Here is a 230,686-nt window from a genome sequence, read left to right as displayed (position 1 = left end):
GGAAGGGGTAGTTAATGTAATCTTGTTCCGATCAGATGAACAAATTCTTCCCTGGTATTAAGTTCCTTAAGGAAAATACCTGTAAAAGCGGAGGTGGTTGTTACCGAGTTCTGTTTCTGTACACCTCTGATCTGCATGCACATATGCTGAGCCTCAATTACTACTGCTACTCCCAGAGGATTCAGAGTGTCCTGGATGCAGTTTCTGATCTGAGTTGTAAGACGCTCCTGTACCTGAAGTCTTCTTGAGAATGCTTCCACTACTCTTGCAATTTTGCTCAGCCCGGTGATATAACCATTTGGGATATAGGCAACATGAGCTTTCCCGAAAAAAGGAAGCATATGGTGCTCACACATTGAGTAAAGGTCAATATCCTTTACAATAACCATTTGTCTGTACTCTTCCTTGAACATGGCTGATCTGAGAATCTCTTCAGCATCCATATTATACCCGTTAGTAAGGAAGTGCATTGCCTTTGCCACCCTTGCCGGAGTCTTTAGCAATCCTTCTCTTTCAGGATCTTCACCTACAAGTTCAAGTACTCTGTGGTAAATTGTGGAGAGTTCTTCAATATTTTTAGCGTCCCACGACTCCACCTTATTATAACCTTTGGATTTTTTACCGGATCCGTCATTGACTTTTTCGATTCTCTTAGCCATAATATTCAATTGAGTTATTTTCAGTTTCTTCAATCTTTACGCAATGGAGCAGAGCCCCTTCTTTTTCGATAGCCGGTTTAAGTTCATTCCAGATAGCCACAGCAAGGTTTTCTGTGGTCGCAACTTTCCCATCCATAAATCCGACCTCAAGATTAATGTTCTTATGGTCTATTTTATTTACAACCTTTTCAAGTATAATCTGTTTGAGGATATTAATATTCATTACGAAACCATGAGATGATGGCTCTCCCTTGATGGTTACCCATAAAATATAATTATGACCATGCCAGTTTGGATTTGAGCATTTTCCAAAAATTTTCTGGTTTTGCTCATCTGACCAGTCCTGTCTGAACATCCTGTGTGCAGCACAGAATCTCTCTCTCCTTGTCAGGTATATCATGCTGGTAATTATTTATATTACAATATTAGCCAATAATTATGAGCTTTTGAAATCATAAAAGCAATATATTTGTCTAAGCGTAATCTGATTTTCTTCGCTCCCCACCGGGGTTGGGGTAATCAAAGAAAATCATTAAAAACTCTTTATCGGATTTTCTTCATACATATCTTTAATGTCAAAGAAACTCTTAATTGTTACTGCCACTTCATCAGAAGCAGATATTGTGAAAAAGATTGATGGTATTAATACTGCTGACGATCTTATTTTTTTTGGTGATAATGAGATAAGTCTGCTAGTTACCGGTGTTGGTTCTGTTGCTACCGCATGGTCGCTTAAACACTGGCTTTCAGTAAATAAGAAGCCTGACCTGATAATAAATGCCGGCATTGCAGGAAGTTATAAGGATGATATTAGGACTGGAGATGTTGTTATGCCCGTAACAGAGTGTTTTGCAGATTCAGGTATAGAGGACAGGGAAAATTTTCTTACGTTATTTGAATCAGATCTGGCTGATCCTGATGAGTTTCCATACCGTTCAGGACTTCTTCACAGCGACCTTATGATTTCTGAAAAGTGCAGGGATATTATAAGACCTGTAAATTCAATATCTGTAAACACTGCGACCGGTTCAGAAAAATCAATTATTAAACTTCAAAAAAAGTTTAATCCTGACATAGAGACAATGGAAGGAGCAACTTTTTTTTATATTTGCACCAGGGAAAAATTGCCTTTTCTGGCACTCAGATCAATCTCAAACAAGGTTGAGGCCCGAAACAGGAGCAAATGGAATATTCCTCTTGCTCTTGAACACCTGTCAGAAAAGTTGAAAGAAGTTATTATTAGACTTGAGTGATGAAATTAACATTGGGCTTCTCGCCATGCCCGAACGATACATTCATTTTTGATGCGATGGTGCATGGCAGGATTGATACAGAAGGGCTGGAGTTTGACTATTTTCTTGCAGATGTGGAGGAGCTGAACAGAAAGGCTTTTTCTTCAGCGGTAGATATTACTAAAATGAGTTATCATGCTTATGCATATGCAGCAGATAACTATCTTATTCTTGATTCAGGCAGCGCACTGGGACACCACAATGGCCCTCTTCTTATTAGCAAGCACAACGATGGTACTTCAGGAATGGAACATAAAAGGATTGCTATCCCCGGTAAATATACAACTGCAAATCTTCTGTTCAGCATAGCATGGCCTGAAGCTAAAAACAAAACCGAATATCTTTTCTCTGATATAGAAAGAGCTCTTCTTGATGATGAAGTTGATGCAGGACTGATAATTCACGAAACACGATTTACCTATAAAAAGAAGGGCCTTCACAAATTAGCCGATATGGGTGAGTTCTGGGAGGAGTTTACCGGACTGCCAATACCTCTTGGTGCGATAGTTATAAATAAGAATATACCTGAAGATATTGCATTGAAAGTAAACAGGATTGTCAGAAGAAGCCTGGAGTACGCGTACAAAGACTCATTCGCCTCGTACGATTTTGTTGCCGGCAATGCAAAAGAGATGGACAGCACTGTTATGAATAATCATATCAAACTATATGTTAATGAGTATTCTATTGATCTTGGAATTAAGGGAAGGGAAGCTATAAACAGATTATTCACGGTTGCCTCTGAAAAGGGCGTCATACCACAAATGCCATCAAGAATATTTCTTACAGGAAATCAGGTAATATAAGCCATAAATTTAGTAATTTTGAACATAGGCTTTTCTTAGTTGTTTTAATATGAAAAGTATTCATTCAAAAATTAAAAATCATGGCATTTGAACTACCAAAACTTCCGTACAATTTAAACTCGCTGGTTCCGCATATCAGTGAGGAGACACTCGACTACCATTATGGCAAACATCATCAGGCTTATGTAAATAACCTGAATGGGCTTATCCCGGGAACTGAGTTTGAAAAAGCTGATCTTGAGACAATTATCAAAAAGGCTGAAGGAGGCATTTTTAATAATGCTGCCCAGGTATGGAACCATACATTCTACTTTGAATCTTTTTCAAAAGACGGCAGGAGACTACCTAAAGGAGAGCTTGCAGATGCAATAAACGGCTCATTTGGTTCGTTTGATGCTTTTAAGGAACAGTTTAACAAATCAGCTGCAACCCTTTTCGGAGCCGGATGGGCATGGCTTGTTAAAAAAGAAGATGGTACCCTGCAGATTGTTCAGGAATCAAATGCAGGAAATCCTCTGCGAAGAGGTCTTAAGCCGCTTGTTACCTGCGATGTATGGGAACATGCTTATTATATCGACTATAGAAACAAAAGGCCTGATTATATCAAATCTTTCTGGGAAATTGTTGATTGGGATCTCGTAGCAAAAAGATATTAATAGATCTGTAATAAAATTTCAAGCATGAATCTTAAAGACCTGATTAGTAATACCCGCTCCCGTCGCCGTTTTGATGAGTCGAAAAAAATCGAATTAAAAACTCTGGAGTCATTAATTGATCTTGCACGTCTCTCCGCTTCAGGTGCAAACAGGCAGCCTCTTAAGTATTTGATATACAATACTCCTGAAGAATGCAACAAGGTGTTTCCCTATCTTGCGTGGGCCGGTTACCTTACGGAATGGCCGGGCCCGGAAAAAGGAGAGAGGCCATCAGCCTATATTTTGATACTCGGAGACAAATCTGTAACAGATATTTTCGGAATAGATCACGGCATAGCTGCACAGAGTATCATGCTCGGTGCCACAGAAGCCGGGATAGGCGGATGCATGATCCAGTCAATCAAACGTGAGGAGCTAAGAGCTGAAATCGAATTGCCCGATAAGTACGAAATCCTGCTAATACTTGCACTTGGGACACCGGTTGAGAATGTCATTCTGGAGGAGATTAAGGAGAATGATGTTAAATACTGGAGAGATGAGAACAGAAATCACCATGTACCGAAAAGAAGCTTAAAGGATCTGATTATCAAGTTATAAATGAATTTAGAAATGAAACGGCTTTTCACGATATTTCTGTTGGCTGGTTTCATTATTAATTCCGGATTTAGTCAGGTGAACAATAATACCGGCATCAGAATACTCTTTCAGGGTGTGGTTATGGATGCCGGTACATTTTCACCTATCATCAATTCACAGATAACAATCAACAGGGTTTTTTCTTCTGTCAGCGGAAATGACGGTACATTCTCATTCCACGTAAACAGGAGCGATACAGTTGTTTTTAATAGTCTGGGCTATAAACCAACTACATTTTTCATCAGCGACACACTGTCGGGGAAAGAGTTTATAGCCGGGGTATATATGAAAAGTGATACGCTCGACATTGGAGAGGTTATTATTGTTCCCAGGTTTTCAAACCTGAAATCAGAAATTATGAATGCTCCGAGCAAAACTCCGGCAACAATGGATAATGCCAAATATAATGTGGCTGTTTCTGCTTATGCCGGAAGAAATAGTATCAGCAGTCTCGGCGACCCTGATTCAAACTATGAGATGTTGAGGCAGAGACAAAAAGTTAATGCCTATGAAAAAGGAGGGATCCCTTCCGACAGGATTCTTGGAATCAGTCCTTTAATGCTTATCCCAGCAGCCTACATGCTTCTTAAAGGACTACCAGAAAAACCAGCCGCTTACAAACCCGAGATTACACCAAAGGAACTTGAGGATCTGAATAAAAGATACCTGGAGCAAATAAAAAGAAAATAGAAGGGGAGAAGTGGAGAAGAGGTGATTTTTTTGTCATTCGCCCTGTGCTCTTTGCTCTATGTTCTGTGCTTTACTCTCTACGCTCTATGCTCTACGCTTTACGCTCTATAACCCAAACTATCCCTTATAGAATATCGCCTTAATAATATGGCTTGCCATACTTGGATTCTCCTTCAGCCTGCGTGTTGAGTATCCATACCATTGTTTTCCGAATGGTACATAAATTCTCATTGCATGTCCTTCATTAATTATGCTGTCACGTAATTTTGGCGTTACCCCGTACAGCATCTGGAATTCATACATATGTTTCGGGACATTATATTTTTTAAGAAGGGTATAAGCTCCTTCCACAAGAGGTTTATCATGTGTGGCAATTCCGACATGGATCTTATTTTTCAGCATGTATTCAAGATCTTCAAGATAATGCTGATTAATCTCTTCGTATTTCTTATATGATATTTCTTCAGGCTCTACATAAATTCCCTTACATAACCTGAAGCTTAAAGGTATTGCTTCAGTATTGAGGTCCATCATGCTCTCAATATCTTTCATGGTCCTTTTAAGGTATGCCTGGAGTACAAGACCTACATTTGGTGGAAACTCAGCCTTGAGTCTTCTGAACAGCGAAATTTCGTCATCAGTGCATGGAGAATCCTCCATGTCAATTCTGATAAATCCGTTATATGATGCAGCTTTTGCAACAAGCTCCCTTACATGTCTGTAGCAAACCTCTTTATCGAGCAGCAAACCAAAACTTGTAGGCTTAAGTGAGATGTTGCCATCAATCTTATTTTGATATGTTTCATCAATAAGATTCATATACTCTTTCTTGTTAGCCTCTGCTTCATCGAGATTTTTTATGAATTCACCAAGAACATCAAGGGTCACTTTTATGTTCTTACTGTTATATTCTTTTGAAACGCGCATGGCATCTTCAATATTTACCCCTGAGATATAGGATTTTGAAAAGATCCAGATAAACTTCTTCGGGAACCACGGCAATATAGCTACAATGAGTTTGTTGAACATAATTTTAGTTTCAAAAATTAAAATGCTAATTAAGCTGATCGTAATATATTTTTTAATGACCTTTGTCATTCGTAAACCATAATAATAAACATGATTTTTTCTATTTTCAGGAAATTTATCAGATAATGCAACCATTTATATACATGGCAGGTCTTAAAAATGTCCTCAGTTTATGATGAGCGACCAGCAAATAATAGAAGGGTGCGCCCGACATGAGAGAAAGGCGCAACAGGTGCTGTACGATCAGTATTCCCGTTTCCTTCTTGGAATTTGTCTGAGGTATGCTTCAGATAAAGCTGAGGCAGAAGATATTTTGCAGGAGAGTTTTTTGAAAATATTCCTTAACATAAAGGATTTTTCAGGAACAGGTTCTTTCATAGGCTGGTTGAGAAAGGTGGCAGTAAATACCGCAATTACTCATTATCATAAGAATCTCAAATACAGATATCACGTTGAGATTGAGGAGTATGTGTCGGTTGAGACAGGGGTGACAAGTTTTGAGGAGGACTTTTTCACCTCTGAAGAACTGTTTAGAGTGCTGAATGAGCTGCCAACAGGATACAGAATGGTGTTTAACTTATATGCAGTTGAAGGATATAAACACAAAGAGATAGCTGAGATACTTGGGATCGATACAAACACCTCCAAGTCGCAGTATAGCAGGGCAAAAGCTGTAATAAGGGATAAACTGGAGAAGCTGGGGAAACTAAAGAGCAGTTATACAGAAAATGGTTAGAGATTTTATTGAATATAATTAACAAGTTGAAAACAAAAAAGAACGATATGAATGTCAGGGAGTTATTCAGGCGGAAACTGGATGGCGCTGAGATAATTCCTGATCCCTCTGTAAATGCAAGGCTCATGCGCAAACTGGCACGAAGGGAATTCATACGTTTTAATCCTGCCAGGTTCAATGCCTACTATCTTGGCGGGATTATGGCTGCAGTTTTAACAGCAGGTATATTATTCTTTTCAGATAAAGGGAACTCAAACACCCAAAACAATCTTTCAGGCACTGACGTAACTGAAAAAGTTTCCGGTATTAAAGTCTTTGATGTGCCTGAAGCTTCAGTTATAATCAGGGACCAGAAGGAGCAGCAGAATGTTATTGCCGGAGAAAATAGCGTTAAGACACGGCAGAATACTAATTCGGTTGTTATAGCTGACAGGAAAGTTTTGGAGAAAGAGGGTGATAATATCGCTCCTGCAGGAATTTCTAACTCAATTCCGAAAAATAATATCCTGAATGATTCTTCCACAGAATCTGAAAAGTTACTCGACAGAAAGGTAAAAGGTGATGCAATTATTGAAGTATCAGCTCTGAGCGGATGTGTACCCCTGAAACTGCATTTTAATGTTGCTGTCAGTTCATTCGACTCCTGCAGCTGGAACTTTGGTGACGGAGGATACTCAGACAAAAAGAGCCCCGACTGGATTTTTGATCTGGATGGTGAATATAAAGTTGTTCTAAACTTATTCCGTGATGGCAAACTTCAGGAAACCTCTTCAACTGTAATTAATGTTTATCCAAGACCTCAGGCCCGTTTTGAGATTACTCCTGAAGAAGCAGTAATTCCTGATGATGAGATCAGGTTCCTGAATTATTCAGCCAACGCAATAAAATATAAGTGGTCCTTTGGCGATGGAACTACTTCCGGACTATTTGAACCCACTCACAGATATTCCAGGTTCAGTAATTATAATGTAAAACTTGTTGCAACTTCAGAATTCGGGTGTTCCGACTCCCTGATTGTAATGAATGCATTCTCGGGATCTGAATATTTTATCAATTTTCCAAATGCATTTATTCCTAATGCTGAAGGCCCATCCGGTGGATTCTACTCGAACAAGAGTGATGAGTCAGGTCAGGTATTTCATCCGACTTCCTCAGGTGTAACAGATTATCAGCTAAGGATATTCAGCAAATTTGGCATACTGATTTTCGAAAGCAGTGATGTCAATATTGGTTGGGATGGATATTATAAAGGTCAGATAGCCAACCCTGGTGTGTATATCTGGAAAGTACGAGGCAATTTCCGCAATGGTGAACCATTCGTAAAAATGGGTGACGTTACATTACTCAGGAACTGATTTGTTAAAGATTACCTGCGACTGTTTATATTGTTTTTCATTCATCAAATAATAGACATCATTAGTCTAACAATTTCACTCGTTTATTAAAAACTTGATGGAATGAGGCCCCTTTGCAGATAAAAATCAAAGATTTCTAAGGAATTTTGAATTCAATTCACTATTTTCGTCTTTGTAAAACTAACGGGACCGATCTTGGTTAAGAGGATTATATATTTAACCGTACTGTCATTCATCATAATTACAGATATTTTTGGTCAGGATCCTACATTCTCCCAATTTTACGCTAATAAATTATACTTATCCCCATCTTTTGCAGGTGCTACCGAGGAATATCGTTTTGCTCTGAACTTCAGAAACCAGTGGCCCGGAATTCCAAACAGCAAGTTTCATACATACAATGTCTCCTTTGAGAAAGCAATGCCCAATTTCAACTCAGGTATTGGTATACTGGCAAATTACGACGTAGCCGGCTCCGGTGACCTGAGTACAACAAATATAGGACTTCTCTATTCTTACGATTTTAATATAAACAGGGAATGGCATATCAGACCTGGTGTCAATTTCAAATTCTATTATCTCGGCCTCAATTTCTATAAGCTGATCTTCCCAAGTCAGATTACCGGCACCGGAACTTCACCTTCTATATCACCTCCGCCTTTCGATCATGTTGCAGATGTCGATTTTGCCACATCAGCTCTTGTTTATAATGAAAGGATCTGGGCAGGATTTACTCTCGATCATTTGCTCGCTCCTAAAACATCTTTATATGGAGATGAAGCTACTATTCCGGTTAAATTCAATCTATACGGAGGCGTTCAGGTACTTAAAAAAACAAGGTTGAGGCAGAAGATGCAGGAAGTACTTTCTGTCGCAATGAACTTCCAGAAACAGGGCAGATTCATACAGTCCGATATAGGAATGTATTATTATAAAGATCCTCTCGTTTTTGGTTTGTGGTACAGAGGTATTCCGCTTATAACATCACAGGCCGGAGATGCAGTAATCGGGTTGCTTGGTATAAAAACACAAGCTTTCCAGATTGGTTATAGCTACGATTTTACAATATCTAACCTGATAAGCTCAACATCGGGTGCGCATGAGATTTCCCTTATCTACGAATTCAATAATCTCTCAATCGGACAGCAACGGAAGCGTTTCAAAGCTATACCATGTCCCGAATTCTAGGATTACTCTAAAGGCATTACGGCATTATGGTGTTACGGCTTTACGGCACTGACTGTTTTGCCCTTATGCCTTTACGCCGCTACGCCTTTTCGCCTTTAAGTCAACATGCTAATTTTATTTCTTTTAGCTAGTCTGATTTATTTATTTGTTTATATTTGCGCCTTACTAATGTTTAACAAATATTCAATTTAAATGAAGAATCTATCAATAGCTCTGTTTGCTGTTCTCTTTTTAGCAGTTATCGGTCTTTATTTTCTGCATTTTACAGGAAATAAAAAAAGTAAAACTTCAGATGGCTCAGTAAATGAGCTACCAGCAGGAGGAATTGCTTATGTCAATATCGATACTGTAATATTCCGGTTTGATATGTTTGCCGACAGAAGAGAAGAGCTTGTTACAAAGCAGAAGAGTGCCGAAGCCGAGCTTAATTCGAAGGGAACTCAGTATGAAAAGGGTGTAAGGGATTATCAGGATAAAGTAAACAAGGGATTGGTAACAAGAGCTACAGCAGCTCAGATGGAGCAGGCACTTACTCAGCAGCAGCAGGAATTGCTTACTCTCCGCGATAATTTACAGTCAAACCTTATGGAAGAGGAGCAGGTTATGAACCGTCAGATTCTTGAGTATATCACAACATTCCTTGAGGAAAACAAAGCAACTTACAATTACCAGTTCATCCTTGGTAAAAGCTTTGGAAGTGTTGTACTTTACGGCGACAGCGGATTGGATATTACACAGAAAGTGCTTGATGCAATAAACGTTAAGTACCAGGCTGAGAAAAAATAAATTCATATGGGTTTTGCCTCGACCTGGCTTAATGAGAGGGCATTATTCCCTCAGATAATTAATGAGGTACCTGATAAACAGACAGGTATAATAGTTGTCGTTCCTTCGTATAATGAACCGGACATTGTCAGACTGCTTGAATCACTTATTCTATGTGAAAGGCCTGGCTGTAAGGTTGAAGTAATAATAGTTGTTAATGCACCCAATGATGCTTCAGAAGAGTGCCTCGAAAACAACAGATTAACTATATCAGACATAGAGAGCTGGAAGAAAGAACATTCAGATTGTTTCTTCCGGCTTTTTGCTTTCACAGCCGACTCATCAGTAAAGGATTGGGGCGTGGGGCTGGCCAGAAAAACAGGAATGGATGAGGCTGTCAGACGGTTTAATTCTATAGACAGGCCTGAAGGCATTATTCTGAATCTTGATGCCGACTGTCTGGTGGCTAAGAACTATTTTACAGCTGTATATTCTGAATTCTTAAAAAGAAAGGACAGATCAGCCTGTTCAATTTATTTCGAGCATCCCCTGGAAGGAGATGATTTTCCCCGTTCTGTATATGAATCGATTGCACAGTATGAGCTGCATCTCAGATACTATTTTCAGAGCCTTGCCTTCACAGGATTTCCGTGGATCTTTCATACAGTAGGTTCAGCAATCGCTGTCAGGGCCTTACCTTATATTAAAGCAGGCGGAATGAACCGTAAACAGGCTGGTGAGGATTTCTACTTTATCCAGAAACTGGTTCCTGCAGGTGGTTATTTCAGCCTTAATTCAACTGCAGTGTACCCTTCTCCGCGCCCTTCGTTCAGGGTTCCATTCGGCACAGGTGCTTCAATTGAGAAACTCTCCAAGGAAGAAAGTACTGTTGTTATGACTTATAATATGGAGTCGTTTACTGAACTAAGAGCATATTTTGCCATGACTGAAAAGTTCTTCAGGTGTAAGGCAGAGGAGCTTACAGACTGTTTTGATAACCTGCCGGAAGGAATTAAACGATTCTCGGATAAAGTTGAATGGATAAATAAACTAACTGAGATTAAGAATAATACATCGGGACTGGATTCATTCAGAAAGAGGTTTTTCGGCTGGTTTAATATGTTCAGAATTGTTAAGTATCTTAATTTTGTTCATCCTGAATTGTTTGAAAAACAACCTGTTGTCGTCTCTGCGTCACTCTTGCTCCAAACAATTGGTGCAAACTGTAATTCTGAGGACCCGGTTGAATTGCTGAAATATTTCAGAAAGCTGGAAAGACCAGTTTGAACAGATTAGTTATTCCTTCTTGTAATCTTACGGTCTTCAGAAGGTGTTAGAATTATATAGAGGTCTTCATCAGGCTTTTTCATACGGTATTGCTCTCTGGCAAATTTCTCGAGATTCTGATTGTCCGTCTTTAACTCATGAAGCTTCTTTTTGTCAGTTTCAATCTTATTGATATAATATTCCCTGTCTATCTTTAGTTTATGTAACTCCCTCATTTCTTTATATCTGGCTATGAGGTTGTTGGAATCAAAAAGCAGCAGCCACACAACAAAAATGGCTATTGTCAGAATGTATTTATTCCTTAAAACCGGCGGGACTTTTTCTATGAAATTAAACCTCTGCATCACGGTACAAACCTACAATATTTTTTCTAACCTCCACTCATGAGGTAAAGCATCTGAACATTATCGCCGTTATTAATAACAGTTGTATCATAGGCCTCTTTCGTTATCAGATTACCATTTATTTTGATTATCCTCATCCTGAATGAGAATTTTTTCATTAATAGCATCTCGGATACTGTTATAGAGTCCTGATTAAACTCCTCGTCCCTGTTATTAAGTACTATTTTCACCTGTTCTTACACTAAATTCCGATATTCATCAAAAGCTCAATTACAACGTTTGCCTGCATGCTGGCAACCATCCCAACCCTCGGTGCCATTGGCGGTATATCCTCAGAAACTTCAGTTGATTCGTCACCGCATACATAAAGAGTATTGTCAATCTTTCTGTATCTGATAAGCTCCGAGTTTCCCCATCCTGCCATTCCCGATCCTATTATTAATGGTACCCCCGGCATTTTTGTCTGAACAGTTTCAATAAGCATCTCTTTCATGACTGAGCTGTCAAACGCTTCTACTATTATATTACAGCCGGAGAATATTTCGGGAATATTAAACCGGTCAAGCCTTTTTTGATGAGCAATAACAAACACATCAGGATTTATGCGGGAAATATTCTCTTTCAAAGCTATAGTTTTCATCTGGCCGATCTGATCAGTAAAATAATACTGCCTGTTAAGATTCAGTGCTTCAATAATATCAAAATCAGCTATAATCAGGGTACCAACTCCACTTCTGGCAAGCGCAACAGCACAATTGGAGCCTAGTCCGCCGGCACCGGCTATCCCAACACTGAATCTGCTAAGGTGTGATTTGATTTCAGAAAACCTCATGGTTAATCATTTTCCGATATAAAGATACTCACAAATACAAATTAATGCAATGGGTTGAATCCTCATCTTACGTTATGCAATCTAAAGCATATTGATTTAAATCATATTAATTTTTCACTCAGTTTAATACCTTTGATCTCTCTAACAACCATTAACGTACTAAATTAAATATCAGGAAAATGGACATAGCATCTATCAAAAACCAGCATAAGCTGATTAAGGCTTGGGAGTATAAATGGACTCCTCTTGATAAAGGCTACACCGACAAGATCCTTTATATTAATGTTGGTACTCCGGAGATTAAGGAAAAGAGTGTCCCTGCTGTAATGAAAGAGAAATTCATAGGCGGAAAGGGGTATGGTCTGAGGCTGCTATGGGATGCAACAAAACCAGATACAAAATGGGATGATCCTGAAAATGAGATTATCATTTCATCTGGTCCAATCGGTGGCATAACACAGTATTCCGGCACAGGCAAATCGCTTGTTGTAACAATATCGCCTCAGACTGACTCTGTAATGGACAGCAATGTTGGAGGTTTTTTTGGTCCGTTCCTGAAGTTCTCAGGCTTTGATGCAATTGAATTGCAGGGCAAAGCGGAGAAAGATGTAATAGTATTTATAGATGGTATTAATCATAAAATTGAAATATTCGAAGCTCCGGATGAAGCTTCCGACAGCCATGTGCTGGCTGAACAGCTTACAGAGATCTTTGCTGATAATGACAATGAGAAAAAGTCAATCGGTGTAGTATCAGCAGGATCTGCAGCTGAGCATTCGCTGATTGGAATGCTCAACTTCAGCTTTTATGATCTAAAAAGAAAAAAAGTACGGCTGAAACAAGCAGGAAGGGGAGGAATAGGTACTGTATTCCGCAATAAAAGGATCAAAGCACTTGTATGTAAAATACCAGGTGTAAAGGGAAACCTGAATAACGTGGTGGATCTCGATGCCATAATGGAAAGGGGCAAAAGATTTAACAGGGAGATGCGCGAGCTTGATGATAAACAGTGCCAGATGAGGCAGACAGGAACAGCACACCTTATGGAGATAATGAATGATCACGACCTGTTACCTGTTATGAATTATAAATTTGGCAGTCATCCTGATGCATTTAAGATCGACTCTTCTGTATGGAAAAGTCACTTCACTCAGAATATCCCTGATGGCTGCTGGATTGGCTGCAACATGTCGTGCAGTAAAGGCATTGATGATTATATAGTTAAGACCGGACCCTACAAAGGCAAAACTGTTATTGTCGACGGACCTGAATATGAGAATGCTGCAGGACTGGGAGCTAATTGCGGCATCTTTGATCCGGGATATATAATCGAGACGAATTTCTATTGCGACACTTACGGAATATGCACAATCACCTGGAGCACTCTTACTGCTTTTATTATGGAGTGTTATCAGAATGGCATTCTTAATAAGGAGAGAACCGGAGGACTGGAACTAAATTTCGGCAATTCGGAGGCTGCATTGGAAATGCTCCACCAGCTGGCACGTGGTGAAGGTTTTGGCAAGATTGCTGGAACAGGTGTGAGAAAGATGAAAGAACTTTTCATAAAGAATGGCTGGGGCGATACAGACTTACTGAATGACATAGGGATGGAAAACAAGGGACTTGAATACTCCCAGTATATGCCTAAGGAATCACTTGCACAGCAGGGCGGATTCGCGCTTACAAACAAAGGTCCGCAGCACGATGAAGCCTGGCTGATATTTATGGATATGGTTAATAATCAGATTCCTACATTTGAAAATAAAGCAGAGGCACTTCATTATTTCCCTATGTTCCGCACATGGTTTGGACTTGTCGGGCTATGTAAACTGCCATGGAATGATGTTGAACCCGAAAATAATGCAACAAGTGATGAGCCGGCTAAAGTACCTGAACACGTTGATAATTATGTAACAATATACAAGGCAGTTACAGGCAGGGATTTTGATAAGTTCAGGATGATTGAAGATTCGGAACGAGTATATAATTTTCAGAGAGTATTTAACCTTCGCCGGGGCTACGGTAAACGGGTAAATGATAATCAGCCTTACCGGGCAGCAGGACCTGTCACCAAAGAAGAATATGAATCACGCGCTGAACGGTATGACAAACAGCTTCAGGAAAAGGTTGGATTCAGTACCGCAGGAAAGACCACCGAAGATAAAATGAAAGTGCTTCGTAAATATCGTGAAGATCAGTACGAAAGACTCAGAGACGCAGTATACAGACGAAGGGGATGGAATAACAACGGTGTGCCTACAATTGCTCATCTCAAAAAAATCGGAATGGATTTTCCTGAAGTGTTAGATGTCGTTAAAGACTACCAGTAGAATACTGATGAAATCCTACATCTCTTTTCTTCGTGGTGTAAATATGACAGGTCATAATTCAATTAAAATGACCGATCTGGCTGCGCTCTATAATAGTTTGGGCTTCAGTGAAGTACGTACTTATATTCAAAGTGGTAACGTTTTGTTCAGCGACAATAGAGGAATTTCTGAATCTGATATTGCACAATTAATTGAAAAGGAGATCCTTAATAAGTTCAGTTTTGTAGTCCCTGCAATGATTCGCTCAGTTGAGGAATTGAAAGCTCTTCTTTCGGTAAATCCATTCCTGGATGAAATGGATTTTGACCCGTCTAAAATGGCAGTAATATTTCTTCATGCAAAGCCATCTGATATCCAGATTGATAAGGTCAGCAACATCAATTATCCTCCCGATAAATTCCTGATCACAGGATCAGAGATATTCATCTTCTGTCCGAATGGATTTGGCAAAACCAAATTGTATACAAACTTCTTCGAGAAGAAAATGGGTGTGACAGGTACTGCCAGAAACTGGAAGACAATCACAGCAATTCTGCAAATGGTGTAAATCCGGGTTTCTAAAAAATAATAATCAATGTGTTACCATACCGATATGCAAATGTTTTACATTTGCATATCGTAGGGACGCATTATTATGCGTCCCAACATAATCATAATTCGTTAATTATGGCAGGTCCCAAAGGTTCAAAATACTACGACATCTTCCTGAAACAGCAGATCCGGCTGGTGACACGAGAGGATGATACAATTATCAGTGAAGAAGGCTTTACGCTTCTCACAGAAATAAAGAAAGAACAATCTATTGTGGCTGCAGCCCGTAATATGGATATCAGCTACAGGAAGGCATGGGGACTTCTCAGGCAAATAGAAAATGTTTTAGGGTTTCAGCTCGTTGGCAAACACCGTGGAGGGAAAGCAGGCGGGAAAACAGACCTTACTTCAGAGGGGGTGGAGCTGACAAACGCTTATATTGATCTTAAAGCAGAACTTGAAGATAATGTTCATGATACAGTAAAATCCTTTTTCAAAAGGATTAACAAAATCGCTGAAAGAGAATGAAGCGGGTATTCATTTATTCATTATTTACTGTTATTTTAATAACAGCATGCAGAAACAGTGGCTCAGGTAGATCAGGGGAGATAATAATCTTTCATGCCGGCAGTCTTTCAGTGCCGTTCAAGCAGCTGAAGGATGAGTATGAAAAGAAAAACCCCGGCATCAAAATACTTCTTGAACCTGCCGGAAGCCTGGTGTGTGCAAGAAAAATCACGGAGCTTAAGAAACCATGTGATATTATGGCTTCTGCCGACTATTTTGTTATAAATGAGCTTCTTATACCTGAGTATGCAAGCTGGAGCATCAGGTTTGCGACTAATGAAATTGTAATCGCTTACAATGATAAATCAAAGTATTCTTCAGAGATAACCTCTAATAACTGGATTGAAATCCTTTCGAGAGATGATGTAATATATGCCCGGGCAGAACCCGATTTCGACCCTTGCGGATACAGAACTGTTTTATCATTTAAGCTTGCGGAGAAGTTCTATGACTACCCCGGACTAACAGAAAAATTGATAACAAAAAACAGGGATTTTATCAGGCCCAAAGAGGTTGACCTTATTGCGCTTATCGAGTCAAATGCTATTGACTATATGTTTCAATATAAGTCAGTTGCCATACAGCACGATTTGAAATATATCGACCTTCCTGATGAAATTAACCTTTCTAATCCCAATATGAATGATAATTACAATACAGTTTCACTGGATGTGGCAGGAAGCACCCCCGGTTCAAAAATGACTGTTAAGGGTGACTTTATTAATTATAGTCTGACTATTCCGGAGGTTGCTGCAAATAAGGATGAGGCACTTAAATTTGTAGGTTTTATACTTAGTAATGAAGGGATTGAAATCTTCAGGAAGAACGGGCAGGAACCAATAATTCCGTTTTCCTCAGAGCAATATGATAAGCTTCCGCGGCAATTTCAAAGGTACCTGAAAGATACTAAAATGAATTAATCCTTTTATGAAAAGGTACGGACCATTCAACTGGATACTTCTTCTACTCTCTTCGCTGGTGCTGCTTTTTCTTGTCGCACCTCTTGTTGGTATGTTTTTACATACCGCACCTGGGGAGTTTTTTGAGACAGCTGCCGATAAGGAGGTACAGGCCAGTATCTGGCTTACAGTATGGGTTTCATTCTCTGCAACATTTTTGTTTGCACTGGCTGCTGTTCCGTTTTCGTGGATCCTTGCCCGTAAATCATTTCCGCTGAAAAGTGTTGTACAGGGAATTATTGATTTACCGGTCGTACTGCCTCACACTGCAGCAGGGATTGCACTTCTTGGTTTTATCTCCAGAGATGGCATACTTGGAAAAGCTGCCTCCGCATTTGGATTAAGTCTTGTAAATAATCCTGCCGGTATTGCTATCGCTATGGCCTTTGTGAGTCTCCCGTTCCTCATAAACTCTGCCCGTGAAGGATTTGCAGCAGTACCGGAGAGACTTGAAAAGGCAGCACTTAATCTTGGTGCAAGCCGTTCCCGTGTGTTCTTTACAATTTCCCTTCCACTGGCGTGGAGAAGCATAATGACCGGATTTGTAATGATGTTTGCCAGGGGAATGAGCGAGTTCGGCGCAGTAGTGATCATCGCCTATCATCCAATGATTGCCCCGGTACTTATTTATGACAGATTCAGCTCTTTTGGACTTAATTATGCGCGTCCGGCCGCTGTTCTGTTTATCATTGTGGCTCTTGTTGTTTTTACTGTTCTGAGATTACTGTCGGAGAAACGAAAACCTGTAATTGCAAAATCAGAGTATGCTGACTCTTAAGAAAATATCGAAGAAGATGGGAGATTTCCATTTGAAAGATATTGATCTGGAGATATCTGAAGGGACATACTATGTGCTTCTGGGAAGGTCGGGTTCAGGAAAAACACAGTTACTTGAGCTTATTGCAGGACTGACTGATCCGGATTCCGGCGAATTGTGGCTTGATGGCGAGAATATCACTCATAAGCGGCTTCAGAAAAGAGGCATCGGACTTGTGTTTCAGGATTATGCCATTTTCCCGAATATGACAGTATTCGGAAATATAGCATATTCCCTGCATGCAGGAAAAGAGTCTGAATCGAAGATAAAAGAGAGGGTAAACAGTGTTGCGGATGATCTTAATATCTCACATTTGCTCGCACGTAGTACACACAATCTCTCCGGGGGGGAGCTTCAGAGAGTTGCTCTGGCACGTACATTAATTACATCTCCCAGGCTGCTTCTTCTCGATGAACCAATGGCCTCTATAGATGCGAGCCTGAAGGATGGTATAAAACGTTTATTACGCAGGCTTAATAAACAGGGACTCACTATTATACACGTAACACACGACTACAGGGAAGCATTAAGTCTCTCTTCAAGGGTAGGTGTAATTCACAATGGCAGGATAATTCAGGAAGGAAGTCCGCTTGAAGTATTCAGGAAACCGGTAAATAAATTTGTTGCAAGATATTCAGGGATAAGGAACTTCTTCAGGGTTGACTACATAATTAGAGACAGAAAATGGATAGCTGTCTCTGAGAATAATACAATATTTAATGTAAAGGGAAGCTTTTCTGAAGGCGAAGGATTACTTTTGCTGAGAAGTGATGAAATCAGAATATCTCTCAATCCACCTGCAGGATCATCCAACTGTTTAAAGGGGATTGTAAAAGATATGCTTCCATCGGAATACGGGATGGAAATTACTGTCGATACAGGAGATATATTTTATATCGACATATCTGCTGAATCGTTCAGACAACAGCCTTTAAGTGAGTTATCTGAGGTATGGATAACATTTTCAGAGGAGGCGGGAATTGCATTGCAGGGAGATAAATAGGAAAATATGAAAGGTTATGTAGGGCGAAGTCGTGACTTTGCCTTTATCAAAATTCAAAGTTCAAAATTCAAAATTCAAAATGAAAGTAATATCATTCGAAGAAGCATATAAAATCGTGATGAGCAAGGTCACCCTGAAGGAGGCCGAAACAGTCTCTTTTATTGAATCCCTGGGCCGTATTCTTGCAGAGGATGTCTCAAGCGACATGGATATGCCGCCCTTCGATAAGGCAACAGTCGACGGATTTGCATGCAGGAAAGCTGATCTTGGAAATGAGCTTGAAATACTCGAGACTATAGCTGCCGGGATGCAGCCTGAAAAGGTAGTTTCAGTAAATCAGAGCTCAAGAATAATGACAGGAGCTGCAGTTCCAGAAGGTGCTGATGTGGTCTTTATGGTTGAGGATTCGGTAATTCTTCCATCAGGAAAAGTGAAGTACACGGGGTCGTTCACCAAAGAAAATATAGCCTTTAAAGCAGAGGATATTAAAACCGGAGATGTTGTACTTAGAAAAGGGCAGCTGATTCGTCCACAGGAGATTGCAGTAATGGCTGCAGTCGGCTGTACCTCTGTGGCAGTTAACAAAAAACCGGTTGTAGCTGTAATAAGTTCCGGAGATGAACTGGTAGAACCATATACAAAACCCGGGATCAGCCAGATAAGAAATTCAAATGCTTATCAGCTTCTTGCCCAGCTGCTTAGGGCAGGAGCACTTGGTAAGTATTTTGGTATTGCCCGTGATGACAAGCAGGCAACTTTTGAGCTTTTAATACAGGCGATAAAAGAATGCGATATTGTATTACTTACAGGTGGTGTTTCAATGGGTGATTTCGATTTTATTCCCGGTGTAATGGAGAGTGCTGGTGTAGAAATCCTTTTTTCCAGAATTAATGTGCAGCCCGGAAAACCTACAACCTTTGGGGTACATCCTGAGGCGCTTGTTTTCGGATTGCCCGGTAATCCGGTTTCTTCATTTACCCAGTTCGAACTTCTTGTGAGGCCCCTTATCTGTAAAATGATGGGACATGATCTTAATCCGCATTCCATTCAATTGCCTATGGAAGTATCTTTCACGCGCAGACTTGCTGACAGGCGTGCTTTTATTCCTGTAAGTTTTACAAAAAATGGCATGGTGTCACCAGTGGAATATCATGGTTCAGCACACATTTCGGCTTTATCGCTGGCTGATGGACTTATATCCCTGGACCCCGGTAAAAAAAGTATAGAGAAAGGAGAGATTGTAAGTGTACGACAGGTTTAACAGAAATATAAACTACCTCCGCATTTCAGTAACCGACCGCTGTAACCTTCGATGCAGCTACTGTATGCCCGAAGAAGGGATTCAGTTACTCAGACATGCGGATATTCTGACTTTTGATGAGATTACAAGTTTCACAAAAGCCGCTGTAGAAAATGGAGTAACAAAGGTCCGTCTTACGGGAGGTGAACCTCTTGTGAGAAAGGGTATTACTGCACTCGTGAGAATGATTTCAGATATCCCCGGTATTACAGATCTTTCAATGACTACTAACGGCATTATGCTTAAGCAATATGCTGCGGAACTTAAGTCAGCCGGTCTGCACAGGGTAAATATAAGTCTCGATACTGTAGACCCTGTAAGGTTTGCAGCCATAACCAGAGAGGGAAATGTGTTTGATGTTTTTGAGGGTATTGAGGCTGCTAGAAAAGCAGATCTTCTTCCTGTAAAAATCAACTGTGTAATTATTAAATCAAAGGAAGAAGAGGATGCCAGGGGCGTAACAAAATATTGTACTGACAATAATCTTGAAATCAGGTATATCCGTCAGATGGATCTTGTCAGGGGACACTTCTCAACTGTTGAGGGAGGTACCGGCGGTGACTGTGCATTGTGCAACAGGTTAAGGCTCACAGCCAACGGAAAACTTAAACCCTGTCTCTTTGATAATATAGAATTTGATATCAGAAAGCTGGGCTATGAAGAAGCAATAAGGCAGGCAATAGAGCTGAAACCGGCATGCGGATCAGTTAATGAAACAGGAGCATTTTATAATATTGGAGGATAAAAGCTATGAAACAACTGACTCACACTGATAAACATGGTAAAGCCATAATGGTCGATGTAGGAGATAAGAAGCCGCAGCTGAGAATTGCCAAAGCCACCGGGCATATAACACTTGCAGTCGAAACTATTGAACTGATAAAAGAAAATCAGCTGAAAAAAGGTGATGTGCTCACAGTAGCTCAGTTAGCCGGGATCAGTGCTGCAAAGCAGACATCATCACTTATACCCTTATGCCATAATATTGTACTCGATAATGTAAAAGTCGATGTTGTATCTGACAAAACCGGCGTAATTATAAAAAGTGAAGTGAGATGTGAGGGCAGGACAGGAGTTGAGATGGAGGCTCTTACAGCAGTAAGTGTTGCATTGCTCACTGTTTATGACATGTGTAAGGCAGTTGACAAAAATATGGTTATCGATAATATAACCCTTACCGAAAAAATCAAGAAATGAGCATTCCTGAAAAATTTAAGATCTTGGTCATTACCCTGAGCGACAGGGCTTCAAGAGGTGAGTACGATGATCTCAGCGGGCCACGGGTAAGAGAGATCATTTCAGAATTTTTTTCATCTCTTAAGTGGGAATATAGTGTTGATCTTACACTTATTCCTGATGATGCTTCCATATTGTCGGAGCTTTTGAAAAATGCATCTGACAAGTATAACATAGTAATAACCACAGGTGGCACAGGTATTGGCCCGCGTGATATAACAGTAGAAACAGTAACACCTCTTCTCGATAAGGAAATACCAGGAATAATGGAATTCATCAGGATCAAATATGGAACCAAAAAGCCCAATGCTCTTTTAAGCAGGGGAGTGGCAGGGGTAATGGGCAAAGCACTTGTTTATACCCTTCCAGGTTCAGTAAGGGCTGTTGAAGAGTATATGACTGAAATACTTAAGACTATGAAACATACTGTTTATATGCAGTATGGGATTGATTCTCACGAAAAGCATTAATTGGCCATTCTGTTTAAAGTATTGGCTGTTACTGTACCAATGACCCTGTCGTACCTTTCACGGGGATTACGATAGTACATAAGAATTGTGTAATCATTTTCAGTTTCATAGTGGCTTCCCTCAAAAATGCCGGCAACGCTATCTGAAGTGCCATCCTTAACAAAGACATATTCATAATTATACCATCCCTGTTTCAGCAGCATTGTGCATTCATATTGTTCACTTACCTGATTATAGGTCATAAGATTATTCCTGCCGAAAGTCCAGTTGGTGAGTCCGCCTGATACATACATATTACCTCCTGCAATAGCCTGTTTTGACGGAAGAGTAAAGTAGACATTAACATAATCAGCATCGGTATCGGGTTTCTGACCCTCCTGTATGGCAATGAAATATTTTCCGTTGAAATCTTTCCAGTAAAAATAGGGTTTGAACTCCCTGTTTTCAGAAGGGAAGAGGTACACATTATAATAAGGTATAACAAAATCGATCTTTTTAACGTACTCAGTCTGGTACCTTATACTTTTAATATCAAAATACCTGAATTCATTTCCACCCTGAAAAATGTTTTTATCAGATAACGAATTGTATTTTAGTTCATTATTTCCGTAAAAATCAGGTTTCATATTTTTTTTCGCATTATCCCATCTGCCATTCTGAAGTATAAATGCATAGGTATTCCTGTATGGATCATTTATGCTGAGCCCGGAATAACTGACAGTAAAATCTATTTGCTGATGAGTGTTGTTGTCCTTTGTCATTTGCGGACGGTGTGCGGTTACATTTATCTTAACCGCATCTTCAGATACAATAAATCTTTGAGTAAAAGCAGGTTCTCCGGGTCTATCCTGCGGATAAACCAACAACACATAATTGCCCGATAATGATAAACTTACCCTTTCGTTTGGTATAGTAAGCCTATAATGATAATAATCTACAGTTGTGTTAAATGATGCCTGGTAATCTTCAATTGGATTGTCTGTGTAACCACTCATATAATCATTTGGGAAAATGTCCGACCGTTTCCAGTCCTTATCACAATGTACAAAGGTGTAATAGAATGTTTCAGCCTGATCGTTAATGAGGTCGAAGTGGAGATTCAGTTTTTCATCGCTGTTGAGTTTAATAATCGGATTGGACAGGTTCCATCCTTCCTTATATAGCTGAACAGTCCTGATCTTCTGATCGAAGATCATGCTTGAAAAAACTTCCGGATCAGAAGTATTAATCTGTCCAATTGCCGGAATGAAAGAAATAATGAAATAAAGGGATAATATAAACCTCATAAAAGGATATTCTGTTTTCTTAAAAGTAGGTGCTTATGTAAGATTTGAAAGAATATATATTTAATAACTGTAAAAATAAAAAAATGTTGTATCATATTTGGCACTTTTATTATAATGTGCCTAGGTATTTATACTTTTGTACCCTGCTGTTAATTTATTAACAGATCTTGGTAAAATATTTATAAATATAATATTTACAATGTCAATAACAGTCAGATTAAAAAAGGGGCTTGACATAAAGTTAAAGGGAGTAGCAACAAAAACCCTTGCCGGTGAGGTAGTTGCAAACCTGTATGGAGTTAAGCCTGTGGATTTTCCGGGACTGACTCCTAAACTGAATGTAAGGGAGGGTGATAAGGTGCTTGCCGGATCACCTCTTTTTCATGATAAGCTTCGTCCCGAAATATTATTCACATCTCCTGTCAGCGGGGAGGTTTTATACATTAACAGAGGTGATCGCCGCAAATTACTTGAGATAGTCATTCAGAAAGAGGGAGATGAGTATGTAGATTTCGGTAAAGCTGATGCTGCCGGATTAAGCAGGGAAAAGATCAGGGAGACTCTTCTCAAATCGGGATTATGGCCGGCAATAAGGCAGAGACCTTATAATGTTGTTGCCAATCCAAACAATGTTCCTGATGCAATTTTCATTTCCGGCTTTGATACTGCACCTCTCGCTCCTGATTATAATTTCATTATTGATAACTCACAGGAAACAAATTTCAGGAAAGGAATTGCTGCTCTTACTAAACTTACTGATGGTAAGATTAATATGATCCTGAATGGCAAAGGTGATTCTTCAGAAGTCCTGAAAAAAACATCCGGCGTTGAGATCTCATACATTTCTGGTCCTCATCCTGCAGGAAATGTTGGAATACAGATTCATCATATCAGACCAATTAATAAGGGAGATAGGGTATGGACAGTGAATCTTCAGGATGTTCTGGCAATCGGAAGACTTTTTGAGGAAGGTGCTTACAAACACGACAGAATTATAGCTCTTACCGGTTCTGAAGTACTGAATGCACAGTATTATAGAATACGCTCAGGTGCTTCTATTGCCTCAATAGTAAAAGATAATGTCAGGCCGGGGAACCTCAGGTATATAAGTGGAAACGTACTTACAGGAACAAGGATTACAGCTGACGGGTTTCTTGGATATTATGATTCGCAGGTTACAGTTATCCCTGAGGGTGATTATTATGAATTCTTTGGCTGGATGATGCCAGGTCTTAATAAATTCAGCTTCTCAAAAACATTTGCTTCAAGTCTCCTGCCACGGAAAAGTTACAGTCTCGATACTAATCTTCATGGCGGAGAAAGGGCTTTCGTCATGACAGGGATGTATGAGAAAGTGGTACCAATGGATATTTATCCGATGCAGCTTTTGAAAGCTATTCTGGCCGAGGATATTGAGTTGATGGAAAACCTTGGAATATATGAGATTGCAGAAGAAGATTTTGCACTATGTGAATATATTTGTCCATCCAAAGTTGAGATCCAGTCAATTGTTCGAAAGGGAATTGAGCTGATGATCAGGGAGATGAGTTAGTAAAACAAGATATTAATATACAATGGATTCCTTACGAAAAAAGATAGATAAGATCAAACCCCATTTTACAGAAGGTGGGAAGTTTGCCAGGTTACGTTCGGTATTTGAAGGATTTGAGTCATTCCTTTTTGTTCCTGACAAGGTTACTTTCAAAGGATCGCATATCCGCGACAGCATCGATCTGAAGAGAACAATGACAGTTGTAATAATCGCACTTCTGCCAGCATTTCTTTTCGGTTCCTATAATGCAGGTTTACAGCATTTCAGGTCACTAGGCCTTGAAACAGGTATACTCCAGAATTTCTGGTTTGGCTTTATCAGGATTCTGCCAATGGTAATTGTGAGTTATGGTGTTGGGCTTGGAATTGAATTTATTGCTGCTCAGATCAGAGGTCATGAAATAAATGAAGGATTTTTGGTTTCCGGGTTACTCATACCTATGATAATGCCAATAGATGTACCTCTGTGGATGGTTGCTATAGCAACAACATTTGCAGTGATTTTAGGGAAAGAAGTTTTCGGTGGAACAGGAATGAATATTTTCAATCCTGCTCTTCTTGCCAGGGCTTTTCTTTTCTTCAGCTATCCTGCCTGGATGTCAGGAGATAAAATATGGACCGAAGGACTAACAAAAGGACAAGGTGTGATCGATGGATTCTCAGGAGCAACACCTTTGGCTCTCAGTGCGGCAGGAGAAACAACAAAACTTCCATCCATTATGGATATGTTCATCGGCACGATCCCCGGATCTTTTGGCGAAACTTCTACTTTAGCAATTTTACTTGGTGCGCTCATACTGATAATAACAGGTATTGGCAGCTGGAAGATAATTGTGAGCGTATTTGCCGGAGGTCTGGGAATGGGACTTCTTTTAAATGCTGTGGCTGTCAATCCATATATGGAGCTTCCTTTCTATTATCATTTTGTAATGGGAGGTTTTGCTTTCGGTGCAGTTTTTATGGCAACTGATCCTGTTTCAGGTTCCCAGACAGAAAAAGGAAAGTGGATTTATGGATTCCTGATCGGAGTTCTCTCTGTACTTATTCGCGTGTTGAATCCAGCTTATCCGGAGGGAGTAATGCTTGCTATCCTGCTTATGAATGTCTTTGCACCTCTTATTGACTATTATGTTATTCAGTCGAGTATCAAAAAGAGATTGAAACGGGCTAACATCGCAACAAATAATTATACAAAATGAAAGAATTCAGTAACAGATATATATTTATTTTTTCAGCTGTTATGGTAATTGCCGTGGCAACATTGCTTTCGCTGGCTGCAACACTGCTGCAGCCTCGTCAGTTGAAAAATCTTGAAATTGAGAAAAAGAATAGTATGCTCGAATCAATTGGAGTCGAGTCATCAGCCAAAAATACAGAAGCTCTGTACGAAAAGTATATCACCGAAAGCTTTGTGATTAACACAAAGGGTGAGAAAATAGAAGGTATCGATGTTTTTAATATAGTTCAAAAAGTTGAACAGAAGAAACCCATTGATCAGCAATATCTTCCGGTATTTGGCGCTACTTCTGATAATGGTGAGCACATAATAATCATTCCTGTTGAGGGAAAGGGATTGTGGGGGCCTATCTTTGGATATGTATCGCTTAAGAAAGATATGAATACAATTTATGGTGTCACTTTTGATCATAAAGGAGAAACCCCCGGACTTGGAGCTGAGATAAATACACCGGCATTTGAAAGTATGTTTCCGGGAAAGACAATCTATCAGGATGGGAAATTTGTATCTGTAACTGTCCACAAGGGTGGCGCTGATAAATCAGATATCCATGGTGTTGATGCAATTTCCGGAGGCACTATTACAAGTAAGGGACTCGAGAAAATGCTTCAGGATTGTATTGTAAAGTATAACGATTATCTATTGAAAAACAGAAACTAGGATATGAGTAAACATGAAAAAGAACCGATGTTCTCGGCTAAAAATCTTAAACTTTTAACTGCTCCACTGGGTAGGAATAACCCAATAACAGTTCAGGTTCTGGGAATATGCTCAGCTCTGGCGGTGACAGTAAAACTGAAACCTGCTATAGTAATGGCACTGTCAGTTACAATCGTTGTGGCGGTTTCAAATGTAGTAATTGCCGCAATGAGGAAATCCATTCCTGACAGGATAAGGATTATTGTACAACTTGTGGTAATTGCAACCATGGTTATCCTCGTTGATCAGTTCCTTAAGGCTTTTGCATTTGATGTAAGCAAACAGCTCTCTGTATTTGTCGGATTGATTATTACAAACTGTATCCTGATGGGACGTCTGGAAGCTTTTGCAATGGCAAACAAACCATGGCCATCCTTTATTGACGGTTTAGGTAACGGAGCAGGTTACGGAATAATACTGATAATAGTTGCCTTCTTCAGAGAGTTGTTAGGTTCAGGAACCATTTATGGCTATCCGGTAATTTCAAAAGCAGGTATCTATAATACTGGTTATGAAAACAACGGAATGATGATCCTGCCACCGATGGCCCTCATTTTGTTAGGCCTGATAATATGGTATCAGAGAAGTAAGGATAAAAGCCTCATTGAAAATAAATAGCGATCAGAACTATGGAACATCTTTTAAATATATTCATAAAGTCAATTTTTATTGACAATATGATTTTTGCTTTTTTCCTGGGTATGTGTTCATACCTGGCTGTTTCGAAAACTGTAAAAACATCAGTGGGATTAGGCGTTGCAGTAATATTTGTATTGTTAATCACTGTCCCTGTGAACTTTCTTCTTGAGAATTATATTTTTAAGAAGGGCGCTCTTGCCTGGCTTGGAGAGGGGTTCGCAGATGTTGACCTGAGCTTTCTGACTTTTATGGTTTTCATAGCTGTAATTGCTGCTATAGTTCAGCTTGTCGAAATGGTAATTGAGAAATACAGTCCGGCTTTATACAATTCACTTGGAATATTCCTGCCGCTTATTGCTGTAAACTGCGCCATTCTTGGAGCCGCTCTTTTTATGCAGGAGCGAGAATATGAAACACTTGCAGAGGCAACAGTATTCGGAGTTGGATCGGGTGTTGGTTGGATGCTTGCAATTGTCGGTATTGCCGCCATCAGGGAAAAACTCAGGTATAGCAATGTCCCCGATCCTCTGAAAGGACTGGGCATTACTTTTATAGTAACAGGACTGATGGCAATCGCTTTCATGGGATTCATGGGAATTAAACTCTAACGGATAACTAATTATGATCTTAGCAATTACAACAGGTACAACCATATTATATAGTATTATAGTCTTCTTGCTAGTAATCCTGATGCTTGTAAGTGTCCTTCTGTTTGCTCGTAATAAACTTGCTCCAAAAGGAATGGTCAATCTGCATATCAACGACAGGGAAATGGAGGTCCATCCCGGATCCAACTTACTGTCAACACTTTCATCGAATGGCATCTTCCTGCCTTCTGCATGTGGTGGCGGTGGAACCTGTGGAATGTGTAAGTGCCAGATTACTGACGGTGGAGGATCAATTCTGCCTACCGAAACAGGTTTCTTTACAAGAAAGGAACAACATAACCACTGGCGCCTGGGATGCCAGGTAAAGATCAGGGAAAATATAACTGTTAAGGTACCTGAAGCAGTTATGAGTATTAAAAAATGGGAATGTGAAGTTGTCTCAAACAGAAACGTCGCAACATTTATCAAGGAATTTGTTGTACGTCTTCCTGATGGCGAAGCAATGGATTTTATGCCGGGCGGATATGTCCAGATAGATGTTCCTAAATATGAGGCTAATTTCAAGGATTTCCTGATAGAAGAACAATTCAGACCCGACTGGGACCATTATAAAATGTGGGATCTCAAAGTAAAAAACAATGAAGAAACATTCAGGGCTTACTCAATGGCCAACTATCCGGCTGAAAAAAATCTTATCAAGCTTAACATCAGAATTGCGACACCGCCATGGGATAATGTAAAAAAACAGTACATGAATGTGCCTCCCGGTTTGTGTTCAACATATATTTTCTCCCGTAAACCAGGCGATAAAGTTGTTATCTCAGGTCCTTATGGAGAATTCCATATTAAAGACACAAACAGTGAAATGATCTATATTGGAGGAGGAGCGGGAATGGCGCCTCTGAGATCTCATATCTTCCACTTATTCAAGACTTTGAAGACAGGAAGAAAAGTATCATACTGGTATGGTGCACGATCGCTGAGAGAGGTTTTCTATGAGGACGAATTCAGGGCAATTGAGAAAGAATTTCCGAATTTCAAATTCAACCTTGCTCTATCCGAACCACTGCCAGAAGATAACTGGACCGGCTATACCGGATTCATTCATAGGGTTTTATTAGATAATTATCTCTGTCAGCATGAGGAGCCGGAAGATATCGAATACTACTTCTGCGGTCCACCTCAGATGAACAGTGCTGTTGTCAAAACACTCGATATTCTGGGTGTCCCGAAAGAGAATATTGCTTTTGACGATTTCGGTATATAAAGTAATGATTAACAGGGTTTTATATTTATTCTTAATACTGCTCTTTGTTCTGTCTTCATGCAGTGATAAGCCGGCATCAATTGAAAGTTTTGCAGGCTTCGCTCAGGGTACAACATATAGTGTTGTTTACGAAAATATTAAGAAAATAAGCCCTGAAGTTCTCAGAACTGAGGTGGAAAAGATACTTGCTGATTTTGACATGTCTTTATCACTTTACAAAGATTCGTCTGTTGTTTCGAGGCTTAACCGTAATGAGGATATTGTACCAGATGAGTATTTTAAAAATGTTTTTCAAAAATCGGTTCAAATTTCTGGGATTACCGATGGCGCTTTTGATATCACAGTAGGCCCACTTGTTAGGGCCTGGGGATTTGGCCCTGATTCACATAAAAACTTTTCAGAACCTAAACGCGACAGTCTGATGAAGCTAGTCGGAATGGACAAGATTTCAATAACAAATGGAAGACTTGTCAAAAAAGATCCTGATATAAAGCTTGATTTTAATGCTATAGCACAGGGTTACTCTGTTGATGTATTGTGCGATTACTTTGATAAAAGAGGATTGAAGGATTACCTTATTGAAATAGGTGGTGAGGTAAGAGCAAAAGGTACCAAAGCAGGTGCTCACTGGAGAATTGGCATTGATAAGCCTGTGGATGACAATAATTCTCCGGGAGAAACACTTCAGGCTATAATCAGAATATCAGACAAAGCACTGGCCACATCTGGGAATTACAGGAAGTTCTATGTTGAGGACGGGATAAAGTATTCACACACAATTGATCCCAGAACAGGATATCCTGCAAAAAACAGATTACTAAGTGCAACAATTATTGCAGATGATTGCGCCACTGCAGATGGCATAGCAACTGCGTGCATGGTTATGGGAAAAGAAAAAGCAATCGAATTTATTGATAACCATCCTGAGTTCAGCGCCTACTTCATATACTCCGATGACTCCGGAAACTTCAGTACCTGGTATTCAAAAAGTCTGAAAGAATTTATCTCTGAATCTGGCGAATAAGAATTATTATAACCTTTAATTATTCTCTGTGTATCTCTGTGTCTCCTCAGTGTGTCTCTGTGTCAGTTCTTTTTTTGTTACACAGAGTTCCACGGAGGCCTTCGCCAGGCTCAGTCTCACACAGAGTTCCACAGAGGAAAACCGTAATCAGTAATATTTGTATCATAGTATCTTGCTTCCGCAAGATGCGCAGCCCGGGAAATCTTCTGTTGAGTGACAGCCGGTATCATTCTGTTGAGCACATGAAATTCCTCTTTTTCTCATTTCCGGATTTCTGGATATGTGAGTTTCAGGAAATTTTCCATTCGTTTTGAGAAGCATTCTTATACCCATACCCACTGCGGCTAATGCCAGAAATATTACACTAATTATCAGCAGCTTAAAAAACATTATTGCTCTCCCTCTTTTTATTTCGTAACTTTATGTTTTGCAAAGATAACCATCATTTCTTCGATATTTATTAAACAACACACGATAATATTTGTTTAATGACAAAGGGGTTAGAAAAAATCTCCCAGATATCTTAAATGAAATGAAACAAACTAAAAAAATAACAGACCTTAATTTGAGTAAAGAGACAATTCTTGCCGATTTCAGGCTTGCAAACCTTAGCAGGAACCTTAGCATTGCAGGTCGCCGTGAGGTTTTGACAGGTAAGGCAAAATTCGGAATTTTTGGTGATGGAAAAGAGATCATACAGATAGCCCTGGCTAAACAGTTCAGGAACGGCGACTGGAGATCAGGTTATTACCGCGATCAGACATGGATGATGGCTATGGGTTTATATGACTCTCTTGAATTTTTCCATCAGCTTTATGGCAATACCGACAGGGCTGTCAGTCATGGAAGTGGCGGAAGGGTGTTTAATAATCACTTTTCTATTCCTAATATCAATGCCGATGGTACATGGCTTGATCTTATGAAGCAGAAAAATTCATCTTCTGATATCTCACCTACTGCAGGACAGATGCCCCGATTACTTGGTCTTGCATACGCTTCAAAGTTATTCAGACAAAACAAGGAACTTCATAAATATACCACTCTCACTTCAAAAGGCAATGAGGTTGCCTTCGGATCAATTGGCGATGCCAGCACTTCTGAAGGTCACTTCTGGGAATCAATGAATGCAGCAGGGGTACTTCAGGTACCTATGGCTATATCTGTATATGATGACGGCTATGGGATTTCTGTTCCTAAAAAATATCAGACCACCAAAGGAAGTATATCAACAATTCTTAAAGGATTTGAAAGTGAAAAGGATAATCCCGGCATCAGAATCTTTAAAGGAAAAGGATGGGACTACCCCGGACTAATAAAACTTTATGAGGAGGGCATTGCCATATGCCGCGATCAACACACTCCGGTACTCTTTCATATTGAGGAGGTTACACAGCCACAGGGCCACTCTACTTCAGGTTCGCACGAAAGGTATAAGAATGAAGAAAGACTAAAATGGGAATTAGAGTTTGATCCTATTAAAAAAATGAGGGAGTGGATACTTGATAATGGAATTGCTTCTGCAGAAGAACTGGATAAGATCTATGCTTCAACTGAGGAAGAAGTAAAAGAATCAAGAAAAAAAGGTTGGGATATGTTTCAGAACCCAATCAAGGTAGAACGGGATGCACTTGTTAAGATCATAAATGACCGCACATGCAGATGTGCAGAGGAGTTAAAAGAAGGTAATGTAGAAGCTTTTACCAACGATCTGAAGCAGGTAGCTTCGCCTATAAGGAAAGATAATTTTGTTACTGCCCGCAAAATACTCCGGAATGTATGTCAGACTTGCACTAAATCAGATAATCTGAAAGAAGAATTGCATGGATGGCTTGCTCGGAACTATGAAGATGCCGGTAATAGTTATAACACATTTGTATATAATGAAACGCCGACTTCAGTTCTCAAGGTTAAACCTGTAGCTCCTGTATATTCTGCTGATTCTCCGGAAGTTCCAGGACGCCAGATTCTCAGGGATAACTATGATAAACTGTTTGCAAAGTATCCTCTGCTTGTCACTTTTGGAGAAGATGTAGGAGGAATAGGGGGAGTCAATCAGTCTCTTGAAGGTTTACAGAAGAAGTATGGTGAACTCCGGATTACAGACACCGGTATTCGTGAAGCAACAATTCTTGGTCAGGGTATTGGTCTGTCTCTCAGGGGAATGCGTCCAATTGCCGAGATTCAGTATCTCGATTATCTCATGTATGCCCTTCAGCTGTTAAGCGACGATCTTGCCACAACATATTACAGAACAGCAGGCCGTATGATCGCACCGCTGATTATCAGTACAAGAGGTCACCGTCTAGAAGGGATCTGGCATTCTGGTTCACCAATGAGCATGCTTGTAAGTTCAGTGAGAGGTGTTTATGTCTGTTCTCCAAGAGACATGACAAGGGCGGCAGGATTTTATAATACATTGCTCGAGGGTAATGACCCGGCCATTGTAATTGAGCCGCTTAACGGTTACAGGCTTAAGGAGAGACTTCCTGATAATATTGGTGAATTCCGCCTACAGCTTGGAATTCCTGAAATTATGAGCCAGGGAAGCGATATCACAGTAATTACCTATGGTTCAACTGTTAAGGTTGCAGTCGAGGCCGTAAAACATCTTGCATCTCATAATATTTCTGTTGAACTTATTGATGTTCAGACTCTCGTTCCGTTTGATATAAATAAGGTTATCCTTAATTCTGTGAAGAAAACTAACAGGATCCTTTTCCTCGATGAGGATGTTCCCGGCGGAACTACAGCATATATGATGCAGGAAGTTCTCGAAAAGCAGGGTGCGTGGAATTATCTTGATTCTCCTCCAAAAACACTCACAGCCAAAGAACATCGTCCTGCCTATACAACAGATGGCGACTACTTCTCAAAACCAAGTGCTGAGGATATATTTGATGTGGTTTACGGAATGATGAAGGAGGCAGTTCCGGAGAAATTTTAATACAAACTTATGCCCCCCAACCCCCCTAAAGGGCATAGCTGTCAACTTAAAGTTAATAGATAGACTTTAGTGTAATACAGAATGTAAAGTATTGAATATATGTCTGATACATTTCCCCTCCTTTTGAAGGAGGGGTGGCCGGACCACCTTTAGATTATGATGCAAATGCTAATACCGGCCGGGGTGGTTGATTATCATAAAGCAGCCTCAGCAGAAGTAGACTTGTTCCTAAATGTTGATCTGAGGAATTTAATGCGATTTCTGTTAAAGAGGTTCTTCTTCTTCATACATTTAAAAATTCAAAGGAATCAGAGAATCAACCACCCCGGTCGGGAAATAAAATATGGTAAATGTATGATAATCAATCATCCCGACCACCCCTCCTTCAAAAGGAGGGGAAACTTATTTAAGCAGTTTCTCATTGATCCCCTAAGCTCAGCTTTGTAGCTATGCCCTTTAGGGGGGCAGGGGGGCAAACTTACCTATTCCGTAACTCCGATAATTCTCAGTAGTTCAGTAGCAGCATCCCTTGGTCCGGTTGATTCATATCCGGCTATACCCAGTCTGGTGCGCATCTGCCCGACAAAAACTTTATTCTTAAAGAAAGAAGCGAAATATTTAGCAGCAATCTTATCATGAACCTCTTTATATTCCGGAGGGCCGAAAATATTTGCAAAATATGAGTGAACAAGTCCGCTCGATGTGGTTGTTCCCTTGCTCATTACAGCTCCTTCACTGAAAATATCAAGAGCCCATTCTGCTGAACTGAATTTTTCAATTACCGGATGCTCATTATCTATCTCCTCATAGTTATTGGCATAAAGGATATAATCGATCTTATGTCCCTGAATAACAGTCTCGAACTTTGTCACAGGGAATACGATCCTTGCATTTACCTGACTTGGATTCATAATTATAGATCTGTCGAGGTGACCGAAAGCATAGCCCGGTTGTAAATCGTCGAGACGAAGAAATGCACCAATTTCGGTTCCATATCCTATAGGGCAACCATTTTCATCAAGTTCGATAGAACCCATATCGTCTGCTATAATTGTAAGCTGACGAATATGTTTCTCAGCAAGTACTCTGAAAGCTTCAAGGGTTTCGGATTTTCCTGCACCTGTATCACCCATCATAAGAATAGTAGCCTCCTTGTTACCCTGAAGGAGTATCTTGACCATAGCTCCATGAAATGGCATGTTACCGGCTTTCATAATTATTGAGTTATGAAGAGTCAGAATCATTTTTTTCAGATAACCAAAATATCCGAATTCAGACCTGTTTGGAATTGCACCAACAAAGATCCCGTTCTTCTCATCATCATAGAATACAGTAGAATATTTCGACAATCCGTCAATTGCATTACCCGGTACTCCATAAATAAAGAGAGCATCAGGCTTTTTAAGGAGGTCGTCATCGCCGGCTAACTGGAAAAGGTTACACATTGAGAATCCCAGTTCGAAAAATTCGAGATGGAAGTAAACCATTATCAGAAGCTTGCCTACTTTCGCTGGGTAACAAATCCATTCATCCGATTCCAGATCAACCAGATCAATAGGATTTTTGTCAATTTTTTTAAAATGACCGGTCCTTTTGTTCATTGGCTGCTGTATCACAAGAGGCGGATATATAAGCATCTGCCTGATAACATGAATTGAGTTCAGCTTTTTATATTTATCATCAGAGTATGCAATGTCTTTTGGTAAGGAGATTACTGCCATTTCTGCACCTGCAGGCACCTGCCTGTAAACTCTCGGGTGGCTGCCTGTTATATTCTCCTGAATATGTCTGTATACAGTGCGGATAAGATGAGTCAACTGTTCAATTGTCTCATTGAAAGTTCTGTATGGTCTCTTATCAAGCCGATCGCCTTCTGAGTCATTTATTATGAAACGATCAAAGTGGCGCCAGTAGTCGTACAGGTACTCAACAAAATTTGCCAGTGCATCCAGATCTTTCAGGAAAGGCTTTGCATTTTCAAAAATATGAGGAACCAGGTTACTTTCATACTTAACCAGAAAGGTAAGGGTCTTAACCAGATCATTTACTGAAGATTCATTGATATCGCATTTGTAGAAAATACAAACCAATGGCGAGTTTTTCGACTTAAGATTTTCCAGACAATGATCCAGAACTGATCTGAATTTGTCGCTGGCCAACAGCTCCTCGGCAGTCTCGCACATCCTCTCACGGATATTAAGTACTGCTTTATTCCCAATAATACGTAATGTGCTTTTTTGCATGAGATTATTTAACAATCGGGGCAAAAATATGATAATATTTAATTGAAGATAAGTTTTTACTTAATTATTTTTGTATTATATTTCTAACCAGCTATTATTTCAGGTATGTCCAAGGAGCTCGATATGTTTGCAATACTACCGGAAGACAAGATTCCGGCTAAAGGAAAGATTCTGATATCGGAACCATTTCTTCCCGATACTTTCTTCAGCCGCAGCATTGTCTATCTGACAGATCATACCCCTCAGGGTTCAGTAGGTTTCATTCTTAACAAGAGAATCGATCTGACACTTGAAAATGCAATTACCGGTTTTGAAGGTTGGAATGAAAAGCTGAATATGGGAGGACCCGTTGCACCTGATACAATTCATTATCTTCATACAATGGGTGATATGATACCGAGGAGTGTACTTGTTGAAGATAATATTTTCTGGGGAGGAGATATTGACAGCATAAGGGACCTTGTTGCTTCAGGAAGTATAACCAGTGCACAAATCAGATTCTTTCTGGGATATTCCGGATGGTCGGCAGGGCAGCTTGAACGCGAGTTAAAAGAGGACTCATGGGTCATTGCCAAGGTCAGGCCCGAGATTATTTTGAATAACCGTGGCGAGGATACATGGAAAAGGGTGCTGAGAAGCTTTAATAATAAATATCGGATTTGGGCAGATTTTCCCGACTCCCCGGAGATGAATTAAAGGTGTAGTATCTTGTAAACCAACTCCTTCAGTAAATCACCGGGTTCTGTCCCCGGATCGCCGAACCCCTTTGATCTCATGTCATAGGTACGCAGAAGGCTGATAATCTGTACTGTCTTTGAAACGTTATACTTCGTAGCAGAATTTTCATATTCCTTAACAAAGAAGGGATTTACCTTCAGTGCTGCAGCTACATTATTCTTCGATTTATCTGTAAGATAATGATAAGTCAGTAGTTTACTGAAGTAAGTAAACAGAGATGATATCGTTAGTGTGAGTGGATTGTCTTTTGGATTATTGGCAAAATAGTGAACGATCATGTTTGACTTCCGGATATTTTTTTCGCCGATTGCCTTTTGCAGTTCGAAATTGTTGTAATCTTTACTTATACCAATGTTCTTTTCGATAAGGGCAGTAGTAATCATTGGCTTGCCTTCAGGCAAGGTAATAATAAGCTTATCCAGTTCATTTACAATCTTATGCAGATCTGTTCCAAGGTATTCGGTAAGCATTGCACTTGCACTGGGATCGGTTTTTATTCCCTTAAGCATAAGATATCTCTCAATCCAGCCTGGGATAAGGTAGTCTCTGACTCTTGCCGATTCAAAATAGACACCATGACTCTCAAGCGTTTTGAAAAGTTTTGTCCTTTTATCAAGAGTTTTGTACTTATAACAGATAACCAGTATAGTTGAGTTGAGGGGTTTCTCAAGGTAGATACCGAGGTCTTCGATCTTCTTAAGAGATTGTGCTTCCTTGATAATAATAACCTGATGACTTGACATCATCGGGAAACGACGGGCAAGGTCTATAATTGAAGGAATATTTGTATCATCGCCATAGAGGATCATCTGGTTAAATGATTTCTCAGCTTCCGGAAGTACTTTATCCTCGATATAATCAGAAATTAGATCAATATAGTAAGGTTCCTCCCCGGCCAAGAAAATAAACAGACTTAAAAATCCTGTTCTTCAGATCAGACATTATCTCCTCGAAGGTAGCTGCCATGATCAGAATTTCAGATGTTTGACAGAAACGCCATTTTCAATGATCTCTCTGAGGGAGTCGATACCGATTTTTAGGTGCATTTCAACATAATCGTTGGTTACTTTTATGTCGCTGGCTTCAGTCTTGATACCTGTGGAGATCATAGGCTGGTCGGAAACAAGAAGCAGAGCTCCTGTTGGTATTTCATTTGCGAAACCGACTGTGAATATCGTTGCAGTTTCCATGTCGATTGCCATAGCCCTGGTCTTGACAAGGTATTTCTTAAACCTGTCGTCGTATTCCCATACCCTTCTGTTTGTTGTATATACAGTTCCGGTCCAGTACTCCCTGTTATATCTTGTGATTGTGGCTGAGATGGCACTTTGCAGTTTAAATGCCGGCAGGGCAGGTACTTCGTTCGGAAGGTAATCGTTTGATGTTCCGTCGCTTCTAATTGCAGCAATTGGCAGTATCAGATCACCGAGAGTGTTTTTCTTCTTTAATCCGCCACACTTGCCAAGAAAAAGTACTGCATTGGGATCGACAGCACTCAGCAGGTCCATAATGGTAGCTGCATTGGGACTTCCCATCCCAAAGTTGATTATAGTTATTCCGTCGGCAGTAGCGCTGGGCATATTATTTTCTTTTCCCTCAACCGGTACGTTATTCCATTTGGCAAACAGGTTCACATAATAGTTGTAATTGGTAAGCAGAAAATATTTACCAAATGTGCCTATAGCTTTGCCAGTATATCGTGGAAGCCAGTTATTAACAATTTCCTCTTTGGTCTTCATAACTTGTTTTCTGTTAACGTTTATCTCAATATATTTGTGGTAAAATATATAACCACAAAGGAACACAAAGGTTTCACAAAGGACCACGAAGGTAAAAAATAAAACCTTAGGCTCAAAAGTACAAAACTAAGTTGAAAGAGTTAAACCTGCCGGCATATTCATTCAGAATTTCGGGGAAAGAGGGTTCGGAAATGATCCTCGATCCTTTAAGGAAAAAGTATGTCAGGCTTACTCCTGAAGAGTGGGTGCGTCAGAATTTTATCCAGTACCTCATAAATGCAGGTGAATATCCTCCAGGTCTGATAGGGGTTGAGGTAATGTTTGATCTGAACAGGCTTAAGCGAAGGGTCGACATTCTGGTCCATAACAGGTCAGGTGAGCCGGTAATGATTGTTGAATGCAAAGCTCCTGAAATAAAGATTGATGATGGGGTTTTTGATCAGATCGTGGTTTATAATCTTGGAATGAAAGTTCCTTATATAGTTGTTACTAACGGGATGGATCATTATGCCTGTAAGATTGATTTTATGACTAACAAATATGAATTTTTACTTGTGATACCGTTATATGAAGATCTGCTGAAATGATTAATGTTACCTGTGCGATTATAAGGAATGAAGATAATGAGGTGCTGATTGTCCAGAGAGGCGAGACAACAGATCATCCTTTAAAGTGGGAGTTTCCGGGCGGAAAGCTTGCAAAAGGGGAATCCGTGGAAGAGTGTATAATCCGGGAAATAAAGGAAGAGCTTTCGATGGATATTGTAATTTGCGGAAGAGTTCCGGAAGTTGAGCACGACTATGGTCATAAACAGATTAAACTCATCCCATTCATCTGCGATACACTTGATGATATGCCTTTTCTCTCAGAACATCTGGCATACAGATGGATAGCACCGGAAGAGTTGAATTCAATCGATTTTTCTGAAGCAGATATCCCAGTCGCAGAGAGCTATTATTCCCTGGTAAAAAAAGAAAATGGCAACAGAGGGGCTGACCGGTCGGAGGAGAAGCAGTCTTTCTCAACCGACAGGGAACTTCAGGATATGGTCAACAGGATGATGAGCATGAAAGAGGCTGAATGGATAGCCACTTCTGCTATCGAGAATCCTGCCATATTTAAAAAATTGTATGAATACTCTTTTTCATCAGATAAGAAACTGGCTTTCAGGGCATCGTGGACACTCTCAAAGGTATGCGACAAGTTTCCGGATCTTATCTATCCATATCTCCCAGAAATAATAAACAGGCTGGGGCAGATTGATAATGAGAGTACACAGCGATCATTTCTCAGGATAATCTCACTTAGTGATTTTGCAAGAATAAGTGTAAAACAACATGGCATTCTTGCTGAACACTGTTTCGCGGCCTTGAAATCGGGTTTTTCAGCAATAGCAATCAAGGCTTATTCAATGGAGATCCTCTATAACCTTGTTGTTATATATCCGGAATTGCTTAACGAACTCACCTCCACAATTAATCTGCTGGAAGGCGAAGGTTCTGCCGGAATTGTTGCCAGGGGAAATATGATTCTCAAGAGACTTGCAAAAACACCTATAAGCCCGAAATCCAGTCTGAAATAATCTTAAGCGCCTCAGGGGAAAAGGTTTCCTCTATATTTCCATATTCAGAAGGGAGTCCGGTTGCCGAGTGCTGAAACAGATGATTCAATCCTTCAAGCTTAACTGTTTTTACATTCTTATTACCACCTGATTTGAGTGCTTTTTCGATTGCAGGCAGGTTAACATCTGCGGCAACCTGCAGATCTGTTGAACCGTTAAGCGCAAGTACCGGGCAGTTAACTTTCTTCCAGAATTTTGCAGGATCTGTAAACATAAAGTACCTCAGCCATGTCAGTCCTGCAGGATTCATGCTCGATTGAATCTGCTTAAGACTTTTTTCTGTTTCCTCAGGGGAGGCTTTTTTCTTATTAAGGATCTGTTTGTACTCCTCAAGAATTTTCTCCGATGCTTTATTGTTATCAGATTCCTTCTTCAATACAGAGAACAGTTTTTTATTAACTGAAGTATTCTCTTCAATCTCTTTCTCATCTAATCCCGAAGCTCTGCTGATATCAGCACCCTGAGCGTGTATGATCTGTTCCCCTGACACTCCTGTTCCGGCGAGTGAAACAATAAATGCAATCTCTTTATTTGAGGAAGCAACGATGGGTGCAATGATTCCGCCCTCGCTATGTCCAATTAATCCAATAGCTTTGGAATTAATATCCGGATTGTTTCTGAGGAAGTTGAAGGCTGCTTCCGCATCAGTTGCGAAATCAGCCGAAGTAGCATTAAATGGGCTACCCTGTGATTTTCCAACTCCTCTGTCGTCGTATCTCAGAACAGCTATTCCATTACGTGTCAGATAATCAGCAATAACAAGGAATGGTTTATGTCCCATAAGTTCCTCATCCCTGTTCTGAGCTCCCGATCCGGTTATCAGCACAACTGCGGGAAAAGGTCCTTTGCCAGCCGGCATGGTTAATGTACCAGCGAGTTTAATATTGAATTTATCATTATTAAAGGTAACATCTTCAGCCGTATACGGGAAAGGTGCTTTCGGTTCCTGCGGCCTGTTTATTGCAAAAGCAGCCTTTAACTTAACAATATTAAGAGGAAGGGAATTACCTGCCTGCTTCCATGTGCCTTCAATCAGCGTGTCATTTTTTACTGTTCCATTATACTCGGCCAGCATCATAGGTGCAACAATCCTGAGAGTTTCACCTGTGTATGTGACTTTCCCCATTTTTATGTTTTTTGCCCCCTGATCGGGACTGTCGAGAGTTGCAGAAAGAGTGTCCTTACCTGTAAGTGAAATGTTAAAAACAATTCTGAGTTCAATAGCACCTGTGTTTATCTTTCCCAGCCATGATCCGGTAATGGCTTTATAATCTATCTCTTGCGATTTAGCGGACTGTGAAATAATTAACAGACAAACTACAGTTAACAGAATGAGAAATTTTTTCATGGCGTTTTTTTTGAGGATCAAAGATATTATATTTCCCAAATAAGTATCCGCTCTAATCTGCCAAAAAATCTAACTGCCACCAAGACACAAAGACGCCAGGGATCACCAAGAGTTTATCATATTATGACCTATGCCTGGTGTAACTTTGTGCCTTTGAGACTTGGTGGCAAGTATTCCATCAAACTGAGTGAAGCCGAAATTCAACATTTCTTTACTACTTTTGCAGTCTAATTTTTATTTCATATAATGAGAATTGTCGATACAAAAGGACAGCTTTGTCCTGCCCCGTTGATTGCAACGAAAAGAGCGCTGAAGGAAACTGCAGTTGGAGATTCATTTGTTGTACTTACTGATAATCTTACTTCATTTAATAATGTCAGCCGTTTCTTAAAGGATAATAAAACCGGATTTCAGGTTAGCGAAAAAGATGGAGTCTGGTCGATGATTGTTACTAAGAGTACCGGAGAATTGCTTAATCCAAAAGCAGAAGACTATTGTGAAACACCAATTGCCCATTTTGAACAGGGTAACTTTATTGTAGTGATAAGTTCCGAGAAAATGGGTGAGGGTGATGCTGAGCTTGGTAGTCTGCTCATCACAAATTTTATCAAAGCACTTAAAGACCTTGATAAGCTGCCGCGCAAAATATTATTCTACAACAGCGGTGTTAAACTTGTTACCAAAAGTTCACCGGTGATAGATCATCTCAGGGATCTTGAAAAGATGGGAGTTGAGTTACTTCTCTGCGCCACATGTGTAAATTTCTATAAACTTGAAGATCAGACAGGAGCAGGGATTCTGAGCAATATGTATGTTATTGCCGAGGCTATGGCATCTGCCGGAAATATCATAAAACCATGATATGTCAGAAAAATTAAATGTTGATCTGCTAAAGATGGTGGAGCACGGCGGCTGCTCGTCAAAGATCTCTCCAAAACAGCTGGAAGAATTTCTTAAGTATCTCCCGCTGCCTGAAGATCCGAATATTCTTGTTGATATTGATACTCATGATGATGCGGGTGTTTACAGGGTAAATGATGATCTTGCACTTGTTTTTACAACCGACTTTTTTCCTCCCGTTTGCAGCGACCCTTATGAGTTTGGCCAAATAGCTGCTGCAAACTCAATTAGCGATGTTTATGCTATGGGTGGTGATCCTGTTCTTGCTCTAAACATTATGATGTTTCCGGCAGGTAAGCTTCCTATGGAAGCATATGCAGAAATACTGAAAGGCGGATTTGACAAAGCTACTGAAGCAGGTGTCAGAATAATTGGTGGTCATACAATTGATGATTCTCCTCCAAAGTACGGACTTGCTGTTATCGGGTATGTACATCCGAAGAAAGTACTGACCAATTCAGGCGCCAGGCCCGGAGATTCCCTGATACTTACAAAGCCGATAGGTACCGGAGTGATTATGGCAGGTCAGCGACTTGGAATAAGCTCTGATAATGATATAGCTGAGGCAAAAAGACTGATGAAACTTCTTAATAAGTCCGGGGCAGATGTTATGAAGAAATATAACCTCAGGGCAGCAACTGATATTACAGGATTTGGTCTTGCCGGTCATGCTCTTAAGATGGCAAAAGCAAGTAATGTCTCTATCAGATTGAACATGAAAAAAGTACCATTGATTGGCAGCGTTTACAACCTCACAGATGAAGGATGTATTCCGGGTGCTTCGTTCCGGAACCTTGAATATGTTGAGGAGTTCCTTCATGTCGGAGAGGGACTCGACTATAATCTGAAGATGGTTGCCTTTGACGCCCAGACTTCAGGCGGATTGCTTATGTGCGTTCCGGCTGATAAAGTTTTTGAAATATTGAGTGGTCTTAAAAATGCAGGGCTTTCAGAATCTGAAATTATTGGTGAGGTCACTGAAAAAAAGGATAAGCATTTGTATTTGATTAATTGAGTGGAGACGCCATGCATGGCGTCTCTACACCAATCTGATTATAAGGTTATTCTACAGTCAGATAATAATCCCTGTAGTTTCCTCTTTTATCTTTCTCATTAATGGGATTGGCATCCAAAACCCAGATCCCGCGTCCATGAGTGGCAATAATTATCATATTATCTCTCGGATGAATTGTCAGGTCATGAACATATGCAAACGGCAGGTTGCCAAGTACTTCCCACTTCTTTCCTCCGTCTTTTGTGACAAATACGCCGGCATCGGTACCAACATAAAGAATGGATGGATTAACCGGATCTTCCCTGATAACATTTACAGGACCAACAGGTATATTCGCGGATATATCCTGCCATGTATCTCCGAAATCAGTTGATTTCCATATATATACCTGAAAATCATCGTCTCTTCTGCCTGTCTGGGTCATATATACAGTTCCAATTTCATAGGCTGATGCTATTATCCTCGAGACAAATTTCTTAGGTACTGCACCATTTCTTATCTCTGTCCAGCTTTTGCCTTCATCCTTTGTTCTCCAGATCCTGCCATCGTCAGTACCGGCATAAAGAAGACCAAAACGCAAAGGCGACTCATCAAGTACTGAGATAGTCTGGTAATTTATATCACCTCTTTTTGCCGGGTCGTTGTATGAAAGGTCGGGACTGATAAACTCCCACGTGTCTCCTTTATCCCTTGATCTCATAACGAACTGCATTCCGTGATAGATAATATCAGGATTATGTTTTGATATAACTGAAGGAGCTACCCATTCACCCCTTAAAGGCTCCTCGCCCGGTAACCTCTGAGGAAGAAGATCTTTTGTGCTTCCCGGATAATCACTTATTGTTGCTCTGGCCAGTGCGCCATAGAATGTACTGGAATAGATTGTGTTATTATCGACAGGATTGACAGCATGTGTACTTCCTTCTGCTCCCAGAATGTTTTTAAATTCAGTTGCCGGAACCCTGTCTCTGCCTCTGCTAAGGTCGACAGGTCCGTAAAAGCTGTGATGATCCTGAATCGATCCGAATACCCTGAAAGGAGTACTAAAGTCGTAAGCGACATTATAAAACTGTGCCAGAGGTAGTTCAGTAATTGGTATTTTCCAGTTTTTGCCTTTGTCGTAAGATATCGCAAGCCCGCCATCCTGAACATTAAGAAGATAATCTGAATTTGCAGGATCTATCCACAAGCCATGATGATCGACATGCATACCTCTTAACGACTTGAAAGTTTTTCCACCATCAGTTGACTGGTTAAGCTGGATTCCCATTGTGTAAAGTATGTTTTCATTATTCGGATCGACCCTAATCTGCCCGAATACCCAGCCATATGTTGCTGAATGTCTTTCCATAAATGTCTTCTGATCAGCAGTAAGACCACTTACCTGTGACCATCTGGCGCCGGCATTATCAGTACGATAAATTGTGGCTCCTTTTATTATATCCCTTCTCTGTCGGCTATATGAATCCAGTTCCCCAGGTTTTGCCTTGCTGGCAATTTCGTAGTTATCAACATAGGCATAAAGCACTTTAGGATTTGAAGCAGCTATATCGATGCCTATTCTTCCGCGCATATTAGGAGCAGGTAGTCCTTCATTGATCTTATTCCAGCTCTTTCCGGCGTCGGTTGATTTCCAGATACCGTTGTTCATTGTTGTCTCATAAGTTCTTGGATCATTCCATTTCAGCCTCATCCGTTCCCATGTTGTGCAATAAAGTGTATTGGGATCCTTAGGATCGAGTACAAGGTCGTAAACGCCGGTGTTTTCATCTGCATAGAGAATTTTTGTCCAGCTCTTTCCTCCGTCAGTTGTCTTAAATAAACCCCGGTCTTCATTTGGTGTCCATTCATGGCCCGTGGCTGCAACATAAACAATATCTGAGTTTTTGGGATTCACCCTGATACGTCCGATAGTGAAAGTATTTTCCAGACCAGTCAGGTTCCAGCTCTTACCTCCGTCAGTTGTTTTGAATACACCGCAGCCGGCATTTGAACTTCTGAAAATATTTGCTTCACCTGTTCCTACCCAGACTACTTCGGGGTTATTCGGATCAATCGCAATGTCGCCGATTGAAGCAGATGGCATACCATCAAATACAGGTTCAAACGTAGTTCCTTCATTTACTGATTTCCAAACACCCCCGGTTGCAGATCCTACCCATATTGTGTAACTTTTCCCGTGAGGTGTGATTGCTTCTACATCAGTGCATCTGCCGCTGATGTTGGTCGGACCGATATATTGCCATTTCAGATCTTTGAATGGTGAAGTTGCTTTCATTTCTGTCTGTTTGAAGAAGAGAGAGGCTTTCTCTTTTCCTGATAATATCGGGTTTTTAATCTGTCCGGAGAGAGTCAAAGGCAGGAATAAGAAAGAGAAAATTAATCCTGTTGATCCAATTAGGTTCTTATTCATATTTTCGTTTTTTGTAGTAGTTTTCTTATTTACACAGAGTTACACTGAGGATACACAGAGTTTCACAGAGAAATCTGTAATAATTACTCTGTGTCTCTCTGTGCAAGCCTTTGCTTGTCTAAGGCCTCTGTGTCTCTCTGTGTCAGTTCTTAAAGAATGAAATTATAATTTTTAATCAAACTTTGCCTCAAATAGTTTATGTTTTTTTGCCTCAAAGCATAATTTGATTTGATTGTAAGTATTTCTTTCAACAGATAATTCCGGAAGATTATCCAGTTCAAAGAAACCTGAATCGAGTGTCTCAGAGTTTTTTGCAAAGCTGTGGTCAATAAGCTCACACTCAACGAGGATCTTGTATATTGTAAAAGGATAGATAAAATCGTTCTGTCTGTTTGCAAGGTGAATGGCGATGATCCTCCCCGGCTTAACAGTAGCACCTGCTTCTTCAATGCACTCCCTTACAGCTGATTCGCTCACTGAAGAGTTTACATCTGCCCATCCTCCGGGAAGTGACCACCTGCCATCGATCTTTTCTTTTACCATCAGGATCTTCTCATCCCTGATAACGGCAGCCCTAACGTCAACCTTTGGGGTCTGATAACCGGTTTCCGAGGCAAAGAGGTTTCTTATTATTGTCTTGTCGATATCTGTATATTCATGAATAATATTAACCGACAGATCTCTGATCTTTTCGTATCTGTCAATATCATACTGGTTTTCTGCAAATGTCAGTCCGGCCTGAGCTATTGACTGAAGTTCGGTTGCCCATTCTAGCCATTTCGTGTTCATATCATCTGATTGAAAATTCAAAAAAGAAATATAATCATTAATTCAAACGTTAAGATGAATATAATACATCACTTTTGTATGTAAATTTGATTTTATTTTTTTTACTGACCGCAATGTTTACTCTTTCTCCCCGTCTTTTCAACATGGTAATACTTGTCATTTTATTATTAATGATTAGTGGTTCTGTGTCGGGACAATCGTCTGCTGATCAGGTAAAACGTCCAAAAGTTGCTGTTGTTTTAAGCGGGGGAGGAGCTAAGGGATTTTCTCATATAGGTGTTCTTAAGATCCTGGAAAAGGAGGGTATTCCAATCGATATGATAGTAGGCACTAGCATTGGAAGTCTTGTCGGAGGAATTTACTCACTAGGATATTCAGCCGGTGAGCTTGAAGAGATCTGTAAAACCCAGGACTGGCAGACACTTCTTCTTGATGAGCTTCCCAGGTTTTATCTTTCGAAGGATGACAGGGCTCTTCAGCAGAAATACCTGTTCAATCTTCATATCGATGAGAAGAAGAGAATTACTTTGCCACAGGGTGTAATTAAGGGGCAAAACGTGCTGAACCTTCTTTGCGGACTAACAGGAAATGTCCCGTCTGATATGGATTTCAGCAAGTTACCAATTCCATATGCCTGTGTTGCCGCAAATCTGGAAACCGGTCAGGAGGTTGTCTTAACACAAGGCTCTCTTCCTACTGCCATGTATGCCAGTATGGCTGTTCCGGGAGTTTTTCAATATCCTGAAAGGGAAGATCTTGTACTTATCGACGGGGGAGTGGTAAATAATTTCCCGGTAGATGTTGCAAAAAGGATGGGCGCAGATATAATCATTGGAGTTGATATCTCGGATGAATTTTATGCGAGAGATAAGATCAAGTCGATGCAGGAGGTCTTTACCCAGCTGATCGGATTCCTTGATCAGACTAAAGACTCTGCAAATGCCGGACTATGTGATCTGATTATCAAGCCAGATGTTACAGGGTACAACCTGATGAGTTTCAGTAACGAAGCTGTGGATACTTTGATTATGAGAGGAGAAGTTGCTGCTGAAAAAGTAATTGAAAAGATCAGGAAACTCAAGACTGATAATAATCTTGAGCCCCGTGTCCTTACTGAAAAGTATGTAGCTCCTGAGAAATGGTTTATTACGAATTTCTCACTAACAGGTAAATTTAAAGTTGATGCCGGCTTTCTCTTAAGGAGTGTGGATATTGATTTGCCCGGTTACTATTCCTATGAGGAAATAAAAGGAATTATAAATCAAATGTATGGATACGGGATATTCGACAAGATCTACTTCAACCTGTTTGATAATGAAAAAGGAAAAACTCTTAATCTGAATATTGTTGAGAAAAATGTTGTGACACAGCATGTTGGTTTCAAGGTGAATACAACTGATGCAGCAGCCCTGATGCTTAATTTAACAAGTAAAAACTACGGTAACAGGTTTGGGCAGATTTCAGCGAGTACAGAACTTTCAGCAAACCCCGGGGCAAGTTTTTCTGCTGAGACAAACAGGGGCAATTTCCCGATAGCGGGTATAGAGATCAAGGGAAAATACCAGAACTATGATATCTTCGAGAACAGGGAAAAGCTATATGAAGCAAACTTGTTTTATTCCTCGGGAGCAGTCTATTTATATAAACGGTTCCATCATCAGAATATCGCCGGACTTGGAATTAAGGAGGAGTTTTACAGCGGCGACATATTCAGCCGCAGCAATACAGATATTGTTAATTATGAGAAGAACAGCTATCTGACAAATTTTTACACCTGGCTTTCAGTTGACAACCTCGATGATTATTATTTCCCGAAAAAGGGAATCGAATTATATACTGAATATTCCCTTCAGGGAGTGCCAGGAAAGAGCAGCGATCTTAGCCATATCCTTCTATTCAGGATGAGGAACGTCATTCCTGTTTCAAAAAGAGTTACCTGCCTTTTCAATGTTTATAACCGTACAATTCTTAGTACAGCATTTCCTGTCTTTAAAGGTACTATTGCCGGTGGGGCTCCATATTCCCAATACTTTGATTTTCACATCCCTTTCATAGGTTTATCGCCTGTTAACCTTATAGACAGGTTTGCTCTTTCAGGTTTAGCCGGTGTAAGATTCAGATTATCAGAAAACAATTATGCTTCAATACTGGCTAACACACTTTATCAAAGCGATGAAATATTCAATTCTGCAAACAGCAAAGTGATTTGGGGCGGCGGTATTGATTATTCAATAAAAACAGTATTTGGACCAATTGATTTATTACTGGGATATTCAAATGCTGTAAAAGCACCGACTTTCTCAGCCAACTTCGGTTACTGGTTCTGATCTTTATTTTGGAAGCGAGAAGAGGAATTCGGTTCCGCCTCCTGATTTATTTCTGACAGAAATATCACCTTTATGCAGTAGCACGGCATTTTTAACAATTGCCAGTCCAAGCCCTGTTCCTCCACTCTTCCTTGATCTTCCTGCATCGATACGGTAGAATCGTTCAAAAACCCTGCTTAAATGCTCCTTGGGAATTCCGATACCATTGTCTGAAAAGGAGAAATAATAGAATTTCTTATCCTCATTATAAATCAGTATTCTGATTGTTGTATTCTCCCCGGCATAGTTGATTGCATTCTCAATAAGATTCTGAAATACTGATAAAATAAGTGATTTATTGCCTTTTACAACAACATCATCATTTATATCTATCTCCACTTTCATGCTTTTTGATTCAATCGATGATATGAAATTCTCATGTACTTCGCGCACAACCTTCTTTATCTTAACCTTCTCCATCAGGTAAGTGGTACCTGCTTCTTCAATCTTATTCAAGACAACAATATCATTTATCAGTCCGGTTAACCTGTCAGTCTGCGCCAGTGCCTTCTCAAGGAAATATTTTTGCTTTTTTGACTCCATCTTCGGATCATTAATAAGGGTCTCTATATAACCCTTCACAGATGAGACCGGAGTCTTGAGTTCATGTGCTATATTCGATGTCATCTGCTGTTTAATGAGTTTATTCTTACCCATTTTGGTGACATCACTTAGAATAACCTCGAAACTTTTATCGTTAAAGACAACACATTGAACCCTGAAGAATCTTCCGTCTTTGGCAACCTGGAATTCCGTTTTGGGCAGATCTGAGCCGGTTATTTCCAATCCGGAACAAGACTCAATAAAATCGATAATTTCATCGAACTCAGGTATTTCGAAAAAATTGGATGAAAAGATCTTAAGATCTCCTGAGATCATATTCATAAACTGAATGAAATGCTCATTATTCAGCAAAATTGTTCTGTCTTTGGAGAAAAATGCCACCCCTTCATTAAGTGCATCCAGGTGACTGAAAAGTTTTTCCTTTTCGTTGGTAAGATCATTTTTTGTCTGAAGCAGATTATTATATATTTCAAGTATCTCTTCTCCGATAGTTCCAATTTCGTTTTTCGGAAATTTTGAGTCGAAATCAACTGGTTCATTTCTGCTTACACGTAATGCAAAATTCTTAAGTTTTGTAATTGATTCAACAAACCGGTTGGTTATGATAAGCATTACTATCCAGATACCAATGAAGGCAAGAAAGATTATTATCAGAAAGGTCTTTTTTGCTTCAAGAAAGTGAATCACTTTAATATCATATACAACGGCAGCTCTTATAAAGTACTTTGTATAATACTTTGAAAAGTAATAGTATTCCTGCCCGGTAGTTCCTGAACTTCTTACCATAGTTCCGAAATCTGATTTTGCCGATTCAATTATCTCGGGTCTGTTCAGGTGATTCTGCATTGACTTCCAGTCCGGTACAGAACTGTCATACAGAACGTTACCTGATGGATCGATAATAGAGATCCTCAGATTTTGCTGAGGCAGGATCAATACAAGTGAATCAATTTTTTTGTAAGTATTTCTCTCATAAATGAAATTGGACTGGATGAACTTATCTACTATCCTGGTGATGTTATAGAGTTCATCATTAAGAGTCCCGATACGGTAATCTTTTTCTCTTTTATAAAGATAGACAAGAGTGAGTGTGATGAAAATGAGGAATATGGCTGAATAGTAAAGGAAGAGTTTATTACGGAATGAATTTCGAATAGCCATCAGTGAGAGAATAGATTTCAAAGTTCGAAAAAGTAACCGTAGCCGGTTTTGTTTTTTAAGTTCTGACCATATTTTCCCAGTTTGGTCCTTAATCTGGTAATATTGACATCTACTGTTCTGTCGGTAACAATAACATCGCCGCCCCAGATTCTTAAAAGGATATCCTCTCTTGAGAATACCTTTCCCTGGTTCTCAATAAGGAGTTTAAGTATTTCGTACTCTTTTTTTGTAAGCTCAACTTTTTCATCATTTATGATCAGTCTTTTTCTGACCGTATCAAGTTCAATATCACCAAGTTTAACCATTCCCTGGCTTTTAGTTTTTCCCGGATTGGTTCTCTTGAGAACTGCTTTAACACGTGCTGTTAATTCATTAACAGAGAATGGTTTGGTAATGTAATCGTCAGCGCCCAGACTGAATCCTGTCAGTATGTCGTTTTCAGTGTCTTTGGCAGTCAGGAATATTACAGGTACGTTAATGTCCATTTCCTTTCTGAGCTTGTCGGCAAGTTTGAATCCTGACATCTGTCCCATCATCACATCGAGCATCAGAAGATCATAATTCTGGGGGGACCTTTTCAGAGCTTCCTCAGCAGAGTGTGCTATATCAGTTTTATAACCTTCGTTACTCAGATTATACTGAAGGATCTCGCAAAGATCTTCTTCATCATCTACTATTAAAATTCTTTTTCCTTTAAGATCCATAAAAACTGAATTTAGTCTTAACCTTTTATGGTTATGTCTGATATTCTGTTAGCTGCAAAGGTAACAGCATTTTTTATTACAGTAACATTTATTGTATTACTTAAATGTTACAAAAAAAGAGGCTGACCTTTCGGCCAGCCTCCCGGCAAACGAATTAACTAAGATGGTCTTTAGTAATCGGTATTCTGTGGATCAAAGTTGCACCATCCTGATGTCCAGTTTGTTGCACCAAATGCACCTCTGTAGGTAACCGGTGTAAAGAATGAATCAGTTAGCCTTGTATTTGTAAATGAGGCTCCTGTAAGCAGAGGGGAGTTTGCTGTTGGGAGGAAATTTGGTGCTGTAAGGTTAAACGGACTTGTAAGCATCAGTAAGTCGTTAGTTGCCTTTATCTCATTTCCCCTGGTTGCATCAAGATACCATGTTTCAGCTGTTGCAAGATGAGTTGTAACATAATTAGTTGTCATGGCTGCCATAACTGATTTTTCAATCTGCAGAACATTTGCAGTAGCCTGCGCAGGAGAATCTCCTTTGGCGCCATCAATGAACAAGCCATAAGGCCACCCTGCAAATACTGTATTATATATTGAAGTACGTGTTCCCCTGCGTAACTGAATTGCATGACGATAGAGTGTATGCGCTGTAGTTCCTGGTGTTGCAAGCGGACCAAAGACACTTCCGTTTACGAATATTGGAGCTGTTATTGGAGTCAGTGTTGATCCGTCAGAGTCGTTATCTGATTCGAAGCCATTTGATTGCGACTGGTCAGCAACTGCAGGGTCGCGAAGACTTACAAAGAACTGAACTTTACCGTTAAATCCGTTATCTGTATCCCAGTCGTCATCCCATCCCCTGAAAGCAACAAGATATTTAGAGTTGACACTTCCGCCAAACCATTCATATGAGTCATCGCCGGAATAGGATACCTGGATATGGTCAATTGTTGTACCTGAACCAACTGCATACAGAGTAAGACCGTTAATTTCACTGTTTGAAGTGGCTGTTAAAGGAATGCCGGGGAACTCAATTCTGACATACTGCAAGGTACCTGAGTTGTCGTTTGCTACAGTGCCTCCATATGTTGACCCGATACCACCTTCTGCCACACCAATTCCTGTGCCGGCATCATGTTTGTTTGTGAGTCCGTTTCCACATATCACTATTCCTCCCCAGTCGCCATATGAGCGTTGTCCTTTTGGTTTATCTGAGGTGAAAACGATTGGGCTTGCTGCTGTTCCAACAGCCATAATTTTTGAGCCTTTCTCAATAATAAGGGTGCCCTTGGTTCCGGAAACGCCTTTTATAATTGTGCCTGGTTCAATTGTGAGGGTTGCATTGTTTTTAACATAAACAAAACCTGAAAGGAGATATTTTGCATTTCCATACCATTTTGTATCAGTGGTAATGTCTCCGGAAACAGTAATTACCTGGCCTGTTGAAGGAGTAACCAATATTGAACAGGTTGCTTTAATTGTAGTATCAGATTGTGAAACAGCTGTGATAGTTGCAGCTCCCAGCGATACTCCTGTAACCACACCGTCAGCCACAGTAGCTATAGCCTGGCTTGATGATCTCCAGGTAATATTTAGGTTGGATGCATCAGCAGGTGTCAGGAATGCGGTGAGGTTTGAAGTGGCACCAACCTGCACGGTAGCCTCTGTTTTGTCTAAAGTGATGTCGGTCACAATTATCGGATCCTTCGCACACGATGTGGCAAGAAACAATAATCCTGTCGTGAAACCGAGCAGATTTTTTGAATGTGTAATAATTCTTTTCATGTTTAGTTGTTGTTTTAATTGTATTTACTGTCCATATCTTTAATTCATTCAGAATTTGTAAGTTATTCCGAGTGTCATGTATCTTCCTGGCCTGAAAGATTTTGTAACCTGGTCACGGTCAAACACTTTAACACCCTTCTGAGCTCCTCCTGTAATGTCATTCATGTCAACAGAGGTTTTTACATTCTGTATCATTTCAACACTTTCATTCAGAATATCCTTAATAGCTGCTTTTACCTCAAAATGATTTCCAAGCTTTTTGCTTAATGCCAGGTCAAGAACATTTCTTGGCATTTCATAAATGTCTGGAATATCTTCCCAGTCATTCGGAGAGGGGCGGCCAACTGCAACTATTCTCTTTCCTATAATATTGTACATCAGGGTCATCATCAGTCCGTTATCGTCATTGTAATAGAATAGCCCTGCATTTACCATGTATGGCGATTGTCCCTGAAGGGCTCTGTCTCTGTGAAGGTCTCCTTCATTGAATCTGACCTGACTCTTTATAAGTGCTGCGTTAAGGATTACCGAGAAGTTTTCATAGCCTGAGATAAAACCCAATGATTTTCTAACATCCATTTCTACTCCATAACTGTAAGCAGATGTGACATTTTCGAAGGAGTATTGTGTGGGGCTGTTTCCCATAATTACCATCTCAATCGGATTCCTGAAATTCTTATAGAAAGCGCCAATGTTGAATGTCTCATTTGGTGAAGGATAGTGCTCAAACCTTAAATCGAAGTTATGTATATATGCCTGCTTGATATCCGGATTACCATAAATACCCGCATTAAGATCGAAGTCAACAAAATAGAATGGAGCCAGTTCCCTGAATTCCGGACGATTAACTGATAAACCGTAAGCTGCTCGGATAAGATTCTTTTCATTCAGATTAATGGCAAGATTAGCTGAAGGAAAAAGGTTTAGAGTGTCCCTAACAACATTTACAGGAATAGTGGTACCCTGTTTAAAACTGGATAGTGTCTGTATGTTTTTTTCTATTCGTAACCCGGTGTATAAACTTGCAATGAGCGAAATTGGCAGTTTTGCCGCAATATATCCTGCAAATTGCCTGTTTGAAGCATCGTAAGAATCAGATAAAGAGGTTATTTCAGTCAGTTTTATGCCATCGGTGAGATTGATATTTGCATCTGTGAATATTTCATCTACAGATAAAGTAGTTACATCAAACAGAGATGATTTGCTTGCTTTTGTATATCCGAAGTTCCTGGCTGAAAAGTCACGGTTTTTTTCTTCAAAATAGAAACCGGCTCTTAGTTCGGGTTTGAAATCAGAGAAATTGAACTGTTTAACTAGGTTAACAGATGTTGATATTATGTCCTCATTAAGTTTGAACCACATTCTCGACTGTGAAGAGAGGTCAGCATTGTCCGCGAAGAGTAGATAGTACTCGCTTGTATCCTGTTCACTCCTTAAATACCTGTATCTCTTAGTATCCGGTTCATTCTTATTTGAATAGGAATACCCTGCAACCCAGTCAATTCGTGTATTTCCTTCATTGAATGAATGTTCCCCGGCAAGCTGACCTGAATAAATTGTCCTGTTCAGATATTTTAACTCATTTGACTTAATAAATCTTCCATTATTATACCATTCCCTTCCGGTTCTTTCAGTCGAACGGGTCTGACCTATCTGATTGAGCAGATTACGGAATTCAATTTTATGTCCGGTTGAAGGATACCATGCCCAGTTATGTACAATACCTGCCTTAACATTATTTGTAAACTGCTCATCCTTATACTGGTCGATATAGGACGACTTATCGTCGCGGAAGTTATAGATTGAATAACTGTTATTTAGGATTTCGTCGCTGCTGTTTGTGTTACTGTATGTAACAGCGGTTATATTTCCGAATGACTGGTTTTTAATGCTGAACCTCTTACTGAATCCAACTGAGAATCTCTGGTCAGGTCTGGCTGTTGTCAGAACCGGGGCCCAGTCTTTGTTCAGCTCTCTTCCGATTGTTGTGATCCGGTTCTGAATTTCAGGGTTGGTTGCTGCTTCGTAGGCAAAAAGGTTGGGAGGCATACTTCCCGGTAATGAACGTAATCCATTATCAAACCCTATCCAGTCGGTGCTGCCTCCCTTCTGTGTGTTAAATGTTTTCGTTGTAGTTCCCTCGCTGAAACCGATTCCGTATGAAGCAAAAAAGGAATTTTTCTCAGGAAGGTTTACAGTTGTTATTTTTACAAATCCTCCTGAAAAATCTGCCGGTAATTCCGGAGCAGGTGATTTTACTATAAGCATGTTCTCTATCATTGAGGCCGGAATGATATCGAAGGAGAAAGCCTTTACATCGGCTTCAGAACTGGGTGTTGCTGTATTGTTAAGCCACACAGCATTATATCTTTGAGCCAGTCCTCTGACGACAATAAATCTGTCATCAATAATTGTAGTTCCGGGAAGCCTTTTAATAACCTCAGATGCATCACGGTCCTGCGATCTCAGGATCTGCTGGCCTGAAACTCCGATAGATACAAGCGGACTCATCCTTGTAACGTTAATCATAGAAACGTCGGTATTCGTTTTTCTGACACCGGTAATTTTAACTTCCTGAAGAGCTACGGCATTTTCTGCAAGTTCCAAACCTACCCTGGTTACATTATTTGCAGTAACTACAACATCCTCAATTACGATTGGATTATATGAGATATATGATGCTTTTATTTTGTATTTCCCAGGTTTTACATTTTGGATAATAAAATGTCCGTCAAAATCTGCCATGGCACCAATTGTGGTTCCTTCAAGTGTCACCATAACTCCGGGCAGAGTCTCTTTATTCTTTCTGTCAACCGCTGTCCCTTCTATGGTGCCAGTTTGTGCATGGCTACTGATAGCTGTCAGCATTATGATTATAAAACTGATTATTCCTTTACTGATTTTAAATTGATCCATTTTCATTTTTTTAACTTAGTTTTGTTCGTATAGTTTGCCGGTACAAAAATCTATCGATTATGTTACCGGCAGGTTAAGGGCAGGTTAATTAAAGATTACAGCATTGTTACAAACTGAGTATTTGTGTACTATTAATGTAACATGTTACGCCTTATATTGAATTTTTATTAGTCAGTATATTGAGAATAAATATCTTATGAAGTAAACATTACAGTGCTATGAAGATTAAAAGAACTTGGTTTATTGTTATTTTATTAACAGGATATCTGATCAGCGGTTATTCCCAGACAATTGAAAATCCTAATTCAGCACTTAAGAGTCATGAGACGTTATTGATATCCAAAGTTGAATTGTCTCAGGAAAAAACAGTAGTTCATTTTTCAATTGAGAACAGGATTGAAAACGGAAATTTTTGTGCTGACAGGAATATCTTTCTGATTGATCAGGAAGGAAAGAAATATCAGATTCTAAAGACTTCAGGAATCCCTGTTTGTCCTGATTCATATAAATTCAGAAACATAGGCGAGGTTGTAAAGTTTACTCTGGAGTTTCCTCTGCTTAAATCGGGCACAAAATGGATTGATATAATTGAAAATTGTTCTGAAAACTGCTTCTGGTTCTATGGAGTAACGCTTGATAATGAGCTTAATAAGCGCATTGATGAGGCTTTCTCAAAAGCATCAACTGTAACCCCTGCAGAAAATTTGTATCTGTTCAAAAGTATACTTGATGATATCGACAGTCAGAATCTTGGTATAGAGGGATTGCTGTATCTGAATATTATAAGTGCCGCAAGAGAGAATGCCGACAATGTAAATGCAATGGTATGGTATAAGAGGCTGGCTGCGTCTAAAGCGCCAAGGGTGGGGGAGTATCTGAAGTATTTGAATGACAGGGGGGTAAAGTACTGAAATATTAGGTTTCCCCTCCTTCAAAAGGAGGGGAAATTTTGATACTTTGCATAAAAAAAGGCCGGCCCTCACAGGCCAGCCTTTAATATTGTCAGGATAATCTATTAGAATTTGAAATCAACTCCAACAGCAACAATCTTTGTGCTTTTGTAATATGATTCTTCTGCTACATAAACTGTTTTTCCCATTACATGTTCAATGTTTTTTGTATCAGGAGAATAGTATGTATAACCGAATCCAAGGTTGATCTGAATGTTTTCTTTAACATTATATGCACCGCCAAGTCCGAATGTCTGAGTAGCCAGTCCATATGAAAGGTCGCTCTGATATTTTTCGTTTACTCCTTTGTTGGCCCACACATAACCGCAGCTTACAAGTAGTTTTTCAGAAATATTATATTCCATACCTGCCTGAAGCGACATACCGTTTCTGTTAATAATCTTCCTGTTTGATATTGGAATTGAAGGTGTTGATGAAACAAGGTCATGATCAACTTTGTGGCCATAATCAGCATCTTTATCAAAGAAGTAGTTTGAACCAAATGAAAGTTTGAGAGCATCAGAAACTTTGTAGTCAATACCAAGGGTCAACATATCAGGCATATCATTATTGGTCTTGGCACCATTTGGGAACATGGTGATTTGTGTTCCTGTTGCATCATAACCAATAAGAAGATCTTTTGTGGTTTTGTTCTCAAGTTCGAGTTTGGTTTTCATTTCGTACTTGATAGCTATATTAAGGTTCTCAGACGGTGAAATGTTAACACTGAAGAATGGTGTGATCCCTGAACCTGACTGTTCAGCATCAGCAGTCTGATCACCAAGAAGAGTAGCAGTAGCTGTATACTTGGCAGCAGCACCTTTGAAGACAGCATCAGCAGCAGCAACCGGAGTAGCTGTTGGATATCCGAATGATACAAGAGCACCCTCAAGCTGAGCTCTCTGTAAAGCTGTTATATATCCTGCTCCCTGTACCTGGGCTAATGTTAAAGAACCTGCACCTGCAGCAACAAGTCCTGTTGTAGCTGTAGCAGCTCCTGTGGCACTATTTGCAATACCTGTCATAATTGCATCAGCTCTTGTAAATCCTGTTGGAAGTTCAACTTCGATATCAGTAAGATGTCCTTCATAAGTATTCTTTGCTGTTACATAACGAAGACCTGCAGCAACTGATATGAAGTCGTTGATTTTATATGATGCAGCACCCTGGAAGCCAAGGAAGGTAGAACTGCCTTTGAAATATGCATCAAGTTTGTAACCTGTTGCGCCCATTGATAAAAGTGATGGAACGAGGTCAGAAGGAGTCATTTCAAAAGATGGTAATCCTTTTTTGTACTCAGCGCCGCCGCCGCCGCCGATCGGATTGAATCCAACTGAAAAAGCAAGTTTATCCATTTTGTATACAGCATAGATACTTGGGAAAGCGATAGCTGTTACAGTGCCTTCGTATCTGTACTGGTTCAGACCAAATGATCCGCCTGGTCCGCCATAAAAGTTAACAATATCCCTTGTCTGAAAAATAGACTGGTTTGATACTGAAAGGTGAATTCCATTTTCAAGTTTCATTAATCCTGCCGGATTATAATATGCTGCATCAATGGAGGTTGAAGCATTCCTGGCAGGCAGACGAACCCATGCAGCACTCTGGTTTGTATTAGTAACCAGACCACCGGCAAACATACTGCCGGTAACAAGGACAGAAGCAACAAAAGTTAAAAGTTTTCTCATAGGTTTTAATTTAAGTTTAAGTTTCATGGGTTTTCTGTACAGGTACATCCATCCCCCTTTTCAATTGCAATAGTATCAAATAATGATGTAAAATATTACAACAGTGATAAAAATCGTGTCAAATGTAGAAAAATAATTCATTTCTGCAATAAGTCTAAAATAGTATCTTGATATTTAGTCAATTGGAGGATTAAATCAGGATCATTCGAAATATTATCAACTGTTGCCGGTTGCTGTGTTTTTATTGGCTATTTCTCATTATAGAGAGAGAATGCCTCATAGAGACCATAGCTAATCATATCATAATCAGATCCCGACGGGTAGGTTTTCACATTTCTCCACGACCACGGTGAAGCTAATCCGGGTCTGACATAATTATGATGCGGGCCAAGGAGGTTTTTAAGACTTCCAATAACCTTTACTTCAATCTTATTCACACCTGTTGTTATAAGTCCGCTTACATCAGATACATATGGAGGAAAGGCTATTAAAGGGGCTTTTTCCCCATTAACATATACTTCCGCAACAGTTCCGTTCCATTTGCCAAGCTCAACTTGCCATTTGCCTGCATTATTTTCAATATTAAATTCCCTGCTGTAGGTAATACCCCATGAATAGAAAGGAAGCCCCTGATCCAGCCAGCTAAGAGTTGTTGGTTTTACAACAGGAGGTTCTATTAACCATCCTTTTGAGGCAGGTTTTACGGAAAAATCACCAACAATATATACAGGTTCAACTTCAGCATGAATCTTCATCGGCGATGTATGTAAAACTATTGTGTTATCTCCCTCCCTGACATTTTTTCCTATGCTGAAAACACCAAAGGATCTGTCTAACCACCATTTCCCGGCTTCCGGCATGATCTCGGTTCCGTTTATTGAGACACTCCAGAGATTAGGCCGTTCAATAACTGCCCTGAGTTCACCCGTATCAAACTTACCACTGATGTTGAAGTGATAAGTTGCTGTGAATCCTGTATTTGCTCCGAATTTATCCCTGTCGAGAATATTTGTTTTAAACTGAACAGAGGTATTCCATGGATTTCCGTTTTTAAATCCATGATACTTATAAACTTTATCAGCCGCATTTATTGTATGAATATCCTTTGTAAGTTCATTTCCAGTTTCAATATCGCAGAAGTCGATCATCAGTGCATTCTCCCGGTCTCTGGTTATTACCAAAGGAGTTTCAGTATTAACAAGGACCTTTTTATCATGTATGGCAGGAATCTGGTAATCACTCCTTTTTGTTTCCGAAACAAATAAAAGAAGGCTTCCTGCCGGGGGAATTGAATACGATAAGGTTACTTTTCCATCTCCGGATTCATTTGGATAACCGTTGATACTACCTGTTAATGTATTCAGTTCAACGACATCCGATCCTGTTGCGGTAAGAGAGCCAGTCAGCTGTTTATCAAGATCTGAATTTACCAGAAAAATCAGCTTGCCATCAGCCAGTTTCCTTGTCTGATGATAGAGCATTCCTCCATCCACACCTTCGAAAAGAGGATCCTTTGATTCAAAAAATTCAGAGATAATATCAGTTGACAGAAGATCAGGTTTGATGATCTTCCCAGAGTATTTTGACAGAAACTCATTTAATCCCTCGCTTGGCGCTCCATTCACAAGAGAAGGAATTGAAAATGCAATGAGTGTTCCTCCGTTGAAAACAAATTTCTCCAGAAGTTTATATGTTTCAAGATCAATGTTTTCAGTAAGAGGAGGGATGATTACTTTTGAATAGGAAGCCTGACCAATTACAAATCTGCCATTTGAAACAGAGCCGAGATCTTTGATCATATTTTCTGAGCCAAGGTCATACTCCACCTGGCTTTTCTCAAGTTTTGTGATAAAAGTCTGGAACGCCTGGCCTATTTCGCCATTCTTCGGATTTCGTCTGGTATAAGAGTCATAAAGCCATGCTGAAGTAGTCGGTTCAATAATAAGGATATCATTAATCTGTCTTCCTGAAGACAGTGCAAGTGATAACCTGGCATAATGGTCATTTATGTACTTATAATCTTTCCACCATGGTTCGTGATAATCGAAGGATGGGGGATAGTCGTATTTTCTGGCTCCGGATAGTGTGAAGTAGGTAAGATGCTGGTTCATCAGATTTACTCCAAGGGCATATTCCCAATCACCATTTCGCTTCATATCTCTGAAAGTGAGGTCCCAGCCCGAACCACCGTAGGTCTCGCTTAGCTTCCTCTGTCTGCCGGTCTGATTTGCAGCACTTGCCAGTTCTTTTATTGCCCGAATATTTCCAAACTGTGCTTTTGATGTTGTGTCATTCCATTGGTTAAAGAGCATGTCAATTGCAGGTACCTGATGCCATGCGTACATTGCCATATTATCGCCCCCTGGTCTCATGTTAGGCCATTCATGCTCCCAGTAGTGACCAGTAAATTTCATTCCTTTTTCTTCACACCATTTGTACCAGGGTTTTGCCCACCTGTCGATAAACATCTGCAAAAGAGTACTTGTATAATTATGTCTTACTTTCTTCCAGTCGCCCACCTCTTCATAAAGTGAGGGAAGATTTGTCTTCAGGTCATAATGCCACTCTTCCATGAAAACATCAAAAAGGTCCGGTGTCCAGCGGATGCCACCTGGTGAATTAATTTCAGGTTCATCTGTAAAGGTTCCGGGAATAGTCTTTCCAAACTCAGTTCCGAGATGTTTTTCATAACCTGTCATAGTTATGTCAATGAACTTTTCTGTAACTCCTTTATAGAGCAGGTCTACATAAGAGAATCCTCCATGCCAGTCGCTTTTTTCAAAATATGTCTTCGAGAACAGCAGGTATTTACCTGTTTTTCCATATTCATTTGCCAGCGAACCAGTTATATCAGTATAAGTACCGTTGTCTTCCTTCAGACATAGAAAATATTTTCCGGCAGTATCAGGAAGGATTTCAAATTTAGTCATTCTCAGACCCTGACCCTGATTAAATGATTCAGGCATCTGGTCGGGTACATTTCCCCCGGCAAAACCACTTGGATAGGAATTTTCATCATAGATCCAGACCTTCATTCCAAGTTCTTTTCCTTTTTCAACAGCATATTTATATAATCTGAACCACTCATCAGAAAGATACTCTGTAATCAAACCCGGACGGGGATGAATAAACACCTGCAGAGAGCCTGCCTCTTTAAATTCAGTTAGAAAGTTGTCAATCTCCCCTTCTGTAATTTCTGCGTTCCATACAAAAAACGGGGCAGTAGTATATTCTGCCGGTGGTGCTTTAAACTGTCCGGCAAGAGCAGCGAAATCAGGTACAATAACTTCATTGACATTCTTCTTATTACAGGAAGAAAGGATAACAAGAAAACCGGTTAAAAGGAAAATAACTGACAAGTGTTTTGCAGATGTTGTTTTCATAATGGCATATTTTATTAGAATTTTCCGGAAAATCTTATACTGTAGTTCCGCGGTGCCTGAATATCTCCCGGCCTCCCCATATACTCAAGATTTGTTATGTTTTTTGCTGCGATTGATAGGGTTATTGTTTTACTAAGGCTATAACCGATATTCTCATCGAGAACCACATATGCTTTATTCTTCTCCAGCCAGTAATCATAGAATCCGGGCAGGATGCTCTCTCTGGTGAACTCATTTACAAACACATCATCGATATTAAGCATCTTCGACCTGGCATACAGGGTAAGTCCGAAACTGAACTTTTTATAGATAGTGTTTGAGCTCAGCTTTAAGGAGTGTTTTCTTCTGTATTTCAGGTATATATCACTGCTCTTGTGAGTTGTTGGGTTAAATTCAACCGGATAAATATAAGTATATCCACCACTGATCGAACTGTTTATCGCTCCAACCGACCTGTTAAGAATGAATTCTGCTTCATAACCGTATACTCTTGATTGCTCAACATTATCAGCCTTGAATCCTAATCCTTCAGGATAAAGGCCGAATGGGAATTCGATCATATCGGAGTTCTGGGAAAAAAATGCAGATATGTCTGCTTGTCCTGATATTTGCCCTATTAGTAATCCCTGTTTAATTCCAACCTCTGAACTCCATCCCGATTCCGGCTGAACAGACGGATTAGGGAAAATTCTTACAGAACCAAGTATTGTTGATGCAAATTTTTCTGCAATGGAGGGGTATCTGTAACCCTGTCCGAAAGATGCCCTGAGAAATGTATAATCTGCTGCCTGCCAGTTTATTCCTGTTCTGAATATAGGGACAATCCTGTCATTTATACCATCAAGTCTGTTATGCTCAATTCTTACTCCGGCGGCTATTTTAAGACGTGGTAAAGGATTTGCCTCTATCTGTGAAAATCCGGCAAGGTTTATCCCTTCATGATTTCCATAAAAGTTTGACAGGACCTTAATGTAGTTTTCTGATGCTCCTAAAGTTAAGTTGAGAAGCTCAGATAATTTGTAATAGAATTGATACTCAGCATAAGCAGAATAAGCATCAGAATTATTTTCATCCCTCACAGGAAACCTGTTAGCTGAGGATTGCAATCTTACACGCAGATCATGTTTAATCCTGCCATAATTGTTAAATGAGATGAACGGATCGACAGCCAGGAAAGTCCCATGCAAGAGAGAAACTGTCGATGTATCCTGTTTAAGGGCTCCCTGATCTGCATCCTCCCATAAAATAAAATCTCTTTTTTCGGTATATCCTGAATTTAGGTTGATTCCGTAAACGAGTCCTTTTATTTTCTGATTGAAATGTTTTATCCTTAAGCTTACTCTTCCCAGTTTTTCATCATTGAATTTCCTGTAGCCATTATCATTCAGAAGATTAATACCGATACCAACATCAGTCTTACCTATTTTCTGAAGATGAGAGAAGGATAAATCAGAGAAAAAACGGGGAGAATCCCACCACACCCAGTTCCTGTTCTTTGGTTTACCATACACTCCGGTCTCGGCAAAGAATTGTGTTACCGGGACATTTGCAGCATCTGCTGTGCGGAAATTAATAATCCCGTTTAAAGCTGAAGAGCCATAAAGAACAGATGATGCACCTTTGATTATCTCTATCTGGGCGATATTTTCCATTGGAAGAAACTGCCATTTTATATTACCTGCATCAGGTGCAATTACCGGTAATCCGTCGATAAGAGCAAGAACCCTGCTCCCGACTCCATAACTGAATCCGCTGCCTCCTCTTACTGAAGCCTGGCCATCGAGCACTTCTATACCAGGAGTTTTATTAATAAGTTCCTGGGGATCAGTGATATGTGTCTTAAGAAAATCGCCTGTTTTGAGTATATCCATTGATACGGTCAGCTCCGCGATCTTCTGTTCTGTTTTATTTGCGCTTACTACTATCTGTCCGATTTCCATTATCTCCATGTCCATGCCAATCTGAAGCATGGTTGTATCCTCTCCGGATAAGAGTTCAATATTTCTTGTAAGTGGCTTGTATCCAATGAATTTAAAAGAAATGCTGAGAGTCCGGGATTCGGGATTTATTATGAAACTTCCATCAGAACCGGTAGCAGTACCTCTTCCTTTTTCATATATCACATATACTCCGGTCAGTGGCTCAAGTGTCTTGTTGTCAAATACTTTACCACTGATAATTTTTTGTGACAATAAGGAATTGAATGAAGTACTTAACAGTATTGTTATTAATATAACAGTATACTTCATTATTTAGCTTTGAAGGTCATCCGTATGTTTACCGGTGCAGTTGGATTAGCCGGATTGGGATAAGTTGTTGTAACCTTGAAGGATTTGACAGTGAGCTCGGCAATTTTTGCTGAGAGCGGAAATTGAAGAGAGTCACTTGTTAAAACAATTGATGTTTCTTCATTCGAAAATCTCCATGTTCCGGTATATTTCCCGAAATTTCCGGTCCCGTCTTCATTGAATTTTGCTTCACCCAGAAAGTTTTTGAGCATCCCTTCCGGTCCGCTGGCATCCATCTTATTTACAAGCAGGCTGTCGCTTACCCATGTTGGTCCGGTCAGCAGTTTGAAGGCCTCAGATTGAGAATCTTTGGAACAGGCTGCCAGGTAAATACAGCCCGTAACGATAATTAATAATGCAAGGTTCTTCATGATTTCGGAATTTATGTTGGTTAATTCTAGAACAACAACACTCATTAATAGTTTATTGGCACACGACGCTCGACGCACGACTCACGGCTCACGACACATGTCTTCTTGCTTCAGTCTCCGGTCTTCCGTCTTCTGTCTCTTATTTCGTCTCCCTTATCTTAATATTTTTATACGCCACAACATTTCCATGGTCCTGAAGCAGGATTCTGCCTTCTTTTACCTCACCAAAACCAGGAGATGTTTTAAATTTACTTGTTGCAACAAGTTCCCTCCATTTATCATTTCCCCTTTCATATTCAACAGTCATTTGCCCGTTCAGCCAGTGCTGAACTTTGTTGCCATTTACTTTTATCACTGCAGTGTTCCATGTATCAAAACCATTGTCAATTACATTTTTAGGAGCTATCAGGTCGTATAAACCAGCCAGTGTTCTGTTACCATTAATGCCAGCTTTTGCATCGGGATGATTTTTATCGTCAAGTACCTGGTATTCACAACCTATTGAAGCCAGTGAGCCGTTTTTTGCTTCAGTATCAATAAAATATTTTATACCGCTATTAGCGCCTTTTGTATACATGAAATCAACGCTGAGTTCAAAATTTGTGTATTTATTTACGGTAACAATATCTCCACCACCATTTGCAGCTTTTGTTGCCGGACTGACAGATAACATGCCATCTTTTATTTCCCATCCGTTTGAAGGAAAGGTCTTTGATTTTGCATTCATCCAGCCATTTGATGTTTTACCATCGAAAAGCAGCTTCCACCCATCCTTTGTCTCCTGAGGAGTAAGTATATTATCAACTTTATTTTGAGCTGCAGCAATATTTCCTGAGATAATGAGTATCACTAATGCTGCTAAAACGGGGATAAGTTTCTTCATTTCAAATTGTTTTTATTGTTATTTAATTAACACCATTTTCTGTTATTTTCTTAAAGATAATAATATTATTTCAGATTGGTAATGTCCCATCCTTTATACCATTTAATAACAGGTAATCCATCTTCCCATTCAATAGGAAGCCAGATATGACGGCTCTCTGCCAGATTCTCGGGAATCCATCTGTCGCCCATATAGATGAAAGCATTCTTTTTACCTTCAACAGGCAGTATATGTGTGCTTTGCGATCCAAAAGTGATTTTGTTTTCATCCTCAGAACCTCTGCAGGGATTTCCAACTGTCTTCCATTCTCCAAGCAGTTTAGATGCCACTGAAAGGCGGCCCGGATTTGGTTTCCATCCCGTTGTTCCCGATGTGAACATATAATACTTCCCCTTTGCAAAAAAGATTGCAGGAGCTTCATTGGAATCTCCCGGCAATACCCTTACATATGTCCCTGTAAAATCAAGATAGTCCTCGGTAAGTTCAGAGAAATGAAGTGTCATGTTTTCCTCTGAAGAGTGAACATGGTACGCTTTTCCGTTCTTATCAACATAAAGGGTCATATCACGCGCCATCTGACCGCCTTCAAAGTCGCGTCTGACAAACAGACCCTCTTTTACTGCATCGACCCATTCTTTTGACCAGCTTTTGAGTGTCTCTTCACCGGCTTTTGCTTTCTTGAATTCTTCCGGAAAATTCTTAGGCCACACTCCTGCGTTTGGTCTGAGACTACGCAGGTATTTGTATGGACCTGTTATATTGTCACTTACAGCAACACCAGTCATTGCAGCCTTGTATCCCTGGCCTTTGAGCTCATGATGAAACCACATAACGAACTTGCCTGTCTTCCTGTTGTATATTACTTTGGGTCTTTCAATAACACAGCCTGGCAGAAGCAGGCTTGCAGTATCGTTTATAACCCTCAGGGCCAGACCCTCATTTTTCCAGTTGAGCAGATCCTTTGAGGAGTAACAGCTTACACCATAGTTGCTTTTATCCTTCTCGGTTCGTGGTAATCTCGATTCACCAAACCAGTAGTAAGTTTTATTATAATACAGAATTCCACCGCCATGGGCATTTATATGTTTTCCCTGGTTGTCAGGCCAGATTTGTCCGGGTTTGATGGAATTGACCAGATCCTGTGAATTGGCTGAAAGACAACTGAATAGAAGAGGAAGTGAATAGAGAAGTAATTTCTGTTTATTTTTCATTTCAATAGAACTTATTTGTAAATAAAACTCCTGGTGCAACTTAGTGTCTTGGTGTCTTAGTGGCGAAGAAAATTGCCACCAAGGCACGAAGGCACAAAGGTTCACCAAGTTTAGTCAAAATTTTAATTTTCTGATAGACTTCATAAACAAAGATAATTATTCATCTAACCTGAGGAATATGTTTTAAAATATGGTTGTATCATCGGTAATGTTTCATATTTTTGAAATATTAAAACCTTCGGTAATTATGGAAAAAAACGAAAAAATCAGGAACAGACTCTTCCTGGCAGTAATTATAGTATCGGCATTCTTTAGCAGCAGTGCAATAGCGCAGCCTGTTGTCGGACTGGATAACTGGTTTAATAGTGAAACCAATGCAAAGACAAACAAGCCTTTCCATTATCTGTGGAGCGACACTGAAAACAGTGGTTACTCAAGATGGGGTGAGATATTCACGGCAAAAGGTGCACAGATCATTACTATTGGCAGACCAACACCAGCTGTATTAAGTAAGATCAATGTGTATATATTGGTTGATCCAGACACAACTACAGAGTCTCCCTATCCTAATTATTTATCGGCTGCTGATATTAAGGCAATAACAGGCTGGGTGAAAAAAGGAGGTGTACTCGCTGTACTGTCAAACGATGCTCCCAATTGCGAGTTTACTCATCTTAATCAGTTGATGAAGGAGTTTGGAATGACTTTTAACCATGTCACTCTGCATCCTGTAACAGGTACCAACTTTGAGATGGGGGCATGCATAAATCTTCCTGCCCATCCTCTTTTTAAAGGTGTTTCAAAAATCTATATTAAAGAGGTGGCAGATATAAATCTTTCAGGGACGGCAAAATCAATACTGACTGAGAACGGGAAAGTACTGATGGCTGAAAACAAGTATGGAAAAGGATATGTTTTTGCTATTGGCGATCCGTGGATCTACAATGAATATATCGATCATGACCGCCTGCCTGAAAGTTTTGAAAACCGCAAAGCAGCTGAGAACCTGACTGATCTGTTACTGGGTAAGGTGAAGATGAAATAGGAAAAGTTCAAAGTTCAAAGTTCAAAGTTAGAAGTTCAAAGTTAAAAGTAGTATGATATTTATTATGAAGAGATTAGGTATGTTAATGTTTGTTTTGCTGATACTCATTATTACTTCACCGACAGAAATGTCAGCTCAGACTGTCTCAAGTGCAAAGACAATGGAGTCGATGGTGCTGGCTAACAAATATTTCATGGAGAAATGGCCCGATGTAGGAAAGACTATCATTACAGAACGGGAGCGGCCAAGCAATATATGGACCCGTGGGGTATACTATGAAGGATTAATGTCACTTTATAAGCTCAATGCCGATCCCACATACCTGAAGTATGCACTCGACTGGGGTGAATTTCATAAATGGGGGCTTCGCGACGGAATAAAAACAAGGAATGGCGATAACCAGTGCTGCGGACAGACATATATCGATCTATATATGCTCGACAGATACAAGGAGGAAAGGATCAGAGATATACGGGCATGTATCGACAATATGCTTGCAACTGACAAGATTGATGACTGGAACTGGATTGATGCACTACAGATGGCAATGCCCGTTTATGCCAGACTTGGTAAGATCTACAACGAAGAAAAATATTACGACCGGATGCATGAAATGTATCTGTATACAAAGCTCAAGCACGGAACCAACGGACTCTATAGTAATGAGGACCATCTGTGGTGGCGTGACAAAGATTTTGTTCCGCCCTACAAAGAGCCTAATGGAAAGAATTGCTACTGGTCGAGAGGAAATGGCTGGGTAGTAGCGGCACTTGTGAGAACTATCGAATTTCTTCCAAAGAACAGCAAGTACAAAAAGGAATATATCCAGACATTAACAGAGATGTTTGAGGCACTTGTTCCATTGCAGAGAGAAGACGGATTCTGGAATGTAAGCCTCATGGATCCGACTAACTTCGGAGGAAAAGAAGTTACCGGTACAGCTCTTTTTGTATATGGTATGGCATGGGGAATAAATGAGGGAGTGATAAGTAAAAAGGATTATCAGCCAGTGGTTGATAAGGCCTGGAATGCCCTTGTGACAGAATCTCTGCATCCGAACGGATTCCTCGGGTATGTACAGGGTACCGGCAAGGAACCAAAAGACAGTCAGCCTGTCGGGTATGATATTGTTCCTAATTTTGAAGATTTTGGATTAGGCTGTTTCCTGCTGGCGGGAGCAGAAATGTATAAGCTTGAGAAATCAATGGAGCCCAAAGAAAAGGAGCAAAAGGTTAAGGAACCGAAGAAGGAAAAGGAAAACAAGCCCAGTAAAAAAGGCAAATAGAAATAGTTTTTTTCTCTGTGAAACTCTGTGTATCCTCTGTGTAACTCTGTGTCAGTTCTTTTTTTTTATTACACAGAGATTCACTGAGAATACACAGAGAACCACAGAGAAGAGCATAAATTTATATACAATGAAAAAGATTCTTTTCCTTCAAGTAGTTCTGATTCTGGTTCTGATTATTTCATGTACAGAGAAACCTCAGACTACACTTCAGCCGGCATCACCGGAATCAGTAAATGTATCATCAGACCGCCTGGCCCGGATTGATAAAATGATACAACAGGGAATCGACAGCGGCTGGATTGCCGGTGCGACCGGATTTATTGCCCGTGACGGAAATATAGTTTACAATAAGTCGTTTGGATACAGTGATATAGAGAAAAAAACCGTTCTGAAGAATGATGATATCTTCAGGATTGCCTCTCAGACGAAAGCTATAACAAGTATCGCTGCAATGATGCTTTTTGAAGAGGGTAAATTTCTCCTCGACGACCCTGTCTCGAAATACATTCCTGAATTTTCGAATGCTCAGGTAATAGATAAATTCAATCCTGCAGATACAACCTTCACTACAGTAAAAGCAAAAAGAGAAGTGACAGTTAGAGACCTGCTTACACATACTTCAGGTATCGATTATGCTGGAATAGGATCTGCAACGATGAATGCAGTTTATGCAAAAGCCGGAATTCCAACGGGCTTTGTAAGCGAGAAAATTGTTCTTGGCGAAAAGATCAGAGTACTTGGAAGACTCCCGCTGGTTCATAATCCGGGCGAACGGTTCACCTATGGTCTTAATTCAGATGTTCTGGGATACCTGGTTGAGATATGGTCGGGAGAAACACTTGATAACTATTTCCATAAACATATTTTCGAACCGCTTGGTATGAATGATACATATTTTTATATTCCGGAAGAGAAAAAGGAAAGACTTGTAAAGGTATCACTTGAGAACGGAAAGAAGCCTCTCAGTGTCGTTACAGATGGGTTTGTGGATTATCCTCTGGCAGCAGGTACTTATTATTCAGGGGGAGCAGGATTGAGTTCAACCACAATTGATTATGCTAGATTTCTTCAGATGTTATTAAATAATGGTACTTACAACGGAAAGAGACTTCTTGCCAGAAGAACCGTTGACCTGATTACTTCAAATCAGATTGGGGACATAGATTTGGGAAGGGATAAATTCGGTCTCGGATTTGAGATCACAACCAAAGAGGGCCAGACCAGGCTGGGTATATCAGAGGGCTCTTTCTCATGGGGAGGATATTTTTCAACAAATTACTGGGCCGACCCCAAAGAAAGGTTGGTCTGCCTGCTTTTCATACAGCAGTTCCCGATGAGCCATGGCGAGATCCATGATAAATTCAAAGCCATGGTATATCAGGCCATTACGGATTAATCTAAAATTTAAGATGCAATATCGTTGTAGAGACGCAATGCATTGCGTCTCTGTATTATTACAGGCCACATTATAATAGATCCGCATTAATTACAGGCCACATTATAATAGTTCCGCATTAATTACAGGCCACATTTAATGAGACGCAATGCATTGCGTCTCTACGTTTTTAACGATTTTGGGATTTCAATGGTGTAATCGTCACCGGACCAATCAATCCAGATTCCATTGGTTTCCATTCCGATGCATCAAATATGCCATTCCTGTTATTTTCCTTAAGTCGTGCAGCCATATTGATATTGTAGAACTTTTTCCATTCAATCTTATTCCGGTCGAGATATGCAATCCTGTTTGCCATCAGATTAGATACATTAAGTTCAAGAGTATTGACAGACTTAACAAGACTTTTATCAATTTCAAAACTGAAATCAGGACCAATTAAACTGCCAACCTCTTTGCCGTTAAGTGTAACTTTTACACTATTAAAAACTTTTCCAAAGTTGATCGAATAAGCGTCTGCTTTTCCAGCAGGTTTATTGAAACTGATAGTATATTTTGCTGTACCTGAGAAGTTTTTCAGATCATCCACGCCAAAATTTGTCCAGGATATCAGTGTGTTTACCTCTTTAGCTTCCGGAAGTGTTGGTCCGCCCCTGATGAACTCAACTTTCCAGGTTCCTGATATATCAAGAGGTTCAGATGCCGGATCAAAAAACAGATATGGTTTTCCTTTATATTTCACAGACGAAGTCTCTATAATCATTGATTCCCCGGCTTTCAGATTCATATATACTTCTGATTCACCGTTCCCGGAAATCCTATTTTGAGCGGTCCCTGTTTTTTCAGTCATAGGATTAAAGATAGCAGCATATGAGGCTTTAACGCTAAGCGGAAGCCATCCCTTAAATGCTTTATCTGATTGGTTGTTAATAAAATAGCAGAATCCGGTTTTTGTCTCTCTCCTGACAAACTTAATTCCCCTATCGGACATTGGTTCACGCCTTATTCCGGCATAAGCCAAAAGAGAATTCAGGTCAGTACCCAAGATTATTTTCCCGTTTCCTACAATAGCCTCAGAGACGTTTTCGGTTTTGGTCGGTTTAAATATGAGTCCTTCTTTCATTTTTCTGAAATCATCGCTTCGTGATTCCATGTCGGCCCACCCGGCAACATTCTCAGGCAGATTTCCGAATACTATAATATTAGCTCCTGAACTGGCAAGTCTGAGTACCTGAGAGAATGTCTCTATCGGAATATATTTTGAGCCGGGTATGACAAGTGTTTTGTATGTATTTCCCTGAGTCTGCAGCAGATTTTCACCGGCATCCGTATTCATAATCTGAAGGTCAGATATATAATCAAATGAGTACCCTTCTTCGAGCATAGTTTCTGCTCCTGTTTTAAATGGTGTGCCATTATATGCCGGACTGATCGCATCAAAATGTTCGAGCATTCCTCTTCCATAATCAGAATATCTGTCAAAAATCGGAAAATACAGAAGTATATCATTATCAGACTTCCCGGACTGGAGAAAAGACTGAACCCTGGCTATATAACTATTCAGTTTTGAGAAGTCGTTCCAGAAGCTGTTAGCGGGAGTGAACTCAACTGCCGCGTAAAACAAAAATCCGGGCCATGGTTCGTTTTGGGGTGAAAAGCATGTACCATGATAAAACAGGTGATTAATGCCTCCAAGAAAAAAGAGATCAGCAGCTTTCCTGACATCAGCAAGCGATGAAGTAAAGTGCTCACCAAGCCAGGTGGCTGCTTCACATGAGGCATACTTTTTACCTGTAACATTGGCTGCTGATGAGGCAAATTTAAGTTTTGTTATCTCATTTCCTTCCGTTTCCGGAATATCAGAAGCGGCATAGAGATCAAGAATATTTCCCGGAGAGCCATGAGCCTGGTTACGTGTAGTCTTTCCCTGTTTATTTGCCCATGCAGTCCAGCGGGTTGTAAATTTCTCAAGAATAAGGTCTGCGATAGTCTGACGATAATCTGAAAGAACCCTGCTGTTTTTATCCGGAGTATCTTTCTGAAACAGTGCCGGAAGTTCACTTCTCAGATCATAACCTCTTCTTATAAAAAATTCATTGAACAGGTCGTTTGTCCAGTTTGCCTGTCCCGATGCATCATCCACCTCATAGGAATCGTTGAAATATCCCCGCAGGGATTTTATATCGTAGTCCTTAAAAATCATATCGAAGTGCTCCAGGTAGGTATCAATAGCTTTACCTGAAAAGTGGTCGATAACATCACCTTCGCCACCCGGACCAGCCCTTTCGGCCATCTTGCCATGCCACCCTTCAAACAGGGCATAAAGAGTCCAGTTGCCGGAAGGGGCGACCCAGTTGAGTGTTTTTTCTGATGTTACCCTGCTGGTAAGATTTATGACAGTCCCTGAATCGGAATAGGCCATTAGAGTCTTAAGCGGTAATGGTTTCTCAAAACGGATCTGGTCGAGAGCATATAACTGGAGATTCTTGTTCTTAGCGATCGGATCAACAAGTTTTGCTATATCAGGTTTCTGACCAACCGGCCTTACCAATGGCTGTTGTATGAATTCAATTTTTTCTGACAGGGATTCTCCGGTTTTAAGAGAATAGGTTTTAAAATTTATGTTTTTGCAGGCGTCTGCCGGATCGACCCATGGCCCACCGAATGGCCATCCTGATGCGTTTGCGAGATCAATTCCAAGATTGAGTCTTTCACCCTCCTTCAGAGTGTGTATAAACATTTCCATCCACTTGGGCGACAGGTAGTTGATGAATTTGTCTTCCTGTCCTTTAACTCCATAAATGACTGCAATCTCCATACCTCCCAGTCCGGCTTGCTTATATGTCTCCATAGCAGCAGTCAGGTCAGTTTGTGTTACTATACTACCCGGCCACCACCAGCGAGTCCAGGGTTTGTTTTCACTTGTTATCTCAGGCCATGTAACCTGCTGTGCAGCTGTTGCCTGAGAGAAAAGCAGCATAAGGATTAAGAATCTCTTCATGTTAATTTGATTTTTCTCTGTGTAACTCTGTGCTTACTCTGTGTAACTCTGTGTCAGTTCTTGATTTTTTGTTACACAGAGAAAATCCGGAGGAGCCACAGAGAGACACAGAGGAATTTTATCTGTAGTTTCTCCAATCAGTACCCAGCGGATAAAACATCACTGCGGCGTCGTTGATAACAACCTGGTAGTTCTTCAGAAGTTTTATCATTTCAGCACCAGCCATAATTACCGGACCATAGCCATGTGCTGCAGCAACATTAACTGGCCTGTTGTAGTAGAATGAAGGATCGAAAGCCATTCCTGTTCCGACACAGGTTCCTTCAACCTCGCCTTTACTGTTTACCTTGGTCTGTACAGCATTCCATCCAAGCACTGCCATTGGTCCAAAAGCCTGTGAATCAACCCATCCCTCATTAATAGCATGGGCAGCACAATATGTAAAAATTGCAGTAGCCGAGGTTTCTAAATAGGAATCATTCCTGTTTATTAACTGGTGCCAGAAACCTGTTCCTGACTGATAAGAAGCAATACCTTTCAGATGATTACGAAACTGATCGAGTATTTTTGTTCTTGACGGATGATTTGCGGGAAGAACATCAAGAAGCTCTGACATTGCCAAAAGAGCCCATCCGTTGCATCGTGCCCAGTAAAATTCCGGATGAGGGTTCATCTCCTGGATCCAGCCGTGCATATAGAGATTCTGATTTGTATTAAACATCCTTGCAGAGAACTGGAGAATCTGTTTGCAGGCATCGTCGTAGTATTTGGTATTGCCTGTGAGCTTTCCCATCTGAGCCAGTGCAGGCACACTCATGTAGAGATCGTCGAGCCATAAAGCATTTGGTAATGGTCTGTTTCTGGCCAGGGTTCCGTCTGGCAGTCTTTGCTGTTTGTCAGAAATATAATTTATATAATTATCAACGAAAGGCCTCAGGGCAGGTTTACCTCCGGCATTCATTGTTTTAATCATTGCTGCGCACATCGATCCGGCATCATCAAGTGCCCTGGGTTCCAGTACTGATCTGACCGGGCTGTTTGTTGTAGGATTAGTTTTGAAGAATTGTGCCACATCGCCAATCAGGTTGATTCTTTTAACAGTATATTCCCTGTACTTTGGATCACCTGTAGCCTCGCTGGCAACCAGCATGGCTCCGTAGGCTACACCCCATTCATAACTTATAAGCCTGAGAAAACCAGGTTCAAATACAGATTTTGAAGTAAGCTTTGTCAGGTCGGTGATTTCAGTTTTGGACTGAATGTCGATTACCTTTGCAGGAGTTGCTGCTTCAAGAAATGTATATAAACGATTAAGTACACCAGTAATATCTTCAGTCTTCTGAGGGCCGTAAGGCACAGGATAGTCGGGAGGCAGAAGGTGGAGAGCTGTGTTGGAGTCGTTAACCTTTGCAGGTGTTGTCTGGGACAATACCGGGAAGGATAAACCTGCTAATAATAAAATGATTATGATTTTGGTTTTCATGTTATATGTATTCTAAATCATTAATATCAAATTTGTAGAAATGCAATGCCTTGTGTTTCTCTTGTTTTTTCATTGAGACGCAATGCATTGCGTCTCTACTATAACAAATATATCAAATTCTTAGTTCCTGTGAATTTTTTTATTGATCTTGGTATCTCATTTTTATTAATCTCCCGATGAAAAAAGCGCTACTTTTTATTGCCATGATTTGCGGATTTTCTGTAATCAGAGCACAGGAAACAGAAATACAATATTTGTCAGGTACTGATAAAGACAATATGGTTCAATGGGATTTCATGGTTAACAACGGCATGAACAAAGATAAATGGAGCAAAATAGGAGTTCCATCCAATTGGGAACTTCAGGGATTCGGCTCATATTTATACGGGAAGGTCAATAAAGAAGTTAATGAAACCGGACATTATAAATATGAGTTTAATGTATCTGAAAACTGGAAAAAGAAACTGGTGTTTATTGTTTTCGAGGGCTCAATGACAGATACCGAAGTGAAAATAAACGGGAAACCGGCAGGACCTATACACCAGGGGGCCTTTTATCAGTTTAAATATGACATAACAGGGCTATTGAATTGGGGAGGGAATAATCTTCTTGAGGTGAAGGTAACAAAAGAATCAGCTAATGAGAGTGTTAACAGGGCTGAGCGGTTATCCGACTATTGGGTTTTCGGAGGGATCTTTCGTCCCGTTTACCTGAAGGCAGTCCCAACACAATTCATCGACAGAGTTGCAATTGATGCTAAGGCGGATGGCTCTTTTTATATGGATGTTTACACTAAAGGAAAAGGGAAAGCAAGAATAGTAACTGCTCAGTTGCAGACTATTGACGGCAAACCATTCGGCGGAAAAATTTCTTCATCAATAAATAAAGATACAACAGGTAAGGCTATACTCAAAGGAACTTTCTCAAAACCCGCTTTGTGGAATCCTGAGTTCCCGAATCTTTATCAGGTTGTTGTGACTATAACTTCAGGAGATAAGGTAATTCATCAGCTGACACAGAAGTTTGGATTCCGCACAGTTGAGGTCCGGCCTGAAGACGGGATCTATGTAAACAATCAGAAAATTATATTCAGAGGTGTATGCCGGCATACTTTCTGGCCCTCTTCAGGAAGAACAAGCAGTAAGAAGCTGGCAATTGATGATGTCAGCTTAATGAAGGACATGAATATGAATGCTGTGAGGATGAGTCATTATCCTCCCGACCAGTATTTTCTTGATGTATGCGATTCTATGGGAATGTTTGTATTGGACGAACTCGCAGGATGGCAGAAATTTTATGATACTCCGACAGCTAAAAGGCTTGTCAGACAGGTCGTTGAGAGGGATGTGAACCATCCGTCTATTGTATTATGGGATAATGGGAATGAGGGCGGTTTTAATAAAGATGTAAGAGGGGATTATGCCCTGTATGATCCCCAGAAACGTACCGTAATTGAACCATGGTCAATAATAAACAACACTGATACAAAGCATTATCCGAAGTTCAATTATGTTCAGAACGTATTAAATAATGGTAAGAATATCTACTTCCCTACAGAATTCCTTCACGGATTAAATGATGGAGGTCATGGCGCAGGACTTGATGATCAATGGAACTTCATGATGTCAAAGCCTTTGTCGGCTGGTGCCTTTTTGTGGGTATTTGCAGATGAGGGTGTTGAACGACGCGATAAGAATGATTCGATCGACACCTGGGGCAATCAGGCCCCTGATGGCATCCTTGGTCCATACCATGAGAAGGAGGGAAGCTTCTATACCGTGAAAGAAATATGGTCACCGGTTCATATTAAAACAACAAAAATAGGGCCTGATTTCGATGGAAAGCTTGAGGTAATTAACAGGTTCCTGTATAGCAATCTTAACCTTGGCAGCTATTCCTATGAACTTGTGAAGTATGGTAATAATTTCCCCAAAATTGAGACTGTCAGAAAATCCGGACCAGTTAAATCTCCTGATATTGGAGTTGGTGAACATGGAACTTTGAACCTTGAACTCCCTGTTGACTGGAAAAGCTATGATGTTTTGTACGTAACTGCAGTTGACCAGTATGGGCGTAATATAAACACATGGTCGTGGAATATTGTCAGCCCTCAGGATTTCAGTTCCCGCACTGTGAATTCATCTTCAGCTTCCACCGGAATAGCATCTGTTTTTAACGATCAGCTTAGTGTTTCATCGGGGAATACTATTGTTACTTTTAATAAACTGACCGGATCAATAACCTCAGTAAGCAATAATGGAAAAGATATACCATTCGGAGGGCTTGAGTTTGCCGGATTGAACCGTAAATTTAAGGAGATGAAAAGTTATGCCCTTGGGGATGACTATATTGTTGATATACAATACGACAGTGCATCTTATGCAAAATGGACATTTCTGAAAGGCGGATGGCTGAAGCTTGATTACGGGTACTCACTTAATGGTTCACACGACTTTTCGGGTATCTCTTTCACATATCCTGAGAATCTTGTAACAGGTGCAAAACTTATGGCTGATGGTCCGTACCGTGTATGGAAAAACCGGCTTAAAGGAACTCAATTCGGTGTACATGAAAAGAAATACAACAATTCCATCACCGGACAATCATGGGAATATCCCGAATTCAAAGGATATTATTCGAATTTCTATGCTGTTGAGATCCAGACAAAGGAGTTGCCGATAACAATTATTTCATCTACCGATGATCTGTTTCTGCATCTCTTTACACCGGCTGTTGCAACTAATTTAAAAGGAGTGAGGGGAGGAGTTAATCCGCCTTTCCCTTCCGGCAATATCTCATTGTTGCATGGTATCAGTGCGGTTGGCACCAAGTTTTCACGTGCCGATGAAGAGGGACCGCAGGGTAGAAAGAACATTTATAATGGTGAACAATTAACAGGAACGATATATTTCCGATTTGGGAAATAAAACCTCTCCCCAAACCCCTCCCCCGAGAGGGAGGGGCTTAGCTCCTCTATAAATTTTAAATTCTATGGTTTATTTGGGCAAAACAGTAGAAAGAGAAATGTATTTCGGTGCAAAACCTGAACTATTCAGATTAGCTAACGAGATGCGAAATAATCCAACTGATGCTGAAAATCAACTTTGGAATCAGATAAGATTATTTCGATCTCAAGGATTTGTTTTCAGGAGACAGCATCCAATAGGTATTTTTATTGCTGATTTTTATTGTCATAAATTGAAATTAGTAATTGAAGTCGACGGGGAAATACATAACAGTGATGAGGCCAGGGAACATGATGATGGTAGGACAGGTGAGTTGGAAAGACTTGGATTAAAAGTACTTCGGTTTACAAATGAACAAGTCATTGATAATAAAGAATATGTGTTAAGTCAACTTAAAATATTTATTACGGAACAATCTTCCCCCTCTCTCCAGGGAGAGGGGGATAAGAGGGGGTGAGGTGAAATTATTACACCTTCAGAAATATCTTCTTCTTATACAATATATAAAGGAATACCCATGCAATTGCGGTTATTCCTGTTGCATTAATAAGTTCTGTCCACGACTCAGGCATAACTGCAGCTAAACCGCCAAAAAAGAACCTGTTGGCTGAACTGAAATTTATTATCCGGCCTGCGAGGTATATTGTTATTGGATTCACACCAATTACGACAAAGAAGAATGCCCATTTTTTATACTGCCACACATCTATTATCAGATAGAATATTGAGAACAACAGAAGGCTTAGTCCGCCAACAAAGCATACAAAGGAACTTGTCCAGATATTTTTATTTATAGGGAAGGTGAGGTTCCATACTTTTCCTATAACCATCAGAGCCACAGCTGCCAGAACCAGGTAAAGGATTTTTTTAAGAGGTTTGTCCTGAAGATATTTTGAAAGCATAAATTCTCCTGTGAACATTCCGAGTAATGCTGTTCCTATAGCTGGAATAGTACTGAATAACCCTTCAGGATCGTGGTTCCCAAGATATAGTCTGCCGGGCATAAGCAGCCGGTCGATATGACTGGCAAGGTTGCCTTCCTGGGAGTAGATATCAGTTGACCCCAGATCGTGAGCCGGGAAAAGAATCATTAAAAGCCAGTAGCCAATAAGGATAACCCAGAACCAGACAATTCTGGTAGTGAGTTTTGTGTTCATGAAGATCAGAGCTCCGAACATCCAGGCTAATCCAATCCTTCCAAGAACACTGCCATATCTTAAGCTCTCAAAATTGAATTTTATACCATTATTATATATGATGCCAAGAAGAACGAGAATCAATCCCCGACCGATAACATGCTTATAGATTGATTTTCTGCTGTCGTTATTTGCTATTCTTTTAGCAAGGGAAAAGGGGAAAGATATACCTGCTATAAAAAGGAAAAGAGGGAAGATCATATCATAGAATACAAATCCATGCCAGGGAACATGATCGAGTTGTTTTGCCCACCATTCCAATATTGGCCATCCTGTAAGAGCAGCCAGTCCCACAAAGATACCTTCTCCTCCCATAATCCAGAACATGTCAAATCCTCTGAGAGCATCAAGAGAGTAAAGACGTTTGATAACCGGTTTGTTTTCTGTTTCCATTGAATTAATAGTTAATAATGTTTGAGTAAAAAGGATAATCGCAGAAATATCTATAAGAAAAATAAGATTAGTACTGGTATTTCAAAGATATAAAAATTGGAACATGTGAGTCACATTAAGACGGATCAAATTAGCAGAAATGAGTGTTAAAAATCCTTAATATCCATGCCTTACAGAATTGACATTCTTAAATATTTCATATCTTTATTCCTTATATGTTCTTTTATTTCAGAACTTCAAAAACATTTAATAATTGTGTATGTTTTTATTAACCTCTCTTTAACCTGATTGAAACAATAGTCCTATTATTTTGTTACCAAGATTAAATGTGTTAATATTTTTAATCAAACCCTAATATTCACTAATCCATTTTAATTTATGAAAAACTTCCTACTGATCCTGTTATTTTTGGCTTCGACAGCTGTCTACGGCCAAAAAATAACCATTACCGGAACAGTTTCCGACGAGAAAGGGGTAACCCTTCCGGGAGCTACTGTTCAGGTTAAAGGCACAAATCAGGGTGTCCTTACTGATTTTGACGGTAAGTATTCTATTGATGTTGCCAGCTCTGATGTGACTCTGACTTTTTCTTTTGTCGGGTTCACTGCGAAAGAAGTACCTGTACAGAACCAGACATCTGTTAACGTGATGCTTAGTGCTGATACCAGGACACTTGACGAGGTTGTTGTTGTTGGTTATGGTACTCAGAAAAAACTTAACCTTACTGCAGCTGTAGACCAGGTAACAAGTGAAGCCCTGGAAAACAGATCTGTACCCAACATTACACAGGGCTTACAGGGTGTTATGCCTAACCTTAACATCAGACTTCTCGATGGAAAACCGACTGCTGCTCCTAGTTATAACATCAGGGGAACCACGTCAATTGGTCAGGGCGGTAGTGCACTTGTACTTATCGATGGTGTTGAAGGCGATCCAAGTTTGCTGAACCCGAATGATATTGCCAGTGTATCAATGCTTAAGGATGCAGCTTCTGCTTCAATTTATGGTGCCAGAGGTGCATTTGGAGTTGTACTTATTACAACCAAAAATCCTGATAAAGGAAAAACATCTGTTACTTTCTCAAGTAATTATGCAATCAAGACTCCTATCGGGGTTCCTGATTTCGTAACCGACGGTTATACCTGGGTTACAATGTTCAGAGATGCTTTCTTAAACGGCGACGGTTCATTCCCGCAGAACATTAACAAAACTCTTAAGGTCTCGCAGGCATATATCGACAATTTTAAAGCTCTTGTCGAATCAGGCCAGCCTTACGAAAAAGTCCAGATCGATCCTGTTACCGGTGAGTATGTCTATTATGGAAGCACTGATTTTTATGCAGAGCTATACAAACCAAGAACAGGATCATCCGACAATAACATTTCAATAAGTGGTAGTGGTGAGAAAACAACCTACCTGGTATCTGGACGTTATATGAAACAGGATGGATTATTCAGATATAACTCTGATGATTATAACATGAAGAATTTCAGGGCCAAGGGGACAATCCAGGTATTTCCTTGGTTGCAGATTGAAAATAACACCGATTACTCTGAGATGTTCTATCACAACCCTATGAACGTGGGTGAAGGAAGCGGAATCTGGAGGAATATCGGTGACGAGGGACATCCAAACGGAACCATGTTCAACCCCGACGGAACTCTTACAATGGTATCTGTTTATAATGTCGGAGACCTTTATTACGGTAAAAACTATATAGAAACGAAAAGACAGACTTTCAAGAACACCACAGGATTTACATCTACATTCCTTGACAAAAAGTTAAGAATAAAAGGTGACTTCACAGTTCGGAATAACAATAATAATGTGCTTCGCCACAGGGTACAGGTTCCTTATAGCAATAAACCCGGTGTAATAGCATATGTAGGAACTACAACTAACGATCTGACATTTGAAGATGCGGGTACTCAATACCTGGCTGCCAACCTTTATTCTGAATATGAGAATACTTTTAACGATGCTCATTATATTAAGGTTCTTGCTGGTTATAACTATGAACAGTCTACTTATAACAGACTCGGAGTACAGAGAAACGGTATTATCTATGAAGATGCCACTGATCTGAACCTCGTTCTTGGTCAGGCAATAACAACCGGTGGAGGTTATGAAAAATGGGCTATCATCGGTGGATTCTCAAGGCTGAACTATTCCTATAAAGACAGGTATCTTTTGGAAATCAATGCCCGTTATGATGGTTCTTCAAAATTTCCTGAGGACCAGAGATATGCATTCTTCCCTTCAATATCCGGAGGATGGCGTGTAACTAAAGAAGCATTCTGGAATGTGTCCCCGAAAATAATTTCTGATATTAAGTTAAGAGCTTCATACGGTTCTTTGGGAAATGGTAACATTAATTCTTATGTGTATCAGGAACAATTCTCTATTTCTCAGTCAGGTAACATTCTTAATGGTGTGAAACCACAGTATACAAGCAGACCATCTGTTCTTCCTGATGGAATTACCTGGGAGACAGCAACTACAACCAACCTTGGTCTTGACTTTGCGTTGCTTTCAGACAGGCTCAGATTTGTCGGTGACTACTATATCCGTAACACAACTGATATGTACACTATCGGTCTGACACTTCCTGCTATCTTCGGAGCTACTGCACCTAAGGGTAACTACGCTGACATGGAGACAAAAGGATGGGAATTATCACTTACATGGAGAGACAAATTCAACGTTGGCTCAAAACCTCTTAACTACAGTGCAAGATTCACACTTGCCGACAGCAGATCAGTAATTACACGTTACAACAATCCCGACAAACTTCTCTCTGATTACTACGAAGGTCAGGTTATTGGTGAAATGTGGGGCTATACAACTGAAGGATTCTTTATTGATCAGGCTGACATAGATTCTCATGCAAAACAGAATCCTCAGATGAGAGCTTCTCCAACAAATATCTGGTACCCGGGTGATATTAAACTCCTGGACTCTAACGGTGACGGTCTCATAAACAGAGGTGCAAATAGTGTTTCTGATCCTGGCGACCGGTCAATTATCGGAAACAATGCTCCTCATTACAATTATGGAATTACTCTTGGTGCTGATTGGGACAATTTCTTCTTGTCAGCATTCTTCCAGGGTATTGGAAAGCAGCAGTGGTATCCGAGCACAGAGTCAGAATCGTTCTGGGGCCAGTACAACAGACCATATAACAATATTCCTATCTGGCATCTTGGTAATATGTGGACACCTGATAATGTAAACGCTTATCTGCCAAGAACAATGTCACGTGCTGCATCAAGCAATACTTCAAGGACCCTTGGAGTTGTTCAGACGAAATATATACAGAATATTGCTTACCTGAGATTAAAGAATATTCAGCTAGGTTATAACCTTCCAAAGAATCTGGTTGCTAAAATCGGTGCAAGCGATCTGAGAGTCTACATGTCAGGTGAAAACCTCTGGACATGGTCTCCGCTTTATAAGATTGTTGGCAAGGGTCACATAGATGTCGAGAATACCGGTCCTTCTGATCAGTTATTTACATCAGGAAACGCAGGTGACGGATACAATTATCCAATGATGTCAAGCACTTCATTCGGTATCAGTGTTACATTTTAACTAATAAAAAAATTACAGTTATGAAAAAACAATATTTGTGGTTTATCCTTTTAAGCATCCTGGTGGTGAGCTGCGACCTCGAACAGGTTCCGCAGGCAACTGCATCTAAATCTGCAGTTTTCAGCAGCCAGCAGGGTCTGGATCTGTATACATATTCCTTCTATGGCATGTTGCCGAACCGTTCTACGAGTCTCGACGCAATGTCTGATTATATGGCAGTAAAAACTGTTTTCCCGTTTGTCCAGAAGAGCACTTTCGGAGCTGTTAACAGTTCAGGATGGAGCTGGGGCGATCTCAGGAACGTCAATTATTTTATTGCAAACAATAAGGATCCAAAAGTATCTGAGACTGTCAGGAAGAATTACACTGGTATAGCAAAATTCTTCAGGGCTTACTTCTATTACGAAAAAGTAAAAAGGTTTGGTAATGTACCATGGATTGGTAAACCTCTCGATGTTACCGACCCGATCCTTTACGGAGGTCGTGATCCAAGAGCTCTTGTTATGGACTCTGTACTTGCTGACCTTAATTATGCCTGTGAAAACATCACAGTAACAAATGATGCAACCAGAAGTCAGATTACCAAATATGTTGCCTATGCACTTAAAGCAAGGATTTGCCTTTTTGAAGGTACATTCAGAAAATATCATACAGAACTTGGTCTTCAGGCTACTGCTTCAACATGGCTTAATGAAGCTGCTACAGCAGCCAAGTATGTTATGGATGCCAATGTATATTCAATCTATACAACCGGCGGTGCCGGCAAGTCTTATCGTACAGTTTTCACCAATGCAGCTCCGATAGCTAGCGAAGTGATGCTCGCATCTATATGCGACCTTACCTTAAATGTTCTTAACGATGCAAACTGGTACTGGACAAGCGGTACCTACGGCGACAAGGCAAGTTTCACAAGGACTTTTATTAATACATATCTGAAACTTGATGGTACTCCTTATACAAATGATCCGGGTTACACAACCCAGTTATTTAAAGATGAGGTTAAGAACAGGGACTTAAGACTAAAACAGACAATCCGTTTAGGCGATTACAAAAGGATAAGTGGTGGTCTTCTGGTACCTGCTCCTCCACTCTTCTCTTATACCTTTACAGGTTATCAGCCTATTAAATGGACCCTCGACGACATGTATTATGATACACGAGATCTGAACATTAACTCAATAGCAATGTTCCGTTATGCAGAGGTTCTGTTGAACTATGCCGAGGCAAAAGCTGAGCTTGGAACCCTTACCGACGCTGAATGGGCTGCTACTGTTGGAGTGCTTCGCGCCAGAGGTGGTATCACAGGTGGCCTCACAACAAAGCCAACTGTAGTTGATCCTTACCTTAAGTCAGTCTACTTCCCTGATATTTCTGATCCGGTTATTCTGGAAGTCAGAAGAGAAAGAGGTATTGAATTGTGTCTCGAAGGTTTCCGTTTTGCCGATATCCTGAGATGGAAGAGAGGCGAACTAATGAATCAGGAGTGGAACGGATTTTATGTTCCTGCTCTCAATACACCTATGGATCTTAATGAGGATGCAATAAACGACGTTGTATTCTATCAGGGAACGAAACCTTCACTTGGATCAGCACTAACTTATGTTGATGTTTCTCCGACAGTATCCGGAAAAGTAAATTCACAGTTGTTAAAGAATGGTACTTCCGGTGAACTGACATGGATGAACAACATCGTAAGAATGTGGGAAGACAAGATGTATTACTATCCGATTCCGACCACAGACCTTGTAACTAATCCTAATCTGGGACAGAACCCGGGCTGGTAGTCAAAATTGTCTATAATAAATTTTAACCGCAAAGCGAGCAAAGTATGCAGACTTTGCGGTTATTTTTTTCAAAATATTTAGAAAAATGAAAAGCAGAAGACTTATTAAAGTATTGTCAATAGTATTGATAATGATTCCCGGAACCATTTTTTCGGTAAACGGACAATCAAAAAAAGAGACACCATTTACCATAATTACTTATAATATCCGTATGAATACTCCTGATGATAAGGAGAATGCATGGCCTTTGAGAAAGGAAAAAGTCGCCGGATTACTAAAATTCCACAAGGCAGATATTTTTAATGTTCAGGAGGCACTTCCCGAACAGATGGATGACCTTGTTTCTATGTTCCCCGATTTTGATCACGTTGGCGTAGGCCGCGATGATGGCAAGAGGGCAGGTGAGCATATGGGTGTTTTTTACAGTAAAGCCCGTTTCGAGAAGTTAACCGATGGTATGTTCTGGCTTAATGAGGCGACAGATAAACCAGGTTTCGGATGGGATGCTGTATGTAACAGAACAGTTACCTGGATTAAACTTAAAGATAAAATCACTAAGAAAAGTTTCTTAGTTTTAGATACTCATTTTGACCACCGTGGGGTAAAAGCAAGGGAAGAGGCTGCAAAGCTTATTCTTGCAAAAATCAAGGTAATAAATTCAGAGAATCTTCCTCTGATCCTTACAGGCGATCTTAACCTGGTTAAGACCTCAATTCCGGTACAGTCAATTCTTGCCGAACTGCCTGACGCGATGGACAAAACCGTAACTCCTCATTACGGACCAACAGGTACCAGCGGCGGGTTTGATGTAAAGGTATTGCCGAGAAAGATTGACTATATCTTTATAAATGATAAGGTTACAGTTCTGAGGCATGGACATTTGTCTGATTCATTCGGACTATTTTATCCGTCAGATCATTTACCGGTGCTGGCTGAGGTTAGATTGAAATAACCTTACCGCAGAGGAGCGCAGAGCCTGATTGATTTAATCACACACCAGTAAAAAATGCAGAGTGCCGCAGAGAGTCTTCTTCCTCTGCGGTTCTCTTTTTTAACCTCAGCGGTTCTCTGCGGTTAAAGGAATTTTTATATCAAAGCAGAAGAGCTTCAATCTCTGCCCAGGAAGCAACTGGTTTGTGCCGGTGACCGGTGCTGTTAATGTTGTGCGGCTGAACAAACATCAGTGTTTCACCTTCAAAATTATCGAGGTTTTTGAAATGGTCGTCAATCATTATATCTGCTTTAATGAGGCTCTTGTTTCCGCAAAAAACACTCTGTCGCCAGGTTATAAATGGAAAGTGTTCATGAAGCCATATCTGCTTATCTGTAAGGCTAACAGCGAACTCGGTTGCCATTGAGACTATAACAATATCGTACTTCTTATTCAGCTGCTCAAGTACCCTCTGACTATCATGCATTACGGGCATTGAAAGGAAGAAACCAGGAGTATTTACCCATCTCAGGACTTCAGGGAAGGCTTCCCCTTCCTTAATGCCGGTTATCTCATCCATTGTTTTTCTCAGTCCGGTCTTTTCTTCATGCAGATCATTGAACCGTTGATATACATCTGCAAGGACCCCATCCATATCTACCAGTATCCTTTTCATTATTATTAGTTTGAAGTGCCTAAAGTGCCTAAAGTTAAACCTTGCATTTTTTTTAATTGCAGACAAAAGTATTTATTTCTAATGTTTTTCTACTTTAGTATTTGATATTATAACACTATTACAATGAGAAATTTTATAAGCATTGCTGCAATCTCTTTTCTGTTATTGTTTTCACAATGCAGTACACAGAATGATGGTGTGATTATGACTGTAAAAGGTCCCGTTAAGGCGAGCGAAATGGGTGTCTCCCTGACCCATGAACATATACTGGTTGATTTTATCGGTGCTGATTCGATAAATCAGAACAGATGGGATAAACTGAGGGTTTCTGAAAAGGTGCTTCCATATCTTACTGCAATTAAAGATCTTGGCTGCCGGACATTTGTTGAGTGTACCCCTGAATATATTGGCAGAGATCCTGTATTGCTTAAATCGTTATCGGAAGCAACCGGACTAAATATCATAACAAACACAGGTTATTACGGAGCTGCAAATGATAAATATATTCCGAAACATGCCTATGATAAGTCTGCTGAGGAACTTGCATCCGGATGGGTGGATGAATGGAATAATGGAATCGGGAATACCGGTATCAGGCCGGGTTTTATCAAAATTGGAGTCGATAGTAAATCTTTATCTGATATTGACAGGAAACTTGTAGTTGCTGCGGCAAAAACACACCTTAAAACAGGATTGGTTATCGCGTCACATACCGGTCCGGCAATACCTGCATTTGAGCAGCTTGAAATATTACAGAGTGAGGGAGTAAATCCTGAAGCATTTATCTGGGTTCATGCACAGGGGGAGAAAGATTTAAGCAATCATATTAAGGCGGCAAAGATGGGTGCATGGATCGGTCTTGACGGAATAAATGAGAATAATTGTGAAGATTATGTCAGGATGATTAAGAATCTGAAAGATAATGATTTGCTTAACAAAATTCTTTTATCCCACGATGCCGGCTGGTACGATCCTGCCAAGGAGAATGGCGGTGAATTCCGGGGATTCACAACACTTTTTGAAAAGCTGATTCCTTTACTTAAAGCTGAGGGTTTTACTGCAAAGGAGATTGATCAGCTTATGGTAACTAACCCGGCAGAAGCATTTGCTGTCAGGATTCGAAATCTTAAAAAATAATTTTTTACCACAGAGACACGGAGGGCACTGAGGTACACAGAGATGTTTATTGATAGTCCTCTGTGTATCTTCGTGTTCTTCGTGTCTCCGTGTTTAGCTTTTCAATTATTTTATAGTCATATACTTCCACATAACGAAGCCGACATTATCCGGTTTTCCTTTTTCAGGTTTTGAAATTGTTCCGAACGGTTTTCCTTTTTTGTCGGGGGTAACTTTTATCTCACGCCATGAGTAGATTCCTTTTTCATAGTCGTATGTTTCTCCGTCATCATCATATAGCATATATCGGCCCGGCATTGTTCCGTAATACCTGATTTCCAGATCGTATTTTTCCCCTGCAGCAGGAGCATGCAGAACAGCCTTCGTCATCGGGATTATGCCCCCATCCTTCACATAAACCGGAATCCTTTCCATCCCGGGCGAAACGGTTATTACTTCACCATCTCCGGCAAATTCTCCTGTATAAAAATCGTACCATTTTCCCTTTGGAAGGACTACTTTCCTTGATGTCTGTCCGGTAAAGAGAGGAGCAACAAGCAGGTATTCACCGGTCATATACTGGTCGCGGATCTCCTTAAGAACAGCCTCTGCATAGGGATTATCATTAAGATTTTCATTTCTCAGTTCCATTTTAGCCCCGGCATCAAACCCCGGTTCCAGACTCATACCGCGAAATGGGGGAGTACCTTCAAAATGATATTTGGCAAATTCACTGTACAGGTATGGCATAAGCTGCATCCTCAAAAGAGCATACTCTTTTACCTCCTTTTCAACATCAGGAAAAGACCATGGTTTTGTACCGCTCGACCAGGCATTGATCATTGCCATGGGAGAGAAGATGACAGTCTGCATCCTTCTCAGCCACTCCTCGCTGGTTTTCGACCCACGTACCTCTGGTGTCCATAGTACGCCGCTGAATCCGCTGTTAATCAGAGCGGTAATGAAGTCTTCATGACTGTAATAATCGTTGTAGATAACATACGGGAAGGATGATCCTCCGCCGTTTGATGACCTGGTTAATCCGAATGTCCTTATATTCTTTTCATGATACAGATCTGTTGTCATTTTCTGTAGCAGCAATCCATAGGTCTGGCGCAGATGTTCAGCACTGTTTCCAGATGGAAATATTGCCACATCGGGCCATAGCCATCTGTCGTATCCATCGCTTTCATCTATTTTATACCCGCTGACACCCGGTGTTACCTGGTCATAATCAATCTGGTCAATCATGATTTTCCTGGCTTCAGGAATTGTAAGGTCTGCCACAACACCTCCCCATACGGTGTGAGTGCCGGTAAAAGGTAATATTTTACTGTACATTGGCGATTCGGGTGAGACATAAGGATTGGTCCACAGGTTTAACCTGATACCCATCTCCTTCATCGTTTTAATGAAAGCCGGAGGATCGGGATACCTTGTTTTATCCCATTCGAAAGTACATGGATAGGATTTGCTCTGCCAGCCTGGTTCAAGACCGATATAATCGAGTGGAAATCCTTTTTCCGAGAATAACTTTGCCTCTTCTTCTACCTGTTTTGATGTATAAAGAGTTGGAACCCGCTGAGTGAATCCGAGTCCCCATCTCGGAGGCAGACAACCTCCGCCTGAATATAGATTATATCTGCGTACTGCATCCAGAGCAGTAGGTCCGGCAAAGATGTAGATTTCAACACCTGTTGTTGGCACAACGATCTCTACTGCATCAGAATATGGTTGTGAACTCCATTTTTTATCTGTGTTCCGGTCGCGCGGTTCAGGTGCATCAGGGCTATCTTTCCTTACACCGGTACCGGCATATACAGTCAAATACCTGGAACTATTCACGAATACTCCATATCCCCTGTCGGAAACATAAAAAGGAACCGGTGCGTGCGTGCGCCCATTATCTGTTCCTCCGTAATGATCAACATGCAACTGGAGTATTTTACCGCGCTGATGTACTGTCTTGAAATTTAGTCCAAAGCCGAAGATCTGTTCGTTTTTTTCGAGGGGAAACCTCAGGTATGTTTGCCCATTTGTAACATTTGTTACAATATTATTTTCAGCAAGCGGAAATTGTGATTGAACCATTTTTGCCAGAGCTTCCACTGATGGTTTAATGCCTGCTGAATTAAACAGATCCAGTTTATCAGGCTTGCCAACCACTGTTTTCCATACTCCGGGTGCTACTTCAGTCCAGGAATTTGATTGTGCAGTAAGGTTCAATGAAAGACTAAACAGAATTAGAGCCAGGAAGATCTTGATATATAAGGTTCTCATATTCATAATGTTATTTCTTAAAGAATTCCTTTGTGACCTTAGTGTTGTACTTTGTGATCCTTTGAGGTTATTTTTTTTACCACAAAGGGCACGAAGGTTTTCGCGAAGGTACACAAAGTACCATTTACTAAATCTCGCTGAGGATGAAAAGGTGAATAATTATGAGATTAAAAGGAGTTAGACTGTAAATAGGATTATGTTAAAAACTGTTAAAAACTCTCAATTATGAAAAAACTTCACGGTTAAATGTGTACGTTAACGATTTAGAATTAAATTTACATGAGACAACTCCTTAAATACTTAAATATGAAAAGAAACTATGATTCATTCTTTAAAAAGATCTTCGCAGCGATTCTTGCAGCGACACTTTTTATGTCAACATCTCAGTTAATGGCCCAGTCAGCTAAGGTGAAGCTGGAAAGAGATGATGCCAAACGTAAAGTTGATGTGATGGTTGACGGGAAGTTGTTTACCTCCTATCAGTATCCTGAAAATCTTGAGAAACCTTTCCTTTCTCCGATATATGCTCCGAATGGTGCTGTTATAACAAGAGGTTTCCCTCTGGAAGCAAGAAAGGGTGAAAGAGTTGATCATCCTCACCATATCGGACTCTGGTTCAATCATGGAAATGTAAACGGACTCGATTTCTGGAATAACTCATCGGCAATTGCTGCTGATAAGAAGGATACCTATGGACATATTAAGGTTCAGAGCGTTACAAAAGCGGAGAGCGGAAAGCAAGGTATACTTGAGGTAGTTTCTAACTGGGATGATAATAAAGGAAATACCCTTCTTGTTGAAAAGACGACTTATATTTTTACGGGTGATAAGAATAGCAGGACTGTTGATCATATCTCAGTTCTGACTGCAGCCAACGGACTTGTTACAATTACAGATAACAAAGAAGGGATGTTTGCGATCAGGGTAGACCGCGCTTTTGAAATGCCTTCAAAGGAATCACTGATCTTCACAGATGAGAAGGGCAATCCGACAACTGTCAAAGCTACTGATAATACAGGAGTTACAGGTATGTACACCTCAAGCAGCGGACTTAAGGGTGATGCAGTATGGGGAACAAGGAATTCATGGGTAGTACTCACAGGTGTGAAAGATAATGTAACAGTTTCTTTCGGGATCTTCGACAATCCTAAGAATCCGGGTTATCCTGCCTATGCTCATGCAAGAGGTTATGGACTCTTCTCTGTAAATAACCTCGGACAAAACTCATACGATCCGAAGCAGGAGAAAGTTGTTTATAAACTTGAGAAAGGAGAATCAATGACTCTTCGTCACAGGTTCTTTGTACAGTCAGGTTCTGAAATAACCTCAGATCAGGCTGGTAAAGTAGCAGCTGATTTTGCGAAGGCATATTAACTATTTAATATTAAATATATTACCTATGAAAAACTCAAACCCAATCTTCAAAACTTTAACTGCATTAATGCTGTACCTTGCTCTTACATTAAGCAGTTTTTCAGCTCCCAAACAGCAATACTATGAAGTTAAGCTTTACCGTATTAGCGGTCCTGCACAGGAGGCTATGATGGATGCATATCTTAAGGATGCATATATCCCTGCTCTTCATCGTGCCGGTATTGCCAATGTAGGTGTTTTTAAACCGGTTGAGGCAGATACAGCTTTTGGAAAAATGGTTTATGTATTCATTCCTTATAAAACACTTGAGCAGTACGGCCAGCTGGCTGAAAAGCTTGCAAAAGATGCAGTTTATGCTGCAGCAGGAAAGGCATTTCTTGATGCTCCTTACAACAATCCACCTTATGTAAGATATGAGAGTATCCTTGCAAAAGCCTTTACTCACATGCCTGAATTCAGGGCTCCTAAATTTGACACAAAAATGTCAGAAAGGATTTATGAATATCGCAGTTACGAAAGTGCAACAGAAGCCAAGGCTGAAAAGAAAATTGAGATGTTCAATACAGGAGGTGAGATCGGAATTTTCGAAGCTATTGGTGCCAATGCCGCATTTTATGCAAAGGTTATTATGGGAAGCCAGATGCCGCGACTCATCTATATGACCACATATGCGAATATGCAAACACATGATGAGTGCTGGGCAAAATTCAGGGCTCATCCCGACTGGAAGAGAATTTCAGGAATGGAGGAGTATAAGAACACAACTTCAAAAACCAGAGCATATCTGCTTCATCCAACAGATTATTCCGATTTTTAGTTTTTCTCTGTGGCTCTCTGTGTCTTCTCTGTGAATCTCTGTGTAATAATTCTTTAAGAACTTACACAGAGTTGCACAGAGGCCTTAGGCAAGCTAAGGCTGACACAGAGTTACACAGAGTTCCATTAGACTGTAATATTTATTTTTGAAATAGCATCCTCAATTTCAGCATCTGACAGTGAGTGATCGGGCAGATTGTTCTCGAAATACTTCTCGTAAGCTGAAATATCAAAATGACCGTGACCGCTCAGGTTGAAGAGGATTGTCTTTGGAACTCCTTCCAGATCGGCTCTTCTTGCTTCATCAAGGGCACCTGCAATAGCATAAGTTGATTCAGGAGCAGGAAGTATTCCTTCGTTTCTTGCGAAAAGAACACCTGCCTCAAAGCACTCCCTCTGCAGTTTTGCTTTTGCCTCAATAAGTCCGTCTTTGAGCAACTGACTCACAATCACACCGGCACCATGGTAACGAAGTCCGCCTGCATGAATTTTCTCAGGAATATAATTATGCCCAAGGGTGAACATCGGAAGGAGTGGAGTCATCCCGGCTGAATCGCCAAAATCATACATGAATTTGCCTTTTGTCAGTTTCGGACAGGATGCAGGTTCAACCGCCACCAGCCTAATATCCTTCTTGTTAAGAAGTTTTTCGCGAAGGAAAGGAAATGCGATTCCTGAGAAGTTTGATCCGCCGCCAAAGCAGCCTATTACAACATCAGGGTAATCACCGGCCTTTTCCATTTGGATCAGTGCTTCCTGTCCGATAATGGTCTGATGCAGACTAACGTGGTTCAGCACACTGCCCAGGGAGTACTTTGTATATGGGTCTTGTGATGCGACTTCCATTGCCTCAGAGATAGCAATACCCAGACTGCCCGGAGAATCAGGATCCAGTTCGAGAACTTTCCTGCCGAAAACAGTCATTGTACTGGGTGAAGCGAGTACTTTTGCATTATAGGTGTTCATAAGAAGCTTACGTCCAGGTTTGTTATCATAGCTTACCCTTACCATAAAGACCAGTAACTCAAGTCCGAAGTAGTTACATGCAAAACTCATAGCAGATCCCCATTGTCCGGCACCAGTCTCGGTTGTTATTCTTCTTACACCTTCCTGTTTATTATAGTAAGCCTGTGGAATGGCTGTATTGGCCTTGTGCGATCCGGAATAGTTTCCGCCTTCATATTTGTAGTAGATCTTACTTTTTGTTCCCAGTGCTTTTTCCAGGTTCCGGGCTCTGAAAAGGGGTGATGGACGATATGTTCTGTAAAGGTCAAGTACCTCATCAGGTATATCAATATATCTTTCTGTGGAAACCTCCTGTTTAATAAGTTCCATCGGGAACACAGCCGCAAGATCTTCAGGACCAATAGGCTGCTTTGTTCCGGGATGCAGGGGAGGCATAGGTTTGTTTGGCATATCTGCCAGGAGGTTATACCATTGTCTTGGCATTTCATTCTCACTTAAAATAATCTTTCTGATCTTTTCCATTTTTTTTGATTTTATAGTTTGGTTTAAATTTTTCACAAAAAAAAAGCACACTGTGAACAGTGTGCCTATATAAATAAATATCTTGTTAGTATTATATAATGGCGTGTCTCACAGCTTTAACCGAAGAGCTGCGCCAAGACCAACTATATAACATTGTTGTTTTCATAATAAAACAATCGATTTTAAAGGTATTATGGAACTCGCCTCGACAAGTCTTGGCTCGGTTCATCGCGACAAAAATAATTAAAATTTTAAAATATCAACACAAATTCACTTTTATTTTAAATTTTACTTAGTATTCAGATGTTTTTACAAGAATCCGGAAGCAAAAACTGCCCTTATTATAACTTCCGTCTTCGGTCTTCGGTCTCCGGTCTTCCGTCTCCCGTCTTCTCATTCATGTACCAAAGCCCCCATATGCCTTAGGTCATCAAAGAAGCCGGGATATGATTTCGCAACACACTGAGAATCTCTTATAAATACCCTTCCTTCAGCTCCAAGAGCTGCAACAGCAACTGCCATTGCTATACGATGATCATCGTGTGATTCAACATGTGCGCCCTGTGGTTTTCCGCCTGTAACAGACATCACATCACCATTTATTCCAATCTTGATACCCATCTTACTGAATTCTGTCTGAAGAGTTGCAGCTCTGTCGCTCTCTTTATGTATCAGGCGCGATACCCCTTTTATTGTTGAAGTTCCTGAGCAATATGCTGCAAGAGCAACGAGCGGAGGGAAGAGATCGGGTGATTCGGTGGCATCAAACTCAAATGCTTTTAGTTTTGATTTTGAGACGCTGATATTATTACCTTCTGTGGTCATATTCGCTCCAGTCAGTTTCAGGGCTTCAAGTATAGCCATATCGCTCTGTCTGCTGTCTGAATTAAGTCCTTTTACTGTAATATTTCCGTTTATAGCTCCGGCAACAAGAAGGAATGCTCCACCGCTCCAGTCTCCCTCAACAGTGTAATTACATGTTTTATATTTTTGTCCTCCGGGAATCTGGAAGAGTGAATAATCAACAACATGAATTGTGATGCCAAAAGAATTAAGAATCTGAATAGTCATGTCGATATATGGTTTGCTCTTCAGATTGTTTACTTTTACAACAGAATCTTTAACTGCAAGCGGAAGTGCCATCAGCAGTCCTGTAAGCAACTGACTGCTAACCGATCCGTCTATTTCACATCGTCCTCCTTTAATCGGACCATGAATAGTAAGAGGAGGGAATCCGTTGTTACTTGTGCATTTAACACCCAGCTGGACCAAAGCCTCCTCAATCATCGACATAGGTCTTTTTTTGAGTGAATTTGCGCCAGCCATTGTAATTTCTACAGGGTATAAAGCGGCAATAGGAGAGAACATACGCATTGCCAGTCCCGATTCTCCGCAATTCAGTTTGTGTTCCTTCAGTACGGCTGATCCGGTAATAATAAGCTCATCGGCTTTTGGGACAACTCTCGCTCCCAGACCCACAGCTATGCTCATTGCCGCGAGTGAATCGTCGCAATATGAGGGATTATAGATTATGCTTTGTCCGTTCGTAAGCAGGGCAGCTGCTATCGCCCTTTGTGTCATGCTCTTTGAGGAAGGTGCTTTAATTGTACCCTTAATAGCGGACGGATCAACATATCTTTCCATAGGTTTCTTATTTATTCTTACTTAGGGTCTTTCACCCCGTTATTCATCACTTTCATCTGATGGTTAATAGACTCCTGGTGAATTGCTTTGAAAATTGAATCAATCAATTCTGCACTTAGTCCTTTAGCCTGCCCTTTGACGATTACTTTATTAATAATTTCATCCCAGCGGGTACTCTGCAAGATAGTGATATTATTTTCCTTTTTATAACGTCCGATCGTTTCTGCTACTTTCATTCTTTTTTCCATCAGATCAAGGAGATGATCGTCGTATACGTCAATCTGCTGACGTAATTCTCCGAGAACATCAAGGAGTTTTGGATCATTTGTGCTCGCATTCCTGAGAACAAGCCTGCTTAAAAGTTCCTTAAGATCGTTTGGTGTAAGCTGCTGGGCTGAATCGCTGAGAGCTTTTGCAGGATCGGGATGTGACTCGATCATTAATCCATCGAAGTTAAGGTCCATGGCTTTCTGTGAGATCTCATACAGATATTGCCTGGCACCGCCTATATGACTAGGATCGCAGATAATAGGAAGATCGGGAATTCTCCTGCGTAATTCAATTGGCAACTGCCAGTTAGGCTGGTTCCTGTACAGAGTCTTTTCATATGATGAGAAACCACGGTGAATAGCTCCGATCCGTGTAATACCTGCTTTGGCAATTCTTTCAATGGCACCCATCCATAATTCAATGTCGGGATTAATCGGATTTTTAATCAAAACCATTACATCAACACCCTGCAGGGCGTCTGAGATCTCCTGTACTGTGAAAGGATTAACAGATGTCCGGGCGCCGATCCAAAGCATGTCCACTCCATATTTAAGTGCCTCATATACATGTCTTTCGTTGGCAACCTCGGTTCCGACAAGAAGTCCTGTCTCCTGTTTTACACGTCTCAGCCATTTTAATCCTTCTGACCCTACTCCTTCAAAAGAGTTGGGCCTTGTACGGGGTTTCCATATACCGGCTCTGAAGACACTGACCTCTTTCATCTGTGCCAGCTGCATAGCTGTCTCCATTACCTGTTCTTCTGTCTCTGCACTGCATGGTCCGGAGATCAGAAAAGGCCTTCCTTTGTAGCCTCTCCAGTCTTTGATTAGTGAATTCTCAAGTTTTAAAACCATTATTTGAATTTTTAAGTTTTCTGATTCGAATGTTCTTACTTCGTTTGTTCTTACTTCGTTTGTTCTATTGTTCTTAATTCAAAATTTTCCTGATTTTATTCGCCTCCTCCATAAGACCTTTCAACCCTTCAATATCCTTCTCTTTTATCTTTTCTCTGAAATCATTCATTTTTTCGATATATGTATCTAAGACTTCAATTATATAGTCGGAATTTTCAAGAAAGATAGGAGCCCATGTCTCCCCATTACTTTTTGCAAGCCTTACTGTGCTGTCGAAACCTCCGCCTGCCAGTGTAAGAATATTCTGTTCTTTCTTTTCTTTTTCAAGTACGCATAATGCCAGTGAAAATGATGTAATATGTGAGATATGAGATACATAGGCGACGTGAATATCATGTTCTTTCGATTTCATATATACTTTACGCATATTGAGTATCTCAAGCATTTTTTCGATCTTTTTGAGAGCGTCGGCATCACTTAGTTCTTTATCGCAGATAATAGCCGGTTTATAGTCAAACAGTTTCCCGATTGCTGCAAGAGGACCGGAATATTCTGTACCAGCCATAGGGTGTACCGCTACATATCTGCCTCGGCCGGGATGATCTTTTGAAGCTCTGGCGATGCTGCCTTTTGTTGATCCCATATCGGTTACAACCTTTGAAGTACCTGCAATCTTGTCGAGAATTTTTGGCAATAAGACACAGTTATTATTTACAGGGGCTGAAAGAATTATTAAATCACTTTTTTTTATGGCATCTTCGAGTGAAGCAATCTCATCAACCAGTCCGGTCAGAAGTGCTATATTCTGGTGACGGATATTTGTGTCTACACCAATTATCTTTTTTGCGAAACCTCTTTTGCGAAGATCAACCACCAGCGATCCGCCTATGAGTCCTATTCCTACAACAGTTATTGTCATCCTTGAGTGAGTTTAATCTATATTATTATTGTTTTTCGTCTGAAGACCGGAGACCGGAGACCGAAGTTTTTTTCTTCCGTCTTCGGTCTTCCGTCTTCCGTCTTCCGTCTTCCGTCTTTCATTCATCTTTTAATTTCTCCAATCTTTCTTTTGCTTCCATTAGTCTTTGCTCTGTTGCACAGAGTGAAATTCGTATATACCTCTGACCATTTTCTCCGAAAATAAAGCCCGGAGTTATGAAAACATGGGTCTTATTGAGGATATCTTCAATGTATTCTTCACAGCTCGCTATTGAATCAGGGATTCTACCCCAGAGGAAGAGCCCAACCTGTGCCCTGTCATAATCAGCACCAAGAAGATCCATTATCTGTTCAACGATCGCACGTCGCTTTGAGTAAACGGTATTTACTGTGTCGTACCACGATTCAGGATTTCCAAGTGCCTCAATAGCAGCCATCTGCATTCCAAGAAACATCCCGGAGTCCATATTGCTTTTAACCTTAAGTACCTCAGTTATATAATCATTATGTCCGGCAGCCATACCAACCCGCCACCCGGCCATATTATGAGATTTGCTCAGTGAATTAAGTTCAAGGGCAACATCCTTAGAGCCTTCAACTTCAAGTATACTGTGATACTCTTTGTTCTGAATGAAACTATAGGGATTGTCATTTACCAGCAGTATTCTGTGCTTTGTCGCAAAGGCTACAAGTTTTTCAAACAACTTCAGCGATCCGGGCGTTCCTGTTGGCATGTGAGGATAGTTTATCCACATCAGTTTTACTCTGCTCAGATCACTTTTTTCGAGTTCATCGAGATCGGGGTACCAGCCTTTTTCTTTTACCAGATTATATTTTCTGACAATACCTCCAACCAGATTTGTTACAGAGGAATATGTCGGATAACCAGGGTCAGGCACCAGTACTTCATCACCCGGATTTACAAATGCCATACTGATGTGCATTATGCCCTCCTTGCTGCCCATAAGCAGAAGGATCTCATTTTCAGGATTCAGACCAACATGAAAATATTTTTTATACCAGTCTGCAAAAGCGTTTCTTAGAGAAAGGATCCCCGTATAGTTCTGATATCCGTGGGAAGTCGCTTTTTTTGCTTCAGTAACAAGGGCTGAAACAGTGCTTTCTGAAGGAGGCTGGTCGGGGCTACCGATGCCAAGGTTTATTATATCAGCTCCTTCCCTCCGCATCTTGTCTATCTGGGCAAGCTTCTTTGAGAAATAGTATTCCTGTACTTTTCCGGTACGGTCTGCGGGTTTAACTATCATATAACATATCTCCTTTAAAATATACTCCAAGAACTTCGAGGTTGCTGGTATGATGTTCCAGAACTCTTCTGATAACGTCGGCACTTGTATTTTTATGGATCTCAAGGTCGACATAAAAAAGATATTCCCATTCGCCATTCAAACGGGGTACTGATTGAATCTTTGTCAGGTTTATATCAAGCTCGGCAAGTGTTACCAGAACTTTGGCAAGTGAGCCGGGCTGATGGCCGGTAGAGAAACAAATTGAAACTTTATCACCTCTTTTGTTACCATGGTCTTCTGGTCCGACAATCAGGAATCGGGTATAATTCTGCTTATATGTCTCTATACCCGAAGCAAGGATCTTCAGACCATATATTTCAGCGGCATTCGATGAAGCAATTGCTGCAACCCCTGATAATTTGTTCTCACAGATTTGTCTTGCACTTGCTGCAGTATCATCGCTTTCAATAAGCGTAATGTGCTGATGCTGATTTAGATAGTTCATGCATTGTTGTATGGCAATAGGATGTGTTCTGATCTCTTTGATATCTTCAATAGTCTGCCCGGGAAGTGCCATCAGGTTCTGGACTATCCGAAGGTTATGTTCACCAAGGATCTTCATTCCTGATTCCCTTATCAGGGTGTAGTTATGAAGAATGCTGCCTGATCTGGCATTCTCAATTGCCATAACTGCAAAGTCGGCTTCACCATCCTTCATTCTGCTGAGAGTAAGATCGAAAGTAGAACATGGTACAATTTCTATTTCATCGTAATTGAAATATTGCCTTGCAGCAACTTCGTGAAAACTTCCCCTTTCTCCCTGTACTGTAACTTTCATCCTGTAATATTATTAAAAAAATAAGGGCCCCTCTCCGGGACCCTTGATTCATATAAATTTAATTATCTGTATACAAAAATCCCATTATCTCTTTTTAAAATAAAAAAAGAAGTAATAAAAGGATATAAAATAATTGTATACGATATTCATTTGCCTGTGTTATTGGTTTACAAAAGTAGTCTATTTTTTAAAAATACAAGTAAAAAATAAGAAAAAGTGTAAATTAGGTTTAATTTTATAAGGAGGTTTACTTCATTTGATCTGTTTCAAGGCATTTTGGGCTAAAGCTAACGGCAATTTGTATATAAAATCATGAACTGTTAAAAATATATTGCTTTCAATTGATATGCATAATCTGATTAATTGTCTCAATTGCCGTCGGTTTTAACCGACGGATTTATTGCATTAGTATAATTCTGAAAGTTTTTGAAGGGATTATTAGAACATTTTATACATTTAATATAAAAATCAGTAGTAAAATATATTATCAAAATTATGAAGAAATTATTCCTAACTGTTTCATTTTTAATTGGTCTTGCATCAGTTACTCTTTATGCAGAAAATTATAAAAACTTTAAAGTGGCAGTATATGCCCGCGCTTATGAGGTGCAGAAAATGGACAGTCTGCCATGGCTTGATCCTATTTGGAACGAAATATCAAGGCAGGTAAAAGTTGATAAGATCTACCTTGAAACTCATCGCGATCTGCTGGTAGTTGATGAAAAAACACTTCTCTCTGCTAAGAAATATTTTGAAGACAGGGGTATCAAAACAGCAGGGGGGATAACCCTTACTGTGAATGAAAGTAACCGTTTTGAGACTTTCTGTTATTCAAATCCGGAACACCGGAAAAAAGTTAAGGAGATAGTAGAGTACACCGCCAGGCACTTTAACGAGATTATCCTCGATGATTTCTTCTTTACTAACTGCAAATGCGAGTTATGTATTAAAGCGAAGGGAAACCTTTCATGGACACAGTACCGGCTGAAACTTATGACTGAAGCTTCGACAGAACTTATTCTTAAGCCTGCCAAAGCAGTCAATCCGAAGGTTAAGGTTGTAGTTAAATACCCAAACTGGTATGAACATTTTCAGGGACTTGGTTTTAATCTCGAGACAGAACCAAAGCTATTTGACGGAATATATACCGGGACAGAAACACGCGATCCGGTAATGGCCGGACAGCATCTGCAGCAGTACCTGGGATATGGAATTTTCAGATACTTTGAGAATATTAAACCGGGCGGTAATGGAGGAGGCTGGGTTGATACAGGCGGTATGCTTTATATGGATCGTTATGCCGAGCAGTTATGGATAACACTTTTTGCAAAAGCACCTGAGATTACTCTTTTTGATTTCAGGCAGTTACAACGTCCTATCCGGCCAACCGATCGTGCCAAATGGCAAGGATCACAAACCAGTTTCGATTTTGATGAAATGATTAAACCTGTAGTTTCTGAAAACGGGAAAACAATAACACCTACGACAGTAGCACGGGCAGCAGGGTACACGTTTGAAAAAGTAGATCAGTTCCTCGGACAGCTGGGTAAACCAATCGGTATTAAGAGCTATAAGCCTTATAACTCTTCAGGGGAGGATTTCCTTCAGAATTATCTGGGTATGGCCGGGATCCCTGTAGAAATTGTACCTGAATTCCCGACAGATGCAAAAATGATCCTGTTGACAGAATCGGCAAAATTTGATCCTCAAATCGTTACGCGGATCAAAGGGCAATTGATGGCCGGGAAGAATGTTATGATAACATCCGGGTTGCTAAGAGCACTTCAGGGAAAGGGGATTGAGGATATTGTTGAGCTCGAATACACCGATAGAAAGGTACTTGTTAAAGAATTTGCCACCGGCTGGATGGGTACAACCATTGCTAAAACAGATATACTTTTTCCCCAGATTACTTTTCTGACAAATGATTCCTGGGAAGATATCTCAGGTCTCGCATCTGGAAGTGGCTGGCCGGTTCTGCATCAGGCAAGATATGCTAACGGTTCGCTTTTTGTCCTTACTGTTCCGGAAAATTTCGGAGATCTTTATAATCTTCCGGCGGCAGTTCTGAACCGTATCCGCAATATTCTGACACAGGACATAAAGGTGAGGATTGAAGGTCCGGCACAGGTAAGTCTGTTTGTTTATGATAATGGATCTTTTATTGTCGAATCATTCCTTCCGGAGAGTGTCAGTATCAAAATTATTACTGATAAACAGACTGTTAAGCTATCCAATGTTATTACCGGTGATGAAATTACCGGCAAAGATGTACCGGATGGACGAATCTGGGGCAGACCAAATGATTCTGTCAGGTCCTATGAAGTAACTGTTAAACCTCATTCATATATTGTATTTCAGACAAAGTAGTTTTTACATTACAATTTCATGCGAACTAAATTTTCTTTATACATGATAAAATAATGATAAATAAGGTCATATCGAAAGTATCAATTTTTTTTATTCTGACTTTTATCCTTCTTTGTACAGGAACTTATGGTTACTCCCAGCGGCAAATGGAAAACCTAAACAGAGGCTTAATTGCTGTTAGAACAACAGGAGATTCTGTTTATATTGGATGGAGGATGCTTGGGACTGAGTCTGATGGTGTTGCATATAATTTATACCGGCAGGGCGGAAACGGGAAGCCGGTAAAACTCAATAAAAAACCTCTTTCTGAAAGCACAAATTATGTTGATGCCACTGTTAATTTATTAACAGATAACTCCTGGTATGTAAGGGCTATTCTGAATGGTAAAGAGCAGGAGAAAAGCGAATCTTACACTCTTAAGGCAAATTCTCCGGTTCAGCAGTATTTAAATATTCCACTGAGAACTCCCTCTGGTTACACACCAAACGACGTTTCAGCAGGCGATCTTGATGGCGATGGCGAATATGAACTTGTTCTTCATCAAACTGGCAGAAGTATTGATACTCCTTCTACCGGTATATCAGGGATTCCTATTTTTCAGGCATATGAGCCTGACGGAACTTTCCTGTGGGAAATAAGCCTTGGCAGAAATATTCGTGAAGGAGCTCATTATACCCAGTTCATGGTTTTTGACCTCGATAGTGACGGGATTGCAGAATTTGCATGTAAAACTGCCGATGGAACAATTGATGGAAACGGAAAAGTAATTGGTGATTCGACAAAAGACTGGCGTAACCTCAATAAAGACAGTGGCCCTTTTTATGGAAAGGTTCTTGATGGCCCGGAGTATTTTACAATCTTCAGTGGAAAGACAGGTGAGGCGCTTGTCACAACAGATTATATACCAAATCGTTACCCCTTAAATGGATGGAACGGTCATGGAGGAAACGGCGGAGGCGACAGTACAGGGAACCGAGTTGACAGGATGCTTGCTTGTGTCGCATATCTCGATGGAGTGCATCCTAGTGTTGTAATGTGCCGGGGTTATTACGGGAGATCTGTTTTGACTGCATGGGACTGGCGTGATGGAAAACTATCTTCACGCTGGGTATTTGACAGTAAAGATGGTGAAAATCCGTATTCGGGTCAGGGTAATCATAATTTAAGCGTTGCCGATGTTGACGGAGATGGCAGGGATGAGATTATTTATGGATCAATGGTAGTTGATGATAATGGGCAGGGTCTCTTTTCAACAGGATTCAGACATGGCGATGCTATTCATGTAGGGGAATTCATACCGGGAAGAAGAGGGCTGCAGGTGTTCGGGATCCACGAAATCGAAGAAAACACTACAGGTCCGGGTGTTGCAGTTTTTGACGCCCGTACCGGGGAAGTACTATATAAAGGTTCAATGAATAAAGATGTTGGCAGGGGAGTAGCCGGTGATATTGATCCTTCAAATCCGGGTGCGGAGATGTGGTGGGCAGGTTCAGGCGGTTTGTTCAGTATGACCGGTGAGAGGATCGGGGAGATGCCTGCCTCTACTAATTTTCTAATCTGGTGGGATGCCGACCTTACGAGGGAATTGCTCGATGGAAATCATATTGACAAGTACAAAACAGGCCGAATATTTACTGCTGAGGGTTGCAGTTCGAATAACGGTTCAAAGTCGACACCTGCCTTGAGTGCCGATCTCTTTGGTGACTGGCGTGAAGAGGTAATATTCAGAACTGCGGACAACAAAAATCTTAGAATCTATACAACTGTGATCCCGTCAAAATACAGGTTTCGTACTTTGATGCACAACCCACAGTACAGGCTGGCGATTGCAACTCAGAATGTTGCGTATAACCAGCCTCCGAATACAAGTTTCTTTATCGGGGAAGGGATGAAGAAATTTTCAGGCCCTGAAATTAGTGTCGTCCCGACGAGAATTGTAAAGTCTGGAAAATAGTTTATAAGCTTTCTGGTTGTTTTTTATTTCTTATGTCTTTCCATCAGAACCTTTTCAATTTTCTGCAGATCAGTGCCTTTTGATTTAAGTAAGATAAGCAAGTGGTATAGCAGGTCGGCGGCTTCATTTTTAAACAGGTCGGCATTATTGTCCTTCGCCTCAATTATCAGCTCAACTGCCTCTTCACCTACTTTTTGGGCAACTTTATTGATGCCTTTTTTATATAATTTGTTTGTATACGAATCGACTGCATCTTCGTCAATGCGCTGATTAATAATTTGTTCCAGTTGATATAAAAAACCTTTGGGAGTCTCTTCTGCAAAACATCCGGTGCTTCCTGTGTGGCACACCGGACCGGCAGGATCTACTTTAATCAGAATTGAATCATTATCACAATCTGCCAGGATCTCTTTTACGAACAGGAAGTTACCAGAGGTTTCCCCTTTGGTCCACAGGCGATTTTTGCTCCGGCTGAAGAATGTGACCTTTCCCTCTGATTCAGTCTTCATCAGTGCCTCTTCATTCATATATCCAACCATCAGCACCTGCAGTGTGTTATTGTCCTGAATAACAACCGGTACCAGTCCGTTTCCTTTTTTGAAATCTATATTTTCCATAATAATAAGTATTCATTCCTGGTTTTCTCTGTGGTTCTCTGTGTCTTCTCAGTGTATCTCTGTGTAACTATTTTTAAGAACTGTCACAGAGCTACACAGAGGCCTTCGGCAAGCTCAGGCTATCACAGAGTTACACAGAGGTGTTTTATCTGACTGCAATGTTTTCATTTCTGAGGTATTTTTTTAAATCAGGAATAGTTATTTCACCGAAGTGAAAAATGCTGGCAGCCAGTGCTGCACTGCAATCCGAATTACAGAACACCTGTTTAAAGTGGTGCCTTGTTCCAGCCCCTCCTGATGCAATAACCGGGATATTGACACTTCTGCTTACATCACTCGTGATCTCAAGTGAGAAACCTGTCTTCATTCCGTCATTATTCATAGAGGTCAGCAGAATCTCGCCTGCACCCAGTTCTTCAACCCTCTGCGCCCAGTTTACTGTTCTCAGCTCAGTCGGAGTACGTCCACCATTGACAAAAACAATCCATTCATCATCAACAAATTTTGTGTCAATTGCTGCTACAATGCACTGATTTCCGAATTCGGCTGCTATTTCTGAGATGAGTTCCGGACGTTTCACAGCTGATGAGTTAACAGTTATTTTATCGGCTCCGGCTTTAACAAGTACGGCTACATCCTCCACATTATCAATACCTCCACCCACTGTAAAAGGGATATTTATTTCTGCTGCGATCCTCTCAACTAGTCCGGCCAGTGCTTTCCGGTTCTCAATTGTTGCAGTAATATCGAGAAATACCAGTTCATCTGCCCCCTGTTTTACATACTCTTTGGCCAGCTCAACAGGATCGCCGGCATCTCTCAGGTTAAGAAAGTTTACTCCTTTTACTGTTCTTCCGTCTTTAATATCGAGACACGGAATTATTCGCCTTTTTAACATAGTCTGCCTAATTCTTTCAATGTTATCTTCCCTTCATAAACAGCCTTTCCTATAATTGCTCCTTCGCAACCGGCCTCTCTGAGTTCATGTATATCAGCTAATGAGGAGATACCACCGCTTGCAATAAGTTTGATCTTTACCTTTTCAAGAATCTCCTTATACAGATCAGTGGATGGTCCCTGAAGCATACCGTCCTTTTTAATGTCGGTACAAACTGTATATTTAACTCCTTTTGACCGGTATTCTCTGATAAAGTTAATAATGTCAATATCAGAGTTTTCAAGCCACCCTTCAGTAGATACTTTTCTGTCGATACAGTCTGCTCCAAGGATAAGCTTTTCCTGTCCAAGTTTCTTTAGCCAGTCAACAAACAGCTCTGGTTCGTTCGCAGCGATGCTTCCAAGGGTAACCTGTCTGGCACCTGCACTCAGGACTGAGATGATATCTTCATAAGATCTGAGTCCTCCGCCAAAATCAATTTTAAGATTGGTCTTGCCTGCAATTTTCTGAAGAAGTACCAGGTTTTCTATTTTCTTGTTTTTGGCCCCGTCAAGATCGACAAGATGAAGATATTTTATCCCGTTGTCCTCAACCATTTTTGCAACTTCCAGGGGATCTTCATTATATACTTTTTTTGTACTGAAGTCACCGCGTGTAAGCCTTACACATTTTCCGCCTATAATATCAAGTGCTACTATTATTCTCATAATTCCAGGAAGTTTTTAAGGATCAGTTCTCCGACTTCAGCCGATTTCTCAGGATGAAATTGTGTGGCATAGAAATTCTCTTTTTGCATACTCGCACTGAAGGGAAGTATGTAATCGCATGTAGCGGATGTTGAGGAACAGATTTCTGCATAATAGCTGTGTACATAATATACATCATCATCCGGTGAAATATTCCTGAAAAGATCTCCTTTCAGAGTAAGAAAATTATTCCATCCCATGTGCGGTATTTTTTCAACCTTCGGAAAAAGCCTTACATCAGCATCAAATATTCCAAGGCACCTGGTGTCTCCTTCTTCAGTATAGCGGCACATCAGCTGCATACCAAGACAGATGCCAAGCACAGGATTAGTCAATGATACAATTGTTTTGTCGAGACCTCTTTCTGTAAGGTACTTCATCGCTGAACTTGCCTCGCCAACTCCCGGAAATATTACTTTATCAGCGTTTTTCAGCTCATCAGGATCATCAGTTATTATGCTGTCAAATCCAAGACGGGTCAATGCGTTCTGCACTGATTTGATGTTTCCTGCATTATATTTCAGAATTGCAATCATAGGCTCCCTTTAGTTGATGGCAAGTTAAAGTTATCTGTCTGTTTTACCGCATTTTTTATTGCTTTTGCGAATGCTTTGAAAATTGCCTCTATTTTATGGTGTTCATTCTCACCTTCAGCTTTTATGTTGAGGTTACATTTCGCATTGTCGCTGAACGACTTAAAGAAATGAAAGAACATCTCTGAAGGTAATTCGCCTACCTTTTCTCTTGTAAAATTTACATCCCAGATGAGCCATGGCCTTCCTCCGAAATCGAGAGCAACCTGTGCCAGGCAATCGTCCATTGGCAATACAAAGCTGTATCGCTCAATACCCTTTTTCCCGCCAATAGCTTTAAGTATCGTCTCTCCCAGGGTTATTGCAACGTCTTCCACGGTATGATGTTCATCAATATTGAGGTCACCTTTTACTTTTATTTCCAGATCGATGTTTCCATGACGTGCGATCTGTTCGAGCATATGGTCGAAGAAGCCGATACCGGTATCAATTCTGCTTATACCTGATCCGTCAAGATTGAGCTCAATCAGTATATCAGTTTCCGATGTTTTTCTCACAGTTTTTCCAGTACGGGGGATCTGTTTCAGAAATTTGTAAATCTCATTCCAGTCGGTGGTAGATAAAGAAGCTTCCTGAACCTGGCTGTTACCAATAAAGATTGCTTTGCATCCGAGATTTTCAGCCAGCTTAACATCAGTAAGTCTGTCACCGATAACATACGATGATTCAAGATCTATTCCCTGAGAAAGGTATTTCACCAGCATAGCAGTTCCAGGTTTTCTTGTTGGAGCCATTTGTTCAGGTGTAGTCTTATCGATAAAAATCTCTTTAAACACAACTCCTTCACCCTTAAGTATTTCAAGCATTTTATTGTGTACAGGCCAGAATGTTTCCTCAGGATGAATATCAGTTCCAAGACCATCCTGATTTGTAACCATTACCAGTTCGAAATCAGTCTCTCTGGCAATTTTTGACAAGCAGGTAATGGCTGAGGGCAGGAAAGTCAACTTCTCAAAACTATCCACCTGTTCATCTGCAGGTTCAATGATTATGGTGCCATCCCTGTCGATAAAGAGTACTTTTTTCATATTGAAATTGTATTTAATGCTTTCAGAAGGCAGTCGTTTTCTGTTTTTTTTCCGATAGTAATACGTAAGCAGTTTTTTACCACGCTGTGTCTGTTTCTGATTATTATATTTTCGCTTACCAGTCTGTTATAAACCGCAGTAGAGTCTTTTACTTTAATGAGTACGAAGTTAGCATCAGTTGGGTATATCTCTTCTGCTATTTTCATTTTCTTAAGGGTATTTATTACCCTTTCTCTTTCTTTCCTGATACCTGCAATCTGTTTTTTAACTTCGCCTGTTAATGTGAGCTTCCTTAAGGCAGCATTCTGATTGATTGTACTTATATTATACGGCGGCTTAAGCTTGTTAAAATATTGAATTACAGACTTATTCATAAATGCCATACCTACTCTTACTGCGGCCAGACCAAATGCTTTACTGAAAGTCTGCATTACTATAAGGTTAGGATACTTCTCTACAATATTCAAAAATGAAGGCTTATCGCTGAAATCTATGTAAGCTTCATCAATTACCACAATGCCATTGAAACTCCTGATTATAAATTCCACATCTGAATATTTCATGGCATTTCCAGTAGGGTTATTCGGAGAGCATACGAAAATGAGCTTTAGGTTTTTATCAGTCAGATGAGTCTTTGCTGCTGCAAGGTCGATCTGGAACTTTTCATTAAGCGGGACCTTAATTACTGTTATATCATTAACAGCAGCCGATACCTCATACATTCCGTATGTGGGAGTAAAGGTCAGGGCTTTATCAGTCCCCGGGTTGCAGAATACCCTGAAGCACAGGTCTATAATTTCGTCACTTCCATTTCCCAGGAAAATGTTTTCCTCAGAAATACCTTTTATCTCTGAAATTGCAGCTTTCAGTTCCTTCTGATAGGGATCGGGATATCTGTTAAGTTTTCCGTATGGATTTTCATTTGCATCCATAAAAACTCCATTCTTTCCCTTGAACTCATCCCTTGCACATGAGTAGGGTGTCAGATTTAGAACATTTTCCCTGACAAGTGTCTTAATATCAACCATTTTTTAAGCTTTTTAATCTTATACTGACTGCATTCTTATGTCCTGAAAGATTCTCCGCTTCAGCCATGATTTCAATAGCTGGTCCCAGGATTTCCAGGCCATCTGCGGTGATTTCCTGAAATGTTATTTTTTTCATGAAACTATCAACTGAAACTCCGCTGTAATTTCGTGCATATCCGTTTGTAGGCAGAGTATGGTTTGTGCCTGATGCATAGTCTCCTGCACTTTCACAGCTATATTTACCAAGAAATACTGATCCTGCATTTATTATTTTATCTGCTATTTTATTAGCATCACTTGTGCTGATTATAAGGTGCTCCGGGGCATAGGCGTTGCTGAAGTCAATGCATTCATCAATATCTCCTAATAGTATATATCGACTGTTTTCCAGGGCTTTTAAGGCTATCTCTTTTCTCGGCAGTTGCATTACCTGTTTTTCAACTTCACTTTTAACTTTATGTATAAGTTCCTGATTATCAGATAGCATAATAACCTGACTATCAGGTCCATGCTCTGCCTGCGAAAGGAGGTCGGCGGCAATGAATTCTGCGTCAGCATTTTTATCTGCAATGACAAGAACTTCACTTGGTCCGGCCGGCATGTCAATAGCTGTCCCTTCGAGCTGTACAAGTTCTTTTGCCTTTGTAACATACTGATTTCCGGGTCCGAAAATCTTATACACTTTTGGAATGGTTTCAGTACCACAAGCCATTGCAGCTATAGCCTGAGCACCTCCGGCTTTGTATATTTCACTTATCCCTAACAACTTAGCTGTAAAGAGTATAACAGGATTGATTTTGCCATTAATGCCTGCAGGTGTGCATACAACAATCTGATTGCAGCCGGCTAATTTTGCAGGTATGCCCAGCATAAGCAGAGTCGAAAAGAGGGGAGCGCTGCCTCCCGGAATGTAAAGACCCACTTTTTCAATTGCAACACTTTTTCTCCAGCATTTTATCCCTTCAGAGATCTCAACAACCGGTTCCTGTGAGAGCTGTACTGAATGGAATTTCTCAATGTTCTTTTTAGCAGCTATGATTGCCCTTTTAAGTTCTTCTGAAATAAGGCCTTCAGCTTCAATTACTTCGACTAATGATGCCTTTATATTTCCTGCAGGAGTACCATCAAATTTTTGGGATAGTCTCTGAAGAGCTCTGTCTTTCTCCAACCTTACACTGCTAATGATCTCCTTTACCTGAGTTTCGAGTACGGAGGTATCAATTCCGGGACGAGTGCACAGCATGTTCCAGTCAGACCTTTGAGGATTTAAAATAATCTTCATTACAGTATCATTTTTTCAATTGGAATCACAAGGATACCTTCTGCGCCGGCCTGTTTGAGCTGGTCAATTCTTTCCCAGAACTCGTCCTCTTTAACGACAGAGTGCAGACTGCACCAGCCTTTTTCCACCAAAGGTACAATCGTAGGGCTCTTCATCCCGGGTAGGATTGAACAGATTTTCTGAATGGCAGATTCGGGTGCATTGAGAAGAATATATTTGTTTTCATTTGCGTTCTTTACTGACCTGATCCTGAAAATCAGCCTTTCCAGAATTGCTTCTTTTTCCTTATCCAGGTTTTTATTGCTTATTATTACAGCCTGGCTTTTCAGAATAGTTTCCACTTCGTGTAATCCATTGGTAAGCAGAGTACTGCCTGAGCTGACAATATCACAAACGGCATCAGCCAATCCAATTCCGGGGGCTATCTCAACACTGCCACTGATCTCTTCAATCTCAGCTTTGATATTATTTTTTTGCAGGAAATCGGTAAGGATCCTCGGGTAGCTGGTTGCTATCTTTTTATTCATGAAATATTTAACCCCCGGGTAAGAATCCTCCTTTGGGATAGCAAGACTCAGCCTGCACTGGGCGAATCCAAGTTGTTCTATTATTGTAACGTTTTTATTCTTTTCGAAGACCATGTTCTCGCCAAGAATACCAATGTCAGCCACCTGCTGCTCAACATATTGCGGAATGTCGTCATCCCTGAGAAAAAGAAGTTCGACAGGGAAATTTTTTGCCGAGGTTTTTAAAACGCTGACACCGTTAGAAAATTTTATTCCGCACTCCTCGAGAAGTTTTTTAGAATTTTCGCTAAGTCTGCCGCTTTTCTGAATTGCAATTTTAAGTTTACTCATTTTAGTGTTTCCGTATATGTCTGAGCAAACCTTTCGGGAAAATAAAAACCCGTCTGATCTGCTCAGACGGGTTTATGATATTTTTATATACACACATATCATTATCTCCTCGCCTGAGAGCAAGTATGATGATGATGATGTATGGAATTGTTGATCATTTCTTTAAAATTTGAATGCAAAGATACAGAAAAATTAATAAAAAATATAAAAACTGATAAAAAAGTGATAAAACCCCTGGAGATACTGCCCCCAAACCCCCCTGAAGGGGGGCTTTAAACAGGATCCATTCTAAGCCCCCTTTAGGGGGTTTGGGGGCTAATAAAGTTTGCAATCCAGTCGCCTACTTCTGATGTGGATCTTGGTTTCTCCTTGTTAAGATCGACAGTAACATAATCAGCCTCAATTGATTTCTCAACTGCAGATACTATGGCTTCCGACTCCTTTTTCAGTCCGAATGCAAGATCGAACATCATAGCTGCTGAGAGAATTGTTCCGAGGGGGTTTGCAATATTTTTGCCTGCAGCCTGGGGATATGAGCCATGAATAGGTTCAAAGACTGATGTAAGAAGTCCGACTGAAGCGGAAGGAAGCAATCCAAGTGAACCGGTGAGGACACTGGCTTCATCGGATAATATATCTCCGAACATATTTTCTGTTACAATAACATCGAATTTAGCCGGCCACTGAATGAGCTGCATGGCTGCATTATCAACGAACATATAATCCATTGTCACTTCACTGTATTCTTTGCCGACTGCGGCAGCTGTTTCTCTCCACAACCTTGATGTTGCAAGAACATTGGCCTTGTCAACAACAGTGACTTTCTTTGAACGTTTCATTGCATACTCACATGCCAGTCTGACAACACGTTCTATTTCATAGCGGCTGTAGACACATGAGTCATAAGCTGTATTACCATCCTCAGATCTTCCCTGGGGTTTCCCGAAATAAATGCCACCGGTAAGTTCTCTAATCATCATAATGTCAACACCCTGTACTAGTTCTTTCTTTAACGGTGATTTGTCGATAAGTGACGGGAAAGTGGATACCGGCCTGACATTTGCATAAAGTCCGAGTTCTTTTCTCATAGCAAGTAATCCCTGTTCGGGACGAACCTTAGCGGCAGGGTTATTATCGTATTTAGGATCGCCTATTGCACCGAACAAAACAGCATCAGACGATTTGCAGAGTTCCAGAGTCTCTGCAGGTAACGGATTACCTGTTTTGTCAATTGCTATAGCCCCGACAAGAGCATGGTTAAAAATAAAATTATGGTTGAATTTTTTTCCGACAGCGGATACAACTTTTTTTGCCTGTTCTATTATCTCCGGACCGATTCCGTCGCCGGGTAATACTGCGATCTTAAAATCCATTCGTTACGTTTGTTAATATATTATCACCTACTGTTTTCTGTTCTAGATTCTCAATAATATTAAGCATCCTTTCGGTAGCTTTTATTGCCGATTCAGTCTGATCTGCATCGAGACCTTTTGTTTTGAATTCCTTGCCGTTGAAGTCCCATGTAATTACTGTTTCCACAAATGCATCAGTTGCTCCTCCCGGAGGTATAGATACCTGATAATCGGTAAGTGCGGGATATTGTTTTCCGAGTTTGTCATAAATCAATCTCAGTGCTTTCATAAAAGCATCGTACTGGCCATCGCCCGAAGAGGTCTCCTGATATAGATTGCCATCTATCTCAACCTGAATATTTGCTGAAGGTTTCAAGCCGTAGGATAGGGACAATGAATAGTTTTTTATGAATATCTTATAGTTGATCTGATCACTGCCAAGCACATCGGCAATGATGAACGGAAGGTCTTCCGGAGTAACATTCTCTTTTTTGTCTCCGAGTTCAATAACTCTCTGAGTCACTTTTGAAAGCGATTCGGGATCGAGGAAAAGACCGAAATCTTCAAGGTTCCTTTTAATAGTTGCTTTTCCCGATTGTTTTCCAAGTGCATACTTCCTTTTTCTTCCAAAACGTTCAGGAAGAAGATTATTATAATAAAGGTTGTCTTTGTTATCGCCATCGGCATGTATTCCCGAGCACTGAGTAAACACATTTTCACCGATTACAGGTTTGTTAACCGGGATTCTGATACCGCTGAATGTTTCTACTATTTTACTTGTATTGGTAATTTCAAATTCATTCACACCTGTTTCTGCGTGAAGCTGATCGCGGAGAACACCAATCACACTGGAGAGAGGTGCATTTCCTGCTCTTTCTCCCAACCCGTTAACAGTAGTATGAATGCCTTTTACACCTGCTTTGACTGCGGAATAGACATTGGCAACAGCCAGATCATAATCGTTATGTGCATGAAAGTCAAAATGAAGATTCGGGTACCTGTCTACAGTCTGTTTGCAGAAATCATAGGTTTGTTCTGTATTAAGGATGCCGAGAGTATCCGGAAGCATGAATCGTACGATATTCTCATCTTTTAATGCATCGAGCATGAAGAATACATATTCGGGTGAATTGATCATACCGTTCGACCAATCCTCGAGGTAAATATTTACATCCATCTCAAGAATATCAGCTTTACTGATAATTCCCTTAATGTCAGAAACATGCTGTTCGGGTGTTTTTCTTAATTGTTTTTCTAAATGTCTTAATGAACCTTTACACAGAAGATTAACAACTTTTCCACCTGCATCATTTATCCAGTTCAGTGAGATATCACCATCAACAAAGCCTAATACTTCAACCTTCCTGTGAAGATTATTATGCCTGGCCCATTCTGTAATTTTATTCAGAGCCTCGAATTCTCCCGATGACACTCTGGCCGATGCTACCTCAATACGGTCGACTTTCAGATCCCTGAGAAGGAGCTTTGCTATATGAAGCTTTTCGAGAGGTGTATAAGACACCCCTTGTGTTTGTTCCCCATCCCTCAGGGTGGTATCCATTATTTCAACTCTCATTTCACCAGATTTTTATTTTTTTCATAGCTTGTTATCTGACTCTTCATGCTCAGAAGAAAGTCGATATCATCAAGTCCTTTAAGAAGACACTCTTTCTTATAAGGATTAATTGAGAACTTTACGGTATCTCCGGTTGAAAGTACTGTAAGTGATTGTTTATCAAGATCTATCCTGACTTTTTCTGATGGGTTTTTCAGTATTGATTCCTGAAGTTTTTTTAGAAACTCATCAGAAACAACTATAGGTAGCAAGCCGTTATTCAGGGAATTATTCATAAAAATATCGGCAAAGAAGCTTGATATAACGGCTCTGAAACCGTAATCAAAAATTGCCCATACAGCATGCTCCCTGCTCGATCCGCTTCCGAAGTTTTTTCCGGCTACAAGAACTTTACCTCCGAATTTAGGATTATTGAGTATGAACTCACTATTCTTCTCTCCGCTCTTCAGGTATCTCCAGTCGCGGAAAAGATTATCGCCGAAACCCTCTCTTGAGGTGGCACTAAGAAAACGAGCCGGTATGATCTGATCGGTATCAACATTTTCCAGTGGTAAAGGAACGCATGTTGACTCAAGAATATCGAATTTTACTTTTGCCATATCAGATTATTTTAAGCTTTTGAATTAGAAAGAAAGTCTCTTGGATCAGAAATCTTACCGGTAATTGCGGCGGCTGCAGCTGTCAGAGGACTGGCAAGCATAGTGCGCGCACCCGGTCCCTGTCTGCCTTCAAAATTTCTGTTCGAGGTTGATACAGCGTATTTCCCGACAGGAATTTTATCCTCATTCATAGCAAGGCATGATGAACAACCCGGTTGTCTTACCTCGAATCCTGCTTTTTTATATATATCTATCAGTCCTTCTGCAACCATCTGTTCTTCAACTTTTTTGGAGCCTGGAACAATCAGTGCGGTTACATTGTCTGCTTTTTTCCTCCCTTTAATTATTTCAGCAAAGGCCCTGAAATCTTCAATTCTGCCATTTGTGCAGCTTCCGATAAATACATAATTTATTGGATGTCCAAGAAGTTTCATTCCCGGTTTAAATCCCATGTAATCAAGAGATTTGATAAAAGAAGCAGATGCTTTTTCATCTTTTACCTCAGACAAGGGTATAGTGCTGTCTATAGCCATACCCATTCCCGGGTTTGTGCCATAGGTGATCATCGGTTTTATAGCTGCAGCATCAAAAACCAGCTCTTTATCAAATACAGCATCCTCATCGCTCTTCAGATATTTCCACTCCGCAATAGCCCTGTTCAGGTTTTCAACATCCCTTACTGCGGGAAGCTTCCTAAGGTAGTCGAAGGTGATTTCGTCGGGAGCTATCAATCCGCCGCGTGCGCCCATCTCAATACTCATGTTACAGATAGTCATTCTTGCTTCCATACTGAGGCTGGTGATTGCCCGACCGCAATATTCAACAAAATAACCTGTCGCACCGCTTGCAGAGATCTCCGCAATAATGTACATGATAATGTCTTTGGAAGTAACTCCTTTCTGAAGCTTGCCATTAAGGGTAATCTTCATTTTCTTAGGCTTTGGCTGAAGGATACACTGAGTGGCAAGAACCATTTCAACCTCGCTTGTTCCGATACCAAAAGCAATTGTTCCAAAAGCACCATGCGTGGATGTATGGCTGTCGCCACACACGATTGTCATTCCCGGAAGGGTATATCCAAGTTCGGGACCTATAACATGCACTATTCCGTTTTTGGAATGGTTCAGACCGAATAATTCGATTCCGTGTTTCTTGCAATTTTCGGTGAGCCTTTCTACCTGGTTACGCGATAACTCATCGCGAATCTGCATGTGCTGATTCTGTGTCGGGATGTTATGGTCGGCAGTAGCAAGTGTTTTATCGGGTCTGAATACAGGGATCCCGCGTTCCTTCAGGCCATTAAATGCCTGAGGACTTGTTACTTCATGTATGAAGTGCCTGTCGATATACAGAACATCGGGGCCATCTTCTATGGAGCGCACCACGTGGCCGTCCCAGATTTTATCAAAAAGTGTTTTTGCTTTCAATTTTTCATCTTTTTCTCTGTGTCACTCTGTGTCTTCTCAGTGTCTCTCTGTGTAACTTTTTTAAGAACTTACACAGAGTCTCACCCCTTATTGATTAAGGAGTTACACAGAGGGAATTAATCAATATGTTACTCTATTGTATTTTAGCAAGAGCATCAATAAATGCTTCAACAGAAGCTGTTATAATATCAGTATTTGCTGAGAAGCCATAGTACATTTTGCCCTGATGTTCAACCTGTATGTGCACCTTACCCAGGTCATCACTGCCTTTGGTAATAGCCTGTATAAGAAATTCCTCGAGATGTACTGTCTTGCTGATCAGTTGTTTAACTGCAGTAAAAGAGGCATCTATTGGGCCATTGCCTGATGATGTTGCATAATGAACCTCACCATTTATTTTCATGCCAACAGTAGCTACAGGAATCAATGATTTGCCGCATGAGACCTGAAGCAGATCGAGTTTCATTGACTTTTCACCCTGGAAAACCTCACCGGCGAGAATCCTGATATCCTCATCGTTGATATCTTTCTTCTTATCAGCAAGAGTGAGGAAGCGGTGGTAAATATCATCAATCTCTTCCTTGCCAAATTTAAAACCAAGGAGTTCAAGCCTGTGGTTCAGGGCAGCTCTGCCGCTTCTGGCAGTCAGGATTATTGAAGACTCTTTTATACCAACTTCAACAGGATCAATTATTTCGTAGTTTTCCCTGTTTTTCAGAACACCGTCCTGATGAATACCAGAAGAGTGAGCGAAGGCATTTCTTCCAACAATTGCTTTGTTGGCCTGAACAGGCATACTCATAAGTGTTGAAACGAGCCTGCTGGTACTGTATATCAGTTTTGTATTGATATCTGTGCGAAGATTGAGATTATGGTGGCTTTTTATAATCATGGCAATCTCCTCGAGCGAAGTGTTTCCTGCCCGTTCGCCAATACCATTAATAGTTACCTCAACCTGGCGTGCACCGTTAATAATACCCATCATTGTATTGGCAGTAGCCATTCCAAGATCGTTGTGGCAATGTGTAGAAATAATTGCTTTGTCGATATTCGGAACATTATCTCTCAGATACTTAATCTTTTGTCCATACTCCTCAGGGAGACAGTAGCCTGTTGTATCAGGGATGTTAACTACTGTAGCACCAGCTTTTATAACTGCTTCAATTACTTTTGCAAGGTATTCGTTTTCACTTCTTCCTGCGTCTTCTGCATAGAACTCAACATCATCAACAAATTTTCTTGCATATTTAACAGCATCAGCAGCTCTTTTTATAATCTCCTCAGGAGTTGTCTTGATTTTATACTTAATATGGAAGGATGAGGTTCCGATACCAGTATGAATCCTCTTCCTTTTTGCATATTGAAGAGCCTCTGCAGCAACCTCAATATCTTTTTTGACAGCCCTTGTGAGTGCACAAATCACCGGATTTGAAACTGCCTTTGATATTTCAACAACCGACTTGAAATCGCCGGGACTTGAGATAGGGAAGCCGGCTTCGATGACATCGACTCCCAGGGCTTCTAGAGCCTGGGCGACTTCAATCTTTTCAATTGTGTTTAACTGGCATCCGGGTACCTGTTCACCATCTCTCAGGGTGGTATCGAAAATAATGACCTTATCGTCCATGTTCTGTATATTATTTGTAAAAAATTATTACTTGATTGGTCTCAGTTTTCTCACTGCAGCACCAGCTCTCCACATCTCTGAATTGCCAAGTTCTCCAAGTTCCTTGTCAAGTACTTCTTTGTAGTTTGGTGCACCGGTAGATTTCAGAACCCTTACACATTCTTCACCTGATTTGACTTTGTTATAAAGGTCGGTGAAGACAGGCAGAGTTGCAGCTTTAAACTTGGGTCTCCAGTCGAGTGCTCCGCGCTGTGCTGTGGCACTGCAATTCGCATACATCCAGTCCATTCCTTTTTCGTCGACAAGACGGATAAGGCTCTGTGTCAGTTCCTCAACTGTCTCATTGAAAGCTTCAGAAGGGCTATGTCCGTTTTCGCGTAATACCTGGTACTGTGCATCCATTATACCGGCAAGTGCACCCATCAGTACACCACGTTCTCCTGTAAGATCGCTGTAAACTTCCTGTTCAAATGTAGTAGGGAAGAGGTAACCTGAGCCAATTGCTATTCCGAGAGCTATTGTACGCTCTTCAGCTCTTCCTGTGAAATCCTGGAATACCGAATAGCTTGAGTTAATACCTGCACCTGCAAGGAAATTGCGTCTTACACTAGTGCCTGAACCTTTCGGGGCAACAAGAATAACATCAACATCTGCCGGAGGAATAACTCCTGTATGTTCTTTGTATGTAATGGAGAAACCATGCGAGAAATAGAGAGCATCTCCTTTCTTTAAACATGGTTTCAGAACCGGCCATAAAATTCTCTGGGCAGCATCTGAAACAAGGTATTGAATTACAGTTCCTTTTTTTACAGCCTCTTCAATAGGGAAGAGAGTTTTTCCGGGAACAAATCCATCCTTTACAGCTTTGTCCCAATCGGCTTTAAACTCGGGTGCCTGTCCGATAATGACATTAATGCCGTTATCTTTCATATTAAGAGCCTGGGCTGGTCCCTGTACTCCATATCCGATAACTGCTACCACCTCATTTTTAAGAACTTCGCGGGCTTTTGCAAGTGAAAATTCTTCTCTTGTTACTACATTTTCCACAACGCCGCCAAAATCAATTTTTGCCATGATGTTAATTATTAAGTTTGATTAATACATTTCTTATTTTCTTATTTTTTGCCCCCCACCCCCCCTGAAGGGGGGCTAAGCCTGCTTTGAATTATACCCCCTTTAGGGGGAAGGGGGCACTTATTTAGTTAAGTATTTCTATTTTTTCTGATTTGAACCTGTTTGCCTCATCCATCTCTTTCAGATATGATGTAAGCTCTTTAACCTGTTTTGTAATTGCAACCCTTCCCGACCTGGCAAACTGAAGAACACCATATGGTTCAAGCTGGGTGAGCAAGTCAGTAATTTCTGTCTTGTGACCGGTCTTCTCAATTACGATATATTCAGGAGATACCTCAAGGATCCTTGCATGATGAGCCCTTACTACATGGTCAACAATATTGCCCGACATAAGTCCTTTTGTCGGAACTTTAAAGAGAGCAATTTCCTGATAAATTATCTGGTCGGAAGTATGTACAAAGACCTTTAATACATCGATCAGTTTTTCCATCTGCCTTGCCACCTTCTGGATCATTTCAGGAGTTGTTTTTACTACAATAGTAAGTAGTTGGGCTCCTTTTACGGCTGATTCAGATGCAGTTATACTTTCGATGTTTATCTGCCTTCTGGTGAGTATTATTGTTATCTGTCCGAGTATCCCGATGTGGTCCTCGGTAAAAACTGATATTGTAAATTCCTGTTGCATAATCTTGGTTTTATTTTCTGCCCCCCATCCCCCCTAAAGGGGGGCTTGTCAGGACCTGATATTTAATAAGTTAATCTGATTTCTGATACTGATTTGCCTGGTTCTACCATCGGGAAGACATTTCCTTCTTTCTGTACTTTAATTTCGAGCAGGTAAGCGCTCTTTGATTCGATCATTTCGGTAAGTGCATCCTTCAGATCCTCTCTTTTCACAACTTTTTTTGCAGGGATTCCAAATGCTTTGGATATCATTACGAAGTCGGGATTTGTGAGCTCTGTCGAAGCATACCTTTTTTCAAAGAACATATCCTGCCATTGGCGGACCATTCCCAGAAAATCATTATTAAGAATGATAATCTTTACCGGTATCTTATATTGAAGTATCGTTCCCAGCTCCTGCATTGTCATCTGGAATCCGCCATCGCCAAGAAATGTAATCACTTCCTTATCCGGGTGTCCAAGCTTTGCTCCAATACCTGCAGGTAATCCGAAACCCATTGTTCCCATTCCGCCAGATGTTACCCAGCTGTTTGGATTCTTATATTTATAGTAGCGTGCTGCATACATCTGATTCTGCCCAACATCGGTAACAACAATTGCTTCCCCCTGTGTGAGGTCAGAAACCATGCTGACTACCTCGCCCATACGGATTGCACCTTTTTCGGGTTTCGTTTCAGGCTTTATTACTTTATCATATTCCTCTTTATCACAGATTCTGAATTCCCTGATCCATTTTTCGAAGGAGTTTGGTTTAACCAGAGGGATCAGATAATTAAGGACCTCTTTGGCATCATTATGAATCTCTACATCTACTGCTACATTCTTATTAATCTCAGCCTGGTCGATCTCAATATGTATGATTGTCGCCTGTTTGGCATATTTTTTAAGATTACCGGTAACACGGTCATCGAAGCGCATTCCGATTGCAATTATGAGATCAGCCTGGTTTGTAAGCAGGTTTGGACCATAATTTCCATGCATACCAAGCAACCCAGCAAAGAGCCTGTGTCCGGTAGGGAATCCAGAAATTCCCAGAAGCGTTACGGCAACCGGTATTCCTGTTTTTTCTGCAAAAGACTGAAGCTCCTTTTCAGCCCCTGAAAGAAGAATTCCATGTCCGGCAAGGATCAACGGCCGTTCTGCATGATTTATCATTATAGCTGCTGACTCAATTGGCTTCTTATTCAGAGGGACATGGGGATTATAGCTCCTTAAATAATCACATTTTTTGTATTTGAAATCGAGTTTTTCAAGCTGTGCATCCTTTGTTATATCGATAAGAACTGGTCCCGGACGCCCTGTTGTTGCTATATAAAATGCTTTTGCAATTACTTCCGGAATGTCTTCAGCCTTTTTCACCTGGCAGTTCCATTTTGTTACCGGCATGGAGACACCTATGATATCTGTCTCCTGAAATGCATCGGTACCAATAAGGGTTGAAACAACCTGGGCTGTAATGAAAACTGTTGGTACTGAATCGAGAAACGCATTGGCTATACCTGTTACGAGGTTAGTTGCTCCCGGACCGGAAGTCGCAAAACAGATGCCTGGTTTACCGGTGACCATTGCATAGGCCTGTGCTGCATGGGCCGCGCCCTGCTCATGACGGGTAAGGTAATGACTGATTCTTCCTTCAAAGTCGAGGAGTGTATCATAAATAGGCATTATAGCTCCTCCGGGATAGCCAAAAACAGTATCAACACCTTCTTCAACCAGACAGTTTAAAAGAGCTTCTGCTCCTGTAATGTGTTCGTGACCATTAACCTGCGCTTTTGCAGTTTCCTTTTGTTTTACAGTCTTCATATAATCAATTTTCTATATTAACCTTATTGCACCCAGATCGGCTGAGCTTACGTTTGCCGCATATGCTCTGAGGGAGGCAGGAATTATTCTGTTTCTGTTTACCGGTTTATAGGCTTTATCACCTCTCGATTTCTCTTCTTTTTCTCTCTTCATCAATTCTTCTGGTGAAAGAAGGACATTAATTTTTCTTTCTGAGATTTTGATTTCAATTTTATCACCTGTTTTTATAAGTGCAAGCTCCCCGCCGGCTGCTGCCTCCGGAGAAATGTGTCCAATAGAAAGTCCGGACGTTCCACCGGAAAAACGGCCATCTGTTATCAAGGCACATGCTTTACCGAGTCCTTTAGATTTCAGGTATGAGGTTGGATAAAGCATCTCCTGCATTCCGGGTCCGCCTTTTGGACCTTCATATCTGATAACTACCACATCACCCGCTTTAACCTTATCTGTAAGTATTCCTTCAACAGCATCATCCTGTGATTCATAGACAATTGCATTTCCTGTAAATGTGAAAAGCGATTCATCTATCCCTGCTGTTTTAACAATACATCCTTTACCTGCAATGTTTCCATATAACACAACCAGCCCGCCATCTTTACTGTAAGGGTCTTTAACTGATCTGATACATCCATTTTTTCTGTCTGTATCTAGTTCCCGGTAAAAAGTATCATGAGAACCCATCTTAAGATTTTTAACGAGCGACGGAGCGCTTCTGAAAATATTGTATGCTTCTTCTGTAGCTTGTCCGCCCATAATATCCCAATCGGCAATCGCTTTTTTAAGAGAAGGGTAGTCAACTCTTTTGACTGAAGTATCAATCAGGTTCCCGCGTTCAAGTTCGCCCATGATCCCCAGAATACCACCTGCATGGTTTACATCCTGAACATGATACTGTGAACTTGGAGCGACCTTGCATATATTAGGGATCTTACGTGATAGATTATCAATATCCTTCATAGTAAAATCAACACCTGCTTCCTGTGCAATAGCTAGAAGATGGAGAACTGTATTTGTTGAGCCTCCCATAGCTATATCGAGCGACATTGAATTCATGAATGCTTCTCTTGTGGCTATTGATCGCGGAAGAACTGAACTGTCGCCCTCATTATAATACCTGTTTGTAAGCTCAACAATCAGTGCGGCTCCTTTCTCAAATAGTTTTACCCTGTTCTGATGTGTCGCAACAACTGTTCCGTTTCCCGGAAGTGAAAGACCCAGTGCCTCAGTCAGACAGTTCATCGAGTTTGCTGTGAACATACCTGAACATGATCCGCAGGTAGGACAGGCAGCTTTTTCTATTTCATCAAGATCACTGTCGCTTATAGAATCATCTGCACCCGCAACCATTGCATCAACAAGGTCGAGTGATTTATTTTTGAATTTTCCGGCCTCCATAGGACCTCCGGAAACAAAAACGACAGGGATGTTTATTCTCATAGCTGCCATCAGCATTCCAGGAGTGATCTTGTCGCAATTGCTTATACAAATCATGGCATCTGCCAGATGCGCATTCACTACATATTCAACACTATCAGCTATAAGTTCCCTGGAAGGAAGGGAGTAGAGCATTCCATCGTGACCCATGGCGATGCCGTCGTCTATCGCAATGGTATTAAATTCTGCTGCAAAAAGACCTCTTTTCTCTATCTCTTTCTTTACCACCTGTCCGATTTCATGAAGATGTGCATGTCCCGGCACAAACTGAGAAAATGAGTTTACAATTGCAATTACGGGTTTTCCCATCTGTTCTTCAGTCATCCCGTTGGCACGCCACAGACTCCTGGCTCCTGCCATATTTCTGCCGGTAGTTGTTTTTGAGCTCCTGAGTAAATTCTTCATGTAAAAATCCCTATTTAAAAAAATAGCTTCCCGGTTCCCCGGAAAGCTTCTGTATATTTATAGTAATACATATTATTCCCGGTTCATGATCGCTTGATAATGAGGAGGAGGACAATAATATGGATTAAAGATATTCTCACTTTATTTATTTTAAAATGTCGCACAAATGTATCCAAATTTTTAATAAATCAAACAAAAAGTGCTTTTTATTATCATTTTTGTTAGGTATTTCCTGAATAAAGGTTAACCTTATTTATTGTTTTAGAGTAAATCTCGTCATAAATCCGCCACCTTCTCCTAATGTAATATCTATTGTATCATTCTGGTTTGCAGAACCATTAATGACGATAGCTGAAGCCGGATTATCTTCATCATCATGCAGAACAAGAGTGTTATAATTGCCATTTCCAAGAAATGAAAGAGGTATTTTAACAGTTCTGGCACTAAGTCCGTTTAAGATTGAAAGAAACCATGCTGATCCTTTTCTCTGGGCATAAATTGCCAGTTCTCCTATTTCTGAAGGAGCAAGTACTATTGTTTCATCCCACACAGAAGGAATGCTCTTTATCATTTCAGCGCACGTGTTTTCGAGGATATGTGCTGGTGTGGAAGCATATGTAATAACCGGTGCAGAATAAATTGCAGCAGTAGCCACCTGATGAACCCATGTAGTGTTCTTCCGCCTTTCACCGAAGTGAGTTACGGAATAATCTGCCGGACCGGCCAGCATTCTTGTAAAAGGGATAGTGGTCTCATGAGTTGCCCTGTCTGTCAGTTTGCTTGCCTCCATCCCCTTTACAGATTCATAGATTAAGATGTTGGGCCATGTACGTGAGAGCCCTGTTGGTTTATTTGCACCATGAAAAATCAAAACAAGCTTTAATGCTGCAGCTTCCCTTGCAATAGTCTCATATAAATCGATAACTTCCTTAGCCTCATGGTCAAAGAAATCTATTTTTAATCCGGCAATTCCAAGTTTATTGCATCGCTGAAACAATTCCTTTCTTGCCACCTGATCGTAAAGAGTATTTGAATGTTTCCATACTATAATTCCAACACCAAGTTCCTTTGAATAATCAACAAGTGCTTTAATAGAATCATCAGGCCAGCGGCTCCAGAAACCTTCGAGTATGTTGTATTCAAATCCCAGTTCAGCAGCTTCTTTAGAGAATTTCTTCATAACTGACAACGTTCCGTCTCCTCCGCCATCAAGGTATTTCCATACTGCACGACCCGGCCTGACCCATTCATTCTCAATGCCTGCAGGGAATAATTTCTTGTCCGGAGGGGGGCATAGGTTCTGTATTACATCACTGTTAATCATAGTGTTAAGATCGAAACCTGCAATGATTACTCTCCATGGTGTTGTAATTGTTCCTTTAATCTCAGCAATCTTTGAAAGCCTTTCAACATCTTCCTTTTTATAGCGTAAAATATAAGGATAAGATGGCGGATGACTATGACCAAGTCGAAGTGTAAATCCGTTCTTTCCGTCAGTCTGCAAAGCCATACCTGCATAATTTACCAGGTTGGCCTCGGAGATTGCCAGATAACCTTTACCATCTTTCAGTTTTACCATCAGGGGAGGAGCAGTCCACTCACCTGATGGAATTGTGTCTATTAGTTTATTTTCATGAATCCCCTCATAATGCATGTAGAGGTCGTGATACCATGCGGTGCTTCCTGCGGGAACTTTAAAAATAGTTGCTTCATCAGGTTTTCTTGATGTTTTCTTTTTTCCAGGCACTATGAAACGGAAAGCTACGGCATCATTAAAGACCTTTGCTTCAAGCGAATACTTAATACCTGATTCAATATGTGAAATCGCTATTGTTGCGGCATTATAATAGTCTCTTGCAACTGAATGCAATCCCCACAAGGGATAAGACTCATGTGAACTGTAATTTTTTATTTTTCCACTTTTAACTCCGTTTGTTATTTCGATACCATCTACTGACATTATTAATGGTGAAGGTTCAAGAATCTGGGTGCCATTCATCTTTACAGACAAAAAAATCTGATCATTTTCTGTAGCAATAAGGCACTGCAGTTTGCCATCGGGACTAGTCAGATTGAGTTTCACCGGATCTGAAAAGACCCTGGGTAATGATGAAACTAATCCTGTAATCAGCAGGAAGAAGAATTTAGCAAGAGTTTTTTTCATGATTAATTCATTTTTCATCCTTAATCTATGTAAAATACTGGCTATAAGTTTCTTATTCATTTTCCTCTGTGGCTCTCTGTGTCTTCTCAGTGTCTCTCTGTGTAAGTTCTTAAAGAAGTTACACAGAGCTACACAGAGTTTTTCACAGAGTTACACAGAGCAAATACTATTTATAAAGTTCTGCTGCTGTTTTTCCAACAACTGTTCCTTTCACTTCAACTTTTATTACTGAAGCTATCGGATCCGGCGCAGACTTTGGAAGAGTAAGTGTCAAAACTCCATCCTTTGAAGTAATGGCATTAACCTTTACACCATTAGCCAGAAGCGCTGCTGAGGCAACTTTATTTGAGATACCGGCAATTGTAAGTTTACCGTCAACAGGCCAGTTAAAAACTGAGAAATAGAGAGTCGTCCCATTTTTTGACTCTTTCTTAGTGCAACGACCCCAGTCGAACAAGCCCCAGGGACTTGCTTTGGTTCCATATACAGCTTCTCCGTTAACTTTCATCCATGCTCCCATTTTAGAAAGTATGTCAATACTCTCCTGAGGAAACTCTCCAAGATCGGTAGGACCGACATTAAGCAGGAAGTTACCGCCTTTCGAGGCAATATCCAGCAAGTTGCGGATTAGAGTCTCCGGAGTTTTATAATTGTGGTCGTAGCTCTTATATCCCCATGTTCCGTTCATTGTCATGCAGGTCTCCCAGTCTGTTCCGTCGAGATCCTTCAGGTTGGGAATTCTCTGTTCAGGTGTTTTGTGATCGCCCTGGAAATTGGGTCTTTTTAACCTGTCGTTGGTTATAATATTCGGCTGAATGGCAAGCTGGGCCTGAAGTTTCGTTGCTGCATCATCAGTCATATTTGTTGGTGTATCCCACCATAGAACTGCAACCTCACCATAGTTTGTAAGAAGTTCCTTAACCTGCGGAACGGCTACATCGTCAATATACTGATCGAATGTTTTCTTTTCCTGAGCCGGATCCCAGTGACCTTTATGCTCTTTTGTGTAAGCATCGATTATTACTGAATCGGGATTTGCCCAGCCCTCTTTCATTGGTCTGCGGGCAGCTGATCCGCCGGGATTATTCCAGTCCTGTGCCTGAGAATAATAGAAGCCCAGTTTTATGCCATATTTTTTACAGGCTTCTGCAAGGGGTTTCAGAAGGTCTTTGCCGTATACTGTTGCATCCACAACATTCCATTTGCTTGCTTTTGTTTCAAACAAGGCAAATCCGTCGTGGTGCTTTGATGTAATTACAATATATTTCATTCCTGCATCTTTTGCCATTCTGACCCAGGCATCCGGATCGTATTTTACAGGATTGAAATTCTTTGCCATGCGCTGGTAATCGGCTACCGGAATTTTTCCGCGGTTCATTATCCATTCACCAATGCCACCAATTTGTCTGCCATCCCATATGCCGGCAGGCAGTGCATAGACCCCCCAGTGGATGAACATTCCGAATCGTGCTTCGCGCCACCATTCCATCCGTTCGTCGTTGGTCAGAACTTTTGGAGCAGTAGTCTTCTGAGCTAAAAGGCTCTGAAATACCAGCAAAAATGCTGTCAGTACAATCATAATCTTTTTCATATTTCCTTTTTTAGTATTTTGTAGTTCTATTCCTTAATAATAGTGTATGTTTTTCCCTTTTCGGTCATGAAATCTATAATAAATCCCTCCTTAACAGTTAATTCCTGCAATGGAATTTTATTGTTTTTAATAATCTCAGGAGCAGAGTTCAGTGTATAAAAGCTATTAGGATTATTGCCGGTTCCTTTTGAAGAACTTACTTCAGCCACCTTTACAGGAACATTTGTTCTTACCCTGCAGTTGCCACCGAGTTCAGAAAGGATTATTGCTTTTGAAAGTGAATTGTTTTTCCATTCCATATTAACCGTGAATACTCCTTTTGCTTTAAGGCCGCTTACATTTCCATCGGGCCATTCTGAAGGGAGAGCCGGCAGAAGACTTATATATCCGTCATAACATTGTAGGAGCATTTCTGTAATCCCGGCAGTACCTCCGAAGTTCCCGTCTATCTGGAACGGAGGGCAGCCGTCAAAAAGGTTCGGATATGTTCCCCCGCCTTTATAGGAGGGATTTTTTGGTCCTATATATGTAAGTCCCTCTTTTAGTATTTTGAGTGCATGATCCCCGTCTTCAAGTCTTGCCCACCAGTTTATCTTCCATGCCATCGACCATCCTGTACTGACATCTCCTCGATGTATCATTGATTGTTTTGCCGCGGCTGCCAGATCAGGGGTCCGGAACGGACTAATCTGTGTTCCCGGGAAGAGGCCAAAGAGGTGGGAGAGGTGCCTGTGTTTATCTTCCGGATTGTCGAGATCGAGAAACCATTCCTGTAGCTGACCGTATTGTCCGATATGATAAGGGTAAAGTCTGCTCAAAGCATCTGAGAGTCTTGATTTATATTCAGGTTCAATATTCAGGATTTCAAGAGTGCGGATACAATTTGTAAACAGATCTCTGGTTATTGCCATGTCCATAGTTGAAGCCATGCTAACCTCCAGCGTTTTTCCATCTATTGTGAAAGTATTTTCAGGAGAAGAAGATGGATTTGTTACAAGAAAACCATCAGGGCTTTCAACCAGCCAGCCAAGAAGAAAATCTGCTGCTCCTTTCATCAGTGGCCAGGCAGTTTCTCTAAGAAACTTTTCATCACCGGTATATTCGTAATGGCGAAACAAATGCTGACTGAACCAGGCTCCTCCCATTGGCCAGCACGACCATCGTGGTGCCCCTCTGGGATCCCAGTTTCCGCCTCCGGCCGGACTGGTTTTTGCCCATATATCAGAATTGTGAAACACACACCAGCCATCTATGGCGAAATTGGTTTTTGCAGTTTTAGTTCCATTGGCTGCAAGGCTGGCTATAAAATTGATTAGCGGTGTATGGCATTCTGAAAGGTTAGTATTTTCAGCCAGCCAGTAGTTCATCTCGGTATTAATATTTGTTGTGTAATTGCTTCCCCACGGAGGTTGGACCAGATCATTCCATAAACCCTGCAGGTTGGCAGGAATTGACTGATCGCGTGAAGAAGATATTAAAAGATACCTGCCGAACTGATAATATAATGCCTGAAGCTGATTATCACTTTTACTCGAGTTGAACCGGAGAAGCCTGTCGTCGGTAGGAAGCATTACAGCTTCTTTTTCGATACCAATGTTAATAGATACTCTGTCAAACAGATTCCTGAAGTCTGCCAGATGTGCACTTTTTACATCTTCATATTGTTTTTTTGATACAGCCTCAAGTAAAGAATTGGCTTCAACAGACGGATCTTTACCTTCCAGTCCCGGTGATTTATCGAATCCGTTATAACTGGTCGCAGTAACAACATATAGTGTGACTTTATCGGCATTTGTTACAATAATCTTATTATCAATAACTTCTGTTGTGCCGCCTGAATTTTTTAACCGAAGTTTGATTTCGAAGTTCATGCCCTCCCCGTCATTCTCATTATATCCTACCTGAACAGGTTCATCGTTACGATGAGCGACATGATAAGGTGCCTTGCCTGTTAATGTAAGGGAGTTATCAGAAGATGATTCAACCGTATATCTCAATTTGCTTTTAAGTGAGACATCGAATGAGAGAGATTTCTTCTTTGATGCTGTTAAATTAATAACAATAGCTTTGTCGGGATAACTCACAAATGCCTCACGAGTGAACTTTACTCCTGAACTATTGTAGGTAACGGTGGATATTCCTTTCTGAATGTTAAGGTCACGATAGTATTCTGACGCAATTGTATCCTGAAGATTCATTTTGATATAAAGATCTCCCATAGGCAGGTATCTGGCAGAGTAGGGGCCATGAATTTTCTTCCACTCTTCTCCAGCTTTAGCGTAATCTCCTTTAAATACAGCATCACGAGTTTTCTTAAGGATCTCCGGACCGTCGGGGTTATTGCCGCTTTCAGGATAACCTGACCAAAGTGTAAGATCATTCAGCTGAAACCTCTCTGTTATGATCCCGCCAAAAACCATCGCACCTGTTTTTCCATTTCCAAGGGGCAGAGCCTCTTCCCATATTGTTGCGGGCCGGTCGTACCATAGCTTCAGATTGTGGTCGTCGGCACTCTTTTTACACGACGTGATGATTAAAAGTGAACCGATTGTCAGGACAAGGATTCGGTTAAATAGCTCTCCCCTCATTTTTAAGGAGGGTGGCTCAATTATCTGTTTTTTTATGCAAAGTTAATTTACCGCCAGGGTGGAAAAGAATTAATTCCTGTCATTCATTATCTTTGTATTCTATAAGAGTCTAATAAAATCAACCACCTTGGCCGAAATGAACTATGTAAAGGTCTGATAATTAGTCGTCCCGGCCACCCCTCCTTCAAAAGGAGGGGAAATCTATAGTCCTACCTAAACTGCTTCACATACTCCAGAAATACCTTTGCCGCCTTATCAAGGTTTTCAACAGATCCCCCGCCTTCAAGCACCTCGCACATTTCGTAGGTTATATAGCCCTGATAGCCTATTTCTTTGAGTGTATTGATAAACGATTTATAGTCGAGAAAGCCCTGACCAATTGGGACAGCTCTCATCTGAGATTCCATTTTTGTATAATTAGTCTGATTCAGATCATATCTGAAACGGGGAAGCTCTTTATAATCAGCTGTAGTAGTATGCACAATATATGGTTTCATGGTCCTTACTGCCTGCTTTATTTCTTCCGGGCTAAGGCCTTCAAGGGTAGGGGACCAGCAATCGAAAGCAGCTTTTAACATTTGGAAGATTGATCTCATCGAGCAGCCATTTCATTGCCTCGTGGTGGAGAGCTATATCGTGATGGTTCTGGATTGCGAGTGTTATTCCATAGGAAGCGGCAATTTTTCCTGCCATTTTAAGTCCGTCTACAACAAGGGAATACTGTTTGTCATATGGAACATCCGGCCTTTCGTATCCGGTATAGACTCTGACCATATTAGTACCGAGGTCGCGGGCCATTCGTGCCAGTTCACCAATATATATTGCCTGAATCTCGGTATTCGGGATCCCGGCTTTATCTACTCCGGCGGTGAAGTCACAATATCCGGCAAGACAGACCAGTTCCAGTCCCAGTTCTTTAATTCTTGCTTTCAGTTTCTGGCGGGCTGCATCGTCATAATCAATCAGAGAGACATGCGGTTTTTTTGCAGCCAGCATAACACCGTCGAATCCAAGTTGTTTTGCTTTTACCAGGAACTCATCAACTGTAAGAGTTGCCTGTCCGCGCCAAATGCCCATATAACTCACCGAGTGCAGACAAGTCTTTACTTTGAAGTCGGCAGGATTACCTGTTGGAACTTTCTGTCCGTTAACGACAACGGCTAAAAGAACAAATATGACCGTGAATAGAGTAACTTTTTTCATAATCAGGTTGGTTAGGTTGATTAAGGTATAAATATATGATATTGGAGGAAGAAGTCAAAATTTATCGGATACTGCATCATACCTACACCCCCTCGGCCTTCGGCCACTCCCCCCGGGAATCCTGCATCATTCGTTGACCCCCTCGGCCTTCGGCCACTCCCCCCGGCGGGGGGAGGAATTTCTGCACTTATGAGGAATTCTCTTAATTGCAGGAATTTTCTCCCCTCCCAGGGGAGATGCCCGAAGGGCAGAGGGGTTTGGCAATAATAGTCAAACCTCTCCGGGGAGATGCCCGAAGGGCAGAGAGTTTTCCATACCTTATTATATATACAAACACCAAAATCCTCCGGTTCAAAAAAAAAAGAAATAATATTTTGTTAAAATTTGTTAAGGATTAATTTATTTTCTAATATTGCTTCCGGGAATTATGTAACCTGACCTTCATAAATACTCCTAACCTGGTATTTTAAGTTACAAAACACCCAGCTTTTTGAGTAACCCTGATCAGTACCAAATGTCCATCAATTGGTTGTTTGAGAATGATTTTTGATTTTTTTGTTTGTTGACTAACTAACCGTCCTTCCATGAAATTGAGATTGATCCAGAAAATCTCTTTGTGCAAAAACCCCGTTAACCTACACGAAAGTTTTGGTAATTAATCCTTTATACCCTATAAACTAACCAACCTACTACTATGAAAAACAGATCAAATCAAAGAAAACCCGGATAGTGTCTTAATCCGTTAACCTACACGAATCCACCATTTAATTGGCTCAAATTATTAATACTCAAATTATTTAAAATGCATGAAAAAAATTACTGAAAAACGGTTGCAATTTGTCAGGTATCGCTGGCTTAAGCCATCGATCATGTCAAAATTGTGTATCATGTTTCTGTTTTGCTCTATAGCATTTACTCAGGTGGTCACGGCTAATCCGGGCAATCTGGGCGATATGCAGCAGGCGACCGTAACAGGTACGGTGACAGATGCTGCTACCGGTGAAGCTCTTATTGGGGTGTCCGTTGTTGTGAAAGGAACCACTGTAGGTGCTCTAACCGATATTAATGGTAAATTTTCAATTCCTGTATCAAACATGCAGGTAAACCTCCTGATTTCTTTCATCGGCTATGCATCCCAGGATGTCGCGGTAACAGCAGGAACTCCTGTCAATATCGCACTTGCACTTGAATTGACACAGATTCAGGAAGTTGTTGTTATCGGATATGGAACACAGAAAAAAGAATCTGTTGTTGGTGCCATAACACAGGTAAACAGCAAAGCCCTGATGCAGGCAGGTGAGGTATCAGTCACTAACGCTATCGCAGGTAAACTTTCAGGTGTATTAACAATACAGCAGGATGCAGAACCCGGATCTGACAATGCAAACTTGTTTGTCCGCGGTCTTTCAAGCTGGAACGGTAGTGCTCCTCTTGTTCTGGTTGATGGTGTGGAACGCGATTTCACAAATATCGACCCAAACGAAATTGAAGCAATCTCTGTACTTAAAGATGCTTCTGCAACTGCAGTATTCGGTGCAAAAGGTGCAAACGGTGTTATTGTTGTAACAACCAAACGTGGTTTGCTCGGTAAACCTAAAATGGATTTTACAGGCAGCTATGGTATACAGATTGCCACCAGAATACCAGATAATATCGACTCCTATACAACAATGTCGATGTATAATATTGCACTTATGAACAACGGTACATTTACCGGCCTTATACCTCAAACAGCATTGAATGAGTATAAGAATCCTTCTACTCCTTTGAATGCTCTTCGCTATCCGAATGTGAACTGGTTCGAAGAAACAACAAAACCATTCGCTCCTGTTAGCAGTGCAAACCTTAATATCACCGGTGGTACTGACTTTGCGAAGTACTTCCTGTCATTTGGTTACCAGTATACCGGCGACTTCTTTAAGGGAACCCATGATGGGGCATATGACATGAGGTATTATAACCATAAATTCAACTACAGGATCAACCTCGATTTTGATCTTACAAAATCAACAATCTTAACTTTGAATGTTGGTGGTGTACTCAATACAAAAAACAACCCTAACAGCAGCGGATGGAGAGACCTCTATTCAACATCAGGTACCAGAGCTCCTGCATATTATCCTGCATGGGTCCTTGAAATGGTTCCGGATACTGATTATCCCGATGCAACAGGTGACAGGTTCGCACACCCTGCTGGTGAATATACAAACAACCCTTATCACACTTTGAATTCTGGGCAGTTCAATAAGGAGCTTGGTTCAACACTCTTTACCGACCTTATTCTGAAACAGAACCTTGATTTTATAACAAAAGGACTATCAGTAAACGGAAAAGTATCTCTCAGCAGCTATTACCGCAACAGGCAGGTTCAGGCTTCGCAGACTTTCCCCAGATATATTCTGTACTTTGACAGGATAGGTGTTGATGTTAAGAATAATGATACAGGAGCAGGTTCAGTAGCAGCTCCACTGCCAGATGGTAAGGTTGATCAGAACCCATGGTTCAGATTTAACCCTGCTGAAGGTAATGAAGTATGGACAATGCCTCCTCTCGATGTAAATACATCCGGACTTCAGGGTGGTTATTATTCCGACCTCTATTATGAGATGTCAGTTAATTATGACAGGGCCTTTGGAAAGCACAATGTGAGTGCACTGGGACTCTTCAACCGTCAGCAGAAAAACTCTGAAGTGGATTTTCCTTATTATAATGAGGGTCTTGTCGGAAGAGCAACTTATGATTATAGCCGCAAATATTTATTCGAAGTTAACGTAGGATATACCGGGTCTGAAAGATTTGCCCCGGAAAAAAGATTTGGTTTCTTCCCCTCAGCTGCTCTTGGATGGGTAATCTCTGAAGAACAGTTCTTTAAAAATGCTGTACCATGGATGAACAGACTTAAAGTAAGGTATTCCGACGGTATGGTAGGAAGTGACTATGCAAAGAGCCGCTGGCTTTATAACAGTGCGTTCTTTAAGGACAACGGTGGTTATATCCGCGAGGACATGATGGCTAACACCAAGGCTACATGGGAAAGATCTCATAAGAGAGACCTGGGTATTGAGATCGGGCTCTTCAAGAACATGATCACCATTACTGTTGACGGATTCAATGAATACCGCGACCAGATGCTTCTTACTCCTAAAAGTACCACAATGCTTATTGGACAAACCTTCAAGGAGATTAACCTTGGTAAAGTTAAAAAGCATGGTATAGAAGCAGAAGTTGAATTCAGAAAAAGTCCTTCTCCTAATTTCGAGTATTTTGTCAGAGGTATTTTCGGATGGAACGAGAACAGAGTTATCTTTAAGGATGACCCTGCCGCTTTTCCAGATCATATGAAACTTGCAGGGAAGCCTCTTACCGAGATGCTTTGGGCTGAAGGTGGCCTTGAGGGTCTTGAAATTAATGGGGTGGAACTTACAGGTACAGGATACTATACCTCAATCGATGATATTCATAATAATCCAACTCCGATTGATTATACCAAACAATACCTGGGAGACTATAAGTACCTGGACTATAATGCTGACGGAACAATCAATACAATTGATAAGCATGCTATACCGGGACTGACATATCCTCCAATCACCTACGCATTGTCAGGTGGGTTTAACTGGAAAAATTTAACCTTCAATATGCTTTTCTCAGGTAACCAGGGAAAATATGTTCAGTATAACCAGGCATTTGAAATAGAGTTTATTAAAGGTGACTGGAGGGTTCATAAATCAGCACTTGATTTCTGGACGCCAACTAACCAGGATGCAACTCATGCTACTATGCACTTCAGCGGTACCTCAAGCCAGGATAACCTTGTTTGGGGAGGCGGAGAAGCCGACAGGGGTTATCAGACTATTATCAAAGACAGATACTTCAGAAACGCATCTTACCTGAGGCTCAAGGATGTCTATCTGGGTTATAACATTAAATCAGCGATGCTGAATAATACCATGGGTATATCAAATCTGCTTGTTTATGTCAGCGGAAGTAACCTATTAACAATTACTCCACTGATAGAAGGCGACCCTGAAGCTACAAACTTCCAACAGGGCTTTTATCCCCAGATGACTACATTAAGGGGCGGAATTAAAATAGCATTTTAATTTATAAGACAGTAATTATGAAAAGACAATTAATACTGCTTTTAATAACAGGGATGAGTTTGATATTTACAACCTCATGCCTTAAAGAATATCTCGACAAGGCCCCGGAATCGGGTCTGACCGAAGATGTTGTATTTACTAAATACGCAAACTTCAAGCTGTTCTTCGATGCAAACTATGATGGCAGGAAGTGGTATAACAACGGCTGGAGAGATACATGGAATTACAAATCAACTCTTCCTTTTTATATAGATCAGTGGGACCAGAAATATGCAATAAACTCAACAACAGATGCAGCTGACCAGGGCCGATATATGGAAGGACATGCATGGAAGAGCGGAAACATGTCAGAAACCATTATTGCGAAACTCTGCTATGATGGTCAAAGGCGACCAATTCTTGGAGCATGTTTCGATGGCATAAGGATTTGCAACATCGCCATAAGAAATGTAGACAGGATACAGGATGCTGATGATAATATAAAGAATGACTTCAGCGGTCAGGCTTATTTTTTAAGGGCATGGTACCATTTCACAATGTTCAGATTCTGGGGACCGATGCCGTACCTCGACTACGTGATGACTCCATTCGATAAAACATGGGATCTGGCACGTATGGAAAAGAACGATTATTTGCAAAGAATCGTGCAAGATATCGATTCTGCCTACTATTTTTTCAATCTGGCTGGTGTGGTCCGAAGAGATCCGATGCCTGGTGTATCAGGTTCTCTCGATTATGCTACATATGAAATGAAAAGACCAAATGGTATGGCTGCCAAGGCTTTCAAATCAAGAGTTCTGCTCTTTGCTGCGAGTCCGCTGAATAATAAAAGCGGAGTAACTGAGTGGCAGAATGCGGCAGCGGCAGCATGGGAAGCCATACAGGTTGCTGAATCAAAAGGGGTGGTAATTCTGCCGCTTCTTGATCCGGTGAGCAAGAATGACCGCCACCTTAATTATTATGGAAAGGATGTTTGTGAGGAGAGTATCTGGACATATTCTCATGGAACCCGGAACTGGAACTTCGATGCAACTTTCTGGAATGGTGTTTTAACAACAGGCTCCGGTTCATCCGGTACCAATCCTACTCAAAACTGGGTTGATAAATATGAAACTTTAACCGGAATGCCGTTAAATACAACCGCAGACAGAGCAGCAGCAGCAACAGCCGGTCAGTATAATGAACAGAATCCTTTTATCAACAGGGATCCAAGGCTGGCTACAGATGTTGTATACAATCAGGGACCATTGCAGGGATGGACAAGCAACAAGGCACAGATCTATCTTACCGGTACAACGCCGTCTGAGCTTCTTGTTACTTCATGGAACGGCAGAACTTACACAGGATATATGCTAAGGAAAAACTGGGCAGATAACAGTACCAAGAACAGGGTATCTTCTATTTGGGCAGATCCTTTATTCCGGTTGTCAGAACTTTATTTGAACTATGCAGAGGCTGTAAATGAAGCTTATGGTCCTGCTGGTACAGCTCCCGGATCATCTTTGACAGCTATTGCGGCTATCAATAAAATAAGAACCAAATCAGGGATGCCTAATGTAAGGGCGGAATTTATCGGATCAAAAGATGCCTTCAGACCTAGAATAAAGAATGAGAGAAATGTTGAACTAGGATTCGAAGGACATCATTATTACGATGATATCCGGCGCTGGATGGAACTTCCTCAGATAATGTCGAGCAAATTGTATGCAAACATACCTCAAAAGGTTGCAGTTTCCTCTACCTACCCGACAGGATATCAGTATGTTCGTACAGAGTTATCAGCTGATCGTCAGCCCACTTGGGAAGAGGGTATGTATTACCTGCCATTCCTGAATGCAGATGCTCTTAAGATGAAGAATTTTGTTTCAAACCCAGTCTGGTAACAAGAACCATTAATACGAAAATCTATGAGATTTAAAAATATATTTTATCAAAAAGTCAGATTTGCCGGGCTCTTTCTTATTGTATTTATACTTTCATGGCCTGTAAATGCACAGGTGCAGAATGAAAAGAAAGCCAGGCAGCTGTTCGACGTCGTTCTTAAAGTTACTGATGAGAGCGGAACGCCGATTGCAAATGCTAAAGTGGTTGTGGGTGAAGGTCTCATCCATACCCAGTCAGACCAGGATGGTACTGTCACATTCAAGGGTTACCCTGAGAGTGTTGTTACCATTACCGCACCTCTATATGAGAAAAAAGTCAGCCCTGTTATTGACCTGATGCAGAGTAAGACTGTTACTCTGATCCATGCAAAAATGCACATGACATCCGATGACGATGTAGCATTGCCATTTACTACGTTGAAAAGGCGTTATCTAACCGGACCGGAAACAGTAATACCGGGCTCATATTTCTTACGGTATCCATCAACTGATATACGTAATTCGCTTACAGGTATATCTTCAATGTATGATGTCAGGGAACTGGATGGATCACCGGGCCTTCACCCGATGGAAGGATATCAGAACCTGAACCTGTTAAGTACAAGCTCTATGGGCGCTACTGATAAATTCGGTGGTATGCCTTACGTTATGGTTGACAATATGCCGACTGACTTGCAGGAGTATGTACTCGATCCAGCTGAGATAGAATCAGCTACTCTGGTAAAGGGTATCCTGGGAACTACGATGTACGGTCCTGCTGCAACTGGTGGTGTGCTTTATATTAAAACCAAGTATGGTACGAAAAATGAACGTATGCTGCACGTTGATGTAGAAAAAGGAGTAAGCGTTGTCGACCGTATGCCGGGCTACGTCCTGGGTGCTGATTATGCTACTCTGCATAATCAGGCGAGAGTTAACAGCGGTTTGCCAGAACTATACACCAGTGCTCAGATTGCAGGATTTGCCCAGAATAATGGTTACGATCTTCAGTATCCAAGTGCTGATTATGCAAACATGATGCTTGATAAAACGATGGAGTTTCAGAGAGTCAACATGTCATCTTCTGGAGGAAATGACATTGTTCAGTATAACTCATATCTTGGTTATGCAGGAGAGGGTGATATCATCAATCTGGGTGCAAAATCTGACTATAACAGGGTTACTACACGTCAGAATGTCAATGTAAAGATCAATGATCAGTTCACTGCATTATTCGGTTTTTATGGAAATCTGAGCTTCCGCCGTTCGCCAAGCTACGGATTCGACCCGCAGTATACATCAGAGAATACTGATAATGCTACACTTACTATCACTGAGTTACCATCAATTCTTACCGATATACACAGTACACCGCCTGTAGCATACCCGATATGGGCTTATCTCGATGAAACGACAAAGCCGGCAACACCATGGTATGGTGTAAGTGCACTGTACCCAGACAACCTTATAGGTAATGTTGTGGATCAGGGATACTATACCGACAGGGGCAGGACAGGTTCTTCCTATCTGAAACTTATTTACGATGCAGATAAATTCATAAAAGGACTCAAGTCAATAAGCTCTTTCGCATTCAATATTCACAATACTGTAAGGGTTGGAAAAACTAACGATTATCTTGCCTATACAGTTGATCCCACGACTCTGGCTTTAACAAGGTCCTCAGCTCACTCTCTGATTAAACAGACAGATCTTCTTAAGCTTATGGACTACTATTTCCAGCGCTATTCATTCAATGAAGTACTAAGTTACGACAGGACTTTTGCCAACAGCACTCTGCAATCAACACTGACTTATAATCAACTTCTTACCTATATAAACGGAGTTGAGGAGCCACAGCGTGCACGTAACACTGCACTTTCGGTTATGTATTCTATTAAGGACAAATACTCCTTCCAGGGAGTGCTCAATTATGCAGGGACATCAGTTTTTGACAAGGATTACAGGAATATTCTGAACTGGGCCTTCGGAGGAAACTACGTTATCTCAGATGAGGCATTTATGTCGAACATAAAAGCTGTAAATTATCTTAAGCTTCGTGTTCAGGGTGGTATTTCAGGAAATGAGACATTCTACCAGAATCTTTTCTATGTTGACAGATGGTCTTCCACTTCTTCTACCAGTACAACAACTAACTGGGGATTCGGTGCATTATCCTCGTCTCCGACATGGTTTGGTACCACAACTGATGCTGCTGTTACAAGATCATACCTTTCAAGAACAGGTAATCCAATCCTGACCTGGGAAAAAAGACAGGAGTTAAATGCAGGATTTGATGCTGTGTTATTTAATAATAAAGTCACTTTAGACATGACTTACTACAACTGGCTTGTTGATGGTTCTATTTCACAGGTTTCCAATATTTTGCCATTGGTTGCAGGATATAACGGAGCACGTCCATATTTAAATTACAACCAGACAAGGTACAATGCTCTTGGAATTGATCTTACATATACCGAGAAGTTTGGAGATGTTACTATGGTTATAGGTGCAAATGCAACTACCTCTAAAGGAACCAGAATAAAATATGATCAGCCTGACTATAGATTTGATTACCAGGACCGTATCGGAAAACCATCCGATGCAATTTTTGGTCAGAACTATATTGGGAAATTCACTTCAGATGCAGACGCACTTGTTGTACCTCAGTTATTTGATGCCGTTCTTAAGGAAGGAGATCTTAAATATGCGGATATGAATGAAGATGGTGTTGTTGATGACCTCGATCAGGGCATGATAGGCCATTCTTCACCCCGACTTTATTATGGTATGAATATTTCTCTGAAGTATAAGAATTTCGATCTGTTTATACTTGGATCTGGAAGAGCCTTCTATGATATCGCGCTTACGAATCCATATTTCTGGAATGGTTGGAATTCGACTGATGGAAGTAATAATAATTACTCAAACTTTACCAGAGACAATATAGGTGGAGATTATCCCAGGTTAACATACAATAAGGTTAATAATAACTTTGTGGTATCTGAGTTCTGGCTTAGAAAAGGAGATTTCTTCAAGATCCAGAATATTGAGCTTGCTTATACAATTCCTGCTGAGAAGCTTCAGTTCATGGGTGGACGTGCAGTAAGGATATACGTAAGAGGTGCAAATCTGATGACTATCTCGAAGATCAAAGATGTTGATCCTGAATCAATCAACTCAGGTGTTACGGTTTATCCGTTATTCAAGACCATCTCTGCCGGAGTTAAATTAAATTTTTAAACTGTTAAAATTATGAAGACGAAAAAAATATTATTATTTGGATTCATTTTAGTTCTGATGGCTTCGTGTGAAGATTATCTCGATCCGTGGCCAAACGGGAACTATGACAGTGAAACCATCTGGGACTACCAGAACCTCGTACAGGGTTTAATTAACAGGTGTTATGACAATATCGCCGAAGCCAGTGTAGGGGGATCTACAAGGAACTATAATAACAATGAGGGTGTTTACCTTGACGGCGTCACCGATGATGCTGTTCTGACCAGTTCCACAAACGTGATGAGACGATATGCCCTGAATACAATGACCACCTCACAGGATCCTTTCCAGGGTTACTGGGACCGTGACTACAGGTCTATTGCCCAGTGCAATATCTTCCTGCACGACAGACGCGGTTACAATACAAGGTATCTTGTAAAAGACTCTTATAATGATCAGATGAGGACCCGGTTACAGGGTGAAGCTTTTGCTCTGAGAGCATGGTTTCAATGGGATCTTCTTCAGAAATTCGGAGGAAAAGGTGTCAACGGCGTGATGCTTGGTTTTCCAATCGTTACTGAAGTATTCGATGTTAACGACGAAATCAACCTTGCACGTAATACTTATGATGAATGTGTAAAGCAGATTATTGCTGACTGCGATTCAGCTATGAAGTATCTTCCCCTGGCTCACAGAGATTTTCTGTACCCGGCTGGTACCGACTTAAGTTATCTTGGTGGTAAGTACTGGGGTCGTTTTGATGATATAGCAACACTTGGTATTAAAGCTAATGTCTATCTCACCTGGGCATCACCAAGGTTCAATCCCGGCAACGACGTTGCACGCTGGGACAGCGCTGCAAAAAACGCACAGAAGATAATAAACTTCAAGCTGACAACTGATAATATTTCCAGTTCCAACAGCTTCAGGGCTACAGATCCTGTAATATTTACCAATCCAAATTCACCTGAAATCGTGTTTGCCACAAGGTACAATACCGGTAACACAGCTATGGAGAGAATGTTTTATCCTGGCGGTTTCCAGGGTAATGGCGAGATTGGAGCAACCCAGGATCTTGTAAACTCATTTGGAATGGCAAATGGCCGCCCAATTACAGATCCTCTAAGCGGCTATAATCCGGCTAATCCTTATGCTGGTCGTGATCCGAGGTTTTATAGCGTAATTTTCTATAATACGGCACAGGCTAAAAAACTTACAGGAGGAGCCACAATGTACACTTTCGAGAACTGGAATGAAGGTCCTACAGTCGGTAAAGATGCTGCGGGGACCAGATCGGACAACAGTCTGACAAATTACCACATCAAGAAATTTGTGTATATGAATACTAACTGGTCAGATGCTACAGTATTATCAGCTCCGCATTCTAAGTTTATCTATCGCTGGGCACATTTTGTACTTATCTATGCTGAAGCAGCCAACCATGTAACAAAAAATCCAAATACAGCTTTGTATGGAGGACTAACACCAAAAGCTGCTCTTAAGTACCTGCGCGTCAGAAAGACTTACGATAATGCAACAGGACTGCCTGCTGCTGATCCATATCTCGATGCTCAGACAACCGAAGCAGCCTTTGATGCTCTTGTAAAGAATGAAAGAAGGATTGAAACCTGCTTCGAGGGGATGAGATTTTATGACCTTCGCCGCTGGACAACTGATGCCGACTGGCAAAGTGTGATAAATGTACCTGTTCACGGTGCTTATATCACTCAGGTTGCCGGAACTCCGGTTACATATACATACAATCTGAATTATGTAGTTGAAAACCGGAATCTTCCTTCTCCTTACAATCCCATTCCTTATAATGAGATAATGAGAATGAGCAAACTGGTACAGAATGAAGGATGGCCTTCATGGAACTAAAACATTAAAAGAAACAGATATGAAAAAAATATTAGCTTTAATAGTTCTTTCGATAGTGATGGTTTCATGCTACGAAGAATACCTTCTCGACTACCCCATCACTTCGATATATTTCCCCTTTCAGCAGGATGTACGTACATTCGTTGTTGGAGAAGGAATGAAAATTGAAGTAGGTGTAGCTCTCGGAGGCGTAAAACAGAATGAGAAGGACCGTAACGTTTCCTTCATCCTCGACCCTTTACTGGTTACTCCCACGCGACTCTTAAGTATGCAGAGTTCATCATGGAGTTATATCAAAGATGCAACTGCACCAGTTGCTGCTCTTCAGCAGTTACCTTCCAATTATTATCAGATGACACCCAGCACCACCACAATGGTAATCAAGGCGGGATGGCATGGAGGAACAGTTGTCATAAAGGCTGATTCAACAAGCTTTTTGAATGATTCCCTGAAAACAATTATGTCAACTTATGTTCTTCCTTTTAAAATTACAGCAGCAGATGCAGACTCAGTTCTTTATGCAAAGAAGACAAATGTTATAGGTGTAAAGTTTGAAAACATGCTGTTCGGTAATTACTGGCATGGTGGTGCAGCAGTGATCAACAGACCTTTAAAGAGCGATACCACAATCTATTACAAGACTACTATTCCGACGCAGGAGAACCTGATATGGACACTTACAACTGCAGGGCCCAGCACTCTTACATGCAATGGATATTATAAGAACACGGTAGTAGTTGGTAAAAAGCAGTTTAGCCTGACTAAAAAAGGGACTAAGCTCTATCTCAGTCCTGTAGCTGGTGCATCACAGGTTTTCACTCAGGATGGAGAATGTACCTATAATAATTCAAAATTATTACAGGAGAGAAAGATCATACTTAAATACAAGTATACTGAAACTGCATCGCCTTTCTATACCTATCATTGCACTGATACTCTCACTTTCCGTAACAGGATACGTGATGGTATCAACGAATGGCAGGATGAGAATCCTTCGCATTATACGAAATAACCCCTCCCTAAATCCCTCCCCCGTGGGGGAGGGACTTTGGTTGAGACAAATTTTCTGTAGGGACACATAATTATGTGTCCCTACATTGTTTTTACAGCCTGTTAATCTAATTATTATAGTTTATTGATGGAGCCGTAGATCCCTCGCTGTCGCTTCGGGATGACACTGCGATTATAGGGTATATGGGGAAAGAAGTGGCGATTCGATGAAAAAATATTCTTAAAGATGATAAATTTATGTCGAATCGCCACTTCTTTCCCCTTCTTTGACCACGCAAATAACTGTCATCCTGAGCGATAGCGAAGGATCCCCGGACTTGAGCAGGAATTTGATATTAAAGGGTATTGGCAAAGTGAGAGTACGTTTCAATTTTATTTCCTATCTTAGTACATACTATGCATAAAAGTGTAAATATCATATTATGAAACATATAACGTTAATTTTATCTTTTTTATTCTGCATATCTTTTTCCCATGCACAGAAAAAACCTGTAGCTGTTCAGAAAAGCCAGAGGGTAGAGAAAATAATAAACTCTCAATGGACATTCAATTATTTTCCTAATGAATCAGCCGATAAAGGATATGAATCTCCCGGGACAGATGATTCAAAGTGGATTGCTGTCAGTTTGCCCCATACCTGGAGTACATACGAGACTACAGGAGAACTGCATCCCTTTATAAGAAATGCTTCGGAAAACGACAATCCTTACTGGTGGACCGGATGGGGATGGTACCGTAAACACTTTTCAGTTAATAAAGAATTCGAAGGCAGAAGGGTTTTTATTGAATTTGAAGGTGTTCAGAAGTATTGCAAAGTATGGATTAACGGAAAATATCTCGGCGATCATAAAGGCGGGTATGGCTCGTTTGATTTTGATATAACATCTCATCTTAAACCCGGCGCCGATAATGTAATAGCCATTGCAGTTAACAACCGGCAAAAGGATCAGTTTAAAATTCCTCCAATGGCGGCAGGTAATTTCAATGTGTATGGTGGTATTTATCGCGATGTCACTATCGTTTTGAAGAATAATCTGTATATACCAATGCAGGGATCGGCAAGTCATGAGGGCGGAACATTTGTTACAACCCCTTCTGTAAACGAAAAAGAGGCAACTGTCAGGGTTCAGACCTGGGTTAAGAATGATAATCCGGCAAAGAAATCTTGCACATTACAGACAACGATATTCGATGCTGCCAATAAGATGATTCAGGTTATTAAAACTACGTCAGATATTGCACCCGGACAGCTTTATAAATTTGATCAGACTTTCAAGCCTGTAAAAAATCCACGATTATGGTCGAATGAATCACCGTATTTGTACAGGGTATTCTCTGAAGTAATAGATGGAAAAGACCTTGTTGATACTTATAACAGTCCTCTTGGTTTTCGCTGGTTCAGATGGGATTATAAAGAAAATTTCCTTTATGTTAACGGTAAGAAAATGATTTTAAACGGAGGAAACCGTCACCAGGAATATCCATGGCTGGGAGACGCAATCCCAAAATGGATAACCGACATGGACTTCAAAGATATAGCTGAAAATCTGAATTATAACTTCATGCGTACAGCTCATTATCCTAACGATAAGTATGTCTATGATCTGACTGACAGGTATGGTATTGTAATTGATGAAGAATCACCCAGCATAAAGAATCAGGATTTTTCACCTGAAGTCCAGGAACAACAGATGAAAGAAATGATCAGACGCGACAGGAACCACCCCAGCATAATGTTCTGGGGCATGGGCAATGAAACAAACCGTGCAGTAGATTCAAAATTTGCGGTTGCTGAAGATACTACCAGGATCCTAACGGCACGACGTGTTTCTGATGGATCAGCTGGGAAATTTGTAAAACATACCGACGATAATCTTCCGCTTGAGAACCTCTTAAGATGTACGATCAGGGGATGGTATAATAAAGATGTAAAAGACCTTGAGCCTTCAGACGGACAGCATAGCGGGACAGAAGAACATCAGCAGAATATGCTCAAAGCCAGCGGTCTGTTTGGAACTGGAAATCTATCCACATGGTTGTATGCTGATCATGGGGCAGACCGTGAATATCTCAATTCACCGCTTCTGCATGTAAATCCAAAAGGTTATGTTGATACCTACAGGATACCCAAATATGCCTACTATTTCTGGCAGGCCACTTATTCAAAAAAGCCTATGGCGTTCATCCAGCCTCATTTCTGGAGAACACAATATCTCGGACAAAAAAAGGATATCGTTGTAAACTCTAACTGCGATAAGGTTGAACTTAAAGTGAATGGTGTAAGCAAAGGAACTCAGATCCCGGATGCCGCTAATTTCCACAGTGTTACATTCAAGGATATAATTGTTGAAAAAGGAACTGTAACAGCAGTTGCAACTAAAAACGGTTTAAATATCACTGCCCAGGTTGTTATGGCAGATGACCCTGCAAAAATAGTACTGACATCTTCTCACAAAAAGTTTACCGCTGACAGAGGTTCGGTAGCCATCATTACTGCTGATATAGTTGATGGGAAAGGAAATCATGTCTATGGTGCAAATAATTCAGTGAAGTGGACTATATCAGGACCTGCTGTATTAGTCGGGCCATCAGCATATGAATCAGATATTTACCGTCATCATGAGATGGAGGGAGTCTGGTACATTGATATGCCGGTTTCAAATGTGATTAGGTCGACAGGAAAACCGGGGAAGATCCGGGTAACTGTATCTGCAGGCGGTCTGGCTTCAGGTTCGTTTGAAATTGATGCTGAGGCTTTTGTTCCCGATAATTCGGTAATAACTGAACCTGTTCTTGATGATGAGAATCGGAAAAAAGTAGCAAAGCTCATTCTGACTCCAGGTCGTCTGGAAGAGACTCCGCGTGAAATAAAACTAACAGTTGATGAAATAAAACTGTCCTCCTCAGACAGAATGGGATATGCAAAAACGATTCGTGAATCAATAAAGAAGAACAATCCGGCTGTTGATACCACTATTGTTGAGTTCAGGGCCCTTGTTTCATTATTCTCCAAGCACCTGTTAAATAATAATGGTCAATTGATTGCCGATGATTACAATTTCAATGTTGATCATTACAATACCTGCCGTCTGATTGCAGGATATATTGCAGCCACAAAACTGCCTCCTCTGTACAAGGATGCAATGAGGAAATATTATGCAAATCTGATAATTACAAAAGGAGCGGAAAGAGATCCGGGTGATGAGATGAACTGGCTGAACTGGATTCCATCAGGCGGTACAGTAGTGATTTCAACAAGTGGAGAAAATATACCAGCTGTGAAGGGTGCAATAATGACAAATAAGACCGAATTGGCTGATCTGATCGCAATCGTTCATACAGGCTTCCCGAAATTCAGTGACGAAGCTAAGGAACGGGCACTGTTATTCATTTCACAGATGAATCCTTATATCCACCCGACTTCCGTAAGCGAAAAAGATAAGGATGGTAATCTGGTGACAAAAATCTCGTATAAAGCGGAAAAGGGACAGATGATTTTAATACCGTTACTGAAGTTTATTGCAGAATAGATTATTGCCCCTCTCCCGATAGTTATCGGGACCCCTAAAGGGGGGGGCTATGCTTGCATATATAGGAGAATTACAGTGGTTTGCAGATACAAACCCCCTTTAGGGGGCTGGGGGCAAAAAATAGGGAATAGAAGAACTAACACAGAGTTACACTGAGGAGGCACAGAGTTACACAGAGGAAATCTTTGTGTAACTTAGTGTCTTGGTGCCTTGGTGGCAAACAGTTAATTAATGTAAACCTTAACATAATGAAAATTAAGATTTTAATTCTGATTTGTCTGATAATTGTATCAGGAAAGATATTTGCACAGTCACCTCAGGATGTCTATAAAAAACCTCTCAAAGAAGTTATAGCAGATATCGAAACGAAATATAAAATAAAACTTCAATACAGTGAAAGTCTTGTTAAAGGTGTCGATGTTTTGTATCCGAGCTGGAGATATAGATCCGGTATTGAAGAGACTCTTACTAATATCCTCATGCCCCTTGATATGATTTTCGAGAAGACATCTGAAGGGGTATATAAAGTCAGTAAATATGCCTATCATGTTCGTCCTGTCGAAGAGGGAAAGAAACATCTTGATAGGCTTCTGGCAAGCTATACTTCTCAGTCAGCATGGGATTTAAGAAAAGCTGAGTTAAGGAAATGTTTCTTTGAACAGCTTGGATTATCACCCTTTCCAGAGAAGACAGCACTTAATCCTATCTATACTCCAAAACGTCAGTTTGATGGTTATACTGTTGAAAATATTGGTCTTGAAGTGATTCCCGGGGTCTATTTGTGCGGATCCATGTACCGTCCTGCCAAAGGTAAAGGTCCATTTCCTGCTGTGCTTTGCCCGCATGGACATTTCAGCAGTCCTGACCTGAATCAGAATGGCCGCTATCGTCCCGATCAGCAATACAGATGTGCAATGCTTGCAAGAATGGGAGCAGTGGTATTCAGTTATGAGATGTTTGCATACGGGGAGTCGTTGTTACAGGTTAAAACAGAAGATCACAAGACCACACTCGCGCTTACAATGCAGACATTAAACTCAATACGGATAATAGACTTTCTTACTACTTTGCCCTATGTTGATCCGAAGCGCATTGGTGTTACTGGTGAATCAGGTGGTGGCACACAGACATTTCTTTTAACTGCTCTCGACGGCAGAGTTACAGTTAGTGTTCCAGTTGTTATGGTTTCATCCTGGTTCTTTGGCGGCTGTACTTGCGAAAGCGGTCTCCCGATACACTCCTGCACCGATCTGGGAACAAATAATGCAGAAATTGCCGCAATGGCATCACCGCGTCCGATGCTTGTTATCTCTGATGGTGATGACTGGACGAAGAATGTGCCGCAAATTGAATTTCCATATTTGCAGAAAGTATATAGTCTGTACGGGAAACAGGCAAATGTTGAAAATGTCCATCTTGCTGCTGAAGGCCATGATTATGGTGTTTCCAAGAGAATGGCTATGTATGATTTCATGGCGAAGCATCTTGGCCTGAATCTAAATGCAGTTAAAGGTAAAGACGGAAAAACAGATGAATCTAAGGTCACTATAGAGAAATATGAAGCACTACTCGTATTCGGAAAAGAGGGTAAATTGCCTGCAAATGCTTTAAAAGGATCAGAAGCAATACAAAACAGCCTGAATTCTTTGAAAAAATAGGAACAGAAAAAAGTAGAATTTATCACTTTAATGCTTATAATCTGGTAAAGATTATATCTTTAAGTACGAAAAATGCCGGGGGACATTATTCAAAAAGTCTTATATTGTAACTTATGGCAGATTCAGGAACAGAGTACTAACAACTGAACTTTTAAATATTGGTTATCAATGATTTTAGGTAAAAGTAAAAAATTGGTACTGATGATATTCCTCATTTTGGGATATTTTCATGTAGGTGCTCAGAATCAAAAAGCTCAGGGATACATGGGATTATGGTCGAGATCGGAAATCTCTCATGAATATGGATACAGATATTCAGGAGGCTTGGGAACATTTTCATCTCAGCATAGGCCAATGGCAATTTATAGTGCCAAAATGGACAAAACATACTTCCTGTATTCAGGAACAAGAGACCAGGATGAGAGTCATTTGCAGATAATGATCTCCTATTTTGATCACAAGTCACGCAAGGTTCCGAGGCCAGTTGTTGTGTATGATAAAATGGGTGTGACCGATGCACAGGATAATGCTTCATTGTTGATCGATTCAAATGGCAATATCTGGGTTTTTGTAAGCGGCAGGGGAAGAACTCGTCCGGGATTGATATTTAAGAGCACCTTACCCTGGTCAATAGAAAGTTTTGATTTGGTGCTTGAAGGTGAAATATTATTTCCACAACCTGTTTGGTTGAATGACAGTTGTTTTTTCCTGTTGCACTCAAAACTTATGAAAGGCCGGGAGCTGTTCTGGACATCAAGTACTGATGGAAAAACATGGAGTGAAAGCAGTAAAATTGCAAGTATGGGAGGTCATTTTCAAACAACCGGTGCTTTCGGAAATACTGTTTATACTGTGTTTAGTTATTATCCTGAAGGGAATATTGATAAGAGAACGAATCTCTATCTGCTTAAAACTGATGACTTTGGAAAGACCTGGAAAAATATTGATGGTAAGGTTATTACAGTTCCTTTGACAGAAGTGGTTAATGATGCACTGATAAAAGACTACTCAGACGAGAAAAAACTTGTATACATAAATGATCTGAACTTTGACTCTGAAGGTAATCCGGTTATCCTTGCAATCGTTAGCAGCGGATACAAACCGGGAGAAAGCGGGGAGCCCCGGGATTTAATAGTAATACGGTGGAAAGCAAATAAATGGCTATTCAGTAAAGTAGCCTCTGTAGACCATAACTTTGATATGGGGCCTATATTTATTTCGAAAGATGAATGGAGGATAATTGCTCCAACAGGGGTTGGAGTGCAGAAGAATGTAACAGGAGGTGAAATGGAACTTTGGGTAAGTAAAAATGAGGGTGCTGACTGGGAGAAATCTCATGAACTGACCAAAAATAGTATAAGAAATAATTCATATCCACGGAGACCTATGTACGCAGATAAAGATTTTTTTGCTTATTGGGTGGATGGAGATGCAGAGAATATTTCCCAGTCAATACTTTATTTTACAAATGAGAAATGCGATAAGATCTGGGTTTTGCCTTATAATATGAAGAAAGATTCAGAGAGGCCTGTACGTATAAAATAATTTGATTAATGGATATTATAAAACCTTTTTCCATTATCATAGAGCAACATCTTTGCTATTTTTTTAGCCTCATTTTCAGATAAATAGTTTTCGCCAACCTTTTTGATAAGAACATTTGAAATGGTCTTTTTCGCTATTACAAGGTTTCCATAAGTGTTTTCAATAAATCGCTGGTCACCGCCAAAAGCCATTATCTTACTGGCAGGAACGGTCTCGAGCCATTCTTCCAGATACCTTTCTGCATATGCTGGTGAAATTGAATATGTCCAGTTCATATCGATTGAAACATTTTTAAAATTCTTTGCCAGAGTCGATAATTCACCACCGAAAGGATATCCGCCATGGAATAGGACAAAATTTACATCAGGATATTGCCGGAACAGATTATTAAGAAGAGTTGGATCTGAATTATTTATATTGTTTGAATTCCCAGCCTGAAGTCCGGTATGAAATGCAACAGGAATTTTGTTTTTTTCAGCAAGTTTAAGAAGCTGATGAACCATATAATCCTGCAAAGGCCTGGCTTCTTCTGCTTTTAATACCATGTCTTTGTTGCCATTAACAATAGTTTTAAAAACTTTCCTGGCAATCTCAATATTTACATCTTCAAAAATCAATGGTCTGATATAAGCCAGATTAATTTTTATGGCCACCATACCTTCATCAAGTTTGGCCTTAAAATCCGTGTTCAGGGCTTTTACCAGTCCCTCAAGAGTGTAAATTGGTTCCAACTGCATTATTGCCATGGAATCAATTACTCTTTTTGAATCAAGAGTTATCCATGTATCAAACCTGGTGATAAACTTTATATAGTTCCCTTTTGTTTTAATCTCGTCACCATCCTGTATTATATAATCTATCTTACATATATCCTTTGCCACATGATCCATCCACTCCTTCTGATAGGAGTCTTTTATTTTTCGGGATAATGGCCCCACAGTGGAAAGATTTAATTCTTTAATACCATAAAGATCATTAAAGGCCAGCAGCATAGTCCTGTTGGATGCTGTATTTAAAGTGTTTTGCCAGTACGGTTCAATTATTTTCCATTTTGCTTCAGGAGAAAGTGTGCCATTATAAATATTTGAATATAAAGTATCTGGTAACCCGGAAGAGACAAGATCATTAAATCCGTTTTCCAGGAAAAAAAGAGCGAAGTCAAGAAAGGGAGATTGTTTCAGAAAATCAGGATGAAAAAAGTGCTCATGTGTATCGAATACTCTTAATGAATCAACATACTCCATAATACGGTTCTCGTACCCAGGCTGAGCAGAAGAAGCTACAGGAGTCTGGCTATTAAGGCTGACAGATACAGATAAAAGCACTAGGAGTAATTTCAGAATCAAAGTATGCTTCACAGTTCCAATTGGTACTTTTAATGAGACATCGATTATCTTAAGTATGTTATGTTTGTTAGACTACACAGGACCCTTGAATATTCCCGTTTAACTTTATTTAACAATATTCAGTGTTTTTATTTTACCCACTTTGCTTTCCAATCCGGATATTTACTTATAACAACCAAAGGATCATCCGTATACCAGCTGTATCCGTTCCTCCTTTCATAACCTATTTCTTCAAGAGTCTTCTTCTTTATACCATCCCTGTCGCATACATAAGGCTCCTGGGTGTCAAGATCATAAAAGCGTGCCCACATATCACCTGCCTTAGGATCAGTTACAATCCGTCGGTCCTTAAGACCTTCCGTATTAATAAAAGTATCCCATCTTGTATTCTTAATTCTATGATTATTAAGCCACTCAATCGAACCTTCAACTGATTCAATTATCTCAGTTGACGGATCCGGGATCTCCATAAGGAGACTGATTATACCTACAGACTCGGCACCACTAAAAGAAGGAAGTTCATACGACCTTGCTTTAGCCGGCAGGAAGGTTGCTTCATCGTGCTGTGCACACCACACTGTTCTCTTCCCGTTTATAACTATCTGGGTTCTGAGAATTACATCGATCCCTTTAGTATATGCATTTTCAACTCTGGACATATTATCAGTGTCTGTAACAGCAGAGTAAAGAGGTTTTTTGTCCCTGATATCCCTCAGCATTGAAAGTATATTTACTATTGCATTGTCGTTGAATGTGATATGGGTATAATATCCTTTTCTTAAAGGCCAGAACATTGGCCATCCTCCATTATCATACTGGGCATCAAGAATGAAATCCAAACCTCTGTTAAACGACACCTTATATGTTTCGTTTTTAGTCTTGTTATACATCCTTGCCAAAAACTTCATTTCGGTAGTTGTGGCACTGTTATCGAATATTGCATCATTGGTTCCCTTGTCATCGTTTACTTTGGCTTTTTCAGCTTCAGTGAGGGGTTTATGAATAGGTGTGTTTTTGGGCCATCCGCCAATATCACGTTGATATAGAAGTACATTCTCTGCCACTTTCAATGATTCTTCAGAACCATACCATTCTTCCGGCATTTTTGTTGCAACATAAGTCCATGGTTTATCTGTGTAAGAACTCTGAGCTGCTGATTCATGAAGTAAGCAGAAAATCATCACAAGAGAGAAAAGTGCTAAGGAGGTATTTCTCATTTTTCAGGAAGATTGAATTCAATAATGTACTCCGACATATATTTGTCTTTATAGGGTTTCAGGTATTTTACGAATAGCCTGGCTTTTTTGCCCAGTTTCAGACAAGTGTTTTTATTATTAATATCTTCAGGTGTATCCAGGGGTTGCAGGGAAGGGTACCATAGAAAATATCCTGGTTTATCGAGAAGTAATTGAGGTTTTGACCATTTCTGTGAGTTGTCTCCTTCACCAAGATTCTTATTATTGTTGAAAGAAATATGGATGCTGCTACCGGCCCATGATGGTCCGGTTACTTTGCCCATAAGCATTACCCAGCAGTTGAGGTATGTATTCCAGCTTACCGATGGGCCCCAGTGGAATCCTCCGCCGGGAGATGATGCCGGCCCTCCTCCCTCAATAATGGGGATCTGCAGTGAAGGAACAGGGGATCCTATTCCATCATATGGTGCATTAAATCCTGTTCCGTCCCATCTTTTTGCTTTTCCGGCCGGATTATCAAGATCGCTCAGTTTTAAACGTGCCACGCTTATACATTGCCCGCTCCATTCCTTTTCCCGATCATAAGTTCCTTCCTCGTAAACGCCCGGGTAACCATATTCACCGTAAAAAAGGTACAGGTATTCCCCTGAAGCCACAGCAGAAGGATCTCCCACACCACCGGCAAAGGTGTTTGATGTATTATGCGGTTTAAGAATCATTCGCGTCTGCAAGTCCTCAATGAATATTCCTTTATTTTCCCAGCTTCTTCCGCCATTAATCGATTTCATGATCCCGATACGGCATACAGCAGCGGGAGATCCGGGTTCCTTTAATCCCTGCGGCCATTTTTCATTTTTATAGCCGGTACCCGTAGCTTCATCATATGGTAGTGTTGAAGGATAGTTTTCATTATGGTAAACTGCATAAAGTGTTCTTCCGCTGTTATCGCTTGTATCCTGATAGACCGTTTCGAACCAAATTGCTCCGTGCAGTCCTTCAGATCCGGGAGGAACATTAGGAGGAAGGTCTGGTTCAGTAAAATCTTCAGCTCTGCTTAAAAATGCCTCCAGTGAATTACGACCATCTGCATATTTAAGATGATGTGCCCCTCCATCAGGATCCCATAGCGGATCCTCCCCGTATTTCCCGGGAAAAATGCGGAATGTATCTCCAACCCAGGCCTCTGCCATATTGCAATCGACAAATGAATTGAAGAAAAAGGTATCTGCCGGAATTAATTTAAACTGCGGCAATGATAATGCGGGACTATTCTTTAAATCATTTTTACATCCTGAAACAATAAGGATTATTAATAATGTTTCAATAATCAATAACTTATTAATGAACTTCATATATAAACAGATTTTACTTATTGTTATTACAATGCTGATATTTCAAAGTTACTCTTTCTTTTCAATTGTTGAAAGTCCTGCTCCTGCACGATGACAAGTCTTTTTCTCCCATTCACATCTTCTCCGTTTCTCCCATTCTCACTTTCATCTTTTAGTCATTTTTGAATTATTTATGTATCTTTCGTCAAAATTCTAAAACCTGACCAAAATGAAAAAAAGAAGTTTATTTACAATTGTTCTATTGGCTGCACTGACCGGCCTGATACTTACAGCAAGTTATTCATTCAAGAAACCTGCTCAGAAGTTTATTGGACTTCAGTTATACTCATTACGCGACTCAATCAATAAAAATGTACCCTACACAATCAGAAGAGTGAATGAAATGGGTTACAAATTTGTTGAACCGGCAGGTTATGCAAATGGTAAATTTTACGGCATGGACCCTGTTGCTTTTAAAGAATTATGCAAAGCCAATAAACTGACTGTTCTGAGTTCGCATACCGGACAGAGTGTGCCTGATGCAGCAAACAAAGCAAAAACTATGGAATGGTGGGCAACCTGTATCGATGCTCACGTTGCCGCAGGAGCGAAATATATTGTTCAGCCTTCGATGGGAGGAACAGCATATAAAAGTCTTGAAGGACTAAAAGCTTATTGCGACTATTTCAACGAAGTGGGAGCAATGTGCAATGCAAAAGGAATACGTTTTGGTTATCACAATCATGACAAGGAATTTTCTACAAAGCTTGATGGAAAAGTGATGTATGAATATATGCTTGAAAATACAGATCCTTCAAAAGTAATGTTCGAGATTGACCTCTACTGGGCAGTTGTAGGCGGTGCAAATCCTGTTGATTATTTCAACAAATATCCTGGCCGTTTCGAACTATGGCACATTAAAGATAAGGAAGAGATTGGCGCAAGCGGCATGATGGATTTTGCTGCTATATGGAAGGGTGCTAAAATTTCAGGAATGAAATATGGCGTTGTTGAGGTTGAAAGATATAACTTCACAAACTTTGTCAGCTGCCAGAAAAGTATCGATTTTCTGAACTATGCTGATTATGTTAAAATGCCTCTGAAGAAATAGAGTGAATTATCACGGACTTAAATCCGTGTTAAATAATAATCGAAGATCACAGATTTATTTCTGTGATCTTCTTTTTTTATTACTTTTATTGGTGACCAAAACCTCCTGACAAATGAAAGTAAAATCTGCACTTATTGTTATTGCAGTCTTAGTGATTGCAGGCTGCCAGACAGAATATTACACCGCTGAGGATTATCAAAAGGTGTTGAAAATAGATTCTCACATACACATCAATAGCGATGATGGAGCGTTTGAGGATCAGGCGGAAGCAGATAACTTTTTGCTTATTACTCTTGGCGTCGATCATGGCGATTCGGCAAACATGGCCAGCCAGCTTGACTATGCACTGAAAACTGTTGAAAAGCACCCGGGAAAAGTATTTTATGGGTCCTCATTTGTATTCGATACAACTGATTTTGGATCTATGGAATGGATAATGAACACGCAGACTGAGATTCAGAACGGAATTGCAGGCGGGGCAATCTCAGTTAAAATCTGGAAAAACGTTGGAATGACTGTCAGAGACCGGACCGGTAAATTCATAATGATAGATGATCCGCGTCTTGATGACATAATTAAATACATTATTTATAAAGGACTGCCAATTACAGGTCATCTCGGTGAACCAAGAAACTGCTGGCTCCCACTGGAAGAAATGACTGTGAGCAGCGACAGCAGTTATTTTGCGAGAAATCCGCAATACCATATGTATCTCCATCCCGAGTATCCTTCATACGAGGATCAGATGAGTGCCCGCGATAACCTTCTTAAGAAACATCCCGATCTTACTTTTATAGGATGCCATCTTGCCAGTTTCGAATGGAATGTTGATTCCATTGCCGCCCGACTCGACAGGTTCCCGAATCTGGCAGTCGATATGTCTGCCAGGATCTGCCACCTTCAGTATCAGTCAGCCAGCGACCGGGAGAGAGTTCGCAATTTCTGCATCAAATACCAGGACAGGCTGCTGTATGGCACAGATGCAGGCTATAGCGGAAGCAGTAATCCCGATGGATTTAAGAAGCGAATGCATGAAACATGGACAGCTGACTGGAAGTATTTCACATCTGATGAAGAGATGACTGCCCCTCAGTTCAGAGGAACTTTCAAGGGACTTCAGCTCCCGAAAAATATCGTAGATAAAATATATAGCCGGAATGCAATTAAATGGTATAAATTGGCTGTGAAATAATAGTTAAAACCATTTAACCACAAAGGGTACAAAGTCCAGATAACTATCGGGATACACTAACTAACACAAAGGGAATAATGATAAACTGACTCTATAAATAAATGTAAAAAATACACTTAATCTATCATGCAATGAAAAAGTTACTCGGTCTTTTACTGCTTTTTATTCTGGGAAATTCAATTTGTTCTGGTCAGACAGTACAGCTTCCCCCTGACACTCAGCCTGCAGCATCAAATGTCAGAGGTGCACAGTATCCAAGAATTACCTCCGATCTCAGAGCAATATTTCAGGTGAAAGCTCCTGATGCACAGAAAGTGCAACTGCAGCTGGGAAAGGTCTTTGATATGGTGAAGGGTGAAAATGGAATTTGGACAATTACTACTGAACCATTGGTACCTGGTTTTCATTACTATTTCTTCATTATCGATGGTGTAACTGTTTCTGATCCTGCCAGCGAATCTTTTTTTGGTTGGGGCAAGATGTCGAGCGGTATTGAGGTTCCTGAAGCCGGTGTTACTTACTATTCTCTTAAGAATGTACCTCATGGCGATGTACGTCAGAAATGGTACTTCTCAAATGTAACACAGGCCTGGAGACGCTGTTTTGTCTATTGCCCGCCGGAATATAACAGCAATCTTGACAAAAAATATCCTGTACTATACCTCCAGCATGGTTCGGGTGAAGATGAGAGGGGATGGAGCGTTCAGGGTAAAGCCGATATCATAATGGACAATCTTATTGCTGAAGGGAAAGCCGTTCCGATGTTAATAGTTATGGATCAGGGTTATGCAATTAGGCCCGGAACTCCGGCTCCGGTACCCGGGCAGCAGCCTTCCGGTCCCTCTGCATTTGAAGAGGTTGTAATAAAGGATCTCATTCCTTTTATTGATTCAAATTTCAGGACTCTTTCCGACAGGGAACACAGAGCAATGGCCGGACTCTCTATGGGCGGAATGCAGACTATCCAGATTACAATGTCAAATCTAGATAAGTTTTCGCACATAGGAGGATTCAGTGGTGCAGGGAGGTTCAGCGGAGCAGGTCTCGATGTAAATAAAGATTATAACGGTGTTCTTGCTGATGCTGCTGCATTCAATAAAAAGGTAAAACTTTTATGGATCGGAATAGGTACTGCTGAAGCTCAGAACATGTACAAGGCAGTTAATGGCTTTCATCTGGCTCTTTCAGCTGCCGGGATAAAGCATGTTTATTACGAATCTCCTGGGACTGATCATGAATGGCTTACATGGAGAAGAAGCCTGAACGAATTTGCACCGTTGCTTTTCAAATAGAATACTAACTAATTATATAAAATGTTATCTGATATGAGAAATTTAAACAGATCATTCCTTATACTGATACTTGGCTGCTGTCTGATAGTAAATTCACAGGGACAAACCTCAGTCAGGTTGCAAAGGAGCACACCGGAGCAGGAGGGTATATCCTCTAAAGGTATTATTGACTTTGTAAATGCAATAGACACAGGGAAGACAGAGATTCATAGTTTTATGTTTATCAGGCATGGCAAAGTTGTTGCTGAAGGCTGGTGGAATCCTTACGGGCCCGATCTTAAACATATAATGTATTCTGCCAGTAAAACTTTTACTGCAACCGCAATCGGACTTGCAGTTTCTGAAAACAGACTTAAGCTGACCGATAAGGTAGTCTCTTTCTTTCCTGCCTCTCTGCCCGATACTATCAGCGATCTTATGAAATCAATGACCGTAAAAGATCTGCTAATGATGGCAACAGGGATTCCTGCAGAACCGCGTTTTGGTCAGAATGATGAATGGGTACGCTCTTTTCTGTCTATGAGTCCTGCTGCAAAACCAGGTACGGTTTTTAAGTATTTCAATATGGCCACATTTATGCTTTCAGCAATAGTCCAGCAGGTTACAGGGGAAACTATTTACAACTATCTGCAGCCCAGGATTTTTAAACCTCTTGAAATTAAAGGTATCGACTGGGATCTCAATCCTCAGGGTATTAACCTTGGAATGATTGGTTTAAGATTGCGCACTGAGGACATGGCAAAATTTGGTCAGTTGCTTATTCAAAAGGGTAACTGGAACGGAAAACAGCTTATTCCTGAAGAGTGGGTTAAGGAAGCAACTTCATTCAAGATCAAAAGCGAAGGAGGATCAGCAAATATTCCCCCGGAACTGAATGACTGGGTTCAGGGTTACTGTTACCAGATGTGGAGAGGCAGGAACAATAGTGTACGGCTCGATGGTATGGCAGGACAGTTTGTAATCTTACTTCCCGATAAGGACGCAATTGTAGTTCTAACAGCCAATGCTGCAAATACACAGAAAGAACTGGATCTTGTATGGAATTATTTGTATCCTGCTATAAAGGATTCTAAACCATTGCCTGCCGATCAGAATGCTAACAATGAGCTTGGAAAAAAACTAGCTGCTTTGTCAATTAAAACAACTTCGGTTCCCTCGCAGGATTCCCATTTTCAGACGAAGGTTTCAGGTAAATCTGTGACTTTTGACGAGAATAATTATGGTATACAGGGTATCGGATTTAGGTTTAATAATGATATCTGCGAACTATCAATTAAAAGAGAGAATATATCCTATAACATCAAAGCAGGTAAGGATTCTTGGGTGCGGTCCAATACCTTACTTACATCGCTTCTCTCTGCTCCCCGGCCGGCTTCAAAATCGGTCGATGCCAATTACAGTATTCTTCACCCTGTTATCAGACCAGCCGGTTACTACACCTGGACAGACGTCAATACTCTCGATTTTACTGTTCGGTTTGTTGAAGAGACCCTTGGTGCTGAAGGTGTAATTATCAAATTCTCGGAGGAGGCCGGAAGCATAAATGTAAGTCTGACACGAAAAGGAGGAAGAGGACCAGTTCCTGGTCAGGGAGCACAGTCTGCACCTATTGTACTGACTGGCAAGATTAATAGTAATTAAAAATTCAAAATTCAAAATTTGTAATTCAAAATTCGTAATTCAAAATTGAAAATACCTAGTGTATTAAAAAAATACTATTTTTGTATTTAAGTACACGCGAAAGTAATCGTGTAAGTATGTATTAAATTTTAATAGTATGAAAAGAATATTAGTAGCAGGAGCAGGTGGTTTTATAGGCGGTCATCTTGTTAAGGAACTGACAAAAAAAGGCAATAAAGTAAGAGCGGTTGATATTAAACCATTAAACGAGTGGTATCAGGTTTCCGATGATGCTGATAATCTCGTGCTTGATCTCAGATTAAAGGAAAACTGCTTCACTGCGGTGAACGGTTATAATGAGGTTTTTAACCTTGCAGCCGATATGGGTGGCATGGGCTTTATAGAGAATAACAAAGCCGCCTGTATGATAAGTGTCCTTATCAATACTCATCTTCTGATGGCATCAAAAGAGTGTGGAATAGACAGATTCTTCTATGCATCATCCGCATGTGTCTACAATGGTGAAAAACAGACAGATCCTGCAAATCCCGGACTGAAGGAATCAGACGCTTATCCCGCTCTGGCTGAAGATGGATACGGCTGGGAGAAGCTTTTCAGCGAAAGAATGTGCCGCCATTTTTCTGAAGATTTTGGACTAATTACAAGAGTAGCAAGGTTTCATAACGTATATGGTCCTCATGGTACTTATGATGGAGGCAGGGAGAAGGCCCCGGCTGCTATGTGCCGTAAAGTGATTGATGCCCAGCTTAACGGGAAAAAAGAGATAGTCATCTGGGGCGATGGCCATCAGACCAGGAGTTTTATGTATATCGACGACTGTATAAAAGGGATTCAGGACATTATGTACAGCAATATAAATGAACCAATTAACCTTGGAAGCAGCGAGATGGTTTCAATAAATCAGCTTGTTGATATTGTTGAGGATATTGCCGGGTTTAAGATGGAAAGAAAATATGACCTGGGTGCACCAAAAGGTGTAAGAGGCCGTAACAGCGAAAACACATTGATAAAAAAGTATCTTGGCTGGGAGCCGTCTATTCCTCTTAAAAAAGGAATGAAGAAAACCTACGACTGGATTAAAGAAGAGATGGTTAATGAATCGAGAGAAAAGAAAGGTGTAAACCGGTTTAACAAATAAGTGTCCTTTAAATGAAAAGCAGAAAGGTATTTGTAAGCGGTTGTTATGATCTTTTACACGGAGGACATGTGGCATTTTTTAAAACCGCTGCAGCTTACGGCGATCTGTATGTGAGTTTGGGAAGGGATGAAAACCTGCTTCAGTTAAAAGGAAAAAAACCTGTCTTTTCTGAAGAGGAACGTCTTTATATTGTCAGGTCAGTAAGATATGTTCATGATGCTTTCCTTGCCTCGGGAATGGGAATGCTCGATTTTGAACCTGACCTGAAAAGGATAAAACCTGATGTTTTTGTAGTCAATCACGATGGCCACACTCCGGAAAAAGAGATCCTTTGTAAAAAGCTCGGAATAGAATATGTTGTCCTGGAACGTATCCCGGAGCCTGGCTTACCAGCCCGTTCCAGTTCAGGCACGAAAAAAGAAATGCGCTTTCCGTACAGGCTCTGTCTTGCCGGTGGATGGCTCGATCAGCCATGGGTCTCAGAAATTCATCCGGGATCAGTCGTGGTTGCACAGATCTGGCCAACTTTGGATTTTAATGACAGATCAGGCCTTGCAACCAGTTCACGAAAAGTAGGGATACAGCTATGGGGCGACAGATATCCTGATGGTAATCCTAAAACGAATGCAAAACTGCTTTTCGGAGCAGAGAACCCTCCGGGTAAACAGTATATTTCTGGTTCACAGGATCATATTGGCCTTCTTTGTCCCGGAATAAACAGGCTTTATTATAACGGAGGTTTCTGGCCCGAAAGAATCGATTCCTCAACAAACAGGGATGTTTGTGACTGGCTTTCGGATGTACTGCACCTGGTTCCTCTTGAACCCAGGCCAGAAGGTTACGATCCTCTCAAAGAGATGCATCTCGAAAAACAATTGATTAAAGAGCTGGGTGAAGCAGGCAATCTTTGCTGGGAAAGTATACTGAAAAAAGATATTAAGGGACTCGGGAAGGGCATGACTGATACCTTTCTGTCGTGGAAGAAAGTATTGCCTCTAACTGTTCCTCAATGGGTTATGGATGAAATGGAAACAAAATATTTTCCAAATTACCCGGGAGCAATAACCTCTGGAAGTGGCGGAGGTTATGTTATTGTCGCATCAGAAAAAGAGATACCCGGAGCAATTAATATTAAGGTTAGATACTAATTTAAGACAAAAGACAGAAGTAAAAAGACAAAAGTAAGACCCGTAATACTCAGTGAAACTCCGTGTCCTCCGTGGTTAAAATAAGCTATTGCATTTAAAGCACATAATAATAAACAAAACCTGATCAAAATGAAAACCAACATTTTCAAACAACTCAACCTGATAACCGTTTTGGCTATGTTCGTAACGCTACCGCTTCTGTCTCAGCAGGGGAAGTTACCAATCGCAGAAGGCCCCTACAAACCAACTGATGAATCGTTGAAACAATATCAGTATCCTGAATGGTTCAGGGATGCAAAATTCGGCATCTGGTCGCATTGGGGACCCCAGGCAGTTCCGCGTCAGGGCGACTGGTACGCTAAGAGAATGTATATTGAAACTGATCCGTCCTATAAATATCATATTGCCAATTATGGTCATCCATCAGAATTTGGGTTTAAGGATATAATTCCACTCTGGAAAGCAGAAAAGTGGGATCCTGACAAACTGATGGAGCTTTATAAGAAAGCTGGTGCAAAATATTTCTTCAGTATGGGAACCCATCATGATAATTTCTTCCTGTGGGATTCAAGAATTCATAAGTGGAATGCAGTAAAAATGGGTCCTAAGAAGGATGTAGTCAAACTATGGCAGCAGGCAGCAAAAAAGCAGGGTATGAAATTTGGTGTTTCGGAACATCTCGGAGCCAGCTTTACCTGGTATCAGAATGCACATGGCTCCGATAAAACCGGACCGAAAGCCGGTGTTCCTTACGATGGAGCTTATCCTGCATTCTGGGATCTTTATCATGCACCGGCACTGCCTGATGATAAAGGATGGCTGACAAATAATCTTGTATTCCAGATTGAGTGGTTCAGCAGCATCAAAGAGCTTATTGATCAATATCATCCTGACCTCCTGTATTCTGACAGCCAGATGCCTTTTGGTGATGTTGGCAGAAGCCTCATTGCACATTACTATAACCAGAATGTAGCCGGGAATAACGGTACACTTGATGTGGTATACACCTGCAAACAGCCATCAGAAGGCAAATGGGCACAGGACGTTGAGCGCGGGGTGCTTGATACAATAAGTGACTATCCCTGGCAGACAGATACTTCGATTGGTGATTGGTATTACAGAACCGGCCAGCGGTATAAAACTGCGAATGAGGTTATTCAGATGCTTGTTGATATAGTAAGCAAGAACGGTAACCTTCTTATTAATGTGGTTCAGACACCAGAAGGTGACCTTGAACCCGATATGATACAGATTCTCGAGGAAGTAGGAGTATGGACTGCTGCAAACGGTGAAGGTATTTATGGTTCACGTCCTTGGCAGACCTATGGGGAGAAATCAGCAGAAGCCAAAGCAGTTAAACCCGGAAGGTTTAATGAAAACTATAAATTCAATTCAAAAGACATTCGCTTCACAACAAAAGATGGTTTCCTTTATGCTTATTGTCTTGGTACTCCTGCGGAAGATATAGTAATAAAGTCGCTTGCAAAAAACTCCAGATTTAAAGTTGATCCTGTTGCATCTGTTAAGATACTTGGAAGCGATGTGAAGCTTAAATGGACTGTAAATGAAAACGGACTTGTTATAAAGAAACCTGCTAAATTACCGGCATGGCAGGTAATTGGTTTTAAAATCGAATTCAAAAAATAGGCGTCAGTATGGTCAACATCCGGCAATCGGATATTGCAAAGGAGCTTAATATATCCAGGGTCACGGTGTCAAAGGCACTCCGTGACCATCCGGATATATCAAAAGCAATGAAAAAGAAGATAATCGAAACAGCCGGTAAGATGGGATATGTGCCTAACCTTATCGCCCGGCAGTTAAACTCAAGGCGTACCTTCACAATTGGCATTGTTGTACCAGACCTGGAAAATAGTTTTTTCTCTTATGTTGTTGATAGCATGATAGATTACGCAACAGAGCATAGTTACCATGTTATACTTACAGTTTCGCGTGAAAAAGAGCGGATCGAGAAACAAAACATAGAGAATCTTATCGGAATGAGGGTCGATGGACTCCTTGTCTGTCTCTCGCAGGAAACGAAAGACAGTCAAATGTTTGACATTGTAAGGAAGATGAATATTCCTCTGGTGTTTTTTGACCGTGCTTTTAAAAACATGAAGTTTTCGAGAGTTGTTTTTAATGATAAATCAGGCGCTGCCAGTTCATTAAACCGCATAATTGAAGAGGGTTATTCAAGGCTTGCCAATTTTGCCGGATTTCAGACTACAAGTATTGGGAAGGAAAGAGCCGAAGGATTTACTGAGACACTTTCGAAACATAAAATTCCAATAAAAAGGGAATGGATTATTGAAAGCGGTTTTGAGCTGAAGGATGGCTATGAATCGTTCAGAAAACTTAACAGTTCAGGAAATCTTCCTGAAGTTATTTACACTGTTAATGACAGGGTCGCGCTTGGAGCATATAAGGCAGCTAAAGAGGCCGGATTAAGGATTCCGGAAGATATAGGCATATTTGGATTCGGCTTCGTTGAGATAACTGATTCCTTTGATCCTCAGCTAACTGTAATTAATCAGGATCCAAGGAAGATGGGTCTTGAAGCTGCGAAACTCCTTATAGGTGAAATCGAGGATGACACCAAAAGAGGAAAGAGTATAATATCAATTGATGAGGAGTTCCTCTGGAGAAAATCAGTCAAAAGGAAAATGGGAAAATAGTTAAAAGGTTACTTTTCTCCCTTGAGTTTCTTAATCTCCAGGAAATGAGCCATTGACATTTTTTCACGGGCTTCCCGTGTTGTTTTGCGGTAAGCTTCAAACTCGTTTTTCAAATCCTCCAGTTCCTTTCTGGTATTACCTGTGACAATAAGGTTTCTTTTAAAAGCAAGAAAGCCTAACGCAAGAATACCTAATAATCCGGCTACTATTATCCACATAGTAGAGTTGTACGATGTTTTATTTACTTCGAGACCTAATACTTTGATGCTGTTTTTTGTTTTGGTCATTTCTTCCAGACTGATTTTTGTCGTTTCAAGCAATGCAGTAAGTGAATCAATATTACTTTTCAGTACAGACCTCTCTGCCCTTAATAGCATATTACTGTTTCCGGCAGCAGCAAGTGTATCATTAACATTGATCTTGATTTTCTGGAACATATCCTCCCTGATTGCCCTGTAAAACTCATAAATTCTGGTTTTCTGTTCAAGGTAATTCAACTGCTCTTTAATAGAATTATTACTGAGTTCCGGAGGCATTACAGTCTGTCCGTAGCCAATTTCTGCAAAAATTATAAGCATAATAAATACCAGGATACTTCTGAAAACTGACAGATTTTTTTTGATCATTGGATTGATATTTAGCGGTTGAAACAACAGGTCTGTTAATTAAACGTAAAAGTTAATACAAAATTACATTTCTTCATTAAATCATGCCTGTGAATTAATTTGTTAATTATTTTTTGAATGGTTCAAATAATTATTAAATTTCATTCCTTTAATAATCATTCTACATCTTAGTACTCAATAAATGAATAATACGTTAAAACGTCGTGATTTTATAAAAACTGCAGCTGCAGGGACTGTTGGACTGGGACTAACAGGTAAAAGCCATGAATTGGATGTTCTGAACCAGATTTCTGCTAGGAGAGTGGGAATTATTGGTCTCGATACATCTCACAGCGGGGCATTCATTTCTTCGCTTAATAAATCAGATGCAGGACCTGAATATGGAGGATATAAAGTAGTTGCTGCATATCCAAAGGGAAGCAGTGAAATAAAAAGCAGCTACGAAAGAATACCAAAGTATACTGAAGATGCCGTAAAACTTGGTGTTGAAATAGTTAATTCGATTGACGAACTTCTTCAAAAGGTTGATGTTGTTTTACTTGAGACAAATGACGGACGCCTTCACCTTGAACAGGTAATTCCTGTGCTTAAAGCCGGAAAAAGAGTATTTATCGATAAACCGATAGCCGCATCGCTGGCTGAGGCAATTGCAATTTTTGATGCCTCAGCATACTATAAAGTACCTCTTTTCTCTGCTTCATCCCTGAGATACATCAACGGAGCAAAAGAGATTTCAGAAGGATCAATTGGAAAAGTTCTTGGCGCTGATGCTTATAGTCCGGGTACCCTCGAAAAAACACACCCCGATCTTTTCTGGTATGGAGTGCATGGTGTTGAGACACTTTTTACGGTAATGGGTAACGGTTGCAAGTCGGTTGTAAGAACATCCGTGCCAGATACCGATCTCGTTGTAGGTACCTGGGAAGATGGAAGAATAGGAACTTTCAGAGGTATCAGAGGAGGAAAATCAGATTATGGCGGAATTGTATATGGCGAAAAAGCAATATCGGTTCTTGGAAAATATGCAGGTTATACACCCTTGCTGATTAAGATAATTGAATTTTTTAATACAGGAATACCGCCGGTATCATCAGCTGAAACACTTGAGATCTTTACCTTCATGGCTGCAGCTGAAGAAAGTAAGAACAGGGGAGGAATCCCGGTTTCGACAGCAGATGTATTTGCCGATGCAAAAAAGGCCGCTGCTAAAATAAACTTCAAATAATTTAATCTTAAATAGAAACCTATTAATCAACTAATTAACTATACCTAACATGACAAACCGTAGAAACTTTATCAAAAAAACAGCTATGGGAACTGCCGCAATAACAATTGGCGGTATGGGTTTCAGCGCTAAATCTTATGGCTCTATCCAGGGCGCAAATGACCGGATCAATGTTGCAGTTATCGGTATCCGCGGACAAGGCGGAGGACATATTAACAGCTGGTGCGGAATGAAAGATTCCAAAAACGTACGCCTGAGAACGCTATGCGATGTTGATGAGCAATACTTTGCTGCAAAATCAAAAATAGTGCTTGATAAGACAGGAGAAGCTCCCAAAACCGAGTGGGATATGCGTAAAGTATTTGATGACAAAGAGATACATGCTGTCTCCTTTGCTGTTCCTAACCACTGGCATGCTCTTGGAACAATCTGGGCATGTCAGGCCGGCAAACATGTTTATGTTGAAAAGCCAGCCACCCATAATATTTTTGAGGGAAGGAAAATGGTTGAAGCAGCCAGAAAATATAATGTGCGTGTACAGACCGGAACACAGAACCGTTCAATCACCGGTGTTATGAATGCTATTAAATTCCTCCACGATGGTGGTATTGGTGATGTATTCATGGCACGCGGATTATGTTTCAAACCACGCGATTCCTTCGGTATTGCCCCGGATAGCACTCCTCCTCCAACATTACATTATGATATGTGGCAGGGACCAGCCCAGGAGAGACCTTACAATGAGAAGAAGGTGCATTACAACTGGCATTGGTTCTGGGCTACAGGAGGAGGAGATACTGCAAACCAGGGTCCTCATCAGTTCGATATCGCCCGCTGGGGACTTAACAAAGATGAACATCCCGTAACAATATATTCCATGGGTGGGCTATTCGGAATTGATCCAAAAGAGTGCGCACAGGAGACCCCCAATACTCAGACTTCGATGTTTAAATACAAAGATGGAAAAGTAATTGAGTTTGGTACAAGAGGACGCTATACAAACGGCGAATCGAGTCTGGATATTAACATAGGCAATATGTTCTATGGCACAGAAGGGTACATGGAAATTGACGGCGGAAAATGGAAAGCATTCAGAAAACGTGAAAACAAGCCTTTCGCAGGTTCTGATGTAGTACCTGCAGAAGAGAAGCCAGCTGATAACGCATATCTTGCTGCTCCAGGCGGTTCAAGTCATTATGGCAATTTCATCGATGCAATCCGTTCAGGAAAGAATGAAGATCTGCATTGCGATATTCATGACGGATTCATGTCAGCCGCTTTACCTGCTTTAGCAAATATTTCATATCGCCTTAAAAGAGAATTAACATTTGACGGCGCCAAGGAAAAATTTGTCAACGATCCTGAGGCAGATAAATTACTTACACGTGAGTATCGTAAGCCTTACGTGGTTCCTAATGTAGTGTAAAAAAATTGGTGCTGGGTGCTGGTTACTAGGTTCTAGGTGCTAGGTTTTAGGTACCCTGCACCCAGTACCAAGCACCCAGCACCTGGCATGTAACTTAATGATAACTAGTATTATGCGATTATTCTTAATCGGATTATTAACGATTTTTCTGATAGTTTCATGCAACCGGTCTGGAGACGGACCGGTTGCTACTATTAAGTTTGTCACTCACAGCGATGAGAACAAGACAGATGTACTGATAGATGAAAAACTGTTCACTTCCTTTTGCTGGCCTGATAGTGTTTATAAACCAATTCTATATCCAGTTATAACAGCGGGAGGAACAGAAATAACACGTGGTTTTCCGCTAAAGCCAAGGGAGGGGGAACGGAATGACCATATTCACCAGGTGGGGATCTGGTTCAATTACGGGAATGTCAACGGATATGATTTCTGGGGTAATGGTTACAGAGGAATTAAAGAGCCAAATGGTGGTGTTATAAAGCATATCAGAATTGACCGTCTGGCAAGTAAAAACGGCGAAGGATCATTTGTATCGGTTGAAGAGTGGCTTTCTCCCGCAGGAGTGAAGCTTCTGACAGAAAAAACGGAATATCATTTCATTGCAAAGGGAGCTGTAAGAATCATTGACAGGATTACAAGTCTGACAGCAGGTGATTCTGCAGTTTATTTTAAGGACACCAAGGAGGGTATGTTCGGTATCCGTGTAGCCCGGCAACTGGAACTGCCTGCTAATGAGGGTGTAATTCTGCTTGATTCACAGGGTGTTCCATCAGCGTTAAAAGATACCCTTAACAGGGGTGTTACCGGTAATTATTTTAGCAGTGAAGGCATATCAGGCGACGCTGTCTGGGGTACAAGGGCTAAATGGATGAATCTTTCCGGTATTATCGGAAATGAAAAGATCTCTGTTGTGATCTGTGATCATCCGAAAAATCCAGGATATCCAACCTACTGGCATGCCAGAGGGTATGGTTTATTTGCGGCAAACCCGCTGGGCTGGAATGATTTCACAAAAAACAAAGAGCAATTTAATTTTTCAATCCCGGCAAAAAAATCCGCGAAATTCAGATATCGTGTTATAATTAGTTCAGGATCGCAGTTAACAGATTCTGAAATAAATACGTATTCAGAAGAGTTTGGGGAGTTATATAAAAAAAAGTAATAAGAATTTATATATTTAGTTAATACTTTTCCGCAACTGGGCTTAACCCGCCCCCATTCCCCCTCACTTAAAAGTATGGGTGGGAGTGTAATTTGTTGTATATGAGGACTATTCCCCTTCCCTTATTGTTTAAGGGAAGGGGTTAGGGGATGGGTTAAAGATTTGATGCAGGGAAATGATGTAAATAAATAATATAGAAAACATATATGATCTAATAATAATTTCTATGGAAAATAACAACAACAGCAGACGCAGCTTCATAAGGAAAGCGGCATTGGGTGGATTAATGGCAGTCAGTATTCCTGAAATACTGTCAGCCTCAATGGCTCCTGCAGCAATGAAAAAACATACTCTTGCAAAGGGAAATGTAATCCTCTTTCAGGGCGATTCTATAACTGATGCCGGCAGGAATAAGGAAGAAATGGCCTTCAATAATCAGAGAGCACTTGGTACTGGTTATGCCATGCTCACAGCAGCCGCTTTACTTGAAAAGTATGCATCACTTGATCTGAAAATATATAATAAGGGTATATCAGGAAATAAGGTATTTCAACTGGCAGAACGCTGGGATAAAGATTGTCTCGAATTAAAGCCCGATGTTCTGAGTATACTCATCGGAGTTAACGATATCTGGCATAAGCTGAACGGACAATATAACGGCACAGTTGAGATCTATAAGAAAGATTATATAGCTCTTCTCGAAAGAACAAAGAAAGCTCTCCCAAATGTAAAACTTATTATTTGTGAGCCATTTGCAGTCCGCGGTGTTAAAGCTGTCGACGATAAATGGTATCCCGAATTCTATGATTACCAGAAAGCTGCAAGAGAAGTTGCTGATCAGTTCGGTGCCGTATTTATCCCTATGCAGAAAGTATATGATGAGGCGCAGAAAAGAGCTCCCGGTGCTTACTGGACTGGCGACGGAGTGCACGCATCATTCCCGGGTGCACAGCTGATGGCTCAGGCATGGATGGCGGCAGTGAAGGCATAAAGGCTTAACGGCGTAACGGCGCAAAGATTCAAAGGCAAATAAACTCCGTGAACCTCTGTGCCTCCGTGTCTCCGTGGTAATTATTTTATTCATTTATCAATTAATTTAATATAATATGAAAAGAGTGTTCTTTTTGTTTTCTGCAATTCTGTTAATCTTATTTATCAATTCCGGAACTGTTTCAGCCGAAGTAAAACTGCCCGCGATTTTTGGCGATAACATGGTATTGCAGCAGAAGTCGGAAGTTGCAATATGGGGAACAGCAACTAATAATTCGACTGTGAAAGTTAATACCTCATGGAATGGGAAAAGCTACACTGCAAGAGCATCTGGCGACGGAAAATGGAAACTTAAAGTTGTAACACCTTCAGCAGGTGGTCCTTATGAGGTTACAGTTAGCGAAGGGAATACGATTAAGCTGAAAAATGTCCTGATTGGTGAAGTCTGGATATGCTCCGGACAATCCAATATGGAGATGCCTATGAAAGGTTATGGGAACCAGCCGATTCTTGGATCGAACGAGGCTATCGCAACATCCTCAAATCCTGAAATAAGGATGTTCACTGTAAAAAAGGCCTCCAGTCTTCAGACTCAGTCAGATTTCGAAGGCACATGGATGATCTGTGAGCCGGAGAATGTAAGTGAATTCAGTGCCACGGGTTACTATTTCGGGTTGATGCTCAACAGAGCTCTGAAAGTACCTGTCGGATTGGTTAATTCAAGTTGGGGCGGGACCCGCATTGAACCCTGGATTAGTGAGGATGGAATTAAGAAATTTGAGTTTGTAAAAATGCCTGATAAGAATCAGCAGGGACCATTATCACAGCAGACACCCACTGTCTTGTTCAATGCAATGATAAATCCAATGGTCGGATATGGAATTAAGGGTGCAATATGGTATCAGGGCGAGTCAAACAGGAATGAAGCTTCAGACTATGTTAAACTTATGCCCGGATTAATTGAAAACTGGCGTTCGGTTTGGGGAGTTGGTGATTTTTCATTCTACTATGTTCAGATAGCTCCATTTGATTATGGCCCAACAGGTCTGAGTTCAGCTTATCTCAGAGAGGCTCAGCTGAAAGCTTCAACTGCTATCCCGAATATTGGAATGGCAACAATAATGGATATTGGTGAGAAAGATTGCATCCATCCTGCTAATAAGAAAGCAGGAGGTGACCGGCTTGCATATCTCGCACTGACAAATACTTATGGTAAGAAAGGATTCACCGGTGCCGGACCTGTCCTCAAAGAGATGACAGTTAACGGATCAATGGTTAAACTTACTTTCAATAATGCGCCTAATGGAATCACTTCATTCGGCAAGGAGTTATCATGTTTCGAAATTGCCGGATCAAATAAACGATTCTATCCGGCAATTGCTTCATTCGCTCTTGGAGGAATAACACTTTACCATCCGTCTGTGGCTGAGCCTGTTGCTGTCAGATATGCTTTCAAAGATTTTATCGTGGGTGATCTTTTCAATATTGAAGGGATTCCTGCATCTTCATTCAGAACTGATTCCTGGTAATTAATCATTCATTAATATTTAAATTCAGATAAAATGAAATCCAACAGACGAAATTTCATCAGGACCGTAGGGGCCGGAGCAACCGGTTTCACACTGGGGGCAGCTGCTTTAACGGCTGCTTCGTGCGCTTCTCCCGTTGCAAAAAAAGATGAAGATGACGGACAGGTTCTGTTTATCGGCGACGATATTGCAGTTGCTGATACACAATATGGTAAGGTAAAAGGTTATATTCTGAGAGGGATCAATTACTTCCTTGGAATACCTTATGGGGCTGATACATCAGGAGCTAACCGCTTCATGCCACCACAGAAACCGAAGCCATGGACTGAAGTCTTTCCGGCAGTATGGTGGGGTAACTCTGCTCCTCAGATAATAGAAAAAAGATATGCAAATGCCTATTCCTCTTTTGTCGACCATTGGAATTATGACGATGTGAGCGAAGATTGCCTCAGGTTAAATGTTTTCACACCTGCTATAAACGACGGGAAGAAACGACCCGTACTGGTATGGCTCCATGGAGGCGGATTTGTTAATGGTAACGGAATCGAACAGGATGGTTATAACGGAGAAAATTTCAGCAGGTTCGGAGACGTTGTGTATTGTTCTGTAAATCACCGTCTTGGTGCTCTGGGATTCACAAATCTGGCTGGTGTCGGGGGTGATAAGTTTGCAGCATCCGGAAATGTAGGGATGCTTGATCTTGTAGCTGCACTTGAGTGGGTGAGAGATAATATCTCCAATTTCGGAGGTGATCCGGGCAATGTGACAATTATAGGGCAATCAGGAGGTGGATCTAAAGTAACCACTCTCACTGCCATGCCTTCGGCAAAAGGACTTTTTCATAAAGCAGTCGTTCTTAGCGGTGCAGGTATCAAATCGGGTGAAAAAGATTATTCAGAAAAACTGGGCGCTTATGTTTTGAAGGAAGCCGGATTATCTGAAAAACAGATTGATAAGCTTCAGGAAATTCCTTGGCTAGATTATATAGGTATTGCAAACAGGGCTGCAACAAAACTTGCTGAAGATTCCGGACCTGCAGCACCTGGTATTCGCAGAGGATTTAACCCCATTGTTGATGGCGTTTATATCCCACAGCATCCGTTTTATCCCGATGCTTCCCCAACAGCAGAAAGTGTTCCTATGATAGTCTGTTCTACGCTTAATGAACAGTCACCCAGCCGCACCGACGCCGCCCTCGAGAATATCACTATTGATGAAGTGAAAGAGAAAATTAAACTCAGAGCCGGATTTGGGGCAGGATTTGGTGACAAAGCCGGAGAAATAGTCGATTCTTATGTAAAAACATTTCCTGATAAGAGACCAATCGAGATCTGGTCGATGGTAAGCAGTAACAGACAGAGCCTTATAGCTCTGGCCGACGCCAAATCAAAACAGTCGACACCTGTCTATATTGCCTGGTTCTGCTGGCAGCCTCCTTTGTTTGATAACCGGATGCGTGCCTTCCATTGCATCGATATCTGTTTCTGGTTTTATAACACCGACCTCATGCTTACTCATACAGGCGGAGGTGCACGCCCAAGAAAGTTATCCGAAAAAATGGCAGGTTCTCTCCTTCAGTTTATGAAAACCGGCGATCCGAATGGTGGCGGACTGCCATCATGGTCAGCATATAGCACAGCAAACGGAGAAACTATGGTTCTTGACGATGTCAGCGAACTAAAAAATGATCCCGACAGGGAAGCCCGTAAGGCATTTCCGGCTTTATGACAGGTAACTAAAGTTTAAAGATGTATAATTTAAAAATAATCAATAGATTGAAGGAGTTTTAATCATGAGAAAAAACTTAAAAGCAATATTTGTAACAAATGTTACAATTTGCATGTTTTACTTTTTAACAATTACAGCTTTTGCACAGGAACCGGCCAGACCGGCTGCAAATGCACCAGCTGCAAGACCTGCATTCAGAATGCCGGCAAGAATAATATCGCCTGAACTGTTGCCCGATGGAAAAGTAACCTTCAGGGTTTATTCTAAGGATGCATCCAAAGTTACTGTTGCAGGTGAGTGGCAGACAGGCTTTAATGCTGCAGAAAATCTTGTCAGGAATGATACCGGGCTCTTTACCCTTACAGTCGGACCATTGAAACCTGAATTATATGGTTACACTTTCACAGTTGACGGTGTAAGGACAATCGATCCTAACAACGTTCAGGTAAGACGCGATGGTGTTAATCATCAGAGCTACTTCATTATACCAGGTGCTGAATCAGACCTTTATTTCCAGAAGAATGGAGTTCCTCATGGTACTATAAACAAAGTCTGGTATAAATCAGCAGTTCTAGGATTCGACAGAAGAGTCTATGTTTATACTCCTGCCGGATATGAAGGAGGAACAGCCAGGTATCCTGTATTTTATCTTTTACATGGTGCCGGTGGTGATGAGGACGCATGGTCAAACATGGGAAGAGCAGCACAGATTATGGATAACCTTATTGCACAGGGAAAAGCTAAACCAATGATCGTGGTAATGACTAATGGAAACGCAAATCAGGCAGGTGCTCAGAATGAAGTACCTCCTGTGCAGATGCAAGGCGACCAGACTGTCTCTTCATATCAGCGGCTGGCTGGTAAATTTGAAGAACATCTTGTAAAGGATGTTGTCCCATTCATTGAGAAAAACTATCGTACTCTTACTGGTAAGGAGAACCGTGCTATTGCCGGGTTATCAATGGGAGGAGGACATACCCAGACCATCACGAATAATAATCCGGGTATGTTCGATTATATAGGTGTTTACAGTATGGGCATAATGAATATGGGGCAGCAAAACCAGGATGCCGCAAAACTTGAAGAGGAGAGAAATGCAAAGCTTCTGAAGTTGAAAGAGAGCGGTTTTAAACTTTACTGGATTGGTTGCGGTAAAGATGACTTTGTTTATAACAGTGTAATTAACCTGAGAGCCGCTCTTGATAAGGTTGGACTGAAATATGTCTATCGCGAAAGCACAGGAGGACATACCTGGGCAAACTGGAGAATATACCTTTCAGAATTCGCTCCTCAATTATTCAGGTGAAAATTCCTTAGTGTTCCTTTGTGTTCACCTTTGTGTCCTTTGTGGTTAATTGATTCTTTTTTACCACAAAGGGCTCAAAGTATTTCACAAAGGTACACAAAGGAAAATGCCAATTATTCTTTTAACATTAAAATGAAAAGAAATCTGGTTTTAATTCTCATTTCTGCCTTCTTTGTTTTTAATCTTCAGGGACAAAATCGCTGGAGTCTTGAAGATGACGGATCAATCATCTGGAAAGTAACAAAGGGGGAAGCTCACTCTGATAATATCGAAATGAGCGGGCGTTTCATCTCCGTAATAACTACTTATGGTGTCGACGAAAAAGGAAAACTCCTTGGCACCAAACAGCTTGTATTTCCGATGCTGCGGACTATTCCAAATGATACCCATGCCAGTCTTTCATACACTTTCGGTCAGGAGGCAGAACCTATAATAAAAATTAATAACAGGCCTGCAAATGAGATAATTACCGGATTCAGACTGCGTGGCATTCTTACAACAAACGGGATAATAAACAATAACATTAATATAACACGTGAGTTTTTTCCTTCAACCGATAAGCCTTTCGCTGTTGAGATAGTAACTCTGGAAAATAAATCAACCAGAGATGCTGCAATTGATATAGAGGATTTTGAGAAAAACAGTCGCACACACAGGGAGAAAAGCGTTTATGATGTTTATGAAATAACAGCAAAGACCTTAGGTTCAGGATTATATACATTAAAGCCTGATGAAAAGCTTACATTCGCAGTGATATTCTCCGGTCGGAAGCTCTCTGATAAACCATTGGTTCCTGATATTGAAAAAGAACTCTCCAGTCGTGTAGCTTTTGTAAATGAGATGTTTCAAAACCTGACTTTCACATCGCCTGATCCTGTTCTTAACCGCATGTTTGATTTTGCGAAAATCAGGGCAATGGAGAGTATCTATGAGACAAAAGGGGGATTGGTTCACGGGCCGGGAGGAGGCGCTTACTATGCTGCAATCTGGGCTAATGATCAGGCTGAATACGCGAATCCTTTTTTCGCATACACAGGTTATTCAACTGCGATTGAGGCCGGAATGGTTTCATGGAGCTGGTTCTCAAGGTATATGAATCCTGAATATAAGCCAATCCCAAGTTCTATAATTGCTGAGGGTACAGGATTCTGGAACGGAGCCGGCGACAGAGGTGATCAGGCAATGATTGCTTACGGGGCCTCACGTTTTGCTCTGGCTCTGGGAGACAGAAATGCAGCTGAAGAACTCTGGCCTTTAATTGAGTGGTGTATCGAATACAGCCGGAGAAAAATAAATGCCGATGGCGTTGTCGCTTCCGACAGCGATGAGCTTGAGGGACGATTCCCGGCAGGAAAAGCCAACCTCTGCACCTCATCATTACTTTATGATGCCTTGATATCAGCAGCTTACCTGGGAAGAGACCTTGGCAAACCGCCAAAACTCATTGCTCAGTATAAAAGCATGGCCCGAGATCTGAGAGCTAATATTGAGAAATATTTTGGAGCTAAGGTGGATGGGTTTGATACTTACAGATATTACGATGGTAACGATGTTCTCCGTTCATGGATCTGTATTCCTCTCACAGTAGGGATCTTCGACAGGGCTCAGGGTACTATGGATGCACTTTTCTCACCAAAACTCTGGACCGATCAGGGATTACTGACTCAGGCCGGATCAACAACATTCTGGGACCGTTCAACTCTTTATGGTTTGAGAGGCGTATTTGCAGCCGGAGCAACAGGGAAAGGACTTAAATACCTCACCGATTATTCCAATCATCGTTTGCTTGGTGAACATGTCCCGTATGCTGTTGAGGCATGGCCTGAAGGTAACCAGCGCCATCTCTCAGCTGAAAGTGCTTTATACTGCAGGGTTATTACCGAAGGTGTATTCGGATTCAGACCAACAGGTTTAAGTTCATTCTCTGTAACACCTCAGCTACCGGAAACCTGGAATGAAATGTCGCTTAAGAATATCAGGGCTTTTAATGGCAAATCGGTTGACCTGAATGTAGTAAGATCAGGGAGAAAGATAAGATTGGAGATCTCTGTCGATAGCAAACAATATAAGGTCATCGTGCTTGAAAATGGGAGCAGGGCAGAAGTAAAAATAACTAATTGATATAGGCTTACTGTCTGTAAATTGACATAAATCAAAATAAATCAGGTGCAGCATAATACGACTTAAGTCGTCTTTATGCTGCACCTAATTTATTAAACCATGTTTAAAAATTTCTTCCGGATCTCCTTCAGGAATATCTCACGGCAAAAAGGATTCACCTTAATAAATGTTACAGGACTTGCAGTTGGAATGGCTGCTTCACTGCTTATTCTACTTTGGGTTCAGGATGAATTTAGTTATGACAGGTTTAATGAGAAAGCTGATAGTATATATCGGGTGGAAGAGGACCAGTTTTATAGCGGAAAACGTTACCATGTTACTGTCACTCCACATCCGAGCGGACCAGTCTGGAAAGAGAAGATCCCTGAAATCATTGAACAAACCCGAATAAACCGCCTGCCAAGGATCTTATTCAGACAGGAAGACAAGGTGTTCTTTGAATCAGCAATAATAGCTGCAGATTCGGGTCTTTTTCAGATGTTTACGATGCCGTTTATTAATGGAGATCCTGCAACTGCTCTAAGCTCACCAAATTCAATAGTTCTATCAGAGAAACTGGCAAATAAATACTTTGGTGATATAGATCCTGTTGGTAAGACGCTGAATTTTGAAAATAAATTTCAGTTCATGGTCACCGGAGTGATGAAGGATCTTCCCAGGAACTCTATATTTAATTTTGAAGGTGTTTTGCCATATTCATTTTTGAGACAGATAGGGGGCATAAGCGACTCCTGGGGAAATAATTCCATATTTACGTATGTACAACTTGCTAATGGATCAGTAATAGACTCTGTTAATAAGAAACTTACAAATATTGTTTTGGAATATACTCCACAGACAACTACCAAATATGTGTTGTTCCCGTTTCCGGATATTCATCTTCATGCACAGTTTGGATTTGATGAATCAAAAGGTCCGATAATCACAGTATATATATTTACACTTATAGCCATTTTTGTTCTGTTAATAGCCTGTTTTAATTTTATAAACCTGTCAACCGCAAAAGCAACTACGCGGGGTAAAGAGATAGGAATCAAGAAAGTAGCAGGCGCTGATCAGATGTCAATGATAGTACAGTTCATGCTTGAATCTCTGTTACTGATTGCGGTAGCTCTGATTTTTGCTCTTTTACTTGTTGGAGTATCACTGGGCCTGTTCAATACAATTTCGGGTAAGAGTTTTACACTCGCAAACCTTTTCCAACTGAAGTTTATTCTCAACTTTCTTGTTGTTGGTATTCTTGCTGGTTTTATTTCAGGTATATATCCTGCTTTTTACCTTTCTTCATTCAATCCGGTAGCTGTTCTTAAAGGTGAAAACGTTTCCGGAAAAGGTAACGGCAGGCTTAGAAAAGTACTTGTAGTAATTCAGTTTACGATGTCAATTCTCATTGCTATTGTGGCCATTTTTATGTACAAGCAATTACGCTTTATGCAGGAGAAAGACCTTGGTTTCGATAAGGATAATCTTATTTGTATCCAAATGGCCGAAGCAATGAAACCTAAATACTATTCTCTTAAGAATGAGTTACTTAAAGAGACTGTGATTGAGGGAGTTACGGCCGCCAGAAGCAATCCCGTAAGGATTGGCAGCAATTCAGGCGGAGCATGGTGGGAAGGCAAAGACCCTGATAAGACAGTCTTAATAGGCACAAATGCAGTCGATTATGATTATCTTAAAACATTGAAGATGGAGCTGGCTTCCGGCCGTGATTTTTCCAGGGAATTTGTTGGCGATATGGCAAAGGACACTGTTGGTAATTTTCTTTTAAATGAGGAGGCAATAAAAGCAACCGGACTAACAGATCCGGTTGGAAAAAGTTTCCGTTTCATGGGTATAAGAGGAAGAATAGTGGGTGTTTTAAAGAATTTCCATTTTAAATCTGCCGATCAGCCTATCGAACCTATAGCATTTGCTCTGACTGAACCAAGGTATCTGAGTGTTATACTGATCAGGATTCCCGGCGGAAATACTTTGGAATCGCTTAAAACTGTTGAAAAGGTATGGAGTGAGGTTATTCCTGAATACCCGCTCGATTACAGTTTTGTCGACCAGGATTATGACAGCCTTTTCCGGGCTCAGATCCGCCTTACCACTTTACTCAAATATTTTACAATTCTCGCTATTATTATTGCCTGCCTTGGACTTTATGGACTTTCATCATATTCTGCCGAGAGAAGAACTAATGAAGTTGGCATCAGAAAAGTCATGGGAGCTGGTTCCCTTACAGTAATGTATTCTCTTTCAAAAGAGTTTCTATTCCTTGTTCTGATATCAATAGTAATAGCAATTCCGGTAGGCTGGATACTTGTAAATAATATGCTTAAAGAGTTTGCCTACAGAATTGATGTCAGCTACCTAGTTTTTGCCGGAATCGCGGGTGGTGCTATTGTAATTGCAATGTTAACCGTTAGTTTTCAGGCATATAAGGCTACAGGAATAAATCCGGCTGAAGCTCTTAAAATTGAATAATATTTCCTGCAACTATTTGATTTTTTATACGTCTATTAACTCAGATCAGGAACTGCAATATATCAGTTTGATCTCTATTAAAACCTATATTAACTTTTAAATTCTTATTAATAATGTTCACAAATCTCCTGATACATAGCGTACGTTCGTTTAAACGTCAGCGTGCATACATAATAATCAATGTATTAGGCCTTTCAATAGGAATAGCCTGTAGTTTATTGATAGCTCTTTATGTTATTAATGAAGCAGGATATGATAAGTATAACGAGAAGAAGGACAGGATCTATAGGACTGTACTTAACGGGAAAATAGGGGGACAGGAGGTAACTGTAGCATTCTCTCCGGCGGTTATGGGACCTACTCTTGTGAAGGAATTCCCTGAAGTTGAAGATTTTCTCAGAATGACAGGAAGAGGTCCTACCGTGATAGAGTATAATAGTCAGACATTTACTGAAGAACACATTATAGAAGCTGATTCTTCATTCTTTAACTTCTTTTCAATTCCTGTTATAAAAGGGGATTTGAAAAACCTTCTGAACGCTCCTCACCGGATAGTGCTTTCTGAGACAACAGCCAAAAGAATTTTCGGTGACGAGAATCCAATTGATAAACCAATAAAAATAGGTACTGACAGTACCCGTTATATTGTCTCAGGTGTAATGGCAGATGTTCCTGAAAACTCGCACTTTGAAGCAAATATTATATCATCTTTTATGACCAATCCGAGGTCAAAAGATCCCATTTGGCTTAGTAACAGCTTCAGTACATATCTGCTCCTGAAGCCAAACTCATCATATCAAACTGTTGATGCTAAATTTCCTGAACTAATGAAGAAATATGTTGGTCCGGAAGTGCAGCAGTACATGGGAATTTCTCTTGAAGACTTTTCAGCACAGGGGAATAAATACAGGTTTTATCTTCAGAATCTTACTGATATACACCTAGATACAACAATTCAGCAGGAGTTCAAAGCTGCTACCGATCCCAAGTATCTTAAAATATTCGGTGGAATTGCTATACTCATTGTCCTGATTGCTGCAATAAATTTCATGAACCTATCAACCGCACAGTCTTCAAGAAGGGCCAAGGAAGTAGGAATCAAAAAAGTCGGTGGTTCAACCAGAGGAATGCTTATAGTTCAATTTCTATCAGAATCCTTTATTCTCTCATTTTTAGCATTGATTTTTGCTGTCTTAATAATAAAGGTTACACTCCCTTATTTTAATAATCTGCTTGGAGCAAATCTCAGTCTGAAGCTTATATCAAACTGGTATACAATACCTGCCCTCCTGCTGTTTTCATTGTTTGTCGGCCTGCTGGCAGGTAGTTATCCTTCAATGTTTCTCTCATCATTTAATCCATATGAGGTCCTGAAGGGCAGTGTTAAAAACAGTGTGCGTAACGGGAGACTCAGAAGGGTTCTGGTTGTTTTTCAGTTTGCAGTTTCGATTCTGCTTATTATCGGAACAATGATTATGTACCGGCAGATCAGCTATATGTTAAATAAAGATGTTGGATTCAATAAAGAGCAGCTTATTGTGATAAACAGGGCCCAGGCACTTGGAACCAAGGTGAAGGCTTTTAAGGACGCGGTTAAGGAGATCCCCGGTGTGGTAAATATTTCAAGTTCAACAGCTGTTCCGGGCAGAAACAATAATAATAACGGCTACACAATAGAAGGCAGGAAAGATGAGACTTTTCTTCTGATGACAAGCTGGGTTGATTATAATTATCTTGAAACATATGGCATGACGCTCGCTTCAGGGAGATCATTCAATGAATCCTTTTCGACTGATAAGCAGGCTTGTCTGATTAATGAGAGTGCCCAAAAAGATTTTGCAATCACCAATCTGGAAAATACCAGGTTTGTAACACCAGGTGATTCAGGAAAGATGACTTATATACAGGTTATTGGTGTTGTCAAAAACTTCAATTTTGAATCACTCAGAAACCCTATCGGACCATACATTATGCGATTCCAGAATGATGGCATGTTATGGGGATATATCACTGTAAGGCTTACAGCTCAGAATTATTCAAGTACAATTAGTGCTATTGAAAATAAATGGAAGGAGTTTATTCCGAATAATCCATTACAGTATTACTTTGTTGATGAGGATTTTGAGCAGATGTATATCCAGGAGAAACAGAATGCCCAGATGGCGGTAATATTCTCCGGGCTGGCCATTTTTATTGCTGCTCTTGGTCTTTTTGGCCTTACCTCCTTCACAGTTGAACAGCGCACTAAGGAAATTGGAGTCAGAAAGGCTATGGGATCTTCAGTTGCTGGTATTTATGCGGTGATCTCAAGAGAAGTTATTATACTTGTTACAATATCCTCATTAATTGCATGGCCTGTTGTTTATTACTGGGCAGGTAAATGGCTCGAGAACTTTTATTACAGAATAAATCTTGGATTATTTACATTTGTTGCAGGATTAACTATTGCACTTGGTATTGCTATTATGACAATAAGTTACAGGATACTGCGTGCTGCAAGGGTTAATCCCGCCCAATCACTTAAATATGAATAGAATAACCGTATGTTAAAAAGCTATCTGCTCGTTACTTTCAGAAATCTGGTTAAGAACAGAGTATTCACATTAATAAATATAATAGGTCTCGGAATTGCACTTGCAGTTTGCATTGTGGCATTCTTTAATCATATGTTCAATTATGAGTTTGACCGAACTCATGAAAATTTCGATAGCATTTACAGGGTAACCTGCTTCAGGGATATGCAGGGAAGAGAGCAGGAGTATGGAATTATTCCGGCAACACTGGGGCTTGAAGCTAAAAAAGACATTCCGGGAATTACCAGATCTGCACGATTGGCCAGATCTGGTTCTCCGGTTAAAGAAGGTCTCGACATTTTTCCCTCTCAGATCTCATACGTAGATCCTGAATTTCTTGATATTTTTACCTTTCCAGTTGTTCTTGGAGACAAGAAATCAATTGAAAATCAGGGAAATGTCCTGGTTAGCAGCAAAATGGCGGCCATTCTTTTTGGTAGTGAGTTTCCTATAGGTAAATCAATTTCTGTTGTTGATGGTAAAAACAGGGAACATACCTTTACTGTTGGAGCAGTTTTTGCCGATCTGCCTGAAAATTCAAGTTTCCGAATAGATATTCTTACACATTTCGATAATTTTCTATCAATGTGGGATGTAAAAGACAATGACTGGAAATTCTGGATGGCCTGTTTCTTTATCCAGGTTAACGACAAATCTCTGCTGCCATCCATCAACCAGGCTCTGAAACAGTATCTTCCAGTACAGAATAAAGCCAGGGAGGATTTCAAAGTAAACAGGTATTCTCTTGTTCCTCTTGATGATGTAGGTGAAAGCTCAAGGAATATCTGGTCATCAGGTCTCTTTCCTTCACTTCATCCTGCTGCTCTTGTTGCACCGCCGATAATGGCACTCTTTATTCTTCTGATAGCGTGTTTTAATTTTGCAAACACTTCGATATCAACTTTCAGCAAGAGACTTAAGGAGATTGGTCTGAGAAAAACCTTTGGTGGTCAGAGGAGGCAGCTTGTAACACAGTTTATGCTCGAGACTTTCATTATATGTATACTGGCTCTGTTCGTTGGTTTACTCGTAGCAGAGTTTCTTGTTCCTGCATATAGCAGTCTCTGGGCATACATGTCAATAGAGATGACCCTGACCAAATACACATTTTTCTATGTTTTTCTCCTGCTGCTTCTTTTGGTAACCGGATTTGTAGCAGGCGTCTACCCTGCAATTTATGTCAGTTCATTCAGTCCGGTCTATGTTCTCAAAGGAGCATCACCATTCAGGGGATCAGGAAAATTGTCGTCGGTTCTTCTTGCTCTTCAGTTTTCAATTTCAGTAATGGCAATTGTACTCGGAATTGTATTTGCAAAGAATGCCGGATTTCAGAAAACACTTGACCTCGGATACGATCGCGATAAAACAATCATAGTACCAGTTCCCCAGGAATATTTCAGTTCTTTCAGAAACGAGATTATCTCAAATCCAAAAGTAATTTCTGCTGAAGGAACATCACATCATATTGGATATGGCAGTTACCGGCGACCTGTTAAGGATGCTGATAAGCGGCTGGAAGTGGATGTTATGGATATCGGACACAGTTATGCCCAGACGATGGGACTAAGGCTTGTTGACGGACGATTTTTTGATGAACTGAGAGAAGCAGCAGACATAAATAATGGTTCAATCATTGTAAACCAAAAACTTGTAAATGATTTTGATTGGAGAGATCCTGTCGGACACACAATTACTCTGTACGATACAATCAAACTTACTGTTATTGGAGTAGTTGAAGACTTTTATATCAATGGCGTATGGCAGGCGGTGGAACCGGCAATGCTGAGAATAATTACATCAGAACGATTTGGTCTTATTGCTGTAAGGGCGAATCCCGAAGATCTGGCTGCAGTACTTGAAGATATTAGTTTGAAGTGGAAAAACCTAAAGACAAATTCTGTATTTGGAGGGAGATTGCAGGAAGACCTGATGCAGGAGGAGAAAGATATAAACGGAAGTATAATGAAAGTGAATATCTTCCTGGCTGTTGTAGCTACTCTTCTGTCTCTAATAGGTATGTATAACCTTGTTTCCCTTGATATTATTAAACGTACAAAGGAGATGGGAATCAGGAAAATTCAGGGAGCTCCGGTTCCTGTTATAATGTATCTTGTAAGCAGAAAGTTCATTATTGTCCTGGTAATTGCCTCCATTGCTGGATCTGTTGGCGGATATTATTTGTCAATTATGCTCATGGACAGTATATGGGATTATTTTGTTGACATAAGCATGGGAATGATCCTGGCTGCTGTGTCAGTAATGTTTGTGGCAACAAGTATTACTGTAATATTTAAAATTATCAGGGCTGCCATGAAGAATCCCGTTGTTTCGCTCAGATATGAATAAAAAGAATATCTGCCGGCCGGGCAGATATCCTGAGTATAATTATCGGGTGGTATATAGTGATTGTATGTGCTCTAGTACATGCTGTTGATCAATTGTCCGATTTCGTCTCTCTTCTTAAGCGGGAAACTGTGTGTTTTGCCGTCTCTTGTAACAACATTAAGCCCTTTGGTACCAAATAACAGACCAGTGCTGAAATAGATTACCTCCTTAATATTGTCGAACAGTATTTCAAGATTGAATTTCTCGGTCTCTTCATTCAATGTCTTGAAGTAAATTCTCTGATTCGTTACTATCAGCTTTCCTTCTACTTTATTACTGCCAACCACCTGGTTAGTATCTCCTGCTTTCAGGACTACTTCGTTGGCATTTAATTTTACTGTCATGGCGTTTCTTATTTTCTGTTTCTGTATTAAAGACGATTTGCCAAATAAAATGTTGCATACTTATCAGGATTTTTTTTACCACGGAGTTGCACGGAGTAATCACGGAGTAACGCGGTTAGGCATTTTTTATGCGTAATGCATTAATGATTATGTATTTAACTCCGTGTTCCCTCCGTGTGACTCCGTGGTTACTTTTTTTGGTTTTAATCAAACTAATGTTATAATTCTGAAATAAATGTCTATTTATTTGACACATTTTGTAAATTGCATCGTCTTTTCAGAAAACCTGGATTATGATTAAAGGAACACTTCTCATTGTTGATGATAATAAGGATATTCTGAATTCCCTTTCAGTTATAATGAAGAATGAGTTTGAGAATGTCCTTACCCTGAACAATCCAAACAGAATAATCGAAATACTTGGAAAACATGATGTGGATGTTGTAATGCTTGACATGAATTTTAAGTCGGGGATACACAACGGAAATGAAGGACTTTTCTGGATGAGGGAAATATTCGGTTTTGATCCCGACATCAGTGTGATAATTGTTACAGCATCAGGCGACATTGAACTTGCAGTAAAAGCAATAAAGGAGGGAGCAGTTGATTTTATTCTTAAGCCATGGGAGGACAAAAAGCTTCTGGCTACAGTAAATGTTGCATGGCAGCTGAGGCTCTCACGACTTGAAGCATCATCGCTGAAAAAGGACAATCAGCAACTTAAAAAAGAGATCAATATGGGAGGAGAGAAGATAGTACTCGGTGCTTCTCCGACCATGATTAACGTAATGAATATTGTAAAAAAAGTTGCCGGAACTGATGTCAATGTGCTGATAACAGGTGAGAATGGGACAGGAAAGGAACTGGTTGCACGTGAGATTCATAACCTGTCGAAAAGGGCAGGAGAGCTGATGGTAAGTGTCGACATGGGTTCTATTACTGAGTCGCTTTTCGAAAGTGAATTGTTCGGGCATGTAAAAGGAGCATTTACTGATGCCAGGGACGACCGGAAAGGCCGTTTTGAGCAGGCACACCGGGGAACTCTGTTTCTTGACGAAATAGGAAACCTTTCACTTCAGTCTCAATCAAAACTCCTTAGCGTACTTCAAAACAGATATGTTGTGAGAGTTGGTTCGAATAAACAGATACCCGTCGATATCAGGTTAATCTGCGCAACCAACTGCGACCTGATGCAAATGGTACAGGAAGGCAGGTTCCGCGAGGATCTTCTTTACAGGATAAATACTATTTTGATTGAGGTCCCGCCCCTGCGCGACAGGGTTGATGATATTCCAATTCTTGCAAACTATTTTCTCAGGGTTCATAGTGAGAGATATGGAAAGACTGGTATGAAAATGGCTACTCATACAATGGAGAAACTGGCTAACTATGAGTGGCCGGGAAATGTCAGAGAGCTTCAGCACACTGTTGAGAAAGCTGTTATAATGAGCGATTCTCTTATTCTGAAACCATCAGATTTTTCATTCAGTGCATCTTCAAAGAGTATCCTTCACAGGGAGATGACCCTCGATGAGATGGAAAATAAACTCATAGCCGATACAATCAGACGATATGGAAATAATATAAGTGTCGTTGCCGGGAAACTTGGTATTACCCGGCAGACACTTTATAATAAGATGAAGAAATACAATATAGAATAACCTATTCGGTTTTCAGCGATGTGGCAGGATTCATAACCGCTGCCTGATATGCTTTGTAACTTATTGTAATAAATGTTATTGCAATTGTAAGTAGTGATGCCAGTATAATCAGAGGCACTCCGATATTGGTTCTGTAAACATAATTCTGAAGCCAGTCGCTCATCAGATACCAGGCAATAGGTATAGCTATAACGATTCCGGCGGTTACAAGAATAAGGAAGTCTTTTGCAATGAGCCTGAGTATTATACTCTCGTTGGCTCCGAATACCTTCCTGATTCCAATCTCTTTTGTTCTCTGTTCAACCATATACGATGCCAGACCAAAAAGTCCAAGGCAAGCTATTAGTATTGCAAGAATTGTGAAGATTGTGAAGATAAGTCCGCGTTTTTCATCAGCCTCAAACTGTCTGTTAAACCTCTCGGAGAGATATGTGTAGGTAAAAGGCTGGTCAGGAAAGATCTCCTTCCATTTTGATTCAATAAAACTCAGAGTAGCCTCGTTATTTTTCCCGCTGAGTTTTATATAAACCTGATTATTTCTTGCACGATATACCATTAGGAGTGATTCTATTTCATTATACATACCGGTCTGATGGTAATCTTTCATAACTCCTATAACCCTGGCTCTTAGAGTATTGGCGTCACCCAGTTCGACTTTTTTGCCTATAGGGTCACTCCAGTTCATACGTTTTGCAAATGTCTCATTTACAACGGCTCCAGTAAGAGTGTCCGACGGCATGTCCTCCTGGAAGTCCCTTCCTTCTGCCATTTTTATTCCAAGTGCATCAATAAAATCGTGATCAACTACTACAAAATTGACCCCTTTCTGAGTCATTCCCTGATCTGTCTCAACATTAAATATTACTTTCCCAGAACCCTCGCCCACAGCTGAGTTTGTTGAGGTAACATATTTAATTTCAGGAAAATCGGTTAGTACCTGTTTAAGAACAGGATATTTCCTGACCATCTGTCCGTTTAGTGTTAAATTAATAACATCCTTCTGATCAAAGCCCTGATCCTTTGTTTTAAGGAAATTCAACTGCCTGAAGACAACAAGTGTGCATATTATCATTATTACTGATATGGCAAATTGAAATACAACCAGGATCTTTCTGAAAAGACTTCCGGCTGATCCCTGTGTAATTTCTCCTTTCAGTACGGTAACAGGACTAAATCTCGACAGGAAAAAGGCAGGATAACTTCCTCCTAATAAGCCAACTACCAGAATAACTCCAACAAGAGTTAAAAGTACTACCGGGCTGTAAATAATATGGAGGTCGAAAGATTTTCCGGCAAGTGTATTGAATTTTGGTAATAGAGCAATAAGTATTACAATGCTCAGGATCAGCGAAATAATTGTAAAAACTGTTGATTCGGATAGAAATTGTGCAATAAGCGGCCCCCTGCGCGATCCGACTACTTTTCTCAGACCCACTTCACGAGCTCTCCGGGCTGACCTTGCAGTGGCAAGGTTCATGTAATTCATGCCTGCAATAAGGACCAGGAAAAGTGCAACCAAAGCGAAAATATAGACATAGGTAATACTTCCTGTTGGTTCAGGTTCTCCGGCATTTGTTGAATAGAGATGAATCTTTGTAATTGGTTCCAGGATGTATTCAATCTTAATTTTCATTACCTCGAAGATAGTCTTCATATAGGCATCGTACATTCCCTGCATTTTTGTTTCAAACGCTTCAACATCAAAGTCTTCAGGGAACAGCAGATAGGTGAATATTCCGAAATTACCCCAGGTTCCAAGCTGTTTTGGCAGGTTGTTTCTCGAAGCTATAGCATCGAACCTGAAGTGGGAGTTGGTTGGAACATCTTCTATTACACCAGTTACTTCATAAACATTGGTACCTGATGTAAGCGTTTTCCCGATCGGATCAGCAGCTCCGAAATATTTTGTTGCAATTTTTTCTGTAAGTATTATCTTTTTCGGCTGAAGTAGTGCGGTTTTAACCTCACCTTTTAAAACTTTGTATGTGAAAATATCGAATAATGTAGAGTCAACATAAAAGAAGTTCTCCTCATTGAATTCCTTGTCCTCATATTTATATAATGAACGACCCATTGGTATAAACCTTACAAATGACTGGACTTCAGGATAATCCTGCACAACCTGTGGTCCGAATGGTATCTGAGCGACATTCCATGTAAACTGGTCATCCGGCTCTGTAATCTTCGACGATACACGATAGATCCTGTCGGCCTTTTCATGGTACCTGTCATAGCTCACTTCATCCGATACATATATAATGAGAAATAATGCACTTGAGATCCCAAGGGTAAGTCCAAGTATATTGAGAATACTGTATCCCGGGTGCTTCAGGATATGCCTGAATGCGGTTTTGATAAGATTTTTAAACATGGCAATGGTTTGTGGTTAGTTAGTCACCATTAAAATTATAACTAAATATCCAATGGAAAGAATAGAAAATAAACATTAACACTAGTTTAACATAGTCAAACTTTGTGTAGATATTATGCAGGGATGTGTCACGGCACATCCCTGCAAAATATTGTTAGTTTCGTCGGGCTGTGTCGCGACACAGCCTTTCATAGCCTTTTTTATTTGATTTTTTCTGTTACGACCTGACCGTCGAACAGATTTACAATTCTGTGAGCATAACCGGCATCCCTGTCTGAGTGGGTAACCATTATGATCGTAGTTCCTTCTTTGTTTAATTCAGTAAGCAGGTTAATAACTTCGATACCATTCTTTGAGTCGAGGTTACCTGTTGGTTCGTCGGCCAGGATCAGTTTTGGATTTGCAACAACTGCTCTTGCAATTGCCACCCTCTGCTGCTGACCTCCTGAGAGCTGCTGTGGAAAGTGTTTTGCACGGTGACCTATTTTCATACGTTCGAGTACATCTTCAACCCTCTTTTTGCGCTCACTTGTCTTCATTTTCAGATAGATAAGTGGTAGTTCAACATTCTCAAAAACATTGAGCTCATCAATAAGGTTAAAACTCTGAAATACGAAACCGATATTTCCCTTACGGAAAATTGTTCTGTCGCGCTCTTTCAGATTAGCAACTTCAGTTCCGTTGAATATATAACTGCCTGAAGTGGGATTGTCAAGCAAACCAAGGATGTTGAGCAGAGTTGACTTTCCGCATCCTGAAGGGCCCATTACTGCAACATATTCTCCCTCTTTTACATGGAGGGTAACTTTATTGAGTGCAGTGGTCTCAACTTCTTCTGTTCTGAAGATTTTTGTTAAATCATTAGTTTTAATCATGACCTTAGTTATTAAAATTAATTAGTTTTTTTAAGAATTAGTTTTTCATTTTTTCCGAAGGTTTCATAGCCGGATACAATAACCTTTTCGCCCGGATTCAAACCCTGGAGAACTTCATAATATTTCGGGTTCTTCCTGCCGATTGAGATATTTCGCTTAACTGCAAACTCTTCTGATGGATCCAGTACGAATATCCATTGTCCGCCTGTCTCCTGAAAGAATCCGCCGATTGGAACCATTACTGATACTTTTGGCTGCCCCAGCTGTAGACTTGTGTAATATGTCTGACCTGTCCTTATATTATCAGGCATTGAGTCTCTGAATATCATGTCAATTTCGAAAGTTCCTCCCCTTACCTCAGGATAAACCCTTTTCACCTCAAGGTTAAACATTGTTCCCTGTCTGTCTAGTGTGGCGGAAAGTTGTGTCCTGACCCTGTCGATATAATGTTCATCAATCTGTGCAACAACTTTATACGATGTTAAAACATTTATCTGTCCCATATTCGCACCTCTCTGAATCGACTGACCTATTTCAGGAGTCAGAAGACCAAGCTGTCCATCGACCGGAGCCCTGACATTCAGGTTTTCGGCTCTCTGCCTTACAAGCTGAAGGTTTCTGCGCATATTCTCGAGATTATTCACCATCGAGTTAATGTTAATAGAGTAGAAGAGTGAATCCTGACGCTGACGTTCAAGGAACAGCTCTTTTGACTGACGGGCCATATCAACATCTTCCTTCGAGCGAATGAATTCTTCTTTTGAAATAAGATTATCTTTCATTAGAATGACATTCTGCTGGTAGTTTCGTTCTTTCCTCTCTATTTCATACTTAAGGTTCACCAGTTCTCTTTTAATCTGCAGACGCTGCTGCTCCATGTTGATCTGGGTATTTCTCAGAAAGTTCTCTTTTTCAGCAAGCTGCGCTTCGCTGTCAAGAATATTCAGGTGAAGGTCGGGATTGGAAAGTTTCAGTATTATATCACCCTTCTTAACCATTGAGCCTTCTTCCACAACTTTCTCTTCAACCCGTCCGCCTTCCTGGGCATCGAGATAGATTATTGTTATTGGCTCAACAGTTCCAGGAACTGTGATATAGTCGTTAAACTGGTCCTCAACTACCGTTTCAATGATAAGTTTATCTTTTTCAACTTTATATGTCGAGGTGCGGTCAGCAAAAAATGCCATATAAATAAGTACTATCATCGCTGCGGCAATAGCAATATATCCTATGTGTTTTTTCTGTAAGCCTTTCTTCTTTTCAATTGGTCGGTCCATTTTTTATTTATTTTATGTGTTAGATTTTATCTGTTTTTTGTTCCTTCCCCCCTGGGGGAAGGCTAGGAAGGGGGTTAATTCTTTAAAATATTCTCATATTCTCCTGTAGAATAAAACTCAATTGTAATGCTTCTTATCAGTAGTTGAAGTTTTGTTCTGAGTGCTTCTGTCTCAGCAGAAAACAGAGTGGTCTTTGCTGCAGAGTAATCTGTTACATCAACCAGACCTGCTTCAAACTTTTTCTCTACTGCACTGAAAGATTTTTTATTGTATTCAAAGTTTGCATTCGCTGCTGAAAATTCTTCTTTGCCGCGATTATAATTAAGGCATGCATTTTCAATTTCAGTATACAGGCTGTTCTTCTCAAGTTCTAGTCTGAGTTCTTTATCCTTCTGATTAATCTTTGCCATTTTAATATTTCTGGCATTTGCATAGTTATTGAAGATCGGAATATTGAGAGAAGCATATACCCCCTGACCGAAGTTGTTATCGAGCTGAGTTGAAAATGATGCTGCTGAAGTGTCCCCGATTGCCGTGTAGTAGCCTGTATATAGCGAGCCTCCGGCTGTCAGACTTGGAGCAAGTCTTCCTTTCGCTGCCGCAACCTGTTTCTTCGAGGCTTTCAGTTCATATTCAATTGCCTTCAGACGCGGAAGAGACTGAGATGCAATATTATATATACTATCTGTGTTGTAGTTTATATCAGCAATAAGCATAAGATTTAAATCTGGCATCAGGATATCAAATGCGGTTCCCGGTTCCAGTTGAAGCATATGCTTAAGTGTTGTCAGTGCCTGACTGGCAGAGTTCAGAGCAACTGTATATGATAATCTGTCTGCTGAAACCCTGCTCTCAAGTTCATACTCTTTGGAAACTGCTTCTTTTCCTGTTTCAACCATTTTCTTTACCCTGTACAGCTGTTTTTCTGATATCTCAAGCTGCATCTTTGAGGCATTTTCGAGTCCTTTTGTATATAGAACCATGTAGTACTGCCCCATAATGTCAACAATGAGTGTATTGCGGGCAATTTTTTCGGTTTCAAGTCCGGCTTTATACATAAACTTATTGGCTGAAATAGTATTCATTACAGCAAACCCGTTAAAGAGTGTCAGGTTTGAACCTATATCATAACCGTTCCTGAAGTTCTGACTAAAAGTATAGAGGTTTGTCCCCGGGTCTACTGACCGGCCAAACTGTACACTGGCGTCAGATCCTAAATTAAGAGATGGAAGTACATCCATCCTGGATTTTGTAAGATTTACTTCCGAAATATCAGTCTGCAGTTTTTGCCTCTGCAGCCCTATATTGTTAGTAACAGCATAGTTGATGCAATCTTCAAGCGTCCACTTTTTCTCCTGTGCTGAAGTATTCTGAAAAAAACTGAAAATTATCAACGTAAATATCAAACTGAATTTTCCCATCACTTTTCTGAATTTCTATTTCCTTATTCGTATTTCCTAATTCGTTATTCATTTAAACCAAAATACATGCCATTTTATCAAGTGTCTTAATATCAGTGTAATAACTTTCAGGAAGTAAGTAGATATGTCTAATTATTAGACAGTACAGTGAATGAAATTATTACATCCTGATATAGATTTACCGCCAAACCATTATTAGAGTGATTCATATATTCTTAGCATAAATGGAAAACCATCTGTCAAATGAAAGGTGCAGTTGGTTAAATCGATCTGGTTTAAGTAATCTGTTTTCCAGAGATTTGGGTTTCAAGGAATGAGAAAAGGCTAATTATTAATAATATGCGACACATAATTTTCTTTTTACTGTTACTGACGGGTACCGGTTTTTTGCATCAGGTTTCAGGTTCTGATCCTGAAAAAGCAAAATCTGAAATTAATGCTGTGCGGATAGAGACTCCTCTGAACTTGTCAGGTAAGCTCGATGATCCTGCATGGCTCAAAGCATTCTCTGTTGAGTTGAACTATGAGGCAATGCCTGGTGAAAACACCCCTGCCAGGCTTAGAACTGTGGCAATGGTTCTTTATGATCAGGATAACATTTATATTGGATTCCGGTGTTATGACAGTATCCCCGGCAATATCAGAGCTCACCTTACCGACCGCGATAAAATATTCAGCGATGATTATGTAATTGTTACAATAGACACTTACAATGATTATCAGAGGGGATTTGAATTTGCTGTAAATCCTTATGGTATACAGGGCGATCTGCTTTTAATGGGAATGGGCAGTGAGGATCCCTCTTATGACATGGTGTGGCAATCGGCTGCTGAAAGAAATGGTGATGGATGGACAGCCGAGATGGCCATCCCTCTCAAATCAATCAGCTTCTCTCCAAATGAAACACAGAACTGGACTATCTCCCTGCTGAGATGCGTACCACGGAATAACAGGTATCTTCTGACATGGACACCTATTGACAGAAATAACCCCAGTTATCTTGCCCAGGGAGGAATACTCACTGGCCTGGAGGGTATAAAACCCGGATTCTCATTGGATCTTATGCCATACACTATGATCCAGCAATCAGGTACAAAAAGCAACCCTGCCGAACCTTCCTCTCCAATGGATAGAGGATCATTGAAGGCAAGATTTGGTGGCGGTATCCAATATTCTCCCGGACCAAATATCTCTCTCAATGCAGTAATCAATCCTGACTTCAGCCAGATAGAATCTGACGCAGATCAGGTAAGTGTAAATACCACATTTGCACTATATTATCCTGAGAAGCGACCTTTCTTTATGTCGGGGATGGATCTTTTACAAACTCCGATGTACTATTCCAGAACTATAAACAATCCTACATTCGCAACAAAAGTAAACGGTAAAGCCGGTAAGCTGTCATATATTGCATTGGGTGCATACGACCGGAATTCCGGAATAACTGTGCCGGGAGAGGAGCAGAGCAATACTGTTGAATCTGAGTCTGGATCTTATGTAGGTGTTGGTAGAGCCAGATATGATCTTGGCAATGAGAACTTTGTCGGGGCACTATGGCTCTCCCGAAAATTTCGAAAACGCACATAACTATGTTGGTGGTCTTGACTGGAATTTCAAGTTCTGGAAAAACTGGTACTGGCAGGGCGAATTATTTCTGTCAGATACTAAGGAGATTAATGATACTCTACTTTTTAAATCTGATCGGTCATTTGGTTCAACAGGACACAACGCCGGATTCAATGGCGAGAAATACCTCGGAACGGGCATGCATCTTGCTCTGAGGAGAGAAGGAAGAAACTATTCCTTCTCACTTGTGCAGAATAATTTTTCTCCTACTTATCAGACCTATAACGGAATGTTCCCTGAGGTTAATGGAAGAACAACATATATGCAGCACAGTTATACAATTCACCCAAATAAGAAAATCATAAAAAGTGCCAGCATTTTTGAATATACTTCACTAATGTACAATTATGATGGTTTATTTAAAGAGTTTGTAATTCAGCCCGGTTTCTCCCTAACCACAATAGGTCAGACACGATTGAATGCCAGTTATATGGTACTGAACAGAGAACGATTCAGGGGTGTATTCTTCACAGGTATAAAAAGATCCACATTTAATCTGAGATCAGCACCTTTAAAAGGATTAGTACTTGCTGTGAATGGTCAGGCAGGAAGATTTATATACAGAACCACCTCTCCGGAACTGGGTAAAGGTTATAACATTACAGCCTCTCTGGAACTGGAGCCGACTTCGCGGCTGAAAACATCTTTCAGCTGGACAACTGCAAGACTAAATGATATTGAGCAGAATATTGAGTTCTATAAAGGTCATATTTTACGAAATATTACGACGTTTCAATTCACTAAGAAGCTTTTCCTGAGGGAGATAACTCAGTATAACACATTCAGTGAAACATTCAGTATATATCCGCTGGTAAGTTATAAATTCAATGCTTTTACAATGTTTTGTGCGGGAATGACTCAGGATATGCTGAATTATGATCAGGAGGACTATACGTTTAAAACATCAGGATATCAGTACTTTGTGAAGCTGCAGTACCTTTTCAGCAAATAGATCTTCGTTATCTGTTTCTTTTTACATAATTAACAAATGATAACAGATCTTCTTTTGATAATAGATCACCATGTCCGGATATTATAATGTCAATCTCACTCCATCTTCTCTCAATCCAATCCACTGCACCCATCCAATCCTGAGCAAATTGTACATTTTCACCCGGGATACTCGCCCTGCCATACTTGGAGAACAAGTCCCCGGTCATTAATATTTTTTTGCCCGGAATATGAATAATGATATCACTTTCAGAATGTGCCTTTCCGAAATAAACTAAACTGAGTATTTCATCTCCCAGGTCAAGATCCAGAGAATCGCTGAAGGTCAGATTTGGTTCGGTAACAATACTATTCCTTAACAGGTCATTATAAGCAGACTGATATCTTTCTCTCTGACAAAGAACATTATTCCAGTCAGTTGTTCCCGGTACAAGATTATTCAGCTCCCGGTCATAATCATTTACAATCTTTAATAATGACGATTTTAATTTCTCCGGATCTTTATTTTGCTTCTGCATTTCAAACTGACAGTTTTTATGTCCGACGATTATCGTTCCGGCAAATACACTGTTTCCACTCGTGTGGTCGGGATGTGCATGTGTGTTTATCAGATATGCAAAATCATTTCTTTGAAATTCTTTCTCTATAATATTCCGGTATTTTTCTGTAAGTCCGGTTGAAATACCTGCATCGAAAACAACAATTCCCTTTTGAGTTGAAATGGCAGTAACCGCATCATACCCCATTTGTATCAGAAGAGTTTTATCATTAATCTTTTTTGTTTTGATAAATTGATCAGCCTGAAATCCTGAATTATTATTCTGAGCTGCAAGTGGTTTACCTGCAGCAATGGAGAGAGTAATAATTAAAGCTGATAATATGATATTTCTGATATTCATTTAGCAGTTCATTTATTAAACAAAATCTTACTCCTTAGCAAATGAGAAATGCATCTGGACCATGATCCATTTGTCTTTACGCTTCTCAAGAACTCCTGTCCAACGGGTATTCATCCAGGATGCGGGTTTTCCTTTCCATTCATTGATATCATCGAGGATACAGTAGAACCATGCTACTTCACCTTTTTCAGAAAGATTAATGGTGAGGTCACGTATTTCATATTTAATTGCTTTAAACTCAGGATTTCCCCAAAAAGTTTCATTCTTCTTAAATTCATTAAATCCTCTTATTACACCTGCACCGGGATCAACTTCAATATAGTCTGAGTCGTTGGCTATAACACTATACAGCAGCCTGAAATCTTTATTCTTCGCCCATCCGATCGAATTATGAATTGCAGCAGTTACTGTCTTGATTTCAGTTTCCTTATTAAAAGTCTTACCATTTTCTGAATTATTGCACGACAGACTCATAATAAATATAATGGTAATAAAACAAGCTGTTTGCAGAGCATAATATTTAGTCTTCATATGTGTCATTTTTATAAAATATGTAAAAGTTAATAATTATATTTAAATCATGAATTACTTATTTTACATTTGGTGAAATTGAGTTTGTAAATTACATCTTTCTGATTATGACAACTTTTAGCCGTCGCAACTTTCTTAAAACTTCCCTTTATGGAGGAGTAGCTGTAGCAACAATTAATCCTTTCGATACTATTGGATCTCTAGTTAATCAGCAGCAAATGTCATCGCGTGTTGCCCTTACAACAGGAGATAACAGGGCTGATCTTGTATTCAGAGCCCTTCAGCCTTTTTCAAAGGAAATCAAAGCTGCAATCGGAAAGAAAAGGGTTGTTCTTAAGCCTAATAATGTTTCAATCGAGATCCCCCTATGTGCAACGCATGTTGATACTCTTGAAGGAGTGCTTGAGTTTCTGAAGTCAATAGGAAAAGTGAATAATGTGATTATTGCAGAATCGGCAGCTAACGGACCTACCCTGGATGGTTTCAGCAACTACGGCTACATGAAACTTTTATCAAAATACCCGGTAAAACTTGTTGATCTTGATCAGGAAGCAATTGATATCCTTCATGTTTTTGATGAGAAGGATTTCAGGCCACATCCGGTGAGGGTCTCACATGTACTTCTCGATCCTGATTCATATATTGTTTCTGTAGCCAGAATGAAAACACACGACAGAGCAGTTGCTACATTGTCGCTTAAAAACATTGTCTTTGGTGCACCTGTTAAAGACATTGGCTTTACCTGGAACTCTTCCCGGAAGCCCGGTTCGGTTAATGATAAGCCTATTGTGCATGGAAGCGGATTCCGCGGCATAAACTATAACCTTTACGCCATGTCTAAACATCTGCATCCTCATCTTGCCATTATTGACGGCTTTGAGGGGATGGAAGGTAACGGACCTAATAGTGGTACACCTGTTGATCACAGGGTATGCGTGGTCAGTACTGACTGGCTGGCAGCCGACAGGGTAGGAATAGAACTCATGGGAATCGATTATACCAAGGTTGGCTGGCTGAATTTTTGTGCACAGACAGGACCTGGAATTGCTGATCTGAGTAAGATCGAAATAATCGGAGAACCTTTACAGAAACATATACGGACCTATAAACTTTCCAAAAACATTGATGCCCAGCTTGTCTGGATGAAACCGGTATCCTAAGCCTGTTTAGTTGAGCATGTATCATAAGTATATCTGGTTCAAAACATTTTGAAAAGTAAATATGTATTTGTTCCGGAAGTTTATTAACTTTGGTTAGCTATTGTACTTTGGAGTATAAATTTTAGGCTCTTCCGGACATGAAAAAGGACTATTTTATTCTGGAATTAATCAAAAGCGGACCTTTCCTGTTGCTGTTGATACTTGCCCTTCTGATCACTTTGGGAATAGTAATCTCAAATCATAAAAGCAACACTGTCAAAATGAAGGAGGATGTTCTCTATATAGCTCCTGAACCTAAAAATTAAGAAAAGCATTATAAGACTTGTTATATAAGTCATTACCCCTGTAAAGGTTCAAATCCGGCAATGCGGTTTTGTAGTTTAATAGAACTTGCTGATGGCTGAAATAAACGAAAATCTGATAATGAAGGTATTTGCCGAAATGGTGAAAAATAAACCTTCCTTTCAAAGTATCTGCCTGACAAAGATGATGATGAAGAGATTGATTACCGGATAGTTGGTGATCTGGTGATCAAGAATTTTCCATGGCCTGTAGGTGTTGAGCTGCGGAGACTCTTCTCGGGTTCTATGAGGCAACCCGGAAAGCTAAGACTTGATCAGATCTTCAAGACTATTGAAAGATCGATGCAGTTTGTAAGCTTTGTAATGGTATGCCAGGTATGGTATGATATTATTAGTAAAAAAGTCTCACTTTCCGATTCGGTAAAAAAAGAATTTGCCTCAAGATTTGCTGTTCTTACAATGGGAAATTTCTGCTGGCTGATCAGGACTCTCGCATCGAATTATACTGAACAAAACCTGAAATGGTTTCTAACAGAAATGAATGATCAGTTTGATAAGAAGTTTTTTGCAGCTCTCGATTTCTGGGTACCGGAAAGGAACGAAATTGGGCATTATCAGATTAACCTTGATGAACGTGAAATTGAAAAAAGATGCGTAGAATATGAGGAAAAGCTGACAATGATCCTTGAGCGTATTGCATTTTTTGCAAACTACAGGCTTGTTTCTGTCAGGGATATTAAAGTAATTAAACCACGTATCCATGAAGCTAAGTTCCATCATGTTATTGACCTGCTTAACAGTTCAGATTCTGATTTCAAGGGACAGGAAATCGATGAGGTTAAATTCTCCGACAGTCATTCCGTATTGCTCATGAAATCAATTAAATCATTCGATGACTATCTGAGTCTGTCTCCTCTTGTAATTGACACAAATGCGGAAACAAGTGATGCAAAAGAGAAATTTAACCTGAGGAAAGACATCTTTATGTACACAAAATACCGTGACGGGCACCTTATGTATGTTGGAACGGAGGTTACAGAAAAGTGCGATCTGAGATCATTAAGCAATTATGGAATATTGCTTGAGGAGTATCGTGAATTAATGTTGGCAATTGGCGGCATAGAGGTTTGAGTATTCACCCATCGCCCATCGCCTATAATACATATTACATTTTAAATGCAATGCTTAACTCCCCTTTCAAATTCCTCGACAGCTACACCCGCGAAGACCGTGAGATCTTCTTCGGTCGTGATCAGGAGATAACTGATCTTTACAGAAGTGTTTTTGAGAGCAAAATTCTTCTTGTTTATGGTGTTTCGGGAACAGGGAAATCATCACTTATAAATTGCGGGCTGGCTTCACGATTCGATGACAGCGACTGGCTTCCGGTTAATGTAAGACGCGGAAACAATATCGTCGATAGCCTGAGTGAAGCCTTTAATAAACAGGCAATAAGACCATTCAAAAAAAGCATGTCTGTTGCTGAAAAGCTACAGTCAATATACCTCGACCATTTTAAACCGGTCTATCTCATCTTCGACCAGTTTGAAGAGCTTTTCATCTTTGGCAGCCATGAGGAGAGATCTGGCTTCATAAAGATTGTTAAGGAAATAACTGAATCGGATATACATTGCAGGATTATCTTTATCATAAGGGAAGAGTTCCTTGCCTCGATGACAGAGTTCGAAGCAGAACTTCCGGATATCTTCACCAACCGTTTCAGGGTCGAGAAAATGAAACGTGCAAATGCAATAAGTGCTATTGAAGGTCCGTGCAAGGTTCATAACATTGAAACAGAAGAAGGATTCTCCGAAGACCTGATCGATAAGCTTTGTCCTGCAGGCAATGAGATTGAGCTAACCTTCCTTCAGATCTACCTGGATCGTATCTTCCGTTTAAGTGTAAATGCTGAACAAGCACCCAGTACCCAGCACCCTGCACCTAGCACCGGGCATCCAGTACCCGGCACCCTCAGATTCTCCAAAGACCTTCTTTCAAAAGCAGGCAGTGTCTCCGACCTGCTTGGCCAGTTTCTTGAAGAGCAGATAGGGGAAATGGATGATCCTGATACTGCAACATCTGTATTGAAATCATTTGTCTCAATAAAAGGAACCAAGAGACCGATGGACGAGTCAGAAATATTGTCCACTATTGGAACTTTTGGAATGATTATAAGTGAACCAGTCCTTTTAAAATATCTGACTAAATTCGTTGATCTCCGCATTTTAAGAGAGAGAGATGATGCCGGCCATTTCGAGCTAAGGCATGACGCTCTGGCTGCTAAGATCTACGAGACATTTACTCTGATAGATAAAGAGCTTTTAGAAGTCAGGCTCTTCATTGAGAATGCATACCAGGCTTTTAACAGCAGGAAAACATATCTTACTCAGGACGACCTGGATTATATTTCGACCTACGAGAAGAGGCTTTTTTTGTCACCTTCTTTAGCACAGTTTATAAATGATAGCAAGGAAAAATTAAAGTCACAGCAGAGAGCATTAAAGCGTCTGACTAGCATAGTTGCAGTGATGTTTCTCATTATTGTGGCAGCAGGTATTCGCTACTATCTTAATAAAAAAAGCAGTGCCGACACCAGGGAACTGACAACAATTGCCCTTCTACAGGAAAAAGTAGATCCACTGACCAGTATTAATACTGCTTTCAAGATTTTGAGTGAAGATTCATTATCAACAGTAAGCCAGGGCATTATACTGCAAAGTTTCAATAAGTTACTGCAGGAAGAGTTGGATAAAGGCAATAAGTCCATCCCAATAGAACTACTTCCCCGAAGGATTCCTGTAGCTGGTTCCATATCGTCAATGAGGACTAATAAGACTGGGTCCCGGCTTTTTGGCTGGACGGATAAAAATGAAGTATTTACATGTCCTGTCAATGATTCAATAATACATTCCTTCATAGTTGAAAATGAGATTATACGTGTGGAAATGTCAGATAATGGCAGGTACTTTGCTGTTATTTGCAAGAATAGCCGTGGAGATGTTTTTACCCGGGATGGTAAAAAGATGTTCTCCTTCGAAACCACTGTTAATCATCTTATGAATAACAGGTTAGTAAAGTTTTTTACTAATGATAAGTATTTCTTAGCTGCTGTTAAAGAAAACAGTGCATTAATCTACGATTCTACTGGTACAATTTTGTTTGAACTAACCGGGCATACAGGAAGGATTAATTCCCTAGATATATCTCCGGATAACCGGTTTGTGGCTACTGCTTCTTGTGATAAGTCAGTATTAATATGGAATTTTAACCATAGAACAGGCCTGTTCAGTCCTTATGATACACTAAAAAGATATAAACCCAAAACATTATCTTATGCAGATTCTATCATTGGACCAAATGATACTATCTGGTCTTGTGAATTCAACAGTACAGGTAAATATATATTGACTGCCTCAGCTGATAGTATGATATATATCTGGGATTTAGATGGTGTACTTTTAAATGAATGGTTCGTATTTGGAATGAATTCTATTCATGGAGCACATTCCTTCTGGCCGCTGTGGAATCAGAGATCAACGGCATATGATGCAAGAATCAGCAAATCAGATATACAGAACAGTTATCTCGAGAGTTATCATAAAAAAGTGTATGATGCAACTTTTGCAGCAAAAGAGAAGGCCATTATAGCATCAAATTACAGCTATGATAATCATTTGGATGATAACAGGGCAGGGGTATTCCGTACGCTAGTGCAATATTTTGACGGATTTTCCTGGAATTTTACAGATAATACTTATTCCACAAATCAATATATATTAAAAGCACAGAGTCAGCTTGTTACTGAACCCTTAGTGCCAATTGAGTATCTGGAAATTAGTCCTGACCGACAACTTTTTGCTGCGGTTTCTTATAATAGCAAAACTATTCAGATTATTGCACAGGATGGATATCAGATGGCAAGTATCCCTGGTTCGTTTGCAGTATTTTCTAAAGACGGATTATATCTGTTATATGTTAACAACAATGCAATCAGATGTTTGCCTGTAAATCTTAAGGAAATCTACAATTTAGTTTTTGATAAGAAAGTTTTTTGGAAATGTGGATAAGGGACAGATATGGAAAGTCCTCTGACCTACTCAGCTTCTAAACCGTTCTTATTCTTCACATCATAGTCATTCATTTGAAACTCAATTGTCTTATTGTCTTCCCTGGTTATTATTTTTCTTATCAAATCAGGGGAAACAATACTCACTGAAAAGACAATGAAGAAGAAGATCCAGGGAATCATTATTTTCTTCAGAATTCTTTTATGCAATGTGATCCAGTGAATATAGCCCGAAAAAGGAAGAGAAAATAATACGATCAAAGTCAGGAGGAATGCCGGCACGAAATAAATTAGCTCTAAAACAGGTACGCCTTCACCTGTCATTTTTGAAGCGAATACATAACTTCCATAGGCAATGACCACACAGGCAATAAGGGAAATGTATTTGAGGTAATGGTTTTTCTTTATCTGAAAAAGACATCTGAATCCATATAATAACATTCCGCTTCCGGTCAATAATGTAATTAACAAAAAGAAAGTAAAAGAGAAATCGACGATGTTATCCTGTAAGGAGGAAAACCTTTGAATGACGAAACTGACGGCAATTAAGGAGAGCAGAATTAAAATACTTTTAATCTCCCCGGCCTCTCTCAGAATAAAAATATTAATTCCTGCCAGAAGCATAAATGCGCATATAATTGTGATAAAGAAAAGGTCAATTACAATAGATCCTGGAAAGTTTATTAACTTATATGTGATGAAAATAAAAAGTGGAAGTAAATAAGTTGCAATATTTGCTATAATCAAAAACCATTTCTGTTCCCTGTATCTGATTGTAATCATGATAATTATTGTACTACCCGATATCAATAACAATGGAATGAGTATTGGAAATATTGTATCGATCAGATTATTATAAGGGCCAGAGGAACCTAACATTATCAGAAATGACAAAAGGAAGATTATTGAAGCAATCCACAGAACCCATTTCTTACCAGTCTCACTCATTATTAGTACTTTAATCCTGTTAATTTACAAAACAATTTTCAATATTGAGATATTGCATTGACCAAAATTATGATTTCAATAAATCCCTATCTTTGCCGTCCTCATGGAGACAATTTTGCCTGACAAATTAACAAAGTTTAAGATATTCCTTTTCTGGAGCCCTCTCGCGCTTACATGGCTGATGATGGCTCTGGAACAACCTATTTTAATCGCTTTCATAGCCAGGCTTAATGATGCCAAATTCAACCTGGCGGCTTTCGGGATTGCCGGTTCATTTGCCATGCTTATTGAATCTCCGATAATAATGCTTCTCAGTGCTTCCACAGCATTGGTAACCGGAAGGAATTCATACAGGAAACTGAAGAAATTTACCGACATCCTTAATGCGGCAATAACTGTAATACACTTAATTGTTATTATTCCGCCTGTCTTTAACTTCATTGCTATTGATATGATGGAGGTTCCTGAGAATGTTGCAAAGCTTGCCTATACAGCACTTGTGATTTTCTTACCATGGTCGGCATCAATAGGTTACAGACGATTCTATCAGGGAATTCTTATAAGGAAAGGCCTTACAAGAATGGTTACTTATGGCACTCTTGTAAGGATTTCGGTAATAACAATAGTCGGACTGTTACTTTATCTTGCAGGGTTACCTGGCGCTTCTGTCGGTGCAGCAGCTATGTCAGCAGCTGTTTTGCTCGAAGCCATTGCAACAAGGATCATGGTTTCCAGGGCACTTAAAGAAGTGCTTGGACACAAATGATCCGGAAAACAGTGATCTGAGCATGAGGGAGGTAACACGTTTTTATACTCCTCTTGCAATGACTTCAGTTCTCTCAATGGGCGTTCATCCTTTTGTCACTTTCTTTCTCAGCAGAAGCTATATGGCAGTTGAATCGCTGGCAGCCCTTGAGGTAGTTGGTTCCCTGGTATTTATTTTCAGAAGTGTCGGATTATCATTCCAGGAGGTTAATATCGCCCTGCTTGGAAGAGGAAAGCATAACTTTGATATTATGAGAAGCTATGCTGTAAGCCTGGGAATAATAGTAACACTCCTGATCTCAGTGGTGGCTTTTACACCGCTTGCAGATCTATGGTTTTTAAATATCTCTGGACTTTCTCAAGAACTGGCAGATCTTTCATACCTGCCACTCAGAATTATGATATTGATGCCGGCTCTGACATTGCTTATGAGTTTTCAGAGATCCACTATTGTACTTGGTGGCAAGACTGGTCCGATATCGGTTTCAACAGCAATAGAGCTAATTGTGATTGTTTTTGTCCTATTCATCTGTATCGCTTTGTTCAACATGATTGGTGTTGTGGCAGCCGCGATTGCCTTTCTGGCGGGAAGAGTTATTTCATCATTATACCTTCTGCCAGTTCATGCTTCGGTTGTAAGGGGCTGGAGTTCAGGGAAGTGATAAAAAACAAAACCCCTTTCGGGGTAATTGTTTTTTGCTTGTTTGTGGAGCTGCGGGGAGTCGAACCCCGGTCCAAACACGGAAGTCATACGCTTTCTACATGCTTATTTCTGCTTGATTTTCGTGACATGTCAGCTGCAGAACAACCTAACCTGCCCTTATTTCCTGTTTGTTTCGCCATCGGGTCGGAACAACCTTCAGACTAGCCCCGGATTGCGTGCGTTTCCGTGTCGGGTTGGATCAGGGCTTGACCGCCCGGGAAACGTCTCGTCCCAACACATGTGCTGAGAGATTATGCCTTTCGGCGTAAAGTGCTTAAGCTACTGTTATTCGCTTATGCTGCGAGAGCGTAATTAGATTCGCCTTTATTGTTTTGTAACTCTGTTTAAGGAACGCGTTACCACACCCTGCATGCTTACATAACACCCCTCATGCTGTCAAAACCAAGTCAGCCCCGGATGATATGAACCGCAAAGATAAGAAAAATAGTTGGAAGACCGAAGACCGAAGACCGAAGTAAATCCGCAATCCGCAATCCGCAATCCGCAATCCGAAATCCGAAATCCACCTTCCGCAATCCGAAATTGCTGTCCATTAAAAGAAATTAGCCCTTTAATTAGTATCTTCACATATCCAATAACGGATTTGCATCAATGGAAAAGAGATTAAAAGTCGGCATTCTCCGGGAAACTAAGAATCCTCCCGACAGAAGGGTTCCGCTAACCCCGCCCCAGATAGTAGCTTTGGAGGAGATGTATCCTGATGTTGAGTTTTTTGTTCAGCCTAGCGACATAAGATGCTATGCTGATGAAGAGTATGACTATCTCGGTATACCGCTTAAAGAAGATCTTAAAGATTGTGATATTCTTTTTGGAGTTAAGGAGGTTGATAAAAGATTATTCATTCCCGGTAAGACTTATATGTTTTTTGCTCATGTGGCCAAAAAGCAGCCTCATAACATTGAGATGTTCAGGAAATGGCTGCTCGCAAAATTACACTAATTGATTATGAGTATCTTACAACTGAACAGGGGCAGAGGGTTGTTGCATTTGGACGACATGCAGGAATTGTAGGCGCGTATAACGGACTGAGAGCCAGAGGTATTAAAACTAACAGGTTCAAACTGAAACCTGCCTATCAGTGCCACGATCTCGACGAGATGTGGGCCGGTCTGAGACTTATTGAACTCAAGCCCGGACTGAAAGTACTTGTTACAGGTGAAGGACGGGTTGCTCATGGTGCCATGGAGACTCTCAGCATCTGCAATTTTGTATAGGTTTCTCCTGAAGAATATGTTTCTAAAGAGTTTGATGTTCCTGTTGTTTGCCAGATTGGTCCCGATAAGTATACTAAGCATAAAAAAGGATTGGAATTCAGTTTCAGCCATTTTACAAACCATCCTGAAGAATATGAATCTTCCTTTGCACAATATTCAAAAGTGACCGATATCTTCATTGCATGTCATTTCTGGGATCCCCGTTCTCCTCATTTCTTTTCAAAGGAGGATATGAAGAAACCCGACTTCAGGATCTCCGTAATTGCCGACATAAGCTGTGATATTAATGGCCCTATACCCTCAACTCTCAGGCCATCAACAATTGCTGATCCTTTTTATGCATACAACCCTTATCTTGAAACTGAGGAGCCGGCATTCTCAAGACCAACTAATATTACAATGATGGCTATCGATAATCTGCCGGGTGAACTTCCCCGGGATGCCTCGCTCGATTTTGGGAAAATGCTGATGAATAGTGTATTACATGATATTCTTACCCAGACAGAAAGCCCCTATGGTTGAGAGAGCTACCATACTGGAAAATGGTATTCTGACTCCAAAATATTCATATCTTGACGATTATCTTTATTAAACCCTATGAAAAGACAATTAATTATCCTGTGCCTTTCTATAATTGGCATTTCCGGATGTAACAGACCATCTGATAATTCCGGCGAAACGTTGAAACTCTGGTATGATAATCCTGCTTCGAAGTGGGAAGAAGCATTGCCGGTTGGAAACGGACGGCTCGGAGCGATGGTTTTTGGAAACCCTGTGAATGAGAAGCTCCAGCTGAACGAAGAGAGCATTTGGGCAGGGAGTAAAATAAACAATAACAATCCTGATGCAATAAAGGCTTTGCCTGCCCTGCAGAAAGCCCTGTTCGAAAGCAGATACAAGGATGCATTCAAAATAGCTGATGAGAATTTCCTGGGAACTCCTCCGCGGATCCGCTCATATCAGCCACTTGGAGACTTACTAATTGATTATCTGTGGAGTAGCAAGCCGGAAAACTTAAGAAGGGAGCTCAACCTCAGCACAGGAATTGCTGCTTCACATTTCACTGCTGACGGGAAAAAGTACATACAGGAGGTGTTTGTCTCTGCCCCTGACAATGTTATTGTAGTAAATATTAAATCAGTCGATGGTGGTCTTATAAATGCCTCATTCAGGCTTGCCCGTGAAAAGGATGCAACAGTATTAGCTAGTGGAAATACATTAATCCTGACAGGCCAGATAATAGACGAAGAAGATCCCAGAGCCGGTCCCGGGGGGGAACATATGAAATTTGCCGGTGAGCTTAGGCTCTCTGCTCTGCAAGGCGAGATTGCCGCGGATAAAGATATCCTGCATGTAAAAAATGCAGAGGAAGTTACTGTAAGGATCACAGCTGCCACTGACTATAATATTAACAACCTTGATTTTGACAGATTCATTGAACCGGCAGACGTTTGTAAAACTATACTAAACAGGAGTGACAATTTATCATACAACGAGCTGAAAAAAGCTCATCTTGAGGAGTATCAGCCATTGTTTAGCCGGGTTAATCTGTCTTTTGGAAAAGATAGTTTATCCTCAGTACCTACTGACAAAAGACTCCAGGCTGTTAAGAATGGTGGCACCGATAACGGATTGATTGCCCTTTATTTTCAGTACGGAAGGTATCTCCTGATGTCATCTTCACGTTATCCTGCCGTACTGCCGGCAAACCTTCAGGGAATATGGAACAAGGATCTGAAAGCTCCTTGGAACTCGGACTTTCATACAAATATAAACCTCCAGATGAATTACTGGCCTGCAGAGGTTTGCAACCTGACTGAAACTACTGACCAACTGGTCTCTTTCATGGAAAAACTTACTGTGCCGGGTGCTGCTACCGCAAAAGAGATGTATGGCACTGATGGCTGGGTTTTTCATCATCTTACAGATCCTTTTGGGAGAACAGGTGTTGCAGATGGTGTATGGGGTATTACTCCAATGAACGGACCATGGATGACATTTCCTGTTTATGAACATTTTCTGTTTACCAGAGATACATCATTCCTGAGAGAATCAGCTTATCCCCTGATGAAAGGTTCAGCAGAATTTGTTCTGGGCTTTCTGACAGAGTCGCCCGACGGATATCTGGTAACCAATCCGTCCCATTCACCTGAGAATACATTCATCGACACCAAAACAAAAGAGAAATCGCAGCTCACTTATGCAGCAACAATCGATATTGAGATTATTAACGCGTTGTTTGACAATTGTATAGAGGCAGCAACTGTGCTGAATACTGATAAGGAATTTGTATCAAAGCTTGAAGCAGCAAAGAAAAGGCTTCCGCCTGTTGTAATTAACTCTAAGGGTGTTATACAGGAATGGATAAAAGATTTTGATGAACCGGAACCCGGACATCGTCATATGTCACATCTGCTTTGTCTCTATCCTCTTGCGCAGTTTACTCCGGAAACACCTGACCTATTTAAAGCTGCGGAAGCAACAATTGAACGTCGTTTGTCTTCGGGAGGAGGTCATACAGGATGGAGCAGGGCATGGATAATCAATTTTTATGCCCGTCTTCAGAATGGTGAAAAAGCATATGAAAACATAATGGGATTATTAAGGAAATCGACTCTTGCCAATCTCTTCGATACTCATCCTCCTTTTCAGATTGACGGAAATTTCGGAGGCACTTCAGGTATAGCAGAGATGCTTCTTCAGTCGCATAATGGAGTTATCAGATTGCTGCCGGCATTGCCAAAGGAATGGGGCACAGGAGAAGTAAAGGGATTATGTGCCCGTGGCGGATTTGTGATCGATATGAAATGGTCAGACGGTGCACTGAACACAGCAAAAATATTTTCTGCAGCCGGAGGTGAGGCTAAAATCGTCTGTGGAGAATCGGTGCAGATAATAAAAGTTGAAGCCGGAGAGTCAAAAATAATCAGTTATTAGTGTGTTTTTAACACTTATTAAGAATCTCGTACAATCAGAATATCTAGTTTTATGATGACATTAATCTAATCTATTTATGCGAAGACTAATTTATCTGATTCTGCTCATCCTGCCACTGAACCTCATTGCCCAGCAGGACAATGCCCCAGTTACCGGAATAAGCGACAAAGAGTGGAAATATACGGGTTAAAGAATGCCCGTGTTGTTGTTGACTATCAGACAACTCTTGAAAAAACTGATATTCTTATTAAAAACGGAAGAATTGAAGCAGTTGGAGCAAACCTTGTTTTCCCGAAAGGCACAATTATTTATGATCTTACAGGGAAGACTGTATATCCTTCATTTGTTGATGTATATGCTGCCAACTACGGGATTAAAGTCTCAGCTTCTGCTGCCGATGCAAACCTTTATGCTGCTTTCATGGCTCCGGCACAGACAGGAAGAGCCGGTTCTCAGCCTGCAGCACCTGAGGGCAGGATTGCTGATTACTGGAACGATGGAATCAACGCCTCATACAACGCATCAGATGAATTTATCCCTGATACAAAGACAGCTGCTGAATATCGTCAGGCCGGATTCGGGGCAGTTGTTTCATTTAAAGCTGATGGCATTGTACGCGGAACATCGGCCCTTGTTACAACAGGTGATGGTAAAGCAAACAATGTACTTCTGAAGAATAAGGTTTCAGCTAATTACTCTATTACAAGAGGCCGTTCTGCAGACATCTATCCGGCCGCGCAGTTCGGTATTATAGCTTTACTTCGACAGGTAAATTATGATGCACAGTGGTATAAACAGCTTCCTTCAGGCTATTTCCACGATGACGGTCTTGAAGCCTATACAAACAATCTTACTTTACCACAGGTATTTGAGGTTACCAACAAGCTCGAAATCTTAAGAGCCGACAGGATTGGTAAAGAATTCGGAATAAATTATATAATTAAGGGTGGAGGTGATGAGTAGCAGACAATCAGGGATATTCAAAAGGCTGGTAATAAATTGATTATACCATTGAATTTTCCTGAGGCCCACGATGTTAAAGATCCATTGGATGCACTTTCGGTGACCTACACAACTCTTAAGCATTATGAACTGGCACCTTCAAATCTTTCAAAGGTCTCATCAGCCGGACTTACATTCGCTATTACATCTTCTGATCTCAGACTGCGTACCTCTTTTCTCACTAACCTGAGGAAGGCTGTAAAGAACGGTTTGCCTGAAGCTGAAGCACTTAAAGCATTAACAATTACTCCTGCCAGCTATATTGGCGCTTCAGATCTTGTTGGTTCAGTTAAGAAGAATATGATTGCCAACCTGCTTGTTACCTCCGGAAATATTTTCAGCGACGACTGTGTGGTTTATGAAAACTGGGTGCAGGGTGTTCCGTACAGATTCATCGATCTGAGAATAAAAGATCTCAGGGGTACTTACTCTCTGAAGGTTGATACTGCTGATTATAAACTCATTCTCTCTGGAACATTTGATAAACCAACGATTAAAATGATGGTTGATTCAACAGAAGTTAGAGGAGCAACATTTACTCTCGATAAGGATATAGTCAGTATAAATTTTGACAGAACACGTCAAAAATTCAGACTTACCGGCTATATTGACGGAAAGAATATTGAAGGAAAAGGTCAGCTCGATAGCGGAAGTTGGGTAAACTGGAAAGCCACATGGTCGGATAGTAAAACTGAACCTGACAGCCGGCCACGAAGGACCACTCCTGTTACTGAACCAGGAAAGTAATCTATCCGTTTACCGCTTATGGAAGCACTGAACTTCCTGTGCAGGAGGATGTATTATTTAAAAATGCTACTGTATGGACAAGCGAGAAGGAGGGAAAGCTTCTGAATACAGATATCCTTGTACAGAAAGGTAAAATTGCAAAAATAGGAAAGAACCTCACTGCTCCCGATGGAGCAAAGACAATTGACGCAACCGGAAAACATATTACACCCGGACTGATAGATGAGCATTCCCATATTGCCCTTGATGCCACAAATGAGATGGGACAGGCAATTACATCTGAGGTTAGGGCCGGGGAAGTCATTGACCCTGAGGATCAAAGCATTTACAGACAATTATCAGGCGGTGTTACCACAACTCATCTTCTGCACGGATCCGCGAATCCTATTGGCGGACAATCCATCCTTATTAAGCAACGATGGGGGCATAATGCAGAAGAACTCAAAGTGGAAAATCAGGTAGGATTTCTGAAACATGCTCTGGGAGAGAATGTTAAACGTACTACTTCGCGATATCCAAATACCAGAATGGGTACTGAACAAATTATAAGGGATGCATATCAGCGAGCTGTTGATTACAATAACGAATGGAAGACCTGGAATGCGATGAAACCAGTTGATAGAACAGGAAAAATTCCTCCGCGCAGGGATCTTGAACTTGATGCAATTGTTGATGTACTCGAGAAAAGAAGTTTCATAGAATGTCATACTTATGTTCAGTCAGAAGGAACAATGATCATGAATCTTGCTCAGGATTTTGGTGTAAGGGTAAATTCACTGATACATTTTAATGAAGCATATAAGATTGCTGATCAGATAAAGGAACATGGTGCCTACGCATCAGTATTTTCTGACTGGTGGTATTATAAATATGAAGTTTATGAAGGTATAGCCTATAATGCTGCAATGCTTATCAAACAGGGAGTGCTTACATGTATTCATTCTGATGATGCAGAGATGGGCAGAAGGCTGAACCAGGAAGCCGGAAAAATTATGAAATACGGTGGAATATCTGAAACAGAAGCGCTGAAACTTGTGACTATTAACCCGGCAATAATGCTTCATCTTGGCGACAGGACACGAAGCATAAAAGTCGGAAAAGATGCAGACCTTGTTCTCTGGACAGATTATCCGCTTTCAGTTTATGCACGGGCATCCAAAACAATGGTTGATGGTACATTCTATTTCGAGGAGGAGAAGGATGCAAAAATGAAAGAGCAGGTTGATGCTGAACGGAACCGGATTATTGCAGGTATTTTAAAAGAGACCCAGCAGCCTGCAGCTACTAACCTTTCAAATATGCCAAGACGATGAAAAACAGACTTTATATATCAATAATACTGACAGTTGCATGCCTGTTACAGGCTGCAGCACAGAGTCCGGTTGTTGCCCCGGCACGAGGAAAAAACAGTTATCCTTGTTGGCGGTACCATTCATACTGGTACAGGTGAGGTTATTGAAAACGGAACAATTGTATTCACTGCCGGAAAAATCACTTCAGTAGGTAAGTCATCTGATATTAAGACAGATGGTACTGGTAATGAAGTAATTGATGTTACCGGAAAACAGGTTTATCCCGGACTTATTTTTCCAAATACCAGTGTCGGACTGGTGGAATTTGGAAGCGGAGTTGAAGTTGCAACTGATAACAGGGAGCTGGGAGATCTGAATCCAAATGTGAGAGCAATTGCAGCCTACAATACCGATTCCCATGTAATCCCTGTTATTCGGTCAAATGGAATCCTTCTTGCTCAGATTGTCCCAATTGGTACTCTTCTTCCCGGCACCTCCAGCGTTGTTCAGCTTGATGCCTGGAACTGGGAAGACGCTGCATATAAAATTGATAATGGTATCCAGCTGGGTTGGCCCAGAAAGGCTGCTGCAGGTGGCAGGGGCGGAGTCGCATATGCCCAGCTTGCTCTGGCAGGGGCAGGCAATTACGAGAAAAATATTGAATCGCTGGAGAAAATATTTTCCGATGCAGTTGCTTATGCAGCTGTAGAGAAACCTGCTGACAAAAACCTTCGACTTGAAGCGTTAAGAGGATTGTTTGATGGAACGAAGACTCTGTTTATCAGTTCGTCTGAACCAAAGGGTATAATTGCCGCTATTTCATTTGGCAAAAGATATGGAGTTAAAAAAATGGTTCTTGCAACAGCTGATGAGTCAGCCTGGATTGTTAAGGAGTTTCTTAAAGAAAATAATATTCCCGTGTTGCTGGCAAACCCGCTGAGTGTTCCAAAATATGATTACAGCGATACCAGGCTCCCGTTCAAACTTGCAGCAATGTTTGTAAAGGAGGGGATTCTGGTCGGATTAACATACTCTTCACCTGCTTATGGAAACCTTCCGTTCGCAGCAGGACAAACCGTAGCATACGGACTTTCTAAAGAGGAAGCTCTGCAGACAGTTACACTTAATACCGCAAAAATTCTTGGCATTGGTGATAAGACAGGTTCCCTTGAGGTTGGAAAAGATGCAAATATCGTTGTTTCTTCGGGCGACCTTCTTGACATGGCTACAAATAATGTCGAACTGGCATTCATTACAGGTCGTAGTATCAGTCTTGATAACAAACATAAACAGCTCTACAGACGATTTGAGGCAAAATATGAAAGTATAAAATGATAATTATTTCACTTGGGCCTGCACATCCTTACAGAGGCGGCCCCGCTACTTTTACCGACCGGCTTGCACAACAGTTTAAGTCGGAAGGGCACTCTATTGAAATAGTTACTTTCAAATTGCAATATCCGGGATTACTGTTTCCGGGAAAAACACAGTACTCAGACAATGCACCACCAGATGGGATTAAAATAACACGGCTGCTTAATTCCATAAATCCATTTAACTGGATCGCAACAGGTTTGAAAATTAAAAAGGAGAAGCCCGATATATTACTTCTAAGATATTGGCTTCCTTTCATGGGACCTTCTCTTGGCACTGTGGCACGCATTGTAAGGTCAAATCGTCATACAAAAGTGATATGTATTTTTGATAATGTGGTTCCGCACGAGAAGAGAGCGGGGATAAGATACTTACCCGTTATTTTGCAAACAGTATAGATGGAGCTATCGTAATGTCACAGTCTGTATCTGATGATCTGAAATTGTTCCGTTCCGATATTCCGGTAATCCTTTCACCGCATCCACTGTTCGATAACTATGGACCACTGGTTTTACGCGACGCTGCACTAAAAGCCCTTAACCTGGAAAGCGAAAACTCATTCATCCTGTTTTTGGCTTCATAAGGGCATACAAAGGTCTTGATTTGCTCATTAAAGCTTTTGCAGATTCAAGACTGAGAAACAGGAAGCTTAAGCTTTTAGTTGCCGGAGAGTTCTATGAAGATGATGCCCCGTACCGTTCTTTAATAAAGGAGTATAATCTGGAGAATGAAATCGTATTCTTCGATCGCTTCATTAAAGATGCTGAGGTTCCTCTGTTTTTCAGCGTTGCTGATCTGATTGTACAACCTTATAAATCTGCTACCCAGAGCGGAGTAACACAAATTGCCTTTCATTATGAGAAGCCAATGCTTGTAACAGATGTTGGCGGTTTAAGGGAAATAGTTGCTGATTGGAAATGTGGTTATGTCGTTAAGCCTGATCCTCAATCTATTGCAAATGCAATTGTTGATTATTTTGATAACAGCAGAAAGCTATTATTTACAGAAGGAGTAAAGAAGGAGAAGGAGAAATTCGCCTGGGATAAAATGACAGGGTCGATTAGTAAGGTTTATCAGATGTTGACTTTGTCTTTGATCAAATAGTTATTCCTCTCTGGCGAATTCCGGTTCACCAGCTCTCCAAGGAATCCCGTGAGGAAAAGAAATGTACCTATTATCATTGCAGTAAGGCCGATGTAAAAGAATGGACTGTCTGTAACAAGCGGAGCACGTAGATTATTGTAAACGAATATAAGCTTCCTTACACCCAAATATCCGGCCATCGTAAAACCAATCAGGAACATAATCGTGCCCAAAGACCCGAAAAGGTGCATCGGACTCTTGCCAAACCTTGTTATGAATCCTATTGTAAGAAGGTCGAGATACCCTTTTACGAATCTGTCCAATCCGTATTTCGTAACACCGTATTTTCTTGCCCTGTGTTCAACAACCTTCTCCCCGATTTTTCTGAATCCTGCCTCTTTTGCAAGCATTGGAATGTACCTATGCATCTCGCCGTAAATCTCAATGCTCTTAACTACCTCATTCCTGTACGCTTTTAATCCGCAGTTGAAATCGTGCAGTTTTATACCTGATGACCATCTGGCAGTTCCGTTATAGAATTTGCTGGTAGTGCGTTTGATAAACGGATCATATCTTTTCTTTTCCATCCCGACACCAGATCAAAACCATCCTCCCTGATCATTCTTATCAGTTCGGGGATCTCATCGGGACTATCCTGCAGATCAGAATCCATTGTAATTACAACTTCACCTGCTGCATGAAAAAAACCAGTATGGAGAGCGGCAGCTTTGCCATAATTCCGTCTGAAACGGAAACCTTTGACGAATGTGTTTGCAGCCGCAATAGATGTGATTTTTTCCCACGATGAATCCGAGCTCCCGTCATCTATATAAATAATCTCAAATGAGATTCTGTTGGAAACACATACACTGGTAATCCAGTCAGTTAATTCCTGAACAGACTCCTCCCTCATTATATAAGGGAATTACAACTGAAAGATCCATCAGGATATTTACAAATTAGTTTTGAGGTGTTTCAATCAATGGATTTCCTTCTTTGCGGATGAATATGCTTATAAGAAGAGAAACGATCAATCCCCAGAACATACTTCCCAGGATGCTGATAGGAGCAATAATTGCAGGTTTCATAATTTTTGCCTGCATTGCCATTCCAGCGTCAATCGATGCCTGTGGTATTCCTCTTTTTACCATTTCAGCTTCCTGAAAAGCCAGTTGCTTGGCTACGAGTCCTGAGTCAATTACAGTATAAAGAAGATATGTATATACAGCTACTATGATAGCGGAGTAAAGAAATATTATCATCCCGGCACCTAATGACTGACCATATGTGATCTGACCATGCATAAAGTTGTCGCGGTACGATTTAAGCAGAAAATATATCAATCCGATCTGTACCACAATGAAAACATATCCCTGTATCTGATTGAATGTCAGGTCCAAAAATACATTACAAGTGAGTACATTATTCCAACAATTCCTAAAATAAGTCCGTTTGTCAGATTTGCTTTCCAGGGATTAACTTTTTCTTCCATGATTTTCTATTTTATATGTAGTTATGTTAGATGATTAACAACAAATATAATGTAAAAATAGAAATGCGTGTTGCTGTAAAAATGGAATTATTATTTTGGATGATACTTATTTTATTGTATTTTTGTGCGGGTAAGTCTTATACGACCAGCTCCTGCTGAACTCCCCCAGGATCGGAAGGTAGCAAGGGTAGGCAGTTGTAGCGGTGCGATATAAGTAGCTTACCCTTTTTTTATTTTATATTTGTCAGAATTCTTGACAACTATGCTGATTCGCATCTATAATGAAAATCCTAATCATAAGCATATCCGGCAGATTGCCGACCTGCTCGACGATGGTGGCATTATAATCTATCCCACTGATACTGTGTATGCAATGGGGTGCGATATCAGAGCTACAAAATCTATAGAGAAAATTGCCCGTTTCAAAGAACTGAATCCTAAGAATCCTGATCTCTCGCTCATCTTCCACGATATGAGTCAGCTTTCGGAATACACAATAATCCACGATAATAACATCTTCAAGCTTCTGAAAAGAAATCTTCCCGAACCATTTACCTTTATTGTTCAGGCGAATAGTCAGATTCCGAAGCTGTTTAAGAATAAGAAGAAAACAGTTGGTATCAGAATTCCTGATAACAATATTGTCCTTGAGCTTGTAAGAGAACTTGGCAGACCTATTATTACAACATCAATTCACGATCCTGATGAGGTAATTGAATATACTACCGATCCGGAACTTATTTATGAGAAATACCGCGATTTTGCCGATGCAGTCATCGATGGCGGATTTGGAAATAATGAAGCTTCAACAGTTATTGACTGTACCGGCGAAGAGATCGAGATTGTAAGGCAGGGATTAGGTATACTTGTGTTATAGAGATTAGTGTCTGTAAAAACCCTTTGTAAACAGAATCATAACACTCAATAATTCAATACGTCCGATGAGCATAAGTGTTGAAAGGAAAAGCTTCCCGGCCATTGGCATAGCTGAAAAATCAGTGAAAGGACCAAAAGTACCAAGTCCGGGTCCTATATTAGCAAGCATTGAAGCTGAAGTACTGAACGATGTTATAAGATCATACCCCATGAATGATATAACGAAGGCTGATGCACATACCAGTAAAAAATATATAGTAATAAATACCAGCAGGTTATAAATTGTTGATTGAGGGATTATGCGTTTATCAAGCCGAACAGGGATGAACCCGTTTGGATGAATCAGTCGTTTCAGTTCCTGTCTGCTGTTTTTTGTTATCAGTATAAGTCTTACGATTTTTATCCCTCCGCTTGTAGAGCCGGCTGTTCCTCCTGTAAACATCAGAACGAAGAATAGCATTATAATTATGTTGCCCCACATATTAAAATCCTTTGTATAATATCCTGTGGTAGTGATTATTGAGATAACATGGAAAACGCCGTCCTGTATAGCTCTGCCTGCAGGGAATCCGGCATTGATAATTAATACAAGAGTAACAATTACAATGAATGCAAAGGTGATCAGCGAATAGAAAATGAACTCATTGTTATTAAAGACCTTGCTGAAATTTCCTTTTAGTCCAAAGTAGATACAGGTCATATTTATTCCTGCAATGAACATAAATATTGAAATAACAGCCATAATAAATGGAGAGGAGAACACTGCAATACCATCGTTTCTGGATGAGAACCCACCTGTTGAGAGTGTTGAAAGAGAATGACATATCGCATCAAAGGCTGGCATCCCTCCAATAATCAGAAGTATGAATTCGGTGAATGTGAGCAGAAAATATATAGTGATCAGTCTCTTGGCTGCATCCTTTATACGAGGATGTATCTTATCTGTAGGCTGACCTGAAAACTCGGCTGAAGCCAGCTGAATCGTCATCGATTTGAAAACAGGCAGAACTGAAAGAGAAATAAATATTATTCCTATACCGCCTATCCATTGCGTAAGGCTTCGCCACAATACAATTCCCCGGGGTAATGTCTCAATATCATGTATTATAGTTGCCCCGGTTGTTGTAAATCCCGACATTGATTCAAAGAAAGCATCACCAAAATTATTAATTGATCCGCTGAAAAGGTAAGGAAGTGCGCCAAAAAGACTGAATATGAGCCACATCCCTGTTACAATGATGTATCCCTCCTTATTGCCGTACACCTTCTCCTCATTCATGAAAGGTGTAAAAACAATAATGCCGGTTACTATTGTTATAAGTGCCGAAAAGATAAGAGAAGAGGTTGCCTGATCGTGGTAAAGATATGATGCACCTGCAGTTAGCAGCATGAATAATCCTTCAACAATGAGCAGCAGGCTGAAAACCCTTGCTATTATCCGGAAGTTGATCATAAATAATCAGATAAAAAATTTCGAAAGCTTTTCGTAGGCTGACGGAAGGGTAAAAACGACGACTTTATCGTTGGCATTTATAATTGTATCTCCCGTAGCTATAAAAGGCTCTCCGTCTCTTGTGCCGCCGCCGACAATCGCATCTTTCGGAAAATCGAGACTCCTTAGTGTTCCTTTGGTTATTCTTGAGTTGGCAGGCACATTAAATTCAAGTACTTCAGCTTCAGTTCCTGTCATATACTTAACCTGAGTGACGTTAGGATTTGTGGTATGACGGAATATTCTGCTGGCAGCAGAGATCTTCTTATTAATGATAGTGTCAATTCCTGTGTTTTCAGCAAGGTTTATATACTCCATGTTTTCAACTTCAGCAATAGTCTTTTTAACCCCCATCTTTTTTGCAAGAAGACATGAAAGAATGTTGGTCTCAGAATTACCTGTGACAGCAATAAAAGCATCAATTTTTGTAATCCCTTCCTGCTCAAGAAGATCAACATTACGGCCGTCACCGTTTATGATTAGTGTATTGTCAAGGATATCGGCAAGGGCTTCACATTTTCTGATGTTGGAGTCGATAAGTTTAACTTCACATGTTTTCTGCATATACATTGCGACATGTTTGCCTATTCGGCTGCCACCAAGTATCATAATGCTCTTTGCCTCAAAGTGTTCCTTGCCCGATGTCTTCATCATCTCATCAATACCCTCATGTGTTGAAATAACAAATACCAGGTCGCCCAGCTGAAACTCTTCATTTCCTCTCGGAATAATGGTCTTATCATTTCTTTTGATTGCTACTGCACGGTACTTCTCAGTCTTGTGCAGTATTGAGATCTCTTCAAGACTTTTATTAAGAATGGGAGCATTTTCGTCGAGCTTCTGTACATACATTGCCAGTTTACCACCGGAAAACTCCATAAATTCTGTTGTTCCTGTTTCGTGAAGCAGTCCCAGCACTTCTCTTGCAGCAATAAGCTCAGGATAAATAAGGGAGTCAATGCCAAGTGATCTGAAAAAATCGAGATTCGAGTGTTCAAGGTAATCTATATTGTCAATTCGTGCTATTGTTTTTATAGCACCGAACTTTTTAGCCAGAATTGAAGCTGTAATATTGGTATCTTCAGAATGGGTTACTGCAATAAAAAGATCAGTCTTCTTTTTAAGAGAATCCTTCAATAACTTAACTGATGTTGCTGAACCTTCAAATGTCATCACATCGAGAGAAGTGCCAATCGGTTTCAGACGATCTTCCTCCGGATCGATAAGAATAATTTCATGATTTTCATTCGATAACATCTTGGCTAGATGCGTTCCAACTTCTCCTGCCCCGGCAATTATTATTCTCATTGAAATTTATTTGAAAAAACATGACAAAATAAGACATAAATCGACTAATACTCAAGTTTTTTGCTCAAATAATTTATAAACCGGTTATATGCTTTTAGCAAATGCTCCTGACCTTCTGACAAAATGGACAGTATCTGTAACATTCTTTTTAAACCTTAAAGAATTTGGGAGACCAGGTGAATATTCCGAAGTTAAAATTAGGGTGGAAGGCAGGTATTTCGCTTGTGAGAATGAATCGAAACCTGATTTTAGTCCTGTTAGTATGACAATATCAGGCTTGTATCTTTGAATAGTACTTTCATCAAAAGACCGGATGATAAGTATTTTCTTTCCGGCATCAATGAAGTTCAGATTACTGTTCAGGACATTTGATTTTACGTGCAGCCCGAGAGTTGAACTATGCTTCATAACCTCCTGCCTTATAATGGATGAATCGGAATACACATTTAATATTTTACCTGTCCTGACTGCGATTGTAGAAGTCCCGGGGGTGTTATATACAATTAGTTCATTGCTTCTTCTGACTGAAAGCTGATTTATTGTTCCGTAACCAATAAGTATTATGAACATAGCCGCCAGTGCAGGAACAGAAAATGCCTCTTTTTTGAGAAGATATGAAGAGATAAGGAATATTATGATTGTAAGTAAAATGCACTCTGCTGTTGTCATTCCGATATTCTCCAAACCTGAACCGGGAAGATCTGCGGCTATGGCAGTCATGTTTTCTGTTAAGCCTGTCATGTAGTTGAGAGCTTTCGCTATCAGAGTCGAAATTAAATTAAGCGGATATAACAATGGAACAAAGCATCCGGTTACAATCAACAGCGATGACATAGGAACAATTATGAGATTCGTAATTACAAAATATACAGGGAACCTGTTGAAAAGCATTATTGTAAGAGGGAGTGTACCTGCCTGTGCAACAATCGTAACAGCAATTGACTGCCATATTTTGTCAGCTATAATATTCTTAAACTGAAGCTTTTGATAGAAGATCTGGTAAAAGGTGATTATATATATTACAGCTGAATAGGAGAGAAGAAAGCCAGCATCAAAGATAACCGAAGGTCTGATAAGTATCAGGATAAATGCTGAAGCCAGCACTGAGTTGATACCATTTACTCTTCGTTTCATTAGTGTACCAGCCTGTATAAATGTGAACATCAGAGTTGCTCTTAGAACAGATGGTGTTAGTCCTGTAACAAATGCAAATGACCAGAGAAAAAGTATTGCTATTAGTACTCTCAGAATGTTATACCTGCCTTTCAGAAAGAAGAGCAGACTGAATATGAACATGCTCAGAATCACAGCATGAAGTCCCGATACTGCCATAATATGCATTACTCCGGCCCTTATAAAGTTCTGCTTCTGTTCGGGATCAAGCATTTTTTTCTGCCCAAGGATAACCGCGGAAATTATTGCCAGATTATTACCGGTTATACCCCGTGTTCTGTACATGTCAATTATTTTTTCCCTTATAATCAGTGCTCTGTGTGCAATTTTCCTGTTTTCCGGTTTTTGAATGAGTGAAATATTTTGGCTTGCAGTAAAAGCATAGTATTTAATACAATTGTTCTCCATAAAAAACCTGTAGTCGAATTCATATGGATTACCTCTGTTTGTTATTGCTACTGGTGTGCATTTTACAAGCAGGATATCACCTGGAAGGAAGGAATTTATCAAAGAATCCTTTTTATTATACAGCAGCATTGAGCCATTGACACTTACCATGCTGTCCTGTAAAAAAATCCTGTGCATCTTTACCTTCAGCAGAAAGCTATTCTCTTTTTCTTCAGGGAAGTCGGAAAGAGTGCAGATGAAGACTGAAGGTTCTGTCTTAAGATCAGACAAAGATGTTTTTTCATTGTTATAAAGAAGTAATCCGAGCAGGAAGAGTGACAACGTCAGTGTTATACCGAATAAGCTGTTAATCTGGTACTTATTATAAAACAGACTTACTGTGAAACCTGTAACAATAAAAAAAGCAAATGCACACAGGAAGTAAGTATCCGGTTTGATATAAAGGCCTGAAATAATTCCGGCACATAACGGCAGGCCAATACGAAGAAACGGAATTTCTTTATGTAGCACAGTCCGCAGCTTTGGAGACTATATAAAGATATGAAATATTTGTTATGTATGGAACGGTCGCGACCGTTCCTTAAATAACCTATCTATCGTATCTTTTGTCCCGGCAGTACAGTCTTGTACTCAGCATCAAATCTGCCCTTGCTGATTGCTGTAAGCTTGCTTTTGAGAAGTCTTCTTCGAAGCGGGCTGACTTTATCTGTAAACATTATTCCGTCGAGGTGATCATACTCATGCTGAATTACTCTGGCTTTGTAGCCATCGTATATTTCGTCGTGGTATTCCCACTTTTCATCATAGTAGGTGATTCTGATTCTGGATTCACGGGTAACTTCTTCCCTGAGGTTTGGAATACTCAGGCACCCCTCATTCATTGGAACAAGTTCCCCGCTTTTTTCAACAATATGGGCATTTATGAATACTTTTTTGAAGTCTGCCAGTGAAGGTTCATCTTCAGCTACCGGTGTGCCGTCAATAACGAATATCCTGATCGATTTTCCTATCTGAGGTGCCGCAAGTCCCAGTCCCTCTGAGTAATACATTGTCTCAAAAAGATCAGGTATAAGCTGATCGAGCCCCGGATAATCCTTATCAATCTCTTCAGCTACTTTTCTTAGAACCGCATGACCGTATACTACAATAGGGTAAATCATTCTTGATATTAATTTTATTTTTTATTAGATCTGTTATCCAGGAAAGATCTTAGTATCAGTGAGGCACTTATCTTATCAACCATCGATTTATCCTGTCTTTCCTTTTTTTTTACTCCTCCGTCAATCATTGTCTGAAATGCCATCTGCGATGTAAATCTCTCATCAGCAAGGTGTATGTGCTTGTCGGGGTATGTTTTTTTTAGTTTTTTTATGAACGGATTTATGTATTTAACAGCTTCACTGGGTAAGTTGTTCATTTGAACCGGATAACCAATTACAAATGCATCCACAACTTCAGTTTCAAGATAGTTTTCAATAAATGTGTCAAATTCTTTTGGACTTACTGTTGTCAGAGGGGAGGCAAAGATCTGCATCGGATCAGTCACTGCCAGTCCGATACGTTTTGTGCCGTAGTCTATACCTATTATCCGTCCCATAAATTAAATAAGGCACAAAAGTACGAATATTATTTAAAAATGACGCACGACGCACGACGCACGACACACACATGGAACTTAATTGAGTCTTTTCTTCCCTGTGCTGTGAGTCGTTAGTCTTGTGCCGAAAAAAAAAGCCACCCTCACGGATGGCTTTTCTATTTTCTGGTTTCTATTATTCAGTTTTTTCAACTGCCGGTGCGAAATCCATAGCAGCAAGTCGCTTGTATGAATTGTACCTCCATTTGGCATTCTCTTCTGCAGCTTTGAAAAGTTTTTCAGCTTCGCCAGGGAATGCTTTAACAAGAGAAGTATAGCGCACTTCAGTCATCAGGAAGTCCTGGAACTTACTCCAGTCAGGCTCTTTTGAATCGAGTGTGAATGGATTCTTTCCTTCATTTTCAAGTAAAGGATTATACCTGTAAGTATGCCAGTATCCTGATGCAACAGCATCTTTTGTCTGAGCCTGTGTCCTGCCCATTCCATCTCTCAAACCGTGGTTAATACATGGTGAGTATGCTATAATAAGTGATGGTCCGGGATATGCTTCAGCCTCTTTAATTGCTTTGAAGTACTGGGCATTGTTTGCTCCCATTGCCACCTGAGCAACATAAACATAACCATAGCTCATTGCCATCATTCCAAGATCCTTCTTACGGATTTTCTTACCTGATGCAGCGAATTTTGCAACAGCTCCTGCAGGCGTTGATTTAGAAGACTGGCCTCCGGTATTTGAATATACTTCAGTATCGAGAACAAGTACATTTACGTCTTCTCCTGATGCGAGAACATGATCAAGTCCGCCGTAGCCGATATCATATGCCCATCCGTCGCCACCGAATATCCAATGAGATTTCTTGATAAGATATTGCTTAAGGCTTAAGATTTCTTTAGCAACTTCTGATTTATCCTTTGCAAGTACCTCGATAACTTTTGCAGATGCAGCTCTTGAAGCTTCGGCATTATCTTTTTCTTTGAGCCATTCTTCAAAAGCACCTTTTGTTTCAGCACTTAATTTGCCTTCTGCTATTGCATCAGTCATTCTCTTGGCAATACGGTCTCTGAGTGCATTTGCACCAAGTGAGAGGCCATAACCATATTCAGCATTATCTTCAAACAGTGAGTTAGCCCAAGCCGGACCCTGACCATTCTTGTTATATGTATATGGAGTGGAAGGAGCAGAGCCACCATAGATTGAAGAACATCCTGTTGCGTTTGAAACAATCATTCTGTCGCCGAAAAGCTGGGTGATTGATTTGATATAAGGTGTCTCACCACAACCGGCACATGCGCCTGAGAATTCAAACAAAGGCTGTGCAAACTGGCTGTTCTTGACATTCACAAATTTGTCAACAACTGTATCCTTATAGCCTACTTTCTCATGCATATATGTCCAGCGTTCAATCTCTTCAGTCTGTGTCTCAAGAGGTTTCATTATCAGAGCCTTATTCTTTGAAGGACAAACATCAGCACAGTTGCTGCAGCCTGTACAGTCAAGTACGCTGACCTGAATTTTGAATTTGTATGCTTTGAGAGCTCCGGGTATACCCTGAATAGATTTTGTTCCTTCAGGAGCATTAGCAAGTTCCTCTTCTGTCATAAGGAAAGGACGTATAGCTGCGTGAGGACAAACATATGAACACTGGTTACACTGAATACACTCATTTGGCTGCCATTCAGGTACGTTAACTGCAATACCGCGTTTTTCGTACTGTGAGGTTCCTGACGGGAAAGTACCATCTTCTCTGCCGGCAAATGCACTTACAGGAAGATCATCACCTTTCATTCCGTTTATTGGTTCCATCACTTCGCGGATGAATTCAGGAATTTCGCGTGTATCAACTGGTTTTGTTACTGTTATTTTCGCCCATTCTGCGGGGATCTCGATCTTATCAACAGCACTGCCCCTGTCAACAGCGGCATAGTTCATGTTAACCACATCTTCACCCTTTTTGCCATAACTCTTATAGATGGCATGCTTCATTTCCTTTTCAGCTTTCTCATAAGGAATTACATTAGCCACCTTGAAGAATGCTGCCTGCATGATTGTGTTTGTGCGTGTTCCAAGACCAAGTTCTTCAGCAATCAGAGTAGCGTTGATTGTGTAGAAGTTAATATGGTTTTCAGCCATATACTTCTTCATATGATCAGGAAGATGTTTTTTTGTTGTTTCAGCATCCCAGATTGAATTCAGAAGGAATGTTCCGCCTTTCTTCAATCCTTTAAGCATATCATATTTGTCGAGATATGATGGCACATGGCAAGCTACAAAGTCAGGAGTATTGACAAGATAAGGTGAACGGATCGGCTTATCGCCGAAACGAAGATGTGATGTTGTAATACCACCCGATTTCTTTGAATCATATGCAAAGTATGCCTGGCAGTATTTATCTGTTGTATCACCAATAATCTTAATTGAATTTTTGTTTGCACCAACTGTTCCGTCTGAACCCAGTCCATAAAATTTAGCTGAGTAAGTTCCGGGAAGAGCGACGTTTATTTCAGGAAGTATCGGGAGAGAATGGAAAGTAACATCATCAACGATACCTACTGTAAACTGATTTTTCGGTTCTTTGAGTTTCATGTTTTCAAAAACAGAAAGAATCATGCTTGGAGTAGTGTCTTTTGAGCTGAGTCCATAACGTCCGCCAACTATCAGAGGACGCTCCTGTTTGTCATAAAACATCTCTTTTATATCGAGATAGAGCGGTTCGCCGTTTGCACCAATTTCCTTTGTGCGGTCGAGAACAGTAACCTTTTTAACCGATTTCGGGAATACATTAAAGAAATACTTGGCTGAGAAAGGACGATAAAGATGTACGCTTATCAGACCTACTTTTTCGCCTTTTTCCCTTAAATAGTCGATTGTCTCCTTTGTTGTTTCTGTTATTGAGCCCATTGCAACAATAATGTTCTCAGCATCGGGAGCACCATAATAGGTAAATGGTTTGTAATCTCTTCCTGTTAGTTTGTTTATTTCAACCATGTATGAGTTAACGAGATCAGGAATTGGTTCATAGAACTTGTTTACTGCCTCTTTAGCCTGGAAGAAAATATCAGGGTTTTGTGCTGTACCCCTGGTTACAGGATGCTCAGGATTAAGTGCGTTAGTGCGGAATTGTGTAAGAGCTTCAATATCAATAAGTTTTTTCAGATCATCCATTTCCATGATCTCGACTTTCTGAACTTCGTGTGAAGATCTGAAACCATCGAAGAAATGAAGGAAAGGAACTCTTGACTTTATTGCTGCGAGGTGAGCTATTCCTGCGAGATCCATAATCTCCTGAACGCTGCCTGTTGCAAGCATCGCGAAACCTGTCTGACGTGTTGAATATACGTCACTGTGGTCGCCAAATATTGAAAGAGCGTGAGCTGCCACAGTACGGGCGCTTACATGAAAGACTCCGGGAAGAAGTTCTCCTGCAATCTTGTACATGTTAGGGATCATAAGCAGCAGACCCTGTGAAGCAGTAAATGTTGTACATAGTGCACCTGTCTGCAGAGCACCATGTAAAGCACCTGCAGCACCGGCTTCAGATTGCATCTCTACAACCTTTACCTGTTCACCGAAGATGTTTTTTAGTCCATTTGCTGACCATTCATCAACGTATTCTGCCATTGTGGAAGAAGGTGTGATAGGATATATGCAAGCGACCTCGCTGAACATATATGCCACATGCGCTGCGGCCTGATTGCCGTCGCATGTTATAAATTTTTTTGTTGCCATTGTGATTTGTATATAATTGATTTAAAAGAATATTCTTGAAATCGAGCACAAAATTATAAAAAAAATCGCTTCGTTATCCTCCATTCATTGAAATAAGAAATTCTTCATTCGATTTAGCCTGTAACAGTCTGTCTCTCAGGAATTCCATTGCTTCAACAGAGTTCATGTCCGTGAGGAAATTTCTTAATACCCATATTTTCTGGAGTATATTTTTATTCAGAAGCAGGTCTTCCCTTCTTGTACTGGAAGCAGGAATGTCAATTGACGGGAAGATCCTCCTGTTGGAGAGTTTGCGGTCGAGCTGGAGTTCCATATTACCGGTTCCCTTGAATTCCTCGAAGATTACATCATCCATTTTTGAGCCTGTCTCGGTAAGAGCGGTGGCTAGTATTGTAAGTGATCCTCCATTCTCAATGTTACGGGCAGCGCCAAAGAACCTCTTCGGTTTATGCAGTGCATTTGAATCAACACCGCCTGAGAGTACTTTACCCGAGGCAGGTGCAGTTGTGTTAAAAGCTCTTGCAAGCCTTGTAATTGAATCGAGAAGAATGACAACATCATGTCCGCATTCAACAAGTCTTTTTGCTTTTTCGAGAACGATATTGGCAACACGGCAGTGACGCTCGGCTGGTTCATCAAATGTAGAGGCAATAACCTCTGCTTTAACGTTTCTGGCCATGTCTGTAACCTCTTCGGGTCGTTCATCAATAAGCAGGATCATCAGATAAACCTCAGGGTGATATTTTGCAATTGCATTTGCTATTTCCTGAAGCAGTATTGTTTTACCGGTTTTAGGCTGTGCAACAATTAGTCCGCGCTGCCCTTTACCAATAGGAGTAAACATATCAATCACCCTGACTGACAAAGAGCCTTCTCCCGGCTGGCATAATGTGAATTTTTCGTCAGGAAACAAGGGTGTAAGAAAGTCAAAAGGTACGCGGTCCCTTATAAAGTCGGGACTTCTTCCGTTAATCTCATCAACTTTTATAAGGGGAAAATATTTTTCACCTTCTTTTGGCGGACGGATAGATCCTTTTATAGTATCGCCTGTTTTCAGTCCGAAAAGTTTGATCTGAGACTGTGAAACGTAAATATCATCCGGTGAATTAAGATAGTTGTAGTCAGGTGACCTTAAGAACCCGTAACCATCGGGCATTATCTCAAGAACTCCCGTATTATATATAATACCTTCAAAATCATATGGTTTCTCTCTTCTTTCTTCCTTTACCCTTACTACTTCAGGCACAACTTCTTTTACCGGCGGGTCGACAATAATATCGCCAAAGTAAGGTTCTGATGCCGGCTTAACTTCTTCTGAAGGGATTTCATTGCTTATAATACGGTGATTATTCTCTTCAAGCGGATCTGAAATCTGCTCAGGTCTCCTCTTTTCAAATTTAACAGGAGGTTTCTTTTCGAACCTGTCATTACGTTCATACTTGTCTTCACGCCTCTGATCAGGACTCCATTTAGGAGCTCTTTTCTCAACAGGCATCTGTTCAGGTTTCCTGAAAAGATCTGGTTTTTCCTCTGGTTTCTCAGATTTTGGAGATTGCTCTTTCCAGTCAGTTGGTCTTGTATCTGGTTTTATAAGATCATCGGGTGATACTTTTATTACTGATTCTACCGGCCTTTTCAGAATGGGCTTTAGTGTTCTTGGCCGTTTTCCTCTCCTGAGTAAAGAATCAGAATCCTGGTTTCCTGATTCCTGTGAAGATGATTCTTTTTCAACCTCAACCTCAGGCTCAGGCTTGGGAGAAGGTTTGTTTTCAGTGGCTTCAATTGCCTGTTGATCAAGGATTTTGTAAATTAAATCCTGTTTTTTTAAAGATTCTGCTTTTTTGATATTCAGCTCCTTGGCTATATCCTTTAATTCAGGAAGCAGCTTCTTACTTAACTCAAGAATGTCGTACATATTTTAATGATAAATGGAATATAAGAGATCTTATTGATTTTTTTGGAAACCCGGACCAAGAAATGAATATCGGCCCGATGGATTATGCAACCACAATTTTACATATCCGAAAAACGCTGCAATAATAAAAAAAATTGCTAATATAATTCCTGTCAAAAGTTATTTAAAATGCAACGGAGTTTTATCAAATCTATTAGTAATTTGATATTCAATACGTAAAATAGCTGTGCAATTTACTAATAAAACTATTATTAATCAAAAAAAAGTTACCATAATCCGTTGTACAGAAGCATTTTTTTATTAAAATTGTATCTAAAGGCTGAATTTTCTTTGAAAAACTAAATTCTGACCATCACATGCGTCAGTTAAAGATAACAAAACAAGTCACTAACCGCGATACTCCATCACTGGATAAATATCTTCAGGAGATTGGACGGGTCGAACTAATTTCTCCTGAAGAGGAAGTAGTTTTAGCCAGACGAATAAAATCAGGTGAAACAGAAGCCTTACGGAAACTTGTAAAAGCGAATCTTCGTTTTGTTGTCTCAGTTGCCAAGCAATACCAGAATCAGGGCATGAGTCTGCCCGACCTTATAAATGAAGGAAACCTCGGTCTGATGAAAGCTGCCCAGCGTTTTGATGAGACACGCGGATTCAAATTCATTTCTTATGCTGTATGGTGGATCAGGCAGGCGATATTGCAGGCTCTCGCAGAGCAGGCCAGGATAGTTCGTCTTCCTGTAAATAAAATAGGGTCAATAAACAGAATAAACAGGGCTTTTGCCCGGCTTGAACAGGAGTTTGAACGCGAACCTAATTCACAGGAGATAGCAGATACTCTTGAGATGGTGCCTGATGATGTTAAGGAGGCACTTAAAACCAATGGAAGAACCGTGAGCATGGATGCACCGATAAGTGCTGAAGAAGATAATAACATGTACGATGTTCTTCAGAGTGTAGATACTCCTAGTCCTGACAAGAACCTTATAAATGAATCACTTGCATATGAGATAGAAAGGGCTCTGAGTACCCTCTCTCCCCGAGAAGCCAAGGTGCTGAAATTGTATTTTGGACTGGGGATGAAACATCCTTTTACTCTTGAAGAGATAGGAGAGGAGCTGAGTCTGACACGCGAAAGGGTAAGACAGATAAAGGAAAAAGCAATCAAAAGGATTCAGTTTACTACCCGCTGCCGGATCCTTAAATCATATCTCGGTTAACAATTTGTTTCTATCTTTGCCCAAAATATTTATAAATGGATCATCTTGTCTCTCCTTCACTTTTAGCTGCTGATTTCGGTAATCTTCAGAAAGATGTATTAATGGTTAATCAGAGTCAGGCCGACTGGATTCACCTCGATATTATGGATGGTGTTTTTGTACCCAATATTTCTTTCGGATTTCCGGTAATTGAAAGTGTGAAGCGAGTCGCAGAAAAACCTCTTGATGTTCATCTGATGATTGTCGACCCCGACCGGTATCTTACGCGTTTTTGTGAAGCAGGAGCTAATGTGCTGACTGTTCAGTTTGAGGCATGCCCTCATCTGCACAGGACAGTTTCCGAAATTCGCCGGCTTGGAATGAAAGCAGGTGTTGCCGTTAACCCGCATACTCCTGTTTCGCTGCTTAAAAATATTCTTCCATCTATTGATATGGTACTGATAATGACCGTTAATCCGGGTTTCGGCGGACAGTCATTTATCCCTGAGAGCTATAATAAAATAGCAGAACTCAGGGGAATGATTGATAAAGGAGGTTATAATGTTATGATTGAGGTTGATGGCGGCATCGATACAAAAAACGCTGCCAGATTAATAGAGACCGGGGTCAATGTACTTGTAGCCGGAAATTCTGTTTTCAGTTCTAAGGATCCGAAAGGTACTATTCAGAAATTGAAGCAATTGGATTGAATTGCCTCATCCCCCTTGCCCCCTTCTCCCAGGAGAGAAGGGGGTATGCCCGTAATTAACAAGAATTAAAGTCCCTCCCTCTTGGGGGAGGGTCCCGATAGCTATCGGGATAGGGAGAGGGAATTAGTTAAAAATTCGATAATTTCCTGATAATTCTCAGGACTAAACCATTTTATATCGCCATCCTTACTCCACCATGTAATCTGCCGTTTAGCGTAACGGCGGCTGTTTCGTTTTATTAGTTCTATTGCTTTTTCGCGTGTGATTGTTCCGTCGAAATACTCAAAAAACTCCCTGTATCCAACGCAATTCATAGCATTCAGCTCCCGTAAATGGTAAAGCTGCCTGGCTTCTTCTTCCAGTCCGCTGGTAATCATTTCATCAACCCTTGAATTAATTCTTGCGTAAAGTTCCTCTCTGTCGCGCTCCAATCCGATCCTGATAATTGAGAAATCCCTGTTCCTCTTTTGTTTTTTAAGAAATGATGAATACGGTCTGCCTGTCGTTTCACAGATCTCGAGAGCTCTCAGAATTCTTTTATAATTTTTCAGGTCGACTTTCGAATAATGTTCCGGATCGAGAAGTTTGAGGGCCACTCTTAAGCTTTCTATTCCTTCCCTTTCATAAAGCCGGAGGTATTTCTTCCTTGCTTCCGGGTCTACGTCAGGGATATCGTCGTATCCCTTGCAGACAGCATCGATGTACAGGCCCGACCCGCCTGTCATTAAAGCCACATTGTTCTTTTTGAATAATTGAGGCAGAAGGCTTAATACATCTCTTTCAAAAAGACTTGCACTGTAGTACTCTCTGGCAGAAATAAACCTGATGAAATGGTGTTTGATTTTATTAAGCTGGGAATCTGACGGCACTGCTGTGCCAATCTTCATTTCACTGAAAAACTGTCTTGAATCAGCTGAAATAATCTCACAATTGAACTTTTCAGCTAAGTCAATTGAAATATCAGTTTTGCCGACACAAGTCGGACCCAGTACAACTATCAGGAAATTATTCTTCGTCCTCGTTCAGGTTATCAATATTTTCGAAGTCGGGAAGGGTCTCTTCATCATCTCCATTAAGGAAAAGATCATCAACTTCTGGTTCAACCTCAACATCTACATCATCATCATCGTCATCAGAGACGACAATGTTGTTGTATAGTTTACGGGTTGTTCCGCTGAAAATCACCTGTTTGGGAGGAAGCCCCTTGGAATTGGTACATGAAGGATATTCACGGCCATCAATCTCTTTTGCTTCTCCGGTATATTCAACAAAGAGTGATCTCTCGTTGAAAAAGTCAAAAACGTATAATAGTTTCTGGTTCTTGCGGAAAATAATATCTTCCAGAACAGCAACTTCCATCGTCGAAGAACCGGTGCCCATGTCGAAAAGAGTAAATTCTTCTTCCTTCTCCCAATTATCCGTTGCCATAAAAAATGAAGCCATCTGGGATTTGTCAAACTCCAATTCGTCCTGAATCTGGTTGTGAAAATCCATTAATGTGTGCGTGTCCAGGAATTCGAACTCCCTGACAAATGCCTCATCTTCATCTGATAACACTACAAATTTATAAACCATAACATGTATTAATTCGATGGGTGCAATATAATATTTTTTAGATTACAATATTCCGGCATAATTTTTTTTTAAAAGAAATTCTATTGTGTCAGTTCCGTCAGCATAATCCCATAAATCAGGTGACTGTGCCTGACCGAACTGAATATGGTGTTTGCCAACAATGCACTGAATGTTTTCTTTCATCAGTTCAGTCTGCTTTATAACATCATTCAGGGAGTTATAATATTCATAATGAAGAACAGAAACCGGCGATGATAATTTGTTCTCTTCTTTCATCAGAAGAAATCCTGTGTCGAAAAATTTTTCTTTGTTGACAATATAAACAGCCTTATTGAAATCATAGTTATTGGCATACTTCTGATGACTGATAAAATCTGAGAATGATTTCCATCTATTGGTGAATATTGACAGATCGTAACCCTTTGGGAGATAGATCTTTGATACATTTCTGCATCCGAGTCCAAAGTAGGAAAATATATCAGTACCCAGAGCCTCAAGCTGTTTGTCTGGTTCATCTCCTTCAAGGATCGCTATGCTGTTCCTGTTTTTCCTTATTATGTTTGGATATTTTCCGAAATAGTATTCAAAGTATCTGGAACTGTTGTCACTTCCTGTAGCGATAACAACATCGAATCCTTTGAGTGGCTCATCAGTAAAAACTATTTTGTTTCCGAATTCCGGATTTAACTCACAAAGAAGTTTAGAAATATATATAAGTAGTTCAGAGTCTTTAGAACTGGTTTTTGCTATAAGCTTGTTTCCGGTTATGAGCACACTAAGAAAATCGTGAAAACCTACAAGAGGAATATTGCCAGCCATGATTACACCTGCTGAGACCGGTTTGGTTTTTTCTTTTAGCTGCGGATAGGAGTTGGTCCAGTGTATAAGGTTTTCTTCCGTAAGCTTATCTGCGATGGCATTCAGTGCAGATCGCACGTTTGCAGGAGTGAACCATGGATTTGTCAGGTGTTGATTATTAATTATATTGTTGATATGTAGGGAACGGTCGCGACCGTTCCCTGCATAACCATCAGATAATATCTGTCGTAAGGTTTCCCCCAGTTCCGCAAATGATTTTATCCTTTCGTTGAGATCCATAATTTTGATAGGTTCAGCATGCAAATTTACTGAATTCGGATTACAATGAAACAAAAAAATCCGGCAGGAGACCTGCCGGATTTTTTATGATGTAAAATACGATGTGTTTGTAGAGACGCGATGCATCGCGTCTCTACGGGAATTATTTTAATGTAAATACTACAGGCATCATATACCAAACTTTTACAGGTGTCCCGTCCAGCGTTCCCGGATTCCATTTAGGAAGGAGTTTTATGACTCTTACTGCTTCAGCGTCAAGTTCAGGATTGATACCTCTTATTACAGATACCCCGCTGACAGTGCCATCTGTTTCTATTGAGAAACGGAGGTTAACTTTTCCTGATATCAGACTCTCTTTTGCTGCTTTAGGATAAACAATATTTGCATTTATGAATTTGTACATAGCTGTTTCTCCGCCCTTAAAAGAAGGAGGAACATCATATCCTGAAGGCAATGGGGGCGGTGGAGGAGCTGGAGCGGCAGATTTATCAGCAGGTTTATCAAGTCCGAAAGATATAGGTACCATATACCATACATTAACAGGTTTGCCACCCTGTTTCCCGGGCTTGAATTTCGGAAGAGCTTTCACTACTCTGATTGCTTCATTATCCAGATCAGGATCCACGCCTTTCAGTACACTTACCCTATCAATGCCGCCGACATCCGTAACACAGAATCGCACGATAACCCGTCCTTCAATGCCATTCTTCTTTGCATTTTCAGGGTATTTGGTGTTATCCCTGATCCAGGCAAGCAATACGCTGTCGCCTCCGGGGAACATTGGCA

General features: G+C 40.5%; 174 protein-coding genes, 2 other RNA genes and 3 pseudogenes (1 of these 179 running past the window's edge). 96 read left to right on the top strand and 83 right to left on the bottom strand.

Going from position 1 to position 230,686, the window contains the following annotated elements:
• Positions 1-11: 11 nt before the first annotated feature.
• Together folE and IPJ16_04355 are read right to left on the bottom strand one after the other, a co-directional pair.
• Positions 12-659, bottom strand: coding sequence for a GTP cyclohydrolase I FolE (folE, locus tag IPJ16_04360; protein ID MBK7626422.1), 648 nt, complete (start codon positions 657-659; stop codon positions 12-14).
• Positions 652-1,059, bottom strand: coding sequence for a 6-carboxytetrahydropterin synthase (locus IPJ16_04355; protein ID MBK7626421.1), 408 nt, complete (start codon positions 1,057-1,059; stop codon positions 652-654). The genes folE and IPJ16_04355 overlap by 8 nt, the downstream gene beginning before the upstream one ends.
• A 172-nt stretch (positions 1,060-1,231) precedes the next feature.
• Here IPJ16_04355 and mqnB point away from each other — a divergent pair, with 172 nt between their 5' ends.
• The 5 genes from mqnB (at position 1,232) to IPJ16_04330 (ending at position 4,739) form a co-directional block, all read left to right on the top strand.
• Positions 1,232-1,912 carry a futalosine hydrolase gene (mqnB, locus tag IPJ16_04350; GenBank protein ID MBK7626420.1) on the top strand — a complete coding sequence of 227 codons (681 nt, stop codon included), beginning with the start codon at positions 1,232-1,234 and terminating at the stop codon, positions 1,910-1,912.
• Positions 1,912-2,757 (top strand): 1,4-dihydroxy-6-naphthoate synthase, encoded by an 846-nt coding sequence (locus IPJ16_04345; GenBank protein MBK7626419.1) that lies wholly within the window; start codon positions 1,912-1,914, stop codon positions 2,755-2,757. Before mqnB ends, IPJ16_04345 begins: the two co-directional genes overlap by 1 nt.
• An 80-nt stretch (positions 2,758-2,837) precedes the next feature.
• Positions 2,838-3,413, top strand: a complete 576-nt coding sequence (locus tag IPJ16_04340; GenBank protein MBK7626418.1) for a superoxide dismutase — start codon at positions 2,838-2,840, stop codon at positions 3,411-3,413.
• 24 nt (positions 3,414-3,437) lie between these two features.
• Positions 3,438-4,010, top strand: a complete 573-nt coding sequence (locus tag IPJ16_04335; GenBank protein MBK7626417.1) for a nitroreductase family protein — start codon at positions 3,438-3,440, stop codon at positions 4,008-4,010.
• Between the two features lie 12 nt (positions 4,011-4,022).
• Positions 4,023-4,739 (top strand): hypothetical protein, encoded by a 717-nt coding sequence (locus tag IPJ16_04330; protein ID MBK7626416.1) that lies wholly within the window; start codon positions 4,023-4,025, stop codon positions 4,737-4,739.
• 117 nt (positions 4,740-4,856) lie between these two features.
• Here IPJ16_04330 and IPJ16_04325 read toward each other — a convergent pair whose 3' ends face one another.
• A complete protein-coding gene (locus tag IPJ16_04325) occupies positions 4,857-5,768 on the bottom strand; it encodes a proline dehydrogenase family protein (GenBank protein MBK7626415.1) in 912 nt (303 codons plus the stop codon).
• A gap of 172 nt (positions 5,769-5,940) precedes the next feature.
• Here IPJ16_04325 and IPJ16_04320 point away from each other — a divergent pair, with 172 nt between their 5' ends.
• The 5 genes from IPJ16_04320 to IPJ16_04300 all read left to right on the top strand — a co-directional run bounded on the left by IPJ16_04320 (position 5,941) and on the right by IPJ16_04300 (position 11,099).
• Positions 5,941-6,504, top strand: a complete 564-nt coding sequence (locus tag IPJ16_04320) for an RNA polymerase sigma factor (GenBank protein MBK7626414.1) — start codon at positions 5,941-5,943, stop codon at positions 6,502-6,504.
• A 26-nt stretch (positions 6,505-6,530) separates the two neighbouring features.
• Positions 6,531-7,859: a PKD domain-containing protein gene (locus tag IPJ16_04315; GenBank protein ID MBK7626413.1), complete on the top strand. Its 1,329-nt coding sequence runs from the start codon at positions 6,531-6,533 to the stop codon at positions 7,857-7,859.
• A gap of 195 nt (positions 7,860-8,054) precedes the next feature.
• Positions 8,055-9,047: a PorP/SprF family type IX secretion system membrane protein gene (locus IPJ16_04310; protein MBK7626412.1), complete on the top strand. Its 993-nt coding sequence runs from the start codon at positions 8,055-8,057 to the stop codon at positions 9,045-9,047.
• A 192-nt stretch (positions 9,048-9,239) separates the two neighbouring features.
• Positions 9,240-9,833, top strand: a complete 594-nt coding sequence (locus IPJ16_04305; GenBank protein MBK7626411.1) for an OmpH family outer membrane protein — start codon at positions 9,240-9,242, stop codon at positions 9,831-9,833.
• Positions 9,834-9,839: 6 nt separating this feature from the next.
• A complete protein-coding gene (locus IPJ16_04300) occupies positions 9,840-11,099 on the top strand; it encodes a glycosyltransferase family 2 protein (protein ID MBK7626410.1) in 1,260 nt (419 codons plus the stop codon).
• Positions 11,100-11,104: 5 nt separating this feature from the next.
• Here the strand turns inward: IPJ16_04300 and IPJ16_04295 are convergent, their stop codons facing one another.
• Genes IPJ16_04295 through thiF form a run of 3 tightly spaced genes read right to left on the bottom strand, consistent with a single transcriptional unit; the run spans position 11,105 to position 12,275 of the window.
• A complete protein-coding gene (locus IPJ16_04295) occupies positions 11,105-11,443 on the bottom strand; it encodes a septum formation initiator family protein (protein MBK7626409.1) in 339 nt (112 codons plus the stop codon).
• A gap of 26 nt (positions 11,444-11,469) precedes the next feature.
• Positions 11,470-11,673 (bottom strand): sulfur carrier protein ThiS, encoded by a 204-nt coding sequence (locus tag IPJ16_04290; protein ID MBK7626408.1) that lies wholly within the window; start codon positions 11,671-11,673, stop codon positions 11,470-11,472.
• 11 nt (positions 11,674-11,684) lie between these two features.
• Positions 11,685-12,275 (bottom strand): sulfur carrier protein ThiS adenylyltransferase ThiF, encoded by a 591-nt coding sequence (thiF, locus tag IPJ16_04285; protein MBK7626407.1) that lies wholly within the window; start codon positions 12,273-12,275, stop codon positions 11,685-11,687.
• A 179-nt stretch (positions 12,276-12,454) separates the two neighbouring features.
• On the opposite strand from thiF, the gene IPJ16_04280 reads away from it, so the two are divergent.
• The 10 genes from IPJ16_04280 (at position 12,455) to IPJ16_04235 (ending at position 21,491) form a co-directional block, all read left to right on the top strand.
• Positions 12,455-14,608 carry an aldehyde:ferredoxin oxidoreductase gene (locus IPJ16_04280; GenBank protein MBK7626406.1) on the top strand — a complete coding sequence of 718 codons (2,154 nt, stop codon included), beginning with the start codon at positions 12,455-12,457 and terminating at the stop codon, positions 14,606-14,608.
• Between the two features lie 7 nt (positions 14,609-14,615).
• Positions 14,616-15,155, top strand: a complete 540-nt coding sequence (locus IPJ16_04275; GenBank protein MBK7626405.1) for a DUF1697 domain-containing protein — start codon at positions 14,616-14,618, stop codon at positions 15,153-15,155.
• 119 nt (positions 15,156-15,274) lie between these two features.
• The gene (locus IPJ16_04270) at positions 15,275-15,667 is read left to right on the top strand and encodes a LysR family transcriptional regulator (GenBank protein MBK7626404.1); all 393 of its coding nucleotides are present in this window, start codon (positions 15,275-15,277) and stop codon (positions 15,665-15,667) included.
• Positions 15,664-16,626: a tungstate ABC transporter substrate-binding protein WtpA gene (gene wtpA, locus IPJ16_04265; protein ID MBK7626403.1), complete on the top strand. Its 963-nt coding sequence runs from the start codon at positions 15,664-15,666 to the stop codon at positions 16,624-16,626. Before IPJ16_04270 ends, wtpA begins: the two co-directional genes overlap by 4 nt.
• Positions 16,627-16,633: 7 nt before the next feature.
• Complete coding sequence (locus IPJ16_04260) at positions 16,634-17,443, top strand: ABC transporter permease (GenBank protein ID MBK7626402.1); 810 nt, start codon at positions 16,634-16,636, stop codon at positions 17,441-17,443.
• Positions 17,430-18,485: an ABC transporter ATP-binding protein gene (locus IPJ16_04255; protein MBK7626401.1), complete on the top strand. Its 1,056-nt coding sequence runs from the start codon at positions 17,430-17,432 to the stop codon at positions 18,483-18,485. Before IPJ16_04260 ends, IPJ16_04255 begins: the two co-directional genes overlap by 14 nt.
• 79 nt (positions 18,486-18,564) lie before the next feature.
• On the top strand, positions 18,565-19,746 hold the full coding sequence (locus tag IPJ16_04250; protein MBK7626400.1) for a molybdopterin molybdotransferase MoeA: 1,182 nt from the start codon (positions 18,565-18,567) through the stop codon (positions 19,744-19,746).
• Positions 19,730-20,530 (top strand): radical SAM protein, encoded by an 801-nt coding sequence (locus IPJ16_04245; protein MBK7626399.1) that lies wholly within the window; start codon positions 19,730-19,732, stop codon positions 20,528-20,530. Before IPJ16_04250 ends, IPJ16_04245 begins: the two co-directional genes overlap by 17 nt.
• A gap of 5 nt (positions 20,531-20,535) precedes the next feature.
• Positions 20,536-20,982 carry a cyclic pyranopterin monophosphate synthase MoaC gene (gene moaC / locus IPJ16_04240; protein MBK7626398.1) on the top strand — a complete coding sequence of 149 codons (447 nt, stop codon included), beginning with the start codon at positions 20,536-20,538 and terminating at the stop codon, positions 20,980-20,982.
• Complete coding sequence (locus IPJ16_04235; GenBank protein ID MBK7626397.1) at positions 20,979-21,491, top strand: MogA/MoaB family molybdenum cofactor biosynthesis protein; 513 nt, start codon at positions 20,979-20,981, stop codon at positions 21,489-21,491. The genes moaC and IPJ16_04235 overlap by 4 nt, the downstream gene beginning before the upstream one ends.
• On the opposite strand, the gene IPJ16_04230 is transcribed toward IPJ16_04235, so the two are convergent.
• The gene (locus IPJ16_04230) at positions 21,488-22,777 is read right to left on the bottom strand and encodes a DUF5103 domain-containing protein (protein MBK7626396.1); all 1,290 of its coding nucleotides are present in this window, start codon (positions 22,775-22,777) and stop codon (positions 21,488-21,490) included. The genes IPJ16_04235 and IPJ16_04230 overlap by 4 nt on opposite strands.
• Positions 22,778-22,976: 199 nt before the next feature.
• On the opposite strand from IPJ16_04230, the gene IPJ16_04225 reads away from it, so the two are divergent.
• The 7 genes from IPJ16_04225 to IPJ16_04195 are packed head-to-tail and all read left to right on the top strand — an operon-like array spanning position 22,977 to position 29,802.
• Positions 22,977-24,329 (top strand): Na(+)-translocating NADH-quinone reductase subunit A, encoded by a 1,353-nt coding sequence (locus IPJ16_04225; protein MBK7626395.1) that lies wholly within the window; start codon positions 22,977-22,979, stop codon positions 24,327-24,329.
• A gap of 22 nt (positions 24,330-24,351) precedes the next feature.
• Complete coding sequence (locus tag IPJ16_04220) at positions 24,352-25,527, top strand: NADH:ubiquinone reductase (Na(+)-transporting) subunit B (protein ID MBK7626394.1); 1,176 nt, start codon at positions 24,352-24,354, stop codon at positions 25,525-25,527.
• On the top strand, positions 25,524-26,225 hold the full coding sequence (gene nqrC / locus IPJ16_04215; GenBank protein ID MBK7626393.1) for an NADH:ubiquinone reductase (Na(+)-transporting) subunit C: 702 nt from the start codon (positions 25,524-25,526) through the stop codon (positions 26,223-26,225). Before IPJ16_04220 ends, nqrC begins: the two co-directional genes overlap by 4 nt.
• A 3-nt stretch (positions 26,226-26,228) precedes the next feature.
• Positions 26,229-26,882, top strand: coding sequence for an NADH:ubiquinone reductase (Na(+)-transporting) subunit D (locus IPJ16_04210; GenBank protein ID MBK7626392.1), 654 nt, complete (start codon positions 26,229-26,231; stop codon positions 26,880-26,882).
• A gap of 11 nt (positions 26,883-26,893) precedes the next feature.
• Positions 26,894-27,511, top strand: coding sequence for an NADH:ubiquinone reductase (Na(+)-transporting) subunit E (gene nqrE / locus IPJ16_04205; protein ID MBK7626391.1), 618 nt, complete (start codon positions 26,894-26,896; stop codon positions 27,509-27,511).
• Positions 27,512-27,524: 13 nt separating this feature from the next.
• Positions 27,525-28,778, top strand: a complete 1,254-nt coding sequence (locus tag IPJ16_04200) for an NADH:ubiquinone reductase (Na(+)-transporting) subunit F (protein MBK7626390.1) — start codon at positions 27,525-27,527, stop codon at positions 28,776-28,778.
• A gap of 4 nt (positions 28,779-28,782) precedes the next feature.
• On the top strand, positions 28,783-29,802 hold the full coding sequence (locus IPJ16_04195) for an FAD:protein FMN transferase (protein MBK7626389.1): 1,020 nt from the start codon (positions 28,783-28,785) through the stop codon (positions 29,800-29,802).
• 162 nt (positions 29,803-29,964) lie between these two features.
• Here IPJ16_04195 and IPJ16_04190 read toward each other — a convergent pair whose 3' ends face one another.
• The gene (locus IPJ16_04190) at positions 29,965-30,192 is read right to left on the bottom strand and encodes a hypothetical protein (GenBank protein ID MBK7626388.1); all 228 of its coding nucleotides are present in this window, start codon (positions 30,190-30,192) and stop codon (positions 29,965-29,967) included.
• Positions 30,193-30,334: 142 nt separating this feature from the next.
• Between IPJ16_04190 and IPJ16_04185 the strand changes: the two genes are divergently transcribed.
• Complete coding sequence (locus tag IPJ16_04185) at positions 30,335-32,746, top strand: transketolase (GenBank protein ID MBK7626387.1); 2,412 nt, start codon at positions 30,335-30,337, stop codon at positions 32,744-32,746.
• 482 nt (positions 32,747-33,228) lie between these two features.
• Here the strand turns inward: IPJ16_04185 and IPJ16_04180 are convergent, their stop codons facing one another.
• Positions 33,229-34,989 carry a phosphoenolpyruvate carboxykinase gene (locus IPJ16_04180; protein MBK7626386.1) on the bottom strand — a complete coding sequence of 587 codons (1,761 nt, stop codon included), beginning with the start codon at positions 34,987-34,989 and terminating at the stop codon, positions 33,229-33,231.
• A 105-nt stretch (positions 34,990-35,094) separates the two neighbouring features.
• Between IPJ16_04180 and IPJ16_04175 the strand changes: the two genes are divergently transcribed.
• Positions 35,095-35,685 (top strand): YqgE/AlgH family protein, encoded by a 591-nt coding sequence (locus IPJ16_04175; protein MBK7626385.1) that lies wholly within the window; start codon positions 35,095-35,097, stop codon positions 35,683-35,685.
• Here IPJ16_04175 and holA read toward each other — a convergent pair.
• Positions 35,682-36,638, bottom strand: a complete 957-nt coding sequence (gene holA / locus IPJ16_04170; GenBank protein ID MBK7626384.1) for a DNA polymerase III subunit delta — start codon at positions 36,636-36,638, stop codon at positions 35,682-35,684. The genes IPJ16_04175 and holA overlap by 4 nt on opposite strands.
• A gap of 57 nt (positions 36,639-36,695) precedes the next feature.
• Positions 36,696-37,466, bottom strand: coding sequence for an AMP nucleosidase (locus IPJ16_04165; GenBank protein ID MBK7626383.1), 771 nt, complete (start codon positions 37,464-37,466; stop codon positions 36,696-36,698).
• Positions 37,467-37,657: 191 nt separating this feature from the next.
• Between IPJ16_04165 and IPJ16_04160 the strand changes: the two genes are divergently transcribed.
• Together IPJ16_04160 and IPJ16_04155 are read left to right on the top strand one after the other, a co-directional pair.
• Entirely contained in the window at positions 37,658-38,053 is a 396-nt protein-coding gene (locus tag IPJ16_04160) for a type I restriction enzyme HsdR N-terminal domain-containing protein (protein MBK7626382.1), read from the top strand.
• Positions 38,050-39,048, top strand: a complete 999-nt coding sequence (locus IPJ16_04155) for a (deoxy)nucleoside triphosphate pyrophosphohydrolase (GenBank protein MBK7626381.1) — start codon at positions 38,050-38,052, stop codon at positions 39,046-39,048. The genes IPJ16_04160 and IPJ16_04155 overlap by 4 nt, the downstream gene beginning before the upstream one ends.
• On the opposite strand, the gene IPJ16_04150 is transcribed toward IPJ16_04155, so the two are convergent.
• Positions 39,020-40,435 (bottom strand): alpha/beta hydrolase, encoded by a 1,416-nt coding sequence (locus IPJ16_04150; protein MBK7626380.1) that lies wholly within the window; start codon positions 40,433-40,435, stop codon positions 39,020-39,022. The two genes, IPJ16_04155 and IPJ16_04150, sit on opposite strands and share 29 nt — an antisense overlap.
• Positions 40,436-40,681: 246 nt before the next feature.
• On the opposite strand from IPJ16_04150, the gene yedF reads away from it, so the two are divergent.
• Positions 40,682-41,296 (top strand): sulfurtransferase-like selenium metabolism protein YedF, encoded by a 615-nt coding sequence (yedF, locus tag IPJ16_04145; GenBank protein ID MBK7626379.1) that lies wholly within the window; start codon positions 40,682-40,684, stop codon positions 41,294-41,296.
• Between the two features lies 1 nt (position 41,297).
• A complete protein-coding gene (gene selD, locus IPJ16_04140) occupies positions 41,298-42,350 on the top strand; it encodes a selenide, water dikinase SelD (GenBank protein ID MBK7626378.1) in 1,053 nt (350 codons plus the stop codon).
• Between the two features lie 46 nt (positions 42,351-42,396).
• Here the strand turns inward: selD and IPJ16_04135 are convergent, their stop codons facing one another.
• Together IPJ16_04135 and IPJ16_04130 are read right to left on the bottom strand one after the other, a co-directional pair.
• Positions 42,397-44,763 carry a hypothetical protein gene (locus IPJ16_04135; GenBank protein MBK7626377.1) on the bottom strand — a complete coding sequence of 789 codons (2,367 nt, stop codon included), beginning with the start codon at positions 44,761-44,763 and terminating at the stop codon, positions 42,397-42,399.
• Between the two features lie 171 nt (positions 44,764-44,934).
• Positions 44,935-45,552: an NUDIX hydrolase gene (locus IPJ16_04130; protein ID MBK7626376.1), complete on the bottom strand. Its 618-nt coding sequence runs from the start codon at positions 45,550-45,552 to the stop codon at positions 44,935-44,937.
• Positions 45,553-45,665: 113 nt separating this feature from the next.
• Here IPJ16_04130 and IPJ16_04125 point away from each other — a divergent pair, with 113 nt between their 5' ends.
• Positions 45,666-47,879, top strand: a complete 2,214-nt coding sequence (locus IPJ16_04125; GenBank protein MBK7626375.1) for a patatin-like phospholipase family protein — start codon at positions 45,666-45,668, stop codon at positions 47,877-47,879.
• Positions 47,880-47,882: 3 nt separating this feature from the next.
• Here IPJ16_04125 and IPJ16_04120 read toward each other — a convergent pair whose 3' ends face one another.
• The 4 genes from IPJ16_04120 to IPJ16_04105 form a co-directional block, all read right to left on the bottom strand.
• Positions 47,883-49,643, bottom strand: coding sequence for a two-component sensor histidine kinase (locus tag IPJ16_04120; protein ID MBK7626374.1), 1,761 nt, complete (start codon positions 49,641-49,643; stop codon positions 47,883-47,885).
• 17 nt (positions 49,644-49,660) lie between these two features.
• Positions 49,661-50,347 carry a response regulator transcription factor gene (locus tag IPJ16_04115; GenBank protein ID MBK7626373.1) on the bottom strand — a complete coding sequence of 229 codons (687 nt, stop codon included), beginning with the start codon at positions 50,345-50,347 and terminating at the stop codon, positions 49,661-49,663.
• Positions 50,348-50,517: 170 nt separating this feature from the next.
• Positions 50,518-52,125: an Ig-like domain-containing protein gene (locus IPJ16_04110; GenBank protein MBK7626372.1), complete on the bottom strand. Its 1,608-nt coding sequence runs from the start codon at positions 52,123-52,125 to the stop codon at positions 50,518-50,520.
• A 48-nt stretch (positions 52,126-52,173) separates the two neighbouring features.
• Positions 52,174-55,041 carry a carboxypeptidase-like regulatory domain-containing protein gene (locus IPJ16_04105; protein ID MBK7626371.1) on the bottom strand — a complete coding sequence of 956 codons (2,868 nt, stop codon included), beginning with the start codon at positions 55,039-55,041 and terminating at the stop codon, positions 52,174-52,176.
• A 218-nt stretch (positions 55,042-55,259) separates the two neighbouring features.
• Here IPJ16_04105 and IPJ16_04100 point away from each other — a divergent pair, with 218 nt between their 5' ends.
• Complete coding sequence (locus tag IPJ16_04100; GenBank protein ID MBK7626370.1) at positions 55,260-55,952, top strand: hypothetical protein; 693 nt, start codon at positions 55,260-55,262, stop codon at positions 55,950-55,952.
• A gap of 104 nt (positions 55,953-56,056) precedes the next feature.
• Here the strand turns inward: IPJ16_04100 and IPJ16_04095 are convergent, their stop codons facing one another.
• From IPJ16_04095 to IPJ16_04070, 6 genes are all read right to left on the bottom strand, one after another.
• Positions 56,057-57,679, bottom strand: coding sequence for an outer membrane protein transport protein (locus IPJ16_04095; protein ID MBK7626369.1), 1,623 nt, complete (start codon positions 57,677-57,679; stop codon positions 56,057-56,059).
• A 248-nt stretch (positions 57,680-57,927) separates the two neighbouring features.
• Complete coding sequence (locus IPJ16_04090; GenBank protein MBK7626368.1) at positions 57,928-61,062, bottom strand: hypothetical protein; 3,135 nt, start codon at positions 61,060-61,062, stop codon at positions 57,928-57,930.
• Positions 61,063-61,076: 14 nt separating this feature from the next.
• Positions 61,077-63,311 (bottom strand): TonB-dependent receptor, encoded by a 2,235-nt coding sequence (locus IPJ16_04085; protein ID MBK7626367.1) that lies wholly within the window; start codon positions 63,309-63,311, stop codon positions 61,077-61,079.
• Complete coding sequence (locus IPJ16_04080) at positions 63,311-63,721, bottom strand: hypothetical protein (GenBank protein MBK7626366.1); 411 nt, start codon at positions 63,719-63,721, stop codon at positions 63,311-63,313. The genes IPJ16_04085 and IPJ16_04080 overlap by 1 nt, the downstream gene beginning before the upstream one ends.
• Positions 63,722-63,860: 139 nt before the next feature.
• A complete protein-coding gene (locus IPJ16_04075) occupies positions 63,861-64,604 on the bottom strand; it encodes a DUF1080 domain-containing protein (protein ID MBK7626365.1) in 744 nt (247 codons plus the stop codon).
• A 65-nt stretch (positions 64,605-64,669) separates the two neighbouring features.
• The gene (locus tag IPJ16_04070; protein ID MBK7626364.1) at positions 64,670-65,815 is read right to left on the bottom strand and encodes a family 43 glycosylhydrolase; all 1,146 of its coding nucleotides are present in this window, start codon (positions 65,813-65,815) and stop codon (positions 64,670-64,672) included.
• Positions 65,816-66,062: 247 nt separating this feature from the next.
• Between IPJ16_04070 and IPJ16_04065 the strand changes: the two genes are divergently transcribed.
• From IPJ16_04065 to IPJ16_04055, 3 genes are all read left to right on the top strand, one after another.
• On the top strand, positions 66,063-66,860 hold the full coding sequence (locus IPJ16_04065; protein ID MBK7626363.1) for a DUF4350 domain-containing protein: 798 nt from the start codon (positions 66,063-66,065) through the stop codon (positions 66,858-66,860).
• Between the two features lie 64 nt (positions 66,861-66,924).
• The gene (locus IPJ16_04060; protein MBK7626362.1) at positions 66,925-68,145 is read left to right on the top strand and encodes a glycoside hydrolase family 88 protein; all 1,221 of its coding nucleotides are present in this window, start codon (positions 66,925-66,927) and stop codon (positions 68,143-68,145) included.
• A 130-nt stretch (positions 68,146-68,275) separates the two neighbouring features.
• Entirely contained in the window at positions 68,276-69,544 is a 1,269-nt protein-coding gene (locus tag IPJ16_04055) for a serine hydrolase (protein MBK7626361.1), read from the top strand.
• 169 nt (positions 69,545-69,713) lie between these two features.
• On the opposite strand, the gene IPJ16_04050 is transcribed toward IPJ16_04055, so the two are convergent.
• On the bottom strand, positions 69,714-72,524 hold the full coding sequence (locus IPJ16_04050) for a glycoside hydrolase family 2 protein (protein MBK7626360.1): 2,811 nt from the start codon (positions 72,522-72,524) through the stop codon (positions 69,714-69,716).
• A gap of 139 nt (positions 72,525-72,663) precedes the next feature.
• Positions 72,664-74,028 carry a glycoside hydrolase family 88 protein gene (locus IPJ16_04045; GenBank protein MBK7626359.1) on the bottom strand — a complete coding sequence of 455 codons (1,365 nt, stop codon included), beginning with the start codon at positions 74,026-74,028 and terminating at the stop codon, positions 72,664-72,666.
• Positions 74,029-74,204: 176 nt separating this feature from the next.
• Here IPJ16_04045 and IPJ16_04040 point away from each other — a divergent pair, with 176 nt between their 5' ends.
• Both IPJ16_04040 and IPJ16_04035 read left to right on the top strand, forming a co-directional pair.
• Positions 74,205-76,955, top strand: a complete 2,751-nt coding sequence (locus IPJ16_04040) for a glycoside hydrolase family 2 (GenBank protein MBK7626358.1) — start codon at positions 74,205-74,207, stop codon at positions 76,953-76,955.
• A gap of 64 nt (positions 76,956-77,019) precedes the next feature.
• Positions 77,020-77,451, top strand: coding sequence for an endonuclease domain-containing protein (locus IPJ16_04035; GenBank protein MBK7626357.1), 432 nt, complete (start codon positions 77,020-77,022; stop codon positions 77,449-77,451).
• A gap of 10 nt (positions 77,452-77,461) precedes the next feature.
• Here the strand turns inward: IPJ16_04035 and IPJ16_04030 are convergent, their stop codons facing one another.
• A complete protein-coding gene (locus IPJ16_04030; GenBank protein ID MBK7626356.1) occupies positions 77,462-78,583 on the bottom strand; it encodes a DUF5009 domain-containing protein in 1,122 nt (373 codons plus the stop codon).
• Positions 78,584-78,961: 378 nt separating this feature from the next.
• Between IPJ16_04030 and IPJ16_04025 the strand changes: the two genes are divergently transcribed.
• The 3 genes from IPJ16_04025 to IPJ16_04015 all read left to right on the top strand — a co-directional run bounded on the left by IPJ16_04025 (position 78,962) and on the right by IPJ16_04015 (position 84,910).
• Positions 78,962-82,174 carry a TonB-dependent receptor gene (locus IPJ16_04025; GenBank protein MBK7626355.1) on the top strand — a complete coding sequence of 1,071 codons (3,213 nt, stop codon included), beginning with the start codon at positions 78,962-78,964 and terminating at the stop codon, positions 82,172-82,174.
• Positions 82,175-82,194: 20 nt separating this feature from the next.
• Positions 82,195-83,958 (top strand): RagB/SusD family nutrient uptake outer membrane protein, encoded by a 1,764-nt coding sequence (locus IPJ16_04020; protein ID MBK7626354.1) that lies wholly within the window; start codon positions 82,195-82,197, stop codon positions 83,956-83,958.
• An 85-nt stretch (positions 83,959-84,043) separates the two neighbouring features.
• Positions 84,044-84,910 (top strand): endonuclease/exonuclease/phosphatase family protein, encoded by an 867-nt coding sequence (locus tag IPJ16_04015; protein ID MBK7626353.1) that lies wholly within the window; start codon positions 84,044-84,046, stop codon positions 84,908-84,910.
• A gap of 139 nt (positions 84,911-85,049) precedes the next feature.
• Here IPJ16_04015 and IPJ16_04010 read toward each other — a convergent pair whose 3' ends face one another.
• Positions 85,050-85,568: a 5'(3')-deoxyribonucleotidase gene (locus tag IPJ16_04010; GenBank protein MBK7626352.1), complete on the bottom strand. Its 519-nt coding sequence runs from the start codon at positions 85,566-85,568 to the stop codon at positions 85,050-85,052.
• Between the two features lie 120 nt (positions 85,569-85,688).
• Between IPJ16_04010 and IPJ16_04005 the strand changes: the two genes are divergently transcribed.
• A complete protein-coding gene (locus IPJ16_04005) occupies positions 85,689-86,702 on the top strand; it encodes a phosphotriesterase (GenBank protein ID MBK7626351.1) in 1,014 nt (337 codons plus the stop codon).
• Positions 86,703-86,807: 105 nt separating this feature from the next.
• Here IPJ16_04005 and IPJ16_04000 read toward each other — a convergent pair whose 3' ends face one another.
• On the bottom strand, positions 86,808-88,961 hold the full coding sequence (locus tag IPJ16_04000) for a DUF5110 domain-containing protein (GenBank protein ID MBK7626350.1): 2,154 nt from the start codon (positions 88,959-88,961) through the stop codon (positions 86,808-86,810).
• Between the two features lie 390 nt (positions 88,962-89,351).
• Here IPJ16_04000 and IPJ16_03995 point away from each other — a divergent pair, with 390 nt between their 5' ends.
• Positions 89,352-90,335, top strand: a complete 984-nt coding sequence (locus IPJ16_03995; protein ID MBK7626349.1) for a PmoA family protein — start codon at positions 89,352-89,354, stop codon at positions 90,333-90,335.
• Between the two features lie 25 nt (positions 90,336-90,360).
• Positions 90,361-91,152 carry an NIPSNAP family protein gene (locus IPJ16_03990; protein ID MBK7626348.1) on the top strand — a complete coding sequence of 264 codons (792 nt, stop codon included), beginning with the start codon at positions 90,361-90,363 and terminating at the stop codon, positions 91,150-91,152.
• Between the two features lie 125 nt (positions 91,153-91,277).
• Here the strand turns inward: IPJ16_03990 and IPJ16_03985 are convergent, their stop codons facing one another.
• The 6 genes from IPJ16_03985 to IPJ16_03960 all read right to left on the bottom strand — a co-directional run bounded on the left by IPJ16_03985 (position 91,278) and on the right by IPJ16_03960 (position 98,431).
• On the bottom strand, positions 91,278-92,639 hold the full coding sequence (locus IPJ16_03985; protein MBK7626347.1) for a TrpB-like pyridoxal phosphate-dependent enzyme: 1,362 nt from the start codon (positions 92,637-92,639) through the stop codon (positions 91,278-91,280).
• Between the two features lie 393 nt (positions 92,640-93,032).
• Complete coding sequence (gene aroA, locus IPJ16_03980; protein MBK7626346.1) at positions 93,033-94,283, bottom strand: 3-phosphoshikimate 1-carboxyvinyltransferase; 1,251 nt, start codon at positions 94,281-94,283, stop codon at positions 93,033-93,035.
• 17 nt (positions 94,284-94,300) lie between these two features.
• Positions 94,301-95,407, bottom strand: coding sequence for a bifunctional 3-deoxy-7-phosphoheptulonate synthase/chorismate mutase type II (locus tag IPJ16_03975; protein MBK7626345.1), 1,107 nt, complete (start codon positions 95,405-95,407; stop codon positions 94,301-94,303).
• Positions 95,408-95,480: 73 nt separating this feature from the next.
• Complete coding sequence (locus IPJ16_03970; protein MBK7626344.1) at positions 95,481-96,326, bottom strand: prephenate dehydrogenase; 846 nt, start codon at positions 96,324-96,326, stop codon at positions 95,481-95,483.
• Between the two features lie 118 nt (positions 96,327-96,444).
• The gene (locus IPJ16_03965) at positions 96,445-97,611 is read right to left on the bottom strand and encodes an aminotransferase class I/II-fold pyridoxal phosphate-dependent enzyme (GenBank protein ID MBK7626343.1); all 1,167 of its coding nucleotides are present in this window, start codon (positions 97,609-97,611) and stop codon (positions 96,445-96,447) included.
• Positions 97,601-98,431 (bottom strand): prephenate dehydratase, encoded by an 831-nt coding sequence (locus IPJ16_03960; protein MBK7626342.1) that lies wholly within the window; start codon positions 98,429-98,431, stop codon positions 97,601-97,603. Before IPJ16_03960 ends, IPJ16_03965 begins: the two co-directional genes overlap by 11 nt.
• A 495-nt stretch (positions 98,432-98,926) precedes the next feature.
• On the opposite strand from IPJ16_03960, the gene IPJ16_03955 reads away from it, so the two are divergent.
• Positions 98,927-100,801: a hypothetical protein gene (locus IPJ16_03955; protein ID MBK7626341.1), complete on the top strand. Its 1,875-nt coding sequence runs from the start codon at positions 98,927-98,929 to the stop codon at positions 100,799-100,801.
• Between the two features lie 53 nt (positions 100,802-100,854).
• On the top strand, positions 100,855-102,756 hold the full coding sequence (locus IPJ16_03950; protein MBK7626340.1) for a rhamnogalacturonan lyase: 1,902 nt from the start codon (positions 100,855-100,857) through the stop codon (positions 102,754-102,756).
• Between the two features lie 23 nt (positions 102,757-102,779).
• Here the strand turns inward: IPJ16_03950 and IPJ16_03945 are convergent, their stop codons facing one another.
• The 22 genes from IPJ16_03945 to IPJ16_03840 form a co-directional block, all read right to left on the bottom strand.
• Positions 102,780-103,373 carry a bifunctional phosphoribosyl-AMP cyclohydrolase/phosphoribosyl-ATP diphosphatase HisIE gene (locus IPJ16_03945; protein MBK7626339.1) on the bottom strand — a complete coding sequence of 198 codons (594 nt, stop codon included), beginning with the start codon at positions 103,371-103,373 and terminating at the stop codon, positions 102,780-102,782.
• Between the two features lie 145 nt (positions 103,374-103,518).
• Positions 103,519-104,271, bottom strand: coding sequence for an imidazole glycerol phosphate synthase subunit HisF (hisF, locus tag IPJ16_03940; protein ID MBK7626338.1), 753 nt, complete (start codon positions 104,269-104,271; stop codon positions 103,519-103,521).
• Positions 104,265-104,978 carry a 1-(5-phosphoribosyl)-5-[(5-phosphoribosylamino)methylideneamino]imidazole-4-carboxamide isomerase gene (gene hisA, locus IPJ16_03935; GenBank protein MBK7626337.1) on the bottom strand — a complete coding sequence of 238 codons (714 nt, stop codon included), beginning with the start codon at positions 104,976-104,978 and terminating at the stop codon, positions 104,265-104,267. Before hisA ends, hisF begins: the two co-directional genes overlap by 7 nt.
• The gene (gene hisH / locus IPJ16_03930) at positions 104,975-105,553 is read right to left on the bottom strand and encodes an imidazole glycerol phosphate synthase subunit HisH (GenBank protein MBK7626336.1); all 579 of its coding nucleotides are present in this window, start codon (positions 105,551-105,553) and stop codon (positions 104,975-104,977) included. Before hisH ends, hisA begins: the two co-directional genes overlap by 4 nt.
• A complete protein-coding gene (gene hisB, locus IPJ16_03925) occupies positions 105,550-106,638 on the bottom strand; it encodes a bifunctional histidinol-phosphatase/imidazoleglycerol-phosphate dehydratase HisB (protein MBK7626335.1) in 1,089 nt (362 codons plus the stop codon). The genes hisH and hisB overlap by 4 nt, the downstream gene beginning before the upstream one ends.
• Positions 106,635-107,666 (bottom strand): histidinol-phosphate transaminase, encoded by a 1,032-nt coding sequence (hisC, locus tag IPJ16_03920; GenBank protein MBK7626334.1) that lies wholly within the window; start codon positions 107,664-107,666, stop codon positions 106,635-106,637. Before hisC ends, hisB begins: the two co-directional genes overlap by 4 nt.
• Complete coding sequence (gene hisD, locus IPJ16_03915) at positions 107,659-108,948, bottom strand: histidinol dehydrogenase (GenBank protein MBK7626333.1); 1,290 nt, start codon at positions 108,946-108,948, stop codon at positions 107,659-107,661. The genes hisC and hisD overlap by 8 nt, the downstream gene beginning before the upstream one ends.
• Complete coding sequence (locus IPJ16_03910) at positions 108,948-109,805, bottom strand: ATP phosphoribosyltransferase (protein MBK7626332.1); 858 nt, start codon at positions 109,803-109,805, stop codon at positions 108,948-108,950. The genes hisD and IPJ16_03910 overlap by 1 nt, the downstream gene beginning before the upstream one ends.
• Positions 109,806-110,104: 299 nt before the next feature.
• On the bottom strand, positions 110,105-111,178 hold the full coding sequence (gene leuB / locus IPJ16_03905; GenBank protein MBK7626331.1) for a 3-isopropylmalate dehydrogenase: 1,074 nt from the start codon (positions 111,176-111,178) through the stop codon (positions 110,105-110,107).
• A complete protein-coding gene (locus IPJ16_03900; GenBank protein MBK7626330.1) occupies positions 111,168-112,718 on the bottom strand; it encodes a 2-isopropylmalate synthase in 1,551 nt (516 codons plus the stop codon). The genes leuB and IPJ16_03900 overlap by 11 nt, the downstream gene beginning before the upstream one ends.
• An 11-nt stretch (positions 112,719-112,729) precedes the next feature.
• Entirely contained in the window at positions 112,730-113,332 is a 603-nt protein-coding gene (gene leuD / locus IPJ16_03895) for a 3-isopropylmalate dehydratase small subunit (protein ID MBK7626329.1), read from the bottom strand.
• Positions 113,333-113,343: 11 nt separating this feature from the next.
• On the bottom strand, positions 113,344-114,759 hold the full coding sequence (gene leuC / locus IPJ16_03890) for a 3-isopropylmalate dehydratase large subunit (GenBank protein MBK7626328.1): 1,416 nt from the start codon (positions 114,757-114,759) through the stop codon (positions 113,344-113,346).
• 133 nt (positions 114,760-114,892) lie between these two features.
• A complete protein-coding gene (locus IPJ16_03885) occupies positions 114,893-116,386 on the bottom strand; it encodes a 2-isopropylmalate synthase (protein MBK7626327.1) in 1,494 nt (497 codons plus the stop codon).
• Positions 116,387-116,413: 27 nt separating this feature from the next.
• Positions 116,414-117,460 carry a ketol-acid reductoisomerase gene (gene ilvC / locus IPJ16_03880; GenBank protein MBK7626326.1) on the bottom strand — a complete coding sequence of 349 codons (1,047 nt, stop codon included), beginning with the start codon at positions 117,458-117,460 and terminating at the stop codon, positions 116,414-116,416.
• Positions 117,461-117,584: 124 nt separating this feature from the next.
• Positions 117,585-118,145 carry an acetolactate synthase small subunit gene (gene ilvN / locus IPJ16_03875; GenBank protein ID MBK7626325.1) on the bottom strand — a complete coding sequence of 187 codons (561 nt, stop codon included), beginning with the start codon at positions 118,143-118,145 and terminating at the stop codon, positions 117,585-117,587.
• A 62-nt stretch (positions 118,146-118,207) separates the two neighbouring features.
• Positions 118,208-119,947, bottom strand: a complete 1,740-nt coding sequence (gene ilvB, locus IPJ16_03870; protein MBK7626324.1) for a biosynthetic-type acetolactate synthase large subunit — start codon at positions 119,945-119,947, stop codon at positions 118,208-118,210.
• A gap of 12 nt (positions 119,948-119,959) precedes the next feature.
• Positions 119,960-121,786 (bottom strand): dihydroxy-acid dehydratase, encoded by a 1,827-nt coding sequence (ilvD, locus tag IPJ16_03865; protein MBK7626323.1) that lies wholly within the window; start codon positions 121,784-121,786, stop codon positions 119,960-119,962.
• Between the two features lie 253 nt (positions 121,787-122,039).
• On the bottom strand, positions 122,040-123,950 hold the full coding sequence (locus IPJ16_03860) for a glycoside hydrolase family 97 catalytic domain-containing protein (protein MBK7626322.1): 1,911 nt from the start codon (positions 123,948-123,950) through the stop codon (positions 122,040-122,042).
• A gap of 166 nt (positions 123,951-124,116) precedes the next feature.
• On the bottom strand, positions 124,117-125,541 hold the full coding sequence (locus tag IPJ16_03855) for an alpha-L-fucosidase (protein MBK7626321.1): 1,425 nt from the start codon (positions 125,539-125,541) through the stop codon (positions 124,117-124,119).
• Between the two features lie 26 nt (positions 125,542-125,567).
• Positions 125,568-128,129: a glycoside hydrolase family 95 protein gene (locus IPJ16_03850; GenBank protein MBK7626320.1), complete on the bottom strand. Its 2,562-nt coding sequence runs from the start codon at positions 128,127-128,129 to the stop codon at positions 125,568-125,570.
• A gap of 209 nt (positions 128,130-128,338) precedes the next feature.
• Positions 128,339-128,626 carry a hypothetical protein gene (locus IPJ16_03845; GenBank protein MBK7626319.1) on the bottom strand — a complete coding sequence of 96 codons (288 nt, stop codon included), beginning with the start codon at positions 128,624-128,626 and terminating at the stop codon, positions 128,339-128,341.
• A gap of 40 nt (positions 128,627-128,666) precedes the next feature.
• Positions 128,667-129,332, bottom strand: coding sequence for a sugar phosphate isomerase/epimerase (locus IPJ16_03840; GenBank protein MBK7626318.1), 666 nt, complete (start codon positions 129,330-129,332; stop codon positions 128,667-128,669).
• A gap of 806 nt (positions 129,333-130,138) precedes the next feature.
• Here IPJ16_03840 and IPJ16_03835 point away from each other — a divergent pair.
• The 8 genes from IPJ16_03835 to IPJ16_03800 all read left to right on the top strand — a co-directional run bounded on the left by IPJ16_03835 (position 130,139) and on the right by IPJ16_03800 (position 148,141).
• Positions 130,139-133,435 (top strand): TonB-dependent receptor, encoded by a 3,297-nt coding sequence (locus IPJ16_03835; GenBank protein MBK7626317.1) that lies wholly within the window; start codon positions 130,139-130,141, stop codon positions 133,433-133,435.
• A gap of 14 nt (positions 133,436-133,449) precedes the next feature.
• Positions 133,450-135,318 (top strand): RagB/SusD family nutrient uptake outer membrane protein, encoded by a 1,869-nt coding sequence (locus IPJ16_03830; protein ID MBK7626316.1) that lies wholly within the window; start codon positions 133,450-133,452, stop codon positions 135,316-135,318.
• Between the two features lie 24 nt (positions 135,319-135,342).
• Positions 135,343-138,537, top strand: a complete 3,195-nt coding sequence (locus IPJ16_03825; protein ID MBK7626315.1) for a SusC/RagA family TonB-linked outer membrane protein — start codon at positions 135,343-135,345, stop codon at positions 138,535-138,537.
• A 57-nt stretch (positions 138,538-138,594) separates the two neighbouring features.
• A complete protein-coding gene (locus tag IPJ16_03820) occupies positions 138,595-140,397 on the top strand; it encodes a RagB/SusD family nutrient uptake outer membrane protein (protein MBK7626314.1) in 1,803 nt (600 codons plus the stop codon).
• A gap of 19 nt (positions 140,398-140,416) precedes the next feature.
• Entirely contained in the window at positions 140,417-141,409 is a 993-nt protein-coding gene (locus tag IPJ16_03815; GenBank protein ID MBK7626313.1) for a DUF1735 domain-containing protein, read from the top strand.
• A 421-nt stretch (positions 141,410-141,830) separates the two neighbouring features.
• Positions 141,831-144,938: a DUF4982 domain-containing protein gene (locus IPJ16_03810; protein MBK7626312.1), complete on the top strand. Its 3,108-nt coding sequence runs from the start codon at positions 141,831-141,833 to the stop codon at positions 144,936-144,938.
• A gap of 248 nt (positions 144,939-145,186) precedes the next feature.
• A complete protein-coding gene (locus tag IPJ16_03805; protein MBK7626311.1) occupies positions 145,187-146,596 on the top strand; it encodes an acetylxylan esterase in 1,410 nt (469 codons plus the stop codon).
• 201 nt (positions 146,597-146,797) lie between these two features.
• Complete coding sequence (locus IPJ16_03800; protein ID MBK7626310.1) at positions 146,798-148,141, top strand: BNR-4 repeat-containing protein; 1,344 nt, start codon at positions 146,798-146,800, stop codon at positions 148,139-148,141.
• 5 nt (positions 148,142-148,146) lie between these two features.
• On the opposite strand, the gene IPJ16_03795 is transcribed toward IPJ16_03800, so the two are convergent.
• The 3 genes from IPJ16_03795 to IPJ16_03785 form a co-directional block, all read right to left on the bottom strand.
• Positions 148,147-149,499, bottom strand: coding sequence for an amidohydrolase family protein (locus tag IPJ16_03795; protein ID MBK7626309.1), 1,353 nt, complete (start codon positions 149,497-149,499; stop codon positions 148,147-148,149).
• A gap of 116 nt (positions 149,500-149,615) precedes the next feature.
• Positions 149,616-150,704, bottom strand: a complete 1,089-nt coding sequence (gene pelA, locus IPJ16_03790) for a pectate lyase (protein ID MBK7626308.1) — start codon at positions 150,702-150,704, stop codon at positions 149,616-149,618.
• The gene (locus IPJ16_03785; protein ID MBK7626307.1) at positions 150,701-151,993 is read right to left on the bottom strand and encodes a hypothetical protein; all 1,293 of its coding nucleotides are present in this window, start codon (positions 151,991-151,993) and stop codon (positions 150,701-150,703) included. The genes pelA and IPJ16_03785 overlap by 4 nt, the downstream gene beginning before the upstream one ends.
• A 250-nt stretch (positions 151,994-152,243) precedes the next feature.
• Here IPJ16_03785 and IPJ16_03780 point away from each other — a divergent pair, with 250 nt between their 5' ends.
• The 8 genes from IPJ16_03780 to IPJ16_03745 all read left to right on the top strand — a co-directional run bounded on the left by IPJ16_03780 (position 152,244) and on the right by IPJ16_03745 (position 162,214).
• Positions 152,244-153,125 carry a sugar phosphate isomerase/epimerase gene (locus IPJ16_03780; GenBank protein ID MBK7626306.1) on the top strand — a complete coding sequence of 294 codons (882 nt, stop codon included), beginning with the start codon at positions 152,244-152,246 and terminating at the stop codon, positions 153,123-153,125.
• Between the two features lie 112 nt (positions 153,126-153,237).
• The gene (locus IPJ16_03775; GenBank protein MBK7626305.1) at positions 153,238-154,317 is read left to right on the top strand and encodes an amidohydrolase family protein; all 1,080 of its coding nucleotides are present in this window, start codon (positions 153,238-153,240) and stop codon (positions 154,315-154,317) included.
• Between the two features lie 131 nt (positions 154,318-154,448).
• A complete protein-coding gene (locus IPJ16_03770; protein ID MBK7626304.1) occupies positions 154,449-155,609 on the top strand; it encodes an esterase in 1,161 nt (386 codons plus the stop codon).
• 33 nt (positions 155,610-155,642) lie between these two features.
• Positions 155,643-157,250: a serine hydrolase gene (locus IPJ16_03765; protein ID MBK7626303.1), complete on the top strand. Its 1,608-nt coding sequence runs from the start codon at positions 155,643-155,645 to the stop codon at positions 157,248-157,250.
• 136 nt (positions 157,251-157,386) lie between these two features.
• Complete coding sequence (locus IPJ16_03760) at positions 157,387-158,388, top strand: NAD-dependent epimerase/dehydratase family protein (protein MBK7626302.1); 1,002 nt, start codon at positions 157,387-157,389, stop codon at positions 158,386-158,388.
• Between the two features lie 11 nt (positions 158,389-158,399).
• Positions 158,400-159,536 carry an FAD synthase gene (locus IPJ16_03755; GenBank protein MBK7626301.1) on the top strand — a complete coding sequence of 379 codons (1,137 nt, stop codon included), beginning with the start codon at positions 158,400-158,402 and terminating at the stop codon, positions 159,534-159,536.
• A gap of 129 nt (positions 159,537-159,665) precedes the next feature.
• Positions 159,666-161,183 carry an alpha-L-fucosidase gene (locus IPJ16_03750; GenBank protein ID MBK7626300.1) on the top strand — a complete coding sequence of 506 codons (1,518 nt, stop codon included), beginning with the start codon at positions 159,666-159,668 and terminating at the stop codon, positions 161,181-161,183.
• Positions 161,184-161,191: 8 nt separating this feature from the next.
• Positions 161,192-162,214 (top strand): LacI family DNA-binding transcriptional regulator, encoded by a 1,023-nt coding sequence (locus tag IPJ16_03745; GenBank protein MBK7626299.1) that lies wholly within the window; start codon positions 161,192-161,194, stop codon positions 162,212-162,214.
• 8 nt (positions 162,215-162,222) lie between these two features.
• Here the strand turns inward: IPJ16_03745 and IPJ16_03740 are convergent, their stop codons facing one another.
• Entirely contained in the window at positions 162,223-162,840 is a 618-nt protein-coding gene (locus IPJ16_03740; protein MBK7626298.1) for a hypothetical protein, read from the bottom strand.
• 181 nt (positions 162,841-163,021) lie between these two features.
• On the opposite strand from IPJ16_03740, the gene IPJ16_03735 reads away from it, so the two are divergent.
• From IPJ16_03735 to IPJ16_03685, 11 genes are all read left to right on the top strand, one after another.
• Positions 163,022-164,065: a Gfo/Idh/MocA family oxidoreductase gene (locus IPJ16_03735; protein ID MBK7626297.1), complete on the top strand. Its 1,044-nt coding sequence runs from the start codon at positions 163,022-163,024 to the stop codon at positions 164,063-164,065.
• A 49-nt stretch (positions 164,066-164,114) separates the two neighbouring features.
• Positions 164,115-165,491, top strand: coding sequence for a Gfo/Idh/MocA family oxidoreductase (locus tag IPJ16_03730; GenBank protein ID MBK7626296.1), 1,377 nt, complete (start codon positions 164,115-164,117; stop codon positions 165,489-165,491).
• 97 nt (positions 165,492-165,588) lie between these two features.
• Positions 165,589-166,656, top strand: coding sequence for a PmoA family protein (locus IPJ16_03725; GenBank protein MBK7626295.1), 1,068 nt, complete (start codon positions 165,589-165,591; stop codon positions 166,654-166,656).
• Positions 166,657-166,882: 226 nt separating this feature from the next.
• Positions 166,883-167,647, top strand: a complete 765-nt coding sequence (locus tag IPJ16_03720; protein ID MBK7626294.1) for an SGNH/GDSL hydrolase family protein — start codon at positions 166,883-166,885, stop codon at positions 167,645-167,647.
• A gap of 115 nt (positions 167,648-167,762) precedes the next feature.
• Complete coding sequence (locus IPJ16_03715; protein ID MBK7626293.1) at positions 167,763-169,175, top strand: sialate O-acetylesterase; 1,413 nt, start codon at positions 167,763-167,765, stop codon at positions 169,173-169,175.
• A 33-nt stretch (positions 169,176-169,208) separates the two neighbouring features.
• On the top strand, positions 169,209-170,903 hold the full coding sequence (locus IPJ16_03710) for a carboxylesterase/lipase family protein (protein MBK7626292.1): 1,695 nt from the start codon (positions 169,209-169,211) through the stop codon (positions 170,901-170,903).
• Positions 170,904-171,102: 199 nt separating this feature from the next.
• Complete coding sequence (locus IPJ16_03705; protein ID MBK7626291.1) at positions 171,103-172,209, top strand: esterase; 1,107 nt, start codon at positions 171,103-171,105, stop codon at positions 172,207-172,209.
• 132 nt (positions 172,210-172,341) lie between these two features.
• Positions 172,342-174,330 carry a hypothetical protein gene (locus tag IPJ16_03700; protein MBK7626290.1) on the top strand — a complete coding sequence of 663 codons (1,989 nt, stop codon included), beginning with the start codon at positions 172,342-172,344 and terminating at the stop codon, positions 174,328-174,330.
• Positions 174,331-174,429: 99 nt separating this feature from the next.
• Positions 174,430-176,802, top strand: a complete 2,373-nt coding sequence (locus IPJ16_03695) for an ABC transporter permease (GenBank protein ID MBK7626289.1) — start codon at positions 174,430-174,432, stop codon at positions 176,800-176,802.
• Between the two features lie 113 nt (positions 176,803-176,915).
• On the top strand, positions 176,916-179,336 hold the full coding sequence (locus tag IPJ16_03690) for an ABC transporter permease (protein ID MBK7626288.1): 2,421 nt from the start codon (positions 176,916-176,918) through the stop codon (positions 179,334-179,336).
• Between the two features lie 9 nt (positions 179,337-179,345).
• Complete coding sequence (locus IPJ16_03685) at positions 179,346-181,721, top strand: ABC transporter permease (GenBank protein ID MBK7626287.1); 2,376 nt, start codon at positions 179,346-179,348, stop codon at positions 181,719-181,721.
• Positions 181,722-181,792: 71 nt separating this feature from the next.
• Here IPJ16_03685 and IPJ16_03680 read toward each other — a convergent pair whose 3' ends face one another.
• Complete coding sequence (locus tag IPJ16_03680) at positions 181,793-182,104, bottom strand: hypothetical protein (GenBank protein ID MBK7626286.1); 312 nt, start codon at positions 182,102-182,104, stop codon at positions 181,793-181,795.
• A gap of 293 nt (positions 182,105-182,397) precedes the next feature.
• Here IPJ16_03680 and IPJ16_03675 point away from each other — a divergent pair, with 293 nt between their 5' ends.
• On the top strand, positions 182,398-183,765 hold the full coding sequence (locus IPJ16_03675) for a sigma-54-dependent Fis family transcriptional regulator (protein ID MBK7626285.1): 1,368 nt from the start codon (positions 182,398-182,400) through the stop codon (positions 183,763-183,765).
• A 1-nt stretch (position 183,766) separates the two neighbouring features.
• Here IPJ16_03675 and IPJ16_03670 read toward each other — a convergent pair whose 3' ends face one another.
• The 4 genes from IPJ16_03670 to IPJ16_03655 form a co-directional block, all read right to left on the bottom strand.
• A complete protein-coding gene (locus IPJ16_03670; GenBank protein ID MBK7626284.1) occupies positions 183,767-186,136 on the bottom strand; it encodes an ABC transporter permease in 2,370 nt (789 codons plus the stop codon).
• Between the two features lie 200 nt (positions 186,137-186,336).
• The gene (locus IPJ16_03665) at positions 186,337-187,011 is read right to left on the bottom strand and encodes an ABC transporter ATP-binding protein (GenBank protein ID MBK7626283.1); all 675 of its coding nucleotides are present in this window, start codon (positions 187,009-187,011) and stop codon (positions 186,337-186,339) included.
• A gap of 17 nt (positions 187,012-187,028) precedes the next feature.
• Positions 187,029-188,288: an HlyD family efflux transporter periplasmic adaptor subunit gene (locus tag IPJ16_03660; protein ID MBK7626282.1), complete on the bottom strand. Its 1,260-nt coding sequence runs from the start codon at positions 188,286-188,288 to the stop codon at positions 187,029-187,031.
• 74 nt (positions 188,289-188,362) lie between these two features.
• Positions 188,363-189,709 (bottom strand): TolC family protein, encoded by a 1,347-nt coding sequence (locus IPJ16_03655; protein MBK7626281.1) that lies wholly within the window; start codon positions 189,707-189,709, stop codon positions 188,363-188,365.
• 339 nt (positions 189,710-190,048) lie between these two features.
• Here IPJ16_03655 and IPJ16_03650 point away from each other — a divergent pair, with 339 nt between their 5' ends.
• Both IPJ16_03650 and IPJ16_03645 read left to right on the top strand, forming a co-directional pair.
• Positions 190,049-191,296, top strand: coding sequence for a carbohydrate binding family 9 domain-containing protein (locus IPJ16_03650; protein ID MBK7626280.1), 1,248 nt, complete (start codon positions 190,049-190,051; stop codon positions 191,294-191,296).
• On the top strand, positions 191,241-192,287 hold the full coding sequence (locus IPJ16_03645; GenBank protein MBK7626279.1) for a hypothetical protein: 1,047 nt from the start codon (positions 191,241-191,243) through the stop codon (positions 192,285-192,287). The genes IPJ16_03650 and IPJ16_03645 overlap by 56 nt, the downstream gene beginning before the upstream one ends.
• A gap of 7 nt (positions 192,288-192,294) precedes the next feature.
• Here the strand turns inward: IPJ16_03645 and IPJ16_03640 are convergent, their stop codons facing one another.
• On the bottom strand, positions 192,295-193,185 hold the full coding sequence (locus IPJ16_03640; GenBank protein ID MBK7626278.1) for an MBL fold metallo-hydrolase: 891 nt from the start codon (positions 193,183-193,185) through the stop codon (positions 192,295-192,297).
• A 27-nt stretch (positions 193,186-193,212) separates the two neighbouring features.
• On the bottom strand, positions 193,213-193,716 hold the full coding sequence (locus IPJ16_03635) for a nuclear transport factor 2 family protein (protein ID MBK7626277.1): 504 nt from the start codon (positions 193,714-193,716) through the stop codon (positions 193,213-193,215).
• 107 nt (positions 193,717-193,823) lie between these two features.
• Between IPJ16_03635 and IPJ16_03630 the strand changes: the two genes are divergently transcribed.
• The 4 genes from IPJ16_03630 to IPJ16_03615 all read left to right on the top strand — a co-directional run bounded on the left by IPJ16_03630 (position 193,824) and on the right by IPJ16_03615 (position 199,245).
• Complete coding sequence (locus tag IPJ16_03630; GenBank protein MBK7626276.1) at positions 193,824-194,876, top strand: DUF362 domain-containing protein; 1,053 nt, start codon at positions 193,824-193,826, stop codon at positions 194,874-194,876.
• Between the two features lie 137 nt (positions 194,877-195,013).
• Positions 195,014-195,181: a hypothetical protein gene (locus IPJ16_03625; protein ID MBK7626275.1), complete on the top strand. Its 168-nt coding sequence runs from the start codon at positions 195,014-195,016 to the stop codon at positions 195,179-195,181.
• Between the two features lie 222 nt (positions 195,182-195,403).
• A complete protein-coding gene (locus IPJ16_03620; GenBank protein MBK7626274.1) occupies positions 195,404-196,309 on the top strand; it encodes a hypothetical protein in 906 nt (301 codons plus the stop codon).
• Positions 196,310-196,359: 50 nt separating this feature from the next.
• Complete coding sequence (locus tag IPJ16_03615; protein MBK7626273.1) at positions 196,360-199,245, top strand: hypothetical protein; 2,886 nt, start codon at positions 196,360-196,362, stop codon at positions 199,243-199,245.
• 26 nt (positions 199,246-199,271) lie between these two features.
• Here the strand turns inward: IPJ16_03615 and IPJ16_03610 are convergent, their stop codons facing one another.
• Complete coding sequence (locus IPJ16_03610) at positions 199,272-200,192, bottom strand: hypothetical protein (protein MBK7626272.1); 921 nt, start codon at positions 200,190-200,192, stop codon at positions 199,272-199,274.
• Positions 200,193-200,307: 115 nt separating this feature from the next.
• Between IPJ16_03610 and IPJ16_03605 the strand changes: the two are divergent.
• Positions 200,308-201,619 (top strand): annotated as a pseudogene (locus tag IPJ16_03605) (hypothetical protein).
• A 42-nt stretch (positions 201,620-201,661) separates the two neighbouring features.
• On the opposite strand, the gene ssrA reads toward IPJ16_03605, so the two are convergent.
• Positions 201,662-202,075: a transfer-messenger RNA gene (gene ssrA, locus IPJ16_03600) on the bottom strand.
• A 197-nt stretch (positions 202,076-202,272) separates the two neighbouring features.
• Between ssrA and IPJ16_03595 the strand changes: the two genes are divergently transcribed.
• The 9 genes and pseudogenes from IPJ16_03595 to IPJ16_03555 all read left to right on the top strand — a co-directional run bounded on the left by IPJ16_03595 (position 202,273) and on the right by IPJ16_03555 (position 211,351).
• A complete protein-coding gene (locus IPJ16_03595) occupies positions 202,273-202,620 on the top strand; it encodes a hypothetical protein (GenBank protein MBK7626271.1) in 348 nt (115 codons plus the stop codon).
• On the top strand, positions 202,596-202,895 hold the full coding sequence (locus IPJ16_03590) for a hypothetical protein (GenBank protein ID MBK7626270.1): 300 nt from the start codon (positions 202,596-202,598) through the stop codon (positions 202,893-202,895). The genes IPJ16_03595 and IPJ16_03590 overlap by 25 nt, the downstream gene beginning before the upstream one ends.
• A gap of 90 nt (positions 202,896-202,985) precedes the next feature.
• Positions 202,986-203,417 (top strand): hypothetical protein, encoded by a 432-nt coding sequence (locus tag IPJ16_03585; GenBank protein ID MBK7626269.1) that lies wholly within the window; start codon positions 202,986-202,988, stop codon positions 203,415-203,417.
• Positions 203,418-203,492: 75 nt separating this feature from the next.
• Positions 203,493-205,832 (top strand): glycoside hydrolase family 95 protein, encoded by a 2,340-nt coding sequence (locus IPJ16_03580; GenBank protein MBK7626268.1) that lies wholly within the window; start codon positions 203,493-203,495, stop codon positions 205,830-205,832.
• Positions 205,833-206,003: 171 nt separating this feature from the next.
• Positions 206,004-206,795, top strand: a complete 792-nt coding sequence (locus IPJ16_03575) for a hypothetical protein (GenBank protein MBK7626267.1) — start codon at positions 206,004-206,006, stop codon at positions 206,793-206,795.
• Positions 206,796-206,843: 48 nt separating this feature from the next.
• Positions 206,844-207,581, top strand: a complete 738-nt coding sequence (locus tag IPJ16_03570; protein MBK7626266.1) for an amidohydrolase family protein — start codon at positions 206,844-206,846, stop codon at positions 207,579-207,581.
• A gap of 38 nt (positions 207,582-207,619) precedes the next feature.
• Positions 207,620-208,894, top strand: coding sequence for an amidohydrolase family protein (locus IPJ16_03565; GenBank protein ID MBK7626265.1), 1,275 nt, complete (start codon positions 207,620-207,622; stop codon positions 208,892-208,894).
• Positions 208,895-208,927: 33 nt separating this feature from the next.
• Positions 208,928-210,208, top strand: coding sequence for an amidohydrolase family protein (locus IPJ16_03560; GenBank protein MBK7626264.1), 1,281 nt, complete (start codon positions 208,928-208,930; stop codon positions 210,206-210,208).
• Positions 210,205-211,351: pseudogene (locus tag IPJ16_03555) on the top strand (glycosyltransferase). Before IPJ16_03560 ends, IPJ16_03555 begins: the two are co-directional and overlap by 4 nt.
• Here the strand turns inward: IPJ16_03555 and IPJ16_03550 are convergent.
• Positions 211,321-212,274 (bottom strand): annotated as a pseudogene (locus IPJ16_03550) (glycosyltransferase family 2 protein). The pseudogenes IPJ16_03555 and IPJ16_03550 overlap by 31 nt on opposite strands.
• Before the next feature lie 15 nt (positions 212,275-212,289).
• On the bottom strand, positions 212,290-212,730 hold the full coding sequence (locus IPJ16_03545) for a DUF4199 domain-containing protein (protein ID MBK7626263.1): 441 nt from the start codon (positions 212,728-212,730) through the stop codon (positions 212,290-212,292).
• 220 nt (positions 212,731-212,950) lie between these two features.
• Here IPJ16_03545 and ffs point away from each other — a divergent pair.
• An RNA gene (gene ffs / locus IPJ16_03540) (signal recognition particle sRNA small type) lies at positions 212,951-213,050 on the top strand.
• Positions 213,051-213,084: 34 nt separating this feature from the next.
• Positions 213,085-213,699, top strand: coding sequence for a threonylcarbamoyl-AMP synthase (locus IPJ16_03535; GenBank protein ID MBK7626262.1), 615 nt, complete (start codon positions 213,085-213,087; stop codon positions 213,697-213,699).
• Between the two features lie 3 nt (positions 213,700-213,702).
• Here IPJ16_03535 and IPJ16_03530 read toward each other — a convergent pair whose 3' ends face one another.
• The 7 genes from IPJ16_03530 to rho form a co-directional block, all read right to left on the bottom strand.
• A complete protein-coding gene (locus tag IPJ16_03530) occupies positions 213,703-215,151 on the bottom strand; it encodes a TrkH family potassium uptake protein (GenBank protein ID MBK7626261.1) in 1,449 nt (482 codons plus the stop codon).
• A 6-nt stretch (positions 215,152-215,157) separates the two neighbouring features.
• Entirely contained in the window at positions 215,158-216,498 is a 1,341-nt protein-coding gene (gene trkA, locus IPJ16_03525; GenBank protein ID MBK7626260.1) for a Trk system potassium transporter TrkA, read from the bottom strand.
• Between the two features lie 84 nt (positions 216,499-216,582).
• Positions 216,583-218,589, bottom strand: coding sequence for a ComEC/Rec2 family competence protein (locus tag IPJ16_03520; protein ID MBK7626259.1), 2,007 nt, complete (start codon positions 218,587-218,589; stop codon positions 216,583-216,585).
• A gap of 83 nt (positions 218,590-218,672) precedes the next feature.
• Positions 218,673-219,239, bottom strand: a complete 567-nt coding sequence (gene def / locus IPJ16_03515; GenBank protein MBK7626258.1) for a peptide deformylase — start codon at positions 219,237-219,239, stop codon at positions 218,673-218,675.
• A gap of 14 nt (positions 219,240-219,253) precedes the next feature.
• Positions 219,254-219,676 carry a Holliday junction resolvase RuvX gene (ruvX, locus tag IPJ16_03510; GenBank protein MBK7626257.1) on the bottom strand — a complete coding sequence of 141 codons (423 nt, stop codon included), beginning with the start codon at positions 219,674-219,676 and terminating at the stop codon, positions 219,254-219,256.
• A 175-nt stretch (positions 219,677-219,851) separates the two neighbouring features.
• The gene (nifJ, locus tag IPJ16_03505; protein MBK7626256.1) at positions 219,852-223,403 is read right to left on the bottom strand and encodes a pyruvate:ferredoxin (flavodoxin) oxidoreductase; all 3,552 of its coding nucleotides are present in this window, start codon (positions 223,401-223,403) and stop codon (positions 219,852-219,854) included.
• Positions 223,404-223,476: 73 nt separating this feature from the next.
• On the bottom strand, positions 223,477-225,318 hold the full coding sequence (rho, locus tag IPJ16_03500; protein MBK7626255.1) for a transcription termination factor Rho: 1,842 nt from the start codon (positions 225,316-225,318) through the stop codon (positions 223,477-223,479).
• 356 nt (positions 225,319-225,674) lie between these two features.
• On the opposite strand from rho, the gene IPJ16_03495 reads away from it, so the two are divergent.
• Positions 225,675-226,538 carry a sigma-70 family RNA polymerase sigma factor gene (locus tag IPJ16_03495; GenBank protein ID MBK7626254.1) on the top strand — a complete coding sequence of 288 codons (864 nt, stop codon included), beginning with the start codon at positions 225,675-225,677 and terminating at the stop codon, positions 226,536-226,538.
• A 35-nt stretch (positions 226,539-226,573) separates the two neighbouring features.
• Positions 226,574-227,227 (top strand): ribulose-phosphate 3-epimerase, encoded by a 654-nt coding sequence (locus tag IPJ16_03490; GenBank protein MBK7626253.1) that lies wholly within the window; start codon positions 226,574-226,576, stop codon positions 227,225-227,227.
• A 101-nt stretch (positions 227,228-227,328) separates the two neighbouring features.
• Here IPJ16_03490 and miaA read toward each other — a convergent pair whose 3' ends face one another.
• The 4 genes from miaA to IPJ16_03470 form a co-directional block, all read right to left on the bottom strand.
• Complete coding sequence (miaA, locus tag IPJ16_03485) at positions 227,329-228,228, bottom strand: tRNA (adenosine(37)-N6)-dimethylallyltransferase MiaA (protein MBK7626252.1); 900 nt, start codon at positions 228,226-228,228, stop codon at positions 227,329-227,331.
• A gap of 4 nt (positions 228,229-228,232) precedes the next feature.
• On the bottom strand, positions 228,233-228,802 hold the full coding sequence (locus IPJ16_03480; GenBank protein MBK7626251.1) for a hypothetical protein: 570 nt from the start codon (positions 228,800-228,802) through the stop codon (positions 228,233-228,235).
• A gap of 42 nt (positions 228,803-228,844) precedes the next feature.
• Complete coding sequence (locus IPJ16_03475) at positions 228,845-229,900, bottom strand: acyl-CoA reductase (GenBank protein ID MBK7626250.1); 1,056 nt, start codon at positions 229,898-229,900, stop codon at positions 228,845-228,847.
• 142 nt (positions 229,901-230,042) lie between these two features.
• On the bottom strand, positions 230,043-230,686 hold the 3' portion of the coding sequence (locus IPJ16_03470) for an energy transducer TonB (protein ID MBK7626249.1). The gene runs 919 nt beyond the window's last position; the window shows 644 of its 1,563 coding nt (coding positions 920-1,563); the start codon falls outside the window, past its right edge — the gene reads right to left on this strand; the stop codon is at positions 230,043-230,045.

The sequence above is a fragment of the Bacteroidales bacterium genome (assembly GCA_016709865.1).
Lineage (GTDB): Bacteria > Bacteroidota > Bacteroidia > Bacteroidales > VadinHA17 > LD21.
The sequence above is the reverse complement of the archived record's forward strand: the minus strand, read 5'-3'. Positions and strand labels throughout refer to the sequence as shown.

Bases quoted from the DNA above. Each gene is read 5' to 3' on its own strand.
- IPJ16_03725 (MBK7626295.1), top strand. From the start codon at position 165,589: ATGATAACTAGTATTATGCGATTATTCTTAATCGGATTATTAACGATT.
- IPJ16_03850 (MBK7626320.1), bottom strand. From the start codon at position 128,129: ATGAGGGGAGAGCTATTTAACCGAATCCTTGTCCTGACAATCGGTTCA.
- IPJ16_03625 (MBK7626275.1), top strand. From the start codon at position 195,014: ATGAAAAAGGACTATTTTATTCTGGAATTAATCAAAAGCGGACCTTTC.
- yedF (MBK7626379.1), top strand. From the start codon at position 40,682: ATGAGAATTGTCGATACAAAAGGACAGCTTTGTCCTGCCCCGTTGATT.
- IPJ16_04060 (MBK7626362.1), top strand. From the start codon at position 66,925: ATGAAGAGATTAGGTATGTTAATGTTTGTTTTGCTGATACTCATTATT.
- IPJ16_03840 (MBK7626318.1), bottom strand. From the start codon at position 129,332: ATGAAAAAAGTTACTCTATTCACGGTCATATTTGTTCTTTTAGCCGTT.
- IPJ16_03960 (MBK7626342.1), bottom strand. From the start codon at position 98,431: ATGAAAGTTACAGTACAGGGAGAAAGGGGAAGTTTTCACGAAGTTGCT.
- nqrE (MBK7626391.1), top strand. From the start codon at position 26,894: ATGGAACATCTTTTAAATATATTCATAAAGTCAATTTTTATTGACAAT.
- IPJ16_04230 (MBK7626396.1), bottom strand. From the start codon at position 22,777: ATGAGGTTTATATTATCCCTTTATTTCATTATTTCTTTCATTCCGGCA.
- IPJ16_03950 (MBK7626340.1), top strand. From the start codon at position 100,855: ATGATAAATAAGGTCATATCGAAAGTATCAATTTTTTTTATTCTGACT.
- IPJ16_04105 (MBK7626371.1), bottom strand. From the start codon at position 55,041: ATGGATCAATTTAAAATCAGTAAAGGAATAATCAGTTTTATAATCATA.
- IPJ16_04225 (MBK7626395.1), top strand. From the start codon at position 22,977: ATGTCAATAACAGTCAGATTAAAAAAGGGGCTTGACATAAAGTTAAAG.
- IPJ16_04155 (MBK7626381.1), top strand. From the start codon at position 38,050: ATGATTAATGTTACCTGTGCGATTATAAGGAATGAAGATAATGAGGTG.
- IPJ16_04185 (MBK7626387.1), top strand. From the start codon at position 30,335: ATGAAACAAACTAAAAAAATAACAGACCTTAATTTGAGTAAAGAGACA.
- IPJ16_03495 (MBK7626254.1), top strand. From the start codon at position 225,675: ATGCGTCAGTTAAAGATAACAAAACAAGTCACTAACCGCGATACTCCA.
- IPJ16_03810 (MBK7626312.1), top strand. From the start codon at position 141,831: ATGAAACATATAACGTTAATTTTATCTTTTTTATTCTGCATATCTTTT.
- IPJ16_03775 (MBK7626305.1), top strand. From the start codon at position 153,238: ATGAAAGTAAAATCTGCACTTATTGTTATTGCAGTCTTAGTGATTGCA.
- IPJ16_03475 (MBK7626250.1), bottom strand. From the start codon at position 229,900: ATGGATCTCAACGAAAGGATAAAATCATTTGCGGAACTGGGGGAAACC.
- IPJ16_04115 (MBK7626373.1), bottom strand. From the start codon at position 50,347: ATGGATCTTAAAGGAAAAAGAATTTTAATAGTAGATGATGAAGAAGAT.
- IPJ16_04260 (MBK7626402.1), top strand. From the start codon at position 16,634: ATGAAAAGGTACGGACCATTCAACTGGATACTTCTTCTACTCTCTTCG.
- IPJ16_03705 (MBK7626291.1), top strand. From the start codon at position 171,103: ATGCCGGCAAGAATAATATCGCCTGAACTGTTGCCCGATGGAAAAGTA.
- aroA (MBK7626346.1), bottom strand. From the start codon at position 94,283: ATGGAAAGATATGTTGATCCGTCCGCTATTAAGGGTACAATTAAAGCA.
- IPJ16_04275 (MBK7626405.1), top strand. From the start codon at position 14,616: ATGAAATCCTACATCTCTTTTCTTCGTGGTGTAAATATGACAGGTCAT.
- IPJ16_03805 (MBK7626311.1), top strand. From the start codon at position 145,187: ATGAAAATTAAGATTTTAATTCTGATTTGTCTGATAATTGTATCAGGA.
- IPJ16_04110 (MBK7626372.1), bottom strand. From the start codon at position 52,125: ATGAAAAGAATTATTACACATTCAAAAAATCTGCTCGGTTTCACGACA.
- leuD (MBK7626329.1), bottom strand. From the start codon at position 113,332: ATGGCAAAAGTAAAATTCGATATTCTTGAGTCAACATGCGTTCCTTTA.
- IPJ16_03480 (MBK7626251.1), bottom strand. From the start codon at position 228,802: ATGGTTTATAAATTTGTAGTGTTATCAGATGAAGATGAGGCATTTGTC.
- IPJ16_04295 (MBK7626409.1), bottom strand. From the start codon at position 11,443: ATGCAGAGGTTTAATTTCATAGAAAAAGTCCCGCCGGTTTTAAGGAAT.
- IPJ16_03610 (MBK7626272.1), bottom strand. From the start codon at position 200,192: ATGAGTGAGACTGGTAAGAAATGGGTTCTGTGGATTGCTTCAATAATC.
- IPJ16_03845 (MBK7626319.1), bottom strand. From the start codon at position 128,626: ATGAAACCATATATTGTGCATACTACTACAGCTGATTATAAAGAGCTT.
- IPJ16_04005 (MBK7626351.1), top strand. From the start codon at position 85,689: ATGAGAAATTTTATAAGCATTGCTGCAATCTCTTTTCTGTTATTGTTT.
- IPJ16_04165 (MBK7626383.1), bottom strand. From the start codon at position 37,466: ATGAAGACCAAAGAGGAAATTGTTAATAACTGGCTTCCACGATATACT.
- IPJ16_03955 (MBK7626341.1), top strand. From the start codon at position 98,927: ATGAAGAAATTATTCCTAACTGTTTCATTTTTAATTGGTCTTGCATCA.
- ruvX (MBK7626257.1), bottom strand. From the start codon at position 219,676: ATGGGACGGATAATAGGTATAGACTACGGCACAAAACGTATCGGACTG.
- ilvN (MBK7626325.1), bottom strand. From the start codon at position 118,145: ATGCAACAGGAATTTACAATATCAGTTTTTACCGAGGACCACATCGGG.
- IPJ16_03740 (MBK7626298.1), bottom strand. From the start codon at position 162,840: ATGATCAAAAAAAATCTGTCAGTTTTCAGAAGTATCCTGGTATTTATT.
- IPJ16_04030 (MBK7626356.1), bottom strand. From the start codon at position 78,583: ATGGAAACAGAAAACAAACCGGTTATCAAACGTCTTTACTCTCTTGAT.
- IPJ16_04305 (MBK7626411.1), top strand. From the start codon at position 9,240: ATGAAGAATCTATCAATAGCTCTGTTTGCTGTTCTCTTTTTAGCAGTT.
- pelA (MBK7626308.1), bottom strand. From the start codon at position 150,704: ATGAGAAATACCTCCTTAGCACTTTTCTCTCTTGTGATGATTTTCTGC.
- IPJ16_04085 (MBK7626367.1), bottom strand. From the start codon at position 63,311: ATGAAGTATACTGTTATATTAATAACAATACTGTTAAGTACTTCATTC.
- IPJ16_04035 (MBK7626357.1), top strand. From the start codon at position 77,020: ATGGTTTATTTGGGCAAAACAGTAGAAAGAGAAATGTATTTCGGTGCA.
- thiF (MBK7626407.1), bottom strand. From the start codon at position 12,275: ATGAGGTTTTCTGAAATCAAATCACACCTTAGCAGATTCAGTGTTGGG.
- folE (MBK7626422.1), bottom strand. From the start codon at position 659: ATGGCTAAGAGAATCGAAAAAGTCAATGACGGATCCGGTAAAAAATCC.
- IPJ16_04070 (MBK7626364.1), bottom strand. From the start codon at position 65,815: ATGAAAAATAAACAGAAATTACTTCTCTATTCACTTCCTCTTCTATTC.
- IPJ16_03650 (MBK7626280.1), top strand. From the start codon at position 190,049: ATGCGACACATAATTTTCTTTTTACTGTTACTGACGGGTACCGGTTTT.
- IPJ16_03490 (MBK7626253.1), top strand. From the start codon at position 226,574: ATGGATCATCTTGTCTCTCCTTCACTTTTAGCTGCTGATTTCGGTAAT.
- IPJ16_03835 (MBK7626317.1), top strand. From the start codon at position 130,139: ATGAAAAAAATTACTGAAAAACGGTTGCAATTTGTCAGGTATCGCTGG.
- IPJ16_04195 (MBK7626389.1), top strand. From the start codon at position 28,783: ATGATTAACAGGGTTTTATATTTATTCTTAATACTGCTCTTTGTTCTG.
- ilvC (MBK7626326.1), bottom strand. From the start codon at position 117,460: ATGGCAAAAATTGATTTTGGCGGCGTTGTGGAAAATGTAGTAACAAGA.
- hisC (MBK7626334.1), bottom strand. From the start codon at position 107,666: ATGGTTGATATTAAGACACTTGTCAGGGAAAATGTTCTAAATCTGACA.
- mqnB (MBK7626420.1), top strand. From the start codon at position 1,232: ATGTCAAAGAAACTCTTAATTGTTACTGCCACTTCATCAGAAGCAGAT.
- IPJ16_04340 (MBK7626418.1), top strand. From the start codon at position 2,838: ATGGCATTTGAACTACCAAAACTTCCGTACAATTTAAACTCGCTGGTT.
- IPJ16_03630 (MBK7626276.1), top strand. From the start codon at position 193,824: ATGACAACTTTTAGCCGTCGCAACTTTCTTAAAACTTCCCTTTATGGA.
- IPJ16_03945 (MBK7626339.1), bottom strand. From the start codon at position 103,373: ATGGAAAATATAGATTTCAAAAAAGGAAACGGACTGGTACCGGTTGTT.
- ilvD (MBK7626323.1), bottom strand. From the start codon at position 121,786: ATGAAGAATTTACTCAGGAGCTCAAAAACAACTACCGGCAGAAATATG.
- IPJ16_04325 (MBK7626415.1), bottom strand. From the start codon at position 5,768: ATGTTCAACAAACTCATTGTAGCTATATTGCCGTGGTTCCCGAAGAAG.
- IPJ16_04255 (MBK7626401.1), top strand. From the start codon at position 17,430: ATGCTGACTCTTAAGAAAATATCGAAGAAGATGGGAGATTTCCATTTG.
- IPJ16_04080 (MBK7626366.1), bottom strand. From the start codon at position 63,721: ATGAAGAACCTTGCATTATTAATTATCGTTACGGGCTGTATTTACCTG.
- IPJ16_04125 (MBK7626375.1), top strand. From the start codon at position 45,666: ATGTTTACTCTTTCTCCCCGTCTTTTCAACATGGTAATACTTGTCATT.
- IPJ16_03710 (MBK7626292.1), top strand. From the start codon at position 169,209: ATGAAATCCAACAGACGAAATTTCATCAGGACCGTAGGGGCCGGAGCA.
- IPJ16_03640 (MBK7626278.1), bottom strand. From the start codon at position 193,185: ATGAATATCAGAAATATCATATTATCAGCTTTAATTATTACTCTCTCC.
- IPJ16_04210 (MBK7626392.1), top strand. From the start codon at position 26,229: ATGAGTAAACATGAAAAAGAACCGATGTTCTCGGCTAAAAATCTTAAA.
- IPJ16_04280 (MBK7626406.1), top strand. From the start codon at position 12,455: ATGGACATAGCATCTATCAAAAACCAGCATAAGCTGATTAAGGCTTGG.
- IPJ16_04345 (MBK7626419.1), top strand. From the start codon at position 1,912: ATGAAATTAACATTGGGCTTCTCGCCATGCCCGAACGATACATTCATT.
- IPJ16_04270 (MBK7626404.1), top strand. From the start codon at position 15,275: ATGGCAGGTCCCAAAGGTTCAAAATACTACGACATCTTCCTGAAACAG.
- IPJ16_03855 (MBK7626321.1), bottom strand. From the start codon at position 125,541: ATGAAAAAGATTATGATTGTACTGACAGCATTTTTGCTGGTATTTCAG.
- IPJ16_03690 (MBK7626288.1), top strand. From the start codon at position 176,916: ATGTTCACAAATCTCCTGATACATAGCGTACGTTCGTTTAAACGTCAG.
- IPJ16_03900 (MBK7626330.1), bottom strand. From the start codon at position 112,718: ATGGATACCACCCTGAGGGATGGGGAACAAACACAAGGGGTGTCTTAT.
- IPJ16_04015 (MBK7626353.1), top strand. From the start codon at position 84,044: ATGAAAAGCAGAAGACTTATTAAAGTATTGTCAATAGTATTGATAATG.
- IPJ16_03685 (MBK7626287.1), top strand. From the start codon at position 179,346: ATGTTAAAAAGCTATCTGCTCGTTACTTTCAGAAATCTGGTTAAGAAC.
- IPJ16_04220 (MBK7626394.1), top strand. From the start codon at position 24,352: ATGGATTCCTTACGAAAAAAGATAGATAAGATCAAACCCCATTTTACA.
- IPJ16_04100 (MBK7626370.1), top strand. From the start codon at position 55,260: ATGAAGATTAAAAGAACTTGGTTTATTGTTATTTTATTAACAGGATAT.
- IPJ16_03670 (MBK7626284.1), bottom strand. From the start codon at position 186,136: ATGTTTAAAAATCTTATCAAAACCGCATTCAGGCATATCCTGAAGCAC.
- IPJ16_03715 (MBK7626293.1), top strand. From the start codon at position 167,763: ATGAAAAGAGTGTTCTTTTTGTTTTCTGCAATTCTGTTAATCTTATTT.
- IPJ16_04335 (MBK7626417.1), top strand. From the start codon at position 3,438: ATGAATCTTAAAGACCTGATTAGTAATACCCGCTCCCGTCGCCGTTTT.
- trkA (MBK7626260.1), bottom strand. From the start codon at position 216,498: ATGAGAATAATAATTGCCGGGGCAGGAGAAGTTGGAACGCATCTAGCC.
- IPJ16_04045 (MBK7626359.1), bottom strand. From the start codon at position 74,028: ATGAAAACCAAAATCATAATCATTTTATTATTAGCAGGTTTATCCTTC.
- IPJ16_04300 (MBK7626410.1), top strand. From the start codon at position 9,840: ATGGGTTTTGCCTCGACCTGGCTTAATGAGAGGGCATTATTCCCTCAG.
- IPJ16_04355 (MBK7626421.1), bottom strand. From the start codon at position 1,059: ATGATATACCTGACAAGGAGAGAGAGATTCTGTGCTGCACACAGGATG.
- IPJ16_04075 (MBK7626365.1), bottom strand. From the start codon at position 64,604: ATGAAGAAACTTATCCCCGTTTTAGCAGCATTAGTGATACTCATTATC.
- IPJ16_03995 (MBK7626349.1), top strand. From the start codon at position 89,352: ATGGCCCAGTCAGCTAAGGTGAAGCTGGAAAGAGATGATGCCAAACGT.
- IPJ16_03730 (MBK7626296.1), top strand. From the start codon at position 164,115: ATGACAAACCGTAGAAACTTTATCAAAAAAACAGCTATGGGAACTGCC.
- IPJ16_04330 (MBK7626416.1), top strand. From the start codon at position 4,023: ATGAAACGGCTTTTCACGATATTTCTGTTGGCTGGTTTCATTATTAAT.
- leuB (MBK7626331.1), bottom strand. From the start codon at position 111,178: ATGGATTTTAAGATCGCAGTATTACCCGGCGACGGAATCGGTCCGGAG.
- IPJ16_04020 (MBK7626354.1), top strand. From the start codon at position 82,195: ATGAAAAAACAATATTTGTGGTTTATCCTTTTAAGCATCCTGGTGGTG.
- IPJ16_03985 (MBK7626347.1), bottom strand. From the start codon at position 92,639: ATGGAAAAGATCAGAAAGATTATTTTAAGTGAGAATGAAATGCCAAGA.
- hisB (MBK7626335.1), bottom strand. From the start codon at position 106,638: ATGAAAAAAGTACTCTTTATCGACAGGGATGGCACCATAATCATTGAA.
- IPJ16_03820 (MBK7626314.1), top strand. From the start codon at position 138,595: ATGGCTTCGTGTGAAGATTATCTCGATCCGTGGCCAAACGGGAACTAT.
- IPJ16_04090 (MBK7626368.1), bottom strand. From the start codon at position 61,062: ATGAAAACAACATCTGCAAAACACTTGTCAGTTATTTTCCTTTTAACC.
- selD (MBK7626378.1), top strand. From the start codon at position 41,298: ATGTCAGAAAAATTAAATGTTGATCTGCTAAAGATGGTGGAGCACGGC.
- IPJ16_03665 (MBK7626283.1), bottom strand. From the start codon at position 187,011: ATGATTAAAACTAATGATTTAACAAAAATCTTCAGAACAGAAGAAGTT.
- IPJ16_03675 (MBK7626285.1), top strand. From the start codon at position 182,398: ATGATTAAAGGAACACTTCTCATTGTTGATGATAATAAGGATATTCTG.
- IPJ16_03700 (MBK7626290.1), top strand. From the start codon at position 172,342: ATGAAAAGAAATCTGGTTTTAATTCTCATTTCTGCCTTCTTTGTTTTT.
- IPJ16_04320 (MBK7626414.1), top strand. From the start codon at position 5,941: ATGATGAGCGACCAGCAAATAATAGAAGGGTGCGCCCGACATGAGAGA.
- IPJ16_04095 (MBK7626369.1), bottom strand. From the start codon at position 57,679: ATGAGAAAACTTTTAACTTTTGTTGCTTCTGTCCTTGTTACCGGCAGT.
- IPJ16_04120 (MBK7626374.1), bottom strand. From the start codon at position 49,643: ATGGCTATTCGAAATTCATTCCGTAATAAACTCTTCCTTTACTATTCA.
- IPJ16_03695 (MBK7626289.1), top strand. From the start codon at position 174,430: ATGTTTAAAAATTTCTTCCGGATCTCCTTCAGGAATATCTCACGGCAA.
- IPJ16_03910 (MBK7626332.1), bottom strand. From the start codon at position 109,805: ATGAGTAAACTTAAAATTGCAATTCAGAAAAGCGGCAGACTTAGCGAA.
- hisF (MBK7626338.1), bottom strand. From the start codon at position 104,271: ATGTTAAAAAGGCGAATAATTCCGTGTCTCGATATTAAAGACGGAAGA.
- IPJ16_03750 (MBK7626300.1), top strand. From the start codon at position 159,666: ATGAAAACCAACATTTTCAAACAACTCAACCTGATAACCGTTTTGGCT.
- IPJ16_03825 (MBK7626315.1), top strand. From the start codon at position 135,343: ATGAGATTTAAAAATATATTTTATCAAAAAGTCAGATTTGCCGGGCTC.
- IPJ16_03745 (MBK7626299.1), top strand. From the start codon at position 161,192: ATGGTCAACATCCGGCAATCGGATATTGCAAAGGAGCTTAATATATCC.
- IPJ16_03760 (MBK7626302.1), top strand. From the start codon at position 157,387: ATGAAAAGAATATTAGTAGCAGGAGCAGGTGGTTTTATAGGCGGTCAT.
- IPJ16_03755 (MBK7626301.1), top strand. From the start codon at position 158,400: ATGAAAAGCAGAAAGGTATTTGTAAGCGGTTGTTATGATCTTTTACAC.
- hisA (MBK7626337.1), bottom strand. From the start codon at position 104,978: ATGAGAATAATAGTAGCACTTGATATTATAGGCGGAAAATGTGTAAGG.
- IPJ16_03770 (MBK7626304.1), top strand. From the start codon at position 154,449: ATGAAAAAGTTACTCGGTCTTTTACTGCTTTTTATTCTGGGAAATTCA.
- IPJ16_03530 (MBK7626261.1), bottom strand. From the start codon at position 215,151: ATGATCAACTTCCGGATAATAGCAAGGGTTTTCAGCCTGCTGCTCATT.
- IPJ16_03535 (MBK7626262.1), top strand. From the start codon at position 213,085: ATGCTGATTCGCATCTATAATGAAAATCCTAATCATAAGCATATCCGG.
- rho (MBK7626255.1), bottom strand. From the start codon at position 225,318: ATGTACGACATTCTTGAGTTAAGTAAGAAGCTGCTTCCTGAATTAAAG.
- IPJ16_03590 (MBK7626270.1), top strand. From the start codon at position 202,596: ATGGCTGCTCGCAAAATTACACTAATTGATTATGAGTATCTTACAACT.
- IPJ16_03800 (MBK7626310.1), top strand. From the start codon at position 146,798: ATGATATTCCTCATTTTGGGATATTTTCATGTAGGTGCTCAGAATCAA.
- IPJ16_03655 (MBK7626281.1), bottom strand. From the start codon at position 189,709: ATGGGAAAATTCAGTTTGATATTTACGTTGATAATTTTCAGTTTTTTT.
- IPJ16_04190 (MBK7626388.1), bottom strand. From the start codon at position 30,192: ATGTTTTTTAAGCTGCTGATAATTAGTGTAATATTTCTGGCATTAGCC.
- IPJ16_04050 (MBK7626360.1), bottom strand. From the start codon at position 72,524: ATGCTGCTTTTCTCTCAGGCAACAGCTGCACAGCAGGTTACATGGCCT.
- IPJ16_04055 (MBK7626361.1), top strand. From the start codon at position 68,276: ATGAAAAAGATTCTTTTCCTTCAAGTAGTTCTGATTCTGGTTCTGATT.
- hisH (MBK7626336.1), bottom strand. From the start codon at position 105,553: ATGATTGCAATTCTGAAATATAATGCAGGAAACATCAAATCAGTGCAG.
- IPJ16_04000 (MBK7626350.1), bottom strand. From the start codon at position 88,961: ATGAGAACCTTATATATCAAGATCTTCCTGGCTCTAATTCTGTTTAGT.
- IPJ16_04200 (MBK7626390.1), top strand. From the start codon at position 27,525: ATGATCTTAGCAATTACAACAGGTACAACCATATTATATAGTATTATA.
- IPJ16_03990 (MBK7626348.1), top strand. From the start codon at position 90,361: ATGAAAAACTCAAACCCAATCTTCAAAACTTTAACTGCATTAATGCTG.
- IPJ16_03615 (MBK7626273.1), top strand. From the start codon at position 196,360: ATGCTTAACTCCCCTTTCAAATTCCTCGACAGCTACACCCGCGAAGAC.
- nifJ (MBK7626256.1), bottom strand. From the start codon at position 223,403: ATGGCAACAAAAAAATTTATAACATGCGACGGCAATCAGGCCGCAGCG.
- IPJ16_03720 (MBK7626294.1), top strand. From the start codon at position 166,883: ATGGAAAATAACAACAACAGCAGACGCAGCTTCATAAGGAAAGCGGCA.
- IPJ16_03860 (MBK7626322.1), bottom strand. From the start codon at position 123,950: ATGAAAAAAACTCTTGCTAAATTCTTCTTCCTGCTGATTACAGGATTA.
- ilvB (MBK7626324.1), bottom strand. From the start codon at position 119,947: ATGAAGACTGTAAAACAAAAGGAAACTGCAAAAGCGCAGGTTAATGGT.
- IPJ16_04175 (MBK7626385.1), top strand. From the start codon at position 35,095: ATGTCCAAGGAGCTCGATATGTTTGCAATACTACCGGAAGACAAGATT.
- def (MBK7626258.1), bottom strand. From the start codon at position 219,239: ATGATTTACCCTATTGTAGTATACGGTCATGCGGTTCTAAGAAAAGTA.
- IPJ16_03815 (MBK7626313.1), top strand. From the start codon at position 140,417: ATGAAAAAAATATTAGCTTTAATAGTTCTTTCGATAGTGATGGTTTCA.
- IPJ16_03735 (MBK7626297.1), top strand. From the start codon at position 163,022: ATGAATAATACGTTAAAACGTCGTGATTTTATAAAAACTGCAGCTGCA.
- wtpA (MBK7626403.1), top strand. From the start codon at position 15,664: ATGAAGCGGGTATTCATTTATTCATTATTTACTGTTATTTTAATAACA.
- IPJ16_03595 (MBK7626271.1), top strand. From the start codon at position 202,273: ATGGAAAAGAGATTAAAAGTCGGCATTCTCCGGGAAACTAAGAATCCT.
- IPJ16_04025 (MBK7626355.1), top strand. From the start codon at position 78,962: ATGAAAAACTTCCTACTGATCCTGTTATTTTTGGCTTCGACAGCTGTC.
- IPJ16_03645 (MBK7626279.1), top strand. From the start codon at position 191,241: ATGAGAACTTTGTCGGGGCACTATGGCTCTCCCGAAAATTTCGAAAAC.
- IPJ16_04150 (MBK7626380.1), bottom strand. From the start codon at position 40,435: ATGAAAAAATTTCTCATTCTGTTAACTGTAGTTTGTCTGTTAATTATT.
- IPJ16_03780 (MBK7626306.1), top strand. From the start codon at position 152,244: ATGAAAAAAAGAAGTTTATTTACAATTGTTCTATTGGCTGCACTGACC.
- IPJ16_03660 (MBK7626282.1), bottom strand. From the start codon at position 188,288: ATGGACCGACCAATTGAAAAGAAGAAAGGCTTACAGAAAAAACACATA.
- IPJ16_03965 (MBK7626343.1), bottom strand. From the start codon at position 97,611: ATGATAGTTAAACCCGCAGACCGTACCGGAAAAGTACAGGAATACTAT.
- hisD (MBK7626333.1), bottom strand. From the start codon at position 108,948: ATGAAGATTATTTTAAATCCTCAAAGGTCTGACTGGAACATGCTGTGC.
- IPJ16_04180 (MBK7626386.1), bottom strand. From the start codon at position 34,989: ATGCAAAAAAGCACATTACGTATTATTGGGAATAAAGCAGTACTTAAT.
- IPJ16_03975 (MBK7626345.1), bottom strand. From the start codon at position 95,407: ATGGTTTTAAAACTTGAGAATTCACTAATCAAAGACTGGAGAGGCTAC.
- IPJ16_04250 (MBK7626400.1), top strand. From the start codon at position 18,565: ATGAAAGTAATATCATTCGAAGAAGCATATAAAATCGTGATGAGCAAG.
- IPJ16_03970 (MBK7626344.1), bottom strand. From the start codon at position 96,326: ATGACAATAACTGTTGTAGGAATAGGACTCATAGGCGGATCGCTGGTG.
- IPJ16_04235 (MBK7626397.1), top strand. From the start codon at position 20,979: ATGAGCATTCCTGAAAAATTTAAGATCTTGGTCATTACCCTGAGCGAC.
- IPJ16_04040 (MBK7626358.1), top strand. From the start codon at position 74,205: ATGAAAAAAGCGCTACTTTTTATTGCCATGATTTGCGGATTTTCTGTA.
- IPJ16_03885 (MBK7626327.1), bottom strand. From the start codon at position 116,386: ATGGACGATAAGGTCATTATTTTCGATACCACCCTGAGAGATGGTGAA.
- IPJ16_04130 (MBK7626376.1), bottom strand. From the start codon at position 45,552: ATGAACACGAAATGGCTAGAATGGGCAACCGAACTTCAGTCAATAGCT.
- IPJ16_04160 (MBK7626382.1), top strand. From the start codon at position 37,658: ATGATCCTCGATCCTTTAAGGAAAAAGTATGTCAGGCTTACTCCTGAA.
- IPJ16_03765 (MBK7626303.1), top strand. From the start codon at position 155,643: ATGAGAAATTTAAACAGATCATTCCTTATACTGATACTTGGCTGCTGT.
- IPJ16_04135 (MBK7626377.1), bottom strand. From the start codon at position 44,763: ATGAATAAGAACCTAATTGGATCAACAGGATTAATTTTCTCTTTCTTA.
- IPJ16_03680 (MBK7626286.1), bottom strand. From the start codon at position 182,104: ATGACAGTAAAATTAAATGCCAACGAAGTAGTCCTGAAAGCAGGAGAT.
- moaC (MBK7626398.1), top strand. From the start codon at position 20,536: ATGAAACAACTGACTCACACTGATAAACATGGTAAAGCCATAATGGTC.
- IPJ16_04065 (MBK7626363.1), top strand. From the start codon at position 66,063: ATGGAAAAAAACGAAAAAATCAGGAACAGACTCTTCCTGGCAGTAATT.
- IPJ16_03635 (MBK7626277.1), bottom strand. From the start codon at position 193,716: ATGAAGACTAAATATTATGCTCTGCAAACAGCTTGTTTTATTACCATT.
- nqrC (MBK7626393.1), top strand. From the start codon at position 25,524: ATGAAAGAATTCAGTAACAGATATATATTTATTTTTTCAGCTGTTATG.
- IPJ16_03580 (MBK7626268.1), top strand. From the start codon at position 203,493: ATGAAAAGACAATTAATTATCCTGTGCCTTTCTATAATTGGCATTTCC.